The sequence below is a fragment of the Saccharopolyspora ipomoeae genome, assembly GCF_029952525.1.
Taxonomy (GTDB): domain Bacteria; phylum Actinomycetota; class Actinomycetes; order Mycobacteriales; family Pseudonocardiaceae; genus Saccharopolyspora; species Saccharopolyspora ipomoeae.
This window is the reverse complement of sequence record NZ_JASAOF010000002.1, coordinates 1-227,905: the sequence shown is the minus strand read 5'-3', so window position 1 is coordinate 227,905 and position 227,905 is coordinate 1. Positions and strand designations below refer to the sequence as shown.

At 70.8% G+C, this 227,905-nt stretch carries 211 protein-coding genes, 1 pseudogene and 1 riboswitch (1 of these 213 cut by a window edge); of the genes and pseudogenes, 101 read left to right on the top strand and 111 right to left on the bottom strand.

Annotated features, from left to right (window positions below; genetic code table 11):
• Positions 1–229: the 3' end of a pseudouridine synthase gene (locus tag QFW96_RS04530; RefSeq protein ID WP_281454238.1), read on the top strand. 677 nt of this gene lie to the left of the window's left edge; 229 of the gene's 906 nt are visible here — the last part of the coding sequence; its start codon lies beyond the left edge, outside the window; its stop codon occupies positions 227–229.
• 177 nt (positions 230–406) lie between these two features.
• Here the strand turns inward: QFW96_RS04530 and QFW96_RS04525 are convergent, their stop codons facing one another.
• From QFW96_RS04525 to QFW96_RS04515, 3 genes are all read right to left on the bottom strand, one after another.
• Entirely contained in the window at positions 407–1,456 is a 1,050-nt protein-coding gene (locus QFW96_RS04525; RefSeq protein ID WP_281454237.1) for a cyclase family protein, read from the bottom strand.
• Entirely contained in the window at positions 1,407–2,762 is a 1,356-nt protein-coding gene (locus QFW96_RS04520) for an MFS transporter (RefSeq protein ID WP_281454236.1), read from the bottom strand. Before QFW96_RS04520 ends, QFW96_RS04525 begins: the two co-directional genes overlap by 50 nt.
• Before the next feature lie 100 nt (positions 2,763–2,862).
• Positions 2,863–3,756, bottom strand: coding sequence for a LysR family transcriptional regulator (locus QFW96_RS04515; protein WP_281454646.1), 894 nt, complete (start codon positions 3,754–3,756; stop codon positions 2,863–2,865).
• Positions 3,757–3,873: 117 nt separating this feature from the next.
• Here QFW96_RS04515 and QFW96_RS04510 point away from each other — a divergent pair, with 117 nt between their 5' ends.
• The 7 genes from QFW96_RS04510 (at position 3,874) to QFW96_RS04480 (ending at position 12,800) form a co-directional block, all read left to right on the top strand.
• Positions 3,874–4,803 (top strand): CoA transferase subunit A, encoded by a 930-nt coding sequence (locus tag QFW96_RS04510; protein ID WP_281454235.1) that lies wholly within the window; start codon positions 3,874–3,876, stop codon positions 4,801–4,803.
• A 10-nt stretch (positions 4,804–4,813) separates the two neighbouring features.
• Positions 4,814–5,572 (top strand): CoA-transferase subunit beta, encoded by a 759-nt coding sequence (locus tag QFW96_RS04505; RefSeq protein ID WP_281454234.1) that lies wholly within the window; start codon positions 4,814–4,816, stop codon positions 5,570–5,572.
• A gap of 58 nt (positions 5,573–5,630) precedes the next feature.
• On the top strand, positions 5,631–6,455 hold the full coding sequence (locus tag QFW96_RS04500; RefSeq protein ID WP_281454233.1) for an HTD2 family dehydratase: 825 nt from the start codon (positions 5,631–5,633) through the stop codon (positions 6,453–6,455).
• A gap of 60 nt (positions 6,456–6,515) precedes the next feature.
• The gene (locus QFW96_RS04495) at positions 6,516–8,792 is read left to right on the top strand and encodes a molybdopterin-dependent oxidoreductase (RefSeq protein ID WP_281454232.1); all 2,277 of its coding nucleotides are present in this window, start codon (positions 6,516–6,518) and stop codon (positions 8,790–8,792) included.
• A 254-nt stretch (positions 8,793–9,046) separates the two neighbouring features.
• Positions 9,047–10,846 carry an FAD-dependent oxidoreductase gene (locus QFW96_RS04490; RefSeq protein WP_281454231.1) on the top strand — a complete coding sequence of 600 codons (1,800 nt, stop codon included), beginning with the start codon at positions 9,047–9,049 and terminating at the stop codon, positions 10,844–10,846.
• On the top strand, positions 10,843–11,910 hold the full coding sequence (locus QFW96_RS04485; RefSeq protein ID WP_281454230.1) for a maleylacetate reductase: 1,068 nt from the start codon (positions 10,843–10,845) through the stop codon (positions 11,908–11,910). The genes QFW96_RS04490 and QFW96_RS04485 overlap by 4 nt, the downstream gene beginning before the upstream one ends.
• Complete coding sequence (locus QFW96_RS04480; protein ID WP_281454229.1) at positions 11,907–12,800, top strand: dioxygenase family protein; 894 nt, start codon at positions 11,907–11,909, stop codon at positions 12,798–12,800. Before QFW96_RS04485 ends, QFW96_RS04480 begins: the two co-directional genes overlap by 4 nt.
• Here QFW96_RS04480 and QFW96_RS04475 read toward each other — a convergent pair.
• Positions 12,797–13,261: a CAP domain-containing protein gene (locus QFW96_RS04475; RefSeq protein ID WP_281454228.1), complete on the bottom strand. Its 465-nt coding sequence runs from the start codon at positions 13,259–13,261 to the stop codon at positions 12,797–12,799. The two genes, QFW96_RS04480 and QFW96_RS04475, sit on opposite strands and share 4 nt — an antisense overlap.
• A 200-nt stretch (positions 13,262–13,461) precedes the next feature.
• Positions 13,462–14,775 (bottom strand): MFS transporter, encoded by a 1,314-nt coding sequence (locus QFW96_RS04470; RefSeq protein WP_281454227.1) that lies wholly within the window; start codon positions 14,773–14,775, stop codon positions 13,462–13,464.
• Positions 14,776–15,040: 265 nt separating this feature from the next.
• Here QFW96_RS04470 and QFW96_RS04465 point away from each other — a divergent pair, with 265 nt between their 5' ends.
• The 4 genes from QFW96_RS04465 (at position 15,041) to QFW96_RS04450 (ending at position 20,064) form a co-directional block, all read left to right on the top strand.
• Positions 15,041–16,213 carry an aminotransferase-like domain-containing protein gene (locus tag QFW96_RS04465; RefSeq protein WP_281454226.1) on the top strand — a complete coding sequence of 391 codons (1,173 nt, stop codon included), beginning with the start codon at positions 15,041–15,043 and terminating at the stop codon, positions 16,211–16,213.
• 176 nt (positions 16,214–16,389) lie between these two features.
• Entirely contained in the window at positions 16,390–18,747 is a 2,358-nt protein-coding gene (locus QFW96_RS04460) for a xanthine dehydrogenase family protein molybdopterin-binding subunit (protein ID WP_281454225.1), read from the top strand.
• On the top strand, positions 18,744–19,595 hold the full coding sequence (locus tag QFW96_RS04455; RefSeq protein WP_281454224.1) for an FAD binding domain-containing protein: 852 nt from the start codon (positions 18,744–18,746) through the stop codon (positions 19,593–19,595). The genes QFW96_RS04460 and QFW96_RS04455 overlap by 4 nt, the downstream gene beginning before the upstream one ends.
• Positions 19,588–20,064 carry a (2Fe-2S)-binding protein gene (locus QFW96_RS04450; protein ID WP_281454223.1) on the top strand — a complete coding sequence of 159 codons (477 nt, stop codon included), beginning with the start codon at positions 19,588–19,590 and terminating at the stop codon, positions 20,062–20,064. The genes QFW96_RS04455 and QFW96_RS04450 overlap by 8 nt, the downstream gene beginning before the upstream one ends.
• Here the strand turns inward: QFW96_RS04450 and QFW96_RS04445 are convergent, their stop codons facing one another.
• Positions 20,065–20,547: an SRPBCC family protein gene (locus QFW96_RS04445; protein WP_281454222.1), complete on the bottom strand. Its 483-nt coding sequence runs from the start codon at positions 20,545–20,547 to the stop codon at positions 20,065–20,067.
• A 201-nt stretch (positions 20,548–20,748) separates the two neighbouring features.
• On the opposite strand from QFW96_RS04445, the gene QFW96_RS04440 reads away from it, so the two are divergent.
• Complete coding sequence (locus QFW96_RS04440) at positions 20,749–21,507, top strand: dienelactone hydrolase family protein (RefSeq protein ID WP_281454221.1); 759 nt, start codon at positions 20,749–20,751, stop codon at positions 21,505–21,507.
• A gap of 79 nt (positions 21,508–21,586) precedes the next feature.
• On the opposite strand, the gene QFW96_RS04435 is transcribed toward QFW96_RS04440, so the two are convergent.
• On the bottom strand, positions 21,587–21,817 hold the full coding sequence (locus QFW96_RS04435) for an HC3 family zinc finger protein (RefSeq protein WP_281454220.1): 231 nt from the start codon (positions 21,815–21,817) through the stop codon (positions 21,587–21,589).
• A 235-nt stretch (positions 21,818–22,052) separates the two neighbouring features.
• A complete protein-coding gene (map, locus tag QFW96_RS04430; protein WP_281454219.1) occupies positions 22,053–22,817 on the bottom strand; it encodes a type I methionyl aminopeptidase in 765 nt (254 codons plus the stop codon).
• Between the two features lie 90 nt (positions 22,818–22,907).
• Here map and QFW96_RS04425 point away from each other — a divergent pair, with 90 nt between their 5' ends.
• On the top strand, positions 22,908–23,174 hold the full coding sequence (locus QFW96_RS04425) for a helix-turn-helix domain-containing protein (protein WP_281454218.1): 267 nt from the start codon (positions 22,908–22,910) through the stop codon (positions 23,172–23,174).
• 25 nt (positions 23,175–23,199) lie between these two features.
• Here QFW96_RS04425 and QFW96_RS30165 read toward each other — a convergent pair whose 3' ends face one another.
• Entirely contained in the window at positions 23,200–24,831 is a 1,632-nt protein-coding gene (locus tag QFW96_RS30165) for an FAD-dependent oxidoreductase (protein ID WP_343231356.1), read from the bottom strand.
• 342 nt (positions 24,832–25,173) lie between these two features.
• Here QFW96_RS30165 and QFW96_RS04410 point away from each other — a divergent pair, with 342 nt between their 5' ends.
• The 4 genes from QFW96_RS04410 to QFW96_RS04395 are packed head-to-tail and all read left to right on the top strand — an operon-like array spanning position 25,174 to position 28,768.
• Entirely contained in the window at positions 25,174–26,202 is a 1,029-nt protein-coding gene (locus QFW96_RS04410; protein ID WP_281454217.1) for an ABC transporter substrate-binding protein, read from the top strand.
• A gap of 15 nt (positions 26,203–26,217) precedes the next feature.
• Positions 26,218–26,997 carry an ABC transporter ATP-binding protein gene (locus QFW96_RS04405; protein ID WP_281454216.1) on the top strand — a complete coding sequence of 260 codons (780 nt, stop codon included), beginning with the start codon at positions 26,218–26,220 and terminating at the stop codon, positions 26,995–26,997.
• Positions 26,990–27,787: an ABC transporter permease gene (locus QFW96_RS04400; RefSeq protein ID WP_281454215.1), complete on the top strand. Its 798-nt coding sequence runs from the start codon at positions 26,990–26,992 to the stop codon at positions 27,785–27,787. The genes QFW96_RS04405 and QFW96_RS04400 overlap by 8 nt, the downstream gene beginning before the upstream one ends.
• 51 nt (positions 27,788–27,838) lie before the next feature.
• A complete protein-coding gene (locus QFW96_RS04395; RefSeq protein WP_281454214.1) occupies positions 27,839–28,768 on the top strand; it encodes a TauD/TfdA dioxygenase family protein in 930 nt (309 codons plus the stop codon).
• A gap of 42 nt (positions 28,769–28,810) precedes the next feature.
• Here QFW96_RS04395 and QFW96_RS04390 read toward each other — a convergent pair whose 3' ends face one another.
• Positions 28,811–29,209: a VOC family protein gene (locus QFW96_RS04390; protein ID WP_281454213.1), complete on the bottom strand. Its 399-nt coding sequence runs from the start codon at positions 29,207–29,209 to the stop codon at positions 28,811–28,813.
• A 106-nt stretch (positions 29,210–29,315) separates the two neighbouring features.
• Positions 29,316–29,753 carry a MarR family winged helix-turn-helix transcriptional regulator gene (locus QFW96_RS04385; RefSeq protein WP_281454212.1) on the bottom strand — a complete coding sequence of 146 codons (438 nt, stop codon included), beginning with the start codon at positions 29,751–29,753 and terminating at the stop codon, positions 29,316–29,318.
• A 72-nt stretch (positions 29,754–29,825) separates the two neighbouring features.
• Between QFW96_RS04385 and QFW96_RS04380 the strand changes: the two genes are divergently transcribed.
• Entirely contained in the window at positions 29,826–30,407 is a 582-nt protein-coding gene (locus QFW96_RS04380) for a quercetin 2,3-dioxygenase (RefSeq protein WP_281454211.1), read from the top strand.
• Between the two features lie 777 nt (positions 30,408–31,184).
• On the opposite strand, the gene QFW96_RS04375 is transcribed toward QFW96_RS04380, so the two are convergent.
• The 3 genes from QFW96_RS04375 to QFW96_RS04365 all read right to left on the bottom strand — a co-directional run bounded on the left by QFW96_RS04375 (position 31,185) and on the right by QFW96_RS04365 (position 33,542).
• Positions 31,185–31,862: a GntR family transcriptional regulator gene (locus QFW96_RS04375; RefSeq protein ID WP_281454210.1), complete on the bottom strand. Its 678-nt coding sequence runs from the start codon at positions 31,860–31,862 to the stop codon at positions 31,185–31,187.
• 78 nt (positions 31,863–31,940) lie between these two features.
• Complete coding sequence (locus QFW96_RS04370; RefSeq protein ID WP_281454209.1) at positions 31,941–32,729, bottom strand: alpha/beta fold hydrolase; 789 nt, start codon at positions 32,727–32,729, stop codon at positions 31,941–31,943.
• Between the two features lie 54 nt (positions 32,730–32,783).
• Positions 32,784–33,542: a helix-turn-helix domain-containing protein gene (locus QFW96_RS04365; protein WP_281454208.1), complete on the bottom strand. Its 759-nt coding sequence runs from the start codon at positions 33,540–33,542 to the stop codon at positions 32,784–32,786.
• Positions 33,543–33,599: 57 nt separating this feature from the next.
• Here QFW96_RS04365 and QFW96_RS04360 point away from each other — a divergent pair, with 57 nt between their 5' ends.
• Positions 33,600–34,223, top strand: a complete 624-nt coding sequence (locus QFW96_RS04360) for an MSMEG_1061 family FMN-dependent PPOX-type flavoprotein (RefSeq protein WP_281454207.1) — start codon at positions 33,600–33,602, stop codon at positions 34,221–34,223.
• A gap of 9 nt (positions 34,224–34,232) precedes the next feature.
• The gene (locus QFW96_RS04355; RefSeq protein ID WP_281454206.1) at positions 34,233–35,111 is read left to right on the top strand and encodes a PDR/VanB family oxidoreductase; all 879 of its coding nucleotides are present in this window, start codon (positions 34,233–34,235) and stop codon (positions 35,109–35,111) included.
• Here the strand turns inward: QFW96_RS04355 and acnA are convergent.
• Positions 35,060–37,708, bottom strand: coding sequence for an aconitate hydratase AcnA (gene acnA, locus QFW96_RS04350; protein WP_281454205.1), 2,649 nt, complete (start codon positions 37,706–37,708; stop codon positions 35,060–35,062). The two genes, QFW96_RS04355 and acnA, sit on opposite strands and share 52 nt — an antisense overlap.
• On the opposite strand from acnA, the gene QFW96_RS04345 reads away from it, so the two are divergent.
• The 8 genes and pseudogenes from QFW96_RS04345 (at position 37,707) to QFW96_RS04310 (ending at position 44,541) form a co-directional block, all read left to right on the top strand.
• A complete protein-coding gene (locus tag QFW96_RS04345; protein WP_281454204.1) occupies positions 37,707–37,895 on the top strand; it encodes a hypothetical protein in 189 nt (62 codons plus the stop codon). The genes acnA and QFW96_RS04345 overlap by 2 nt on opposite strands.
• A 104-nt stretch (positions 37,896–37,999) precedes the next feature.
• A pseudogene (locus QFW96_RS04340) lies at positions 38,000–38,887 on the top strand (Bug family tripartite tricarboxylate transporter substrate binding protein).
• Positions 38,884–39,351: a tripartite tricarboxylate transporter TctB family protein gene (locus tag QFW96_RS04335; RefSeq protein WP_281454203.1), complete on the top strand. Its 468-nt coding sequence runs from the start codon at positions 38,884–38,886 to the stop codon at positions 39,349–39,351. Before QFW96_RS04340 ends, QFW96_RS04335 begins: the two are co-directional and overlap by 4 nt.
• Entirely contained in the window at positions 39,348–40,844 is a 1,497-nt protein-coding gene (locus QFW96_RS04330) for a tripartite tricarboxylate transporter permease (protein ID WP_281454202.1), read from the top strand. Before QFW96_RS04335 ends, QFW96_RS04330 begins: the two co-directional genes overlap by 4 nt.
• A gap of 73 nt (positions 40,845–40,917) precedes the next feature.
• On the top strand, positions 40,918–41,781 hold the full coding sequence (locus QFW96_RS04325) for a GntR family transcriptional regulator (protein ID WP_281454201.1): 864 nt from the start codon (positions 40,918–40,920) through the stop codon (positions 41,779–41,781).
• Between the two features lie 96 nt (positions 41,782–41,877).
• Positions 41,878–42,330, top strand: coding sequence for an NUDIX domain-containing protein (locus QFW96_RS04320; RefSeq protein ID WP_281454200.1), 453 nt, complete (start codon positions 41,878–41,880; stop codon positions 42,328–42,330).
• Positions 42,331–42,409: 79 nt separating this feature from the next.
• Positions 42,410–43,606 (top strand): cytochrome P450 family protein, encoded by a 1,197-nt coding sequence (locus tag QFW96_RS04315; protein ID WP_281454199.1) that lies wholly within the window; start codon positions 42,410–42,412, stop codon positions 43,604–43,606.
• A gap of 158 nt (positions 43,607–43,764) precedes the next feature.
• The gene (locus tag QFW96_RS04310) at positions 43,765–44,541 is read left to right on the top strand and encodes an NPP1 family protein (RefSeq protein WP_281454198.1); all 777 of its coding nucleotides are present in this window, start codon (positions 43,765–43,767) and stop codon (positions 44,539–44,541) included.
• 105 nt (positions 44,542–44,646) lie between these two features.
• On the opposite strand, the gene QFW96_RS04305 is transcribed toward QFW96_RS04310, so the two are convergent.
• From QFW96_RS04305 to QFW96_RS04295, 3 genes are all read right to left on the bottom strand, one after another.
• On the bottom strand, positions 44,647–45,492 hold the full coding sequence (locus QFW96_RS04305; RefSeq protein WP_343231355.1) for an SMP-30/gluconolactonase/LRE family protein: 846 nt from the start codon (positions 45,490–45,492) through the stop codon (positions 44,647–44,649).
• Between the two features lie 20 nt (positions 45,493–45,512).
• The gene (locus QFW96_RS04300; protein WP_281454197.1) at positions 45,513–46,514 is read right to left on the bottom strand and encodes a zinc-dependent alcohol dehydrogenase; all 1,002 of its coding nucleotides are present in this window, start codon (positions 46,512–46,514) and stop codon (positions 45,513–45,515) included.
• A 299-nt stretch (positions 46,515–46,813) separates the two neighbouring features.
• On the bottom strand, positions 46,814–48,283 hold the full coding sequence (locus tag QFW96_RS04295) for an AAA-type ATPase lid domain-containing protein (RefSeq protein WP_281454196.1): 1,470 nt from the start codon (positions 48,281–48,283) through the stop codon (positions 46,814–46,816).
• Between the two features lie 176 nt (positions 48,284–48,459).
• Here QFW96_RS04295 and QFW96_RS04290 point away from each other — a divergent pair, with 176 nt between their 5' ends.
• The 5 genes from QFW96_RS04290 to QFW96_RS04270 all read left to right on the top strand — a co-directional run bounded on the left by QFW96_RS04290 (position 48,460) and on the right by QFW96_RS04270 (position 52,839).
• Positions 48,460–49,461, top strand: a complete 1,002-nt coding sequence (locus QFW96_RS04290) for an amidohydrolase family protein (protein WP_281454195.1) — start codon at positions 48,460–48,462, stop codon at positions 49,459–49,461.
• Between the two features lies 1 nt (position 49,462).
• Positions 49,463–50,197 (top strand): metal-sulfur cluster assembly factor, encoded by a 735-nt coding sequence (locus tag QFW96_RS04285; protein ID WP_281454194.1) that lies wholly within the window; start codon positions 49,463–49,465, stop codon positions 50,195–50,197.
• Positions 50,194–51,219 (top strand): NAD(P)-dependent alcohol dehydrogenase, encoded by a 1,026-nt coding sequence (locus QFW96_RS04280; protein WP_281454193.1) that lies wholly within the window; start codon positions 50,194–50,196, stop codon positions 51,217–51,219. Before QFW96_RS04285 ends, QFW96_RS04280 begins: the two co-directional genes overlap by 4 nt.
• Positions 51,220–51,234: 15 nt before the next feature.
• Positions 51,235–51,558 (top strand): putative quinol monooxygenase, encoded by a 324-nt coding sequence (locus QFW96_RS04275; protein WP_281454192.1) that lies wholly within the window; start codon positions 51,235–51,237, stop codon positions 51,556–51,558.
• 78 nt (positions 51,559–51,636) lie between these two features.
• Positions 51,637–52,839 (top strand): MFS transporter, encoded by a 1,203-nt coding sequence (locus QFW96_RS04270; protein ID WP_281454191.1) that lies wholly within the window; start codon positions 51,637–51,639, stop codon positions 52,837–52,839.
• 120 nt (positions 52,840–52,959) lie between these two features.
• Here the strand turns inward: QFW96_RS04270 and QFW96_RS04265 are convergent, their stop codons facing one another.
• The gene (locus QFW96_RS04265) at positions 52,960–53,565 is read right to left on the bottom strand and encodes an MSMEG_1061 family FMN-dependent PPOX-type flavoprotein (RefSeq protein WP_281454190.1); all 606 of its coding nucleotides are present in this window, start codon (positions 53,563–53,565) and stop codon (positions 52,960–52,962) included.
• Between the two features lie 29 nt (positions 53,566–53,594).
• Entirely contained in the window at positions 53,595–54,593 is a 999-nt protein-coding gene (locus QFW96_RS04260; protein WP_281454189.1) for an iron-siderophore ABC transporter substrate-binding protein, read from the bottom strand.
• Between the two features lie 206 nt (positions 54,594–54,799).
• Here QFW96_RS04260 and QFW96_RS04255 point away from each other — a divergent pair, with 206 nt between their 5' ends.
• From QFW96_RS04255 to QFW96_RS04225, 7 genes are all read left to right on the top strand, one after another.
• Entirely contained in the window at positions 54,800–55,570 is a 771-nt protein-coding gene (locus QFW96_RS04255; protein ID WP_281454188.1) for an SDR family NAD(P)-dependent oxidoreductase, read from the top strand.
• A 13-nt stretch (positions 55,571–55,583) separates the two neighbouring features.
• Positions 55,584–55,761, top strand: a riboswitch (cobalamin riboswitch).
• Between the two features lie 65 nt (positions 55,762–55,826).
• On the top strand, positions 55,827–56,816 hold the full coding sequence (locus tag QFW96_RS04250) for an ABC transporter substrate-binding protein (RefSeq protein ID WP_281454187.1): 990 nt from the start codon (positions 55,827–55,829) through the stop codon (positions 56,814–56,816).
• The gene (locus QFW96_RS04245) at positions 56,813–57,835 is read left to right on the top strand and encodes a FecCD family ABC transporter permease (protein WP_281454186.1); all 1,023 of its coding nucleotides are present in this window, start codon (positions 56,813–56,815) and stop codon (positions 57,833–57,835) included. The genes QFW96_RS04250 and QFW96_RS04245 overlap by 4 nt, the downstream gene beginning before the upstream one ends.
• A 42-nt stretch (positions 57,836–57,877) precedes the next feature.
• On the top strand, positions 57,878–58,885 hold the full coding sequence (locus QFW96_RS04240; RefSeq protein ID WP_281454185.1) for a Gfo/Idh/MocA family protein: 1,008 nt from the start codon (positions 57,878–57,880) through the stop codon (positions 58,883–58,885).
• Positions 58,886–59,056: 171 nt separating this feature from the next.
• Complete coding sequence (locus tag QFW96_RS04235) at positions 59,057–60,568, top strand: amino acid permease (RefSeq protein ID WP_281454184.1); 1,512 nt, start codon at positions 59,057–59,059, stop codon at positions 60,566–60,568.
• A gap of 129 nt (positions 60,569–60,697) precedes the next feature.
• A complete protein-coding gene (locus QFW96_RS04230) occupies positions 60,698–62,260 on the top strand; it encodes a Vgb family protein (protein WP_281454183.1) in 1,563 nt (520 codons plus the stop codon).
• 236 nt (positions 62,261–62,496) lie between these two features.
• Positions 62,497–62,844: an iron chaperone gene (locus QFW96_RS04225; RefSeq protein ID WP_281454182.1), complete on the top strand. Its 348-nt coding sequence runs from the start codon at positions 62,497–62,499 to the stop codon at positions 62,842–62,844.
• 17 nt (positions 62,845–62,861) lie between these two features.
• Here QFW96_RS04225 and QFW96_RS04220 read toward each other — a convergent pair whose 3' ends face one another.
• The 3 genes from QFW96_RS04220 to QFW96_RS04210 all read right to left on the bottom strand — a co-directional run bounded on the left by QFW96_RS04220 (position 62,862) and on the right by QFW96_RS04210 (position 64,283).
• The gene (locus QFW96_RS04220; RefSeq protein ID WP_281454181.1) at positions 62,862–63,065 is read right to left on the bottom strand and encodes a DUF397 domain-containing protein; all 204 of its coding nucleotides are present in this window, start codon (positions 63,063–63,065) and stop codon (positions 62,862–62,864) included.
• Between the two features lie 164 nt (positions 63,066–63,229).
• Positions 63,230–63,433, bottom strand: coding sequence for a DUF397 domain-containing protein (locus QFW96_RS04215; RefSeq protein WP_281454180.1), 204 nt, complete (start codon positions 63,431–63,433; stop codon positions 63,230–63,232).
• A 13-nt stretch (positions 63,434–63,446) separates the two neighbouring features.
• Positions 63,447–64,283, bottom strand: a complete 837-nt coding sequence (locus QFW96_RS04210; protein ID WP_281454179.1) for a DUF5753 domain-containing protein — start codon at positions 64,281–64,283, stop codon at positions 63,447–63,449.
• Between the two features lie 124 nt (positions 64,284–64,407).
• Here QFW96_RS04210 and QFW96_RS04205 point away from each other — a divergent pair, with 124 nt between their 5' ends.
• A complete protein-coding gene (locus QFW96_RS04205; RefSeq protein WP_281454178.1) occupies positions 64,408–64,626 on the top strand; it encodes a hypothetical protein in 219 nt (72 codons plus the stop codon).
• On the opposite strand, the gene QFW96_RS04200 is transcribed toward QFW96_RS04205, so the two are convergent.
• The 9 genes from QFW96_RS04200 to QFW96_RS04160 form a co-directional block, all read right to left on the bottom strand.
• Positions 64,627–65,034, bottom strand: coding sequence for a VOC family protein (locus tag QFW96_RS04200; protein WP_281454177.1), 408 nt, complete (start codon positions 65,032–65,034; stop codon positions 64,627–64,629).
• Positions 65,031–65,888, bottom strand: coding sequence for an AraC family transcriptional regulator (locus QFW96_RS04195; protein ID WP_281454176.1), 858 nt, complete (start codon positions 65,886–65,888; stop codon positions 65,031–65,033). Before QFW96_RS04195 ends, QFW96_RS04200 begins: the two co-directional genes overlap by 4 nt.
• A 29-nt stretch (positions 65,889–65,917) precedes the next feature.
• Positions 65,918–66,163, bottom strand: a complete 246-nt coding sequence (locus tag QFW96_RS04190) for a hypothetical protein (protein ID WP_281454175.1) — start codon at positions 66,161–66,163, stop codon at positions 65,918–65,920.
• Between the two features lie 2 nt (positions 66,164–66,165).
• Entirely contained in the window at positions 66,166–67,287 is a 1,122-nt protein-coding gene (gene tal, locus QFW96_RS04185) for a transaldolase (RefSeq protein WP_281454643.1), read from the bottom strand.
• A gap of 52 nt (positions 67,288–67,339) precedes the next feature.
• Positions 67,340–68,701 (bottom strand): hypothetical protein, encoded by a 1,362-nt coding sequence (locus tag QFW96_RS04180; protein ID WP_281454174.1) that lies wholly within the window; start codon positions 68,699–68,701, stop codon positions 67,340–67,342.
• Positions 68,701–69,792: a baeRF2 domain-containing protein gene (locus QFW96_RS04175; protein ID WP_281454173.1), complete on the bottom strand. Its 1,092-nt coding sequence runs from the start codon at positions 69,790–69,792 to the stop codon at positions 68,701–68,703. The genes QFW96_RS04180 and QFW96_RS04175 overlap by 1 nt, the downstream gene beginning before the upstream one ends.
• An 85-nt stretch (positions 69,793–69,877) precedes the next feature.
• Entirely contained in the window at positions 69,878–70,684 is an 807-nt protein-coding gene (locus tag QFW96_RS04170) for an SAM-dependent methyltransferase (protein ID WP_281454642.1), read from the bottom strand.
• Positions 70,685–71,030: 346 nt separating this feature from the next.
• Positions 71,031–72,461, bottom strand: coding sequence for an amidohydrolase family protein (locus tag QFW96_RS04165; RefSeq protein WP_281454172.1), 1,431 nt, complete (start codon positions 72,459–72,461; stop codon positions 71,031–71,033).
• Positions 72,353–74,158 (bottom strand): hypothetical protein, encoded by a 1,806-nt coding sequence (locus tag QFW96_RS04160; protein WP_281454171.1) that lies wholly within the window; start codon positions 74,156–74,158, stop codon positions 72,353–72,355. Before QFW96_RS04160 ends, QFW96_RS04165 begins: the two co-directional genes overlap by 109 nt.
• Positions 74,159–74,360: 202 nt before the next feature.
• Between QFW96_RS04160 and QFW96_RS04155 the strand changes: the two genes are divergently transcribed.
• On the top strand, positions 74,361–77,396 hold the full coding sequence (locus tag QFW96_RS04155; protein ID WP_281454170.1) for an arabinosyltransferase domain-containing protein: 3,036 nt from the start codon (positions 74,361–74,363) through the stop codon (positions 77,394–77,396).
• A gap of 182 nt (positions 77,397–77,578) precedes the next feature.
• Complete coding sequence (locus QFW96_RS04150) at positions 77,579–78,007, top strand: DoxX family protein (RefSeq protein ID WP_281454169.1); 429 nt, start codon at positions 77,579–77,581, stop codon at positions 78,005–78,007.
• 106 nt (positions 78,008–78,113) lie between these two features.
• Here the strand turns inward: QFW96_RS04150 and QFW96_RS04145 are convergent, their stop codons facing one another.
• The 5 genes from QFW96_RS04145 to QFW96_RS04125 form a co-directional block, all read right to left on the bottom strand.
• Positions 78,114–78,857: an Rv0361 family membrane protein gene (locus QFW96_RS04145; RefSeq protein WP_281454168.1), complete on the bottom strand. Its 744-nt coding sequence runs from the start codon at positions 78,855–78,857 to the stop codon at positions 78,114–78,116.
• Positions 78,858–79,004: 147 nt separating this feature from the next.
• Positions 79,005–81,029 carry a neutral/alkaline non-lysosomal ceramidase N-terminal domain-containing protein gene (locus QFW96_RS04140; protein WP_281454167.1) on the bottom strand — a complete coding sequence of 675 codons (2,025 nt, stop codon included), beginning with the start codon at positions 81,027–81,029 and terminating at the stop codon, positions 79,005–79,007.
• A gap of 268 nt (positions 81,030–81,297) precedes the next feature.
• Positions 81,298–82,056, bottom strand: coding sequence for an SDR family NAD(P)-dependent oxidoreductase (locus QFW96_RS04135; RefSeq protein WP_281454166.1), 759 nt, complete (start codon positions 82,054–82,056; stop codon positions 81,298–81,300).
• 19 nt (positions 82,057–82,075) lie between these two features.
• Positions 82,076–83,638, bottom strand: coding sequence for an AMP-binding protein (locus QFW96_RS04130; RefSeq protein WP_281454165.1), 1,563 nt, complete (start codon positions 83,636–83,638; stop codon positions 82,076–82,078).
• Between the two features lie 28 nt (positions 83,639–83,666).
• The gene (locus QFW96_RS04125) at positions 83,667–84,197 is read right to left on the bottom strand and encodes a phenolic acid decarboxylase (protein ID WP_281454164.1); all 531 of its coding nucleotides are present in this window, start codon (positions 84,195–84,197) and stop codon (positions 83,667–83,669) included.
• 95 nt (positions 84,198–84,292) lie between these two features.
• Here QFW96_RS04125 and QFW96_RS04120 point away from each other — a divergent pair, with 95 nt between their 5' ends.
• Positions 84,293–84,748, top strand: a complete 456-nt coding sequence (locus tag QFW96_RS04120) for a MarR family winged helix-turn-helix transcriptional regulator (protein ID WP_281454163.1) — start codon at positions 84,293–84,295, stop codon at positions 84,746–84,748.
• A gap of 57 nt (positions 84,749–84,805) precedes the next feature.
• Here QFW96_RS04120 and QFW96_RS04115 read toward each other — a convergent pair whose 3' ends face one another.
• Both QFW96_RS04115 and QFW96_RS04110 read right to left on the bottom strand, forming a co-directional pair.
• Positions 84,806–86,080, bottom strand: coding sequence for a NupC/NupG family nucleoside CNT transporter (locus QFW96_RS04115; RefSeq protein ID WP_281454162.1), 1,275 nt, complete (start codon positions 86,078–86,080; stop codon positions 84,806–84,808).
• A 152-nt stretch (positions 86,081–86,232) separates the two neighbouring features.
• Positions 86,233–87,177, bottom strand: a complete 945-nt coding sequence (locus tag QFW96_RS04110; RefSeq protein ID WP_281454161.1) for a ring-cleaving dioxygenase — start codon at positions 87,175–87,177, stop codon at positions 86,233–86,235.
• 130 nt (positions 87,178–87,307) lie between these two features.
• Here QFW96_RS04110 and QFW96_RS04105 point away from each other — a divergent pair, with 130 nt between their 5' ends.
• The gene (locus QFW96_RS04105) at positions 87,308–87,796 is read left to right on the top strand and encodes a MarR family winged helix-turn-helix transcriptional regulator (RefSeq protein WP_281454160.1); all 489 of its coding nucleotides are present in this window, start codon (positions 87,308–87,310) and stop codon (positions 87,794–87,796) included.
• A 219-nt stretch (positions 87,797–88,015) separates the two neighbouring features.
• Here the strand turns inward: QFW96_RS04105 and QFW96_RS04100 are convergent, their stop codons facing one another.
• Entirely contained in the window at positions 88,016–88,819 is an 804-nt protein-coding gene (locus tag QFW96_RS04100) for a siderophore-interacting protein (RefSeq protein WP_281454159.1), read from the bottom strand.
• A 226-nt stretch (positions 88,820–89,045) separates the two neighbouring features.
• Here QFW96_RS04100 and QFW96_RS04095 point away from each other — a divergent pair, with 226 nt between their 5' ends.
• Together QFW96_RS04095 and QFW96_RS04090 are read left to right on the top strand one after the other, a co-directional pair.
• Positions 89,046–90,080 (top strand): alcohol dehydrogenase catalytic domain-containing protein, encoded by a 1,035-nt coding sequence (locus QFW96_RS04095; RefSeq protein WP_281454158.1) that lies wholly within the window; start codon positions 89,046–89,048, stop codon positions 90,078–90,080.
• Between the two features lie 228 nt (positions 90,081–90,308).
• Positions 90,309–92,336 carry an NACHT domain-containing protein gene (locus QFW96_RS04090; protein WP_281454157.1) on the top strand — a complete coding sequence of 676 codons (2,028 nt, stop codon included), beginning with the start codon at positions 90,309–90,311 and terminating at the stop codon, positions 92,334–92,336.
• A gap of 327 nt (positions 92,337–92,663) precedes the next feature.
• On the opposite strand, the gene QFW96_RS04085 is transcribed toward QFW96_RS04090, so the two are convergent.
• The 22 genes from QFW96_RS04085 to QFW96_RS03980 all read right to left on the bottom strand — a co-directional run bounded on the left by QFW96_RS04085 (position 92,664) and on the right by QFW96_RS03980 (position 116,140).
• Positions 92,664–93,155: a pyridoxamine 5'-phosphate oxidase family protein gene (locus QFW96_RS04085; RefSeq protein ID WP_281454156.1), complete on the bottom strand. Its 492-nt coding sequence runs from the start codon at positions 93,153–93,155 to the stop codon at positions 92,664–92,666.
• A 5-nt stretch (positions 93,156–93,160) separates the two neighbouring features.
• A complete protein-coding gene (locus QFW96_RS04080; protein ID WP_281454155.1) occupies positions 93,161–94,474 on the bottom strand; it encodes an MFS transporter in 1,314 nt (437 codons plus the stop codon).
• A 24-nt stretch (positions 94,475–94,498) separates the two neighbouring features.
• The gene (locus tag QFW96_RS04075) at positions 94,499–95,035 is read right to left on the bottom strand and encodes a nuclear transport factor 2 family protein (protein ID WP_281454154.1); all 537 of its coding nucleotides are present in this window, start codon (positions 95,033–95,035) and stop codon (positions 94,499–94,501) included.
• A gap of 435 nt (positions 95,036–95,470) precedes the next feature.
• Positions 95,471–96,694: a cytochrome P450 gene (locus tag QFW96_RS04070; RefSeq protein WP_281454153.1), complete on the bottom strand. Its 1,224-nt coding sequence runs from the start codon at positions 96,692–96,694 to the stop codon at positions 95,471–95,473.
• A gap of 318 nt (positions 96,695–97,012) precedes the next feature.
• A complete protein-coding gene (locus QFW96_RS04065; protein WP_281454152.1) occupies positions 97,013–98,056 on the bottom strand; it encodes an LLM class flavin-dependent oxidoreductase in 1,044 nt (347 codons plus the stop codon).
• 162 nt (positions 98,057–98,218) lie between these two features.
• Complete coding sequence (locus QFW96_RS04060; protein ID WP_281454151.1) at positions 98,219–98,992, bottom strand: enoyl-CoA hydratase/isomerase family protein; 774 nt, start codon at positions 98,990–98,992, stop codon at positions 98,219–98,221.
• A complete protein-coding gene (locus QFW96_RS04055) occupies positions 98,982–100,574 on the bottom strand; it encodes an AMP-binding protein (RefSeq protein ID WP_281454150.1) in 1,593 nt (530 codons plus the stop codon). The genes QFW96_RS04060 and QFW96_RS04055 overlap by 11 nt, the downstream gene beginning before the upstream one ends.
• Positions 100,575–100,610: 36 nt before the next feature.
• The gene (locus tag QFW96_RS04050) at positions 100,611–102,308 is read right to left on the bottom strand and encodes an FAD-dependent oxidoreductase (protein WP_281454149.1); all 1,698 of its coding nucleotides are present in this window, start codon (positions 102,306–102,308) and stop codon (positions 100,611–100,613) included.
• An 86-nt stretch (positions 102,309–102,394) separates the two neighbouring features.
• Positions 102,395–103,231 (bottom strand): mycofactocin-coupled SDR family oxidoreductase, encoded by an 837-nt coding sequence (locus tag QFW96_RS04045; protein WP_281454148.1) that lies wholly within the window; start codon positions 103,229–103,231, stop codon positions 102,395–102,397.
• Positions 103,207–104,892, bottom strand: a complete 1,686-nt coding sequence (locus QFW96_RS04040; RefSeq protein ID WP_281454147.1) for an FAD-dependent oxidoreductase — start codon at positions 104,890–104,892, stop codon at positions 103,207–103,209. Before QFW96_RS04040 ends, QFW96_RS04045 begins: the two co-directional genes overlap by 25 nt.
• A gap of 55 nt (positions 104,893–104,947) precedes the next feature.
• A complete protein-coding gene (locus QFW96_RS04035; RefSeq protein WP_281454146.1) occupies positions 104,948–105,790 on the bottom strand; it encodes a mycofactocin-coupled SDR family oxidoreductase in 843 nt (280 codons plus the stop codon).
• 59 nt (positions 105,791–105,849) lie between these two features.
• Entirely contained in the window at positions 105,850–106,470 is a 621-nt protein-coding gene (locus QFW96_RS04030) for a nuclear transport factor 2 family protein (protein WP_281454145.1), read from the bottom strand.
• A 1-nt stretch (position 106,471) separates the two neighbouring features.
• Complete coding sequence (locus QFW96_RS04025) at positions 106,472–106,906, bottom strand: acyl-CoA thioesterase (protein ID WP_281454144.1); 435 nt, start codon at positions 106,904–106,906, stop codon at positions 106,472–106,474.
• Entirely contained in the window at positions 106,903–107,331 is a 429-nt protein-coding gene (locus QFW96_RS04020) for a MaoC family dehydratase (RefSeq protein ID WP_281454143.1), read from the bottom strand. Before QFW96_RS04020 ends, QFW96_RS04025 begins: the two co-directional genes overlap by 4 nt.
• A complete protein-coding gene (locus QFW96_RS04015; protein ID WP_281454142.1) occupies positions 107,331–107,786 on the bottom strand; it encodes a hypothetical protein in 456 nt (151 codons plus the stop codon). The genes QFW96_RS04020 and QFW96_RS04015 overlap by 1 nt, the downstream gene beginning before the upstream one ends.
• The gene (locus QFW96_RS04010) at positions 107,779–109,332 is read right to left on the bottom strand and encodes an AMP-binding protein (RefSeq protein ID WP_281454141.1); all 1,554 of its coding nucleotides are present in this window, start codon (positions 109,330–109,332) and stop codon (positions 107,779–107,781) included. The genes QFW96_RS04015 and QFW96_RS04010 overlap by 8 nt, the downstream gene beginning before the upstream one ends.
• A 31-nt stretch (positions 109,333–109,363) precedes the next feature.
• On the bottom strand, positions 109,364–110,212 hold the full coding sequence (locus QFW96_RS04005) for a nuclear transport factor 2 family protein (protein WP_281454140.1): 849 nt from the start codon (positions 110,210–110,212) through the stop codon (positions 109,364–109,366).
• Positions 110,209–110,652 (bottom strand): nuclear transport factor 2 family protein, encoded by a 444-nt coding sequence (locus QFW96_RS04000; protein WP_281454139.1) that lies wholly within the window; start codon positions 110,650–110,652, stop codon positions 110,209–110,211. Before QFW96_RS04000 ends, QFW96_RS04005 begins: the two co-directional genes overlap by 4 nt.
• A gap of 67 nt (positions 110,653–110,719) precedes the next feature.
• Complete coding sequence (locus tag QFW96_RS03995; RefSeq protein ID WP_281454138.1) at positions 110,720–111,838, bottom strand: NDMA-dependent alcohol dehydrogenase; 1,119 nt, start codon at positions 111,836–111,838, stop codon at positions 110,720–110,722.
• 87 nt (positions 111,839–111,925) lie between these two features.
• Positions 111,926–113,545 carry a flavin-containing monooxygenase gene (locus QFW96_RS03990; RefSeq protein ID WP_281454137.1) on the bottom strand — a complete coding sequence of 540 codons (1,620 nt, stop codon included), beginning with the start codon at positions 113,543–113,545 and terminating at the stop codon, positions 111,926–111,928.
• A gap of 141 nt (positions 113,546–113,686) precedes the next feature.
• Positions 113,687–114,616 carry an alpha/beta hydrolase gene (locus tag QFW96_RS03985; protein WP_281454136.1) on the bottom strand — a complete coding sequence of 310 codons (930 nt, stop codon included), beginning with the start codon at positions 114,614–114,616 and terminating at the stop codon, positions 113,687–113,689.
• A gap of 63 nt (positions 114,617–114,679) precedes the next feature.
• Complete coding sequence (locus QFW96_RS03980) at positions 114,680–116,140, bottom strand: aldehyde dehydrogenase (protein WP_281454135.1); 1,461 nt, start codon at positions 116,138–116,140, stop codon at positions 114,680–114,682.
• A 357-nt stretch (positions 116,141–116,497) separates the two neighbouring features.
• Here QFW96_RS03980 and QFW96_RS03975 point away from each other — a divergent pair, with 357 nt between their 5' ends.
• Both QFW96_RS03975 and QFW96_RS03970 read left to right on the top strand, forming a co-directional pair.
• On the top strand, positions 116,498–117,253 hold the full coding sequence (locus tag QFW96_RS03975; protein ID WP_281454134.1) for an SDR family NAD(P)-dependent oxidoreductase: 756 nt from the start codon (positions 116,498–116,500) through the stop codon (positions 117,251–117,253).
• Positions 117,254–117,264: 11 nt separating this feature from the next.
• On the top strand, positions 117,265–118,056 hold the full coding sequence (locus QFW96_RS03970; RefSeq protein ID WP_281454133.1) for an amidohydrolase family protein: 792 nt from the start codon (positions 117,265–117,267) through the stop codon (positions 118,054–118,056).
• Positions 118,057–118,104: 48 nt separating this feature from the next.
• Here the strand turns inward: QFW96_RS03970 and QFW96_RS03965 are convergent, their stop codons facing one another.
• From QFW96_RS03965 to QFW96_RS03950, 4 genes are all read right to left on the bottom strand, one after another.
• Positions 118,105–118,800, bottom strand: coding sequence for a FadR/GntR family transcriptional regulator (locus tag QFW96_RS03965; protein WP_281454132.1), 696 nt, complete (start codon positions 118,798–118,800; stop codon positions 118,105–118,107).
• 81 nt (positions 118,801–118,881) lie between these two features.
• A complete protein-coding gene (locus QFW96_RS03960) occupies positions 118,882–119,916 on the bottom strand; it encodes a 2-oxoacid:ferredoxin oxidoreductase subunit beta (protein WP_281454131.1) in 1,035 nt (344 codons plus the stop codon).
• A complete protein-coding gene (locus tag QFW96_RS03955; protein ID WP_425524720.1) occupies positions 119,913–121,745 on the bottom strand; it encodes a 2-oxoacid:acceptor oxidoreductase subunit alpha in 1,833 nt (610 codons plus the stop codon). Before QFW96_RS03955 ends, QFW96_RS03960 begins: the two co-directional genes overlap by 4 nt.
• Before the next feature lie 50 nt (positions 121,746–121,795).
• The gene (locus QFW96_RS03950) at positions 121,796–122,950 is read right to left on the bottom strand and encodes an acyl-CoA dehydrogenase family protein (RefSeq protein WP_281454129.1); all 1,155 of its coding nucleotides are present in this window, start codon (positions 122,948–122,950) and stop codon (positions 121,796–121,798) included.
• An 81-nt stretch (positions 122,951–123,031) separates the two neighbouring features.
• On the opposite strand from QFW96_RS03950, the gene QFW96_RS03945 reads away from it, so the two are divergent.
• Positions 123,032–123,796 carry an SDR family NAD(P)-dependent oxidoreductase gene (locus QFW96_RS03945; RefSeq protein ID WP_281454128.1) on the top strand — a complete coding sequence of 255 codons (765 nt, stop codon included), beginning with the start codon at positions 123,032–123,034 and terminating at the stop codon, positions 123,794–123,796.
• Positions 123,797–123,841: 45 nt separating this feature from the next.
• On the opposite strand, the gene QFW96_RS03940 is transcribed toward QFW96_RS03945, so the two are convergent.
• The 8 genes from QFW96_RS03940 to QFW96_RS03905 are packed head-to-tail and all read right to left on the bottom strand — an operon-like array spanning position 123,842 to position 132,705.
• Positions 123,842–125,068, bottom strand: a complete 1,227-nt coding sequence (locus QFW96_RS03940; RefSeq protein WP_281454127.1) for a CaiB/BaiF CoA transferase family protein — start codon at positions 125,066–125,068, stop codon at positions 123,842–123,844.
• A gap of 27 nt (positions 125,069–125,095) precedes the next feature.
• The gene (locus QFW96_RS03935) at positions 125,096–126,565 is read right to left on the bottom strand and encodes an aldehyde dehydrogenase family protein (RefSeq protein WP_281454126.1); all 1,470 of its coding nucleotides are present in this window, start codon (positions 126,563–126,565) and stop codon (positions 125,096–125,098) included.
• Positions 126,562–127,029: a MaoC family dehydratase gene (locus tag QFW96_RS03930; RefSeq protein ID WP_281454125.1), complete on the bottom strand. Its 468-nt coding sequence runs from the start codon at positions 127,027–127,029 to the stop codon at positions 126,562–126,564. The genes QFW96_RS03935 and QFW96_RS03930 overlap by 4 nt, the downstream gene beginning before the upstream one ends.
• Position 127,030: 1 nt before the next feature.
• A complete protein-coding gene (locus tag QFW96_RS03925; RefSeq protein ID WP_281454124.1) occupies positions 127,031–127,918 on the bottom strand; it encodes an HpcH/HpaI aldolase/citrate lyase family protein in 888 nt (295 codons plus the stop codon).
• The gene (locus QFW96_RS03920; protein WP_281454123.1) at positions 127,918–129,084 is read right to left on the bottom strand and encodes an acyl-CoA dehydrogenase family protein; all 1,167 of its coding nucleotides are present in this window, start codon (positions 129,082–129,084) and stop codon (positions 127,918–127,920) included. Before QFW96_RS03920 ends, QFW96_RS03925 begins: the two co-directional genes overlap by 1 nt.
• Positions 129,068–130,720, bottom strand: a complete 1,653-nt coding sequence (locus tag QFW96_RS03915; RefSeq protein ID WP_281454122.1) for an AMP-binding protein — start codon at positions 130,718–130,720, stop codon at positions 129,068–129,070. Before QFW96_RS03915 ends, QFW96_RS03920 begins: the two co-directional genes overlap by 17 nt.
• Positions 130,721–130,742: 22 nt before the next feature.
• Positions 130,743–131,516 (bottom strand): SDR family NAD(P)-dependent oxidoreductase, encoded by a 774-nt coding sequence (locus QFW96_RS03910; protein ID WP_281454121.1) that lies wholly within the window; start codon positions 131,514–131,516, stop codon positions 130,743–130,745.
• A gap of 25 nt (positions 131,517–131,541) precedes the next feature.
• Positions 131,542–132,705, bottom strand: a complete 1,164-nt coding sequence (locus QFW96_RS03905) for an acyl-CoA dehydrogenase family protein (protein ID WP_281454120.1) — start codon at positions 132,703–132,705, stop codon at positions 131,542–131,544.
• A 136-nt stretch (positions 132,706–132,841) separates the two neighbouring features.
• Here QFW96_RS03905 and QFW96_RS03900 point away from each other — a divergent pair, with 136 nt between their 5' ends.
• The 3 genes from QFW96_RS03900 to QFW96_RS03890 are packed head-to-tail and all read left to right on the top strand — an operon-like array spanning position 132,842 to position 135,619.
• The gene (locus QFW96_RS03900; RefSeq protein ID WP_281454119.1) at positions 132,842–134,014 is read left to right on the top strand and encodes a thiolase family protein; all 1,173 of its coding nucleotides are present in this window, start codon (positions 132,842–132,844) and stop codon (positions 134,012–134,014) included.
• Positions 134,015–134,052: 38 nt separating this feature from the next.
• On the top strand, positions 134,053–134,811 hold the full coding sequence (locus tag QFW96_RS03895; protein WP_281454118.1) for an SDR family NAD(P)-dependent oxidoreductase: 759 nt from the start codon (positions 134,053–134,055) through the stop codon (positions 134,809–134,811).
• Positions 134,812–134,821: 10 nt separating this feature from the next.
• Positions 134,822–135,619 (top strand): crotonase/enoyl-CoA hydratase family protein, encoded by a 798-nt coding sequence (locus tag QFW96_RS03890; protein WP_425524712.1) that lies wholly within the window; start codon positions 134,822–134,824, stop codon positions 135,617–135,619.
• Positions 135,620–135,743: 124 nt separating this feature from the next.
• On the opposite strand, the gene QFW96_RS03885 is transcribed toward QFW96_RS03890, so the two are convergent.
• Both QFW96_RS03885 and QFW96_RS03880 read right to left on the bottom strand, forming a co-directional pair.
• Entirely contained in the window at positions 135,744–136,511 is a 768-nt protein-coding gene (locus QFW96_RS03885; protein WP_281454117.1) for an enoyl-CoA hydratase/isomerase family protein, read from the bottom strand.
• A gap of 243 nt (positions 136,512–136,754) precedes the next feature.
• Positions 136,755–136,946 (bottom strand): ferredoxin, encoded by a 192-nt coding sequence (locus QFW96_RS03880; RefSeq protein ID WP_281454116.1) that lies wholly within the window; start codon positions 136,944–136,946, stop codon positions 136,755–136,757.
• Between the two features lie 226 nt (positions 136,947–137,172).
• Between QFW96_RS03880 and QFW96_RS03875 the strand changes: the two genes are divergently transcribed.
• On the top strand, positions 137,173–138,342 hold the full coding sequence (locus tag QFW96_RS03875; RefSeq protein WP_281454115.1) for an NAD(P)/FAD-dependent oxidoreductase: 1,170 nt from the start codon (positions 137,173–137,175) through the stop codon (positions 138,340–138,342).
• A gap of 82 nt (positions 138,343–138,424) precedes the next feature.
• Here the strand turns inward: QFW96_RS03875 and QFW96_RS03870 are convergent, their stop codons facing one another.
• Positions 138,425–139,180: an SDR family NAD(P)-dependent oxidoreductase gene (locus QFW96_RS03870; RefSeq protein WP_281454114.1), complete on the bottom strand. Its 756-nt coding sequence runs from the start codon at positions 139,178–139,180 to the stop codon at positions 138,425–138,427.
• A 165-nt stretch (positions 139,181–139,345) separates the two neighbouring features.
• Positions 139,346–139,657, bottom strand: a complete 312-nt coding sequence (locus tag QFW96_RS03865) for an EthD family reductase (protein ID WP_281454113.1) — start codon at positions 139,655–139,657, stop codon at positions 139,346–139,348.
• Between the two features lie 353 nt (positions 139,658–140,010).
• On the opposite strand from QFW96_RS03865, the gene QFW96_RS03860 reads away from it, so the two are divergent.
• The 4 genes from QFW96_RS03860 to QFW96_RS03845 are packed head-to-tail and all read left to right on the top strand — an operon-like array spanning position 140,011 to position 147,066.
• Positions 140,011–141,405, top strand: a complete 1,395-nt coding sequence (locus QFW96_RS03860) for an MFS transporter (RefSeq protein WP_281454112.1) — start codon at positions 140,011–140,013, stop codon at positions 141,403–141,405.
• Positions 141,406–141,461: 56 nt separating this feature from the next.
• Positions 141,462–142,100 (top strand): TetR/AcrR family transcriptional regulator, encoded by a 639-nt coding sequence (locus QFW96_RS03855; protein WP_281454111.1) that lies wholly within the window; start codon positions 141,462–141,464, stop codon positions 142,098–142,100.
• A gap of 9 nt (positions 142,101–142,109) precedes the next feature.
• On the top strand, positions 142,110–143,804 hold the full coding sequence (locus tag QFW96_RS03850) for an AMP-binding protein (protein WP_281454110.1): 1,695 nt from the start codon (positions 142,110–142,112) through the stop codon (positions 143,802–143,804).
• 28 nt (positions 143,805–143,832) lie between these two features.
• Positions 143,833–147,066: an acetyl-CoA carboxylase family protein gene (locus tag QFW96_RS03845; RefSeq protein WP_281454109.1), complete on the top strand. Its 3,234-nt coding sequence runs from the start codon at positions 143,833–143,835 to the stop codon at positions 147,064–147,066.
• Positions 147,067–147,375: 309 nt separating this feature from the next.
• Here the strand turns inward: QFW96_RS03845 and QFW96_RS03840 are convergent, their stop codons facing one another.
• The 4 genes from QFW96_RS03840 to QFW96_RS03825 form a co-directional block, all read right to left on the bottom strand.
• Entirely contained in the window at positions 147,376–148,314 is a 939-nt protein-coding gene (locus tag QFW96_RS03840; protein ID WP_281454108.1) for a terpene synthase family protein, read from the bottom strand.
• Positions 148,311–149,333: a hypothetical protein gene (locus QFW96_RS03835; RefSeq protein WP_281454107.1), complete on the bottom strand. Its 1,023-nt coding sequence runs from the start codon at positions 149,331–149,333 to the stop codon at positions 148,311–148,313. The genes QFW96_RS03840 and QFW96_RS03835 overlap by 4 nt, the downstream gene beginning before the upstream one ends.
• Positions 149,334–149,416: 83 nt before the next feature.
• Positions 149,417–149,872 (bottom strand): (2Fe-2S)-binding protein, encoded by a 456-nt coding sequence (locus QFW96_RS03830; protein ID WP_281454106.1) that lies wholly within the window; start codon positions 149,870–149,872, stop codon positions 149,417–149,419.
• 15 nt (positions 149,873–149,887) lie between these two features.
• Entirely contained in the window at positions 149,888–152,110 is a 2,223-nt protein-coding gene (locus QFW96_RS03825; protein WP_281454105.1) for a xanthine dehydrogenase family protein molybdopterin-binding subunit, read from the bottom strand.
• Positions 152,111–152,960: 850 nt separating this feature from the next.
• Between QFW96_RS03825 and QFW96_RS03820 the strand changes: the two genes are divergently transcribed.
• Positions 152,961–153,965, top strand: coding sequence for a polyprenyl synthetase family protein (locus tag QFW96_RS03820; RefSeq protein ID WP_281454104.1), 1,005 nt, complete (start codon positions 152,961–152,963; stop codon positions 153,963–153,965).
• A 201-nt stretch (positions 153,966–154,166) separates the two neighbouring features.
• Here QFW96_RS03820 and QFW96_RS03815 read toward each other — a convergent pair whose 3' ends face one another.
• Positions 154,167–154,802, bottom strand: a complete 636-nt coding sequence (locus QFW96_RS03815) for a TetR/AcrR family transcriptional regulator (RefSeq protein ID WP_281454103.1) — start codon at positions 154,800–154,802, stop codon at positions 154,167–154,169.
• Between the two features lie 73 nt (positions 154,803–154,875).
• Positions 154,876–155,637 carry a 3-hydroxyacyl-CoA dehydrogenase gene (locus QFW96_RS03810; RefSeq protein ID WP_281454102.1) on the bottom strand — a complete coding sequence of 254 codons (762 nt, stop codon included), beginning with the start codon at positions 155,635–155,637 and terminating at the stop codon, positions 154,876–154,878.
• 121 nt (positions 155,638–155,758) lie between these two features.
• Between QFW96_RS03810 and QFW96_RS03805 the strand changes: the two genes are divergently transcribed.
• Positions 155,759–156,949 carry a thiolase family protein gene (locus QFW96_RS03805; RefSeq protein WP_281454101.1) on the top strand — a complete coding sequence of 397 codons (1,191 nt, stop codon included), beginning with the start codon at positions 155,759–155,761 and terminating at the stop codon, positions 156,947–156,949.
• Between the two features lie 51 nt (positions 156,950–157,000).
• The gene (locus QFW96_RS03800; RefSeq protein WP_281454100.1) at positions 157,001–157,789 is read left to right on the top strand and encodes an enoyl-CoA hydratase-related protein; all 789 of its coding nucleotides are present in this window, start codon (positions 157,001–157,003) and stop codon (positions 157,787–157,789) included.
• Between the two features lie 245 nt (positions 157,790–158,034).
• Here QFW96_RS03800 and QFW96_RS03795 read toward each other — a convergent pair whose 3' ends face one another.
• Complete coding sequence (locus tag QFW96_RS03795; protein WP_281454099.1) at positions 158,035–158,679, bottom strand: TetR/AcrR family transcriptional regulator; 645 nt, start codon at positions 158,677–158,679, stop codon at positions 158,035–158,037.
• A gap of 103 nt (positions 158,680–158,782) precedes the next feature.
• Here QFW96_RS03795 and QFW96_RS03790 point away from each other — a divergent pair, with 103 nt between their 5' ends.
• A complete protein-coding gene (locus QFW96_RS03790; protein WP_281454098.1) occupies positions 158,783–159,673 on the top strand; it encodes an oxygenase MpaB family protein in 891 nt (296 codons plus the stop codon).
• 268 nt (positions 159,674–159,941) lie between these two features.
• Positions 159,942–162,095 (top strand): acyl-CoA dehydrogenase family protein, encoded by a 2,154-nt coding sequence (locus QFW96_RS03785; RefSeq protein ID WP_281454097.1) that lies wholly within the window; start codon positions 159,942–159,944, stop codon positions 162,093–162,095.
• A gap of 472 nt (positions 162,096–162,567) precedes the next feature.
• Here QFW96_RS03785 and QFW96_RS03780 read toward each other — a convergent pair whose 3' ends face one another.
• From QFW96_RS03780 to add, 3 genes are read right to left on the bottom strand one after another with little or no spacing between them, the layout of a single operon-like run.
• The gene (locus QFW96_RS03780) at positions 162,568–163,710 is read right to left on the bottom strand and encodes a thiolase family protein (RefSeq protein ID WP_281454096.1); all 1,143 of its coding nucleotides are present in this window, start codon (positions 163,708–163,710) and stop codon (positions 162,568–162,570) included.
• Between the two features lie 13 nt (positions 163,711–163,723).
• The gene (locus QFW96_RS03775; RefSeq protein ID WP_281454095.1) at positions 163,724–164,488 is read right to left on the bottom strand and encodes a crotonase/enoyl-CoA hydratase family protein; all 765 of its coding nucleotides are present in this window, start codon (positions 164,486–164,488) and stop codon (positions 163,724–163,726) included.
• A 39-nt stretch (positions 164,489–164,527) separates the two neighbouring features.
• A complete protein-coding gene (gene add / locus QFW96_RS03770; protein ID WP_281454094.1) occupies positions 164,528–165,547 on the bottom strand; it encodes an adenosine deaminase in 1,020 nt (339 codons plus the stop codon).
• Positions 165,548–165,647: 100 nt separating this feature from the next.
• On the opposite strand from add, the gene QFW96_RS03765 reads away from it, so the two are divergent.
• On the top strand, positions 165,648–166,145 hold the full coding sequence (locus QFW96_RS03765; RefSeq protein WP_281454093.1) for a pyridoxamine 5'-phosphate oxidase family protein: 498 nt from the start codon (positions 165,648–165,650) through the stop codon (positions 166,143–166,145).
• Positions 166,146–166,223: 78 nt separating this feature from the next.
• Here the strand turns inward: QFW96_RS03765 and QFW96_RS03760 are convergent, their stop codons facing one another.
• Positions 166,224–167,105: a LysR family transcriptional regulator gene (locus tag QFW96_RS03760; protein WP_281454092.1), complete on the bottom strand. Its 882-nt coding sequence runs from the start codon at positions 167,103–167,105 to the stop codon at positions 166,224–166,226.
• A 120-nt stretch (positions 167,106–167,225) separates the two neighbouring features.
• Between QFW96_RS03760 and QFW96_RS03755 the strand changes: the two genes are divergently transcribed.
• The 4 genes from QFW96_RS03755 to QFW96_RS03740 all read left to right on the top strand — a co-directional run bounded on the left by QFW96_RS03755 (position 167,226) and on the right by QFW96_RS03740 (position 171,838).
• On the top strand, positions 167,226–168,659 hold the full coding sequence (locus QFW96_RS03755; protein ID WP_281454091.1) for an NAD-dependent succinate-semialdehyde dehydrogenase: 1,434 nt from the start codon (positions 167,226–167,228) through the stop codon (positions 168,657–168,659).
• Positions 168,660–168,915: 256 nt separating this feature from the next.
• Entirely contained in the window at positions 168,916–169,326 is a 411-nt protein-coding gene (locus tag QFW96_RS03750) for a DUF7144 family membrane protein (protein ID WP_281454090.1), read from the top strand.
• A gap of 30 nt (positions 169,327–169,356) precedes the next feature.
• Positions 169,357–169,992 carry a GAP family protein gene (locus tag QFW96_RS03745; RefSeq protein ID WP_281454089.1) on the top strand — a complete coding sequence of 212 codons (636 nt, stop codon included), beginning with the start codon at positions 169,357–169,359 and terminating at the stop codon, positions 169,990–169,992.
• Between the two features lie 301 nt (positions 169,993–170,293).
• Positions 170,294–171,838 carry a BCCT family transporter gene (locus tag QFW96_RS03740; protein WP_281454088.1) on the top strand — a complete coding sequence of 515 codons (1,545 nt, stop codon included), beginning with the start codon at positions 170,294–170,296 and terminating at the stop codon, positions 171,836–171,838.
• Between the two features lie 39 nt (positions 171,839–171,877).
• On the opposite strand, the gene QFW96_RS03735 is transcribed toward QFW96_RS03740, so the two are convergent.
• The 5 genes from QFW96_RS03735 to QFW96_RS03715 form a co-directional block, all read right to left on the bottom strand.
• A complete protein-coding gene (locus QFW96_RS03735; RefSeq protein WP_281454087.1) occupies positions 171,878–173,170 on the bottom strand; it encodes a CitMHS family transporter in 1,293 nt (430 codons plus the stop codon).
• 100 nt (positions 173,171–173,270) lie between these two features.
• Complete coding sequence (gene otnC, locus QFW96_RS03730; protein WP_281454086.1) at positions 173,271–173,879, bottom strand: 3-oxo-tetronate 4-phosphate decarboxylase; 609 nt, start codon at positions 173,877–173,879, stop codon at positions 173,271–173,273.
• Positions 173,876–175,081 carry a 3-oxo-tetronate kinase gene (gene otnK, locus QFW96_RS03725; protein ID WP_281454085.1) on the bottom strand — a complete coding sequence of 402 codons (1,206 nt, stop codon included), beginning with the start codon at positions 175,079–175,081 and terminating at the stop codon, positions 173,876–173,878. The genes otnC and otnK overlap by 4 nt, the downstream gene beginning before the upstream one ends.
• Entirely contained in the window at positions 175,078–175,719 is a 642-nt protein-coding gene (locus QFW96_RS03720; RefSeq protein WP_281454084.1) for an aspartate/glutamate racemase family protein, read from the bottom strand. Before QFW96_RS03720 ends, otnK begins: the two co-directional genes overlap by 4 nt.
• Positions 175,716–176,801, bottom strand: a complete 1,086-nt coding sequence (locus QFW96_RS03715; RefSeq protein WP_281454083.1) for an isocitrate/isopropylmalate dehydrogenase family protein — start codon at positions 176,799–176,801, stop codon at positions 175,716–175,718. Before QFW96_RS03715 ends, QFW96_RS03720 begins: the two co-directional genes overlap by 4 nt.
• A 219-nt stretch (positions 176,802–177,020) precedes the next feature.
• Between QFW96_RS03715 and QFW96_RS03710 the strand changes: the two genes are divergently transcribed.
• From QFW96_RS03710 to QFW96_RS03630, 17 genes are all read left to right on the top strand, one after another.
• Positions 177,021–177,686 carry a GntR family transcriptional regulator gene (locus QFW96_RS03710; RefSeq protein ID WP_281454082.1) on the top strand — a complete coding sequence of 222 codons (666 nt, stop codon included), beginning with the start codon at positions 177,021–177,023 and terminating at the stop codon, positions 177,684–177,686.
• A complete protein-coding gene (locus tag QFW96_RS03705) occupies positions 177,683–178,846 on the top strand; it encodes an MFS transporter (protein WP_281454081.1) in 1,164 nt (387 codons plus the stop codon). The genes QFW96_RS03710 and QFW96_RS03705 overlap by 4 nt, the downstream gene beginning before the upstream one ends.
• A 96-nt stretch (positions 178,847–178,942) precedes the next feature.
• A complete protein-coding gene (locus tag QFW96_RS03700) occupies positions 178,943–179,188 on the top strand; it encodes an isocitrate/isopropylmalate family dehydrogenase (protein ID WP_281454080.1) in 246 nt (81 codons plus the stop codon).
• Complete coding sequence (locus tag QFW96_RS03695) at positions 179,185–180,549, top strand: NAD-dependent succinate-semialdehyde dehydrogenase (RefSeq protein WP_281454079.1); 1,365 nt, start codon at positions 179,185–179,187, stop codon at positions 180,547–180,549. The genes QFW96_RS03700 and QFW96_RS03695 overlap by 4 nt, the downstream gene beginning before the upstream one ends.
• A complete protein-coding gene (locus tag QFW96_RS03690) occupies positions 180,549–180,989 on the top strand; it encodes a cupin domain-containing protein (RefSeq protein ID WP_281454078.1) in 441 nt (146 codons plus the stop codon). Before QFW96_RS03695 ends, QFW96_RS03690 begins: the two co-directional genes overlap by 1 nt.
• A 13-nt stretch (positions 180,990–181,002) precedes the next feature.
• Complete coding sequence (locus QFW96_RS03685) at positions 181,003–181,296, top strand: antibiotic biosynthesis monooxygenase family protein (RefSeq protein WP_281454077.1); 294 nt, start codon at positions 181,003–181,005, stop codon at positions 181,294–181,296.
• Positions 181,297–181,353: 57 nt separating this feature from the next.
• Positions 181,354–182,223 (top strand): GntR family transcriptional regulator, encoded by an 870-nt coding sequence (locus tag QFW96_RS03680; RefSeq protein ID WP_281454076.1) that lies wholly within the window; start codon positions 181,354–181,356, stop codon positions 182,221–182,223.
• Positions 182,224–182,531: 308 nt separating this feature from the next.
• Positions 182,532–183,326 carry an MHYT domain-containing protein gene (locus tag QFW96_RS03675; RefSeq protein WP_281454075.1) on the top strand — a complete coding sequence of 265 codons (795 nt, stop codon included), beginning with the start codon at positions 182,532–182,534 and terminating at the stop codon, positions 183,324–183,326.
• 104 nt (positions 183,327–183,430) lie between these two features.
• A complete protein-coding gene (locus QFW96_RS03670; RefSeq protein ID WP_281454074.1) occupies positions 183,431–185,794 on the top strand; it encodes a sensor histidine kinase in 2,364 nt (787 codons plus the stop codon).
• Positions 185,795–185,811: 17 nt separating this feature from the next.
• Positions 185,812–186,216 carry a roadblock/LC7 domain-containing protein gene (locus tag QFW96_RS03665; RefSeq protein WP_281454073.1) on the top strand — a complete coding sequence of 135 codons (405 nt, stop codon included), beginning with the start codon at positions 185,812–185,814 and terminating at the stop codon, positions 186,214–186,216.
• 15 nt (positions 186,217–186,231) lie between these two features.
• Positions 186,232–186,603 (top strand): DUF742 domain-containing protein, encoded by a 372-nt coding sequence (locus QFW96_RS03660; protein WP_281454072.1) that lies wholly within the window; start codon positions 186,232–186,234, stop codon positions 186,601–186,603.
• Positions 186,584–187,195: a GTP-binding protein gene (locus QFW96_RS03655; protein WP_281454071.1), complete on the top strand. Its 612-nt coding sequence runs from the start codon at positions 186,584–186,586 to the stop codon at positions 187,193–187,195. Before QFW96_RS03660 ends, QFW96_RS03655 begins: the two co-directional genes overlap by 20 nt.
• Positions 187,196–187,342: 147 nt before the next feature.
• Positions 187,343–189,040 (top strand): hypothetical protein, encoded by a 1,698-nt coding sequence (locus tag QFW96_RS03650; RefSeq protein ID WP_281454070.1) that lies wholly within the window; start codon positions 187,343–187,345, stop codon positions 189,038–189,040.
• Positions 189,041–189,104: 64 nt separating this feature from the next.
• A complete protein-coding gene (locus QFW96_RS03645; RefSeq protein ID WP_281454069.1) occupies positions 189,105–189,791 on the top strand; it encodes a Crp/Fnr family transcriptional regulator in 687 nt (228 codons plus the stop codon).
• Positions 189,792–189,819: 28 nt separating this feature from the next.
• The gene (locus tag QFW96_RS03640) at positions 189,820–190,860 is read left to right on the top strand and encodes an AAA family ATPase (RefSeq protein WP_281454068.1); all 1,041 of its coding nucleotides are present in this window, start codon (positions 189,820–189,822) and stop codon (positions 190,858–190,860) included.
• The gene (locus QFW96_RS03635; RefSeq protein ID WP_281454067.1) at positions 190,860–191,801 is read left to right on the top strand and encodes a DUF58 domain-containing protein; all 942 of its coding nucleotides are present in this window, start codon (positions 190,860–190,862) and stop codon (positions 191,799–191,801) included. The genes QFW96_RS03640 and QFW96_RS03635 overlap by 1 nt, the downstream gene beginning before the upstream one ends.
• Positions 191,798–192,727, top strand: coding sequence for a VWA domain-containing protein (locus QFW96_RS03630; RefSeq protein ID WP_281454066.1), 930 nt, complete (start codon positions 191,798–191,800; stop codon positions 192,725–192,727). The genes QFW96_RS03635 and QFW96_RS03630 overlap by 4 nt, the downstream gene beginning before the upstream one ends.
• A 12-nt stretch (positions 192,728–192,739) precedes the next feature.
• Here the strand turns inward: QFW96_RS03630 and QFW96_RS03625 are convergent, their stop codons facing one another.
• Positions 192,740–193,048 (bottom strand): anti-sigma factor family protein, encoded by a 309-nt coding sequence (locus QFW96_RS03625; protein WP_281454065.1) that lies wholly within the window; start codon positions 193,046–193,048, stop codon positions 192,740–192,742.
• A 247-nt stretch (positions 193,049–193,295) separates the two neighbouring features.
• On the opposite strand from QFW96_RS03625, the gene QFW96_RS03620 reads away from it, so the two are divergent.
• Entirely contained in the window at positions 193,296–193,856 is a 561-nt protein-coding gene (locus tag QFW96_RS03620; protein ID WP_281454064.1) for an RNA polymerase sigma factor, read from the top strand.
• Between the two features lies 1 nt (position 193,857).
• Here QFW96_RS03620 and QFW96_RS03615 read toward each other — a convergent pair whose 3' ends face one another.
• From QFW96_RS03615 to QFW96_RS03605, 3 genes are all read right to left on the bottom strand, one after another.
• Positions 193,858–194,778 (bottom strand): S1C family serine protease, encoded by a 921-nt coding sequence (locus tag QFW96_RS03615; protein WP_281454063.1) that lies wholly within the window; start codon positions 194,776–194,778, stop codon positions 193,858–193,860.
• A 282-nt stretch (positions 194,779–195,060) separates the two neighbouring features.
• Entirely contained in the window at positions 195,061–195,528 is a 468-nt protein-coding gene (locus QFW96_RS03610; protein ID WP_281454062.1) for a carboxymuconolactone decarboxylase family protein, read from the bottom strand.
• Positions 195,529–195,592: 64 nt separating this feature from the next.
• On the bottom strand, positions 195,593–196,234 hold the full coding sequence (locus QFW96_RS03605) for a TetR/AcrR family transcriptional regulator (protein ID WP_281454061.1): 642 nt from the start codon (positions 196,232–196,234) through the stop codon (positions 195,593–195,595).
• Positions 196,235–196,337: 103 nt separating this feature from the next.
• Between QFW96_RS03605 and QFW96_RS03600 the strand changes: the two genes are divergently transcribed.
• Complete coding sequence (locus QFW96_RS03600; protein ID WP_281454060.1) at positions 196,338–196,916, top strand: VOC family protein; 579 nt, start codon at positions 196,338–196,340, stop codon at positions 196,914–196,916.
• On the top strand, positions 196,900–197,538 hold the full coding sequence (locus QFW96_RS03595) for a carboxymuconolactone decarboxylase family protein (protein ID WP_281454059.1): 639 nt from the start codon (positions 196,900–196,902) through the stop codon (positions 197,536–197,538). Before QFW96_RS03600 ends, QFW96_RS03595 begins: the two co-directional genes overlap by 17 nt.
• Here QFW96_RS03595 and QFW96_RS03590 read toward each other — a convergent pair.
• Positions 197,525–198,853, bottom strand: a complete 1,329-nt coding sequence (locus QFW96_RS03590) for an oxygenase MpaB family protein (RefSeq protein WP_281454058.1) — start codon at positions 198,851–198,853, stop codon at positions 197,525–197,527. The genes QFW96_RS03595 and QFW96_RS03590 overlap by 14 nt on opposite strands.
• Before the next feature lie 64 nt (positions 198,854–198,917).
• Between QFW96_RS03590 and QFW96_RS03585 the strand changes: the two genes are divergently transcribed.
• A complete protein-coding gene (locus QFW96_RS03585; protein WP_281454057.1) occupies positions 198,918–199,511 on the top strand; it encodes a TetR/AcrR family transcriptional regulator in 594 nt (197 codons plus the stop codon).
• 37 nt (positions 199,512–199,548) lie between these two features.
• Here the strand turns inward: QFW96_RS03585 and QFW96_RS03580 are convergent, their stop codons facing one another.
• Positions 199,549–200,799, bottom strand: coding sequence for an SLC13 family permease (locus tag QFW96_RS03580; RefSeq protein ID WP_281454056.1), 1,251 nt, complete (start codon positions 200,797–200,799; stop codon positions 199,549–199,551).
• Between the two features lie 33 nt (positions 200,800–200,832).
• Positions 200,833–201,936 (bottom strand): PrpF domain-containing protein, encoded by a 1,104-nt coding sequence (locus tag QFW96_RS03575; protein ID WP_281454055.1) that lies wholly within the window; start codon positions 201,934–201,936, stop codon positions 200,833–200,835.
• Between the two features lie 119 nt (positions 201,937–202,055).
• Between QFW96_RS03575 and QFW96_RS03570 the strand changes: the two genes are divergently transcribed.
• Entirely contained in the window at positions 202,056–203,009 is a 954-nt protein-coding gene (locus tag QFW96_RS03570) for a LysR family transcriptional regulator (protein WP_281454054.1), read from the top strand.
• A gap of 5 nt (positions 203,010–203,014) precedes the next feature.
• Here QFW96_RS03570 and QFW96_RS03565 read toward each other — a convergent pair whose 3' ends face one another.
• From QFW96_RS03565 to QFW96_RS03550, 4 genes are all read right to left on the bottom strand, one after another.
• Entirely contained in the window at positions 203,015–203,797 is a 783-nt protein-coding gene (locus tag QFW96_RS03565; RefSeq protein ID WP_281454053.1) for a sulfite exporter TauE/SafE family protein, read from the bottom strand.
• Between the two features lie 11 nt (positions 203,798–203,808).
• Positions 203,809–204,381: a rhodanese-like domain-containing protein gene (locus QFW96_RS03560; RefSeq protein WP_281454052.1), complete on the bottom strand. Its 573-nt coding sequence runs from the start codon at positions 204,379–204,381 to the stop codon at positions 203,809–203,811.
• A gap of 26 nt (positions 204,382–204,407) precedes the next feature.
• Positions 204,408–205,817 (bottom strand): rhodanese-like domain-containing protein, encoded by a 1,410-nt coding sequence (locus tag QFW96_RS03555; RefSeq protein ID WP_281454051.1) that lies wholly within the window; start codon positions 205,815–205,817, stop codon positions 204,408–204,410.
• 75 nt (positions 205,818–205,892) lie between these two features.
• Entirely contained in the window at positions 205,893–206,162 is a 270-nt protein-coding gene (locus QFW96_RS03550; protein ID WP_281454050.1) for a metal-sensitive transcriptional regulator, read from the bottom strand.
• Positions 206,163–206,270: 108 nt separating this feature from the next.
• Between QFW96_RS03550 and QFW96_RS03545 the strand changes: the two genes are divergently transcribed.
• Together QFW96_RS03545 and QFW96_RS03540 are read left to right on the top strand one after the other, a co-directional pair.
• The gene (locus tag QFW96_RS03545) at positions 206,271–206,786 is read left to right on the top strand and encodes an isochorismatase family protein (protein ID WP_281454049.1); all 516 of its coding nucleotides are present in this window, start codon (positions 206,271–206,273) and stop codon (positions 206,784–206,786) included.
• Between the two features lie 16 nt (positions 206,787–206,802).
• Positions 206,803–207,546 (top strand): enoyl-CoA hydratase-related protein, encoded by a 744-nt coding sequence (locus QFW96_RS03540; RefSeq protein WP_281454640.1) that lies wholly within the window; start codon positions 206,803–206,805, stop codon positions 207,544–207,546.
• Between the two features lie 63 nt (positions 207,547–207,609).
• On the opposite strand, the gene QFW96_RS03535 is transcribed toward QFW96_RS03540, so the two are convergent.
• Positions 207,610–209,118, bottom strand: coding sequence for an MFS transporter (locus tag QFW96_RS03535; protein WP_281454048.1), 1,509 nt, complete (start codon positions 209,116–209,118; stop codon positions 207,610–207,612).
• Between the two features lie 305 nt (positions 209,119–209,423).
• Here QFW96_RS03535 and dapA point away from each other — a divergent pair, with 305 nt between their 5' ends.
• Positions 209,424–211,817 carry a 4-hydroxy-tetrahydrodipicolinate synthase gene (gene dapA / locus QFW96_RS03530; RefSeq protein ID WP_281454047.1) on the top strand — a complete coding sequence of 798 codons (2,394 nt, stop codon included), beginning with the start codon at positions 209,424–209,426 and terminating at the stop codon, positions 211,815–211,817.
• A 52-nt stretch (positions 211,818–211,869) separates the two neighbouring features.
• Here dapA and QFW96_RS03525 read toward each other — a convergent pair whose 3' ends face one another.
• The 4 genes from QFW96_RS03525 to ribA are packed head-to-tail and all read right to left on the bottom strand — an operon-like array spanning position 211,870 to position 216,436.
• On the bottom strand, positions 211,870–212,991 hold the full coding sequence (locus QFW96_RS03525; RefSeq protein WP_281454046.1) for a mandelate racemase/muconate lactonizing enzyme family protein: 1,122 nt from the start codon (positions 212,989–212,991) through the stop codon (positions 211,870–211,872).
• A gap of 14 nt (positions 212,992–213,005) precedes the next feature.
• On the bottom strand, positions 213,006–214,109 hold the full coding sequence (locus QFW96_RS03520; protein WP_281454045.1) for a mandelate racemase/muconate lactonizing enzyme family protein: 1,104 nt from the start codon (positions 214,107–214,109) through the stop codon (positions 213,006–213,008).
• Positions 214,106–215,209, bottom strand: a complete 1,104-nt coding sequence (locus tag QFW96_RS03515) for an alcohol dehydrogenase family protein (RefSeq protein ID WP_281454044.1) — start codon at positions 215,207–215,209, stop codon at positions 214,106–214,108. The genes QFW96_RS03520 and QFW96_RS03515 overlap by 4 nt, the downstream gene beginning before the upstream one ends.
• Positions 215,210–215,230: 21 nt before the next feature.
• Entirely contained in the window at positions 215,231–216,436 is a 1,206-nt protein-coding gene (ribA, locus tag QFW96_RS03510; RefSeq protein WP_281454043.1) for a GTP cyclohydrolase II, read from the bottom strand.
• A gap of 128 nt (positions 216,437–216,564) precedes the next feature.
• On the opposite strand from ribA, the gene QFW96_RS03505 reads away from it, so the two are divergent.
• The 7 genes from QFW96_RS03505 to QFW96_RS03475 all read left to right on the top strand — a co-directional run bounded on the left by QFW96_RS03505 (position 216,565) and on the right by QFW96_RS03475 (position 225,213).
• Positions 216,565–218,088, top strand: a complete 1,524-nt coding sequence (locus tag QFW96_RS03505; protein WP_343231354.1) for a flavin monoamine oxidase family protein — start codon at positions 216,565–216,567, stop codon at positions 218,086–218,088.
• A gap of 40 nt (positions 218,089–218,128) precedes the next feature.
• The gene (locus QFW96_RS03500; RefSeq protein WP_281454041.1) at positions 218,129–218,632 is read left to right on the top strand and encodes a flavin reductase family protein; all 504 of its coding nucleotides are present in this window, start codon (positions 218,129–218,131) and stop codon (positions 218,630–218,632) included.
• A gap of 38 nt (positions 218,633–218,670) precedes the next feature.
• A complete protein-coding gene (locus tag QFW96_RS03495; protein ID WP_281454040.1) occupies positions 218,671–220,194 on the top strand; it encodes an aldehyde dehydrogenase (NADP(+)) in 1,524 nt (507 codons plus the stop codon).
• Positions 220,195–220,229: 35 nt separating this feature from the next.
• Complete coding sequence (locus QFW96_RS03490; protein WP_281454039.1) at positions 220,230–221,618, top strand: LLM class flavin-dependent oxidoreductase; 1,389 nt, start codon at positions 220,230–220,232, stop codon at positions 221,616–221,618.
• 26 nt (positions 221,619–221,644) lie between these two features.
• On the top strand, positions 221,645–222,433 hold the full coding sequence (locus QFW96_RS03485) for a 2-keto-4-pentenoate hydratase (RefSeq protein ID WP_281454038.1): 789 nt from the start codon (positions 221,645–221,647) through the stop codon (positions 222,431–222,433).
• A 268-nt stretch (positions 222,434–222,701) separates the two neighbouring features.
• On the top strand, positions 222,702–223,496 hold the full coding sequence (locus QFW96_RS03480; RefSeq protein ID WP_281454037.1) for an IclR family transcriptional regulator: 795 nt from the start codon (positions 222,702–222,704) through the stop codon (positions 223,494–223,496).
• Between the two features lie 115 nt (positions 223,497–223,611).
• Positions 223,612–225,213, top strand: coding sequence for a GMC family oxidoreductase (locus QFW96_RS03475; RefSeq protein ID WP_281454036.1), 1,602 nt, complete (start codon positions 223,612–223,614; stop codon positions 225,211–225,213).
• Here QFW96_RS03475 and QFW96_RS03470 read toward each other — a convergent pair.
• Entirely contained in the window at positions 225,201–227,864 is a 2,664-nt protein-coding gene (locus QFW96_RS03470; protein WP_281454035.1) for a LuxR C-terminal-related transcriptional regulator, read from the bottom strand. The genes QFW96_RS03475 and QFW96_RS03470 overlap by 13 nt on opposite strands.
• Between the last annotated feature and the right edge of the window lie 41 nt (positions 227,865–227,905).

The window sequence follows — 227,905 nt, the reverse complement described above, 5'->3', positions numbered from 1 at the left end:
CCGCTACCGCCTGCACCCCCGCACCGGCCGCACCCACCAGATCCGGGTCCACCTCAACTCCCTCGGCCTCCCCATCGTCGGCGACGACCTCTACCCCGAGGTCCGCCCGAAGCCCCCGGACGACTTCACCACCCCGCTGAGGCTCCTCGCCCGATCCCTCGAGTTCCCCGATCCCAGAACCGGCCGACCCCGCCACTTCCACTCCCGTCGAACCCTCCCCTGGCCCTGACGACGACGTGGTGGGTGCCGGGTCCCGTCGCGCGCGCAGCTGCGTAGGGGACGGTTTTTCCTCGAATCACCCATGATCAATGTCCGAAATGTCCGGTCAATTCGAGGAAAAACCGTCCCCTGGTGACGCACGCGCTCCGCGGAACCGACGCAACGGGGTCAGAGGGTGGCTACGGGGTCAGAGGGTGGCTACGGGGGTGGTGGGTGAGCCGACGGCGCCGGGGAGGTTGAGGGGTGGGGCGGTGAGGAGGAAGCGGGAGCGGTGCAGGCGGTGGAGGTCGGCTGCGAGGGGTGTCAGGTGCCAGAGCTCGCCGAGGTGGACGCCGAGCTTGAACAGGCAGTGGTGGTGCAGCGGGAGGGCCGGGGCCGGGGGTTCGGCCGGGGTGGCCGGGTATTGCTCCACCGCGTAGTTGTCGGCGATCAGGGCTGACAGGCCGGCGTCGGTGATCCACCGGAGGAGCCGTTCGTCGCGGCCGTCCAGAGCCGGGCAGGCGCCGTGCAGGACGTCCGGGTCGGGGTCGCCGTCCATGTCGATGAGGCGCTGGGCGAATCCCGTGTGCAGGCAGACCATGTCGCCCTCCTCGACCTCGACGCCGTCGGCGGCCATGATCTCGGCGAGGGTGTCGTAGCCGACCACCGCGCGCTCGTCGCCGAGGTGCCGGTGCAGGTCGATGAGCACGCCCCGGCCCTGCGCCCCGGACCGGGCGAGGTTGTCGATGCCCAGCGGCCCGCCGCTGGAAGTGGTGCGCTCGTGCAGGTCCCCGGTCCCGGAGTCCGCCGGCTCCGACGGCCCGACGACGTCCTCCCCCGCGCGGAACCCGTTGTAGAACACCGGTTCCGGGACCCCGTCGCCGTCGGCGTCGAACAGGGCCCCGGCGTGCGCGAAGGAGTCCCACTGCGTCGAGTACTGCAGGTGCAGCACGACGAGGTCGTCGCAGAGGACGTCGGTGGCCCCCTCGACCCGCTGCCCCAGCCGGTAGTTGAAGTTGATCTCCCCGAACCGCCGCGTCGGGCGCAGCGCGGGCGGGAACCGGTTGGGGTTCAACGCGTTCCCGCCCGGCAGCGTCAGCGGCAGGCTCAGCGCGTGGCTGATCCCCTCGCGCACCTCGGCGGCCGCGGCGCGCACCCGCTCCGGGGTCAGCAGGTTCATGCGGCCGCGGGTGTCGCCGGGGCCGAACTCACCCCAGTTGGACCCCTCCGGCCGCCGGGTCCAGCGTGCTCCGGTCACGTTCGCCTCCCGGGTTCTCGCGTTCGTCGTGACTGCGCTCGTCGTGATCGGGCCGCCGCAGCAGCGCCAGCACGCAGCCCAGCGTGAGCAGCACCTGGAACAGCGCGTAGGCGATGACGACGTTGATCGACCCCGACGCGCTCAGCAGGAACTGGCCCACCACCGGCGTCGTCCCGCCCAGCAGCGTCCCGCACAGCTGGTAGCAGAGCGAGAGCCCGGTGTAGCGCACCTCGGCGGGGAACCGCCCGGCGAGGATGCCGGCCATCGCCGCGTAGTACAGGCAGTGCGGCACCGTGGCCACCGCGACACCGGCCATCGCCAGCCAGTAGTTCCCGGTGGCGATGAGCAGGAACATCAGCGGCAGCAGCACGACCTCCGGCAGCAGCATCAGCGTCACCGCGCGGGACAGGCTGCGCATCCGGGTGGCGATCACCGCACCGAAGGGCTGCACCACGATCTGGGCGATGTTGGCGACCAGGATGATCGTCAGGAAGTCGGTCTTGGCGAACCCGAGGTCGCCGGTGGCCCAGGCCAGCGCGAACGTCGACTTGAAGTAGGTCGCCGACAGCCCGATCGTGCACGCCCCGATGCCCAGCGCGAGCAGCCCGGGGTGCGAGCGCACGACCTCCCACACCGGCAGCTTCGCGGTGCGCTTGGACTCGATGAGCCGCGCCATCGCCGGGGACTCGGTGACCCGCAGCCGGATGAACAGCCCCACCACGACCAGCGCCGCCGAGGCCAGGAACGGGATCCGCCAGCCCCAGCTGAGCATGTCGGGTTCGGGCAGCCTGCTGATCAGCAGGAAGCAGACGGTGCTCAGGGTGTTGCCGACCGGCGAGCCCTGCTGGGCGAAGGCTCCGTAGAGGATCGACTTGCCCTTGGGCGCGTGCTCGGAGGCGATGAGCACCGAGCCGCCCCACTCACCGCCGAGCCCGATGCCCTGCACCATCCGGATGCACACCAGCAGGATCGGCGCCCACACCCCGATCTGGGCGTAACCGGGCAGCAGACCGATCGCGGTGGTCGCGACGCCCATCATCAGCAGCGTGATGACCAGGGTCTTCTTGCGCCCCAACCGGTCTCCGATGTGGCCGAAGACGATGCCGCCGATCGGGCGGGCGAGGAAGCCGACCCAGAACGTCGCGAACGCGACCAGCGTTCCCAGCGCGCCGTCGAGCTCGGGGAAGAAGACCTTGTCGAAGACCAGCGCTGAGGCCGTGCCGTAGATGTAGAAGTCGAACCACTCGATGGTCGAGCCGATGAAGGCCCCGACCCCGGCACGGTTCGCCGTGCGCGCGCTGCTCAATGAATTCCCCTTCGAATCCGGTGTGATCGCAGCAACGGTGGCAGCCCGAACGCGACAGCGTCCAATACAAGATCGGTGGCGGATTGAGATCGGATTCGGATCAATCGGGGGTGGGCAGGGCGGTTTCGGCGATGCCGAGGACCGTGTGCAGCGCGGCGTTGGTGTTGTCGGAGCGCCAGGCCAGGGCGGCGCGCAGCCGCGTGGGCTCGCCGGCGAGCTCGCGGTAGACGAGCCCGGTCTGCTGGATGTGCTGGCAGGAGGTCAACGTCAGCGTCACGCCGACACCGGCCGCCACCAGGGCGAGGATCGTGTAGGAGTCCGGCGCCTCCTGCACCACGCGCGGGGTGAAACCGCCTGCGACGCAGGCCTTCACCAGCGCGTCCCGCAACGTCGACCCGGCGTTGGAGGGGAAGCTGACGAACGGCTCGTCGGCGAGTTCGGCGATCGGGACGCGGTCGAGCCCGGCCAGCCGGTGATCGGTGGGCAGCGCGCAGATCAGCTCCTCCACCTCGATCACACGGGTGTCGACCCCCGGCTGGTTCACCGGCAGCCGCACGAACCCGAGATCCAGGGTGCCGTCGGCGACGCGGGCCAGCGCCACGTCGGCGTAGGTCTGCCCGCGCATCACCAGCTCCAGGCCCGGGTGCGCGGCGCGGACCGCGCGGGTGAGCAGCGGCAGCGCCTCGTGGCTGGAGGCGCCGGCGAAGCCGACGGTGACCCGGCCGTACTCGCCGCGCCCGGCGGCCTTGGCGGCGCCGACGGCCATGTCGACGTCGTCGAGGACCGTGCGGGCGGGCTCAAGGAAGGACTCGCCGGCGTTGGTGAGCCGCACCGAGCGGGTGTTGCGCTCGAACAGCTTCACGCCCAGCTCCTTCTCCAGCTGCCTGATCTGCTGGCTCAGCGGCGGCTGGGCCATCCGCAGGCGCTGGGCGGCGCGGCCGAAGTGCAGTTCCTCGGCGACCGCGACGAACGCGGTCAGGTAGCGCAGCTCCACACCCATCCCCTCGATCCATTCGCCCGGGCTCTTGATCTGACACTAATTCGGTATTGGACCTGTCTCAATCCGGGGTGGCAGGGTGAGCCGCACACCGCGAGACCTTGGGGGCCACCGATGCCGCAGCCCGACAAGACCACCTCGATGCGGGAGGCCATCGCCGAGTTCGTCACCGACGGCGCCACCGTGTCGCTGGAGGGCTTCACGCACCTGATCCCGACCGCGGCCGGGCACGAGATCATCCGGCAGGGCCGCCGCGACCTCACGATCGCGCGGATGACCGCCGACGTCGTCACCGACCAGCTCATCGCCGGGGACTGCGTGAGCAGGCTGATCTCGTCGTTCGTCGGCAACTCCACCGCCGGGTCGCTCGGCGAGCTGCGCCGCCGGGTCGAGGCCGGGGCGCTGGCGTTCGAGGAGTACAGCCACTACGGCATGATCTGCCGCTACCTGGCCGGGGCCCAGCGGCTGCCGTTCTACCCGCTGCGCTCCTACGCCGGCAGCGACGTCCCGGCGGTCAACCCGAGCATCCGCAAGGTCACCTCGCCGTATCCCGCGCCGGACGGCGGCGAGGAGCAGATCTACGTGGTGCCGCCGCTGAACCCGGACGTGACGATCGTGCAGGCCCAGCGCGCCGACCGGTCCGGCAACACCCAGATCTGGGGCCTCACCGGCATCCAGGCCGAGGCGGTCTACGCGGCGCGCAAGGCGATCGTGGTGGTCGAGGAGGTGGTGGCCGACGAGGTCATCCGCTCCGACCCGAACCGCACGGTCATCCCCGCCCACGCCGTGGACGCCGTGGTGGCCTGCCCGCGCGGGGCGCACCCGGCGTTCGTGCAGGGCTACTACGACCGCGACGGGGCGTTCTACCGGGAGTGGTCGCAGATCAGCGCTGATCCGCAGCGGTTGCGCGGCTGGCTGGACGAGTGGGTGCGCGGCACCGCCGATCACGCCGCCTACGTCGCCAAGCTCGGCGAGGAGCGCTGGGCGGAGCTGGCCGTGGGCGAGGCGTGGAGCGAGCCGGTCAACTACGGCCGCAGGCTGTGAGGAGAGGTCGATGAGCATCACGTCGTCGGAACTGCTGGCCGCGGTCGCCTCGCGCGAACTGGCCGGGGCGAACACGGTCTTCGCCGGGATCGGCCTGCCGACGCTGGCGGTGTCGCTGGCGCAGCTGACGGTGGCGCCGGAGGTGGAGATCGTCTACGAGTCCGGGGTGTGCGGCGCGCACCCGGCCCAGCTGCCGGAGACCATCGCCGACGCGGTGCTGATCACCGACTCGGAGGCGGTGCTGCCGATGACCGCGCTGTTCGGCTACGTGCTGCAGGGCGCGCGCATCGACGTCGGGTTCCTCGGCGCGGCGCAGATCGACCGGTTCGGCAACCTCAACTCCTCGGTGATCGGCGACTGGCACGCCCCGAAGGTGCGGCTGCCGGGTTCGGGCGGCGCGATGGAGGTGATGGCCAACTCGGGTGAGGTGTTCGTGGTGATGCGCCGCCACGATCCGCGCTCGTTCACCGCCGAGCTGGACTTCTGCACCTCGCCCGGCCCGGACCGGGCGCTGGCCGACGGGATCCGGCCGCGCGGCAAGGGGGTCACGCGCGTCATCACCGACCTGGGCATCCTCGCCCGCGACGGCGTCGGCGAGGAGCTGCGGCTGGTGGCCACGCACCCGGGCGTCACCGTCGACGAGGTCCGCGCGGCCACCGGCTGGGACCTGCGGGTGGACTCGGAGCTGACCGAGATCGCACCGCCCACCGGGGACGAGCTCCGCATGCTGCGCGAGGACGTCGACCCCGCCCGCGTCTACCTCCGCTGAGGCGGTTCGGCATGTTTGGATGACCGGGTCCCCACGTCAACGGTGTTGGAGGGATTCGGTGCTGGAGGAGTTCCTGCGGGACTGGCACCCGCGGCCGGTGGTCGAGCACGACGCGATGGCGCCGGAGCAGGCCCGCGCGCTGGCCCACGTGCTGGAGGTCCCGGCCCCGGTCGACGAGCTGCCGCCGCTGTGGCACTGGGTGCACTTCCTGACCTGGCCGCCGCACTCCGAGCTCGGCCCGGACGGCCACCCGCTGGACGGGGACTTCCTGCCGCCGGTGCCCGACCGGCGTCGGATGTTCGCCGGTGGCCGGGTCGCGATCACCGAGCCGATCCGGCTGGGCACCCCGGCCGAGCGCACCACCGAGCTCGGCGGCGTCGTGGTCAAGCAGGGCCGTTCGGGCGAGATGGCGTTCGTGACCGAGCGCCGCGAGTTCCACCAGGACGGGCGGCTGCGGCTCACCGAGGAGGTCGACTACGTCTACCGCAGCGGCGAGAGCGAGGCGAAGAGCCCGAACCGGTTGCGCCCCACCGACTTCCCGGACTCCACCGCGGCCTGGCAGCAGCGGTTCACCGGGGAGCCGACGCGGCTGTTCCGGTTCAGCGCGCTGACCGCCAACACCCACCGCATCCACTACGACGAGCCCTACTGCCGCGAGGTGGAGGCCTACCCGGGGCTCGTGGTGCACGGCCCGCTGCTGGTGCTGCTCATGTCCGAGCTGGCCCGCGAGCACCGCGAGGTCACCGGCGTGTCGTTCCGGCTGCGACGCCCGGTGTTCTCCGGCGACCCGGTCCTGGTGTGCGGCGAGTCCGACGGGACGTTCTCGGTGCGCTCCGACCAGGTCCACGCCGAGGCGTCGATGACGTTCTCCGAGCCCGGGTAACATCGGGCGCGGCCACGATTGCGCAGGTCGGAGCACGTCCGGCCACGGGAGGGCGGGACGATGTCGACCGAGCAGTGGGTGCCCACGACCGCGCACTGGGGCGCTTACCAGGCGACGTCCGACGGTGACGGCGGTGTCCGGGTGCGGCCGCACCCGGACGACCCGGCGCCCTCTCCCCTGCTGGGCAACGTGCCCGGGATCGCCCGGCACGACACGCGGGTGCTGCGCCCGGCCGTGCGGCGCGGCTGGCTGCTCGGCGGGCCCGGGCCGTCGGCGCAGCGCGGGCGGGACGAGTTCGTCGAGGTCGACTGGGACACCGCGCTGGACCTGGTGGCCGCGCAGCTGGACCGGGTGCGCAACGAGTCGGGCAACGAGGCGATCTACGGCGGTTCCTACGGCTGGAGCAGCGCGGGCCGGTTCCACCACGCGCAGAGCCAGCTGCACCGGTTCCTCAACACCATCGGCGGTTACACGGCTTCGCGGAACAACTACAGCTTCGGGACCTCGCAGGTGCTGCTGCCGCACGTGGTGGGCAGCGCGGCGGCGGTGCTGGGCTACGCCGACAGCTGGGCGACGGTGCGCGAGCACGCGGACCTGATCGTGGCCTTCGGCGGCCTGCCGACCAAGAACCTGTCGGTCTCGCCGGGCGGGGTCAGCCGCCACACCAGCGCGGCGGCGGCCGCTGATCCCGGGGTGGCGGTGGCCTCGATCAGCCCGCTGGCCGACGACGTGCCCGCGGGGGGCCGCTGGTACTCGATCGAGCCGGGCACCGACGTGGCGATGCAGCTGGCCCTGGCGCACGTGCTGCTGACCGAGGACCTGCACGACACCGAGTTCCTGTCGCGCTGCTGCACGGGTTTCGACGTCTTCGCGGCCTACCTGCTGGGTTCCTCCGACGGCGTGCCGAAGACTCCGGAGTGGGCGGCGGAGATCTGCGGGATCGCCGCCGCCGACATCCGCGAGCTGGCGCGGCGGATGCCGACCGGCCGGACGCTGGTGACGGTCACCTGGTCGCTGCAGCGCACGCGCGGCGGCGAGCAGCCGGTGTGGGCGGGGATCGCGCTGGCGGCGATGCTCGGCCAGATCGGGCTTCCCGGCGGTGGTTTCGGGCACGGCTACGGGTCGATGGCCGAAGTCGGCGCCGACGGGCCGGTGCTGCACCTGCCGACGCTGCCGCAGGGTTCGAACCCGGTGAGCTCGTTCATCCCGGTCGCGCGCATCGCCGACATGCTGCTCGACCCGGGTGCGGAGTTCGACTACAACGGGCAGCGGCTGACCTACCCCGACATCCGGCTGGTGCACTGGGCGGGAGGCAACCCGTTCCACCACCACCAGGACCTCACCCGGCTGCGGCGGGCGTTCGCGCGGCCGGAGACGGTGGTGGTGCACGAGACGCACTGGACGGCCACCGCCCGGCACGCCGACGTGGTGCTGCCGGCGACCACGACGCTGGAGCGCGAGGACCTCGGCGCCGGGCGCCGCGACACGCATCTCACGGCGATGCACCGGGTGCTGGATCCGGTCGGCGAGGCCCGCGACGACTACGCGATCCTGGCCGGGCTCGCCGAGCGGCTCGGGGTGCGGCAGCGCTTCACCGAGGGCCGCGGCGCGCGGGGCTGGCTGGAGCACCTCTACGAGAAGTGGCGGGCGCCGCTGGTGCAGCAGGGCCACGACCTGCCGGACTTCGACATCTTCTGGCGGCTCGGCGAGGTGAAGTTGCCCGCGATGCCGGAGGACCCGCCGCTGGTGCGGTTCCGCCGGGACCCCGAGCGGGAACGGCTGCACACCCCCAGCGGCCGGATCGAGCTGTTCTCGGAGACGGTGGATTCCTTCGGCTACGAGGACTGCCCGGGGCATCCGGTGTGGCTGCCGCAGGAACGTCGGGCGCCGCTGCACCTGATCGCGAACCAGCCGCCGACCCGGCTGCACGGGCAGGGCGACGTGGGCGCGGTCAGCCGCGACTCCAAGGTGGCCGGTCGGGAGCCGATCACGCTGCACCCCGACGACGCGGCCGCGCGCGGCATCACCGACGGGACGGTGGTGCGGGTGTTCAACGACCGCGGCGCGTGCCTGGCCGGGGCCCGCCTCAGCGACCGCGTCCGCCCCGGCGTGGCGGTGCTGCCCACCGGAGCCTGGTTCGACCCGCAGCCCGACCCCCGGCGCCCGGGCCAGGACCTCTGCGCCCACGGCAACCCGAACGTCCTCACCGAGGACATCGGCTCGTCGCGCCTCTCCCAGGGCTGCGCGGGACAGCGCACCCACGTCGACGTCGAACCCGCCACCGAACCGCTGCCCGAGGTCGCGGTGCGCACCCCACCACCGCTCCGCCGGGGCTGAACTCGGCAGGGGGCGGTTTTTCCTCGAATTGACCGGACAAAAGGGACTTTGATCATGGGTGATTCGAGGAAAAACCGTCCCCCGCCCTCTCCCCCCGCCACCGCGGCCCCGCCGCCGAGCCGCCGCGTTGCACACCGACGGCGGGCATTGCCCATTCCCGACGGGGTGTTGACCATTCGCGCCGTCGGGGGCTCGGACGTTCTGGGGCGTGGCATCGTGCCGAACGGACGGCGCACTGCGGGAGGACCGACGCGATGGAGTTCAACGACGGCTTGGCCGACACCGAGGTTCCCACCACGAGCGCGGTGGAGACCGAGGTGCTGATCATCGGCTCCGGGCCCGCCGGGGCGTCGGCGGCGCTGTTCCTGTCCAGCCTCGGGGTGTCCAACATCGTGGTCACCAAGTACCGCTGGACCGCCAACACCCCTCGGGCGCACATCACCAACCAGCGCACGATGGAGATCTTCCGCGACCTCGGCATCGAGGAGCAGGTGCTCGCCGAGGCCACACCGCACGACCAGATGGGCGACACCGTCTTCTGCACGTCCATCGCCGGCGACGAGATCGGCCGCATCCGCACCTGGGGCACCCACCCCGCCCGGCACGCCGACTACGAGCTGGCCTCGCCGTCGCTGAACTGCGACATCCCGCAGACCTACCTCGAACCGATCCTGGTCAAGAACGCCACCGAGCGCGGCTCGCACACCAGCTTCTCCACCGAGTACCTCTCGCACACCCAGGACGCCGACGGCGTGACCGCGCGGGTGCGCGACCGGCTCACCGGCCACGAGTACGACATCCGCGCCCGGTACCTCATCGGCGCCGACGGGGCGCGCTCGAAGGTCGCCGCCGACATCGGGCTGCCCCACCAGGGCCGGATGGACATCGCCGGGTCGATGAACATCACCTTCAAGGCCGACATCAGCGATCTCGTCGCGCACCGGCCGTCGGTGCTGTACTGGGTGATCCAGCCCGGCTCGAACATCGGCGGCATCGGCACCGGCCTGGTGCGCATGGTCCGGCCGTGGGACGAGTGGCTGATCGTGTGGGGCTACGACATCAGCGGGCCACCGCCGGAGCTCGACGACGACGCGGCGCGGCAGATCGTGCGCAACCTGCTCGGCGTGGCCGACCTGGACGTGGAGATCACCGGCTACTCGCTGTGGGGCAACAACGAGCAGTGGGCCACCCACCTGCAGTCCGGCCGGGTGTTCTGCGCCGGCGACGCCGTCCACAAGCACCCGCCGTCGAACGGGCTCGGCTCCAACACCTCCGTGCAGGACTCCTACAACCTCGCCTGGAAGATCGCGGCGGTGCTGCGCGGCTGGGCCTCGGAGGACCTGCTGGAGACCTACTCCGCCGAGCGGGCCCCGGTGGCCGAGCAGATCGTCCGCCGGGCCAACCGGAGCGCCCGCGAGTTCGGCCAGATCTTCGACGCCCTGGGCATCGAGGACGGCGACACCGAGGAGCAGATGCGCGCCAAGATCGCCGAGCGCGCCGCCGACTCCCCCGAGGGCGCCCGGCGGCGCGAGGCGCTGCGGCACGCGATGGAGCTCAAGAACTACGAGTTCAACGCGCACGGCGTCGAGATGGGCCAGTTCTACACCTCCACCGCCATCGCCTCCGACGGCTCGCCGCGCCCGGAGTCCGACCGCGACCCGGAGCTGTACTACCGGCCCAGCACCGTGCCGGGAGCACGCCTCCCGCACGTGTGGGTCGGCGACGCCGCGAAGACGCTGTCGACCCACGATCTCGCCGGATACGACCGGTTCACCCTGTTCACCGGCATCTCCGGGCAGGCGTGGGCCGAGGCCGCCCGGCAGGTCGCCGAGAAGCTGGGAGTGCCGCTGGAGGCGGTGGTGATCGGCCCCGGCCGCGAGGTGACCGACCTGTACTTCGACTGGGCGGCAGGCCGCGAGGTCCACGAGGATGGGGCGGTGCTGGTGCGTCCCGACAAGCACGTCTGCTGGCGCTCCCACCGGATGGCCGACGATCCGGCGGCCGCCCTGACCGACGTGCTCACCGGCATCCTCAAGCCCGGAGGTGAGGCGTGAGCCTGGAATTCGACCACACGACGCTGGGCCAGCGGGTCCGGTTCGGCGCCGGCGGCGCCGCGGCCAACGTCGCCGACGAGGTGCGCGAGCGCGGGGCGAAGGCGGTGATGGTGATCGCCGGGACCAGCGAGGCCGAGCTCGCCCGCCGCATCACGACCGGCATCGACGTGGCCCTGCACTACGACGACGTCGCACCGCACGTGCCCGTCGACAAGGCCGAGAAGGCCCGGGCCGCCGCGGCCCAGCACGGCGTCGACCTGCTGGTGTGCGTGGGCGGCGGGTCCACCACCGGCCTGGCCAAGGCGATCGCGCTGACCAGCGGCCTGCCCATCGTGGCCGTGCCCACCACCTACGCCGGCTCGGAGGCCACCAACGTGTGGGGCCTGACCGAGGCCGCCCGCAAGACCACCGGTGTCGACGACCGGGTGCTGCCGCGCACCGTCGTCTACGACGCCGAGCTCACCCGCGCGCTGCCGGTCGAGCTGTCGGTGGCCTCCGGCCTCAACGGGCTCGCGCACTGCGTGGACTCGCTGTGGGCGCCGCGCGCCGACCCGATCAACGCGGCGCTGGCCACCGAGGGGATGCGGACCCTGGCCGCCGGGCTGCCGAAGATCGTGGCCGACCCGCAGGACGTGGAGGGCCGCGACCTGGCGCTGCACGGCGCCTACCTGTCGGCGGTGGCGTTCGCCTCGGCCGGGTCCGGCATGCACCACAAGATCTGCCACGTCCTGGGCGGCACCTACGACCTGCCGCACGCCCAGACCCACGCGATCGTGCTACCGCACGTGCTGGCGTTCAACGCGGCGGCCGCCCCGCAGGCCGCGGAGCGCATCACCCAGGCCCTGGGCGGCACCGACGCGGTGGCCTCGCTGGTCGCGCTGCGCGACCGGCTCGGTGCGCCGAAGGCGTTGCGCGACATCGGTTTGCAGGAATCGAACCTGGACGAGGCCACCGAGCTGTCGGTGGCGGCGATCCCGGCGTCCAACCCCCGTCCCGCCACCACCGGCGGGGTGCGGGCGCTGCTCGCGGCCGCCTGGGCCGGATCCGCACCGGAGGGCTCATGACCGACGGGACCAGCGACGCCGAGCGGCAGCGCCGAGCCGAGGAGGAGCTGCTCGCCAAGGTGCTGGCCAGCTTCGACGGCACCGAGGACGAGCGGCTGCGGGAGGTGCTGCGCTCGCTGGTGACGCACCTGCACTCGTTCATCCGCGACGTGCGGCTGACCCAACGGGAGTGGGAGGCCGCGATCGCGTTCCTCACCGCCGCCGGGCACATCACCGACGACCGTCGGCAGGAGTTCATCCTGCTCTCCGACGTGCTGGGCGCCTCGATGCAGACCATCGCGGTCAACAACGAGGCGCGCGGGAACGCCACCGAGGCAACGGTTTTCGGCCCGTTCTTCGTCGAGGGCGCGCCCCGGGCGGAGTTGGGCGGTGACATCTCCGGCGGCGCGGCGGGCGAGCCGTGCTGGGTGGAGGGCACCGTTACCGACACCGACGGGAGCCCGGTGTCTGGCGCGCGGATCGAGGTGTGGGAAGCCGACGAGGACGGCTTCTACGACGTGCAGTACTCCGACGACCGGACCGCGGCCCGCGCGCACCTGTTCACCGACGAACGCGGCTGGTACGGCTTCTGGGCGCTGACTCCCACGCCGTACCCGATCCCGCACGACGGGCCGGTGGGCGCGATGCTGGAGGCCACCGGCCGCTCCCCGCTGCGGGCCTCCCACCTGCACTTCATGGTCAGCTCACCGGGTCTGCGCACGCTGGTCACGCACATCTTCGTGGAGGGCGACGACCTGCTGGAGCACGACTCGGTCTTCGGCGTCAAGGAATCGCTGATCAAGCGCTTCGAGCGGCAACCGCCCACCGCACCGGTCCCCGGCGACCGCGATCTCGGCGGCCGGACCTGGACCAGGACGACGTTCGACATCGTCCTACCGCCGGAGGACTAACGTCCGAAGTCCTGCGTCCAGTAGTGGCCCGAGGTCTCGATTCCCACTCCGATGGTGCGCAGGGAGCAGTCCATGATGTTCTTGCGGTGGCCGTGGGACCTCAGCCAGTCGTCGACGACCTGCTCGGCGCTGGTGTGGCCGCGGGCGATGTTCTCCGCGCCGGGCGCCGGATAACCCGCGTCGCGCAGGCGCTGGCCGAAGGTGACGCCTTCGGGCGTGGTGTGGCTGAAGTAGCCGCGCTGGGCCATGTCGGTGCTGTGCTCGGTCGCGGCGCGGGTCAGGCGGCCGTCGACGGTGAGCGGTCCGCACCCGGCGGTGGCGCGGGCCTGGTTGACGAGTTCCACGACCTGCTCCTCCGCGGGAGCGGCCGGTGCGCCCGACATGGACACCGCGGCGAAGCTCATCCCGCCTCCGATCAGCAGGGCGCCGGCAACTACGCTGAGTGCGGTCTTCGGTGTCATGAACCGGAAAACTACGGCAGTTCCGCGCACCGCACTCTGATCAAAAGCGGTGCCCCGGCAAGACTTCACACCATCTCGCTACTCCCGGTGATCGACTTGCGAAACGGCCGGGACGCGTCGTCCCGGCGTGCTCCACGAGCGGCGCGCCGAGACCTCGAAGGCGCTCTCCGGTTCCGCCGCGAGGCACGTCCCGGCGGCTCTCAGGGCTCCAGGACCTCGCGGCGCAGCAGCGGTAGGCCGAGCATCACGAGGACGCCCGGGAGCAGCGAGAAGCCCAGCAGGATGGCGGTGATGGCGCTGCCCGGCTGCACCACGTCCGCGTCCACACTGGACACGTAGCCGCCCAGGCCGAGCACGAGCCCGAAGAGGCCGGGCCCGAGCGCCATGCCGAGGGTTTCCGAGCCGGTCCACACACCGGCGGCGATGCCGGCGCGGGCTTCGCCGGTGCGCTCCTCCTCGGCGGTGATCAGGTCCGGCATGATCGCCAGCGGGAACACCTGGATCCCCGCGTAACCGACGCCCGCCAGGGCGACGAACACGAACGACACTCCGATCGGCAGCACCAGCGCCGCGGCGAGCCCGACGGCGGCCACGCCGAAGGCGATGCACGCGGCGCGGAACCCCCACAGCTTGCCCCAGCGCTGCCCGACCCGGGGCCACAGCGGCATCGTCATCAGCGCGGGCAGGACGAACCCGACGAACAGCCACGTCTGCACCCCGGGGTCGCCGAAGACGTAGCGGGAGGCGTAGTTGACGCCGGCCAGCAGCGTCGCCAGCCCGAGCGCCTGGAGCGTGTAGACCAGCACCAGCGTCCGGAACGAGCGCCACCGGCGCATCGTCACCAGCAGCTCCCGCCAGCTCTGCGCGCCCGGGCGCAGCCGCCCGACCGGGGCGCCGCGCAACCCCAGCACCATGAGCACCGCGCCCAGCAGGATCACCAGCCCGACGGACGCGCCCATCACCCGGTACCCGGCAGCTCCCCCGATGCCGTGGACGAGCGCGGGAGCTCCGCCTCCGGAGAGCAGCACCGCGATCGCCAGGAACCCCATCCGCCAGCTGGTGATGCGGGTGCGCTCGCCGTAGGAGTCGGTGAGCTCGGCGGGCAGCGCGTTGAACGGCACCTGGAACACCCCGAAAGCGGTGGCGCACAGCAGGTACAGCACCAGCACGTACCCGGCGTCCAATGCAGGGCTCCCGAACCCGGGGTGGGCGAAGATCGCGGCGAACAGCACGGCCACGCCGATGCCGCCGCAGAGCAGGAACGGGCGCCTGCTGCCGTGGCGGACGAGGCTCGCGTCCGAGAGCCTGCCGGCGATCGGGTTGAACACCACGTCCCACATCTTCGGCAGCAGCACGAGCACGCCCGCGATCGCGCCGGGCACCGCGAGGGTGTCGGTGAGGTACGGCAGCAGGAGCAGTCCGGGCACCGTGGTGAACGCGCCGGTCACCAGCGAACCGAGCGAGTACCCGATCCGGGCGCGATGTCCGATCCGGGTCTGGACGGGAAGTGCCACTGCAGGTTCCTCCGGGATCGCTCGCGTGATCGCATCGTCGCACCGCCGGGGCGGTTTCCGAACCGGAAGCACTCCTTTCGTTACGCACTGCGTCCGTTCGGGTCGCCCGACAGGTGAGCCGCGCCAAATTCGGGTGACCGCGCGGGTTCGGTGATCTAGGGTGTCGGCAGGCTCCTCGAACAGCGAGGCCAGTGCGCGAGGCGCGCCAGCGGCACCACCGCGGCCGACGCCCCGCATCCCCTCCCCCTCGCTTCCTGGAGCATCCATGTCTGCACTCGCCCGCGCTCGCCGGATGGACGGCCTCACCAGTTCCCCGGTGCGCGACCTGCTCGCGCTGACCCGCCGTCCGGGCGTGATCTCGTTCGCCGGTGGGCTGCCCGCGCCGGAGCTGTTCGACACCGACGGGCTGCGCGCCGCCTACGCGCGGGCGCTGGCCGAACCCGACGCCGCCCGCACGCTGCAGTACTCGCCGACCGAGGGCGACCCGGCGCTGCGGGAGATCGCCGCCCAGCGCCTCACCGCCCGAGGTCTGGCCACAGTGGACGAAGACCTGCTGATCACCACCGGTTCCCAGCAGGGGCTGAGCCTGATCGCCTCGGCGCTGCTGGATCCGGGTGCGGTCGTGCTGGTCGAGGAGCCCGTCTACCTCTCGGCGGTGCAGTGCTTCCAGCTCGCGCAGGCGCGGATCGTTCCCGTGCCCGGCGACGAGCGCGGCATCGATCCCGACGCGCTCGACGAGATCGCCGCGCGCGAGGACCCGGCGCTGCTGTACCTGGTGCCGACGTTCTCCAACCCGACCGGGCGGACCACCGGCGCCGAGCGCCGGGACCGGATCGCCGAGATCGCGAGGCGGCGGGAGTTCTGGCTCGTCGAGGACGACCCGTACCACGAGCTGCGCTACGACGGGGAGCCGCTGACGCCGCTGTCGGCGCGCGCCCCGGAGCGCTCGCTGTACCTGGGCAGCTTCTCCAAGGTCGTCTCGCCGGGGATGCGGGTGGGCTGGCTGCGGGCTCCGGCCGACCTGCTGCGGCAGCTGGTGATCCTCAAGCAGGCGGCCGACCTGCACACCTCCACCATCGATCAGGCCGCTGCGGCCGAGTACCTGGCCACCGCCGATCTCGACGCTCGGCTGCGGGTGCTGCGCGAGACCTACCGGGGCCGCCGGGACGCGCTGCTGCGCGGACTGGCCGAGATCACCCCGCCGGGCACGACGTGGACCGAACCCGAGGGCGGCATGTTCGCGTGGGTGCGGCTGCCCGGCGAGGTCGACACCGCCGAGCTGCTGCAGGAGGCGCTGCGCCACGACGTCGCGTTCGTCCCCGGCGCGGCGTTCCAGGTCGGCGCCCCGGACCGCGCCACGATGCGACTGTCGTTCACGACCTTCTCCCCCGACACCATCACCGAAGGCCTGCGGAGGCTCGCCAAGGCCCTCGGCTGAGGCGTGGGGGCAGTTTTAGCCATAACTGTCCGGGCAAAACGGACATTGATCATGGGTGATTCTGGCTAAAACTGTCCCCGGGCTCAACACACGGCGGATTGCGCACCCCCGAAGAGCTGCAGGAGGCTACCCCGGGAGCTGTGGCGGCCGTCGCGGCGCGCTGGGGAGGCTGGGCGATGCAGACGAGCGAACACGGGAGTCCGACGCTGCTGGGCGCGTCGACACGCCGGATCGAGGACGACCGGCTACTGACCGGCCGGGCCCGGTTCATCGCCGACGTCGTGCTGCCGGGCATGGTCGAGGTCGCGTTCGTGCGCAGCGACGTCCCGCACGCGCGCGTGCGCGGGATCGACACGGGCGCGGCGGCCGAATCCCCCGGTGTGCACGCGGTGTTCGGCGGTGCCGAGGTGGATCTGGCCGCCGTGCCGGACCGGATGCCGTGGGTGCGGCCGGTCGGGCACGTCCCGCTCGCCCGCGACCGGGTCCGCTACGTCGGATGCCCGCTGGCCGTGGTCGTCGCCGACGACCGCTACCTGGCCGAGGACGCCGCCGAGCTCGTCGAGGCCGACCTGGAGCCGCTCCCGGTGGTCGGCACCGCCGATCAGGCCCTCGCCGACGACGCGCCGCTGCTGTACCCGGAGTGGGGCGACAACCTGCTGCTGTCGGTGGAACCGGACACCGCGCAGGTGGACGCCGCGTTCGCCGAGCTGCGGACGGTCAGCGGCACCTACGAGATCCGCCGGCATTCGGCGGTGCCGCTCGAAGGGCGCGGCGTGGTCGCCGAGTACCGCGACGGCCGGTTGACGGTGTGGACCTCCACGCAGGCGGCGTTCGTGGTGCGCGGCATGCTCTCGGCGGTGCTGGGCCTGCCGGAGCGCGACATCCGGGTCATCACCCCCGACGTCGGCGGCGGTTTCGGGCAGAAGAACGAGATCTACCCCGAGGAGTACCTGATCCCGTGGCTGGCGATGCGGTTGCGGCGTCCGGTGCGCTGGATCGAGGACCGCCACGAGCACCTGGTGGCCGCCACCCACGCGCGCGACACGACCATCCGCCTGTCGGCGGCGGTGCGCGAGGACGGCACGATCGCCGCGCTGCGCGGGCGGGTGCGGACCGATCTCGGCTCCGGGGAGATCTTCCCAGCCGGGTACGGGCCGAGCCTGGTGGCGGTGGGGTCGCTGTGCGGTCCGTACCGGATCCCGCAGCAGGCGATCGCCGTGCAGGGCGTGGTCACCAACAAGACGCCGACCGGCGGCTACCGGGGTTTCGGCGGCCCGGAGGGCACGTTCGCGATCGAGCGGCTGGTGGACCGGATCGCCCGCGAGGTGGGCGTGGACCGGCTGGAGCTGCGGCGCCGGATGATCCTCGACCCGCAGGACCTGCCCTACGAGACCGCGGCCGGTGCGCGGCTGCGGTCCGGAACGCACCGGGAGGCCTTCGAGCGCGCCGTGGTGCTGGGCGAGCGGATGCTGGCCGAGGAACGGACGAATGCCGGTGCCGCTGCGCTGCTGGGCGTCGGGTACGCGACGTACGTGGAAGGCGTGGCGTCGACGACGTTCTCCATCACCGGGACCTGGAGCAGCCAGGACTCCGCCGACGTCCGCTTCGACGCCGACGGCGGCGTCACCGTCGCGGTGGGGGTGTCGGCGATGGGCCAGGGCGCGCACACCACGGTCGCCACGCTGGTCGCCGAGGCGCTGACGATCCCGATCGAGCAGGTGCGGGTCGTCATGGGCGACACCGACACCGCGCCGTTCGGGCTCGGCAGCTGGGCCAGCCGGGGCGCGCTGGTCGCCGGCGGCGCCATCGAGCGCGCGGCGGAGGTGTTGCGGCGCAAGGGAACCGACATCGCCGCCCACCTGCTCGAAGCCGCACCCGAGGACCTGGAGCTCACGGGCGGCCGGTTCCAGGTGCGCGGCAGCCCCGGCAGCGCGGTGCCCTGGTCTCGGGTGGCGCAGTCGGCGCTGAACCGGACCTTCGAGCTGCCGCCGGGCGTTGATCCCGGCTTGGAGGCGCGGGCCGTCTACGAGCCGCCGGGGCTGGATCACGTGCCGCGCCCGGACGGCAAGATGAACGCCGCTGCCGGCTACACCAACGCCACGCACGCGGCCGTGGTGCGGGTCGATGCGGAGACAGGCGTGGTGGAAGTGCTGCGCTACGCCGTCGTGCACGACTGCGGGCGGGTGATCAACCCGTTGACGCTGGCGGGCCAGATCCACGGCGGTGTCGCGCAGGGCATCGGCGGCGCCCTCCACGAGCACCTGCCCTACGAGGACGGGCAACCGCTGGCCACCAGCTTCGCCGAGTACCTGCTGCCCGGGACCGGTGAGGTGCCGGAGATGGTCGTGGAGGAGCTGGGCGGTCCCGCGCCGGAGACGCCGTTCGGCGTCAAGGGTGCTGGTGAGGCCGGGATCATCGGCGCGCCGGCGGCGATCGCCGGGGCGGTCGAGCACGCGCTGGGCGTCAGCGGCGTCGACGTGACGCCGCTGACTCCGTCGGTGGTGCGGGGACTCGTCGAGGGGGCCCGCTCGTGAAGCCGCCGCCGTTCGACTACGCCCGGCCCGGCTCCCTCGCCGAGGCGGTGGCGCTGCTGGCCGCCGACGAGGACGCCCGACCGCTCGCGGGCGGGCAGAGCCTGGTGCCGATGATGAACTTCCGGCTGGCCCGGCCGAGCACGCTGGTCGACATCACCCGGCTGCCGGGCTTGAGCGCGGTGGCGCGCGAGGACGGGGTGCTGGTGATCGGCGCGGCCGCCCGGCAGCGGGCGGTCGAGCTCTCGCCGCTGGTCGCCGAGTGCTGCCCGCTGCTGGTCGCGGCGCTGCGCCACGTCGGGCACCACCAGATCCGCACCCGGGGCACGATCGGCGGATCGCTGGCGCACGCCGACCCGGCGGCCGAACTCAGCGCCGCGGCAGCGGTTCTCGACGCCGAGGTGATCGCCACCGGACCGTCCGGGCAGCGCCGCATCCCGGCCGCCGAGCTCGCCGTGGCCCCGTACCAGACGGCGCTGGAACAGGGCGAGATCATCACCGAGACCCGCTGGCCGATCTCACCGAGCTCCCGCTGCGGTTTCGCCGAGATCTCCCGGCGTGCAGGGGATTTCGCCGTTGCCGGGGTCGCCGCCGCCGTCTCGCTCGACTCCGGCGTCGTCACGCGCGCCCGCCTGGCCGGGCTCGGCATCGGCGGCACGGCCCGCCGACTGCCCGAGGCCGAACGGGCCCTGCTGGACCGGCCGCTGAGCGCCGAATCCGTCGAAGCCGCCGCAGCGGCCGCCGCCGAGTCGGCGGACCCGCCCGAGGACGTCCACGCCGATGCCGACACCCGCCGCGCCGCCCTGCGCGCGGCCACCCGGCGAGCCCTGGAGCAGAGCGCCCATGCCTGACACCCCCTCCCCCACCAGCGACATCACGGTCACCGTCAACGGCCGCACGCACCGCCGCTCCGTCCCGGCGCGGCGTCTGCTCGTCGACCTCCTGCGCGAGGACCTCGCCCTGACCGGCACCCACGTCGGTTGCGAGCACGGCGTCTGCGGCGCGTGCACGATCCTCATCGACGGCCAACCCGCCCGCTCCTGCATCACCCTCGCCGTCCAAGCCGACGGCGCCGAGATCACCACCGTCGAGGGCCTCACCCCCGACGACGGCCTCACCCCGATGCAACGGGCCTTCGCGGACCACCACGCCCTGCAATGCGGCTTCTGCACGTCGGGCCTGCTGCTCACCCTCGCCGCAGCAGACCCCGACGACCACCCCACCGACGCCGACATCCGAAACCTGCTGGGCGGCAACCTCTGCCGCTGCACCGGCTACCAGCACATCATCAACGCGGTCAACCAAGCCTGGAACCGCTGATCAACCCAGCAGCGCGTCGATCCGGCCCACGGCGCGGCGGGCCCCCTCGGCGACGCCCATCGAGACCTGCTGGTCGAGCTGGTCGACGGAGGCGAAGGTCCGCAGCAGCACCATGCGAGCACCCCCGCCGCGCTCCTCCAGGGTCATCTTGGCGTGGGTGACGCCGAACCCCGTTGCGCAGAAGCCGTTCTCGTCGGCCACGCCGTCCTCGAACTCCAGCCGGTGCGGCGCGTCGATCGCGCAGATCTGCCACCAGCCGCGCGAGCACGACCCGTCGGGAGCCCGCACGCGGTAGCGGGCCTCGCCGCCGGGCCGGAAGTCGTAGCGGTCGAAGGTCACCGACCGCGCGGGCGGCCCCCACCAGCGTTCGAGGTTGCGCGGCTCGGCCCACACCTGCCACACCCGCGGCACCGGTGCGTCGAACTGCGCGGTGACGGTCAGCGTGAGCTCTTCGGCGTCGGTGGCGACTGCGACCACGGCCATGCGGGCGCTCCCTGGGAGGTGAGGGGTTCTCCCACCTGGCTATCGGCCTCCGCCGGGCCGCGCAACCCGCGAACGGGTGGCCTTGACCTGCACGAGCCGCAGATCCGGCATTCCGCACACGCGCCGGTCCCCGTTCGTCGGGGCGGGTGAACAGGTGTTTAGATCGAACCAGTCGCAACCACATGAGGAGGGACAGCGCCCATGACTGCCGTACGCGGGACCACGGTGGACATCACCACGCCGGACGGTGTGGCCGATGCGTACCTGACGCACCCGGAAGGCGACGGGAAGCATCCCGCCGTGCTGTTCTACATGGACGCCTTCGGCCTGCGCCCGCACCTCAACGGCATGGCCGATCGGCTGGCCGCCGAGGGCTTCACCGTGCTGGTGCCCAACCTGTTCTACCGAGCGGGCCGGACGCCGGTGTTCGAGCTGCCGGAGTTCATCGACCCGGGCGCTCGCCCGGAGATCTTCCAGACCATCGGCCCGATCATGCAGCAGCTCACGCCGGAGTCGGCGATGCGCGACGCCGGCGCCTACCTGCGGTGGCTCGCCGACAGCCCGCTGACCACCGGTGAGCCGGTCGGCGTCACCGGGTACTGCATGGGCGCGGTGATGGGTTTGCGCACCGCCGGGGCCTACCCGGAGCGGGTCGCGGCGCTGGGCGGTTTCCACGGCGGCAACCTGGCCACCGAGGAACCCGACAGCCCGCACCTGGTCGCCGACCGGGTCACCGCCGAGCTGTACTTCGGCCACGCCGACCAGGACCACGCGCTGCCGCCGGAGCAGATCGAGCGCCTCGACAAGGCGCTCACCGATGCGGGCGTGCGCTTCCGCACCGAGGTCTACGAGGGCGCGCCGCACGGCTACACCCAGGCCGACACCGCCGCCTACGACGAGGAAGGCGCGGAACGCCACTGGGCCGCGCTGCTGGAGCTGTTCCACCGCACCCTGCGCTGACCGCACCCTGCGCTGGTCGAACGCCGCGCAGGCCGAAGACCGACGCCGGTCCCGCTGCTCGGAAGCGGGGCCGGCGTCGTCATTCCTCGGTCTCGCCCGCCTCGGGGACTCCGGCGAGCTCGTGGGCTCCGGTGTTGCACGACGGGCAGGTCGGCCACAGCCAGCCGATCTCGGAGTTGTCGACGGTGACCTTCTTCAGGCACAGCGTGCGGACTTCGACGCCGTCGTAGCCGTGCCGCGGCTTGCGGTCGGTGGTGGCGTGGCGCTGGCCCTCGGCGGGCACCCAGCTGAAGGGATGCGGGCGGTACATCAGGGCGCGGCTCCGCGCGGGAACCCGCCCCCGGTCGACATGATCACGCCCGCCACGATCATGAACGCTACCCGAACATCGACCGATCACACGCAACCCGTTCGGAGTATCCGACCTGCCCGCAAGCACGAGAGACCAGCCGAGACCACCACGCGCAGTGACATACCGCGAGATCCGATCCGGACGGAATTCACGAACAGATCAAGATACCCAAATCGATCATCACGGCGAGTGGTCACGCCTGGGTCAGGATCCGAGGCCCGTCGGACGTGATGGCCACGGTGTGCTCGGAGTGCGCGGTGTTGGAGCCGTCCGCCGAGCGCAGCGTCCAGCCGTCCGGGTCGGTGACGATGCGCGCGGTGGTCCGCGCGAACCACGGCTCGATCGCGATCGTCAGCCCCGGCTGCAGCTTGAGGCCGCGGCCGGGCTTGCCCTTGTTGGAGATGTGCGGCGCCTCGTGCATGGTGCGGCCGAGGCCGTGCCCGCCGAACTCGGTGTTGACCGGGTAGCCGTAGTCGGAGGCCACGGCCTCGATCGCCGCGGAGATGTCGCCGATCCGGTTGCCGGGCTCGGCGACGCCGATGGCGGCTTCCAGGGCCTCCTCGGTGGAGCGCACGAGCCTGCGGTCCTCGGCCCGCTCGGTGCCGACGATGAAGGTGCGCGCGGCGTCGGCGACCCAGCCGTCGATGCCGACCGCGAAGTCGGCGGTGAGCACGTCGCCGTCCCGCAGCACGTAGTCGTGCGGCTTGCCGTGCAGCACGGCGTCGTTGACCGACAGGCAGATGACGTTGCGGAACGGGCCCTCGCCGAAGGACGGCGCGTAGTCCCAGTAGCAGGAGTCGGCACCGCGGTCCCGGATGCGCTCCCGCACGTGGTGTTCGAGGTCCATCAAGTTGACGCCGACGTCGGCCCGCTCGCCGACCGCGGCGAGCGTCTCGGCGACGAACGCGCCGGTGACGGCCATCTTGTCGATCTCGGCCGGCGTCTTGAGCTCGATCACGTGCACTCCCACGACTTCTTCGCTGCTGAGGGTATTTTAATACCACGCTAGCACTTGCGGGTATTTTAATACCACCGTAGCCTTCCCCTCGTGGTACGCCTTCCCCTCACCCCCGATCAGGTCGAGTCCGGTGCGCGCGTCGGCAAGATGCTGCGGGACGCGCGAGCGGGCCGCGACCTCGTCGAGACCGCCCGCGCGGCCGGGATCTCCCCGGAGACGCTGCGCAAGATCGAGTCCGGCAGGCTGCCGACCCCGGCGTTCGGCACGGTCGTGGGCCTCTGCGACGCCCTGGACCTCCCGATCCACGAGGTCGCCGAGGTCTGGCGCTCCGGCACGAGCCTGCGCAACGCCTCCTAGGGACTTGCTTCGCTCGACGTGAGGATCACCGCACCCGTCGGGCCTTGAGCACGACGTCGTGCGGGTGGTCCTGCTTGCCCTCACCCGTGCGCGGCCGGATCTCGTCGACCTCGACCTGCCAGTCGTCGTCGAGGAGCTTGGCCACGTCGCCGGGCAGCACGTACTCGGCGGGGTCGAACTCGGCGTCGGGCGGGAACCCGGCCGGGTCGTGCCCGACGTAGAGCAGCACCCCGCCGGGGGCGACCGCGGCGAGCAGGGCGCGCAGCGGTTCCTCACCCCGGTCCTTCTTCAGCGCGAAGTACTGCGCCGAGACGAGGTCGAACGAGCGGGCCGGCGGGTGTTCGACGGCCAGGTCCGCCCGCACCCAGGCGATGTCGTCGGCGACCTCGGGCGCGGTGTCGGCGGCGATCTTCGCGCCGCGTTCCACCGCGACGCGGGAGATGTCGGTGGCGGTGACCTTCCAGCCCTGGCGGGCCAGCCAGATCGCGTCTCCCCCTTCCCCGCAGCCGACGTCGAGGGCCTGGCCAGGTGCCGTCCCGGCGACCTCGGCGACCAGGGCGTCGTTGGGGTTGTCGCTGAACAGGCGCTCCTGGCCGCCGTAGCGCTCGTCCCACTCCTGCGCGCTCATGCGCGATTCCTCCTCGTTCGGCAGTCCGTGGCGCCGCTCCCCCATCGCGACCTCGCAGGTCCGGTTCTCGTTCTCCGGTGAGAAGGCGGCCGCCGCGACGGCTCGGGCGGTCTCCTCCTCGACCAGCTCAGCGTTGATCATGCCTCCGGCCTGCGCCCCGGCGGCCGCGGCGACGACGACGGTGGCGCGCAGGTCTGCGCTGTTGCCCGCTACCCACACGCCCGGGATCGCGGTCCGCCCGTCGGCGTCGGCGGGCAGCACCTCGCCCCCGCTGGGGTGCGCAACGGGTTCCAGGCCGAGCCCGGCGGCGAGCTCGGAGCGCGCGACCATGCGCGGCGCGACGGCCACCGCCCGCAGCGGCACCACGCGCCCGCCCGCGAGCCGGACCCCGGCGAGCTCGTCGCCGACGACCTCCAGGCCCTCGACGCGCTCGGGCACGACCTCGACGCCGCGCGCGGCGAGCTTCGCCGCCTCCTCCTCGCCGGGAAACTCAGACCCGTTGAGCAGCAGCGTGATCCGGTCGCTCCACTGCCGGAACAGCAGCGCCTGGTGCACGCTCATCGGGCTCGTCGCCAGCACGCCGATCGGCTGGTCGCGGAACTCCCAGCCGTGGCAGTACGGGCAGTGCAGCACGTCGCGCCCCCACCGCTCGGCCACGCCCGGCACGTCGGGCAGCTCGTCGCGCAGCCCCGTCGCGAGCAGCAGTCGCCGCGCGCTCGCCCGGGTCCCGTCGGCCAGCTCGACCGCGAACCCCGATCCCTCGTGACGTGCCGAGATCACCTGCCCCGCAACGATCTTCCCTCCGTACCCGGTGACCTCGCGCCGCCCGGCCGCCAGCACGTCCCCGGGCGCGGCACCGTCCCGCGAGAGGAACCCGTGCATGTGCGCGGCGGGAGCGTTGCGCGGCTCCTCCCCGTCGACGACGAGCACGCTGCGGCGGGCGCGCCCGAGCATCAGCGCGGCGTTCAACCCCGCCGCGCCACCTCCCACGACGATCACGTCATACCTGGTCAGGCCCTGTTCTGCCATCTCCGACCACCTCCAGGCACCACAGTGCCCGACCACCCCGATGATCAGCAAAGTTCTTTGCTGAACCAGCAATATGGGATGGCATCCCGCCTTGCGGGATAGGCCGGGTCCGTGATTGACACCCTCGCGCGGCCGCTGGTTCTATCGAGGGCATGCCAGCGAACACCGCTCTCGTCGAGCGCCGCTACGTGGACTGCCTCCGCGTCGCCAGCGCCCGCTGTCGCTGACCTCTCACCGCCGCCGATCCGACTCCGCGGCGTTCTTCCCCTCACCACACCGCTTTTCGCGGCGCTGATGCGTCGCGCCCGCTCCCGGTCCCCCTAGAAGACGGGTTCCCCAGCTGTGCCTTCCTCGACACGGCGTCCCCTGGGACGTCGCGATCTCCTGCGCCTCGGTCTGTCCGCATTACCCGCCGCGACCCTCCTCAGCGGGTGCGCCGCCTCCTCCGCCGCCCCGCGCGGCGAGACGGGGGTGGTGCGCTACCAGGGCTGGTCCGGCCAGGTCACCTTCCCCGAACTCGCCGCCGATCTCGGCCTGCTCGGCGATCTCCGCCTGGAGTGGATCGGCAACACCACCAGCGGCCCGCAGGACATCCAGGCCGCCGTCACCGGCGATGTCGACATCGGCGGCGCGTTCAACGGCTCCGTCCTGCGGCTGGTGGCCGCCGGTGCCCCGATCCGCGCGGTGGTCTCCTACTACGGCTCGGACGCGCTGAGCAACGCCGGGTACTTCGTGCTCGACGACAGCCCGCTGCGCGGGCCCGCCGACCTGCGCGGCGCGGCGGTCGGGATGAACACCGTCGGCGCCCACCACCAGGACGTGCTGGGAATCTACCTGCGCCGCAACGGTTTCACCGATGTCGAGATCCGCGACGTGCAGCCGGTGGTGGTGCCGCCGGTGAGCTCGGAGCAGGCGCTGCGATCCGGTCAGCTCGACGTGTCGACGATGACCGGCGCGATCTCGGAGAAGGCCGAGGCGCGCGGCGGGATCCGGCCGCTGTTCACCGACTTCGAACTGCTGGGAGCCTTCAGCGCGGGCTGCTACGTGCTGCGCGAGGAGTTCATCGCCGCCAACCCGACCACCACCCGGACGCTGGTCGGCGGCATCGCGCAGGCGGTGCGCTGGTCGCAGACCAGGCCGTACCCGGAGGTCGTCGCGCGGTTCACCGACATCATCCGGCGGCGCGGCCGCAACGAGGACATCACGACCGCCCGCTACTGGCGTTCCAGCGGGGTCGCCGGGCCAGGCGGGGTGATCGCCGACCGCGAGTTCTCGATCTGGCTGGACCGGCTCGTCGAGTCCGGGGTCATCGAGCCCGGCGCCGTCGACGTCTCCCGCACCTACACCAACGCGTTCAACCCGTTCGCCTGAGATGAAGAGGCATCCATGACAGACATCGTCCTCGACGGCGTCACCCGGTCCTTCCGGGGACGCGACTCCGAGATCACCGCCCTCGACGGCATCGACCTGCACATCGCCTCCGGCGAGCTGGCCGTCATCGTCGGCCCCAGCGGATCGGGCAAGTCCACGCTGCTGGACCTGCTCGCCGGGCTCGACTCCCCCACGCGCGGGCAGATCCGCATCGGCGGGAAGCCGGTCACCGGTCCCGGCCTGAACCGGGGCGTGGTGTTCCAGCAGTACGCGCTGCTGCCGTGGCGCACCGCGCAGGCCAACGTCGAGCTCGGGTTGGAGGCCAACTCCGCTCCCCGGGCCCAGCGGCGCGAGCGGGCGCGCGAATACCTCGACCTGGTGGGGCTTTCCGAGTTCGCCGGGCACTACCCGCACCAGCTCTCCGGCGGGATGCGCCAACGCGTGGCCATCGCGCGCAGCCTGGCCTTCGACCCCGACGTGTTGCTGATGGACGAGCCGTTCGGCGCCCTCGACGCCCAGACCCGCGAGCGGCTGCAGGAGGAGTTGCTGGGCATCTGGCGGCGCACCGGCAAGACGATCGTGTTCATCACCCACGACATCGACGAGGCCGTCTACCTGGGGCGCAAGGTCACCGTCCTCACCTCCCGGCCCGGGCGGGTCCAGGACACGGTCGACATCGACCTCGCCGAGCGCACCAGCCGCGAGGACGCGCTGCGCCGGCCGGAGTTCGCCGAGCACCGGCACCGGGTCTGGTCGCTGCTGCACGCCGCCCCGGAGGTGATCGGCGTTGGCTGACACGCTCACCCCGACCCGACCCACCACCGGCACCACCGGCGCGCGGGCGGGCCGAGCCGCGCGTTCCTCCATCGCGATCCTGGCGTTCCTCGCCCTGTGGGAGCTGGTGCCGCGGATCGGCCTGGTGGACAGCATCTTCCTGCCCCCGGCCAGCCGGGTCGCGACCACCTGGCTGGAGCTGGCCCTCGACGGTCAGCTGTGGGAGAACCTGGGCGCGAGCCTGGCCCGCGCGCTGAGCGGTTTCGCCATCGCACTGCTGATCGCGGTCCCGCTGGGACTCGTCATCGGGTGGTACCGCACGGCCGACGAGCTGCTGACCCCGCTGCTGGAGGTCTTCCGCAACACCGCCGCGCTGGCGCTGCTGCCGGTGTTCGTGCTGCTGCTCGGCCTGGGCGAGACCTCGAAGATCTCGCTGATCGTGTTCGCCTGCGTGTGGCCGATCCTGCTCAACACCATCAGCGCCGTGCGCACCGTCGACCCGCTGCTGATCAAGTCGGCCCGCTCGCTCGGGTTCGGCTCGGCGGCGGTGTTCGGCAAGGTCGTGCTGCCCGCCTCGGTCCCGACCGTGTTCACCGGGATCCGGCTGGCCGCCGCCGGATCGATCCTGGTGCTGGTGGCCGCCGAGATGGTCGGCGCCAAGGCCGGTCTCGGCTACCTGATCAACGCCGCCCAGTACAACTTCGAGGTCCCGCAGATGTACGCCGGGATCGTCACGATCTCGCTGCTGGGCATCGCGTTCAACCACGCCCTCACCACCGTCGAGGGCCGCCTGTCGCGCTGGCGCAGCTGACCGATCGGCGCGCACCCGCGCCGATTCCGCACCGATGAAGGAGAAACCGTCATGACCGCGATCCCGCAGCAGAAGTCCGCCGTCGACGTCGTCAAGCTGGGCGCGCGCATCGGCGCCCGCATCGACGGCGTGCGCCTGGGCGGTGACCTCGACGAGTCCACCGTGGCCGAGATCCGCTCGGCGCTGCTGGCCCACAAGGTCGTGTTCTTCCGCGACCAGCACCACCTCGACGAAACCTCGCAGCAGGAGTTCGCCTCGCTGCTGGGCGACCTCACGCTGGCGCACCCGACGACCCGCAGCCGCGCGATCGGCAACATCCTGCCGATCGACTCCGACTACGGGAAGGCCAACAGCTGGCACACCGACGTCACCTTCGTAGACCGGGTGCCGGCGATCAGCGTGCTGCGCGCGGTGCAGCTTCCGGCCTACGGCGGCAGCACCACCTGGGCCAACACGGCCGCCGCCTACGAGGACCTCCCGGAACCGCTGAAGGCCCTGGTCGACGACCTGTGGGCGGTGCACACCAACGACTACGACTACGCCGCCCGGGTCGACGAGACCCGGACCGGCGGGGTGGACGTCAAGCAGCAGACGCACCGCGAGGAGTTCGTCTCGGACCTCTACGAGACCGAGCACCCGGTGGTGCGGGTGCACCCGGAGACCGGCGAGAGGGCCCTGCTGCTCGGGCACTTCGTGAAGCGGTTCGTGGGCCTGCGCAGCGCGGAATCGCAGGCGCTGTTCCGGCTGCTGCAGGACCGGGTGACGAGCCTGGAGAACACCGCGCGCTGGCAGTGGCAGCCCGGTGACGTGGCGATCTGGGACAACCGCGCGACCCAGCACTACGCGGTCGCCGACTACGACGACCTGGCCCGCAAGATGCACCGGGTGACCGTCGCGGGTGACGTGCCGGTGTCGCTGGACGGCCGCCGCAGCGAGACCCGCGTCGGCGACGCCTCCGGCTACTCGGCGCTCCCCGCCTGACCGCGGCGCCGGGGAGGGCCCTGCCCGCGGGGCCCTCCCCGGTCAGCCCGGTGGGGCGAAGAACTCCAGGGCGATGTGGTCGGGGTCGCGGAACTGGACGCCGGAGCCGTAGTGGGCGTCGACGATGCCGCCGTGCTGGATGTCGAGGTCGTCGAGCCGGTGACACCAGCCCTCCAGCTCACCTCGGTCGCGGCAGGCGAAGGCGACGTGGTCCAGTCCCGGGCGGCGCTCGTCGAACGCGCACTCGCTGCCGCCCGGGTGGGCGTGCAGGCCGAACAGCTGTCCGTTGGCCAGGGCGAACACCGTGTGGTGGAAGCCGCCGGTGGTCTCGTCCTCGTCGAGGACCGGTTCGGACCCGAACAGCGCCCGGTACCAGCGCGTGCTGCGCTGCAGATCGGACACGGTGACCGCCACGTGCGCGATGGGCGGGAACTCGGCCATGCCAGCCTCCTCGGGAACTGCGCCGGAGGCGGCCGAACCGCCCCTGCGCGGTGGTGGTGGCTCAATGGTGCCGTCCCGCAGCGGTTCGCGGAACCTCCGCGTCACCTCAGCGGATGAGCGGCGGGCCTCCCCAGGGCTGGTCGAGGGCGGTGCGCAGGGCGGTGACGGCGTCCTCGCCGATGCGGGTGGCGAGCTCGCGTTCGATGGCGTCGATGGTGCTCAGCGCCTTGCTGTGCACCCGGTGCCCCTCGTCGGTGACGCGGACCAGGCGGCTGCGGGCCGAGGTGGGGTCGTCGACCTGTTCGAGCAGTCCGATCGCGATGAGCCCGTGGACGGCCTGGTGGACCGACTGCCGAGTGGTGCCGATGCGCCGGGCCAGCTCGGCGACCGACGTGCCGCGGGCGTCGAGGTTGGCGAACACCGCCGCCTGCGCGACGGTCACCGGCTGCTCGCCGGAGTCCCGCATGCTCTGCTCCAGGGCGTCGTCGAACCAGCGCTTGGCGGAGGCCAGCAGCTGCGGCACGTTCGGCGGGGTGTCGTTCATGACCACCACGATCCCATGACGCTCGGTGCCCGGGTGGTGCACACCTCGCGGATTGTCAGGTACCTTGACGATATGACCATCGAGTTCGCCACGCCCTATCGGAACCGTTCGCAGATCCCGCCGGAGCCGGGGGTCCCCTACTTCATCGAGAAGGGGCAGGGCGACCGCGCGCACCTGTTCGGGGACCTGATCACGATCTACGCCGGTGGTGAGCAGACCGAGAACACGTTCAACTTCTTCACCTGCGAGGGCCCGCGCGGCGACATCATCCCCGCGCATTCCCACCCCGACACCTACGAGGTCTTCTTCGTCACCGACGGCGCGATCCGGCTGTTCGTCGAGGAGATCGGCGGCGAGCAGCACGAGAAGCTGCTCACCTCGGGCGATTTCGGGTTCGTCCCGAAGAACTGCCCGCACGCCTACCGGATCGAGCGCCACCACAGCCGCATCGTCGGCGTCGCGGCCGGACCGAGCGGCACGTTCGAGCGCTTCTTCGAGAACCTGGGCACCCCCACCGACGAACCCGGCCTGCCCGCGGAACCGGTCGTCCCCGAGCCGCACAGGTTCGGCACCGCCGGCGAGCGCTACGACGTTCGCTTCCTCCCGGACCACCAGTGGCGCACCCCCTCGGCCACGCCGCCCTCACTGCCGTGATCCGGGGCGCCAGGGACTTCGCAGCTCCTGGAGCAGGACGGTTTTAGGGTACGTTTCAAAAGGAACGCAACCAAGACGACCCAAGCTTCGGTAAACGCGACCCACTACGCGTACGTTTCGAAAGGAACGCGACCAAGACGACCCAAGCTTTGGTAAACGCGACCCACTACGGATACGTTTCGCAAGGCAGGGGAAATTTCGTCTGAAATTGGCAGACCACACAACGCGAGGAAACCACGAAAAGAAGCCAATTTCGGACGAAATTGCCCCTCCACACCTACCCCAAGCACCCCGCGAAGCGCTCCCAAGGCACCCCGGAGGGGTGGGAAAGTTTTCATGAAAACTGTCCCACCACCCACAAGACGGAACCACAAAACCCCAGCTCAACCGCCTCGATGGCCCTGGAGTCCACCCCACAGACAGACCCCGAGGGGTCTGACAGTTTTCATGAAAACTGCACCACCCCCACGGGGTTCTTCAGGATCGCTTCGCGGGGTCGAGCTGCTTGCGTGCGGAGTGGCAATTTCTCCAGAAATTGGCTTCGTTTCGTGGTTCTCCTCGCGTTGTGCGGTCCGCCAATTTCAGAAGAAATTGCCACTGCCTTGCGAAACGTACCCGTAGTGGATCGCGTTTACTGAAGCTTGGGTCGCCTTGGTCGCGTTCCTTTTGAAACGTATCCTTAGTCCAAACCGTCCGGGCAAAACGAACATTGATCATGGGCGCCGATTCGAGGAAAAACCGTCCCTTGGCGCGCCGAGCACACCACCACCCCGAATCTCAGAGCCCGTTGAAGCGGGATTGGGTTTTGTCGACTTCGGGGAGTGCTTCGATGACGCTGCCGAGGTGGGTGCGCATGGCGGCCTCGGCGGCGTCGGCGTCACCCGCGCAGATGGCCTCGATGATGGCCAGGTGCTGCGGCAGCGACACCGAGGGGCGGCCGGGGTGCATGGCCAGGCGGAACTGGTGGCGGACGTTCTGGCCGCGCAGCCTGCCGAGGACGTCGGCGGCGATCTCCTGGCCGCTGATCCGCAGGATCAGGGCGTGCAGCCGCTTGTTGATCTCGGAGTAGCCGAGCACGTCACCGGAGGAGACCGCCTGGCGCATCTGCTCGCCGATCTCGCGCAGCTCGGCGTGCTCGTCCTCGGTGGCGCGCTGCGCCGCGCGCGCGGCGCACAGCCCCTCGACGACCATCCGGACCTCGGTGATCTCGATGGCCTCCTGCAGCGACACCGCCCGGACCCGCGCACCCCGGTTCTGGATGCGCTCCACCAGGCCCTCGGTGGTCAGCTGCACCAGCGCGTTGCGCACCGCGGCCCGGCTGGCGCCGAACTGCTCGGAGAGCTCGGCCTCCACCAGCCGCTGGTTCGGCGCGAAGTCCCCGCTGGTGATGGCCGCGCGGATGGCGTCCACGACCGGGGTCTCCTGGCCGATGTCGTCCGGCTTCGCTGTGGTCACTGCGCCTACCCCAGATTGGTGACAATTTTGTGCACCAATTCTAGCTGGCCGCCCGTCCGCCGATCAGCACCGTCCTCATCAGTCGGGATCGGCGAGGAAGTCGAGGACCAGCTCGCTCGTGGCGGGGCGGCCTTCGTGGAAGTAGGCGTGCCGGAGTCCGGGGAGCACCCGGGCTCGGGCGTCGGGGATGCGCTCGGCGATCAGCTCCGCGTTGCTCGCCGGGGTCATCCGGTCATCGGTGCCGTGCAGCACGAGCGTGCGGGCGCGGATGGCGGTCAGCTGCTCCCAGGCGTCGTGCCGGTTGCTGGCCGCGAGGTGGTGGCGGCGGGCGTGCGGCGGCATGTCCGGGTCGCCGAGCACGCAGCGCGGTCCGTCGTGCTCGGCCAGCCACTCGGGGCTGTACATCAGCTCCAGCAGGGCTCGCTCGGCCGCACCGGGATCGGGCTGGGCGAGGGCGCGGCGGACGTCGGCGTCGCGCTCGGTGGCGCGCGGGCCGCCGGGCGAGGTGCAACCGAGCACCAGCCGGCGGACCCGGTCGGGGTGGTCGATGGCGACCCACTGCGCGATCCGCCCGCCCATCGACGTGCCGTAGACGTCGGCGGAGCCGATCCCGAGCTCGTCCAGGACGGCTACGACGTCGGAGGCGAAACCTCGTGTGGAGCAGGGCTCGTCGGGTTTGTCGCTGTCACCGGTGCCCCGGTGGTCGAACGTGATCGTGCGGTGCGCGCCCTCGAAGTCCTCACGGACGCCGTCCCACCAGCGGTGATCGTTGGCCTGCCCGGCCAGCAGCACCAGCGGCGGACCGGCACCGCCGACCTGGTAGGCGAGCCGCGTCCCGTCCTGAGCGCGCGCGAAGCCCTCCGGCATCCGATTCCCTCCCGCTGCTGATCGATCCGGGACGGAACACTACGCACGATCACCTCACCGGACGGCTCCGCCCTGGTAGATGCTCGGGGGCTGGCCGGTGAGGCGGCGGAACGCCTCCGCGAAGGCCGCGGGCTTCCGGTAACCGACCGCGCGAGCGGCGGTGCCGACCGAGGCGCCCGCGGAGAGGTGACCGATCGCGGCGCGGACGCGCACGCGGGTGCGCCACTGGTTGAACGTCAGTCCCGTCTCGGCGCTGAACAGGCGGCTGATGGTGCGCACGCCCGCGTTCACCGCGAACGCCCACTCGTCGAGGTCGCGCGGGTCGGCCGGTTCGGCGATCAACGCGTCGGCGATGCGCCGGACGCGGTCGTCGGCGGGGATCGGGACGTCGAAGACCGTGTTGGGGACGGGTTCGAGCAGCCCCAGCAGCAGGGATTCGGCGTGCCCGCGCAGCGGGCCGCGCCGCCGGTTCTCGTCGAGGTGCACGATGAGCTCCGCGATGAGCGGGGTGATCGCCACACCGGTGGGTTCGCGCCAGTCGGTGGGGCCGTGGTCGTCGACGAAGATCACCACGCGACCCCGGCCGGGACGGCGGATCTCCACCGAGTGCAGCACCCCGGCGGGCATCCACATGCCGTGGGACGGCGGGACGAGCCACTCGCGGCCACCGGCGTGCACGGCGAAGGTGCCCGATTCGGCCCAGCTCAGCATGTTCCGCCGGTGCCGGTGCTCGCCCGCCATGCCCGGGTCGAGCTCGGGCTGGCCGACGACCACCAGCATCGGGTTGGCCGCTTCACGGTCATGGATGGCCACCTGCCGCACACCGGCCACCCTACTGTCGGGTCCACCAGGCCGACCCAGGAGGAGCGCATGACACCGGAACGACCCCGGCAGGTCCCGTTCGAGGAGGTCCGGGCCCGCATCGGCGAACCGGACGCGATGATGCGGGGCAAGAAGCAGTCCGAGCTCGACGAGCACCTGCGGCGGTTCATCGCGCACTCGCCGTTCCTGTCGATGGCCACCGCCGACGCCCAGGGCAACGCCGACTGCTCGCCGCGCGGCGACTACCCCGGCTTCGTGAAGGTCCTCGACGACTCGACGCTGGCCATCCCGGATCGCCCGGGCAACCAGATCGCCGACTCCTTCCAGAACCTCGCCACCAATCCCCGTGTGGGACTGCTGTTCTTCATCCCGGGGCTCCCGGAGACCGCCCGGGTCAACGGGTCCGCCCACGCCACCGACGACGCCGAGGTCCTGGCCCGGATGCAGGTCGAGGGGCGCACGCCGCAGCTGGCGATCGTGGTGCGGGTCGAGGAGGCCTTCCTGCACTGCGGGCGCGCGCTGCTGCGCTCGCGGCTGTGGGACCCGGCGAGCCAGGCGCTCGCCGAGGAGATCCCGTCGCCCGGCGAGATCGCCGCCGACCAGTTCGGCCTCGACATCGAACCCGACACCCTGAACTCGATGCTGGAGCACGGCTACCAGCGGCTCTACTGAGAGGCACCGGTGCAGAAGGCACTCATCGACGACATCTCCCCCATCGCCGACGGCGTGGTCGCGCTGACCCTGCGCGGCACCGGCGGACCTTTGGCCGCGTGGGAGCCGGGCGCGCACATCGACCTGACGCTGCCGAACTGGCTGACCCGCCAGTACTCGCTGTGCGGCGACCCGGACGGCCCGGACTACCGGATCGCGGTGCGACGCGAGCGGCTCAGCCGGGGCGGCTCGGAGTACGTCCACGACCACCTGCGGCCCGGCCGGACCGTGCAGATCTCCCTGCCGCGCAACACCTTCCCACTCGTCGAAGCGCGGGAGCACCTGTTCGTGGCCGGAGGCATCGGCATCACGCCGCTCCTGCCGATGCTCAACGCCGCCGCGGCCTCGGGGTCCGACGTGCGGTTGGTCCACGCGGGACGGTCGCTGCCCTTCGCCGAGGAGCTGCGGCGCGAGCACGGCGATCGGGTCCGGTTCGAGCGCCCGGACCTGCCCGCACTCGCCGCCGAGCTCGGACCGGAGGCGGTGGTGTACTGCTGCGGGCCGGAACCGATGCTGGCTGAGGCCGAGGAGGTGTTCCCGGCCGAGCGGCTGCACGTGGAGCGGTTCCGGCCCCGCACCAGGACTTTCGCGCCGAACACCGCGTTCGAGGCGGTCTGCGCGCGGTCCGGCAGGACGGTCCCGGTCGAACCCGGCGACACGCTGCTGGAAGCGCTGCGCATCGCCGGGATGCCGGTCGCCTCCGGCTGCCGCGAGGGCGTGTGCGGCAGCTGCGAACTGCGCTACCTCGACGGGGAACCGGACCACCGCGACGAGGTCGGCGCCGCCGGGGGACGGCTCTACCCCTGCGTGTCGCGGTCCCTGTCCGACCGGCTAGTGCTGGACCTCTGACCGAGAACCCGGCGCACCACGTGCGGCAGGGTGCCGCCGTGGGTGAGGTAGTCGATCTCGTTGCGGGTGTCCAGGCGCAGCGACAGCTCCCACGAGGCGGTGGCGTTGATCGTCAGCCGCACCGGGTTCAGGCCGACGCTGAGGTCCTCCAGCCCGGCGATCACCAGTTCCTCGTCCCCCGTCAGCGCCAGGTCGCCCGCGGTGGTGCCCGGAGGGAGCTGCAGCGGCAGGACGCCCATGCCGATGAGGTTGCTGCGGTGGATGCGCTCGAAGCTCTCGGCGATCACCGCCCGGACCCCCAGCAGCGCCTGGACCTTCGCGGCCCAATCGCGGCTCGACCCGGCGCCGTAGTTGCGACCGGCCACCACCACGAGCGGAACCCGGTAGGTCCCGGCGGCCTCGTGCACCGGCAGCGCGCGGCCGTCGGCGGCGCGGGCCAGCGCGCCCCGCTGCTCGCCCGCGCCCCGCTGCTCACCGTCGATCAGCAGGTTCCGGGTGGTGGGGTTGGTGAAACCGCCGCGCAGCATCACCTCGTGGTTGCTGCGCCGGGTCGAGTACTGGTTGAGGTCGCGCACCTCGACGCCCCGGTCCCGCAGGTAATGCCCGGCGGCGCTGTCGGGCGGGATCGCCCCGGCCGGGGAGATGTGGTCGGTGGTCACGTCGTCGCCGAGCAGCAGCAGGACCCGCGCGCCAGTGATCTCCTGGCGCGGTTCCGGTTCGGCCGGCAGGCCGGTGAGGTAGGGCGGGCGGCGGATGTAGGTCGAGTCCGGGTCCCAGTCGTAGAGCACGCCCCCGGAGGTCGGGAGTTCCCGCCAGTGCCGGGTCCCGGTGCGCAGGTCCGCGGTGTTGGCGCGGAACATCCCCGGCGCCACGGACTCGGCGACGACTCGGGCGACCTCCTCGTCGGAGGGCCACAGGTCCCGCAGGTGCACCGGCTCCCCGTCCCCGTCGGTGCCCAGCGGGGTGTCGAGGTCGTGCAGCACCGTTCCGGCCAGGGCGTAGGCGACCACCAGCGGCGGTGAGGCGAGGTAGGCGAGCGAGACCTGGGGGTTGATGCGGCCGCCGAAGTTGCGGTTGCCGGAGATCACCGCCGTCGGGGTGAACCCGTCGTCGACCAGCTCCGAGATCCGCGGGTGCAGCGCTCCGGAGTTGCCGATGCAGGTCATGCAGCCGAACCCGGCGATGTCGAAACCCAAGGCGCGCAGCGGGTCCAGCAGGCCCGCGCGCTCCAGGTAGTCGGCGACCACCCGGGAACCGGGCGACAGCGAGGTCTTGACCCACGGCTTGCTGGTCAGCCCGCGCTCGGCGGCCCGCCGCGCCAGCAGCCCGGCCTGCACCATCAGGTCGGGGTTGGCGGTGTTGGTGCAGCTGGTGATCGAGGCGATCGCCACCGCCCCGGCGGGCACCTCCTCGTCAAAACCTCCTGCTGCGGAGCCGGTTTCGCCCACCTCGGCGCGGAAGGAGGCGGGCACCTGCGACAGCGGGACGCGCTGGTGCGGCAGCCGGGGGCCGGCCATGCTCGGCTCGACCGCGTCGAGGTCGAGCTCCAGCTCCTCGTCGTAGTCCGGTTCCGGCGAGTCGGCGTCGCGGAACAGCCCCTGGGCGCGCAGGTAGGCGGCGACGACCTCGCGGTGCTCGGGTTCGCGGGCGGTGAGCTCCAGGTAGCGCAGCGTCTCGTCGTCGAACGGGAAGAACGCGCAGGTCGCGCCGTACTCGGGGGCCATGTTCGCCACCGCCGCCCGCGCGGCCCACCCCAGCTGCAGGGCGCCCGGCCCGACGAATTCGACGAACTTGTCGACCACACCGTGCGCGCGCAGCAGCTCGGTGACGGTCAGGGCGAGGTCGGTGGCGGTGACACCCGGCCGCAGCCGTCCGAGCAGGCGCACGCCCACGACCTTCGGGAACGGGATGACGACGGGTTCGCCGACCATCGCCGCCTGGGCCTGCAGCCCGCCGACGCCCCAGCCGACCACGCCGAGCGCGTTGATCATCGGGGTGTGGCTGTCGGTGGCCACCAGCAGGTCGGGGTGCAGCACGCCGTCGTCGTCCCACACCACGCGGGCCAGCGATTCCATGTTGACCTGGTGGATGATGCCGGTCGCCGGGGGCACGACCCGGAAGTTCTGCAGGCTCCCCTGAGCCCACTTGATGAACTCGTACCGCTCGCGGTTGCGGCGGAAGTCGATGGCGAGGTTGTTCTCCAGGGCCGTTCGCGTGCCGTAGTCCTCGACGATCACCGAGTGGTCGACGGTCAGGTCCACCGGGATGGTCGGCCCGACGGCGGCCGGGTCGCCACCGAGCTCGGCCACCGCGTCGCGCATCCCGGCGAAGTCGGCGAGAGCGGGCAGGCAGGTCGTGTCGTGCAGCATGATCCGGTTCGGGTGCACGGGGATCTCGCAGTCCGGGCCGCGCCCGGTGGCGCGCTCCAGCGCCGCGGGCAGCACCTCCGGGGCCCGCCGCGCGACGTTCTCCAGCAGGATCCGCGCGGCGTAGGGGATCGCGGCGAGCCGGTCGTGCGGCAGCAGGTGGGACAGCGGCAGGTACCGGTGCGACCGCCCGCCTGCGGCGAGCGTGACCTGGGGGAACGTCGAGACCATGAGTCAATTGTATCAACATGCTTATTCGAACAATCAATGCTGGAAGGCTGTTGACTTCGTGCTGACGACCTTCGTATTGTTCCGTTCCGCACTTCGCGACAATCTCTCCCGACTTGAGGAGCGGAGCATGACGATCAGCGCGGATCGTTCCCGGCATCCCACCCCCGGCCAGGAGGTGGTGGCGTGACCGCCCGCCGAACCCTCGCCCGCATCGGTGTCGCGGCGGCGAGCCTGCTGCTGGTCGGCGCCGGTGTCGGCGAGGCGTACGAGGCCGCCCGGCCCAGCGCCGGGATGCACGACAAGCTGCGGATCATCGCCCCCGCCGCGCCCGGCGGCGGCTGGGACACCACCGCCCGCGAACTCCAGAACGCCGCCCAGGCCAACGACCTCACCGGCACCGGCGAGGTCCTCAACGTCGAAGGGGCCGGCGGCACCATCGGACTGGCGCGCCTGGTCAACCAGCCCGGCGACACCAACACGCTGATGCTCACCGGCACGACCATGCTCGGCGCGGTCGAGATCAACGGCTCCCCCGCCACCGTCCAGGACACCACCCCGATCGCCAAGATCACCGAGGACTTCGACGCGATCGTGGTGCCCGCGAACTCGCCGCTGCGCACCACCGCCGACCTCGTGCAGCGCTGGCGCACCGATCCCGGGGCCGTGGCCGTCGGCGGCGGCTCGATCGGCAGCCTCGACCACCTGCTGGCCGGGTCGCTGGCGGGCGCGGCCGGGGTCGGGCCGTCGGACCTCAACTACATCGCCCACTCCGGCGGTGGGGAGATGGTGGCCTCGCTGCTCGGCGGGCACCTCGACGTCGGCGTGGCCAACACCAACGAGATCAGCGACTAGGTCGAGACCGGCGAGCTGCGCGCTCTCGGTGTCGGCGCACCCGAGCGCTCCGGCGACCTCCCGGGCACACCCACGTTGCGCGAGCAGGGCATCGACATCGCGATGTCGAACTGGCGCGGCCTGACCGCCGCGCCCGGTCTCGACGAGGCCGACGAGGAGCGGATCCAGGACTACGTCCGCGAGCTGACCGCCACCCCGCAGTGGCGGGACGCGCTGGAGCGCAACAACTGGATCGACGCCTTCCAAACCGGTCCGGAGTTCCAGCGGTTCCTGCGTCAGGACACCGAGAACGTCCGCGCCATCACCTCGAGATTGGGGCTGTCATGACGACAACGGCACCACCGGCCCGCGACCTGGGCCGACTCGTGCTGCCCGCGCTGGTCCTGCTCGTCGGCGCCGGACTGGTCCTCGGCGGGTTCGGCCTGGACCTGCCGCTCAACATCGGCTACCTCGGCCCGCAGTGGTTCCCGATCGGCGTCGGCGGCGCGCTGCTGGTACTCGGCGTCCTGCTGCTGTTCGACCGCTCCACCCCGGCGACCGAGACCGGTTCGGAGTGGCGGTCTTTCGGTCTCGTGGTGGCCACGCTGGCCGCGCACGTCGTGCTGCTGTGGCTCGTCGGCTGGATTCCCGCCGGGATCGCCCTGTTCTGGGGCATCGCGCGGGCGGTCGGCAGCACCCGGGCGCTGTTCGACCTCGGCGTCGCCGCGGTGTTCTCCTGCGCCGTGCAGTTCGGCTTCTCCGCCGGGCTCGGCGTGTCCCTGCCCGTCGGACTGCTGCTGGAGGCGTCGTGACCGAGACCTTCGGCCAGTTGCTGGCCGGATTCGCCGACGCCCTCACCCCGCTGAACCTGCTGCTGTGCCTGATCGGCGTCGTGCTGGGCACGGCAGTGGGCGTGCTGCCGGGTTTGGGCAGCTCGATGGCGGTGGCGATGCTGGTGCCGCTGACGTTCAAGCTCGAACCCACCGGCGCGTTCATCATGCTCGCCGGGGTCTACTTCGGCGGCCAGTTCGGCGGATCCACCACCGCGATCCTGCTCAACACCCCCGGTCAGTCGTCGTCGATGGCCACCGCGTTCGAGGGTTTCCTCATGGCTCGAAAGGGCCGTGCCCCGCAAGCGCTGGCCACCGCCGCGATCGGCTCGTTCGTCGGCGGCACCATCGCCTGCGTGGCGGTCGTGTTCTGCGCCCCCTACCTGGTGGACTTCGCGCTGCGCTTCGGCCCGGCCGAGTACTTCGCGCTCGCCGTGTTCGCGTTCGTGGCCACCGCCGCGGTGGTCGCCGACTCGGCGGTGCGCGGGCTCACCGCGCTGGGTCTCGGCCTGGCGCTCGGAGTCGTGGGCATCGACCAGCAGACCGGCGTTGCCCGGTACACGCTCGGTTCCGACGCGCTGCTCGACGGCATCAGCGTCGTCGTGGTGACCGTCGGCATGCTCGCGATCGGCGAGGTGCTGCACGTGGCCGCGCGCGGCCGCGATTCCCAGCGCCTGCAGGACATCAGCACCGGCAAGCCCTGGCTGGGCCGCTCGGACGTGCGGCGGTCGCTGCTGCCGTGGTTGCGCGGCACCGGCATCGGGCTGCCGTTCGGCGCGATCCCCGCCGGTGGCTCGGAAATCCCCACGTTCCTGTCGCTGGGCCTGGAGCGCCGGTTGGCCGCGCGGCGCGGACGCTCGGAGTTCGGCGCGGGCGCGATCGAGGGCGTGGCCGCACCGGAGGCCGCCAACAACTCCACCACTGCCGTCTCGCTGGTGCCGCTGCTCGGGCTGGGTCTGCCGACCTCGGCGACCACGGCGGTCATGCTCGGCGCCTTCCAGCAGTACGGGATGCAGCCGGGTCCGCTGCTGTTCTCCGACGAGGGCGAGCTGGTGTGGGCCCTGCTGGCGAGCCTGTTCATCGGCAACGTGCTGCTGCTGGCGCTCAACCTGCCGTTCGCCCCGGTGTGGGCGCGGCTGCTGAAGATCCCGCAGCACTACCTCTACGCCTCGATCGCGGTCTTCGCCACGCTCGGCGCCTACGCGGCGAAGCTGGCGATCTCCGACGTGATCCTGGTCTACGCGGTGGGCCTGCTCAGCTTCCTGCTGCGCCGCAACGGAGTTCCGCTGGCACCGGTGCTGATCGGGGTGATCCTCGGGCCGCTGGCCGAACGGGAGCTGCGCCGCGCGATGGCACTGGGTCAGGGCGATCCGACGGTGCTGATCAGCAGCCCGATCGCCGCCGCCCTCTACGCCGTGCTGGCCGCGGCCGTGGTGGTGACCCTGCTGCTGCGCCGCCGCGCGAAGACCGCGTGAGCTCGGCCGCGCCGTCGCGGCCCCCCGCGGCGGCGCGGCTAGCATGGCGGCACGAAGCCACAGGAGGGAAGGCATGGCGCCCACCATCGCGATGCAGGTCATCGACCTGGTCCGGCGAGCCGAGCTGGACCGGGGCGCGCACGTGCGCGAGCAGTGGGTGGCCGACTCGCTGGACGTCTCCCGCTCGCCGGTCCGCAAGGCGCTCGCCTACCTGGCCGAGCTCGGGCTGCTGGTGCGCGAGCCCAACCGCGGCTACTTCCTGAACCGCTCGGCCTCCGAACTCGCCCACGTCGAGCTCTCCGCCGACGACGACGTCGAGGAGCGCGCCTACTTCAGCCTCGGCGACGACTACCTCACCGGCCGGTTCGCCGACGAGTTCACCACCGCCGACGTCGCCCGCAGCTACGACCTGAGCCCCCGGCAGGCCGAGCGGGTGCTGGCCCGCATGGAGCGCGAGGACCTGATCCGACGCCGCTCCGGCCGGGGCTGGGAGTTCCAGCAGGTGCTCTCGACCGCCGAGGCGCACGACCAGAGCTACCGGTTCCGCATGATCGTCGAACCGGCGGCGCTGCTCGAACCCGGCTTCACCGTCGACGCCGAGACCTTCGCGCTGCACCGCAAGCAGCAGGAGACGCTGCTGCGCGGTGACGCGCTGCTGCTGCCGCGCGGCGAGCTGTTCCGGGTCAACGCCGAGTTCCACGAGATGCTGGTGGGTTGCGCGGGCAACACCTACCTGCTGGAGTCGGTGCGCCGGGTCAACCGCGTGCGTCGCCTGGTGGAGTACCGCCACCAGGCCGACCGGCAGCGCTTGGTGCACCAGGCCCGCGAGCACCTGGAACTGCTCGACCTGCTGGAGTCCGGGGAGCGCGAGCGCGCGGCCGAGTACCTGCGCGGCCACCTCGACGAGGTGCGGGAGCGCAAGACGCGGCTCGGATAACCCGGTCGTGACGATTTCCCGGCATCGGGGGGCGTTTTCGCCTGCGGGCCGCCAAACTGGTCGGTGAGCCGCACGGACTGAGGGGGCCGTCACTCGATGAACACCGCACAACTCGCCGAACTGCTCGCCCGCGACACCGCCGACGGGATCGGCCAGCAGGTGGTCCGCGCGCTCATCGTGCGCGACGACCGGGCCCTGCTGCTGCGCCGCCCGAAGCACGAGTTCCGGGGCGGGGTGTGGGAGATGCCCGGGGGCAAGGTCGAACCGCACGACCCCGACCTGCTGGCGGCGCTGCGCCGCGAGGTCCACGAGGAGACCGGCCTGGCCGTCACCGGGTTCACCCGCTACCTCGCCGCCCACGACTACATCAACCGCAAGGGCCGCTCCGTCCGCCAGCACACCTGGTCGGTGACCGTGAGCGGCGGGCACGTGCGCTTGACCGAGCACGACGCCTACGCCTGGGCGCACGCCCGCGACGCGCGCGCGATCAGCCCGGAGGACCGCGATCTCATCACCCGCCACGCCGGGCCGGGAGGACCACCGCTGTAGCCGTCACTCGAACAGAGCTCGACAGCCCGGTCCGATCGCCCCAGGATGGAGCGCATCGCTCGCCGCCTGGAGGACGCCGATGTCCGAGGTTCCGCTGATCGAGCTCGACCCGCTGGCCGCCGATCACCACGGCGAGGCCGCCCGGATGCGCGCGGCCGGGACGGTGGTGCGGGTGCTGCTGCCGGGCGGGGTGCGCGCGTGGGCGGTCACCGAGCACACCGCGCTGGCCGAGCTCGTCGCCGATCCGCGGGTGAGCAAGGACTGGCGGAACTGGACGGCGGTGCGCGAGGGCGAGATCGCCGACGACTGGCCGCTGATCGGCATGGTCAAGGTGACGAACATGGTCACCGCCGACGGGGCCGAGCACCAGCGGCTGCGCCGCCTGGTCACCCGCGATTTCACCCGCGGACGCGTGGAAGACCTGCGACCTCGGGTTCGCGACGTCATCGCCGGGCTGCTGGACGACCTGCCGCACCAGGCGACCGACGACGTGGTCGACCTGAGACCGCACTTCGCCTACCCGGTGCCCATGCACGTGATCTGCGAGCTCGTCGGTGTTCCGGTCGAGTGGCGCGCCGAACTGCGGGCGCTCGTCGACAGCCTGTTCCGCACCGACACCACGCCGGAGGAAGTGCTGGCGACCCAGCGGGATCGGCACCGGCTGCTCAACGACGTCGTGGAACTGCGCCGGGAATCGCCGGGCGAGGACCTGACCAGCGCGCTGCTGCTCGCCGGTGAGTCCGACGCGCTCAGCACCGAGGAGCTGGTGGACACGCTGTGGCTGCTGCTCACCGCCGGGCACGAGACGACGCTGTCGTTGATCCTCAACACCACGCGCGCGCTGCTCACCCACCCCGACCAGCTGGAGCTCGCTCGCGCCGGGGCGTGGGCGGAGGCCGTGGAGGAGACGCTGCGTTGGGACGCGCCGATCGGGAACTTCCCGGCCCGCTACCCGCTGGAGGACATCACCGTCGCCGGGGTGACGATCCCGCGCGGCGAGGCCATCATCGCGCCCTACAGCGGTGTCGGGCGCGATCCTGCGCACCACGGCACCGGTGCCGGCGTTTTCGACCTGACGCGCGTTCCGGAGCGGCACCTGGCCTTCGGCGGCGGGCCGCACTTCTGCCTCGGCGCGCACCTGGCGCGGCTGGAGGCCGTCGAGGCGGTGTCGGCGCTGTTCGCGCGGTATCCGTCGCTGACGCTCGCCGAGGACGCCCTGCTGCCGGTGCCGTCGTTGTTCAGCAATTCCGTGCAGCGGCTGCCGGTTCACCTGTGAACGATTTCCCACACCTGTCCGGAATTCATTTGTGAAAACGGGAAAATCGCAGGCCAGGCGCCTGGCGACCAATTCTGTTCAATTCGAATTCTCCTGCCCGGCAACGCAATGCATTTATGATCGCTCCAGTTTCACCATCGGAGAGGAGCGGTCGCCCCATGACCACAGTGGACCGAAAGCGCGCCGGGAGGCTCGCAGCCGGCATCGCCGGAGCGGGAGTGCTGCTGCTGGCGCTGCCGCCGGCGATCGCGGCCGCCGATCCGCCCGCGGCGCTGCCCGTCAGCGCCGCCGAAGCCGACGCCAAGTGGCAGCCCGCGTTCGACTACGACGGCGACGGCTGCTACCCCACCCCGGCCATCGGTTCCGACGGCACGATCGCACCCGGTCTGGACACCACCGGAGCGGTGAACGGCAGCTGCCACGACCAGTCCGACCTTGACAACACCAACTCGTACTCGCGCGAGAAGTGCAACAACGGGTGGTGCGCCTACGTCTACGACCTGTACTTCGAGAAGGACCAGGCCGTCGACGGCAGCGGGCTCGGCGGGCACCGCCACGACCTGGAGCACGTCGTGGTGTGGGTGCAGAACGACGAGGCCAAGTACGTCTCGACCTCCGCGCACGGAGACTACTCGACCTACCCGGCCGACCAGGTCCAGTGGGAGGGCACGCACGCCAAGGTGGTCTACCACAAGGACGGCGTGAGCACGCACTGCTTCCGGCTGGCCGGTGCCGACGAGGCGCCCGAGAACCACTACGGCACCTGGCAGTACCCGGCACTGGTGAGCTGGAACAACTGGCCGGACACCGGTCTGCGCGACGCGCTCACCTCCGCCGACTACGGCAGCGCCAGCCTGGCCATCAAGGACGACGCGTTCGCGGGCAACCTGGAGAAGGCCAAGCCCGAAGGGATCCCCTTCGACCCCCACGGCTGATCTCGACAGGTGGTGGGGAAGTTTTCATGAAAACTTCCCCACCCCCACCACCACGGGGACGAAGGTTCCCTTGGTGGGGACGGGACAGTTTTCATGAGAACTGCGTCATCCCAGGTAGGTGCGGACGGGGAGTCCTCGGACTCCGGGAGCGGTGACGAACAGGGCACCTGCTCCGGGGTGCGCGTCCAGGTCGGTATCGACCTGGGACGTCGTGATGTAGAGGTGGTCGAGGTTCTCGCCGCCGAAGGTGCAGGAGGTGACCTTCGGGGTGGGGACCTCGATGATCTCGGCGAGCTCGCCGTCGGGGGTGTAGTGGCGGACGGCCGAGCCGCCCCAGAGGGCGACCCAGACCCCGCCTTCGTCGTCGACGGTGAGACCGTCCGGAGAACCGTCGGCCGGGTCGATGCGCGCGAAAGGCCTTCTGCGGACGAGTTTCCCGTCTTCGAAGTCGAAGACGTCGACCCGCTGGGTCGGGGTGTCGGCGTAGTAGGCGCGGGTTCCGTCGTCGGTCCACATGAGACCGTTCGAGATGCTGATCCCGCTCAGCACGGGTTCGACGCGGCCCTGCGGGTCGAGGCGGTAGAGGGTTCCCGCGCCGGGGGTTTCGGCGTAGGCCATCGATCCGCAGTAGAAGGCGCCGTCCGGGCCGCAGCCGCCCTCGTTCATCCGGACCTCGGCACCGCTCCACAGCTCCGGCATCGGCCGGACGTCCTGCAGCGCGTCGTCGGCCAGCGCGAAGCCGCGCTCCAGCGCGAGCACCGCGCCACCGGATTCCCTCGGGCGCAGCGCGGCGGCGACCGAACCGACGTGGTCGCGGCGGATCTCGCCGGAGTCGTCGAGGGTGAGCACGTCGCCGACGAGCATGTCCACCCAGCGCAGACCGGGCCAGCGCGGGAACCACACCGGCCCTTCTCCGTGGGCGGCGACGGGGCCGGTGACCTGGTCCAGCACGGGTGAACCTCCGCGTCGCATCATGGGTGCAGCAGCACCTTCCCGGTGGGCACCGTCCGGTCGGCCAGCGCGCGCAGCGCCTGCTCGGCGTCGTCCAGGACGAACTCGTGGGTGATCAGCGGCGCGGGGTCGAGGCGTCCGGTGGCGAAGGCGCGGACCGCGTGCGCCCACGCGCTGGTGGACGCGCCGAACACGGTGTGCACGGTGACCGCGGAGCCGACCAGGTCGGCCGGGGCGAGGGGCTCGTGCTCCTCCGGCGCGATTCCGGTGAGCACCGTGCGTCCGCCGCGCCGGGTGGAGCGCACCGCGAGCCGTCCGGTGCCGGAGGCTCCGGCGGCTTCCAGCACGACGTCGAAACCGCCGTCGAGCTCGTCGGGTGCGCGGAAGTCCGTGGCACCGCAGGCTTTCGCCGGTTCGGCCCGGTCGGCGCGGGGGTCGACGACCACGAGGTGCCCGGCCCCGGCCGCGGCGAGCAGCTGGGTGGCGAGCAGGCCGAGGGTGCCGCCGCCGATGACCGCGACGCTCTCCCCCACCCGGAGGTCGGCCTTGAGCACCGCCGAGGCCATGCAGGCGGCGGGTTCGAGCAGCGCGGCGGCGCGCAGGTCGGCCTCGTCGGGCAGCGGGTGCAGCAACCGGGCCGGCAGCTTCAGGTGGTCGGCCCAGGCGCCGGGCTGCGTGAACCCGGTCTCGTCGTACCCGGCCGAGCACAGGCTGGTGTCGCCTTCGCGGCATGCTGTGCACCAGCCGCAGTTCCGGAAGCCCTCCCCCACGACCTTGCGCCCGACGAGCTCGGGATCCGCGCCGTCACCGACGCGCACGACGGTCCCGGACCACTCGTGCCCCGGAACGACGGGGTAGCGAACGAACTCCGCGGGCCGACTCCCCTGGAACACCTCCAGATCAGACCCGCAAATCCCGGCCCAGGCCACCGCGACGAGCGCCTCACCCCACCCGAGTTCCCCGACCTCCGCCTCAACAACAGCGAGAACCCCAGGCTCCCCGATCCGGACGGCCCGCCCCATCCCAACCCCTTCCACAACGCACGACCCCACCCCGAAACCCTCCCCAACCGAACCCCCGCTGTCCAGAACCCCACCCCACCCCGAACTCCCGGCTCACCGCACCCAGGCACTTCACCTCACGTCTCCGAGCCCTGGGCAGGGGACAGTTTTAGTTAAAATTATCCGGACATTTCGGGCATTGATCATGGGCAATTTGGACTAAAACTGTCCCCTGCCGAGCGACGCCCTATCGCGGGGGAAACCTCGGAGCCGGGGTGGCGGAGCGGGAGGATCCGGGGCGGTCGGGAGGGAGCGGGGGTTCAGGGGGCGGGGCGTGGGGTTTTGGTGGGGAGGGTGATTCTGTACTGGGCCATCTTGCGGTAGATGGTGGCTCGGCTGACGCCGAGCTCCCGGGCGGCTTCGCCGACCGTCGTGCCGGGTTCGGTGAGGCAGCGGATGATCTCGTCGCGTTCCACCGATTCCAGCCGCGTCAGGGGCCGCCCCGGCCCCGTGAAGACCTCCGGCGGGAGGTGGTGGAGGTCGACGAGATCGGTCCGGCCTGCCGCTTCGCGGACGACCTGGCGCAGCTGGCGGACGTTCTCCGGCCAGTCGTAGGCGGTGAGCGTGCGCATCGCAGCCGGGGTGAACTCCACGTCGCGGCGCCGCCGCTGCCGGGCGAAGTGCCTCGCGAGGGGCTGGATGTCGTCGGGCCGGAACCGCAGCGCGGGTACCTCCACGACGGTGTCGACGAGCCGCCGCAGCTCCTCCGGCATCTCCTCGGCCGACGACGCGGTGAGCACGTACGGCGCCATCCCCTCGTCCGAGCGCACCTGCTCCAGCAGTCCGGCGAGCTCGCCGGTGACCCACGCGGGCAGCCGGTCGACGCCGGAGATCATCACGCAGGTGCTGTCCTTGCCCAGCTCCGGTGCCCACAGCTCCAGCCACGCCTCGGCGTCGTCGGGCGCGGGCGGCCGCACGCTGAGCACCCGCTCGCGACGCAGCTCCCGCCGCGCCAGCGAGGCCAGCGCCGTCTTGCCGGTCCCCGCCTCGCCGACGACGGCGACCGCCCGGCCGCTGCGGAACGCCGAGCGGGCCTCGGAGAAGACGTTGCGCCACCCGGGCGTGAGGACCGACGCCTCGGGCGCGCTCATCCGGTCGGCGTAGACGCGGAACACCTCGCCGCGCGGCATCGGGTGCGCGCTGCGCCCGGCACCGCGGGCCAGCATCAGCGCGGTCGTGTTGCCCGCGGCCGACTGGGCCAGCGCCAGCAGCAGCTCGGAGGCGTCCTCCGACCAGGTCGTGAGGTTGACGCTGCCCGCGATGCCGCCGCTGACCGGGTCGAGCACCGGGGCGGCCGCGCAGGTGTAGCCGCGCAGTCCGGCGCAGTAGTGCTCCTCGGCGCGCACCAGCGACGGCGCCCGGTCGGCCAGGGCCAGGCCGAGGCCGTTGGTGCCGGCGTTCTCCTCGGCGAAGTAGAAGCCGGGTGCCAGGTGCACGCGGTCCAGCGAGCGGTTGATCGTCCCGTCCTCGCAGATCCGGCTGAGCACCAGGCCCTCCGGATCGGTGATCATCATGCTGACCGGTTCGTTGGCCAGCGTGGCCTGCAACCCCCGCAGCACCGCGGTCCCGCACTCGTAGAGCAGCGAGCCGGTATCGACCGATCCGGTGAACACCGGACGCATCTCCTCCGCGCTGAGCCCGTACCGGGCGCTGCGCCGCCAGGACGCGCGCAGCCGGGGCGTGACCGAGGTGGGGCAGGCGGAGTCGGGCGCACTCAGGTGCAGGTGCATCTCAAACCTCCAGGTGACGCGACGTTGCGCCGGTGGACCCAGGGTAAGCGCAGGGAGCAAGCCTCCAGGGCGGTCGCGCTGTCTCAAAGTGAGACACGCGAGCGCCGCCGACGGGGCTTGATCGCTCCTACCGTTCCCTCCCGAACGTGCCACAGCTGCCACGTAGCGGAGGACACATGTACAGCAAGGACGGCGAGAACTACTTCATCGTGGACGCCCACGTCGCGCTCTGGGACGCCCGTGCCGACAACCAGCGCAACATCCACGGCAAGCAGTTCATCGACTGCTTCTACGACTACCACCGCAACCTCAGCCCGGAGTCCGAGCACTGGCCCTACGAGGACTTCCTCTACCAGGGCGGCGAGCGGCTGATGAAGGACCTGTTCACCGACGGCTACGTCGACCACGCGATCTTCCAGCCCGCGCTGCTGAGCGCCTTCTACGGCAACGGTTTCGGCCAGACCGAGGAGGCCTTCGCGCTGACGCGGGAGCACCCGGACAAGCTGACCTACAACCACTGCTTCGACCCGCGTTTCGAGCAGGCCGGTCTGGACCAGCTCAAGCGGGACGCCGAGCGCTTCGACCTCAAGGGCGTCAAGCTCTACACCGCCGAGTGGCAGGGCGACTCGCGCGGCTACAAGCTCGACGACCCGTGGTGCATCAAGTACCTGGAGGCGTGCCAGGAGCTGGGCGTCCGGAACATCCACATCCACAAGGGCCCGACGATCCGGCCGCTGGACCGCGACGCCTTCGACGTCGCCGACGTGGACAAGGTCGCCACCGACTTCACCGACCTCAACTTCGTGGTGGAGCACTGCGGCCTGCCGCGGCTGGAGGACTTCTGCTGGATCGCCGTGCAGGAGCCCAACGTGCACGCGGGCCTGGCGGTGGCGATGCCCTTCATCCACTCGCGCCCGCGCTACTTCGCCCAGATCATCGGCGAGCTGCTGTACTGGCTGGACGAGGATCGCATCCAGTTCTCCAGCGACTACGCGATCTGGACGCCGAAGTGGCTGATCGAGCAGTTCGTGGACTTCCAGATCCCGGAGGACATGCAGGGCGAGTACGCGCCGCTGACCACCGAGCAGAAGCGCAAGATCCTCGGCCTCAACGCCGCCCGCATGTACGACATCCCGGTCCCGGCGGAGCTGGACGTGGCCGAGAAGGCGGGTGTCTGAGATGGCCGCCGAACTGCGCACCGCCGCGTGGGAGGCGCTGCACCAGGTCATCGATCCGGAGCTGGACGAGCCGGTGACGGATCTGGGGTTCGTGCGCTCGCTGGAGGTGAGCGAGGCGGGCGAGGTCGAGGTGCACCTGCGGCTGCCCACCTCGTTCTGCGCGCCGAACTTCGCCTACCTGATGGCATCGGACGCCAAGGACGTGCTGCGCGCCCTGCCGGGCGTGACGGGCGTGGTGGTCGAGCTCGACGACCACCACGACTCGACGCTGATCAACACCGGTCTGGCCGCCGACGCCGGGTATCGCGACACGTTCCCGGGTGAGGCCGACGAGGACCTGGAGGAGCTGCGGGCGACGTTCCGCCGCAAGGCCCACGCGGCGGCGATGGAGCGGGTCCTGACCCGGCTGCTCAAGGCCCGGCCGGAGCTGGCCGAGGAGGACCTGCACGCGATCACCGTCGCCGACCTGCCCGACGAGGCGGCGACGCGATCGCTGCTCGACCGCCGCGCGGCGGTCGGGTTCGCGACCGGGCCCGAGGCCCCGGTGCTGGTCGACGACGAGGGGCGGCCGTGCTCACCGGAGCAGGTGCCGTTCCGGTTGCGCTTCGCCCGGGCGACGCGCATCTCGGTGGAGGGCAACTCCCACTTCTGCCGCGGGCTGCTGCGCACCCGCTACCCCGATTCCGCAGCGGACCAGACGCCGCGGGCGATGTCTTCGGAAGGACGAGCGTCATGAGAGCAGTGCAGGTCGTCGGCTACCACGAGCCGATGCGGTTGACCGAGGTCCCGGTTCCGGAGCCGACCGGGCCCTACGACGTCGTGGTCAAGATCGGCGGCGCCGGGGTGTGCCGCACCGACATCCACATCCTCGAAGGGCAGTGGGCGGAGAAGTCCGGCGTGGAGCTGCCTTACACGATCGGGCACGAGAACGCGGGCTGGGTGCACGCGGTGGGCAGCGCGGTCACCAACGTCTCCGAGGGCGACAAGGTGATCGTGCACCCGCTGGTGACCTGCGGGTTGTGCCGGGCGTGCCGGTTCGGCGACGACGTGCACTGCGAGCAGTCGCTGTTCCCGGGCATCGACACCGCGGGGGGTTACGCCGACTACCTCAAGACCTCGGCGCGCAGCGTGGTGCGCATCGACGACTCGCTGGAGCCGGCGGACGTGGCGGCGCTGGCCGACGCGGGTTTGACCGCGTACCACGCGGCGGCCAAGGCGGCCCGCAAGCTGCGCCCGGGCGACAAGTGCGTGGTGATCGGCGCGGGCGGGCTCGGCCACATCGGCATCCAGGTGCTCAAGGCGATCTCGGCCGCGGAACTGGTGGTGCTGGACCGCAACCCGGAGGCGGTGAAGCTGGCCGCCGACATCGGCGCCGACCACGGCGTGGTCGCCGACGGCACGCACATCGAGCAGGTCATGGAGCTCACCGGGGGCCACGGCGCGGAGACCGTCATCGACTTCGTCGGCGAGGGCGGCGCGACGTCCGAGGGCGTGCGGATGCTGCGTCGCGCCGGGGATTACCACGTGGTCGGTTACGGCGAGAACATCGACGTGCCGACGATCGACATCATCTCCACGGAGATCAACTTCATCGGCAACCTGGTCGGTTCCTACAACGACCTGTGCGAGCTGATGGTGCTGGCCGCCCAGGACAAGGTCCGGTTGCACACCAGCAAGTACCCGCTGGAGCGCTTCCAGGACGCCCTGGACGACCTAGACGCCGGCCGCATCCGGGGCCGCGCGATCCTGACCCCCTGACCTGGAGGAACATCGATGATCTTCATCACCGCGAAGTGGCGCATCAAGCCGGAGCACGCCGAGGCGTGGCCGGAGATCGCGCGGACCTTCACCGAGGCCACCCGCTCCGAGCCGGGATGCCTGTGGTTCGACTGGTCCCGCAGCCTGGCGGACCCCACCGAGTACGTGCTGGTGGAGGCCTTCCGCGATGACGAGGCGGGCTCGGCGCACGTCACCTCGCAGCACTTCCACGACGCGCGGAAGGAGCTGCCGCCGTACCTGGCGGAGACCCCGCGCATCATCAACGCCAAGATCGACCAGGACGACTGGTCGCAGCTGGGCGAGATGTCCGTGGACTGAAGGCACCGGGGAGGTGTGCTCGGGCACACCTCCCCGGAACCAGGTCGTTTCTCTCGCTAATGGTCTACGGTCTGGACCATGCTCGGACCGACGATCACGCGCACCCCGAACCGCTGGCTGATGCTCGCGATCTCGATGTTCGCGCAGCTCGCGGCGACGGTGTTCACCAACGCCGCCCCCGCGCTGATCCCGAACCTGCACTTCGAGCGCGGGCTGTCGCTGTCGCAGGCGGGCATGATCGCCGCCGCTCCGCTGGCCGGGACGATGTGCACGCTGATCATCTGGGGCGCGATCGTCGACCGCATCGGTGAGCGGATCTCGCTGCTGATCGGGCTGAGCATGCTGGCGGTCAGCGCCGCGGCGGCCGCACTGGCCGGATCGCTGGTGTGGCTGGCGGTGCTGCTGTTCGTCGGCGGCGCGGCAGGGGCCAGCTCGAACTCGGCCAGCGGCCGCGTCGTCTCCGGCTGGTTCCCGCCGCAGCGGCGCGGCATGGCGATGGGCATCCGGCAGACCGCGCAGCCGCTGGGCGTGGGCCTGACCGCCGTGCTGGTGCCGAACCTCGTCGAGGCCCGGGGGCTCACGGTCACGCTGCTCACCGTCGCCGGCGTGTGCGCGGTGGCCGCGGTGCTGGTGGCGGCGCTGATCGTGGACCCGCCGAGGCCGTCGGTGGCCGAGGCCCGCCGCGACGGCCACAGCGACAACCCCTACCGGGGCGACCGGCGGCTGCTGCGCATCCACGCCGTCTCGATCGCGCTGACCGTGCCGCAGCAGACGGCCTGGACGTACATGCTCGTCTGGCTGATCGCCACGCAGCACTGGAGCACCGCGGCCGCCAGCGCGCTGGTCGGCGCCTCGCAGCTGTGCAGCGCGCTGAGCCGGGTCGGCGCCGGGATCTGGTCGGACCGGATCGGCAGCCGGTTGCGGCCGATCCGCTACTTCGCCTTCGGCTCGGCGATCGCGATGGGCGGGCTGGCCGCCCTGTCTGGCACTCCCCTGGCCCTGACCTTCATGGTCGTGGCCTCGATCGTCGCGGTCGCCCACAACGGGCTGGCCTTCACCGCGGTCGCCGAGATCGCGGGACCCCACTGGAGCGGCCGCGCCATGGGCGCCCAGAACACCGGCCAATCCCTCACGGCCACCGCCGTCCCGCCGATCATGGGCGCGGTCATCGCCGCCGCCGGCTACCCGATCGCCTTCGCCATCGCCGGCTGCTGCGCCCTGCTCGCAGTCCCGGTGGTCCCCACCGCACCACCCCGCTCCCCCGAACGAGCCACCACATAACCCCCTCACCTGCGAATTTCCCCACCCCGTGTCGAAAACCCCGGTTTTCGCGCGACGAGAACCGCGGTTTTTGACGCGTGAAAACCGGGGTTTTCGACATGACGCGCCCTGCGGAGCGCGTCAGGGGGTGGTCCGGGGTGGGTCGGTCTTGAGGGCTTGTTGGGATTCGAAGAGGGCCATGACGCCCGGGTGGTCGCCTTCCGGCCAGGTGCGGGGACGCCAGAGGCCCGACTTGAGCAGGGCCCGACCGCAGTGGACGAAGAGCTCCTCGACGCGGACCACCACCGCCAGCGGCGGGGGTGTGCCCTTGAGGGCGAGGTCGGCCATGAACGGCGCCGAGCGGACGACGGTGGCGGTGCCGTTGACGCGCAGCACGTGGGTGACGCCGGGGATCATGAACAGCATCCCCACCTGCGGGTTCTCCAGGATGTTGTGCAGCCCGTCCACCCGGCGGTTGCCGGGACGCTCGGCGTAGGCCAGCGTCTTGCCGTCGTCGAAGACGACGACGCTGCGGGCGGTGTCACCGCGCGGCGAGACGTCGAGCCTGCCGTCGGCGCCGGTGGTGGCCACGAGGAACAGCCGCGACTGCTCGATGAAGCCCCGGCTGACGCCGTCGATCCCGGAGACCACCTTCTCGGCGATCTCCGGGTGCGGCGGTTCGACGATCTCGCGGAGCTGCGCCGCCGAGGTGACGTGCTCGGCCTCGGCCGGGTCCCACGAGGTCACGCGTCGTTCTCCTTGCCGGTCGGGGTTGATCAGCCCTGCTTGGCCTGCTCGATGAGCGGGACGACCTTGTCGACCGCGTAGGACATGCCCGCCGCGGTCCCCGCCGAGAACGCCTGGGTGGCCTGCTCGTCGTGCAGCACCACGCCGCGGCCTTCGCGGACCGAGGGCACCGACTGGAACATCTGGTCGCGGTCGATCTCGGAGGCGGCCAGCCCGATCGGGAACATCACGGTCAGGTCGGCGTTGAACAGGTCCATCCGCTCCGGGGAGACGTTGACGAAGAAGTTGTTCCCGGCCACCTGCTGCACGGCGGGCGACTGGCGGAAGCCCAGCCGCTCCATGAACTCCAGCCGGGACCCGCCGTTGACGTAGGCGCCGTAGGAGCCGACCATCTTGGCGCCGACCGCGACGGTCTTGCCCGCCCACTGCGGGTGCGCGGCGGCGGCCTGCTGGAACTTGCCCTCCAGGTCGGCCTTCTGCTGCGCGGCCTCGGCCTGCTTGCCCAGCGCCTTGCCGACCATGTCGAGCTGCTGGTCCCAGGTGGTCAGGTAGGACTCGCCGCCCTCGGGGATGCTCACCACCGGCACGCCGAGCCGGTTGAGCAGGTTGTAGCGCTCCTTGTCGCCGCTGGCGCGGGTGTCGAGGATGAGGTCGGGCTGCAGGGCCGCGACGCTCTCCATGTCGACCTCCATCGTGCCGAGCATCTTCGGCGGCGTGGTGTAGCGCTTGTCGGCGGGGATCCACGGCGGGACGCCGTCCCCGCCGACGGGCAGCCAGTCGGCGGCGCCGACCGGTTGCACTCCCAGGCTCAGCGCCGTTTCGGCGTCGCCCCAGCCGAGCGCGACGACGCGCTGAGGACGCTCGGGAACGGTGACGTCACCGAACGCGGTCTTGATGGTGACCGGGAACTGAGCGTCGGCCGATCCGGCCGCGGGCTGCTCCCCCTCGGGACCGGCTGCGCCGCAACCGGTCAGGGCGATTCCCAGCAGGACCGTCATGATCAGTCCCAGGGTCCGCATCCAGCGCATCTCCACACCTCACTCGTACTTAGGTGCGCCTAACTTAACCAACCCTCTGTGCGGCGTCCAGGGCGGGCCCTACCGAGCGTCACCGACCTTCGTCACATTCGTCCGAACTGGACGGCCGACGAACTGGATAGCCGGGGGCATGAGCAACTTCACGCGCGCTCGCGCGTTGAGCTTCACGACGGTCGGGAGCTGCGGAAGGACGCGAGATGGACAGGCTCAACGGCAAGCGCGTGCTCGTCACGGGCGGAGCGTCGGGGATCGGGCGGGCAAGCGTGCTGCGGCTGCTCGACGAGGGTGCCCGGGTGCTCACCACCGACATCGACGAAGCCGGGCTGAAGGAGACCGCCCGGCTCGCCGCCGAGGCCGGGACCTGCGACCGGCTGGGCACGCTGCCGCTGGACATCGCCGCCGAGGACGCCGTGGACTTCACCGTCCCCGCCTGCGCCGAGCAGCTCGGCGGGCTGGACGTGCTGGTCAACGCGGCCGGAACGCTGCACGCGGCGCGCACGCACGAGTGCTCGCTGGAGCTGTGGAACCGGATCCTGGCCGTCAACCTCACCGGCACGTTCCTGGTCACCCGAGCCGCGTTACCGGCGCTGCTGGCCACCGGCAACGGCGTGGTGATCAACTTCAGCTCGACGTCGGCGAACTTCGCCCACCCGTACATGGCGGCCTACGCGGCCAGCAAGGGCGGCATCCAGTCCTTCACCCACGCCATCGCCCTGGAGTACGCCAAGCAGGGCCTGCGCGCGGTGTCGCTGGTGCCGGGCGGGATCCGCAGCGGCATCACCGAGACCACCGCCGACAAGCTGCCCGCCGACACCGACTGGGACCTGTTCACCAAGCTCTCCCCCGCCCTGGGCAGCGGCTTCGCCCCGCCGGAGCACGTCGCGGGCGTGGTGGCGATGCTGGCCTCCGACGACGGTGCCTTCATCACCGGCACCGAGATCCGCGTCGACGGCGGCACCCACCAGTAGGCGACCAACCCGTTAGACTCGATCTCGAGCCGGTCGCCACGTGTGGCCGTGAGGGAATCCGGTCGGAAGCCGGAGCTGACGCGCAGCGGTAGGGGTGACGGGCGAACCCGAGCCACTGGATCACGGATCCGGGAAGGCGGTTCGCCCGGCGGAGCCCGAGCCCGAAGACCTGCCGGCTCCCCGGAGCCGCACCCGGTTCCGGGAATCGGCCGACCGGGTCTCGCGCATGGGCCCGGGGTGAGGATTTCCGCACGACGTGTTCCGACTCTGGACGCGCACGAGCTCGATGCTGCTCTGCGCCGCCGCTCTCGCCGCCTGCTCCGCACCTGCCACGGAGTCCGCTCCGCCGCGGGTGACCATCCCCAACTGCGACACCGAGGTCGCGGTGTCCGAGCCGCCGAAGCGGGCGGTGAGCCTGAACCAGTCGACCACCGAGATCATGCTCTCGCTCGGCCTGGCCGACCGGATGGTGGGCACCGCGACCTGGACCGACCCGGTCGACCCGGCGCTGGCCGCCGACAACGCCCGGGTGCCCAGGCTCTCCGACAACAACCCGTCGTTCGAGTCGGTGCTGGCCACCGAACCGGACGCGGTGCTGGGCGCCTACCGGGCGGTGTTCACCGACGAGGGCGTGGCCTCCCGCGAGCGCTTCGCCGAGCTCGGCGTTCCGACCTACCTCTCGCCCTCCAACTGCCTGCCGGAGGAGGCGCCGCTGGGCGAGCCGGTCGAGCTCGACGACATCTACCGCGAGGTCCGCGAGATCGCGGCGATCTTCGACGTCACCGATCGGGGCGAGGCGCTGGTGGCGCAGCTGCAGCAGCGGGTGGCCGCCGCGCGGGCGAAAGCCGTTCCCGCGCAGGACACTTCGGTGCTGTTCTGGTTCGCCCGCACCGAATCCCCCTACGTGGCGGGCTCCACCGGTTCACCGGCGATCATGACCCGCGCCCTGGGGGTGCGCAACGCCTACGACGACGTGACCTCGATGTGGCCGCAGGTGTCGTGGGAGGACGTGCTCGCCCGCGACCCCGACCTGCTGGTGCTGGGCGATCTCACCCGCGACGGCGAAGGCGATTCCCTCGCGGCAAAGCAGGAGTTCCTGCGCACCGACCCGGCCATGTCGCGGCTGCCCGCGGTGGCCGCCGGCGACTGGATGCCGATGACCGGCACCGAGATGAACATCAGCCTGCGCACCATCACCGGCATCGAGCGGCTGGCCGACCGGCTCGCCGAGCTGGAGCGCAGGTGAGGACCGGACGGGTGCGCGCTCCGCTGATCGTGCTGGCCGGGATCCCGGCGCTGCTGCTGTCGATCGCGGTGGCGGTCACCCTCGGCCCGGCTCCCCTCTCGGTCACCGACGTGGCCGGGGTCGTGGGCGCGCGGCTCGGTCTCGGCGAGACCGACGTCTCGCGGATCGGGCAGGGCATCGTGTGGCAGCTGCGATTACCCCGCGCGGTGCTGGCCGCGATCTGCGGCGCCGGTCTCGGGATGTGCGGGGCGGTGCTCCAGTCGTTGCTGCGCAACCCGCTGGCCGACCCGTTCCTGCTGGGCGTGTCGGCCGGAGCCTCGACCGGCGCGGTGCTGGTGGTGATCCTCGGGCTCGGCGCGGGCGCGATCGGGCTCACCGCCGGCGCCTTCGCCGGGGCGCTGGTGGCGTTCGCGCTGGTGCTGACCCTCGGCTCGCTGGCGGGCGGCACCACCACGCACCTGGTGCTGGCGGGAGTGGCCGGGACGCAGCTGTTCTCGGCGCTCACCTCGTTCGTGGTGATCACCTCCGCCGACGCCGAGCAGACCCGGGGAGTGCTGTTCTGGCTGCTGGGTTCGCTGTCCGGCGCGCGCTGGAACGACGTCGCCGTCTCGGGCGCCGTGTGCGCGGTGTGCCTGCTGGTGTGCCTGGCGCGCGCAGGTGCGCTGGACGCCTTCGCGCTGGGCCACGACACGGCGGCCGCGCTGGGCGTCAACGTCGCCCGCTTGCGGATCGTGCTGCTGGTGGTCACCGCCCTGCTGGCCGCCACGCTGGTGGCCGCGGCCGGGGCGATCGGGTTCGTCGGCCTGGTCCTGCCGCAGGCCGCCAAGCTCGTCGTGGGACCGCGCCACCGCGCGTTGCTGCCGGTCACGGCCGTGCTGGGCGCGATCCTGCTGGTGTGGGTCGACGTGCTCGCGACGACCGTCGCCGCGCCGCAGGAGGTTCCGGTCGGGGTGATGACCGCGCTGGTCGGCGTCCCGGCGTTCGCGATCCTGCTCGCCCGGCGCGGCCGAACCTCGTGACCATCCCGCGCGACTTCACCCTCTTCCCCTAGGCTGCGGTTGATGGAGGCGAACAGAGTGCGATGGGGCGTGCTCGGCTGCTCCGCGATCGCCGAGCGGCGGGCCCTTCCCGCGCTGCACGACACCGACGGATCCGAGATCACCGGCGTGGCCAGTCGCACCGCGGCCCGCGCAGAGCGCTTCGCCGCCGAGCACGGCGGCACCGCGATGACCTACGAGCAGCTGATCGACTCCCACGACGTGGACGCGATCTACCTGTCGCTGCCGAACTCGCTGCACTTCGACTGGACGAAGCGCGCGCTGCACGCCGGGAAGCACGTGCTGTGCGAGAAGCCGATGACGGTCTCGGCCGAACGCACCGACGAGCTGGTGGCGCTGGCCGCCGAGCGCGGCTTGGTGCTGCGGGAGAACTTCGCGTTCCTGCACCACCCGCAGCACGACGTGGTGCGCGAGCTCGTCGCGCGCGGACGCCTGGGCCGCCTGCGCACCTTCAGCTCGGCGTTCGGCATCCCGTCGCCGAAGCCCGGCGACATCCGCTACGACCCCGCGCTGGGTGCCGGGAGCCTGCTCGACGTCGGCGTGTACCCGATCCGGGCGGCGCAGCTGATGCTCGGCGACGGGCTCACCGTCGCGGGTGCGACGCTGCGGGTGGATTCCGAGACCGGTGTGGACATGGCCGGGCACGCGCTGCTGGTGTCGGAGAACGGCGTGTTCGCCGACCTGGAGTTCGGTTTCCAGCACAGCTACCGCTCGCGCTACGCGCTGTGGGGCGACGCGGCCCGGCTGAGCCTGGAGCGCGCGTTCACCCCTCCCGCCGAGCACCGGCCGCTGCTGCGCCTGGACGAGCAGGACCACGCCGAGGAGTTCGTGCTCGACGCCTCGCACCAGTTCCGCGATTCGCTGGCGTCGTTCGCCGCCGCCGTCCGCGACGGGCGCTCGGCGGAGGACGAGCGGCCGTGGTTGCGGGCCGCGCGCGAGACGGCGCGGCTGGTCGAGGCCGTGCAGGGCGTGGCGGTGCGGGTCAAGCAGCGGGGCGCGATTCCGTCCTGAATGGACCGAAAAATCGCCCAAAGCGTGTGAACCTCACGCCCTTTCGCGGCGTGAGTGGTTGAACCGGTCACGTAGCTACAACTGTCCTGGGCACGACCTCGACACCTCGGGAGACCCCTGCTTACGGTTCGTCCCCACCGTGTCACCTTGGCCGCTCTAGGAGGATGGACAGTGCCTCGTACCGGGCTGCTGCGGACCAAGTCCGTGGAGCAATCGCGCGCCGACACCGATGAACCGGACACCCGGCTGCGCAAGAACCTGTCTGCTTTCGACCTCGTGATGTTCGGTGTGGCCGTCACCATCGGCGCCGGCATCTTCACCATGACCGCTCGGACCGCCGGGAACATCGCCGGTCCCGGTGTGGCTCTGTCGTTCGTGATCTCGGCGGTCGCGTGCGGGCTCGCCGCGCTGTGCTACGCGGAGTTCGCTTCCACCGTGCCCGTCGCGGGCAGCGCCTACACCTACTCGTACGCGACCTTCGGCGAGTTCGTCGCCTGGATCCTCGGGTGGGACCTGCTGCTGGAACTGGCGCTGGGCTCCGCCGTGGTCGCCAAGGGCTGGTCGGAGTACCTGCAGGAAGCCCTCCGCCTGCTGGGAATCCAGGCGAAGACCACGGTGCCGCTGGCCGGCTTCGACTTCGACTGGGGCGCGGTGGTGCTCACCCTCGCGCTCACCGTCGTCCTGGCCGTGGGCATCAAGCTCTCCGCACGGGTCACGCAGGTCATCACGCTGGTCAAGATCGCCGTCGTGCTGCTGGTGATCTTCGCCGGGCTGCGCTGGATCGACACCGCGAACTACCGCCCGTTCATCCCGGAGCCCACCGGCGGCGGTTCCGGTGGTGGCGGACTGGATCAGTCGCTGTTCTCGCTGGTCCTGGGCGGCTCGACGAGCAACTTCGGCGTGTTCGGCATCTTCGCCGGTGCGGCCATCGTCTTCTTCGCCTTCATCGGGTTCGACGTCGTGGCCACCACCGCCGAGGAGACCCGCAACCCGCAGCGCGACATGCCGCGCGGCATCATGGGCTCGCTGGCCATCGTGACCGTGCTCTACGTCGCCGTGGCCCTGGTCGTGACCGGCATGGTGTCCTACAAGGAGCTGGCCACCAAGCCCGACGGGACCAAGGCCACCCTCGCCACCGCGTTCACCCACCACGGGCAGACCTGGACGGCGAGCTTCATCATCATCGGCGCGCTGGCCGGTCTGACCACCGTGGTCATGGTGCTGATGCTGGGTCAGATCCGCGTGCTGTTCGCGATGGCCCGCGACGGTCTGATCCCGCGCGCGCTCGCCAAGACCGCTCCGGCGACGGGCACGCCGGTGCGCGCCACCGTCCTGGTCGGCATCTTCGTCGTGATCGCCTCCGGCTTCTTCCCGGCGAGCAAGCTGGAGGAGATGGTCAACGTCGGCACGCTGGCGGCCTTCATCATGGTCTCGGTGGGCGTGGTCATCCTGCGCAGGACCAGGCCCGATCTGCCGCGTTCCTTCCGCACTCCGATGGTGCCGCTGGTGCCGGCCCTCGCGGTGCTGGCGTGCCTGTGGGTGATGGTCAACCTGACGGCGATGACCTGGGTCCGGTTCCTGATCTGGATGGCCGTGGGCCTGGTTCTCTACTTCGCCTACGGCTACCGGAAGTCCCGGATGGCCGAGGCGGAGCGGGAGCCGGCCGCGGAGATCGCCGAGTAGCGCTAACGGCAGCGGGCGCCCTCATCGCGGTGGGGGCGCCCGCTCGCGTTCGGCCGGTGGTCGCTCGGACGGCGAACCTCCGCTTGATACCTTGGTTAAGTCATCCGACTTAACCCGAGGAGCTGCATCGTGCCCACGCGTTCCGCCGGTTTCGGCACCCCGAGCAGTGAGCGGTGGCGGATGCGCAGGCTCAACGAGCCGAGCCCGCTGTGGGGTTCCAACGGCCTCACCTTCGGCCCCGACGGGCGGCTGTACGTCGCGCAGTTCCTGGCCGGGCAGATCAGCGCCGTCGACGTCACCACCGGTGCGGTGGAGGTCGTCGTCCCGCCGGACGGGCCCGTGCAGGGGCCCGACGACCTGGCCTTCGGCGCCGACGGGTCGATGTACATCGCCGACATCACCCCGCAGCGGGTGTGGCGGCGTTCGCCGGACGGCGAGTTCACGCCGCTGTCGGAGGAGATCCTGGTGCCCAACGGCATCACCTGCGTCGGCGATCGACTGTTCGTCAACGAGATGCGCCCCGGGGGGCGGGTCGTGGAGCTGCTGCCCGACTCGGGCGAGACGATCGTGCTGGCCGAGGGGCTGGCGATGGGCAACGCGATGCAGCAGGGCCCGGACGGCTCGCTGTACTACCCGCACATGATGACCGGGCAGGTCTGGCGCGTCTCCCCCGACGGCGGTGCGCCGCAGGAGGTCGCCGACGACGTGCACGAGCCGGTCGCGGTGCGCTTCGACCACGACGGCGCGCTGATCGTGCTCTCGCGGGGCGTCGAGGGGATCGTGACCCGCATCGACCCCGACACCGGGCGGCGCGGCATCATCGAGACCGGTGTGGCCGGGATGGACAACGCGGCGTTCGACCGGGAGAACCGGATGCTGGTGTCGAGCTTCGGCAGCGGCGGCGTCACCCAGGTCGACGCCCTGGGCACCCGAACCGTCGTCGGTCGCGGCCTGCACGGCCCGTTCGGGGTGACCGCCGACGAGGCCGGACGGGTCTACGCGGGCGACCACTTCCGCCTGGCCGACGGGGATCTGGTGACCGGTGACCTGATCCAGCCCGTCACCGGCGGCGCGCATCACGGCGTCGCCGCGGCCGGCGGGCTCGTGCACGTCACGTCGATGCACGGCGACGTCCGCACCTTCGACCCCGCGACCCGCGAGGTCCGGCTGCGCGCCAAGGGACTCTCCGAGCCGACGGGCATCGCCGCGACCGACGACGGGCTGCTCGTGGCCGAGTCCGGCGCGGGCCGCGTGATCCACCTCGACGCCGACGACGCGCTCACCGTCGTCGCCGAACTCCCCCACCCCGTCGACATCGCCGTCGACGCGGACGGCCACCGCTACGCCTCCGACGACGCCCTGGGCGCGGTGGTCCGCCTGGACGACGCCGAGTCCATCGTGGATGGACTCGACCAGCCCCAAGGCATCGCCCTCCTCCACGACACCCTCTACGTCGTCGAGGTCGGCACCCGAACCCTCCTCGCCATCACCCTCACCACCGGCGCCACTCGCCCTGAAGCCACGTCCTTACCCGTCGGCCTACCCCCGGGAGTGCACCGCGAAGACCCCAACCCCACCCTCTTCCCACCAGCCCGCCCCCGACCGTTCGCGGGCCTGGCCACCACCCCGGACGGCAACCTCCTCCTCGCCGCAAACGGAGAAGGCACCGTCCAGCTCCTCACCCCGCGCTGACCCACCCGAACTGCCCCACCCCGCCCCTGGGCTCCGAAGGGCCGCGACGTCACCAGGGGGCAGTTTTAGCCATAACTGTCCGGACAAAACGGACATTGATCATGGGTGATTATGGCTAAAACTGTCCGCTGGTGAGCAACGCACCCTTCAGGAGGGTCACAGTGGAGGGTGGGCGTCCGCTCGTCCAGGATGCTTGAGCGGGGGCGTTGTCTCGTTATCGAGGGGGAATCGGCGGGATGTCTGAGCACGACGTTTACATCGCCGGGGCTTCGGAGGAGCTGAGGCCGCTTCTGGAGCAGGTGCGGACTCAGCTCGCGGGCGCGCTTCCGGAGGCGGAGGAGGTCGTGAAGTACAACATGCCCGGGTTCGAGGTGGGCGGTTCGATCGTTGCCGGTTACGCCGCTTTCAGCTGGCAGTGCGGGCTCTACCTCTCGCCCGGCGCCATCACGGCGCTGGCCGATGACATCGCCGCCGCCGGTCTCAAGGCCAGCAAGACCGGGGTCACCTTCTCGCCGCGCAAGCCCATCCCGGACGCGCTCGTTCGAAGCCTCGCCGAGGCGTCTCGCGACGACCTCGGACTCTGAACGTTCCCGAGAACGAACTACTTGTCGAAGCGTCCTGCCTTGAGCGCGCCGAGGAAGGCGCTCCACTGCGAGCTCGTCGTCGTGAAGTAGCCCGCGGCCCGGTCCTTGGTGTCGCGGACCGCAGCCCCGGAGTGCGCGGCGCGGCCGACCTCGACGCAGTTGTCGGCCCCCTGGCTGAAGCTCGACTTGCGCCAGTTCGACGCGGGCGAGGTCGGGGCCATGATCACCACTCCGTTAGGTCAGCTCCTTGATCCTGCGATCGAGCATCTTCACGGTCACCCGGTCGGATGCTGCGACCATGCGCAGGCTATCGAAAGCCGTCACGTAGCGGATCGTCCAGACGGGAGCGAACTTCCCCACATGGTTCCCGATCCTGCTCAGAAAACTACTTGTCGAAGCGACCCGCCTTGAGAGCGGTGAGGAAGGTGCCCCACTGCGAGCTCGTCGTCGTGAAGTAGCCCGCGGTCCGATCCTTGGTGTCGCGGACCGCTGCGCCAGCGTCCGGGAGGCGACCGACCTCGACGCAGTTCTGCGCCCCCTGACTACGGCTGGTCTTGCGCCAACCCGTGACCGGCTGAGTCGGGGGCATGGTCACCACTCCACTAAGTCAGTTCTTTGATCCTCCGATCCAGCATCTTGACCGTGGCCCGGTCGGACGCTGAAACCATCCGAAGGCTATCGAACGCCTTCACGTATCGGTCCGTATGGGCGGGCTTGTCGAGGTAATCACCGCTCGTGAGCGCTTCGGTGTAAACGAAGGTCGCCGACGGCTCATCCAAGTGCAACAACGTCCAGGAAGACCCCAAAGCGACGTGTTCCCCCACGTCGAACGGGAGCACCTGCACAGTGATGTTCGGGCGTGCCGCCATCTTCCGCAGGTGCTGGAGCTGATCGCGCAGAACCCCTGCGCCGCCCACTTGCCGATGGAGTGCGGCCTCGCCGATCACGCACCAGAGCTGCGGCGCGCCTTCACCGAGCATTCGATCAGCACGGCGCACTCGCTCACCGACGGCCGGTTCGACGTCCTGGGATTCGTCCAGCGGATTGGACAGCGCGGCCCGAGCAGTGTGCTCCGTTTGCAGGACGGGCGGAATCACTTCCGGGTCGTAGTACTTGATCTCCACCGCCGCGCCTTCCAGGGCGACGTAGGTGGCTGCCCAGTCGGGGACTCTGGCCGGTTGGTCCCGGCGGCGGGCTTCCTTCGCCAACGCGCGGAGGCGGTCGGCTTCCTCCTGGTCCTCGCTGCCGAAGAGGCGGAGGAGTTCGTTGACCTCGGCGGCGGAGACCGTGAGGTTGCCGGACTCGACCTTCTGCAGCTTTCCGACGTACCAGTCCAGGGTTTCGTTGATCTCCTTGGACTTCACGCCGGAGCGCTCGCGCATCGCGCGCAGCATCAACCCGACCTGGACTCGCCGGACCGCCGGCCACGTCTTCGACATGGATCAGGATCTTGCACCAAGACGATTCACGCGATCAAGCAAGTCAGCCTTTTGGGTAATCGCGGATTGCAATTGCAGTTCGCTACCTTGCATCCCACTTGATCACGAACCGAGAGGACTGGGGATGCACACCGAGCAGGCGCAGCGCCACTTCTGGCTTCCGGTGCCGAACGAGAACCTACCGGGCGGCGTGCGGCACGCGTTCCGCGGTGCCCGCTGGGACGGGCTCGCCTCGGCCGAGACCGTGTGCGGCGAGCCCGTCGCGCTCGCCCAGCCCAGCGAACTGGACTGGATCTACTTCCCCACCTGCGCGGACTGCAACTCCCGCCTCAAGGGCGAGTGATCACGGGCGGGGTTCGCCGCGGTAGTAGCCGAAGGACCACAGGTTGCCCTCCGGGTCTCTGACCCCGAATTCGCGGTTGCCGTAGTCCTGGTCGGCGATGGCCCTGAAGATGTCGGCGCCCGCTGCGCGCACCTTCGCGTAGAGGGCGTCGGGATCGTCGGTCACCACGTACATGCCTGCGGTGCCGGGTTGGCGGGACCACTCCTGGTCCGGCTTGTAGGAGCCGAGCATGATTCCGCCGCCTTCGGGCCAGTCGAGCTGGGCGTGGGCGACCTGATCTCCGTCGGCGTACGCGGCGGTCTTGATGAAACCGAGCGTGTTCACCAGGAAATCGATGAGTGCGGGTGCGTCGTGGGCTTGGAGCGTGGCCCACACCGTGGGGGCGGGCCTGGTGTTCGTCGTCGTCATACCGGGAATTCTTCCGCCGGTTGACCGGCCCCGGCTTGGATGTTTCGGAGCTCCGCCCCGATCCAGCGACTCGGGCTCGTTCCCGCGTACTGGCGGAAGTCGCGGACCAGGTGCGAGTGGTCGTAGTAGCCGCACGCCTGCGCCACCGCCGACAGCTCCGGGGCGACGTCGTCGCGGACGGCGCGGGCGATGCGCTGGCGGGCGTGCTCGAAGCGCATCAGCCGGGACACGGCCTTGGGCGACATCCCGAGCTCGGCGCGGAACAGCGTCGTCAGCTGCCGTTCGCCGAGGTGGACGTGCCGGGCCAGGGCGCTCATCGACCCGGTTCCGCGATGCCAGGCGATCCACTTCCACGCCTCGGCCACCTCCGGCCGAGGCTCCGAGCGCACCTCGGAAGCCGCCGACCGCAGGTGCTCGGCCAGCGCCGCGAAGCGCTCCGGCCAGCTCGGGAGCTCGGCGAGCCGCTGACGCAGGTCCTCGACGCCGGACCCGAGCACGTCCTGCGCGTCGACGGCACGTTCGGCCAGCTCACCGGCGGGAACGCCGAACATCCGGCGCAGCGCCAGCGGCCGGACCGCGAGCTGGATGCCGCTCTGCGCGCGCGGCTGGGCGATGTAGGCGGGGCTGGTGTGCAGGCCGCCCAGAACCAGGTGCGCCGTCTCGGCGTCCTCCCCGGTGGGACGGAACCCCGAGATCACCGGTTCGTCGAAGGTCAGCACCACCGTCAGGGCGGGTGAGGGCAGACCGAGGTGCTGCACCGGGCGTTCGAGCCGCGACGTGTAGCCGACCGCGGACACGACGGCGCCGGGCAGCATCCGGCCGCCCTCGACGAAGCGCCACTCCCCCGCGTCCACGTCCCCCATCATCCACCCGGCACCGACGATCAGTCGGTTTCCGGGAGCTCCTCGGCGAAGCGCTCGTCGAGGCTGCGGCCCTCGCGCTCCTCGCGCGGGGTCGGCCGCTCCCGCGCGGTCGCCGACCACCCCTCGGGTGGTTCGACGCCGCGCTCCAGCGGATCGGTGCCGAGCTCGTCCTCGTCGAGGTCCTCCGCCGACTGCAGGTTCGCCGGATCTTCGAGCTCCTGCGGGTCGGGTTCGGTCTCGTTCGGGGTCGGCGTGGTCTCGGACATGCTCACCCTCCTTCGCGGACGAGGCGTTGGCCGACGGTGTCGAGGAGTTCGGTCCAGGACTTCTCGAACTTCTCCACGCCCTCGGTCTCCAGGGCCTTGAACACGTCGTCGAGGTCGATGCCCGCCGCGGCGAGGTCGTCGAAGACCTGCTGCGACTCGGCGGCGGTGCCGGTGACCAGGTCACCGCGCACGTCGGCGTGATCGGCCGTGGCCTGCAGCGTCGACTCCGGCATCGTGTTGACCGTGTTCGGCGCCGCCAGCTCGTCGACGTAGCGGGTGTCGGAGTAGGACTTGTCCTTGACCCCGGTCGAGGCCCACAGCGGACGCTGCGCCCGAGCACCCTGCGCCTGGAGCGCGTTCCACCGCTCGGTCGAGAAGACCTCCTGGTAGGCGGCGTAGGCCAGGCGGGCGTTGGCGATCGCGGCCTTGCCCCGCAGCGGGTGGCCCTCCCGCATCGCGTCGAGCCGCTTGTCGATCTCGGTGTCCACGCGGGACACGAAGAACGACGCCACCGACTCGATGCTCGACAGGTCGTGACCGTTGGCCTCGGCCAGCTCCAGACCCGCCAGGTAGGCGTCCATGACCTGCCGGTACCGCTCGACGGAGAAGATCAGCGTCACGTTCACGCTGATGCCCTCACCGATCACCTTCGTGATCGCAGGCAGGCCCGCCAGCGTCGCCGGGATCTTGACCATCAGGTTCGGCCGGTCCACGGCCTTCCACAGGTCGATCGCCTCGGCCACCGTCTTGTCGGTGTCGTGCGCCAGCCGCGGGTCGACCTCCAGCGACACCCGGCCGTCCACACCACCGGTGGACTCGTGGACCGGGCGGAAGATGTCGGCCGCGTCGCGCACGTCGTCGGTGGTGATCGTGCGCACCGCCTGATCGGTGCTCACCCCCGCCTTCGCCAGCTCGGCGACCTGCTCGTCGTACTCGGGCTCCTTCGACACCGCACCGGCGAAGATCGTCGGATTGCTCGTCGCCCCGACCAGGTGGTACTCGGCGATCAGGTCGTCGAAACCCCCGGACCGGATCCGGTTGCGGGACAGGTCGTCCAACCAGATCGACACACCGATGTCGCTGAGCGCCTTCAGATTCGCGTTCGCCACGAGGTGTCCTCCAATCCCGTGCGCGGCTCCCCCTCGCCTACCCGGTCGGCAGCGATCCCATGCATCCTCAGAGCCGCACGTCCGCCCCTCGGAGCACCGATTCCGCCTCCTGGAACGACATCGCGGGCGGTGGTGTCCGCGGGGAGACGCGGGTGAGCTCGCGGTGCGCGCGGACCAGCCCGGCGAAGTCCCTCGGGTACGCCTGCGGATCCGCGCCCAGCACCGTCCCGAACCGCCGCGCGCGGCCGACCAGGTCCTGCCAGGTCTGCATCGGGGCCAGCCCGATCGATTCGGTGCCGTGGGAGAACAGCATCATCCGGATCTCGTCGTAGTCGACCGCGTCCAGGTGCTCGCGCAGCGCCTCGGGTGAGTGGCCCGCGTTGAACGCCAGCCAGAACGGCACGGACCCGGTCCGCAACGCCCAATGCGGCTCCATCAGCAGGAACGTCTCCACCAGCAACCGGTCCGCGGGCAGCCCGTGCGCGGCGAACCAGTCGCGGTGCAGCGCCGCCACCGCCGGACTCAGGTCCTCCGGATGGCCGAACCGCAGTCTGCGCAGCGAGAAACCGAGCGCGTCGAGGTCGTCGAGCAGCTGCGGCTCGAAACCCCACTCGGCCTCCGGGGAGCGCTCGTCCGAGGTCGGCGGGCTCCACGACCGGTGCTCGGAACCGTAGCGGCGCAAGAACTCCCGGACTCGCTGACCGCCGGTGAAGTACTCCTGCTCGTCGGCGCCGCCGAGCGCGCCGAACTGGAAGACGTGCCGGTCGTCGATGCGGGTCACCGGCCAGTTCAGCCCGCACTCGGCGCTGACCACGACGCCGTCCGGCGCCAGGTGCTCGCGCACGAACCGCCGGTAGGCCACCGGGAGCCGGCGCCACTTGACGCGGAAGTAGGACATCCCGGCGATCATCAGCCGGTCCTGGTTGGGGTCGTGCATGTGGTGCAGCACCAGTTCCGGGTTGGTGCGCAGCAGTTCCCACCCCGGCCTTCGACCGGCCTCCAGCTCGGCGGACGGGTCGTCGCGATCCACACCTCCGCGCCGCACCGGGATCAGCAGCGTCTGCGGCAACCACGGCGCGTCCAGCGCGGCCGCCAGGTGCATCAGGGCGCCGTTGGAGGAGCCGATGAAGATCACCGGGTAGCGGCGACGCGGGTAGTGGTCGACCACCCACTCCGCGAGGTCGTCGGCGTCGATGTCGGCGAGTCGATCCGGCGGCACGGCCTCGCTGACCCCGCTGGCCGCGTACACCCGGTCGGCGAGCGACGGCGGGAGGCGGTTGACCGCGCCCAGCAGCGCGGAGATCGCCGGCACCGCCGAACGCGGCGTCGCACCGAGAGCAGGCGCGTCCTGCCCGGCCAGGCAGGCCGACAGGGCCCGCAGCATGCCGGTGGCCGAGTCGAACGAGGCCACCGCGCGACCGGCGCGCATCACGCGGCCCGGTAGCGCAGGACCGCGCCGATGCCGCCGGTCAGGTCGACGGTGTCGGATTCGGTGATCACCAGGTCGGCGTCGGTGCCGGCCAGAGCGCGGACGACGGCGGCGCTGGCCGGGGCGTCGCCGATGATCTCGCCGCCGGAGTCGGTCAGGGTGCGTTCGTCGGCGGCGAGCTCGGTGGGGCCGGAGCCGACGTGCAGGTCGCCCGCGTGGTCGTCGGCCGTCCACAGCAGGGTGCGGACCTGACCCCGGCGCAGCGCCTCCACCGTGTCCTGCCAGCCCTCGACGGCGCGCTCACCGCGCCCGGCCTCGCGGCGGAACTCCTCGACGACGTCGGCGATCTGGGACTCGTGGACGCGGCGCGTCACCTCCCTGCGCAGCTGCTCCGCCGAGGCGGTGCGGGAGTCGGGTTCGATCACCAGGCCCTGATCGCCCACCAGTTCGCGCACCAGAGCGCGCTGCTGGTCCTCACCGGTGAGCACGATCGCCTGGGCGCCGATCTTGCTCGCGCGTTCGACGATCTCCCCGGCCGCGGCCTCGGCGTTGCGCTTCCAGCGCTCCTCCACCGCCATGTGGAACCGCTGGTGGTTCTCCTCGTCGCCCGCTCGGGTCTTGTGCACCGGGTGCTGCTCGCCGTCGACGCGGACCGACTCGACCTGACCGGGCCCGCGCACCAGCGAGAGATCCGCGCCCGCGCGGTCGACGTCCGCGATCACGAACGGCACCGTCGTCATGCATCGACGCAGGTAGGGCATGAGGTGCGGGATCGGGCCGACGTGGGCCTGGTCCTCGGTCGGCAGGTCGGTGGGCGGTTCGGGCAGTTCGTCCTGCAGCACCACCTGGTCGCCACGGGCGATGAGCACCTGGCCGCGTTGGCCGGTCTGGGCTCGGTGCTCGCGCACGTGATCCTCGATCGCGTGCAGCGCCGTCTCGTCGGCGCCCTGCTCCTGGAGTCGCTCGCGGACCGCCCGCCAGCGCAGCTCGATCGCCTTCGCCGCGTCCTCGGCGTCACCCGAGGTGTCCAGGTAGGCGGTCACGAACGGGCCCGGCCGCTCGTAGACGTGCTGCAGAGATCCGATCTCCACGGCTGCATCACCTGTGTTTCCGCTCGGAGACTCACCTCCGCCGCGCGGAGGCCGTGCCCTCGACGTTCCCAGGTGAGGAGGCCGGTTAAACCAGGCGGCCGACGGCGGCGTAGGCGTTGGCGCGGGCGATCTCGTCGTCGCTCGGGGGCCGGTCCGCGTGCCAGGACGGCGTGGGGACCAGGCCGGGCGGGAGGAGCTCGTAGCCGTCGAGCAGCTCGGCGATCTCGTGCGGCGGGCGCCAGCGCACCGGGGTCGGTGTGCGCGCCATGACCTCCTCGGCCGCCACGACCTGCTCGTCGGTGGCGGCGAGCTGCGAGATGTGGGTGACGGCGAGGTAGCTGCCCGGCGCGCACGCGTCGCGGTAGGTGGCGGTCAGGGCGGTGGCCTCGGCCTGGTCGGGCACGAACGGCAGGATCGCCACCGCCAGGATCGCCACCGGCCGGTCGAAGTCGATCTTGGCGACGCCGTGGGCGCGCAGCACCGACTCCGGGTCGCGGATGTCGGCTTCGTCGATGGTGACCATCGGGTTCTCGCCCAGCAGCGCTCGGGCGTGGGCGACGGCGACCGGTTCGTGGTCGACGTAGGCGATGCGGGCCTGCGGGTTGTGCCGGTGGGCGATCTCGTGGACGTTGCCGACGGTCGGGATGCCCGAGCCCAGGTCGAGGAACTGGTCGATGCCCTGCTGCACCAGGTGGCTCACCGCGCGGCGCAGGAACGCCCGGTTGGCGACCGCGTAGTCGCGGGCGTACGGCATCGCCCGCAGCCCGGCCTCCGCGGCCTCGCGGTCGACGGCGAAGTTCGTCGAACCGCCCAGGTAGTAGTCGTACATCCGCGCCGAGTTCGGGCGCTCTACGTCGACCTCACCACCCGTCCGCTCCGGCTCCGGCAGCACCAACGCGCCCTCCTCCGCTCGCCAACGCGACCTTCCCACCCTAACGAGCAGGCCCGGCGCTCCGATGCGGCCATCCGCGTACGTCACCAGCCGACAGTTTTTCCTCGAACTGTCCGGACAAAACGGACGTTGATCATGGGTGATTCGAGGAAAAACTGCCCCCCGCCAACCACCACTGTCACGTTCGCCGTTGGCACTGGGCCGTTTTAGCCATAACTGCGGTGCGGTGGAGGGTTCTCGATCTTGGTTGATCTTGGCTAGAACTGCGTTCTCTCCGGAAACCCTTCCTCGGGTAGCGACTTCATTGAGGCGTCCTCGCGGATCAGGGCAGGCGGGTGGTCGCGGATCAGGTCGGGTGGGGGTGGTCGCAGCAGAGGCGGTGGGTCCACTCGGGTTCGTGCCACCAGTAGGTGGGGTTGGTTTCTCGGGCGGCAGGTCCGGTGTGGGTGATGGGGGCGGTCGGAACTGCGCCGTCGATCGGTGCGGCGCCACTCGGGGCGCCGCCGGTCGGGGCGCCGCCGGTCGGGGCGCCGTCGGTCGGGGCGCCGTCGGCGGAAGGTGCGGGGCCGGATGCGGATCCGGTGTCAGTGGCGGGCCTGGTGTTGGGGGCGGTCGAAGTTTCGAAGGGGGCGAGGAGGGTGTTCGGGGTGTGGGGGATGGCGCCTCGGTAGGTGGTGTGGACCGCAGCCGCTGCTGCGATGTCGGTGAGCGGGTCGCCTTCGACCAGGATCAGGTCCGCGTAGGCACCTGGGCGGATTTCGCCGAGTTCGCCCTGCAGACCGAGCCAGCGGGCGGGGTTGCGGGTGGCCGTGGTGAGGGCTTCGTGCGGGGTGAAGCCGTGGGCGACCATCGCGCGCAGGTTCATGTGCAGCGAGACCGCGATGTTGTCCAGCGGCGAGTCGGTTCCGGCGATGACGAACCCGCCGCCGCGGTGGATGCGCAGCAGCATGTCGACCTGACCGGCCAGCTGCGCCCGGTCGACGTCGCCGTCCGGGCCGGCCGCGTCCTCGACCTCGCCGAGCAGCCGCTGGTACTCCCACGGCGGGAACAGCACCCGCGTGCGCCGGTCGTCGACCAGCGACCGGTCCGAGGCGTACAGCGCGGACGAGGTGAACAGCGTCGGCGTGATCGACATGCCGCTGGCCAGGAACAACTCCACCGCGTCGGCGTAGGAGCGGCCGAGCTCGTCGCAGGTGTGCGAGTAGCCGAGGCGGTTGGTGGCGCCGGTGTGCTCCATCCCGTCCATGCCGAGGTTCGCCGCCGGGTAGACGTAGTGCGAGCTCAGCGGCCGACCCTCCGCGTGCGCCCGCGCGACCGCCGACCGCTGCAGGTGAACCGGCAACCGCACGTAGGTCTTCACCAGGTCGTAGTCCAATGTGGACGCTCGTCGCATCTCCAGCTCCAGCTGCCGCTCGCTGAGCGTCGGGCGCATGAAGTTGTAGTAGATGCGGCCGCCGTCGATGGCCTCGCCGGTGGCGAAGTACCGCGGCCCCACCCGATCCCCGGAGCTCAGCGCCTCCCGCGTCTCCTGCATCTGGTACGCCGGATCACCGGGCGAGCGCGTCGTCGTCACGCCGTAGGCCAGCCACGCCCGCCCCTGCCGATCGCCCCACTGCCTGCCGCGCAGGTGCCAGTGCACGTGGGCGTCGATCAGCCCGGGCATCGCCGTCAGCTCGCGCGCCTCGACCTGCGCGCGCCCGTCCTGGGCGGGCAGGACCGCGGCGATCCGCTCCCCCTCCAGCACGACGTCGACGTCGCGGCGCAGTTCGGTCGCCACCCCGTCCCACAGCGCGCCGACCCGGACCACCTGGTTCTCGCTGGTGCGCGCGGGATGCCACCGCAGGTCCAGGGGGATCGCCAGCTCAGCGAGTCGGTCAACTCGGTGGTGACCTGGCGGGGCGTGCCGGTGAACGCACCGGCCGCGTCGACGGGCACGATCCACGCGGTGGACTCCACCACGAACGCCAGGTGCCGCCCGTCCGGCGACCACACCGGGCCGTCGTCGCCGCGCGTGGCCAGCGACCGGAACGGCAGCACCTCGGTGTACTCCAACGTCCCGGTGTCGACGTCGACGCGCACGATCTGGCTGGTGCCCTCGCGCACCCGCGCCGCGTAGGGCTTGACCGCCGCCAGCACCAGGGTTCGCCCGTCGGGCGAGAAGTCCGGGCGCCCGGGCTGGAACATCGGCGAGGTGACCTGCCTCGGCGCACCTCCGTCGAGGTCGGCGACCCAGGTCGCCCCGTCCTGGTCCTGGTAGGCGATCCGCTTCCCGTCCGGGGCGAACCGGGGCGTGATCGCGGCGCCTTCGACGTCGGTGATCCGCCGCTCCGCACCTGTGGCGAGCTCGTGCAGCCAGAGCTCGGCGGTCCCGGTGCGGTCGCTGCTGTAGAGCAGGAACCGGCCATCGGGCGAGAAGTCCGGGTCGGAGGCGAAGTACCCGTCGGACACGACCTTCCGGGGCTCCTGGCCGATCGGCAGCACCCACAGCGCGTTGAGCGCGCGGAACGCGATCCGCCCGCCGTCGCGGGAGCACACCGGGCTCGCGATGCCGGTGACGTTCGGTCCGCGCACGCCCGGACGCCGGCGCCGGTAGTCGCGCGAGCCCAGGACCGGAACCGCGGCGGCGAACGGAACGTCGGTGCGCCCGCCGGAGAGCACGCGCCTGCGCACCGCACCGTCGGCGGTGTAGAGCAGCTCGTCCGGGCCGGTCCAGCGCGGTGCGAACCCGAACACGTCCTCACCTTCGGTCACGGCCCGGCCGTCGACGACGAGGTCCCGACGCGTCCCGTCCAGCCGGACGTGGGCCAGTCTCCCGTCCGGCGCCACGCTCGGTCCGAACAGCTCCGCCTCGCCCTCGACCAGGGTGCTGACCTGCCCGGAGGCGATCTCGACGCGCTCGATCGCGGTCTCCCCGGCGACGTAGACCAGCGCGGACCCGTCGGGCGACCAGTTCGGCATCGACACGTCCGCCCGGTCCCGGGTGACCTGGCGGATCACGCCGGAACCGAGATCCATCGTGAAGACCTGGTACCCGCCCGCCCGATCGGAGGAGAACGCGAGAAACCTCCCGTCCGGCGAGAACTTCGGCTCCCGGTGGTCGTCGGGGCCCGCCGTCAGCTGCCGCAGCCCGGAGCCGTCGGCCGCCATCGTCCAGAGGTGGAAGTTGCCGTCGCGGTACGACTGGAACACCAGGCTCCGCCCGTCCGGGGAGAAGTCGGGCTGCGTGGCGTCCTGCAGCTCATCGGTGAGCTTGCGCGCCCGCCCTCCCCCGGCCTCCAGCAGCCAGATCGCGTTGACCAGGTCGAACGCGATCCTCCCGTCCGGGGCCACGGCCGCGCAGATGTTGGTGCCCTGCCGCAACGTCACCCCGGCCGCCTGCGCCAGGCCGATGCCGGGCGGTGCGAGAACCAGTGCCGCAGCGCCGGTTCCGGCCTGCAACGCGCGCCGCCGAGTGATCCTGAACCCTGAACTCATCGCCACACCCCGACATCCCGTCGACATCCGCGAGCCGATCGATCGTCCGGCGGCGAACTTCTCGCGCACAATCCGCCGAAGAGTCACAACCCGAGAACCCGATCGATTCCGCTGCTCCTGCTTCACGATCGGCGAGTTGCGGGCGTTTCCGCACCCTCGATCGTGTAGTGCAGTTGACGCGGAAGTGCGTCGATGTGTAGGCGTGGTCGTTTCCCACCCCCTCGAACTCGGCGAAACCCGGTCTCCGCAGCGCTCGCGCGGGCGGCCGATCCCGGCGAACCGCCGCACCTGGTGGTGCGGAGCGCTGGCCGCGGTGACGGTCCTGCTGGGCGTCGTGATCCCGTTCGCCCCCGTCACGGTCTCGGACCCGGTCGTGTCCTGGCCGCAGGCCGGGAAGTTGCCTAGTTCGACGGCGGTGCCGCTGAGCCCGCCGCGCCCGCTGTCGCTGGAGGCGACGATCCCGTGCTCCGCGCTGCGCGCCGTCGGCACCGGTGACGTCCTGCGCACCGTCCCGGCAGGCGCGGACCCGCAGGGCGGGCTCACGATCTCCGCGGGCGGCGGCCGGGTTTCGGTGCTCGCGAACGGCGTCGCGGCCTTCGCCGAGCCGATCCCGGCGGGGCCGTGCGCGTACCGCGTCGCGGCGACCGCCACGGGCCTGGAGGTCTCCCGCGGCGGCCACCGGGTGGCCCAGGTTCCCGGTGCGCAGGTGCCCGAGGTGTCGGTGCTGTCCACCGCCGCCGCGGGACTGCCGGAGTCGGCGGGCCTCGGCGTCACCCTGCACACCGACGACCGCTACAGCTCCACGCCCGCCGACCTGAAAACCGCTCTGCTGGTGGCACATCTGGCCGCGCTGGCCGCGACGCTCGTGCTCGCGGGGCGGATCTGGGGTCCGGTGCGGATGCCGCGACCGCGTCCGCGCTGGGTGGATCTGGTCGTCGGCGCCGTCGCCGCGTCCTGGGTGCTGCTCGGGCCGCTCGGGTACGACGACGCCTGGTACGCGCTGATGTCGCGCAACGCGGCCGAATCCGGGTTCCTCGGCAACTACGTCTACATGTTCAACGTCACCGAGAACCCGTTCGTGCTCAGCCAGTACCTCATGCAGTTCTGGGGCGGTCTCGGCGAGTTCTCGCTGTGGTGGCTGCGGCTGCTCCCGCTGGCCTACGGCCTGCTGACCTGGGTGCTGCTGCGCGTCCTGCTCGCGACCACCCTCGGGCGCGCGGCCGAGCACCGGTGGGTGCCGTGGGCGCTGGGCCTGGCGTTCCTGTCCTGGTGGCTGCCCTACGGGATGTCGCTGCGCCCGGAACCGCTGATCCTGTGCCTGACGGCGGCCACCACGCTGCTGGCCGAGCTCGCGCGCCGCCGGGAGAGCATCCCGGCCGCCGCCGCGGCCACCCTGGTCGCCGCGCTGGGGTTGAGCTGCTCCCCGTCGGGCCTGGTGGCGTGGGCGCCGCTGGTTCCCGCGCTGCCGTGGTTGTGGCGATGGCTGCGCGACCGGACCTGGAAGTCCCGCGCGGCGGCCGGGTTGACGCTGGTCGCCGCCGGAACCGCGCTGGTGCCCGTCGGTTTCGCCGACGCGACCTTCGGCGACGTCCTGGAGGCCACCAAGGTGCACCGCTGGTACTACGGCTCGTTCGCCTGGTACGAGGAGTGGCGGCACATCGACAGCCTCATGGCCGGCCCGTGGGCGCTGCGGCTGCCGGTGCTCATGGCGCTCGCCGTGGGCCTGCTGGTGGCGCTCGGGCGCGGGCGGCGCACCGCTCCCGGCACGCTCCGCTGGCTGATGCTCTCCAGCGCCGTGACCACCGCGCTGGCGATGGCGTTCCTCGCGCTGAGCCCGACGAAGTGGGTGGTGCACTTCGGGGCGCTGGCCGCACCGGCGATCGTGCTGCTCACGACCGCGCTGCTGCGCTCGCCGCTGCCCCGCACCACGGGCGTGGTGGTGAGCACCGGCGCCACAGGTGTGATGATCGCGGTGGCCGCGGCCGGGTTCTCCGGCCCCAACATCTGGAAGCCGTTCAGCGACCGGGGGCAGTCCTTCGGCAACCACCTGCCCGCCGCGCCGTCGAAGATCGAGCTCAACATGACCGCACCGCACGTCGGGGACGTGTTCCTGCGCGACGCGAAGCTGTGGGTCGCGCTGGCGCTGGCGGTCGCCGGGTTCGGCCTGTGGCGACGCCGTCGGCACCTCGGGGTGCTGCTGCGCCCCGAGCGCGGCGTGCTGCTGGCCACCGCGCTGCTGCTGGTCACCGGCATGGTCGCGGTGTTCGCCTGCGCACCGCTCCGGCAGGCGCCGGGCTGGACGGTGGGCGGCGGTGGGTTCGAGCACGCCCTGTCCGGCACCGGCGACCTGGCCCATCACGTCCAGGTCCTCGCCGATGCCGACGCCCGACCACCGGAACCGGCCGAACCCGCCGTCGTGCGCGGCGATTTCGCCACCGCTGCGCCCCTGCCGGTGCCGCCGTCGTCGCCCGGGCGCGTGTGGCACAGCAACTCCAGCACCCCCACGGGCCGGGGAGAGCTCGTCACCGGCTGGTACCCGGTTCCGGCGACCGGCGACGCCACCCACGTCACCGTGCCGGTGCTCGGCGATCGGCTCTCCGCGCACAGGCTCTCGGTGCGGGCCGACACCCCGACCGGGGTCGTCGACCTGCCGCTGAGCCGCGAGGCCGCGCCCGGCCCGAGCGGTCCGCTGGGGCCCGACGACGCGCTGGGCTCGCGGCACTGGCAGGAGCTGGCCGTGGCGCTCCCGCAGCGCGTGCGCGCGGTCCGCGTCGTCGTCGAGCAGCACGGGTCGTGGCTGGCCGTGGGTCAGCCACGGCTGACGAGGTTGCGGCCGGTCACCTCGGTGACCGAAGGCGAGGTGGTCTTCGCCGACCAGATCTCCGCGGTGCTGTGGCCCGACGTCGACCAGGCCGCGGTCGCCGACGGCATCACCACCCCGCCGACGGTGCGGCTCAGCGCGGCCGAGCACATCGATCCGGGCGTGCTGTCCAACTCCACGTTCACCGACTGGGGCGGCAACTTCGCCACCAGCACCCACACGGCGACGTGGGTGCGGATGGTCTCGGTCCTGCCGGGCGGGCCGGAGGCGCCGCCGTGGGGCACCGTGGACCGCGTCCTCTACGCGGCCGAGCCGCTCCAGGTGGACGTCGAGCACCGGCACGAGGACCGGGCGGGCTGGACGCGGCTGCCGACGCTGGCGGGCGAGGACTACATCGGCCGCAAGTACACCGGCTGAACCGTTGCCGTTTACCAGCTGTCTGACCAGCGCAATCGGGTCGGGTCCGGGGGTGCGCACCGGCTCGCCCGTTCGCAGTCGGGGCCGTTTCAAGTTCTGGACAGTCGGCTTGATCACCCTTGACTTTAGGGTAGCCTAACTTAAGGCTCGTGGGTGTCCACTAGCACCCAGGGAGTCATGAGATGTCCAGTCTTGACCGAAAAGCCGACAGCTGCGCGCCCTACGCGCTCGGGGTGTTCCGGATCGTCGTCGGCGCGCTGTTCGCCAGCCACGGGGCGGCGTCGCTGTTCGGCGTGTTCGGCGGAGCGCCGGGCAGCGGCGGCACGGTCCCGTTCGGGGTGTGGCCCTCGTGGTGGGCGGCGGTGATCCAGCTGGTGTGCGGCCTCCTGGTCGCCTTCGGCGTGCTCCACCGCGCCGCCGCCGTGCTCGCCTCCGGCTCGATGGCCTACGCCTACTTCGTCGTGCACCAGCCCGACGGGCTGCTCCCCCTGCAGAACGACGGCGAGCAGGCCGCCCTGTTCGCCTGGTCGTTCCTCCTGCTCGCCTTCACCGGCCCGGGCGCCCTCGCGCTCAGCCGCGTCCGCCGCCGACCCGAGCTCGCCGCGGCCTGAGCCCGGGGTCGAGGACACCTGCCAACGGCTGCCAGGTGCCCCTCCCGGCCCTGGAAAGCAAGCGGTGGCCGATCACCGTAGCGACCGGCCACCGAAGAGCGAGGGATCAGGCGCAGAGCTTCCAGTCGCCGTCTTCCTTGACGAGCTTGAGCTGCGCGGTCGCGGGCTGCTGGCCCGGGACGGTGGACTCCATCGTCGCCGTGCCGCTGTCGCCGTTCTCCTGCACGCCCTTGACCGTCGTCTTGACCTGCTTGAGCATCTCGAAGTCCTGCGGCTTGGCGACCTTCAGGAACTCCTCCTTCTGCTTCTGCAGCTCCTCGATCTGCGGCATCGCGGCGTTGCAGACCACCGGGCGGTAGTCGTCGGCCGTGACGCTGCGCGGGTCCTGGGTCTCCTTGGTGGAGATGGCCGCGTAGTCCTCGGCGGCCGCCTGCGCGGAGCCGCTGCTGAACAGCCAGAAAGCACCCGCTGCCACCGCGGCGAGCACCACGACCGAGGCGGCGACGGCGATGATCATGCCGGTCTTGCGCTTCTTCTTCGGCTGCTCACCGGCCTCGGCGGACTCACCGGTCTCAGCCGTCGCAGCGGCCTCGGGGGCCTCGGATCCCTCGGTCTCGGGAGTCTCGGCCGCGGTCTCCGACTTGTCGGCCTCGGCGGTCTCGGCCTCCGCTGCGTCGGTCTGCTCGGCACCAGGCTTCTCGGCGCCCGACTGCTCGGCGCCGGTCTCGGCCTCGCCGTGGCCGGCGGCGGTCGCGTTCTCCGAGGCCTGCTCCGGAGCCGAGTTCTCGGTCTCGTCAGCGGGCTTCTTCTCGGAGCCGCCCTGGCCGGGCTCGTTCGGCGAAGAGGTCATGAACACCTTCCTGGTTCGGGCTTGTCAAGTGCTGTCCCCAGGTGTACGCGACCAGGGCGTCGAGTTCCACCCATGACGCACTCTGATCACCGGTTTACCCGCACGGGGACATTACGATTCGACCACGGCACCGCGCGATCCCGACGATCACGCCACCAGGAAATCGCGGCTGATCCCGGCGAACCCCGTGATCTTCCCGGAACCGGCGGCCTTCCAGTCTCCGTTGTGGACGATGCGGTAACGACCCGTGGGCACTCCGGCGGGAACGTCCCACGTGACCGTCGCCGCCGAGGATGCCACTCCGGTGCGCCGCCACTCGTAGCGGGTCGCCCAGTGCCGGTCGTCGGCGACGGTGACCCACCGGCCGTCCACCAGGCGCTGGACCTCGGCGAACGTGCCGCCGCGGCGCAGGTCGTTCTTCGGGTGGCCGGTGACGAACTCGGCGGTGACCCGGTCGCCGCGGTGGTAACCGCTCGCGGGTTCGGTGAGCACGTCGCCGAAATCGCGTCCGGGTGGCGGGGCGTCGAAGACCACGCCGGGCTGCAGGTTCGGCAGCGTCCCGGACATGTCGGGCGGAACCGGGCCCAGCGGAACGCGTTTCCCGTCGCGCATCGCCGCGGCGAGGCGGGTGAACTCCTGCTGGTAGGCGGGAAGGGTGTAGCGGCCGAAGAGCGTGGAGGCGCCCTCGTACTGCTGGGCGTCGTACTCCTCCGGCGTGGTGACGTACTGGCTGTAGGCGTTGGCGTAGCCCTGGACGAGGACGTTCTCCAGCGGCACGCCGAGTTCGGCGGCGACGCTGCGCCGGATCCGCAGCCCTGCCACGATCGTGTACTCCGCCGGGCCCGCCACGAGGTGGAGGTCGCCGAGCCGCATCAGTTGCAGCGGCAGCACTTCCGGGCACCACGGGTGTGGTGGCATCGCTCCGAACGGCACCGCAACGGGTTTCGGCGCCTGCTCGTCGGCGAGCTGCGGCGGGATCGGCACGTCCGCCCCGCCCAGCCACTCCCACAGCGGGTTGCGCAGACCTTCGCCGATCGGGATTCCCGGTCCGTCCTCGGTGCTTCCGGCCAGCATCGACCAGCCGATCGCGGCCGTGCAGGTGCGGTGCGTCTCGCCGTCCGGGGTGAACCGTCCGTCCACAGTGACCTCGGAGAGGTCCACGTAGCACAGCAGCGAGTCGACCGGCCCGCTCATCGGAGTGACGGCCTCGTCGAAAGCCCTTCGGGCGGCGAGGAACTGGCGCTCGCCGATGATTCGGGTGTTGGTGAACTCGTCGTCGGTCGGCCCCTTCCCCGGTTCCAGGTCGAGGTTCGGGGACATGTCGGCGGCGTTGGTCTGGGCGAAGCAGGCCACGAACTCCGGGTCGTCCCGCTCCCAGGCGAAGGCGGCGTAACCCTTGTTGTCGGAGCTGATCAGGTGGTTGGTGTTGGTCATCGACGTGCCGTGGGTGGCGAACCAGGCGATCGCACCGACGTCGCGCCCGCCCTGGGCGAAGCGCAGCACCGTCACGGCCGGGTCGATGGCATCCGGGAAGTGCTCGGTGTCCTGCCGCGGGTTGAGCTCGAAGGCGCTGCGTGAGCGGTTGACGCTGGCGTCGGTGAGCTCGGCCCGACCGAGCGCGAGCGTCCCGGGCCGCAGGTCGTCGTGCGCTGCGCCGATGGCCTCGGTGATACCGCCGACGACGGCCTCGAAGACCTCCTCCTGGAACCCGAGGGTGGCCAGGTCGTAGGCGGCGTAGTGCGAGTCGCCGCCGCACGCTGCGTGCGTGTGCGTGGCGTTGAGCAGCACGTTCTGCTCGGTGTAGAGCCCGCCGTAGGTCTCGATCAGCCGCCGCATCACCTCCTGGTGCACCGACTGGAACAGCGCGCCGAGCTCGGCGGTCACGAACACCACCCGGTTCGCGCCGTCGTCGACGACGAACGCGCGCGCCAGGGTGCGCAGGTGGATGCCCGCGGTCTGCTGCTGGGGCATGGAGTAGCCCATCATGCCGTTCTCGGCGGCCGGACCGGTGACGTCGGCGACCCCGCGCCCGACCCGGTACCCGGTCGGGCCCTGGCCGGACGCGGGGGTGGCGCCGGCCCCCGGGGCGGCCAGACCCGGGGCGGTCAGACCTGCGGCGGCCAGCGGCGCGGTCGCGGCGGCGGCCAGCACCTGTCTGCGAGCGACGGGCATCTACCTGCTCCTCGGTGAATGTGAAGTGTGTTCACGTTCATGGATTCAGGCAGGTTACGCCGATCACACCCGGCTGCCAAGATCCCCGGAGGTCACGGTTCGACCCCCGCTCATCTCAGGGCGTGTGGGGTGGGGAAGTTTTCATGAAAACTTCCCCACCCCACACGGAACCGGAGCTCTTCAGAAGAAGGTGTTTGGGTGGAAATACCTGTTGAGAGGGTGGTTGGTTCGGAGTGGGGGAAGTTTTCATGAAAACTTCCCCGCCCCCTCACTTCGGGGCGAAGCGCTGTCCCGCGTCCAGCCGCAGGCACTGACCGTTGAGCATGGGGTTGTCGACGATGGCGCGCACCAGTTTCGCGTACTCCTCGGGGCGCCCCATCCGGCGCGGGAACGCCGCGTCCTTGACCAGCGCGGCCTTCACCTCCTCCGGGGCGCCCCGCACGATCCCGGTGTCGAACAGGCTCGGGGCGATCGCGAGCACGCGGATGCCCATCGAGCCCAGGTCGCGGGCCATCGTCAGGCACATCCCGGCGATCGCGGCCTTGGCGGCGGTGTAGGCGACCTGACCGACCTGCCCTTCGAAAGCGGCGATCGAGGAGGTGTTGATGATGACGCCGCGCTCGCCGTCCTCGGGCTCGTTGGCGTTCATGTGCGCGGCGGCCAGGCGGCTGATGTTGAAGGTGCCGACGGTGTTGAGGTCCAGGATCCGGCGGAACGCGTCGAGATCGTGCGGCCCCTGCTTGCCGAGCGTGCGCTGCGCGAGCCCGCCACCGGCGGTGGTCACGGTGATGTGCAGCCCGCCGAGACCGTCCACGGCCTCGGCCAGGGCGCGCTCGACGCCCTCGAAGTCGGTCACGTCGACCGGGTGGAAGCTGCCGCCCAGCTGCGCGGCGACGTCCTCGCCCTGCGAGCCCGCGAGGTCGGCGATGGCCACCGAAGCCCCCTGGGCCGCGAGCAGTTCCGCGCTGGCGCGGCCCATGCCCGAGGCCCCGCCGAACACGACCGCCTTCTTGCCGTTGATCTCCACTGCTTCCTCCTCGTCGAGGTCAGCGAACCCGGTCCCGGAGTTCGCGCTTGAGGACCTTGCCCGCGGTGTTGCGCGGCAGCTCGTCGACCACCAGCACCGCGCGCGGGCACTTGTAGCCGGCGAGGTGGGCGGCGCAGAACTCGCGGATCTCCCGCTCGGTGGGGTGTTCCGCGCTCGCGGGCTCGATGACGGCCACGACGCGCTCGCCCCACAGCTCGTCCGGCGCGCCGACCACGGCGGCCGCTCCGACGGCCGGGTGCTGGTGCAGGACGTCCTCGACCTCGCGGGAGTAGACGTTCTCGCCACCGGACAGGATCATGTCCTTGCGCCGGTCCACGATGGCGTAGCGGCCCTCGGCGTCGCACCGGGCCAGATCACCGGTGCGGAACCACCCGTCGCGGAAGGACTCCTCGGTGGCCTCGGGGCGGTTCCAGTAGCCGGAGAACACCTGGTCGCCCCGGATCTCCAACTCCCCCACCACCTCCGGCGCGCACTCGACGCCGTCGTCGTCGACGACGCGGGCGGCCGAGAGCAGCATCGGGGTTCCGGCCGAGGCCAGCAGCTCCGGCCGTCCGCCCGCCGCCTCGCGGTGCCCGTCGGGGCCGTGGGCCAGCGCGTTGCCCGCGAGCTCGGTCATGCCGAAACCCGCGCGGAACCCGGCGTTCGGGAACCGGATCATGGCCTCGCGCAGGGTCGCCACCGGCATCGGTGCCGAGCCGTAGCCGATGCGGGTGATCGAGGAGGTGTCGCAGACCTCCAAGGCGGGGTGGCGCAGCAGCATCGCCAGCATCGTGGGCGCGACCGTGGTCGCGGTGACCCGGTGGCGCCGAACGGCGTCGAGGAAGCCCTCGGCGCTGTAGCGGCGCAGCAGCACGACCGTCTCCGCGGCCAGGTGCGCGACGAGCACGTTGTACCCGGCGATGTGGCACAGCGGCCACGGCACCAGGGACACCGGCCGCTGCTCGGTCGCGCGCGGCCAGCTCAGCGCCGCGTTGACCGCGCCCGCCACGACGTTGCGGTGGGTCAGCACGGCGCCCTTGGCCCGTCCGGTGGTGCCGGAGGTGTAGAGCAGCCAGGCCGGTGAGTCCTCGTCGGGCCGGGCGGGTTCGGTGTCGGGCTGCCCCTCGATCAGCTCGGACAGCGCCATGCCGGAGCTTCCGTCGACGGTGATGATCGTGGTGATCGAGGAGACCTCGGCGGCGGCGTGCCGGGCGGCGTCCAGGTACTTCGCCTCGGTGAGGAGCGCGGTGGGCCGGGCGTCGGCGAGCAGGTCGGCGATCTCGCGGGGCGCGAGCCGGTAGTTCACCGGCAGCAGCACCATGCCCGCCAGCGGAACCGCGTGGTAGGCGAGCACGTACTCGGGGTTGTTCTCGGTGAGCACGGCGATCCGGTCGCCGGGCCGGGCGATCCCGGCGAGGCCGTGGGCCAGCCGGTGGATCGCTCGGCGCAGCTCACCGAAGGTCCACGTGGTGTCCTCGAACTCCAGGGCGGCGACCTCGGGCGCACGCCCGGCCGCGAAGGCCACCACGTCGCTGATCAGCATCACGCCTCCCGCGTCGGCGCACCGGACACCGGGAGGCACCGTACCAAACTATCGCTTGGTCGGACGATCAGTTCGCGCGGTCGGACCAACCCGCGGGCAGGTCTCCCGGGGCGGTGTCGATGACGGTTTCGTCATCGGTGCCGACGTGCTCGAAGAGCGTGATGCGGGCGAACTCCGGCACCACGTAGATCGGGTAGGTCGGCCCCTCGTCGCGGTACTCGCGCATCTCGTCGAGGTGGTCGTTCTGGTACAGCACCGTGCGCTCGCCGTGCTCGCGGATCCAGTCCGGGAAGAAGATCACGCCGTGCAGCACGCGCTCGCCCGGGATGACGTTGACCGCGACCGAGGTCCCGGTCGGCTCGGTCCAGGACACCTTGTAGACGCCGCGGGTGAGCGCCACCAGGTCGACCTCCTGGCCCTTGACCCAGCGGCCGCCGACGTGACCGGTGTGGATCCGGTAGTCGATGGTGCGCTCGTTCTTGACGTACATCTCGTACTGCCAGCCGTTGGCGTAGGTGTAGATGAACCGGTGGCCGACGATGCCGGACAGGTCCTGCTCGGGAACCGGGTTCTCCACCGTGGTCGGGTGCTCGCTCATGCGCCTCGCTCCCCCGTCGTTGACGTTGACACATTCAATTTTGCTACAAAACTATTTTGCTGCAAAACTAATGTGCGGTCGGGCACAATGAGCCGGTGACCGGTGACCTGGATACCGCCGCGCTCGAGTTCACCCGCCTGCTCGGACCGCTGCGCCGCGCCGTGCTGCGCGCCTCCCGGCAGGCCGCCGACCTGCCCGACCTGCCCGAGGCCCAGATCGAGCTGCTGCGCCTGCTGGTGGCCGACGGTCCGCTGAGCCCGCGCGAGGCGGCCACCGCGCTGCAGGTCGCGCCCTCGACGATCAGCAACCTGGTCAAGACGATGCGCACGGCCGGACTCGTCGCCCGCGACAGCGATCCCGAGGACGCGCGCACCGCGCGGCTCAGCGCCACCGACACCGCGCTGGACCTGCTCGACCGCTACGACCGCGCCAGCGCCTCGGCCCTGCGCCGCAGCCTCGCCCAGCTGCCCGCCGCCGAACGCGCCCGGCTCGACGCGGCCCTTCCCGCGCTCCGCGCGCTCACCGCCGCCGTGAACTCCCACACCCCCTGACACGCGAGAACGGCCCGCCACGGGAAGTTCCGCGACGGGCCGTTCGACGGGAGCGGGTCAGACGAGGACGCCCGCGATGGTGGCGCTGAGCAGGTTGGCCAGGGTCGCCGCCAGCACGGCGCGGATGCCGTCCTTGGCGATCCAGCCGCGCTTGCCGGGCACCAGACCGCCCAGGCCGCCGAGCAGGATCGCCAGCGAACCGAGGTTGGCGAAACCGGTCAGCGCGAAGGTGACGATGGTGGCGGTCTTCTCGCTGAACTGCGCGGCCTGCGGGCCGAAGTCGGAGAAGGCGACGAACTCGTTGATCACCAGCTTCTCGCCGACGAACCCGCCGGCGGCCACGGCCTCGTGCCACGGCACGCCGATCACCCACATCAGCGGGGAGAACACGTAGCCGAGGATCTGCTGCATGGTCAGGTCCGGCAGGCCGAACAGCCCGCCGACGGCGCCGACGATGAGGTTGAGCAGCGCGATCAGGGAGACGAACGCGAACAGCATCGCGCCGACGTTGAGGGCGAGCTTGAGGCCGTCGGAGGCGCCGGTGGCCGCGGCGTCGATGACGTTGCGCGGCTTCTCCTCCAGCGCGGGCGCGGCGGTGCCGAAGGCGACCTGCTTGGACTCCTCCTCTTCAGCGGCGTCGGCGTCCTCGGCCGCGGGAGCGTCGTCGGAGGAGGGCTCGTCCTCGGTCGCGGGCATGATCATCTTGGCCATCAGCAGACCGGCCGGGGCGGCCATGAAGCTGGCGGCGATGAGGTTCTCCAGCTCGGCGCCCAGCATCGCGTAGCCGACCATGACCGTTCCGGCCACAGTGGCCAGTCCGCCGACCATCACCGCGAAGAACTCCGAGCGGCTCATGCTCGCCAGGTAGGGCCGCACCAGCAGCGGCGCCTCGGTCTGACCGAGGAAGATGTTGCCGGTCGCGTTCAGCGACTCCGCCCGCGTGGTGCCCAGCGCCTTCTGCAGACCACCACCGATGATGCGCACGACCCACTGCAGGACGTGCAGGTGGTAGAGCACCGCGGTCAGCGAGGACACGAAGATGATGATCGGCAGCACCTGGAAGGCCACGACCGTGCCCTCGCTGGGCATGATCGGGCCGACCAGGAAGTCGATGCCCTCCTTGGAGGACTCGATGACCTTCGTGACACCGGCGGCCACGGCGGTCAACGCCTGCTGGCCCAGCGGCCAGCGCAGCACCACGACCGCGAAGATGATCTGGATCGCCAGCGCACCGAGCACCGTGCGGAGGTTGATCGCGCGCCTGTTGGTCGACATCGCGAACGCGAGCAGCAGGACGACGACCATGCCGCCGAGACCCCACAAGACCTGCACTTGGAATCAGCCTTTCCTCGAACCGCCGCACCCGCGACGCGATGATGAGTTCGAGGGATGCTCGCACGACGGGCCCGGATCATGCACCCGGGTGGCGACTTTGTGACTCCGGCAACGGCAGGTCAGCGCCGCGTGATCACTCCACAGTGCACTCAGGCCGGGACGTCGAGCGGTGGCAGGGAGTTCGCGATGTCCTCGCGGGTGGGCTCCAGCCACGGCGGCAGCTTCAGCTCGCGGCCGAGCTCCAGCAGCGGCTCGTCGATGTCGAACCCGGGCGAATCGGTGGCGATTTCGAGCAGCACGCCACCGGGCTCGCGAAAGTAGATGGACTTGAAGTACTGGCGGTCGCGGATCTCGGTGACCTCCAGGCCGCGCCCGACGAGCTCGTCGCGCCACTCCTTCTGGGTCTGGTCGTCCGGCACGCGCCAGGCCACGTGGTGCACGGTGCCGCCCGCGACGTAGCCCTCCGGGGCGTTCGGGTCCACCCGCACGTCCACCAGCGCACCGGGTCCGCCCTCGCCCGCGGCGAAGCGCAGCCGGTCGCCGTCCTGGTGCCGGAACTGCAGGCCGAGGCCGTCGACGAGCAGGTCGGAGGTGTCGGCCTCGCGCGCGACGGTCATGGTCACCGAGTGCAGGCCGCGGATGGCGTGCTCGGCCGGGACCGACGGGGTGTCCCACGGGTCGCGCGGGTCGCCCTGCGGGTGGGCGACCAGGGCGAGCTCCAGGCCGTCGGGGTCGCGGAAGCCGAGGACGTCCTCCTCGTCGCGGTTGGTGACCCGCGTGGTCTCGACACCGGCGGCGGCGAGGTGCTGCTTCCACCAGCCGATGGAGTTGGCCGGGACGGAGAACGCGGTCGCGGTGGCCTGCCCGGAGCCGATCCGGCCGGACTCGATCGACTGCCACGGGAAGAAGGTCATCAGCGAGCCGGGCCTGCCGGAGGTGTCGCCGTAGTAGAGGTGGTAGACGCCGGTCGAGTCGAAGTTGACGGTCGTCTTCACCAGCCGCAGGCCCAGGGTGCGCAGGTAGAAGTCCGCGTTGCGCTGGGGGTTCTCACCGATCGCCGTGACGTGGTGCAGCCCACTGGTCCTGATCCCCATCTCGCCCTCCTGCTACCTCAGACCGCATTCAAAGAAGACGCTAACAGGGATATATCTTTCGCTCAAGATGATTGCGTGTAAGATTATCCCTGGAGCCACCACAAGCGGTGGCGGAGACGGGAGAGGGCCGATGAGCGCGAAGAAGGGGATCCACGACGTGGCCACCGAGGTCGACCTGCCCAGCGATGACGAGACCGTCACCTGGTGGGGTCTGGTGATCGAGGGCTACCACGCCACGCACGGAAGACTGATGAACGAGATCAGCGAGCGCGTGGACCTCGCCCCCGGTTCCTTCGACATCCTGATCCGCCTGCTGCGCTCCCCCGACTACCGGCTGCCGATGACCCGGCTGGCGATGGAGGCGGCGCTGAGCAGCGGCGGGTTCACCAAGGTCGCCGACCGGCTGGCCAAGGCCGACCTGATCCGGCGGGAGCCCTCGGCCCAGGACCGGCGGGTGGTCTACGCGGTGCTGACCGACCACGGGCTGGAAGTCGCCGAGGAGGCCCGGAAGGTCTGCGCGGAGATCCTGCGCAACCGCATCCTGGCCCCGCTCGGCGAGCAGCAGTCCTTGAGCCTGGCCGAGGCGATGCGCACGCTGCGCACCGCCAACGCGGCCTGACGGACCGAATAATGTCGAGTGGTCTGCTTGCTCAGCGGTGCCAGTAGCGGAACCTGATCGGCTCCGTGGACTCCGTGCGCCGCTCCTTGAGTATGCCAATACGAGGCGTCCCGGCGTACTCGCCACGAAGCCGATCAGAACCCGCGGCGGTGCGGGCTGAGTCCCACACCTGAAACAGCGGCTGACGCCGCCACCTCGAACGACGTCAGTTCACTCGTTTCAGCTGGCGGCGGCTTCGGCCTTGGCGAACTCGGCCTTCCACTCGCGGAAGGACTCCTCGGTGCGGCCGTGGCGCCAGTAGCCGGAGATCGACGCGCTGTCGCGGGTCACGCCGCGTTCGCGGAACAGGTACGGGCGGACGCGGCGCATGACCTCGTGGGCCTCGCCGTGCACGAACGCGTGCACCCGGCCCGGCAGCCACTCCAGCTCGCGGACCGCCTTCTCCAGCGCGCCGTCCTCGCCGACGTCGCAGCGGTAGATGAAGGTGGCCTCTCCCCTGGCGGGCAGCGGCAGTTCCGGCGCCTCGACCGGGGATTCGATCAGCATGACCACCCGCACCACGGCGTCGGCGGGCATGACGCGCAGCGCGGCGGAGATCGCGGGCAGCGCAGACTCGTCCCCGGCCAGCAGGTGCCAGTCGGCCGCCGGGTCCGGGCTGTAGGCGCCGCCGGGGCCGTTGAGGACGAGCCGGTCGCCCGCCTCGGCCCTGGCCGCCCACGGGCCGGCCACGCCGAGGTCGCCGTGCATGACGAAGTCGATGGCCATCGTGCCGGCCTCGACGTCGGGGAACAGCGCGGTGAACGTGCGGACCGTGGGCATGTCCTCGGCCGGGAAGGTGCCGCGCATCGCCTTGACGTCCAGCGGCTCCGGGTAGGTCACGCCTTCCTTGGGGAACACCAGCTTGACGTAGCGGTCGCTGTGCACGCTCTCGGCGAAGGCCGAGAGATCGTCGCTGCGGAACCACAGCCGCCGCACCCGCGGAGTCACCATCTCCGCGCCGGTCACGGTCAGGTAAGTCGCCATCGAACTCCTCGCTCACAAAGACTTAGGTCAGCCTAACTTATCCCCGCGAGGGTGTTGAACGCCAGTCGGACACACCGGTCACGTCGGCGAGGTCCTGGGTCGCGGCCCAGCTCACCGGATGGGGTGAGGGGTGCCCGCGGTACCCGGACGATCAGGCACTCCCGGGTGAAGCCGACTTACCGTTCCCTGGAATCCGGCCGGACGAGACCCGGGGAGGCCGTCTGCGATGCGCGCGACACTGATGTACGGAGCCGGGGACGTGCGGGTGGAGGACGTCCCCGACCCGGTGCTGCAGCAGCCCACCGACGCGCTGGTGCGGGTGCTGCGCGCCTGCGTGTGCGGGAGCGACCTGCACCCGTACCACAGCAAACCGGCCTCCGAGACAGGCTCGCCGATGGGCCACGAGTTCCTCGGCGTCGTCGAGGAACTCGGTTCCGAGGTGAGCGGTCTGAGCAAGGGCGACGTGGTGATCGCGCCGTTCATGTGGGCCGACAACACCTGCGACTTCTGCCGCGAGGGGCTGCAGACCTCCTGCCGCAACGGCGGCGGCTGGGGTTCGCCCGGCGTCGGCGGCGGCCAGGCCGAGGCGGTCCGGGTACCGCAGGCCCAGGGCACGCTGGTCAAGGCCCCGGTCGACGAGGACTCACCGCTGCTGCCGTCGCTGCTGACGCTCTCGGACGTCTTCCCCACCGGCTACCACTGCGCGAGCACCGCCGGTGTCGGCGAGGGCAAGACGGTGACGGTGATCGGCGACGGCGCGGTCGGGTTGTGCGCGGTGCTCTCGTCCCGGCTGCTGGGCGCCGAGCGGATCATCCTGATGGGACGGCACGAGGACCGCACGGACCTCGGCGTCGAGTTCGGCGCCACCGACGTCGTGCCCGAACGCGGCGAGGAGGGCATCGCCCACGTCCAGGAGCTCACCGGCGGCGACGGCACGCACGCCGTCCTGGAGGCCGTCGGCTACCTCAACGCCTACGACACCGCCCTGGGCGTCGTCCGGCCCGGCGGCTCGATCAGCCGCGTCGGCGTCCCGCAGTACACCGAGGGAAACATCGGCCGCGACCCGTTCATGAAGAACGTGACCCTCACCGGCGGAGTCGCCCCCGCCCGCGCCTACATCGAACGCCTCCTCCCCGAAGTCCTGGAAGGCCGAGTCGAACCCGGCCGAGTCTTCGACACCACCGTCGACATCGAAGGCGTCCCCGACGGCTACCGAGCCATGGACCAACGCCGCTCCCTGAAAGTCCTGATCAACCCGTAACTTCCCGTGCAGTGCCGCTTGGTGTGGATCTTCCACCGCGGCCGTCTATAACCTCCGTTCGACGCGCCAGCGGTGTTGCTTTCGATGGGTGGTCCTGAGCCGTGCCGGCTGACGCTCTCGCCGGTCTACCAACACCGCCCTACACGGTCTGCTACCTCTGAAACACTGATCGTTATGAGGCAAGAGAGGGTCCGCAACGAGGTCAGTAGCTCGATCGCGGGATCTGCTGTGCAGGTTGGCAACGTGCACGGGGACATCGTGGTCGGCCCGCCGTCGTCTCCACCGTCGAACGGGGACGAACCGGCGGATCTGGCCGCCGCGCTCGCACACAGGGTGCACGGCCTCAGCAAGAGAGAGGACGAGCATAGGCGGATCTACGATCCCCGCCCGCTGCCGGTGCGGTGGCACAGGGCCACGGATGAACTGTTCGACCACTGGGCCAACATCCACGGCCGGGAAAGCAAACACGACGCGACTACATTGACCGGGTCTTTCATCGGAATCCGGGAAACCTACGAGGCCATCCCGTCGCGGCGACTGGTGATCCTGGGGCGGGCAGGCGCAGGCAAAACCGTGCTGGCCCACCGCCTCATCCTCGCGCTGCTCGAAGACCGGCCCCGGACAGCCCCGGTACCGATACTGCTCAGCCTCAGCGACTGGAACCCGCGCGTTCACAACCTGCGGACATGGCTCGTCGGCCAACTCCTGCGGGACCATCCATTCCTGGAAAAGCGGGATCGGGCGGGACATCGCGCCGCCGAGCTACTCGCCAACGACGACTGGATCCTGCCCGTGCTGGACGGATTCGACGAAATCCCCCAGCAGTACGACCGCGACGCCGTCCACGAGATCAGCAGGTTCAGCGGGCCACTGGTCGTGACCAGCCGCCCACACGAATACACGCAGGCCGCAGCACAAGCCAGGGCCCTCAGCCGAGCCGCCGCCATCGAACTCGACAATCTCACCCCCGACGAGTCAAGAACATACTTGCAGGCCAGCACCGGAAAAACCCGCACCGCTGAATGGGACGCGGTCTTCGACCAGCTACGAAACTCACCGGACGCAACCGCGAGCCAGAACCTCCTCCCGGTGCTGACCACCCCGTTGATGGTGACGCTCGCCCGCGCCATCTACAACGACATCCCGGACCACCACCCCGGAGAACTCCTCGACACCGGGCGCTTTCCCACCCGCGACCACGTGGAAGAACATCTGCTCGGTGCCTACCTGGACACCATCTACGACCCCCGGAACGACACCACCCGCCCCACAGGAGCGTCTCCACCGACGTGGACTCCCCATCGCACCCGCCGCTGGCTCGGCCATCTCGCCACCCACCTCACGAAACGCGACACCCACGACCTCACCTGGTGGCAACTCCCCAACACCCTCCACCGCCACACCCGCATCCTCCTCATCATGGCTACCGGACTCGCATTCGTGCTCGCGAACATGTTCACGGCAATGCTCGTGTACGGGCGGGACGCCGCAGCCCCCGCGTTCGGGTTGGTGGCCATCTCCGGGATCACGGCCGCGGGCGGACTCGCGGTTGGGCTCGTTAACGAGCTGAGCTACTTCCGCGGGCGAAAGGGACGCGAACCGAGCCGACTGCACTTCCGCCTTCGACGCCGTGGCAGGCCCAAACGTTCGTTGCGGGTCTTTCTCATGAAAGCGGGAGCCGAGGCGTTCACCGGGCTCACGATCGGGTTGGCGATCGGGCTCGCGACCGGACTCGAAGAGGGACTCTGGTACGTGTTGGTAGCGACTGACCCCGACCGGTTCGGGTACGGTTTCGCACGTGGGCTCATGATCGGGCTCGAAACCGGACTCGCGATTGGGATCACGAACATCATTGTGTCCGCCCTTGGCGACACAAACGCCCCCGAAGACGCCATTAGCCCATGGCAACTCCTGGCCACCGACCGCACCACCACGCTTATCCAAACGACCACGACCACATCCTCGGTTGGGCTCATGCTTGGACTTGTTGCCTATCAGTCGTGGCCTTGGGCCGTTCTATTCGGATGCGTAGCCGGCGCCATTCGCCTATTGCTTTCGACATGGGGAAATTGGCTGCTTTTCGTACGTCTATGGCTCCCGCTGACCGGACGCCTGCCGTGGCGCTCGAAACGCTTCCTCGAAGACGCCTACCAACGAGGAGCACTACGTCAGCCCGGCGCGGTCTACCAATTCCGACACGCGCAACTCCGGAACCACCTCGCCCACCAGCACCGAACCAGACCCCACAGGTGGTGACCAGTCGCGTCGGCTCCCGCCGCAGCGCGGAGCCTCCGGGCGCACCTGGAGGCTCGGCTCACGGGAAGGAGCGCTTCACGAGGAGTCGTCGCTGTCCCTGCGGCGGTGCCAACGTGACCCAATGAAGGCTCGGACGAGGCGTCGTTACCCCCACCGGTGTGAAGGTCAGAGTGTCAACCGACGCCTGGGCAGACCCCTATCCAGGATGCTCGTTGGTAGTTCGCGGCAGTATTGCTTGGTGTGGGTCTTCCAGTGCCGTCGGTGCGGCGGGACGACGCCGTGATCACGTTGTTCTCCGCGGAAGAGGCCGTCTGCCCAGCTGGTGCGTCACGGGGCGCTGCCGCCGCGACCATCGCCGGGCAGCTTTCGCGAGTCGTGACTCACCGCCACGCGCACCGGCCGCAGCTCGAACACCGCGCGATTCTCGCTGTCGAGCAGGGAGAAGAACGCGTCCGGGTCTTCCACCGAGATCCGCTCGCCGAGCGCGCGGTAGAACCAATGCCGGGTCACCTCGTCGACGTGCGCGTGCGCGAGGCACCGCACCGAGACCATCCGGCGCCCTGCGAGAGGAGTTCCCGTAGCCGAGATCACCAGGGAGATCCTGGGATCGCGCCGGAAAGCCTTGGCGTGCGCTCGATCCGAGACCGCGGTGACCCAGAACGCGCCGTCGTGGCGCACGTAGCTCATCACGACACCACTCGCCCACCCGGTGTCGCTGGTGAAGCTCACCACGGCCTCGGTCTGCGCCTGGATCAGCTCGTCGATGTCGTCGGAACTGCCGCGAACCGACCGGAGGTTCTCCAGATCGTCGATGCCCACCCGGCTCACTTCTCGACCACCGGCTCGCGCACCGCCTCCGACGCCCTCGGCGCACCCCTGTCGAAGAACATGGTCACCACGCCCACCGCGGCCGGCAGGAGGAACGCGTAGAAGCTCCACTCCACACCCGCGTTCGCGGCCATCACCCAGCCGCCGACGAGCGGGCCGAGCACCGCGCCCAGCTTGCCGATGCCCATCATCACGCCGAGCGCGGACGCGCGGACATCCGCAGCGAACTGGGTGGCGGCGTAGCCGTTGAGCACGACCATCGTGCCGTTGGCCCCCACACCGGCCAGCGCCACCGCGAGGTACAACGCCGCCGTCGGCGGATTCATGCTCATGAGCAGCAGCGACACCACCGCGGTGCCGAAGCCGCCGATCAGCACGATTCGGCCACCGACCCGGTCGGCCAGAGCCGAGAGCACCAGCGCGCCCACGATGGCACCGAGCGACAGCGCCACCAGGAACTGAAGCGCCGACCCGAGCGGATAGCCTGCGGTGCGCATGATCTGCGGAAGCCACGTGTTCAGCCCGTAGGTGAGCAGTTGGCCGATCAGGCATGCGACCGCGAAGACCATCAGCAGCGCCACGTAGGGCGGGCGGAACAGGCGCAGGACGCCCTTGGCGGTGGTCCGGGCCTCCGGGGCGGTGGCCGACTCGGTCACCGGCAGCCCGAACCGCTCGGCGACCTGCTGCGCCTCAGCTGTTTTTCCCTTGGCGGCCAGGTATTCCACCGATTCCGGCAAGACCTTCCACGCCAGCGGCACCAGGAGCACCAGCGGCAACATGCCGATCGCGTACATGACGCGGAAGCCGTGGTCCTGGACCAACGCGATCGCCAGCACCGAAGCGAGGATCGCGCCGATGGAGTAGCCGGAGCAGGTCATGGCGTTGAAGAAGTTGCGACGGCCCTTCGGTGCGAACTCGACGGTCAGCGCCACCGCCGTGGGAAGCACGCCGCCGAGCCCGATCCCGGCGAGCAGCCGGAAGAGGCCGAAGACCTGCGCGTTCGGCGCGATCGCGCACGCGCCCATGAACAGCGAGAACCACACGATGCTCACCAGCATCATCCGGCGACGCCCTATCAGGTCGGTGACCAGGCCGCACAGAAGCGTGCCCACGAGCATTCCGGCGAGGGCGTAGCTGCCGATCACCCCGGCGAGCACCGGAGTCATGTGCCATTCCTCGTAGGCCAGGATGCTGGGCAGGGTCGCGCCGTAGACGATGAGGTCGTAGCCGTCGAACACCACCGCGGTGAAGCAGATGGCAACCACCCACAGCCCTCTGCGGCGTTGAGCCTCGGATTGCACGCTCGCCATTGAGCCCTCCTGATTCGTCGTGCGCTAAAGACCCTGGGAGTCGCGCCAAGTCGCGAGGGTCTCCGGAATGTCCGCCGGTGCCGGATCCGCACCCGGCCAGCGCTTGCGAAGTCCTCCCGCGTAGATCTCGGCCAGCTCCTCGGTCGGTGCCGCGTAGATGAACTGGATGTCACGGCGGTGGAACCGCCACCGCGCGTCTTCGCGCACGTAGTCGTCGTAGTAGCGGAATGCGCACAGCACCCTCGTACCGCGCAGCGACAGCTCCGCAGCGCCCGTGGCGAGGCCGCTCGCGTGGTCGTCGTCGACCCACGTGATCAGCAACGACTGGGGGACGTGGATGCTCGGCCCGTAGTGCGCGGTCTGCTCGCACAGGTAATTCACCACCGCGCTGCGGCCTCGCACGACGCGGTCGCGGCCGTCGAACTCGGCGTCGCCGGCGTAGAGCTCGGACAGCGTTGCCGCGTCCCGGTCGTCGACCGCCACCGCGTAGCGGGCGACGAGGCGGTGCAGCTCCAGCTCGTCTTCGACCCGGCGCAGTCGTTGCTCAAGACCCGCGGACATCCACGCCTCCTCGCACCACGCATTTTCCTTATTATCGTTATACTTAATAAGCGCTGTCAAACCTTCCCGGCAGAGCGCACGCGCACGACAGCTGTTTCGCGTTGCCGAGGAGGACGAGCCGGCACGCCGCCCTGAACGGACAGCGCCGTCAGCACGTCCTCGAACAAGTCCGCGGCCGTCCTGCGGTTCGAGGTCGATGAGCGGAAATCCGCACACCGATCAGCACGGAACAGCGGCGCCGGTGGTGGCAACAGATCCCGCGACCACACATCGGCAACACCGGCGCAGGTGTCATCAACCAGGAACACGTTGCGGTTTCCCGGATTTCAATCCCACGCCGCGAAGTCGACGCGCCATGCACACCGCAGCGTCCACCCTCGCCCGCCGACAGGTCACGCCTCGCACACCTGACGCCGGCCGCGCGAGGCGCCGCCGCTACGCGTTGGGGAACAGCGGGGAGGCCAGGCGGCGCTTCCCGGGCGTGAAGCTGCACGGGATGGAGTGGTAACCCGCGTTGGTGCCCTGATCCGGGTACCGGACGATGCCCTCGACGTCCACCACGTAGTCCGGCATCCGCTCCAACACCTGGCCGATCATGGCGCGAGCCATCGCACGACCGAGGTGCGATCCCGCGCAGCGGTGGATGCCAAGACCGAACGCCATGTGCTTGTTCGGCCACCGGGTGATGTCGACGTGGTCGGGATCGTCGAACTGCCGCACGTCGCGGTTCGCCGACGCCCAGCTCATCAGCGCACGGTCACCCGCACGCAGGTGCACCCCTTGGAACTCCGCGTCCCTGGTGACCGTGCGGGCGAGCGCCTGCGTCGGGGAGAAGACCCGGAGGAACTCCTCGACCGCGACATCGATCATGCTCGGGTCCTCGATGAGGCGCTGCCGCTCTCCGGGGTTCTCGTAGAGCCACACCAGAGCTTGGGTGACCAGCGAGGCCGTGGTGCCGACCCCACCCGAGATGAGCAGTTCGAGGATCGAGTAGATCTCGTCGTCGGTCATCTTCCTGCCGTCGACCTCGGAGGCGAGGAACGCGCTCGTGGCGTCGTCGGTGGGCTGCTCCCGCCGGGCGGCGATGTGGGTGCGGACCGTCTTCTCCACCCACGGGACCGCGACATCCCTCGCGTGCGCGTACTCGGCCGAGTCCGGCGGAGCGGAGACGAGCGTGTGCATCGCGTCCACGTAGCGCTTGTACTCCGAGGCGTCGAGACCCAGCCAGTCCACGGTCACCGCAGCGGGAACCCCGGCCACGAACGCGAGGTCGGCCTCACCGGTCTCGATGATCTCGTCGATGAACCCGGTGACGAACTTGTCGATCACGTCGGCGAGCTGACGCACCGCCGCCGGTGAGGTGACGGCGTTGACCGCCTTGCGGTAGCTCCGGAACTTCGGCGGATCGAGTTCGATCGGGATGTGGAACGCGGTCGGAGCCTTCGGAATGATGATGGCGAGACCCTCCCCGCCGTGCTCGGACCTGGCCGATGAGAACAGGTCGTCGTCACGGGAAGCCTCGAACACGCTCGGGTAGTCCGAAAGCACCCAGAACCCGCCGTGGGCTTCGGTCCAAGCGACCGGGCACTGCTCGCGGAGTTCGCGGTACGCGCCCACGTGATCGGCGGCGTGCTCAGCAGAGTGGTGATCGAAATGCACGATCGGACAACGAGGTTGTTCCGTCACAAACATCACTCCTTGGAAACTTCCCTGATAATAGTTATCGGAAAACCGGCGTCAAGGGCTTCTTTTCACCCCAGCCGATGACTCCCGTGACGCGGTTATCGACCCCCGAGGATCTGAATCCAGGAAGGAATCCGCTCGCCGCGAAATTCCAGGTGGAATGACACCCGCACGCCGGAGAGGTCTGCACCGGAAGCGGAATCGGATCGAGTCATTTCCCCTTTCCGGGCGCCTCTCGGATCTCGCACCCGGAGACGTTCTCCCGACCGATTCGCCTGCGGAAGCACGAGACCCTCACACCGTCGCCGAATCGAGGAAGTCCGCGAAGCTGCGGGGCCGCAGATCGCGCAGCGGGGCCACGACCTCCCGGCCCACCTCATCGAGGTAGGCGGCGGTCTGCTCGGCGTCCATCCCCGGCCAGTGCGGGCGGATGAGCAGCGGCCCGATGGGCAGTTCCTCGGCGATGCGGGCGATCTGCGCGCGGCACTGCCCCGGATCGCCGAGGATGACGTGGTCCTGCACGGTGGAGGCGAACTCGCCCCGGACCGCGTCCCCGTCCAGCAAGGTCATGCCGCGACCGGCGTAGGCCTCGTACTTGCCCCGCGCCACCGCCGCGAACCGCGTGACGGCGTCGTCGAAATCCGCACCGATCATGAGCTCCCGCCGCAGCGGAAGCGGGGACAGTTCCAGCCCCCGGCTCATCCGCTCCTGCGCGTAGAGCTCGATCAGGGATTTCACCTGCTCCACCGTCTGCTGCGGAGTGATCGTCCAGACATCGCCGTGCCGGGCGGCGCGGCGCACGCCGGTCTCCTTCATGGCGCCGAGCCAGATGGGCGGTCGCGGTTGCTGGATCGGGTGGACGTGCGTCGGCGCGTCCTCGATGGTCCAGAACCGTCCGCGATGGGTCACCCGTTCCTGGGACCACAGCTTCGACATCACCTCGATCAGCTCTTCCAGCAACCGGTAGCGCTGCTTGAAGGGCACGCCCATGGCCTCGTACTCGGCCGGGAGGTATCCGGTTCCGATCCCGACGACGAGACGACCCCGGGTCACGACGTCGAGAGTCGCGAGCTCCTCGCCGAGGATCACCGGGTGGTGGACGGGGCCGACGAGGACCGTGGTGCCGATCTTGACGTGCTCGTCCAGCTCGGCCGCGAGCCGCGCGAGCAGCGGGATCGGCTGGAACCAGCGGTATCCGTCGTAGAGGAAGTGCTGACCGATGGTCAGGTAGGTGAACCCGGCGCGCTGAGCGGCCTCGACCTTGCGCAGCATCAGATCGAGGTGCTCCGCCGGCGAGGAACCGACCGGCTGGTCCCCCATCAAGATTCCGAACTCCAACGCAAGCTCCTCACAGCGTCGCGGGGTCGGCGGCTCCCGCCGTCCCGGATGCGGCCGACGTTCGCCGAGATGGGACACATCCGGGATTAATTATGCTTACTATTATACTAGTTTTGCGCTGATGGGGGAACCCTCCGGCCGAGTTCGCGGCGGATCCGCTCGTCAGGCCCGGTTCGCCCGGGACTCGCGGAAGGCCTTGACCGCCTCCCGGTGCTCCTCCGTGCCGAACAGCAGTGCGGTGGCCTCCACCGACTCGTTGAACCCGTCCCCGGTGTCGCGGTTGATGAACGCCTTCGCGCACCGCACGGCCAGAGCCGGGTGGGCGGCGATCTCCGAGGCCAGCGTCACCGCTTCGGACAGCAACGACTCGTCCGGGTGCACCTCCTGGACGACTCCCGCTCGCTCCGCCCGATCGGCGTCGACGTCCCGTCCGCTGAGGGCCAGGTAGCGCGTCCAGTGCCGGCCCATCACGGCAGGACCCCGCACCACTCCGTAGCCCGGCATGAGCCCCACCGAGGGTTCCTTGAAGGCGAACCTCGCCGACCGCCCGGCCAGCACCACGTCGCAGGCCAGGGCGAGCTCGGTGCCGCCGCCGTAGGCCAGTCCGTTGACCGCGGCGATGACCGGAACGGCGCACCGCTCCACCGAGTGGAACGCGTCGTACACCCGCCGCAGGTGCGGACGGGTCCGGTGCACGTCGCCGTCGAGCCCGGCGAACATGTCGATGTCCCCGCCCGCGGAGAACGCGCGGCCGGAACCGGTGATGATCACGGCGCGGACCCCGCCGTCCTCCTCGCCGAGCCCGTCCATCACCTCGCGGAGCTCGCGAAACCACGCCTGGTCCATCGCGTTGAGCTTCTCCGGGCGGGACATGGTCAGCTGCAGCACGCCGGGGTGCGGCTCGGATCGCGTGAAACGGGTCAGCTCAGCGGGCATCGAGGTTCGCCTCCCGGTCCCAGGTGTCCGCGGTGACGCCTTCGCCCTGCAGCTTGTACTTCTCGACCCGCTGGCTCGGCGTCATGGGCAGTTCCGGCAGCACGCGCACGTACCGCGGGAGCGCGAAGGAGGTCAGCGACCCCGCGCAGTGCGCGATCAACTCCTCCGGGGCCAGGGACCGCCCCGGCGCGAGCACGACCGCCACCATCACGTCCTCCTCGGAGACCTCCGACGGGACTCCGTACGCGGCGGACTGGGCCACCGCCGGGTGGTCGGACACGACCCGCTCGACCTCCCACGAGGAGATGTTCTCGCCACGACGCCGGACGGTGTCCTTGATCCGGTCGAGGAAGGTCAAGTACCCGTCCTCGTCGAGCACCCCGCGATCACCGGTGTGGAACCACAGGTTCCGCCAGCTCCGCGCGGTCGCCTCCGGCATCGCGTGGTAGCCGTCGAACATCCACCCGGGTTTGACCGGGCGTGCGACGATCTCGCCCGCCGCACCTGGCGGCAACGGCTCGTCGCGGTCGTCGACCACCGCCACCTCGTAGTTCACCGAGGCGGACCCCGCCGTACCGATCTTGCGCCGGTGCGGTGGCATGTCGGTGACGATGGAGACCTCGGTGCTGCCGTAGATCTCGGTGAGCCGCACGTCGAAGCGGCGCTCGAACGCGGTGAAGATCTCCGGCGGGCAGGGCGCGCCGAACCCGAGCCGCACCGGGTTTTCGGCGTCGTCGGCGCGCTGCGGCTGCTTGTGCAGGATGCTCATCATCGCGCCCTGGTAGTTGAAGGCCGTCACCCCGTGCTCCCGGCAGCGGTCCCAGAACCGGCTCGCGGAGAACTTGCGATCCAGCACGAGATCGGCGCCCGCTTCGATCGCGGCCATGACGCTGCAGTACCGGGCGTTGCTGTGGAACAACGGGAACACGCTGTACAACCGGTCCTCCTCGGTGTAGCCGAGCAGGTCGACCGTGTGGCGAGCCAGGTTGACGTTGGCCCGGTGGCTGAGCAGCGCGCCCTTGGGCGGACCGGTGGTGCCCGAGGTGTAGAGGATCACCGCGGTGTCCGCGGGCTCGACCGGTCCCGGATCGCCCGGCGGCTGCTCGGCGAGAGCGGCCAACCGGTGCCGGACGAGGCCGGGCGGTCCGGGCTCGCTCCCCTCCTCCTCGCCGTGGACGATCAGGTGCCGCAGCGACTCGACGCCGGTCGCGCACTCCCGCACCTGCGCTGCGAACTCCGCGTCGCAGACGATCGCCGTCGCACCGGCGTGTTCGAGGAAGTAGCGCAGCAGGTAGGAGCCGCTGGAGGCGTTGAGCGGGACCTCGACGAGACCGGACTTCGCGAGCCCGAACCACACCCCCAGGCACGCGACGCTGCTGCGCATCAGCACGCACACCCGATCGCCCCGGCGCAGCCCGAGCGCGGCGAAACCCCCGGCCATCCGGTCGCTGAGCTCGTCGAGCTCCCGGTACCCGATCCGCTGCTCGGCCACCAGCGCCGACGCCGAGGGGGCGCGCCGGGCGGCTTCACCCAGCCACTCGCCTATCGTCCGCGCCTCCTGACGCGCCCGCGGTCCCGTCATCTCGTCTCCCCTCCCGGATTCGGCTGGTCGCACGGCCTACGGCGTTGGCGCGCCGCCGAGTTCGTTCGACACGAGGTAGGCGAGGGTGACGCCGCGCCCGAGCGCGAATCCGCTGTTGTAGCCCGAACCCGTGGTGGTCAGCGCCGCGCACGAACCCACCGCGTGGAGGCCGTCGATCACCTCGCCGGCGGTGTCGAGGACGTGGCCGTCGCCGTCGATGTGCACCCCGCTCGATCCGATGCCGGTCCCGACGAACTTCAGCCGCAGCCCGTGGAACGGCGGCTTGACCAGCTCACCGAGCACCGGGCTCGGCTCGTTGGCGGGGTCCCCGGCGAAGCGGTTGACGTAGGTGACCGTTCCCCTGCCGAAGTCCGGATCCTCACCGCGGGCCGCGTTGTCGTTGAAGCGCGCGACTGTCGACTCGAACCGCTCGGCGTCGATGCCCAGCGCCCGCCCCAGCTCGCGCAGCGTCGGCCGCGAGGTGACCCACCCCTCCGGGTACGTTCCGCCCGGCGGGGTCGCCGCGAGACCGTACTTCTGCCGGTGCTGGTCGTCCCAGACCAGGAAGAACGGTAGGTGCCTGTCGTCGGGGTCCAGCGTCTTCGCGACGATGTCGACCCAGTAGGAGTCGTTGCAGAACCGCTCCCCCCGCGCATCGACGATCATCGAGTGCGGCATCGCGTACTCGGGGCCGTAGCCGTAACCCGTCCCGACCTGCGAACGCCAGCCCGGCAACATCGGCACGCTCGTCGCGGGGATCTTGGCGACCGCGCCGCCCACCGACCGGGCGAGCTTGATGCCGTCGCCGCGCAGGCTCTCCGGCGCGACGCTGCCGAAGTCCTCGGGCTCGATCCCCACCATCTCGCGCACCAGGTCGGGATCCCAGTCGTAGGTGCTGGTCGCCAGCACGACCGGGCCCCGGACCTCCACCGGGCCCTCCGGGCCGTCCGCGCGGACTCCGGCCACCGCGCCGCCCTCGTGGATCAGCTCGGTCACCGGGTGGGAGGTGCGGATCTCCACGTGGGGTTCCCGCAGCAACCTCGCCAGGAAGCTCGCCACGACACCGGTGCCGAACGTCAACGGGTCGTCGGAGCGGTGCCGTCCCGTCCTCTCCACGCCGTCGGCGACCCCGAACGCGGGAACGCCGGCGTGCGCGGCGACCTCCTCGTCCTCGGCGGAATCGTCGACGTAGGCCGCCCGCCGACCTTTGATCAGCATGTCGTCGTAGGTCGTGCCCACCGGGAAGTACGGGCTGACCCGGAGGTGCCGGCGCCACTCGCCGAGCACGCTGCCGTCGATCAGCTCGTTCGTCAGGTAGCGGCCCACCGGCAACGCGCCATCGGCTTCGTTGTGGTAGTCGGCGAGCTCGGGAATCACCTTCCAGCGGATCGCCCCGACGTCCTCCCAGTGCCGGATCGCCTTCGGCGCCGCGGTGATCCAGCGCAGCATCGCCCGCTCGTCCAGCACCTCGGGCGCGGCGTGCGCGATCGCGCGCACGTAGCGCTCGGTGAGCTCCAGCGAGTCCTCGACGCCCTCCCGCTCAGCGACGTGGTTCGCCCCGCACCAGACCTGACCGCCGGAGAACGCAGCGGCACCGCCGACGACGTCGGCCGATTCGAAGATCACCACGCGCCGCCCGTGCAGGGCGGCGCCGAGCGCCGTCGCGATCCCCGACAGGCCCGCGCCCACGACGATCACCGGCTCCGCCGGACGTGCTCCGGGTCTGTCTGCCATAACCGCACGCTCCACTGCCCATTTCGAAGTAATCATCATCATTGTTTTGTGGTCGTGGAACCGCTCCGCCGACGATCCCGCACCGTTCAGCCCGCGTTCGCGGCGTTCGCGCCCGCGGCGACCGCGATCGTCTCGCCGGTGATGTAGCGCGCCTCGTCAGAGCACAGGAAGACCATCGCGGCCGACACGTCGGCCGGTTCGACCCACGGCACCGGCATCACGTTGACGCCCTGGAACAAGGGCGCGACCTCTTCCCGCGTGGGGTGCTCGGCATCGGGCATGAACAGCTTGTACGCCGCCTCGTTCTGGATCATCGTGGTGTCGACCCCCGTGGGGCAGACCGCGTTGACCGTGATCCCCAGCGAAGCGACCTCCTGGGCGAGCGACTTCACCAGGCCGATCAGGCCCCACTTGGTCGCGGAGTAGTGCGCGACGTTCGGGTAGCCCATCTTCCCCGCCATCGACGAGGTGGCCACGATGCGCCCGGCGCCCTGCTCGGTCATCACCGGCAGGACGGCGCGCATCGTGTGGAAGGCTCCGGTGAGGTTCGTGTCCACCATCTCCGACCACATCCGATCGTCCATGTCCGCGATCGTGGAGAAGGTGAAGATCCCCGCGTTGGCCAGGCAGTAGTCGATCCGGCCCAGTTCCGCGTGGGCCTGCTCGACGAACGACGCGACCTGCCCGGCATCGCGGACGTCGACGGTCGCGGTCCGGCAACGCCTGCCCAGGCCGGTGACCAGCCGCGCGGTCTCGTCCAGGTCGCTTCGCGCCGACATCGGGTACGGCACGCTGTCCAGTTGCGCCGCGATGTCGCAGATCGCGACGTCGGCACCCTCGCGAGCGAAGGCCAGCGCGTGCGAACGCCCCTGCCCCCTGGCCGCACCGGTGATCACCGCTACTCTGCCGTCGAACTTTCCCATGTTCCCTCCACGGATTCGTGCCTGCGCACAGATCGTCGACCGGCCTCCTCGGCGGCCCTCCCGCCCGCGCGATAGCCGAACACCAGCGCGGGCCCGAGCGTTCCGCCCGCGCCGCCGTACACCATCCCCGTCGGCCCGGCCATCGCGTTGCCCGCCGCGAACAGGCCGGGGATCACCGAACCGCGCACGTCGAGCACCTCACCATCCGCAGTGGTGCGCGGACCTCCCTTGGTGCCCAGCGCGCTGGCCACGATCGGCACGGCGTAGTACGGCGCCGCGTCCAGCGGGCCCAGCGTCGCCGCACGCCCCGGGTACGCGGCGCGGTCGCCGCACCACCCGTCGTACGCGCTGTCGCCCCGGCCGAAGTCGGCGTCGTGCCCCGAGGCGGCCAGGCGGTTCCAGCGCCGAACCGTGACCGCGAGCGCCTCCCCATCGATGCCCACTCGCTCGGCCAGTTCGGCCAGGCTCGGGGCTCGGACGATCCAGTCGGCGGCGGGGCCGCCCGGTGGCGCGCCGAATCCCCCGTAGCGGCGCACGTGCTCGTGGTCGAACACCAGCCAGCACGGCTGGTTGACGTAGTCGAACCGCGTGGGATCGAACTGGTGGAACGCACCGCCGAGCGCGTTGTAGTTGGCGGCCTCGTTGGTGAAGCGCAGGCCCCTCGAATTCACCATGATGGACCGGGGAAGCGTGCGCTCGCGCAGCACGAGGCTCACGACCGGACGCCCGTCGGGATGCCGGTCGGGCAACTCGACGACCGGGACCCACCATGCCTCGCTCATGTTGCCCAGCATCGCGCCGGCCTGCATCGCCATCCGCAAGCCGTCGCCGCTGTTGGTCGGCACCCCTGGCGGCATGCTCATCGGCCCGCGCAGGAAGTCCCGCACCAGCGCCGGATCGGACTCGAAGCCACCGGTGGCGACGACCACCGATCCAGCGCGCACCTCAGCGGGGCCGGCCGGCCCCTCGAACCGCACGCCGCTGGCCCGCCCGCGCTCGAAGACCAGCTCCCGCGCCCGCGCCCCGACCACCGGAGAGACCCCGTGGTCGAGACACCCCCGGAGCAACGCCCCGACCATCGCGCGGCCGAGACCTTCGAGCTTCCGCTCGTGCCGACGCCGCTCTACCTCCGGATCCAGAACGCCGGTGCCGCCGCCGATCGGTGTCTCCGCCACCAGCATCGGGCGCGTGACGCCGACGATGCGGTCGTCCCAGCCAGGAAGGCGGTCGAAGGAGAACAGCTCGGGCTCCAGCGACCGGCCCCCTCCGGGCTTCCCGCCCGGGTTCTCCGGGTGGTAGTCCGGGAATCCGGGTACGAGCCGGAGCTTCAGCGGGGTCGACGAGTCCAGCCACTCCACCAGTTCCGGTCCGGTGCGCACGAAAGCTTCGGCGAGCTCGGGGAGGATCTTGCCGTGGGACAGGGAACCCAGGTATCCGAGTCCCTGTTCCTCCGAGTCCGCGATACCGGCCTCCGCCGCGCGCGGATTGGCCGGAAGCCATGCCACACCGCTGGACAGCGCGGTCGTGCCGCCCACGCGGTCGCCCTTCTCGAACAGGCCCACCCGAGCACCGGACTGCGCGGCCACCAGGGCGGCGACCAATCCGGCCGCCCCGGTGCCGAGCACGACCACGTCGTAGGAACCTGCCTGCTGTTCGGTCATGAGCCGGACTCCCCGATCGTCTCTGGTCGCGGCGCACCGCCCGACCTCGGGTCGCTCACTTGACGTAGGCCCCCGCGTCCACGGGCAGGGTGGCGCCGGTGACGTAGCGCGCCTCGTCGGAGGCCAGGTACAGCACCGCGTTGCTGATGTCCTCCGGTTCCACCCACGGCACCGGCATCGAGTTCATCGACAGGAAACCGGGAATCGCCTTGTCCTGGCCGGGTTCGGGATCATCCGGCGCGAACAGCCCGTAAACCCCGGGGTTCTGGATCATCGTCGTGTTGACGTTGGTCGGGTGCACGGTGTTCACCCGGATGTGGTGCGGTGCCAGCTCGTTGGCGAGCGTGCGCATCAGGCCCACGATGCCGTGCTTGGCCGCCACGTAGTGCCCCACGTTCGGGACGCCCTTGAACCCGCCGATCGAGCTGGTGAACACGATCGAACCGCCGTTGCCGGCTTCGATCATGCTGGGGATCGCCGCGGCGGCCGTGTGGTGGACACCGGTCAGGTTCACGTCGATCATGTCCCGCCACTCCTCGGCGGTGAGCTCCCAGGTCTGGCGGAACGCCGTCGCGATCCCGGCGTTGGCCACGACGGTGTGCACCGGTCCGAGCTCGGCGACGCCGTGGTCGAAGGCCTTCTGGAGCGCGCCGAAGTCTCGGACGTCGGCCTTCGTGGCGACCACCCGGCGGCCGAGGGCCTTGACCTCCTTCGCCGTTTCAGCGAGGTCGTCCTCGGTGGCCAGCGAGTAGAAGGGCGTCACGGTGCGGATGTCTTCGCAGATGTCGACGGCGATGATGTCGGCGCCCTCCGAGGCCAGGCGGACCGCGTGGCTGCGCCCCTGCCCCCGTGCCGCACCGGTGATGAACGCGACCTTGCCCGTCATCCGTCCTTGCACGAGATGCTCCTCTCTGTGGATCGCGGTCCAGCGCACCCGGATTCGCCGGGAGGACCGCCTCAGCTGTGGAACTCGGCCCAGGTGGGCAGGCTCTCCGGGTAGTCGGCGGCGGTGGCCCGGCCACCCGGCCAGCGCATCCGCTCCGAGCCGGCGAGGCCGTCGGCGAGCTGGTCGGCCGGGACGGCGTACTTGAAGGTCAGCGAGCGGCGCTCGAAGCGCCAGCGGTCGTCGACGCAGCGGTAGTCGTCCTCGTACCGGAACGCGGCGAGCACCGTGCTGGACTCGATCACCAGCTCGGCGTGGCCGGCCGCCCATCCGGTCGCCCGCCGTCCGGGAAGCAGCTGAACCACGTGGGAATCGGGGATGTGCACCATGGTCCGGTTGGCCCGCATCGCCTCGGTGTAGGCCTGGCGAAGTCCTTCGCGACCGGCGGCGGCCTTGCCCCGCCGCTCGAAGACGCCGTCGTCGGTGAACAGGTCGAGGAGCGCTTCCAGGTCGTAGTCGTCGACCGCGCGGGTGTAGAGCAGCGCGAGATCCCGGATCGCCTCCCGATCCCGCATGTCGCGCACCATCGCGAGGTGGGCCGCGAGGTCGTCGGGCGCCGGGTGGTCCACCGTCGTCTGCGCCCGCACCATCGCGGCGAGGGCGCTGGACTCGCTCGTGGGAGGTCGCTGCGCCATGTCAGACTCCTGCGGGGACGGAGAAGTGCGGACTGGGAAGGGATTCCAGGACGCGCCGCAGCGCGTCGGGAACCGGGGTCTTGGACCAGTCGAGCCCGCGGCACACGTAGGTCATGCGTCCCCGGGTGATCAGCTCCCCGTCCCTGGTGAACTCGTAGCCCACCGAGTACGACGTGGAACCGATGTGATCGAGGACCACCTGGCAGGTGAGCCGGTCCAGCACCCTCGCCGGCCGCAGGTAGGCCGCACCGGAACTGGCGCCGACGGTGATGATGCCCAGCTGGTCGGGCAGCTCCCCGCTGCGCAGGCCGTGCGAGGACATCCACGAGGTGTAGGCCCGCTCCATCCACCGGTAGTAGATCGCGAAGAACGCGATCCCCACCGTGTCGCAGTCGCCGTAGGTCAGCTGGAACTCCAGCTTGTCGTGCTGTGTCATGCGTTCTCCTCGTTCACCGGCCCGACGATGACGGCGGCCGTTCCGCTCAGGACCGTCGTGCCGCCCACCACGTCGAGCGAGACGTCGCAGTCGGCCACGGTCATCCCGGCCTCTTCGCGCACCCCGGTGACCGAACCGCCGGCGCGGAGCTCGTCGCCGGCGAAGACGTTGCCCCGGAAGCGCACCCGAAATCGGCGCAGGCGGTCGTGCCCACCGCTCCAGGCCGCGAGCATGTTGAGCACGTAGCCCATGTTCAGCGGGCCCTGGTTGATCGGACGCTCACCCATGCCGAGCGCGCGGACGACCTCGACGTCCCAGTGGATCGGGTTGGGATCGGCCAGCAGGGCCGCCGTGGTCTTCATCTTCTCGGCGCTGACCGCGGGCACTCGCCACTCCGGCAACCGCGCACCGACCGCGACCTCCATCAGTGCCTCCGCGGGAAGACGAGCGAGTTCCAGCAGGTCGCGACGTGCACCCCGTCGGCCTTGTCGCGCAGTTCGAGCTCGTAGCCGACGAGGTCGAACGCACCGGCGGTGCGACCGGACTTCCTGTCCGCGGAGGTGATCCCGCCGCTGACCGCGTAGGTCCCGCCGACCACCAGCGGCCGGTGGATCGAGGTCTCGTGCTCGCCGAACATCGGGCCGTCCGCCGCCGTCGAGCCGAACCACGCGAACAGCTCGTCCCAGCTCAACCCCATCGCACCGGTCGCGGCCATCCAGACGAACAGGGGGTGGGCCACCGTCCCGCCGGGCTCGTCCAGCACGACATCCGCGACCAGCCACGCGCGCCACGGCTCGACGACGAACTCCCCGCCCGGGAAGCGGCGTCCCACCTGCCTGCTCACGTCCGCCGCCGACGGCGCGGTCGCCCCGTCAGACATGGCGCCCCCGAGCGGCCCAGTAGGGCTCCCGCAGCGCGCGCTTGAGGATCTTCCCGGTCGGCGCCTTCGGCAGCTCGTGGACGAAGTCCACGGAACGCGGCTTCTGATAACCGGCCAGGTGTCGGCGCGCCTGTTCGATGATGTCCTGCTCGGTCACCTCGCTGTCCGGCTTGACCACCACGACCGCCTTGACCGACTCGCCCCATTCGTCGTCCGGCACGCCGATGACGGCGCATTCGAGCACGGCCGGGTGCTGGGCGACGGCCTCCTCCACCTGGACGCTGAAGATGTTCTCGCCGCCCGAGATGATCATGTCCTTGGCGCGGTCGACGATGAAGACGTAGCGGTCCTCGTCCCAGGTGGCGACGTCCCCGGTCCACATCCACCCGTTGCGCAGCGTCTGCGCGGTGAGATCCGGCCGGTTCCAGTAGCCGAGCATGTTCGCCTCGGACCGCACGATGATCTCGCCCGGCGTCCGGCCGTCCTGCGGGACGTCGCGGCCGTCGTCGTCGACGACCCGCACGGAGGTGCCGAACCCCTCGCGGCCGCAGGACCGCAGCCGCTCGGGACGGGATCCCGCGAGGGCGTTCACGTGGTCCTCCTGGGACAGGAAGCACATCGTCGACCCCTCGGTCTGCCCGTAGCCCTGGATCAGCGTGCAGGGGAACGACTCCAGGGACTGGCGGACGATGCTCGACGGCATCGGACCGCCGCCGTACTGGATGTTGCGCAGGCTGGACAGGTCGTACCCGCCGAAGCCCTCGACGGCCATCATCCAGTTCAGCATCGTGGTGATGCCCAGGAACGCCGACACCCGTTCGGCCTCGATGACCTCCAGCGCCTGCTTCGGTTCGAAGTTCACCAGCACCAGCGGGCACCCGTGCTTGAGGTAGTTCATCGCGAGCACCACCGGGATGTGGTACATCTGCCCGGTCAGCATGTACACGTCGGTGGGTACGATGCGCTCGGCCACGGTCTGGTTGAGCATCCCGGCCGCCGCGCTGCGATGGGAGTGCAGGGCGCCCTTGGACCGCCCGGTGGTCCCACCGGTGTAGAGGATGAAGAACGGATCGTCGTCGCCCGCCTGCGACGACCACTCGGGTTCGTCGTCCGAGGCGGCGTCCATCAGCCGTTCCAGGCCGCCATCCCCGTCCGCGCCGAACTCCAGCCAGTGCGGGACGTCGACGTGCCGCTGCAGCTCGGCGACCGCGCCCGCCCACTCGCGCGAGCTGATGACCGCGCTGGGACGCGCGTCCCCGACGATGGCCACCAGCTCCGGGGCCGCCAGCCGCCAGTTCAGCGGCTGCAGCACCAGCCCTGCCCGACCGGCGGCGAAGTACAGGGCCTGGTACTCGGCGCAGTTGCGCGAGAGCACCGCGACCCGGTCACCCGGTTTCAGCCCGAGATCGACGAGGCCGTTTGCCAGCCGCCGCACCATCGAGTCCAGCTCCCGCCAGGTGAGCCGGCGGTCGTTCGGGACGTCGAACACGGCGTGCTGACCGGGGCACAACGCGGCCCACTTGGCGGGTATGAGTCCCTGGTTCACGCTTCCGCTCCTCGCAGCATCGGTACCCGTCTCAGTACGGGAGATCGAGCTGGACGTGGCGCTTGCTGAACCGCCACGCACCGCCGTCGCGCACGAGCTGGTCCTCGTAGCGCGCGGTCGACAACACCGTCAGCGTCTTGCCCTCCACGGAGATCAGCGTCAGGTAGGACTCGACGGACGCCGCGGACCCGCCGGCCGCGCGGATCACCGCGTTGGTGACGATGTGCCGTCGCTGGTCGGTCTGCGTGGCCAGCGAATCCCGCATGAGCTGCACGATGGCGTCCCGGCCTTCGAAGGGCCCGATGAGATCGCCGTCCTGGACCCGGAGGCTCATCACGGCGTCCTGCGTGAAGCAGTCCGCCATCGTGCTCATGTCGTTCTCGTCGTAGGCGATCGCGTACCGGTTGAGCACGTCCTCGATCGCCCCGCGGTCCGCGGGACCGGCGTCCGCCACCGCCTCGGACGCCGGCGTCACCGTCCCGCCCAGCGCCTGGACCAGCGGGATCGGGTCGAAGTACTCGGCGAACCGGACGATCCCGTCGTACCGGACGGTCACCCGCGCGACGTAGTCGTTGCGGTAGGCGGCACCGGTTGCCTTGAACGAGGAGTCCGACCGGTACTCGGCGACGTACTCCCCCTCCTCGTCCAGGGCCCAGATCCGGTAGTCGGAGAAGTTCATCGGCGTCACCATCCGGGGCAGCGCCTGGTAGAACTCATCGATCGCCGCCCGGCCCTCGAGCGTGCGGGGGATGCCCTCCGGCGCGTACGGGATGTCCAGCCGGCCGTCCACGTGGAACAGCGGCGCGATGTCGTCGACGCTGAGCGAACCCACGGCGTCCAGATAGGCCTTGATCAGGTCCTTTCCCCGGTCCCCGCTCATGCGTCGAATCCGTCCAGTTCGGGCGGCGTCAGGGCCGAGATCACGCGTGAGGCGATGAGCCAGCCGTCCGGCGTCGCGACGTAGGTGTCCTCGTTGAGGGCCACCGCCTTGAACTTGGCCCCGCTCTTCGTCTGGCCCTCGGAGAACACGTAGTTCGTCCCGTGCGCCCGATCACCGGCGTCGAACTCGATCACGTGGTTGGTGATGATGTGGAACTGGCACGCGATCGCGTCCGCGTCCCGCTCGAAGAACGCCCTGATCTGCTCGCGCCCCGCGAAGCGCTCCAGGCCGACCGGGGTGGCGTCCCAGACCGCGTCCTCGGCGAACGCGGACAGGGCCTCCTCCGGGTCGAACCTGTCCAGTCCCCGCGCGTATCGGTGCGTCGCCTGGATGATCTCCAGCTCGGCTGCTGTCTTCTCGGAAATCTCTGTGCTGGTCATGGGATCTCGCTTCCCGAACTCGAACTTCTCGGGGAATGGCCGTCTTCGGTGATCCGCGCGGTGGTCCTCAGTCGTAGAGGATCACGCCGCGGATGTTCTTCCCCTCGCGGAGGTCCTGGAACGCGGTGTTGATGTCGTCCAGGGAGTAGGTGCGCGTCACGAGCTCGTCCAGCTTGAGCTCGCCCCGCCGGTAGAGGTCGGTGATGAGCGGGATGTCGTTGCGCGAGTTGGTGCTCCCGTAGAGCGTTCCCTGCAGCCGCTTGCCCGACATCGCGAACGTGAACAGGTCGATCTGCACGTCCCGCTGGGTCACCGGTGCCGCGGCCGTCAGCACGACCGTGCCGCCGCGCCGGGTCATCGCCTGCGCGGGTTCGAGCAGCGAACCGTGCGCGACGCCCACCGTGATGAGCACCCGGTCGGCGCCCTGGCCGTTGGTCATCTCCGAGACCAGCTCCGCCGCCTGCTCGGCGTTCTCCGCCGTGTGCGTCGCTCCGAACTCGGGCGCCCGTTCGCGCTTGTAGGCCACCGGGTCCACCGCGATGATGTTCTTCGCGCCCCGGTGCCGAGCGCCCTGAACCGCGTTCATGCCCACGCCGCCGACGCCGAAGATCACGACGGTGTCGCCGAGCTGCATGTCGGCGGCGTACACCGACGAGCCCCAACCGGTGGGCACGCCGCATCCGATGAGCGCCGCCTTCTCCAGCGGGATGTCCTCGTCGATCTTGACGAGGGCGTCCACCGGCACGGTCACGTACGGCGCGAAGGTCCCCAGGTACGACATCGCCCCGACGCCCTTGCCCCGGGCGTGGATGCGGTGGGTGCCGTCGGGTGAGGTGCCGCCCAGCACGCCCGCGCCGAGGGCGCACATGTTCGAGCGTCCGCTCACGCACATGGTGCACCGGCCGCACGAGGGCAGGAACGAGCACACCACGTGGTCACCCACTTCGAGCCCTTCGGCACCCGGCCCGATCTCGGTCACCACACCGGCGCCCTCGTGGCCGCCGAGGATCGGCGCCCACGGCAGCGGGATGTCGCCGGTGTCCAGGTGGTCATCGCTGTGGCAGATCCCGGAGGCGGCCAGCTTGACCGTCGCCTCCCGATTCTTCGGCGGATCGAGCTCGATCTCCTCCACCGACCAGCCCGAGCCGGTTCCCGGCTCCCACAAGAGCGCGCCTTGGGTCTTCATGTCTTGTCTCCTCGTGCAGAAGGGATGAACGACGCCGGCGTCCGCGCGGACGGCGGCCGGGAGTGGGGGTGTTTCAGTCGATCCGCGTCAGGAACCCTGCAGCGCGAAGCCCTCGTACCCGTTGGCTGCGACCTCGTCGCACTTCTCGCGGTAGGCCCCCACGCCTCCGATGTAGGGCATGAACACGCGCGGCTTCCCGGGCACGTTCGCGCCCAGGTACCAGGAGTCGGTCTTGGTGAACAGCGTCGCCTCACCGCACTCCTGCACGTGGTCCGTCCACTGCTTCTCGGCGGATTCGGTCGGTTCCACCACGGTGAGCCGCTGCTCGGACATGTGCGACAGCAGGTCGCTGATCCACTCCACGTGCTGCTCGATCGACACGATCATGTTGCTCAGCACCGACGGGCTGCCCGGGCCGGTGATGGTGAACAGGTTGGGGAAACCGGTCGTGGTCAGTCCGAGGTAGGTGCTCGGACCTTCGGCCCACTTGTCCCGCAGGGAGACCCCGTCCCGGCCCACGACGTCGATGGACAGCAGCGCGCCGGTCATCGCGTCGAAACCGGTTGCGAAGACGATGCTGTCGAACTCGTGCTCCCGCTCGGTGGTGCGCACCCCTTTCTCGGTGATCTCCACGAGAGGGGTCGCCCGCAGGTCGACCAGTTCGACGTGCTCGCGGTTGAACGTGTCGTAGTAGCCCGTGTCCAAGCAGGGCCGCTTGGTCCCGAAGGCGTAGCCCTCGGGGCAGAGGATCTCCGCCTTCTCGGGGTCGTGCACCATTTCCCGGATCTTGCCGCGCACGAATTCGGCCGCGGTGTCGTTCGCGCGCTCGTCGGTCAGCAGGTCGGTGTAGGCCTGCAGGACACCCGTGAGATTGCCCCGGTTCCACCGCTCCGTGTACTTGGCGTGGCGTTCGTCGTCGTCCACTTCGAGTGCGGACTCGGTGGGCGCTTCCACGGCGATGCCGAAGCCCGACATCCGCCCCTCTTCCCGGATCTGCTGGTAGTCGGCCTTGATCCGGGAGACCAGGTCCTGGTCGATCGGGCCGTTGAAGGTGGGGAGGCTGAAGTTGGCGGTCCGCTGGAAGACGGTGAGCGCCTCGGCCCGCTCGGCCAGGATCGGGATCGCCTGGATCCCCGACGATCCGGTGCCGATCACCGCGACCCGCTGGCCGCTGAAGTCCACGCGCTCATCGGGCCAGTGCGAGGTGTGGTACCAGTTCCCGGTGTAGTTCTCGATCCCGGGGATCTCCGGCATCTTCGGCTTCGACAGGCACCCGACCGCCATGATGCAGTACCGCGCGCTCACCTCGTCGCCCTGATCGGTCCGGACCGTCCAGCGGGACGAGCCTTCATCGAATCGGGCTTCGGTGACCTTGGTGTTCAGCACGATGTCCCTGCGCAGGTCGTGCCGTTCGGCGACGTGGCGGATGTAGGCGTGGATCTCGGGCTGACCCGGGTACTTCTCGGTCCACTCCCACTCCTGCTCCAGCTCCTGGTCGAAGGAGTAGGAGTAGTGCATGCTCTCCACGTCGCAGCGGGCTCCCGGGTACTTGTTCCAGTACCAGGTCCCGCCCACGTCGCCACCGGCCTCGACGACCTTCGCGCTCATCCCGAGCCGGCGGAGTTGGTGGAGCATGTACAGACCGGAGAAACCGGCACCGACCACCACCGCGTCGAGTTGCGCGGGAATGTTCCTCGTGTCGTTCATAAGATCCCGTCCTCGCGAAGTCTTCGGAGATTCCGTTGGGATTTCTCGGGGGGGCGTCATCTGGGCGGCGCGGGGTGAGCGGCCCATCCGCTCGGATGGTCGCTTCGATTCCTCTGCATTTACCGCGGTTCGTCTGGGCGGTCAGCTGATCGCGCGGAGCCGTTCGTCGATCTCGTCCACCACGTAGCTGATCCCCTGTTCGCTGCCGGGCAGCAGGTTCACCATGGTGAAGAAGCCGTGCATCTGGCCCGCGAACCGCCGGTGGGACACCGGGACGCCTGCTTTCTCCAGCGCTTCGGCGTAGGCCTGGCCTTCGTCGCGGAGCACGTCGTGCTCGGCGGTCAGGACCACGGCGGGTGGCAGTCCGGTGAGGTCGAGGGCGCGCGCCGGGGAGGCGTCCGGGTTCTCCCGCGTTCCCGCCGGGGCGTAGTGGTTCCAGAACCAGATCATGCTGTCCCGGCTGAGCATGAGCTGGTTCTCCGGGTCGGTGTAGGACGCGGTGTCGAAGTCGCAGTCCGTCACCGGGTACACCAGAACCTGCTGAGCGAGCGCGATGTCGCTGTCGCGCGCCTTCCGGCTCACGACGGCGGCCAGGTTCCCGCCCGCGCTGTCGCCCGCCACGATCAGCGGAACCCGCTTGCCGCAGATCTTCTCGACGTTGCGGTCGACCCAGACCAGCGCGTCCCAGGCGTCGTCGACGGCCGCCGGGTAGGGATGTTCCGGTGCCAGCCGGTAGTCGACCAGCGCCACGGCGCAGCCCGTGCGGTCGGCGAGCTGCCTGCCCAGCGCTTCGAACTCGTCGATCGCGCCGATCACCCAACCGCCGCCGTGGTAGTACACGACCACACCACGAGCCTCGTCGTGGGGCACCAGCACCCGCACCGGGATGGTGCGGCCCTGGGCGGGAACCTGGATCAACTCGCTTCGCGCGACCTCGGGGCCGTCGCCGTACATGTCCTTGAGCATCGCCGTCATACCGCGCGCCTGCTCCGGTTCCATCTCGTGCAGCGGGGGCTGTCCCGTCTCGGCCATCTGGGCGAGGAATCCGGATGTTGCGTCATCAAGAGCCATGGCGGACCTCTTTGCGGGGGAGAGAATTCTGCGAGTCGCTGCGGTGTCGTCGCGCCGACGAACTCAGCTGTACTGGATCAACTTCGTTTCGAGGTACGCGGAAAGGCCTTCGACGTTGCCTTCGCGGCCGAGGCCGGACTGCTTGTAGCCGCCGAACGGCTGCACCACGCACATGCCCCACGTGTTGACCGAGATCTGCCCCGTCCGCACGCGGCGCGCGACCTGCTCGGCCAGGGCCGCGTCCGACGCGTACACGGCGCCGGAGAGCCCGTAGTCGGAGTCGTTGGCGAGGGCGACCGCCTCGTCGACGCCGTCGAACGGGATCACGCAGATCACCGGTCCGAAGATTTCCTCGCGGGCGATGCGCATGTCGTTGCGGACATCGGCGAAGACGGTCGGTTGGACGTAGTACCCGCGATCGAGTCCGGCGGGACGGCCGCCGCCGGTGACCAGCCGCGCCCCTTCTTCGAGACCGATGCGGATGTAGTCCTCGACGCGGTCCCGCTGGCGCTCGGCGGCGAGCGGACCCAGCACGGTCCCCTCAGCCGCGGGGTCGCCCACCGGAAGTCCTTCCAGCATCGGCACCATCGCGTCGAGCAGCTCCTGCTGCCGTTCCCGCGGCACGAGGATCCGGGTCAGCGCCGCGCAGACCTGACCGGAGTGCCCGATCCCGGCCGGCACGAGCGTGGGCAGCACCTCGCCCAGCGGGATGTCGTCGGCGATGATGCCCGCCGACTTGCCGCCCAGTTCCAAGGTGACCCGGGCGATCCGCTCGCCGCACAGGCTCATGATCCGCTTGCCCGCGGCGGTGCTGCCGGTGAAGGCGACCTTGTCCACGCCGGGGTGGGTCACCAGGTGCTCGCCGACCTCGCGACCTGCGGGCAGGACGCTGACGACGCCTTCGGGAAGTCCTGCGGCTTCCAAGGCCTCGGCGAGCATCATGACGCTGACCGGTCCCTCGGGCGCGGGCTTGAGCACGACCGCGCATCCGGCGGCGAGCGCCGGGCCGATCTTCAACGACGCGGTGGCCACCGGCCCGTTCCACGGGATGATCGTGGCGACGACGCCGACGGGTTCGCGGACCAGCTTGCCGCGTCCCTCGGCCCACTCGCGGTCCTCCTCGAACACGGCCCGCTCGTGCAGGGTGGACACGTCGCCCCACATCTTCAGAGCGTTCTGGTGGAACGCTTCGCTCACCGCGGCCGGTGCTCCGATCTCCGCCGTGAACGCCGTCGCCATGTCGCCGAACCGCTTCTCGACCTCCGCGCCGACGCGGGCGAGAACCGCGCCGCGCTCCGCCGGGGTCATGCGCGGCCAGGGCCCCTCGTCGAACGCCTTGCGCGCGGCGGCGACCGCCGCGTCCACGTCGGCTTCGCGCGCTTCGGGAACGGTCGCGACGACCTCTTCGGTGCTGGGCGAGACGACTTCGATGAGGCGGTCGCTGGACGGGCTCACCCAGCGCCCGCCGATGAACAGCTTCGAGTAGCTCTTGAGCGGGGTGGGGGCGGCCACGGTTGTGGACATCCGCCTTCCTCCTGTTCTCCACGCTGAAAACAGCTGAAACACGCGGCGATGACCGGATCCGCAGGTCGACGGTGCGATTCACCTCGACGTGACGGCCAACACAGACACCTTGGCTCGCGAGGCATCCGAAGTCAATACCGTTCATTATATTCATAGTAATCGTTTTTGCGGGACGTGCGAGTTCCGCTCGCACACCACCGCGCCGCCCTCCAGCAGGAGGCGCGACCAGGCGCATCAGGCGAGCGGGGCTCCTCCGAGAAAGGCGCGCACCACCGAGGAAGGATTTCCACCCCCGATCCGGAGCCCTTGACACGTCCAGAATTGAATATAATGATCTGCAAGATTTGGGGAGCGTGGATGAAGACAGCGTCTGCACCGGCGACCCTGGTGACCGGAGCCGCCTCCGGGATGGGCCGCGCCACGGCGCGGGTGTTCGCCGCCGCGGGTTTCCGGGTCGTGCTCGCCGACATCAACGCCGACGCAGGTCGGGAAGCAGCGGACGAGATCACCTCCCGAGGGGGCGAGGCGCACTTCGTGCGCGCCGACGTCACCAAGCCGGACGAGGTGGCGAACATGGTCGCCGCCACGGCCGACCGCTTCGGGCGGCTCGACTGCGCGGTGAACAACGCGGCGTGCCCGCCGGACAGCGACCGGATCGTCGACGCCGACGTCGAGGTCTTCCGACAGGTCGTGGAGGTCAACCTGACCTCGGTGCTGGCGTGCCTGAAGCACGAGCTCGCGCAGATGGTCGACCAGGGCGGGCCGGGAGCGATCGTCAACATCGGGTCGATCCGCTCCTTCCGGGCGCGGGCCGGATCCCCGGCCTACACGGCCGCGAAGCACGCGATCATCGGGCTGACCCGCACCGCCGCTCTGGAGTGCGCCGGCACCGGGGTGCGGGTCAACGCGGTCTGCCCAGGGGCGATCGACACCCCGATGCTGCGCGGGTCCCGGTCCGCCCGCGGCGACACCGAGGCCGCGACGACGGCACGCCAGGGCGAGCTCGGGACCCCCGAGGAGGTCGCGCATGCGAGCCTGTGGCTGTGCTCCTCCGCATCATCCCTGGTCACAGGCCAAGCACTGGTGGCCGATGGCGGTTACCTCATCCGATGAAGGGGAGAGACATGATCATCGACGCGCACACCCACGTCTGGCCGGACGCCATCGCCGAGCGGGCGCTGACCGCCAACCGCCTGCCCGGGCTGCAGGCGGTCGGCAACGGCAAGGCGAGCTCGCTGGCGGCCGAGATGGCGACCAAGGGCGTCGGTCACAGCATCGCTCTCGGGGTGGCCGGAGCGGCCAAGAACGTCGACCGCACCAACGAGTTCATCACCTCGCTGAACAGCGAGACCTTCACCCCGTTCGGCACCGTGCACGTCGATCTCCCCGTCGAGGAGAACCTCGCGAGCCTGCGGCGCCACGGCCTGCGCGGTGTGAAGGTGCACCCCCTGTTCCAGAACTACGGGCTCATGCACGAGCGGCTCTGGGAGCTGTTCGAGGCCTTCGGCGACGAGATCGGCGTGATCGTGCACGTCGGCGCGGGCGGCAGCGGGGCGGTGAACGATCTGAGCACGCCGCGCATGCTCCGCGAGATCGTGCGCACCTTCCCGAAGCTGCGGCTGGTGGCGTGCCACTTCGGCGGTTATCACATGCTGGCGGAGGCCGAGCAGGAGCTGCGCGGGCTGGACGTCGTGCTGGAGACCTCCTGGCCACCCGCGCTCAGCGAGGTCGACCCCACGACGGTGCGACGGCTGATCACCCGGCACGGGACCGAGCGGATCGTGTTCGGCTCGGACTGGCCCATGACCGACCCCGCGAAGGAGATCGCGGCCATCCGCGCGCTCAACCTCGGCGACGACGCGGAGTCCGCCGTGCTCGGCGGAAACCTCACCCGCGTCCTCCAACTCGACGTCTGATGCGCCCAGGACCGTTCCCGGGGCAGGAGCGGTCCCCCAGCAGCTCCCCTAGCGCCAGTCCACGACTTCGTTCATGAGCTGCGGCTCGCGCTTGGCGATGGTCTTGGCGTACTCGCTCATGTGCTCGCGCATGAGCTGTTCGGCCACCTCGGGCTCGCCGGAGATGATCGCGTCGGCGATGTCGGCGTGGACCCGGCGCACCCGGTCGCGTCGGCGGGCGACGTACACACCGGACGCGCGCTCGGTGAAGAGGTCCTTCAACGCCCGGGCGAACAGGCTCAGCAGGCCGTTGCCCGCCATCGACAACACCTTCGCGTGAAAGGCGTTGCTCGCCGTGAGCCAGTCCTCATCGGTCTTCGCGGCGAACCCGCGCTCGACGATCTCGCGCAGCTCCTCGTCGTCGGAGGGATCGTGCCGTTCCGCGGCGAGCCGGGCGACGAGCGGTTCGAGGATCAGCCGGGCCTCGACCAGCTCGCTGAACTCGATGCCCTGCACCTGGAAGAAGAGCGTGGCCATCCGGCCGAACTCGCGGCTGTCCACTTCCGACACGACGGGGCCGCCACCGGGTCCCGGCTTCATGCGGATCAGCCCGTGCACCTCCAGGACCCGCAGCGCCTCCCGCAGGGACGCCCGCGCCACCTGGAAGCGCTGGAGCATCACGCTCTCGGACTCCAGCATGTCGCCCGGCGAGAGCTTGCGCTGCGCGATGTCCCGCACGATTTCACGCGCGATGATGGAAGACACCTTCTCGCCACGGCGCTCCCACGCTACGCTGACCGATTCACTCATAATGGTTGGCAGCATACCGGCCGGAGGGCGGGGACTTCACATCACCGTCCACGTGTCCGCTCCGCTCAGGTGGGCCAGGAACTCGGCATCGCTGCCGGCCTCTCCGCTCCGGGCGTTCCGCAGGTGTTCGCGCACGAGGTCGTCGTAGACCGGGCGGGACACGCTGCGCAGCACACCGGTCACCGCGTGTTCGAGGTCCTGGCTCGACACGCGGCTGAGCGCATAAGCGTATTCCGGGTCGTCGCTGACCGCATCGTGCACGACGATCTCGTGCGGGTCGACCTCCGCCGTGGGCAGCACCCGCAGCCCGAAGCCGTGGCGAACGACGCAGCGCTCCCCCTCGGCGCCGAAGACGATCGGCCGGCCGTGGACGAGCGGGATCAGCCGGTTCGGCGCCTCGTCCTTCGCGCGGAGCAGGTCGAACGAACCGTCGTTGAAGATGGGGCAGTCCTGCAGCACCTCCACCAGCGCCGTGCCCCGGTGCGCGGCCGCCTGGCGCAGCACGTCGCCCAGTCCCTTGCGGTCCGAGTCCAAGGCCCGCGCGACGAAGGTCGCCTCGGCGCCCAGCGCCAGCGACAGCGGGCTCAGCGGGGAGTCGAGGGAGCCCTCCGGAGTGCTCTTGGTGATCTTGCCGGTTTCGGAGGTCGGCGAGTACTGGCCCTTGGTCAGACCGTAGATCCGGTTGTTGAACAGCAGGATCTTCAGGTTCACGTTGCGGCGCAGCGCGTGGATCAGGTGGTTCCCGCCGATCGACAACGCGTCGCCGTCACCGGTCACCACCCAGACGGACAGATCGGGCCGCGAGACCGACAACCCGGTCGCGATCGCCGGAGCACGGCCGTGGATCGAGTGCATCCCGTACGTCTCGAGGTAGTACGGGAACCGGGAGGAACAACCGATCCCGGACACGAAAACGATGTTCTCGCGCCGCAATCCGAGTTCCGGCAGCAGTCCGCGGACCGTGGCGAGGATCGGGTAGTCGCCGCAGCCCGGGCACCACCGCACCTCCGACGAGGAGGTGAAGTCCTTCGCGGTGAGTCCGAGGTCGGCACCGGCCGCAGTGGTGGTCACGTCGCGGTTTCCTTCCCTCGCGCCACGGCGAGCGCCGCGGCCGTCTTGTTCCGCTCGGTGGCGGCCACCGTGCCGGCCTCGACCTCGAGCAGGATCTCCTCCAGCTCCTCGGCGAGGAACGCCTGCCCGGCGACCTTCGTCACCGGCTGCGCGTCGACGAGGTAGCGAGCGCGCAAGAGCATCGACAACTGCCCGAGGTTCATCTCCGGCACGACCACGCGCTCGTAGTTCCGCAACACCGCGCCGAGATTCGCGGGCAGCGGGTTCAGGTGGCGCAGATGGACCTGGGCGATCGGCACGCCCCGGTCCCGCACCCGGCGGCACGCCGCGCCGATCGGCCCGTACGAGCTCCCCCAGCCCACGACGAGCGTTTGAGCACGTCCGGACGGGTCGTCGACGACCGCCTCCGGCACGTCCACGTGGTCGATCTTGGCCTGCCGCAACCGAACCATCAGCTCGTGGTTGTCCGGGTCGTAGGAGATCGCACCGTCCTGGTGCGACTTCTCCAGCCCGCCGATGCGGTGCTCCAGCCCCGGGGTGCCCGGCACCGCCCACGGTCGCGCGAGGGTGTCCGGGTCCCGCCGGTACGGAGCGAACGACTCCGCACCGGCTTCGGCGAAGGAGGGTTCGATCTGCGGGAGGTCGTCGAGCTCCGGGATCCGCCAGGGCTCCGAGCCGTTGGCGATCGCGCCGTCGGACAGCAGCAGCACCGGCGTCCGGTAGGTCACGGCGATCCGCGCGGCCTCGACGGCCGTGGCGAAGCAGTCCGCGGGCGATCTCGGCGCGACCACCGGAACCGGCGATTCGCCGTTGCGGCCGTGCAGCGCCTGGAACAGGTCGGCCTGCTCGGTCTTGGTCGGCAGCCCGGTCGACGGCCCGCCCCGCTGCACGTCGACGACGAGCAGCGGCAGTTCGGTCATCACCGCCAGCCCGATCGTCTCGCCCTTGAGCGCCAGTCCCGGCCCGGAGGTGGTCGTCACGCCCAGCGCCCCGCCGAACGCCGCGCCCAGGGCCGCGCCGATCCCGGCGATCTCGTCCTCGGCCTGGAACGTCGTCACCCCGAACCGCGCGAGCCGGCTCAGCTCGTGCAGGATGTCGCTGGCCGGTGTGATCGGGTAGCTGCCGAGGAACACCGGCAGCCCGGCCCGCCTGCCCGCCGCCACCAGGCCCTGCGACAGGGCCACGTTCCCGGTCACCTGCCGGTAGGTCCCCGCGGGCAGCCGCGCGGGCGGGATCTCGATGGTGGAGGCGAAGGCCTCCGTGGTCTCGCCGTAGTTCCAGCCCGCGCGGAAGGCCAGCACGTTCGCCTCGCCGATCTCCGGCTTGCGCCCGAACTTCTCGCGCAGGAACCGCTCGGTGCCCTCGGTCGGGCGCTGGTACATCCAGCACAGCAGCCCCAGCGCGAACATGTTCTTCGCCCGCGCGGCGTCGCGCTTGCCCACTCCGGCCGGTTCGACCGCACCCCGGGTGAGCGTCGACATGGGCACCTCGTGCACCGCGAACCCGCTGAGCTCGGCCAGCGGATCGCCCTCGTAACCGGCCTTGGCCAGGTTCCGCTTGGTGAACTCGTCGGTGTTGACCAGCAGCACGCCCCCGGCGCGGAGGTCGCCGACGTTCGCCTTCAGCGCCGCCGGGTTCATCACCACCAGCACGTCGGGCCGGTCTCCCGGCGTGAGGATGTCGTAGTCCGCGAAGTGGATCTGGAAGCTCGACACCCCGGGCAGCGTGCCCTGCGGGGCGCGGATCTCGGCGGGGAAGTTCGGCTGGGTCGCCAGATCGTTGCCGAAGGCCGCGGCCTCGGCGGTGAAGCGGTCACCGGCCAGTTGCATCCCGTCCCCGGAGTCACCGGCGAACCGGACGACGGCGCGTTTCGGTGCGGTCACCGGGTCAGGCCCTTCACGAGCTGCTTGGCCAGCGAGTCGAGGATGACCTCGGTGGAGCCCTCGTAGATCCGCATCGGACGCGCTTCCCGGTACAACCGCTCGATCTTGCTGCCCTGGACGAGGCCGAACCGGCCCATCGTCTGGACCGACCGGTCGACCACGCGCCCGGCGATCTCGGTCGCCCCGACCTTCGCCATGGACGACAGGTGCAGGTTCGCCAGCGGGTCGCGCGCCGCGGCCTCCGCGGCGCGGTAGGTCAGCGAGCGGGCCATCTCGATCTCGGTCCACGACGTCGCCAAGCTGCCCGGCACGGAGCCCAGCCGGGCCAGGTTCACGCCGAACTGCTCGCGTCCCGCGGCGTGCCGGACGGCTTCCTCCAGCGCGGCGGTGGCGAGCCCGACCGCCGCGCCCGCGACCGACACCCGGAAGGTCGCCAGGGTCGAGAGCACCAGGGTGAACCCCTCCCCCGGCGCCCCGAGCCGGTGGCTCGCCGGAACCCGGACCTCGTCGAGCACCACGTCACCGAGCACGTGCGGTGCGATGATCTGGTGGGGCTTGGCCACCGACACCCCGTCGGTGGCGGCGGGCACCAGCGCCAGCGAGTAGCTCTCGCCCTCGCGCGCCAGCACGCAGTAGAAGTCCGCGTCACCGGCGTTGGTGATGAACGACTTCCGCCCGTTGAGGACGAGTTCGCCGTCGCGCTGCTCCAGCGTCGTCGACAACGCCTTCAGGTCCGACCCCACGTCGGGTTCGGTGAGGGCCAGCGCGGCGATCGCTTCCAGCCGGCCGACCGCGGGCAGCCACTCGCGGCGAACCGCGTCGCCGCCCCCGGCGCTGATCGCGTAGCTGCCGATCCCCTGCATGCCCAGCAGCGAGTCGAGGTGCGCGCTCTCGGCTGCGAACGCCTCCCGCGCCAGGGTGACGGCGAGCGAGTCGACCCGCTCGTAGCGGCCCCCGAACTCCGCCGGGACCATGATCGAACCGATGCCGCTGGCGGCGAGGCGCTTGCGCATCTCCGGATCGATGTCGCCGGCTTCGTCGGCCCGCTCGGCGATGTCGCGCACGGACACCGCGAACTCACGGGCTTCCCGTTGCAGCGCACGGTACTTCTCCGACAGCTCGAACAGCCGTCCATCCTCCGCGTCAGCCACCGCAGCTCCTTCGACTTCCGGCATATTTATGATTACCATAACAAGGAATTTTCCCGCGTCAACTTACGCCGAGGTGACCTCATGACCTTCGATCCGACCAGTGCGTTCGACCTCAGCGGCCGCGTGGCGATGGTGACCGGCGGCAGCCGGGGGCTGGGCAAGGCCATCGCCCTGGGGCTGGCCAGGTCGGGCGCCGACGTGATCATCTCCAGCCGCAAGCAGGAAGCCTGCGAGCAAGCCGCCTCCGAAGTGGAGCGCGAGACAGGCCGCAAGGCGTACCCGATCAGCGCGCACGTCGGCCGGTGGGACCGGCTGGACGAGCTCGTCGACGACGTCTACCAGCGGGTCGGGAAGGTCGACGTGCTGGTCAACAACGCGGGGATGTCGCCGCTCTACGAGAGCGTCGAAGGCATCACCGAGGAGTTGTTCGACAAGGTCATCGCGGTCAACCTCAAGGGACCGTTCCGGCTTTCGGCCCTGGTGGGCAGCAAGATGGCCGACGGTGCCGGAGGGTCGATCATCAACATCAGCAGCGCGGCCGCCACCCGCCCGCGGCCGTCGGTGCTGCCCTACGCCGCCGCCAAGGCCGGTCTGAACGCGATCACCACCGGCTTCGCGCACACCTTCGGCCCGTCGGTGCGCTGCAACGCCATCATGGCCGGGACCTTCCACACCGACGTCAGCGCGTCCTGGGATCCCGCCGAGTTCGCCGCCCGAGCCCAGCGCTTCGCGCTGCAACGCGGCGGCCGGCCGGACGAGATCGTGGGCATGGCCGTGTACCTGGCGTCCGACGCCTCCAGCTACACCACCGGCGCGGTGCTCGCCGTCGACGGCGGGCAGCCGTAGCAGCCCCGGCCGGGCCCACCGCAGGGCGGGCCCGGCCGGGACCGGTCACCCCGGAACGTCGCCGCGTCCGGTGATCACACCCCCGGCGACGAGTTCCCCCAGCTCGTCCCCGGAGAGCCCCAGCCCCTCCCCCAGCACCTCGTGGGTGTGCTCGCCGACGAGGGGCACGCCGTCGTAGGCCGGTCCCCGATAGCCGGAGAGGTGCAGCACCGGGCCGGGCGTCATCACCGAATCCCAACCGCCGGGGCCGGTGATGCTCATCAGGGAGCGCTCCAGGAAGTGCGGGTCCACGACGATGTCGGAGGCGTCGTTGACGGGCGCGCACACCACTTCGTGCTCCTCCAGGACGGCGAGAGCCTCGTCCCTGGGCAGCGATTCGACCCAGTCGCTGACGTGCTTCTGCAGCAGTTCGTCGTGCTCCAGCCGGGCGGGCCCGGTGGCGAACCTCGGGTCCTCGATCATGCCCGGCTGCCCCATCGCGGTGAACAGCCGCGTCGCGATCACCTGGTTCGACGCCGCGATCGACAGGAACTTGCCGTCGGCCGACCGGTAGATGCCGCGCGGGGACGCGGCGCCGGTCGAGTTGCCGATGCGGCCCTGCACCTCGCCGAGCCCGGTGTACTTCAGCACCATGTCGCCGACGATGAACAGCAGCGGCTCGTACAGCGCGACGTCGACGACCTCGCCCTGTCCCGTGCGCTCCCTGCGGAACAACGACATCGCCGTGCCCATCGCCGCCGAGATGCCCGCGATGGAATCCGCGAACCCGAACGGAGGCGAGGTCGGGGGGTGCTCGGGCCAGCCGTTGATGTGGGCGAACCCGCTGGCCGTCTCCGCCACGGTGCCGAAACCGGGCCGGTTCCGGTACGGCCCGGTCTGACCGAAGCCCGAGATCCTGGTGAGCACCAGGCTCGGGTTCTGCTCGCTGAGCACGTCGTAGCCGAGCCCCCAGCCCTCCAGCCGCCCCGGCCGGAACGACTCGACGACCACGTCCACCTCGGCGGCCAAGCGCCGCACCAGGTCACGGCCGCCCGACTGGCGGAGGTCGATGCCCACGGAGCGCTTGCCGCTGTTGAGGCGGCCGAACCCGAGCGAGAGGCCGTCCTTCTGCGGCACCCACTGGCGGGCGTAGTCACCGTTCACCGGGTCTTCCGCCTTGATGACCTCGGCGCCGAAATCGCGCAGCATCCGCCCCGCGGTCGGCGCGGCGTAGCCGGCGCCGAGTTCGAGCACGCGCACACCGGCCAGCGGCGCGTCACCGGTTCCTGACATGACCCCTCCCCTTCGATCGCCCGCGCACTACACGCGCCACTGGACGTGCCTGGGCTCCAGGTACTCGTGGATGCCCCACTCGCCGATCTCCCGGCCGACGCCGGATCTCCCGGAGCCGCCGAACGGCGCGTCCGGCCGCATCGCGCCACCGCCGTTGATCCACACGGTTCCGGCGCGCAACCGCTCGGCGACGCGCTTGCCCTCGTCGAGGTCCGGCGTCCAGACGTTGGCCGCCAGCCCGAAGGCGGTGTCGTTGGCCAGGTCGATGGCCTCCTCGGCGTCCCGGAACGGGAGCACGACGGCCACCGGGCCGAAGATCTCCTGCTGCACGGCCCGCGCGGCGTGCGGCAGGTCGCCCAGCAGCACGGGGTTGATGAAGTAGCCCTTGTCCGGCACCGGCCGGTCGACGGACAGCAGGACCCGGCCGCCCTCGTCGAGCGAGCCGTCGACGAAGCTCTGCACCCGGTCGCGGTGCTCCGGCCGGATCATCGGCCCGATGTTGGTCTTCGGGTCCCACGGGTCGCCGACGTGCATCTGGTCGAACGCCCCCGCGCTCGCGGCCAGGAACCGGTCGTACAGGTCGTCGTGCACCAGCAGCCGGGCCAGCGCGGCGCACCCCTGGCCGCCGTTGCGCGACCAGCGCAGGTGCATCTCCTCGGCGAACGACTCGACCTCGCAGCCGGGCAGCACGATGCTGGCCGACTTCCCGCCGAGTTCGAGGGTCACGCCGCTGAGGTTCGCGGCCGCCTGCTCCATGATCTTCGCGCCGACCGCGTCGGACCCGGTGAAGGAGACCTTGTCCACCCCCGGGTGCGAGGACAGCCGCCGCCCCACCTCGGCGTCGCCGACGATCACGTTGAACACGCCGTCCGGCAGGTCCGCCTCGCGGCTGAGCTCACCGAGCAGCAGGGTGGTCAGCGGCGTGCGCGGCGAGGGCAGCAGCACCACCGTGCAGCCCGCGGCCAGCGCCGCGCCGAACTTGAAGATGGCCAGGTTGAGCGGGTAGTTGTAGCCGGTGATCGCCGCGACGACGCCCACCGGGTAGTGGGAGACCTCGCTGATGGTCGGCACCGGCTGGTCGTAGCCGCCGAGGTCCACGGTGCGGTCCTTCTTGGCCGCCTCGGCCTGCCAGCGCAGGTGCCCCAGCCCCATCTTGACCTGGAGCCCCTCGGCCAGCGACACCGGCGTGCCGACCTCGTTGACGATCGACCCGAGCAGGTCGTCGACGCGGCTCTCCAGCACGTCGACCAGCCGGTGGATGGCCGCCGAGCGCTGCTCCGGCTTGAGCGCCGCCCAGCCCCCGAAGGCGTCCCGCGCGGCGCGGACCGCCTGGTCGACCTGCTCCGCGGAGGCGCCGCCGACCTCGGCCAGGACCTCCTCGGTGGCCGGGTTGACGACGTCCCAGCGCTGCCCGGCCGGCTGCACCGGCTTGTTGGCGATGGTCAGCGTGCGCACGTCGGGCACGTAGTTGCGCAGCGACTCAGGTGTCCTGGTCATCGAGCACCCTCCTCTTCCTGTTTCTTCGCCATCAAGCCGACTCGGTGCAGCAGGCAGACGAGCGTGTCGTGCTGGTTGAAGCCGCGGTGCTCGAACCACACGATCCCGGAGTCGTCGCGGCTGCTGGACTCCCGCTTGTTCAGGATCGTCGTCTCGGCGCGCAGGGTGTCGCCGTGGAACACCGGGTGCGGGAACTCGATCTTGTCGTAACCGAGGTTGCCGAGGGTGGTCCCCATCGTCAGCTCCGGCACGTGGAACGCCCCGATCAGCGCGACCGTGAACAGGCTGTTGACCACCCTCGCCCCGTGCACGCTCTTCTTGGCGAACTCCTCGTCGAGGTGCAGCGGCTGCAGGTTCATGGTCAGCGAGGTGAACATGACGTTGTCCATCTCGGTGACCGTGCGGGTGAACGGATGTTGGTACTCCGCACCGATCTCGAACTCCTCGAAGTACAGACCGCGCATGTCAGTCCCCGATTCCCGCGATGGCTTCGGCCCGCGCGAGCCATTCCACCGCCTTGTCGTAGTGTGCTTTGTCGATGTGCAGGCCGCGGTAGCGCAGCGCCCCCGTGCCCTCGGCCTGGGCCTTCTCGTACGCCTCGACGAGCCCCCGGTGGAACGCCACGTCCTCAGTGGACGGGGAGAACACCTCGTTGATCGCGGCGACGTGGCTCGGGTGGATCGCGATCATGCCTCGGAAGCCGAGCTGCCTGCCGCGCGCGGCGAACTCGCGCAGGCCGTCCAGGTTCGCGAGGTCCTCCCACAACCCGGTCAGCGCGTGGATCCCGGCTTCCCGGCACGCCAGGAGGATCCGGCTGCGGTGGTACAGCGTTTCGGTCCCCTCGGGGGTCCACTCGTAGCCGACGGCCTTGGCGATGTCGGCGTGCTCGGCGGTCGGGCCGATCATCGCTCCCACTCTCGGCGACGCCGTCGCGATCTCCAGGCAGCCGTGGATCGCGCGGACCGTTTCGACCGGCACGATGTACTCCAGGCCGGAAACCCCGTTGCGCTCCTCGAAGTGGTCCAGCAGCGCGTCGTAGCGCAGCACGTCGGTGCTCCGCTCGATCTTCGGCGCGAAGACGCCGGTCAGGCCGGGCACGACGACCTTCTCCAGGTCACCACCGGTGAGCCGGGTGTCCAGCGGGTTGACCCGCACGAACAGGCCGACCTCGCTGCCGGATTCCCGGACCCGCCGGATGGATCCGGCGACCGCGTCCCGCGCGGCGACCTTCTCCCCGGAGGGCACGGAATCCTCCAGGTCGAGCACGATCGCGTCCGCGTTGGCCTGCAACGCCTTGTCGACCCACGTCGTGCGGTGGCCGGGGAGGAACAGCACGGAACGGTAAGGGCGCATCAGTAGCTCCTCGGCAGGCCGAGCACGTGCTCGGCCACGTAGTTGAGCACCATCTCCTGGCTGATCGGCGCGATGCGCATCAGCCGCGCTTCCCGGAAGTACCGCTCGATGTGGTACTCCTTCGAGTAGCCGTACCCACCGTGCGCGCTCAGGGCCGCGTCGGCGGCGAAGAAACCGGCCTCCGCGGCGAGGAACTTCGCCTCGTTCGCGTCCTTGCCGCTGGGCTCGTCGTTGTCGATCAGCCACGCCGCGCGCTGGCACACCAGGTCCGCAGCGTCCAGCTGGACCAGCGCACGCGCGAGCGGATGCGAGATGGCCTGGTTCTGCCCGATGGGACGGCCGAACACCGTGCGGTCCTTGGCGTAGGTCGTCGCCCGGCGCAGCGCCGCCCGCCCGATCCCGATCGAGGCGTTGGCCGAGATGACGCGTTCGGCGTTGAGCCCGGCGAGGATGGCGCGGAAGCCCTTGCCGACCTCGCCGATCACGTCCGATTCGGGGACGAACAGGTCGTCGATGAACAGCTCGTTGGTGTCGACGGCGTTGCGCCCCAGCTTCGGGATCTTGCGCACCGTCACGCGTTCGCGGTCCATCGGCGCGAAGAACAGCGTCATCCCGTCCGTCCGCTTCCGGCCGTCCTCCCGCGGGGCCGTCCGGCACAGGATGATCAGCCGCTCGGCCTCCTGGGCCTTGGTGATCCAGACCTTCTTCCCGGAGATCGACCAGCCTCCTTCGACCTTCGTCGCGAAGGTCGAGATGGTGGTGGTGTCGGTGCCGGCATCCGGTTCGGTGACGGCGAACGAGACGTGCAGATCCCCCTCGACGAGCCGCGGGAGGAACCGCTTCTTCAGGTCCTCGCTGCCGTGCTTGATGATCGACTCGAACCCGAAGATTCCGATGTGGACGGCGCTGCACCCGTTCATCCCCGCGCCCGAGGCCGCGATCTCCTGCTCGACGATCGCGGCCTCGGTGACGCCCAGGCCACCACCCCCGTACTCCGCGGGCACGGTCAGACCGAGCCAGCCACCGTCGACCACGGCCTTGTAGAAGTCCCAGGGGAACTCCTCGTCCCGGTCGTGCTGGGCCCAGTACTCGTCGGGGAATCGCGCGCACAGCGCGCGCACCGCCTCCCGGATGTCCGAATGCGTCGTGTCAACGCTGAAGTCCATGTGCGTTCTCCTGGCGATCGAAGGTGTCCGGCGCGATCCCCTCCTCGCGCAGCACCGCCTTGCGCACCTTCTCCGAAGGCGTTTTCGGCAGCGCATCGACGAACCGGACGAAGCGGGGCGTGGCGAACTCGGGAATGCGGCCCTTGCACCAGTCGATGACCTCGCCGGGCTCGACGGGTTCGGTGGTGACGATGGCGGCGAGGACCTCGTCCTCGCCCGCTTCGACCTCGGCCGGGACGCCGATCACCGCGCACTCGGCGACCGCCGGGTGCCCGAGGATCGCCTGCTCCACCTCGTAGGAGCTGATGTTCTCCCCGCGCCGGCGCAGCGCGTCCTTGTAGCGGTCGACGAAGTAGAACCACCCGTCGGCGTCCTTGCGCAACGCGTCTCCCGTGTGGAACCACAGGTTTCGCCACGCCTCGACGGTCTTCTCGGGCATCCCGTAGTAGCCCATGCTGCACGTCCACGGGTGCTTCGGGCGCACCACGAGCTCACCGATCTCGCCGACCGGCACCTCGTGATCGGTCTCCGGGTCGACCAGCCGGATGTCGAACCAGTCCGCCGCCTGCAGACCCGCCGCTCCGGGCGGGCGCTCGACGCCGTACGGCGACATGATCGGGGCGCAGGTCTCGGTGAGCCCGAACGCGTCGACGAACGCCTCGATGCCGTAGCGCTCCCGGAACTCCGCCGCGATCGAACTCGCCGTGGGCGCGGCGTAGACGCACCGGAGCTCGTTGTCCCGGTCGTCCGGCCGGGGCGGCTGCTTCCACGCGAAGTCCATCATGACACCGACGAAGTTGGTCACCGTCACGCCGGACTCGCGGACCTGGTCGATCCACCGGCTGGCGCTGAACTTCGGCCGCACCACGGCGCCGGCACCGGCGACCAGCGCCGGGTACACCGCCATGAACTGGGCGTTCCCGTGGAACAGCGGCGTGGTGGTGAGGTAGGTGTCCTCCGGGGTGAGCCGGGTCAGGGACACGACGATCTGCGCGAAGAAGTACAACTGCGAGTGCGGCATCGCCACGCCCTTGGACGGGCCCGTGGTGCCGGAGGTGAAGAAGATCGCGCCGAGGTCCTGCGGCCGGGGCGCCGGCAGGTCCAGCACCGGCCCCTCTTCGAGCTCGTCCCACAGGTCGGCTTCCCAGCCCCCGCGCCGCAGCACCTCCACGGCTTCCTGCCCGCGCCCGGTGTCGATCACCCAGAAGTGCTCGATGCCCCGCGCGTGCTCGGCGATCGCGACGAACCTCTCGGCGAAGGTGTCGTCGACGACCGCCCACCGCGCCCCCACGGTCACCACCTGGTGCCGCAGGAACTCACCTTCGTAGTTGGTGTTGATCGGTACTTCGACCAGTCCACCCACCGCGGCGGCGAACCAGCTGCGCACCAGCCGGGAGGAGTTCGCGGCCATGATGATCAGCCGATCTCCGGGCTCCGCGCCGGTCTTGATCAGCGAGCCGGAGATCCGTTGCGCCGAGGACAGCGTCTCGGCGTAGGTCCAGCTCAGCCCTTCCTCCGGCGTCATCAGGAACGTCGCGTCCGGCCGCTCCTGGGCGTGGTGCCGCAGGACGGTGCTGAGCGTCCAGTCCGCCGGGTCGGCGAACGTGGGAACGAGATCGCGGTAAACCCGGGTCATGCTCGGCCTCCACAGTGAGTCGCTACTTCGCGGTCAACCCGCCGTCGACCGGGATGGTGACGCCGGTGACGTAGCTCGCGTCGTCGCTGAGCAGGAAGGCGATCACCGCCGCGACCTCCTCGGGTTCCGCGCCCCGGCCGAGCGGGATCCCGCCGACGAAGTCCTTGGTCAGCTCGGAGACGTCGGCTCCGGGCTCCCGGCCGAAGAACTGGGCCAGCATCGGGGTGTGCACGGTGCCCGGGCACACCACGTTGACGCGCACCCCGTCCGGCGCGCCGTTGAGCGCCAACGACCGCGCGAAGGGCACGAGCGCTCCCTTGGTCAGCGAGTAGATCGGGCTGAACGGCGAGCCCACCAGCGCCGAGGTCGACGAGGTCATCGTGATGGAGCCGGTGCCGCCCGCGGCTTTGAGCAGGTCGAAGCCGAGAGTGCAGGTGTAGTAGGCGCTCTTGACGTTCACGTCGACGTTGGTCGCCCACTGCTCGTCGGACACCTCGAGCCCGGCGGGGCCGGGCATGCCGACCTGCGCGTGCAGCGCGTGCAGCACACCGCGCTCGTCGCGAACGCGGTCGAACAGGGCGCGCAGGCTGTCGTTGTCGGTCGCGTCGACCTGCTGCGCGACGGCGCTGCCCCCGGCCGCCACGATCTCCTTCGCCACCGCCTCGGCGGCGTCGGCACCGAGGTCGGCGACGTACACGTGTGCGCCTTCCTCGGCCAGGCGCAGCGAGATGGACCGGCCCATGCCGGATCCACCACCGACGACGGCGGCGGTGCGGTTGTCGAAGCGGCGTGTCATGAGTGTTTCCCTTCCGTTGAACCGGTCAGCGGCGCTGGTCGAAGGAGCGGCCGAGCATTTCGGAGACGATGCGGATGCGCTGCATCGCCGGAGTGCCTCCGGCCAGCGCCCACCCGTGCGAGTCGCGGTGCAGCCGCTCCAGGCCGAACTCCTCGGTGTAGCCGTTCCCGCCGTGCAGCTGCATGGCGAGATCGGTGACCCGCTTGGCCATTTCGTTCGCGGTGCACTTGGCCAGCGACACGTCGAGCGAGTTCGGCAGGTTCTCGCCGACGCCGGCCGCCGCGCGCTGGATGAGCAAGCGGGCCGCCTCGACCTGCAGCAGCATGTCCGCCAGCGTCATCTGGACGTTCTGGAACTCCACGAGCGGCTTGCCGAACTGGTCGCGCTCCTGCACGTAGCGCTTGGTCCGATCGAGCGCCGCCTGCCCCAGCGCGAGGCTCATCGTGGCGTTTCCCAGGCGTTCGATGGAGAACGCGCCGAAGAGCTCGCGGAAGCGCCCCGGACCGAGCACCAGGTTCTCCGCGGGGACCTCGACGTCGTCGAAGCGGATGTCGGCCGACGGGATGCCGCGGAAGCCCATCAGCCGTTCGCGCTCGCCGAAGCTCACGCCCGGCCGGTCGGCTTCGACGATCACCGCGCCGATGGCCTTCGACCCGGGTTCGTCGTTCATGCGCGCGTAGACGAGGTAGTGATCGGCTTCGCCGCCGTTGGAGATCCACCGCTTCGAACCGCTGACCACCACCTTGTCGCCCTCGACGACGGCCTTGGTCTTCATGTCGGTGGCGGCCGAGCCCGCGTCCGGTTCCGAGATCGCGACGGCCAGCGTCGCCTCGCCGCTGATGATCGGCGGCAGGAAGCGCTCGCGCTGTTCCTCGCTGCCGAGCCTCGCGACGACCTGCGCCGGTCCGGTGTTGGACTCGAAGACCTGGAACGCCGCGGGACGGCATTCCTTGGCCAGCTCCTCGATGACGGTCAGCGCGTGCTGCAGCGGTGCGCCGCCACCACCGTGCCGTTCCGGGAGCGCGATGCCGAGGAGTCCCAGTTCTCCCAGGTAGCGCCGCTCCTCGTGGGGAAAGGCGGTCCGCTCGCGGTCCCATTCCTCCGCGCGCGGGGCGTAGCGCTCCGCGGCGAGTTTGGCCGCGACCTCCTTCAGCGCGCGCTGTTCGTCGGCATCGATTGCGGATCCCACTGGCCCACCACCCTCATTTTATCGTAATCATCATAATAGTCTTACCGGTAGCGCGGTCAAGCTTGCTCCTCCGGTCGGCCAGCGTGCAAGATGCAGTTGTCTCTAATTATCATCATCATAGTTTAGGGAGGCGGCAATGGGCCGTGCGGTGATCGTCGACGCGGTCCGCTCCCCGATGGGGCGCGGCAAGGCCACCGGCGCGCTGGCCGGGTTGCATCCGGTGGACCTGCTCGCGCAGGTCCTCAGCCGGCTCGTGGCCCGCAACGACCTCGACCCCGGGCTGATCGACGACGTGCTCGTCGGCTGCGTCGGCCAGGTCGGCGAGCAGTCCGCCACCCCCGGTCGCCAGGCGGTGCTCGCGGCGGGCTTCCCCACGCACGTGCCTTCCGCGACGATCGAGCGCAAGTGCGGTTCCGGGCAGCAGGCGATCGACTTCGCTGTTCAGGGAGTGCGAGCGGGCGCGTACGACATCGCCATCGCCGCGGGCGTGGAGTCGATGAGCCGGGTGCCGATGGGGTCCGCGCGCGGCGACGCCGATCCGCACGGCCCGGAGGTGCGCGCTCGGTTCCCCGGGCTCGTGCCCCAGGGCATCTCCGCCGAGCTCGTGGCCGCGAAGTGGAAGCTCAGCCGCTCCGAGCTCGACGAGTACGCGGCCCGCTCGCACGAGCGCGCCGCCGCCGCGCCCTTCGGCGACGAGATCGTGCCGGTCACGACTCCGGACGGCGCCGAGGTCGTGGCCGACGAGACCATCCGCGAGGGCACCACACCGGAACGGCTCGGCCGGCTGGCCCCCGCCTTCGCGCGGGAGCCCCACCTGGACGACTTCCCCGACCTGGACTGGATGATCACGGCGGGCAACTCGTCGCAGATCACCGACGGTGCCAGCGCGCTTCTCGTGATGTCCGAGGAGCGCGCCACCTCGCTGGGCCTGCGGCCCCGCGCGGCGCTGGTGGCCTCGGCCGTGGTCGGCGACGACCCGACGCTCATGCTCACGGGCCCGATCCCCGCCACGCACGCCGTGCACGCTCGATCCGGGCTGTCGCCCGACGACATCGCCGCCTTCGAGGTCAACGAAGCCTTCGCGTCGGTCCCGCTCGCCTGGCAGCGGGAGATCGGGGTGCCCGACGACCGGCTCAACCCCTGCGGCGGCGCGATCGCGCTGGGGCACCCGCTCGGCGCGTCCGGCTGCCGACTGATGACCACGCTGATCAACCACCTGGAACGCACCGGCGGCCGGTACGGCCTCCAGACCATGTGCGAAGCCGGTGGCATGGCCAACGCCGCGATCGTCGAGAACCTGTCCGCGTAGCGCTGGAAGCCGGAACAACGAGTGAGAGCGGGAGAGAAATGAAGCTGGACAACGCGACGGCCGTCGTCACCGGGGGCGCCTCCGGTCTCGGCCTGGCCACCGCGCGCCGGTTCGTCGAACGAGGCGTGCCCACGGTGATCATCGACCTGCCCACCTCCGACGGCGAACGGGTCGCGAAGGAACTGGGCGACTCGGCCCGCTTCGGTCCTGCCGACGTCGCTGACGCCGACGCCGTGAACCGGGCGCTCGACCTGGCCGAGGGCCCGATCCGCGCGCTGGTGCACTGCGCCGGCCGCGGTGGAACGGTGCGCGTGGTCGAACGGGACGGCCAACCCGGATCTCTGGAGTCCTACGAGTCGATCGTGCGCACGAACCTCGTCGGCTCGTTCAACGTGCTCCGGCTGACCGCGGCCCGGATGGTGGCCAACGAGCCGGTCGACGGCGAGCGCGGAGCCTGCGTGCTCACCGCCTCGGTCGCGGCGTGGGAGGGCCAGATCGGCCAGATCCCCTACGCCTCGGCGAAATCCGGGGTGGTGGGCATGACGCTCGTCGCGGCCCGCGACCTCGCGCGCAAGCTGGTCCGCGTGTGCTCCATCGCCCCCGGCACCTTCGACACGCCCATCCTGTCCCGGTTCTCCGACGAGATCCGCGACGGGTTGGCGAAGCAGACGCCGCACCCGCAACGCCTGGGAGATCCGGACGAGTTCGCCGCGCTCGCCCACCACATCATCGACAACCCGATGCTCAACGGCGAGACGGTCCGCCTCGACGGCGCGATCCGGATGCCACCGAAATGAGGAGTGCAGCGTGACCGAATCCAGTGGCGCCCAGCCGGACCCGGCCGAGCCCGTCGTCCTGACCGAGCACGTCGACGGCGTTCAGGTCGTCACGATCAACCGGCCCGACGCCCGCAACGCCATCAACACCGCGACCGCCACGGCGATCGCGGCCGCGATGGACGAGTTGGACAGCAGGGACGACCTCGTCGCAGGCGTGATCACCGGCGCGGGGCGGAGCTTCTGCGCGGGCATGGACCTCAAGGCGTTCCTCGCCGGGGAGCGGCCGTCCCTGCCCGGCCGCGGCTTCGCCGGGATCGTGCGGCAGCCGCCCTCGAAGCCGCTGGTGGCGGCGGTCGAGGGCCACGCCATCGCGGGCGGCTTCGAAATCGTCCTGGCCTGCGATCTCATCGTGGCCTCGGAGGAGGCGAAGTTCGGGCTGCCCGAGGTCAAGCGCGGGCTCGTGGCGGCGGGAGGCGGACTGCTCAGACTGCCCGAACGCGTGCCCTACCACGTGGCGGTCGAGTGGGCGCTCACCGGCGAACTCGTCTCCGCGCGTGCCGCGCACGAGGTGTCCCTGGTCAACCGGCTCACCCCGCCCGGCCAGGCCCGCTCCGAGGCGTTGGAGCTGGCGCGGACGATCGCGGCCAACGGCCCGCTCGCGGTCCGGGCCACCAAGGAGATCATCAACGCCGCCCGCGACTGGCCGTCGGACGAGGCGTTCGAGCGCCAGCAGGCGATCAGCGAACCGGTGCGCAGCTCCGAGGACGCCCGCGAAGGCGCCCTGGCGTTCAAGGAGAGGCGGGAGCCGGTCTGGAAGGGGCGCTGACCGGCGGAGGATCGGCGGGGCGCGGGAAACCGGGCGCGCGCCGCGCCGGTTCCCGCGCCCGTCCCGGCGGCCCGCACATCCTGCGCCACCGAGCAGGAACGACCTCGCGAAGACGGGCCCCGCCTCACTCCGGCGGGGGGAAGTTCGGCTTGCGCTTCTCCAGGAAGGCCGCCGCGCCTTCGGTCATGTCGGGACTGCCCACCGCTTGGACGAGCATGCCCAGACCGGCGCTGAAGGAATCGCGGGCGGCGTTCCACCAGACGTTCGAGCTGACCTTGGTGATCTCCAGGTAGCGGGGGCTCAGCGCGGCCAGCTCACCGCACCACTCGGTGACCGTCTGCTCGAGCAGGTCGTCCTCGACCACGGCGTTGACCAGGCCCATCCGCTCGGCCTGCTCAGCGGTGTAGCGGCGGCAGAACAGGGCCAGCTCCTTGGCGCGCTTCTCGCCGATCTGCAGGCCCATCACGTTGGTCGCGCCGGTCACCGGCGAACTGCCGACTCGCGGCCCGGTCTGCCCGAAGGTCGCCGAACGGGCGGCGATGGCCACGTCGCACGCGACGACCAGCTCGTTGCCCCCGCCGGCCGCGGCTCCGTTGACCGCGGCGATGACCGGTCTGGGGCATTGGCGCACGGCGTCCAGCATCCGCAGGGTCGATTTGTAGAGCTGCCGCATCTCCCCCACCGTCGGTGTGCTCAGCTGCTGCAGCGAGCCGCCTGCGCAGAAGCTCCCGCCCGACCCCGTGATGACCACCGCGCGCGCGGACGCGGCGTCCTCCAGCGCCTCCACGACCGCTGCGGACATCGCGGGGTCGAACGCGTTGCGCCGCTCGGGCCGGTTCAACCGGATCCACACGGTCTCACCAGCGCCGCGCTCCACGAGGACGTCGGTCATCGGTCTCCTCCACTCCTCACCGGGAATTTCTATTATAATGATAGTCCTTGTCTCGTCGGCCTCCAAGGGCCGCCGGCGAGGACTCCGGTGAGAGCGGGCGACGAGCGGCGGGATTTCCGCCGCGCGGCCGAACATTCGGCGGGCAGCGGGAGCGGCCGGAGCAGCCCCCTCCACCACGGGCCGAGCGAGCGCGCCCCGAGCCACCGGGGGAACGACCCCGCGGGACGCGCAGCCCGCTCGGCGTCACTTCAGGCTGATCGCCCGCTCCGGGCACGCGTCCGCGCCATCGCGAGCCGCATCAGCAAGGGCGCCGTCGACGTCCTCCGCGATCGGGTAGGCGTGCCCGTCCTCGTCGCGCAGCGCGAACACATCGGGCGAGGTCATCTGGCACAGCCCGTGCCCCTGGCATTGGTTGGCGTCGACCTGAACTCGCATGGATCCTCCTCGACGAACACGGCCTGCATCGTTGACAGCCGACACATCTAGTATAACCATTATCAGGCCAAAGCGAAGGTCTGCGACGCGAAAGCATGGCAGGTCGACGGCTTCTCCGAAAGCCATCACCGAATGGGACCGCGGCGACACCCGCAGAAGGAGTCGAGATGGGCTTGCAGAACCTCACCCCTGCTCAACAGCGCGCGCTGGCGACGGAGAGCGGTTCATGAACCGGATCGTCGTCGCCGGCGGCGGCCTGGCAGCGGCCCGGGTGTGCGAACGGCTCCGCGCGAAGGGGCACGACGGCGAGCTGCTGGTGCTCTGCGCGGAACCCCACCCGCCCTACGACCGGCCACCGCTGACCAAGGCCGCGCTCCTGGAGGAGCGCGACACGACCCTGCGCACCGATTTCGAGCTGCTCGAGGCCGATCTCCGGCTGGGCGTCGCTGCGACCGGCCTCGCCCCTGATCGGGACGTGGTCCGGACGGCGGAGGGCGAGATCCCGTTCAGCACCCTGGTCATCGCGACGGGGTCGGCACCCGTCCCGCTACCCGGAACGGGCCCGCAGCACGTCGTCCGCACCGCCCAGGACGCGGCACGCCTCCGCGCCGGACTGCGCCCGGGAGCCCACGTCGTGCTCGCCGGAGCCGGCTGGATCGGCGGAGAGGTCGCGACAGCAGCACTCCACCTGGGGTGCCGCGTGACCTGCGTGGAACCGGGTCCGGCACCGCTGGCCGCCGCGCTCGGCGCCGAGGTCGGCGCGCTGTTCCTGCCCTGGTGGTCCGACGTGGACCTGCGCCTCGGGGTGGGCGTCACCGAGGTGACCGCCACCGGCGTGAGGCTCGGCGACGGCTCGCACCTCCCCGCGGATGTCGTGGTGGCAGGTGTCGGAGTGCGCCCGCAGACCGACTGGCTGAGCGGCTCCGGGGTAGAGGTCGACCGCGGGGTGGTGGTCGACGAGCACCTGCGCACCACCAGGCCGGGCGTGTACGCGGTGGGGGACGTCGCCGCCCGGTGGTCGGTTCGGTGGAACAAGCGCCTGCGCGTGGAGCACTGGGACGACGCGCGAACCGGCCCGGACGTTGCCGCAGCGGTGATCCTGGGCGGCGACGCCGGCCCGGACCCGCTACCGGTGCACGACCCGGTCCCCTACTTCTGGAGCGACCAGTTCGGGCACAAGATCCAGTACGTCGGTCAGCACGGCGCCGAGGACTCGGTCGTCGTCCGAGGCAGGGGTTCGGCGAAGTGGGGAGCGGCCTGGCTCGCACCCGACGGCACGCTCAACGCTCACCTCAGCGTCGATCAGCCCAAGCAGATGATCCACGCCAGAGCGGCGATCGATGCCGGTGCGAAACCGGACCCGGGATCGCTGGCCGACCCGGGCACCGCGCTCTGAGAACGCACCCGCGAACCGGCCTTGCACGTGGGGTCCTCGAAAGCGCTCTCGACGACCCCACGTGGAAATCGATGGCGGCAACCTAGCGAGCCAGGTACCCGCCGTCGACGTGCAATTCCGAACCGGTCATGAACGAGGCGTCGTCACTGGCGAGGAATGCGATGGCCGCGGCGATCTCGGACGGTCGAGCCAGCCGGCCCATCGGCATCACCGAGACCATGCCCGCCTCGATCTCGGTGCCCTTCACGTTCTCCAGGATGGGGGTGTCCACGAATCCCGGATGCACCGAGTTCACCCTCACACCGTCGCCCACCCAACGCATGGCGGTGTTCTTGGTGAGCAACCGAACAGCCCCCTTGGCCGCGTGATAACCGGGTGAGGTGCCGAACCCGCCGCCCACGCCGTAGATCGAACTGACGTTGACCACGGAGCCGCACCGGGACGCCTTCAACTGCCCCGCAGCCGCCTTCATGCCCAGGAACACGCTGGTCTGCGTGACGGCGATCGTCCGCTCGTACTGCTCCTTCGTCGTCTCCTCGAGCGGGGCGACGTCCCCGACCCCGGCGTTGTTCACCAGGATGTCGAGCCCTCCGAACTCGGCGACGACGTGGTCGATCGCCGCCTGCCACGACGCCTCGGATGCCACGTCGTGGTGCAGGAAAGCGGCCCGGGATCCGGAATCCCTGAGCCCGTTCGCGACTTCCTCGCCAGCGGCGTCCTGGATGTCGGTGACGAGCACCGCCGCGCCTTCCTCGGCGAAACGCTCCGCGGTCGCCTTGCCGATGCCGCTCGCGGCACCGGTGACGAGAGCGACCCTGCCTTGCAATCTATCCACCATGGACTCCTCGTGAGCCTAGCGAGTGGGCGGAGGCGCTCGCGCCCAGTCAGGTGCGGCGCCTCCGGACATCGTTCGAGAGCCTCGTACTGATCCCGCCTGGATCATTTCCCATCACGCGGACGCATGCTCCACGTCATCGGCGCGACGCCTGGGTGGCGGCCGTACCTAGGCCGCCTTGATGACCTGGGAGAAGGACATCTGGAAGTCGTCCGGCGTGGTGAAGTTCGCGATGTCGGCCGAGGCGGCTTCACCCTCCGGCGACTGCAGGGCCGCCAGGGCGTCTTCCTTGCTGTCGAAGTCGAGGACCGCGACCAGGAAGTGCGCCGGCTTCGATCCGTCCGGAAGCTCGGCCAAACCCCATTCGTAATTCCTCAGCTTCGGCAGCTTGGTCGCCAGAACCGCATGCACTTCACGATAGTGCTTCAAGAACTTCTCGGGGTCGGTCGGGTGATCGTAGATCGCTGTGACCCGATACATCCATTCGCCCTTCCACTCGGGGAAAATCGCACCCGCGACAATCTCGCGGCAGCTCGAGAACCAGCGCCGAGAGAATCAGTCCACAGTGAACTGGATGCGGCGCCCGCCTGGAGAACCGCTGGGCGCTACCTGCAACCAGGATCACCCGGGCCGAGGCAGGAGTCAAGGCATCTCTGATATTCATCATCACTGATTTCCTCGGCATGAATTTCAATTACAACTGAACCCATCGGGCAAATAAAACCTGGCATTCGTCCCTGGCGGAATTTCCGGGGTCGAACTGTTGACGCCGACGTCAACGTCAATCACTGTGGTCCCCATCACGTGGCGCACGTCATTCCGAAGGGACCGCCATGACCGCCTCCACCTCAGGCCCGGCCGTCGCCGATGCCTCGGCGCGCCGGAAGGCGCACCGGAAGCTGCTCACCGCCGGGCTGATCGGCAGTTCGATCGAGTGGTACGACTTCTTCGTCTACGGCACCGCCGCCGCTCTCGTCTTCCCCACCGTCTTCTTCCCGCAGTCGAGCGCCTTCGCCGCGACGCTGCTCGCGTTCAGCACCTTCGCCGTCGGCTTCATCGCCCGCCCGCTGGGCGGCATCCTCGCCGGGCACTACGGCGACAAGATCGGGCGCAAGCCGATGGTGGTGATCTGCCTGCTGCTGATGGGCGTCGCGACCTTCGCGATCGGCTGCCTGCCCTCCGCGCACACCATCGGCGCGGCCGCCCCGATCCTGCTGGTGTCCCTGCGCTTCCTCCAAGGGCTCTCCTGCGGCGGCCAGTGGGGCGGCATCGTCCTGCTGCTCACCGAATCCGCAGGACCGAAGAAGCGCGGCTTCGCGGGCACCTTCGGGCAGATGGGCGTGCCCCTGGGTCTGGTGCTGGGAAACCTGATGATGATCGCCGCGAGCACCGGCATGCCCGACGACGCCTTCGAGAGCTGGGGCTGGCGCGTCCCGTTCTGGTTCTCCATCGTCCTGTTCCCCGTCGTGCTCTACATCCACACCAAGGTCGAGGACTCCCCCGAGTTCAAGCAGCTGCAGAACGAGGTCGAGGCCAAGCGCGAGGACTCCGGGACCGTCGCGCAAGCCCCGCTGGCCGAGGCCGTCCGCGGCCACTGGCGCCGCATCCTGCTGGGCGCCGGTCTGCTGGCCGCCACGAACTCGGCGTTCTACGTGGCCATCGCCGGCTTCGTCAGCTACGGCAGCCAACCCGCGGCCAAGGGCGGCCTGGGGATGGACCGCGACGTGATCCTGACCTGCATCATGGTCACCTCGGTCGTCATGCCGCTGGTGATCATGTGGGCGGGCAAGATGTCCGACCGGGTGGGCCGCCGCCCGCTGATCCTGGTCGGAGCCGGGGCGCTGATGGTCTGGGCGTTCCCGTTCTTCTGGCTGGCCGAGACGACCAACGGTCCGCTGCTGTGCGTGGCGATGATGGTGAGCAGCGTGGGCCAGGCCCTCACCTACGGACCGCTGGCCGCCTTCATGGGCGAGCTGTTCGAGCCGCGGGTCCGGTACTCGGCGGCCTCGCTGGCCTACCAGCTGGCGGCGGTCGTCGTCAGCGGCTTCACCCCGCTGATCATGACGGCGATCATCGCCGACACCCGGTCGACCTCCGGCGTTTCGCTCTTCCTGATCGTCATGGCCGCGATCACGCTGGCCAGCGCGTTCTTCCTCAGGGAGACCAACCCCCGAGAGGTGCGCGAGGACCCGGACGCGGTGCCCGGACGCCTCGCGGCGACGCGCTGATGGCCTCCACCCGGGTCCGGGCTGACCGTCAACACCGAGGTCCAGACAATGGAGCGGTGACGACAAGTGATGCTCAGGAACGCGCGCGGGCCAACCGCCGGGAGACGTCCGGACCCCGGCGCGAGGAACTGCTCTCGGCGGCGGCCGCGTGCTTCGACGAACTCGGGTACACGGCCACCACCGTCGAGCTGATCGCAGCCCGGGCGCAGACCTCGCGACCCACCTTCTACGCCTACTTCCGCTCGAAGGACGAGGTGCTCCTCGCGGTCACCGAGCAGGTCTGCGCCGAACTCGAATCCACCCAGCAGCTCGAGGAGATCGAGTCCCTCCCACCGGTGACGGTGCTGCGGTCGACCACTCGGGCCTTCGCCGAGACGATCTTCGCCCACGGATCGCTGGTGGCGCTGATCGACAGCCGGGCCGGGGTCGATCCCGACGTGGACGAGCTGTGGACCACCCTGCGGCGTCGGCTGGAGCGGCGATTCACCCAGTACCTGTCCGGATTGGACCCGGCGACGATCGACCCCTGCGTGCAGCCCGAACGGCTCGTGTCGATGCTCAGCGATTCGATCGTCCGCGGTGCCGCCCGTCTCGGCCGCGCCACCGACGAGGTCCGCGAGCAGTTCATCAACGACCAGATCCGCCTGACCGAGCGCGCCATCGGCGTCACCGATGACGCGCTCCCCGAACCCTAGGAGGACCGAATGCCGTCGTCCCGCCGCGACGTCGCGCTCGCCGAGATCCGCGATCTGCAGGCGGCCAACTGGCCGGACCAGGTGCCGCGCACCGTCGAGTACCCGGTCGACGTCCCCGCCGTGCCCGAGCACCTCCGGCACTGGGCCGCGACGCGACCGGACGCCGTCGCGATCTCGTTCTACGGCCGCGACATCAGCTACGCCGAGTACGACGAGCTCAGCGACCGGTTCGCCGGCTGGCTCGCCGAACGCGGTGTGGCGCCCGGAGATCGGGTCGGCGTGTTCCTGGGAAACTGCCCGCAGTTCCTCATCGCGATGGTCGGCATCCTCAAGGCGGGCGCGGTCCACGTGCCGATCAACCCCATGTTCCGCGGCCACGAGCTGCGCTACGAGCTGGCCGACGCTGGGGTGACGGTGCTGCTGGCGCAGGACTCGTTCGCCGACCTCGTGGAATCGGTGCGCGAGGACGCGGGTCTGCGGCACGTGGCCCTGACCGGGCTTGCGGACCTGCTCTCCGACGAGCCGGACGTGCCGGTGCCGTTCGAGCTCACCGCGCAGCGTTCGGACTGGGCCGAAATCGCCGCCTCGGCGCGCGCCGGAGCACGGCCGAGCGATCCCGACGCGCTCGCGGCCCTGAACTACACCGGCGGCACCACCGGGATGCCGAAGGGCTGCGAGCACACCCAGCGGCACATGGTCTACACGGCCGCAACCGCCAGCGCCGCCGGAGGCTCGCAGATCGGCGACCCCGAGATCGTGTCGCTGAACTTCCTGCCGGTCTTCTGGATCGCCGGCGAGGACTTCGGCGTGCTCAAACCGCTGGTGAACGGTCAGCAGATCGTGCTGTTGACGCGCTGGGACCCGGCCGCGGTCCTCGCCCTCGTCGAGCGGCACGGCGTGACCGACCTCGTCGCCACGGTCGACAACTACGTGGAGCTGATGGACCTGCCGGAGTTCGACGGCGCCCGGCTGTCCTCGCTGCGCAACGCGCTGGCGGTGTCGTTCGTGCTGAAGCTGACGCCGGAGGTCCGCCACCGGTGGCGGGAAGCGGTGGGCACCGTGCTGCGGGAGGCCTCCTACGGCATGACCGAAACGCACACGGCCGACACCTTCACGCTCGGGTTCCAGGACGACGATCGGGATCTGCACGCCGACCCCGTCTTCTGCGGTCTACCCGTCCCGGGAACCGACGTCCTCGTCGTCGACGACTCCGGCGAGCCCGTACCGGTGGGCACGCCCGGCGAGATCATCGTGCGGAGCCCGTCGATCCTGACCGGCTACTACGGCCGGCCCGAGGCGACCGCGGAGACGATCCGCGACGGGTGGCTGCACACCGGCGACGTGGGCCGGCTCGACGAGTGGGGCGCGCTGCACTACCTGGCGCGCGCCAAGGAGATGATCAAGACCAACGGGATGAGCGTGTTCCCGTCTGAGGTGGAGGCCCTGCTGCGGCTGCACCCGGCGATCGAATCGGTGTCGGTGGTGCCCCGACCCGATCCCTCGAAAGGCCAAGTGGCGGTTGCCTTCGTCGTGGTGCGGGACAGCACCACGAGCGACGACCTGCGGAAGTGGTCGAACGAGAACATGGCCGGCTACAAGGTGCCCGATTTCGTCGTCGTCGACGGGCTGCCGATGACCGCCACGGGCAAGGTGCGCAAGGGTGAGCTGCTCGACCGCGCCGCCGACCTGCCCGCCGCCCGTTGACCGCGCGTAGCCGGAGGAACTCCCACAGATGAAGAAGCTGCTGATCGCCAACCGCGGTGAGATCGCGCTGCGCGTCGTGCGCACCGCCCGCGAGATGCGGGTGAGCACGGTCGCCCTGTACGCCGAGGACGACGCGGACACCCCGCACGTCCACGCCGCCGACGAGGCGTTGCCGCTGGCCGGCGTCGGTCCGGCCGCCTACCTCGACCACGCGGCGGTGCTGGCCGCCGCCGCGCGCTCCGGCGCCGACGTCGTGCACCCAGGCTACGGATTCCTCTCGGAGAACGCGGAATTCGCCCGCGCCTGCGCGACGGCGGGCCTGGGGTTCGCCGGACCCGATCCGGCGGTGCTGGAAACCCTGGGGGACAAGGCATCTGCGCGCGCGGCCGCGGTGGCGGTAGGCGTGCCCGTGCTGCCCGCGACCACCGGTGGCGCGACCGCCGACGAGGTGCGCGCGTTCTTCGCCGAGAACCCCGGCGGGATCATGATCAAGGCGCTGGCCGGAGGTGGCGGGCGCGGCATGCGGGTGGTCCGCGGCCTCGCCGCGGTCGACGAGGCCCACCGGGCTTGCGCCGACGAGGCCGAGCTGGGCTTCGGGAACCGGGAGGTCTTCGCGGAGGCCCTGTTCGACGACGCCAGGCACGTCGAAGTCCAGGTGGTCGGCGACGGCGCGGCCGCGCTCGCGCTCGGCGACCGGGACTGCAGCGTGCAACGACGGCACCAGAAGCTGCTCGAGATCGCGCCCGCCGAGCTGGCGCCCGACGTGCGTCGCGGACTGCACGAGTCCGCGGTCCGGTTGTGCGCGAGCCTCGGCTATCGCGGGCTGGCCACGGTGGAATTCCTCGTGCGCGGGCAGGATTTCGCGTTCCTCGAGGTCAACCCGCGGATCCAGGTCGAGCACACGATCACCGAGGAGGTCACCGGCGTGGACCTGGTGGCCGCGCAGCTCGCCCTCGCCGACGGCTCCGCGCTGCGCGACCTCGCGCTGCCCGGCGGCGTGGTCGCCGAGGCGGATGACGTCCGGGGAGAACCGGTCAGCACCGCGAGCACCGCGGTCCAGGCCCGGGTGAACCTGGAGACCATGACCCCCGACGGCGACGCCGTGCCGACCGCGGGCACCCTCACCACCTTCACCCCGCCCACCGGGCCGGGCGTCCGCGTGGACACCTTCGGGCTGCCGGGCCTGGTGGTGAGCCCGCGCTACGACTCCCTGCTGGCCAAGGTGATCGTGCGCGCGGGAACCCGCAACGCCGCCCTGGCCAAGCTGGAGACGTCACTGGGTGAGTTCGCGATCGAGGGCGCGGCCACGAACATCCCGTTCCTGCGCGCCCTGCTCGCCGACGACGACCTGCGCGCGGGACCGGTGAGCACCGCGTTCCTGGCGGGCCGCGTGCAACGGCTGGTCGCCGAGGCGGGAGCGACCGCCCCCACGACGTCGTCGTCGGCCCCCGCGCTGGAGCTGCGGCAGGGGGAAGAGGTGGTGCGTGCCCAGATGGCGGGCACCGTCGTCGCGGTGGCCGCCGAGGGCGATGAGGTGCCGGCGGGCGGCCAGCTGATCGTGCTGGAAGCCATGAAGATGGAGCACGTCCTGGCCGTCGATCACGCGGCGCGTGTGGTGCGTGCGCTGGTCTCGCCGGGCCGCACGGTGGCGCCGGGAGATCCGCTGGTGGTGCACGCGCCGACCCGCGCGGTGGCGGCGGATTCCGCCTTCGAGCTCGACCTCGACGCCTCCCGGCCCGATCTCGACGAGCTGCGCGAGCGGCAGGCCCGCACCCGGGACTCCGCGCGTCCCGAGGCAGTCGCCAAGCGGCACCGGATCGGACGCCGCACCGCGCGCGAGAACATCGCCGACCTGGTGGACCCCGGCAGCTTCGTCGAGTACGGGGCCTTGGCGATCGCGGCCCAGCGCAGGCGTCGGTCCGAACAGGACCTGATCACCAACACGCCGGCCGACGGCCTCGTCGGCGGCGTCGCGACCATCGGCGCCGACCGGTTCGGCCGAGGAGCGGCCGAAGTCGTGGTGATGTCCTACGACTACGCGGTGCTCGCCGGCACGCAGGGGATGCGCAACCACGCCAAGACCGACCGCATCCTCGGGGTGGCCCGGGACCGGAAGACCCCGGTGGTGCTGTTCGCCGAGGGCGGCGGTGGACGACCCGGCGACACCGACGTGGACGTCGTCGCGGGACTGGACGTTCCGACGTTCCGGCTGCTGGGTTCGCTGCGCGGTGGTGCGCCGACGGTGGCGATCGTCTCCGGGCGCTGCTTCGCGGGCAACGCCGCCCTGGCGGGTGCGTGCGACGTCGTGATCGCGACGCCCGATGCGAACATCGGCATGGGCGGACCGGCGATGATCTCCGGTGGCGGTCTGGGGGAATACCGTCCCGAGGAGATCGGCCCGATCGAGGTGCAGCGCCGCAACGGTGTCGTCGACCTCGTCGCCGCCGACGAGGAGCACGCCGTGCAGCTGGCGCGCCGCTACCTGTCGTACTTCCAGAGCCCGCTGACGCCGGGCGACGGGGTCGAGTGGGAAGCGCCGGACCCGCGCCTCGCCCGGCACGCGGTGCCCGAGAACCGGTTGCGCGCCTACGACATCCGCAGCGCGATCGACGCCATCGCCGACGTGGGCTCGGTGCTGGAGCTGCGCGCGGACCACGGCGTGGGCGTCGTGACCGCGCTGGTCCGCGTGGAGGGCGTCGCCTACGGGCTGGTGGCCAACAGCAGCCACCACCTCGGCGGCGCGATCGACGCCGAAGCAGCTGGAAAGCTCGGCGAGTTCCTCGAGCTGTGCGACTCCGGCGGCCTGTCGATCGTCTCGCTGTGCGACACACCGGGTTTCATGGTCGGTCCGGAAGCGGAGAAGGACGCGACGGTCAAGCGCTTCGGCGAGCTGTTCGTGATCGGCGCGCGCCTGAGCGTGCCCTTCGGCGCGGTGGTGCTCCGCAAGGGCTACGGCCTCGGTGCGATGGCGATGACAGGAGGGTCCTTCAAGGCCCCGCAGTTCACCGTGGCCTGGCCCACCGGAGAGATCGGCGGCATGGGGCTCGAAGGAGCGGTCCGCTTGGGCTACAGCAAGGAGCTCGCGGCCGCACCCGACGAGGCAGCGCGCCGGCAGCTCTACGACCAGCTGGTCGCCGAGTCCTACGAGCGCGGCCGTGCGCTGAGCGCGGCCACCACCTTCGAACTCGACGACGTGATCGACCCGGCCGACACACGACGCTGGATCAGCACGTTGCGGCCCCGGCGGGACGGCGGTACGTGATGTTTCGAGGACCGGGGAAGTTTTCATGAAAACTTCCCCACCCGAGGACCCCCGATCGGAGGACTCCTCCTCCTCGGCAGATCCCCCCTGATCAGAAGGATTCCCCTGGTCAGAAGACTCCATCCCCGGGGACTCCCGGCCAGAAGATTCCTCCGGAACCGAGGACTCGTTCTGATCGGGTGACTTCTGATCCGTGGTGGGGGTGGGGGAAGTTTTCATGAAAACTTCCCCGTCACCAGAAGACCCCTGCTCCGGGGAGTCCCACCCGTGCGGCCTCCCCTGCGCCGAGGAGGCCGCACGGGGTTCCTCTCACCCGTCTTCGCGGTAGCGGGTCGAGGTGTCGAGCCAGGTGGCGTGGCCTCCCGGGATGTGGCTGATGACGGTGGTGAGGTGGCCCAGCCTGGGTTGCAGGAGGCGGGGTTGGTCGGTGATCTGGACCCGGACCTGCCTGGTGGCCTCGACCAGTTCCTTCTGGCGGTGCCGGATCTGGTCCTCGACCTCGGCCACGGCCTCCTGCTCGGAGCAGCCGTGGGCGTGGCGCAGGACCGCGACGTAGTTGGTGGGTTCCTCGTTGGCGGCCTCCTTGGCCAGCGACCGGATGTCGTTGCACCAGGCCGTGAGGTCGTTGGAGGCCTCGCAGAGCTCCTTCCACGCCTCCGAGCGGGCCATCTCGTCGGGGACCTCCGTGCCGCAGGCCGATTCGACGATGTCGAACATGAACATGCCGTTGGACTCGCGGCGCAGCACCGGGTACTCCTCCGGGGTCGGCAGCGTCCCGGCCGCGCGGTGGTCGATCTGGGCCAGGAACGCGTCCCGGTGCCGGTGCAGGTGGGCGAGGACGCGCTCGCGCCACCGGGCCGTCATGCCCGCCATCGTGCGCGGCCACAGGTCCGTCAGCGCCGACATCAGCGGGGAGTCCACCAGCACCGGCCGACCCTGCACGAGCGCCGTGATCGCCGCGTAGAGCTCCGTGACCTGCTCCGGGGTGCGCTCGGCGTCGTCGTCCTGCTCGTCGTCGATGTGGAACAGCAGCGTGATCCACTGGGCGTAGAGCTCGACGGTGTCGGCTGAGTCGTCCGGCATGACCATCGCGCTGACCTCGTGGAACCCGGCGCCGCGCAGCCGCTGCTCGTCGGCGGCGGTGCTGATCAGCCCGACGCGGGCGGCCCACTGGCACAGCCGCGCGCCGATGTCGTCGGCGTCCGGGTGCACGCGGCCGAGGTCGAGGAGTCCGAGATCGTCGTTCACCGCACCTCCCGCAGGGCGCGCATCGCGAAGACCGTCGTCAGGTAGCGCGATCCGAAGTGGACGGCGAACCGGCCCATCCGGTAGTAGGCGCCCGCGGGCCAGGACCCGTCGGAGTCCTGGGACTCGGCGAGCCTCGTGCGCCGCTCGTCCTGACCATCGCTCACGCCGAGGTTGTCTGCGGCCAGCGCGTGCAGCGCGATCTCCAGGGCGTTCTCGGCTTCGCCGAGCCCGGCCAGCGCCTTCCGGGCCGGGCCGAGCAGCGCGGCGGCCTCCTCGGGGTGGCGGGCGCAGACCCGCGAGAGCGCGTGCAGGAACGCCCTCGGCGACGGGTAGTAGCGCGTTCCCCCCGACCAGCGGCCGGATTCGAGGTGGGCGACGAGGTAGCGGGTGGTGGCGTCGCGGACCGCGCGCTCCTCCATCCGCTCCGGGGTTCCCGCCAGGTGCAGGGTGTAGAGGGCGTTGGCGGACACCACCGGGTCGTGCTTGCGGCCGCGGCTGAGCGTGCCCGGCTCCGCGCCGTCCTCCCAGTACACCAGGTGGACCCAGGGCCACAGGTCGTCGGAATCGGCCGGCTCGTGGGAGGCGGCGACGGTGAGTTCGCGGACCGCGGCCTGCAGGTCCGGGACCCGCAGCATGCCGAGCTCGTGCAGCGCGCCGGTGGCCATCGCCGTGCAGTCGGTGTCGGCGGGCAGCCCGCTCTCCGGCAGGAAGCGGTAGCGCCGCTTCCAGCGGCAGCGCTCCACCTGCTCGAACAGCGGCGCGATCAGCTCCCGATCGGGTCGCGCGTCGGTGGAGGCGAGCAGCATCAACGACACCATCGCCGAGAACGCCTCGTCGGCGAGGGTGAAACCCGGGTCCGCACCGAGCGTTTCGGTCAGCTTCTCGCGCGCCTCGCGGCCGGTGAAGCTCTCGCCGAAGGAGGGGTCGAACGACATCTCGACCGACGGCGCGCCGTCCGGCCCGATCTGCTTGCGCACGTAGTCCAGAGCGCGTTCGGCGGTCTGCTGGAACAGTGTCACGACTGGGGTGCTCCTGAAGGTTCGTGGAAGCGGTGGAACCGGCGAAAGCCCGCTTTTCGGGCGGGCTTTCGCCGCTGGAGGGATCAGGACCGCGCGGCCTGCTTGATGGCCTGGCGGATCCGGCCGTAGGTGCCGCAGCGGCAGACGTTCTCGATCCGGTCGATGTCGGCGTCGGTGACGTCGTCGCCCTTCTCGTCGATGAGGGCGACCGCGGCCATGATCTGGCCGGGCTGGCAGAAACCGCACTGCGGCACGTCGCGGTCGATCCACGCCTGCTGCACCGGGTGCAGCTCGTCCCCGTCGGCCAGGCCCTCGATGGTGGTGACCTCGGCGCCGTCGGCGTCTTCGGCCTTGACCACGCAGGGCTGGATCTCCTCGTCGTCCATCAAGCAGGTGCAGGCCCTGCAGACACCGACGCCGCAGCCGTACTTGGGGCCGGTGATGCGCAGCTCGTCGCGCAACACCCACAGCAGGGGCATCTCCGCCGGGACGTCGACCTCGACGTCCTTCCCGTTGACGGTGATCGAATACTTGGGCACGCGGGTACTCCCCTCTTACCGGTTGTTGATCGGGAACTGGCGCGGGACGGTGCCGGTGGCGCGCCCGTAGGCGTTGGCGACCGCGGCGGCCGAGGCGGGCACGGAGATCTCACCGACACCACCCGGCTCGCCGGTCGGCGGCATGATGAAGACCTTCGTCTCCAGCGGCGCCTGCGCCTGGCGGGCGACGCAGAAGTCGGCGAAGCTGCCCTCGCGGACCGCCCCGCCGTCGATGTGCAGGCCCGCGTAGAGGACGGTGTTGATGCCGTCCATCAGGCCGCCCTGCATCTGCGCTTCGACGCCCCGCGGGTTGATCGCCCGGCCCGGGTCGATGGCCACGAATGCCTTGGTGACGCGCGGCTCCTCCGGATCCGTCGCGTCGATCTCCACCAGCGTCGCGGTCATCGACTTGTACTCCTGGTGGATGCCGATGCCCTGCGCGTGCCCCTTCGGCATCGACCGGCCCCACTCCCCCTCCTGGGCCACCTTGCGCAGCACCGCCTTGGTGCGGTCGTCCTTGAGCGCCTCCAGCCGGAAGTCCACCGGGTCCTCGCCCAGGTGCTTCGCGATCTGGTCGACGGTGATCTCCTCGGCGACCCGGTACGCCACCGAGTGCACCCCGCGCATCACGCCGGTGTTGGGCAGGTCCACATCGGTCTCGGTTCCCGACACCGTGGCCAGGCCGAACTCGTAGGGCACCGTCTGGGTCACGCCGATGACGACGTCGGCCACCGCCTCCTTGGCGGGCTTGCCCAGCTCCATCAGCGCGGTGAACACGATGTCGCCGAGACCGTGGGTGAGGTCGGTCCAGGCACCGGAGACGCGGTGGTGGAAGGAGCGCACCTTGCCCGCCCGCACCGAGGCCTGCACCCGCTGGTGGGTGGCGGCGCGCATCCGGCCGTGGCGGGTGTCGTCGTTGCGGGTCCAGAACAGCTTGACGACCTTGCCGGTCGCCTTCGACACCTGCGCGGCCTCGATCGGGGCGTCCATGTGGCAGTTGCGGCCGAACGACCCGCCCGCGCGCTTGACGTGCACGGTCACGTCCGCCGTGGTCAGCCCGAGCTCGTTGGCGACGGCCTTCTGCACCTCGATCGGCACGTGGGAGGAGCACCACACCTCGGCCCTGCCGTCCTGCACGTCGGCGACGGCGAAGCCGGTCTCCATCGGAGCGTGGCTGGTGAAGGCGAAGTCGAAGCGCTCGTCGAACTCGCCGCCGTCCGGGCTGACGACGTCGCCGAGGCTGCCGGCCTTCTCCTTGAGCACCTGGGCGATGTCGGCGCCGGACCGCGACGCCGAAGCACCGCTCTCCCAGGTCACCTCGACCTTCTTCGCTGCCTCCATCGCCTGCCAGGTGTTCTCCGCGCACACCGCGATTCCGGTGGGGATCGGGGTGATCGCCACGACGCCGGGCATCCTCCGGGCCGCCGAGTCGTCGAAGGAGGCGACGGCGCCGCCGATCGTCGGTGGCCGCACGACCACCGCCACCACCGAACCCGGGATCTTGGTGTCGGAGATGTAGGAGGCCTTGCCAGTGACGATGTCGTGCGAGTCCAAGCGGTTCAGCGGTTTTCCGACGATGTGGTAGCGCTCCGGCGGCTTCGGTTTCGCCGGCACCGCGGGGATCGCGACCTTCGCGGCGTCCTTGGACAGCTCGCCGAAGGTGAGCTTGCGCCCGTCCGGCGCGTAGACGCAGGTGTCCTTGGTGGACAGTCGGTTCGCCGGGACGTTCCACCGCTTCGACGCGGCGGTGACCAGCCGGGCGCGACCCGCCGCGGCCATCGACGCCAGCGGTTTGCGCAGCACGCGCACCGACGTCGAGAAGGCGGTGACCTGGGAGTACGACAGCTCCGGGCGTGCGTCGGAGTGCGTGATGGCGATGTCGTCCGGCTTGGCGTCGAACTCCTCGGCCAGGATCATCGCGACCGTGGTGTTGATGCCTTGGCCCACCTCGGTCTTGGGCAGCTCGAACCAGACCTCGTTGTTCTCGCTGATGCCCAGGCGCAGTTCACCGAAGGTGGGGGTGGCCAGCAGGTTGATCGCGTCACCCATGTCGAAGAGGTCCGCGATCGGCGGGACCGGCAGCTGGCCGGGCGCGGCGGTGGCCGCGGCGGCCTCGCCCTCGGCCAGCACCTTGCCGACGACCGTCAGCGTCGGGGCCGCCGCCAGGTAGGTGAGGAAGCGCCGTCGGCGCAGGCCCGGCTTCTCCTCGTTGTCCGCCGCGGTGGCAGGGCTTTCCATCCCATGACTCCTCTCGTATCGGCACACCTCACCTGCGGCGGAAACCCTGCACGCGGGCAGCATCGATCCACCCGGCCATGCGATGTCGTTCTCGGAGCGCGACGGACCGCGCGAACATCCGCACGCCGTTTCACAGCACGCGCGTGCCGAGGACATTCGCGGATGCGCTCCGCGTGGAGGAGTTACTTCGCCGTAGAGCTGAGGCCCTGTGCCGACTTCTTTCCGTGAAACCCGAAACTTCACAGGCGCGAGGGAGTTTTCACGAACTCCACCCGGCCTGTTGCTGCGCGGACCATACCGGTGTGAATTCCGGGCCATGAATCGCCCGGCCGACGGGAGCGGATTAGTCCGAACAGTGGCAGATCGATGCCACCCGAGCGCGGACGAATCGCAAAAGCGCTGATCGGGAACGATGCGGAACGAATGGGTCTGCAAATTCACCGAGAATGCGCGTCTACACACCCGCCAGATCGAATGACATTGCGTCTTCACGGAGATTCGAACGAGTCCTGTTCGTGATGAACTGACGCGGTTAGTTTTCACCGTCAATAACTGGTATATGCCAATGTCAATCCCGGTACCTGCACCTATCTCCCGATCGGCGAGTCAAGATTTTATTTCAGCACGGCGCGATTCCGAAACTCGGACGTACCAAACAGCGCCTCTCGCTGAAAATCCCAAATGCGCCATAACGCGACCGTGCGAACGTAAGCGTTTGCTTGCTTTCGCACCGGACAAATCGCACGTGCTCTCAATGTCGCAACCGCCATCGGTGTCCGGCGTAAAAATGCGCCGAATGAGTGGCCACCTGTTTCGGTGGTCGTGACGCCGCTGCCAAGATCATCTCGTGATGGCGACATCGGTAGTGGATTCGTTGCAGTGGTCCCGCGGCCTCTTCGAACCCGCGATGAGACAGGCGATTTCAGAACTCCCGCACGAGACCCGGCACGTGTGCGGGTACCACCTCGGCTACTGGGACGAGAACGGCAACGCCACCGGCGAGGCCGCCGGCAAAGCCGTGCGCCCGGCGTTGGTGCTGCTGTCGGCGGAGGTCGTCGGCGGCGCGGGCCCGGCGGCCGCACCCGCGGCCGTCGCGGTCGAGCTGGTGCACAACTTCTCGCTGCTGCACGACGACGTCCTGGACCGCGACGCCGCACGACGCGGACGGCCCACGGCCTGGGCCGCCTTCGGCGCCGGACCGGCGATCATGGCCGGGGACGCCCTGCTGTCACTGGCCTACCGGGTGATCGCGGGCTGCGGCGCCGAAGCGGTGCGGGTGCTGCACGAGGCCACCACCGCCCTCATCGAGGGCGAGACCGCCGACCTCGCCTTCGAGGACGCCACCGACATCTCCGTGGCGGAGGTCGAGACGATGGCGAGCGGCAAGACCGGCGCGCTCATCGGCGCCGCCTGCGAGCTCGGCGCCCTGCTCGGCAGAGCCCCCACCGACCACCGCCGGGAGCTGCGGTCCTTCGGCGAGAAGCTGGGCCTGGCCTTCCAGCACGTCGACGACCTGCTGGGCATCTGGGGCGATCCGGAGGTCACCCGCAAGCCCGTGCACGCGGATCTGCGCGCCCGCAAGAAGAGCCTGCCGGTCGTGGCGGCGCTGCACTCCGGCACCGACGCCGGACGCGAGCTCGCCGAGGTCTACGCCTCCGAGGAAGACCTCCCCGCCGCCGAGATCGAGCGCCTGGCACTGCTGGTCGACAAGGCGGGCGGGCGGGACTGGAGCCGTTCGGAGGCCGAAAGGCTGATGTCGGAGTCCCTCTCATCCCTGCGCCGAACGGAGTTCCGCCCCGGCGCGGCAAACCGGCTCGAAGACCTGGCCGCGATGGTGGTTCACCGCGAGTTCTAAGAATGAGTTTCTCTGGTCACCCTGCTCGGCGGTGCAGGTAGCGGAACCTGAGCGCCTCCGTGGACTCCGTGCGCCGCTCCTTATGTATGCCAATACGCGGCGTCCCGGCGTACTCGCCACGAAGGCGCTCAGAACCCGCGTCGGTGCAGGTTGCTCGGGTGGTGGAAGAGAATGCGGCTCCGCCGCATGCCACACCAACTATCAGCGCTGCAGCCGCGGGTGCGCGCCGACCGCCATCAGGGCGATGTCGACGTAGCGCTCGGCGAGATCCTCGGGGCTCAGCGGCCCGTCCGGGTGGTACCAGCGGCCGACCGCCTGGCACATGCCCAGCAGTGCGCGGGAGGTCTCCACCGGGTCCGCGAGGGTGAAAACGCCCTTGTCGACGCCGCTTTCGATGACCGCGGTGAGGACGTTCTCGACGTCCTTGCGGCGGGCGCCGTAGCGGCGGCGGTTGCTCGGCGACAGGTAGCGCATCTCGCTGTCGAGCGCGGCCAGCCGGAAGCGGTAGGCCATGTGCAGCACGATCGCCTCGATGACGCTGACGAACTGCTCGCGGGGCGAGTCCGGGTGCTCGTCGGCGGCGCTGCGCACCCGCCAGGCCACCTCGCCGGTGCCGAGTTCGAGGAGGGCGACCAGCAGCCCCTCCTTGTTCTCGTGGTGGTAGTACAGCGCGGGCACGGTCATGCCGACCCGGCGCGCGATCTGGCGGACCGTCGCGCCGTGGAAACCGCTCTCGCGGAACTCGTCCAACGCCGCGTCGAGGATGGGCGTCAGGTCGAGCGGCCCGAACTCCCGCCACCCGGACTCGGTGCCCGGCTCCGCGCTCGCTTGCGCCATGACCTCTCTCCTTCTCCCCCGCTGCACGGGCACCTTACCGGCCGGCGGAAACCGCCGGCCGGTTCGGGCGGTGTCACCGGGGCGCCATCCGGATCGCGCCGTCGAGCCGGATCGTCTCGCCGTTGAGCATCGGGTTCTCCACGATGTGGCGGACCAGCGAGCCGTACTCGGTGGGGTCGCCGAGCCGCGACGGGTGCGGCACCTGCGCGCCCAGCGATGCGATGGCCTCCTCCGGCAGCGTCGAGAACAGCGGCGTGTGGAACAGGCCCGGGGCGATGGTCGACACCCGGATCTTCAGGTTCGCCAGGTCGCGGGCGATCGGCAGCGTCATGCCGACGATGCCGCCCTTGGACGCCGAGTAGGCGGCCTGCCCGATCTGTCCGTCGAAGGCCGCCACCGAGGCGGTGTTGACGATGACGCCGCGCTCCTCGCCCACCGGTTCGGTCTTCGACATCCGCTCGGCGGCCAGCCGCAGCACGTTGAACGTGCCGATGAGGTTGACGTTGATGACCTTGGTGAAGTTGGCCAGCGGGAAGGCGCCCTGCTTGCCGACCGTCTTGGCGGCGTTGCCGATCCCGGCGCAGTTGACCGCGATCCGCAGGTCACCCAGCCCTGCGGCGGCGTCGAGCGCCGCGGTGACCTGCTCCTCGTTCGTGACGTCCGCGGCGGCGAACACGACGCCGTCGCCGAGCTCCTTGGCCACCGCCTCGCCCTGCGAGGACGGCAGGTCCACGACGACGATCTTGGCGCCCTGGTCGTGCAGCTCCTTGACCGTCGCCAGGCCCAGCCCGGACGCGCCACCGGTCACCAGCGCGACAGCACCCTCGATGTTCACTTCGACTCCTCACGTCTCGACCACGTCCCCTGCAGCATACTGAGCGAACGCTAAGTAACCAAGTCCTTGACAGCCCGAGCTCACCTAGCGATCGTTAAGTAGCCATCGAAGGAGGAGCGCCATGGACGCCGTCATCGTCGACGCGATCAGAACCCCGTCGGGCAAGGGGAAGCCGGGAGGCCAGCTCTCCGGCATCCACCCCGCCGAACTGCTCACCCGCACGTTGCGCGGACTCGTCGAGCGCACCGGCATCGACCCGGGCGAGATCGACGACGTCATCGGCGGCTGCGTCGGCCAGGCCGGTGAGCAGGCCCTCAACATCACCCGGAACGCCGTGCTCGGCGCCGGGTTCCCGGAATCCGTGCCCGCGGCGACCATCGACCGGCAGTGCGGGTCGAGCCAGCAGGCCGCGCACTTCGCCGCCCAGGGCGTGCTGTCGGGCACCTACGACGTCGTCATCGCCTGCGGCGTGGAGTCGATGAGCCGGGTGCCGATGGGCACCACCCCGATGGGCACCAACCCCGGCGGGCCCTCGGTCGCCGCGCGCTACCCGGAAGGCCTCGTCAACCAGGGGGTTTCGGCGGAGCTCATCGCCGCGCGGTGGAAGTTCGGCCGCGACGAGCTCGACGAGTTCTCCGCCCGCTCGCACGCCCGCGCCGCGCTGGCCGCCTCCGGTGGCGCGTTCGACGACGAGATCCTGCCGATCACCGTCACCGGTGAGGACGGCGCCGAGCGCAGCGCGGGCGCCGACGAGACCGTGCGGGTGTCGACCACCGCCGAGGGCCTCGCCGGGCTGAAGCCGTCGTTCGCCAACGACGCCCTGTCCCAGCGGTTCCCGGAGATCGACTGGCGGATCACGCCCGGCAACTCCTCACCGCTGACCGACGGCGCCTCGGCGGTGCTCATCATGAGCGGGGCCAAGGCGAAGGCCCTCGGGTTGCGGCCGAAGGCGCGGTTCCACAGCTTCGCCGTCACCGGCAGCGACCCGCTGCTCATGCTCACCGGCGTCGTCCCGGCCACCCGCAAGCTCATCGAGCGCTCCGGGGTGTCGATCGACGACATCGACGCGTACGAGGTCAACGAGGCGTTCGCGCCGGTGCCGCTGCTGTGGCAGCGCGAGTTCGACGCCGACCCGGCGCGGCTCAACCCGCGCGGCGGCGCGATCGCGCTGGGCCACCCGCTCGGCGCCTCCGGCACCCGGATCCTGACCACGCTGGTCAACCACCTCCAGGCCACGGGTGGCCGTTACGGGCTGCAGACCATGTGCGAGGGCGGCGGGATGGCCAACGCGACCCTCGTCGAACGTCTCTGATCCGAAAGGCCCGGCCTCACCGAAAGGTTCAGCCCCACCGAAAGGCGAAGAGTGTCCACGAGTGCAACGCCGCGCGAGTTCTCCGTCGAGCGCGACGGAGGTGTGCTGCGCATCAGCTGGGACCGGCCGGACGCGCTCAACGCGCTGACCGGGGAGATGGTGCTCGGCACCGCGGCGGCGATCGAGGCCGCGGCCGACGACCCGGCGGTGCGGGTGGTCGTCGTCGCCGGTCGCGGCCCGGCCTTCAGCGCCGGAGCGGACCTGGAGGAGGTCAACCCCGACCAGCCGATCGGGGAGGCGACGCTGGACGCGGCCAACCGGCTGATCCGCGCGATCCGCGCGGTGCCCAAGCCGGTGGTGGCCGCCGTGCACGGTCCGGCGGCCGGCTTCGGCGCCTCGATCGCGCTGTCGGCCGACATCACGCTGGCCGCGTCCTCGGCGTACTTCCTGCTGGCCTTCGCCCACGTCGGCCTCATGCCCGACGGCGGGTCGACGGCCCTCGTCCCCGCCTCGGTCGGGCGGGCGCGCGCCACCCGGTTGGCGATGCTCGGTGAACGCGTCGACGCCGCAACGGCTTTCGACTGGGGGCTGATCACCAAGGCGACCAGCGACGAGGACTTCCCGGCCGAGCTCGCCAACCTGACGGCCAAGCTCGAAGCCGGACCCACCGCCGCCTACGCCAGGATCAAGCAGGCCCTGGACACCACGGCGCTGTCCGCGCTGGAACCGGCGCTGGAGGTCGAGAAGGAGGGCCAGCTCGCCCTGTTCGAGTCCCACGACTTCGCCGAGGGAACCCGGGCGTTCCGGGAGAAGCGCAAGCCCCGTTTCGTCGGCGCCTGAGCCGGATCAGGCCGGTGGGGTGAACCGCCCGTCGACCATCATCGTCATGCCACGCGGACCGACTCACCTTCCACGAGAACGCCACCATCCCGTGGCGGGAGATCCTCGAAACCCTCGCCGCCCACGGCCATTCCGGCCACCTCTCCAGCGAGTGCGGGGGCGAGCGCACCCCCTACCGCTCCCTGGAGCAGGTCCGCCGCCAGCACGCACTGCTGCGCGGCATCGAGCGCGAACCGGCCCGAGGTTCACCGCGGCGCTTCGCGGTCGAGCGCGGCGGCGAGGTCGGTGTTGGTGAGCAGCAGGGCGACCAGGAAGTCGGCCAGGTGGTCGCGCGTGACGGGGAGGTCGTCGCGAATCCACATCGTGAACAGCTCGAACGCTCCTCCTACGAGCGTGAGCCCGAGGAGTTCGGCGTCGGGTTCGGGAGGCGCCTTCTCGCCGAGGAGTTCGCGGGTCTGATCGGCGGCGATGGTGGCGAGCATCCGGATCGTCGCCGCGCGCCGGTCCCGCAGCGCCTCGGTCGCCTGCGATTCCACCAGGAGCCTGCCGCGGCGCGGATCTCCTTCCAGGAACGCCATGCCGGCCTCGACGACCGCGCGCACCCGCAGCCGGAGGTCCTGCGGAGTGCCGTCGAGCGCGTCCACCACGACCTGGGTGCACTGGGCGGTGACGTCGTCGAGGACGGCCAGCAGGAGTTCGTCGCGGTCGCGGAAGCTCTCGTGGAAGTAGCGGTCGTTGAGCCTGGCCCTGGCGCACACGCTGCGCACCGTGACCCGCTCCCAGCCTTCGGCGGTGAGCAGGTCGAGAGCGGCGTCGAGCAGCGCGGCGCGGCGCTGAGCCCGGCGCTGCTCCGGGGACTCGCCGCGGTAGTAGCGGGGCGTGGTCGTCACGCCGCGATCCTCTCACCATTGACCTCCGACGCAATCTGATGGACAGTCGCACCAGATTTTGTGGTGACGCCATCCACCAGAATCACCTCCGAGGAACAGCGCCATGAGCCAGACGGTCGACACGATCCCGCGACGCCGCCCCTTCGGCCCCGGTTCCTACCTGTGGGAGCACGCGGGGCTGATCACGTTCTCGCTGACCACCGGCGCGGGTTTCGCGCTGCAGCTGATGCACCCGTCGGTCGGGACGGTGGTCGACGAGCACTCGGTGTTCCGCACCGACGCGGTGGGCCGGGCTTCGCGCAGCATCGCCTCGGTGCAGACCTGGGTCTACGGCGGCGAGGAGGCCCTGGCCGAGGGCGATCGGTTGCGCGCCATGCACGCCCCGCTGAAGTCCACCGACGCCGACGGCGTCACCCACCACGCGCTGGCCTCGGGCCCGTGGGCGTGGATCATCCTGACCTCGCCGTACGCCTTCACCACCGGCGCCCGCTACTTCTCCCGCCGACCGCTCTCCGCGGCCGAGCGCGAGTCGGTCTACGCCGAGATCAAGCAGCTGATGCGCAACCTGCACGTGGTGGAGAAGGAGATCCCGCCGACCTACGACGACTACCTGGCCCGCTTCGACGAGATCCTCGACCACACCCTCGTCGCGCACCCGGCGGTCCACGACTTCCTCGCCACCTCCCGCACGATCCCGCCACCCCCGAAGCTCCCCCGCCCGCTCCGCCCCCTCTGGCGAGCGGCGGCGTTCCTGCCCGGCAAGCTCCAGCACTTCGTCACCGTCGGCACCCTCCCGGAGACCGCCCGAGCCAAGCTCGGCCTCACCTGGACCGACTCCGACGAGCGAAAGCTCCGCCGCCTCGGCCGAGTCATCGCCACGATCGTCCCGCTGCTCCCCGAACGCCTCCGCTACTTCCCCATCGCCCGCGAAGCCCGAAAAGCCCACCGCGCCAACCAAGCCCTCACCCGCACCCTCGCCACCCGACCGCTCTAACCCCACCTCCCGCCACCCCCAGCCCTCATCTCCCGTTGCCACCGCGCGTCACCAGGGGACGGTTTTTCCCCGAATCACCCATGATCAATGTCCGTTATGTCCGGTCAATTCGAGGAGAAACCGTCCCCTGCCCCGCACCGCCCACCGAGCCCGACAGCAGGAGGCACGTTGCACCGAGCGCGGGCTGCGGTGTTGTGCGGGGGCGAACTGGTGGTACGGGATTCGTTCGCGGGTATCTTCTGGCGGTTCGGGAACTTAGGCTCTGGGTATGTCGATCGCGATCAATGAAGATCACCGGCTCTTGAGCGGAACCGTGTCCGATCTGCTGGTGCGGCGTGAGGCGCGGGGCGCCGGTCGTGCGTTGCTGGAGGCCGAGACCGAGGAGCTGCCCGCGTTCTGGCGGGAGTCTGCCGAGCTGGGCTGGTTGGGGTTGCACCTGCCCGAGGAGTTCGGCGGCGCCGGGTTCGGGCTGGAGGAAACCGCGGTGGTCGCCGAGCAGATGGGGCGGGCGGTGGCCCCCGGTCCGTTCGCGCCGACGGTCATCGCGTCCGCGGTGATCGAGCGGGCCGGCGACGACCCGGCGAAGAAGCGCTTCCTGCCCGGGTTGGCCGACGGTTCGATCCCGGCCGGGGTCGCGCTGGACGCCGAGGTCGAGGTCTCCGGCGGGACCGCGTCCGGCTCGGCGCCCGCGGTGGTGGGTGGCGGCCTGGCGCGGCTGCTGGTGCTGCCCGCCGGTGAGGACGTCGTGGTCGTCGAGGTCGGCGACGGGGTCGGCGTCGAGGTGCCCGCGAACCTGGATCCGTCGCGCCGCTCGGCGCGCGTGTCGCTGTCCTCGGCACCCGCCGTCGTGCTGACCGGGGCGCGCCGGGCGCTGGTCGACCTGGCGCGCGTGGTCCTGTCGGCCGAGGCGGCCGGTGTCGCGCGCGAGTGCACCGAGATCGCCGCCGCCTACGCCAAGGAACGCGAGCAGTTCGGCCGGGTGATCGGCACGTACCAGGCCGTCAAGCACCACTGCGCCAACATGGCCGTCGCCACCGAACTCGCCACCAGCGCCGCCTGGGACGCCGCGCGCGCCGCGCAGACCGGTGGAGACCAGCTGTCCTTCGCCGCAGCGGCCGCCGCCGCGCTCGCCGCACCGGCGGCGGACCTGTGCGCCAACCTCAACACGCAGGTGCACGGCGGCATCGCCATCACCTGGGAGCACGACGCCCACCTGTACATGCGGCGGGCCACGGCGCTGCTGGCGCTGCTGCCCGCCGACGACGCCGCCACCGAGCTCACCGACCTCACGCGCCGCGGTGTCACCCGGGCTCGCACCGTCGAGCTGCCGCCCGAGGCCGAGGACCTCCGCACCCGGATCCGCGCCGTCGCCGACGAGATCGCCGCGCTGCCCGAGGACCGGCAGAAGGAACGGCTCATCGAGACCGGTTACGTCATGCCGCACTGGCCCGCGCCCTACGGCCGGGCGGCCGGCGCCGTCGAACAGCTCGTGGTGGAGCAGGAATTCGCCGCGGCCGGGGTGAAGCGCCCCGCCTACGGCATCACGGGCTGGGTGATCCTCACCCTCATCCAGCACGGCACCGAGCAGCAGGTGGCGCGCTGGGTCGGGCCCGCGCTGCGCCAGGACGTCATCTGGTGCCAGCTGTTCAGCGAACCCGCCGCCGGTTCCGACGCGGCCGGCATCCGCACCCGCGCCACCCGCGTCGAGGGCGGTTGGCGGATCAACGGGCAGAAGGTGTGGACCAGCGGCGCCCACAAGGCGGGCATGGGGTTCGCGACCGTGCGCACCGATCCGGACGTGCCCAAGCACCAGGGCATCACGATGATGGTCATCGACATGCACGCCGAGGGCGTCGAGGTGCGGCCGATCAAGATGCCCTCGGGCGCCTCGGAGTTCAACGAGGTGTTCTTCGAGGACGTGTTCGTGCCGGACGAGGACGTCGTGGGCCCGATCGACGGCGGGTGGGCGGTCGCGCGCGCCACGCTCGGCAACGAGAGCGTCAGCATCGGCGGCGGTCAGGGCACGATGTCCACCCCGGCCTCGGCGATGGTCCCGCACCTCGACGCGCACCCGGAGCGGCTCACCGGCGGCGCGGTGCGCATCGGCCGCTACGCGGCCGAGCACCACGCGATGGAGATGCTCAACATGCGCTCCGCCCACCGCGCCGTCGCCGGCGGCGAACCGGGCCCGGAAGGGGCGATCACCAAGCTCGTCCTCTCCGAACTCGGCCACGACGCAGCGGCGATCATGGGAGCCCTGAGCGGCCCGGACTCGGTCTACCTGGACGGACCCGGCGCCTTCAGCGGCGCCCTCGCCCTCCTCCACCGCGGCCTGTCCATCGCAGGAGGCACCAGCGAGATCAAGCGGAACCAGATCGGAGAGCGAATCCTCGGCCTCCCCCGAGACCCGCTGATCAAGTGACCCTCCCGGGGTGGAGGGCCCCACGGGAACCTCCACCCCGGACGTCACCCCGTGGTGGTGTGGAGGTTCTCATGAAAACCTCCCCACCACCCGTCACATCACGACGTGGAGGAAAACGAAGTTTTCATGAAAACTTCCCCCTTCCCCACATCTCCGAGTCCCCGATCGTGGGGACAGTTTTCATGAAAACCGCACCGTTCCCCCAGGTCACGTAATGATGATGGGACAGTTTTCATGAAAACTTCGAGATCGACCCCATCACCGAGTCGTTTCTGTGGGTGGGGGAAGTTTTCATGAAAACTGTCCCCACCCACAGACCTCAGGTGAGCGGTTGAGCTCTTCGGGGATGTCGTGGTGGGTCTTGGGGTGGAGAGTTGGGGTCGGGTGCTGATGGAGGGGCTGCCCCGCCCCCGGAGTTTCTCGTTCGGTTCGATGCTCCGGCCCTCACGGCCGCGGAGCGTCCGGGGACGGGTCAGAGGCTCTCGATGATCGTGGCGTTGGCCGTGCCGCCTCCTTCGCACATGGTCTGCAGGCCGTAGCGCAGGCCCTTCTCGCGCATCCGGGCGAGCAGGCGGGTCATGAGGATCGCGCCCGAACCGCCCAGCGGGTGGCCGACGGCGATGGCGCCGCCGAGCGGGTTGAGCCGCTCCGGATCGGCTCCGAGGTCGTCCAGCCAGGCCAGCGGGACCGGGGCGAACGCCTCGTTGACCTCGTAGGTTCCGATGTCCTCGATGGACAGTCCGGAGCGCTGCAGCACCTTGCGGGTGGCCGGGATCGGGCCGGTGAGCATCGTGATCGGGTCGGCGCCGCTGACCGCACCGCTGTGGTAGCGGGCGACCGGCGTCAGTCCGAGCTCGCGGGCGCGCTCGGAGGTGGTGATCAGCAGCGCGGCCGCGCCGTCGGAGATCTGCGAGGAGTTGCCGGCGTGGATGACGCCGTCCTCCTTGAACGCGGTTTTGAGCCCGCCCAGCTTCTCGGCGGTGGTGCCGCGCCGCAGCCCCTCGTCGGCGGTGAACTTCGTGCCCTCGACGTCGATGGGGATGATGTGGTCGTCGAACAGCCCCCGGTCGATCGCCTCGGCGGCGCGGGCGTGCGAGGCCGCCGAGTACTCGTCGAGCCGCTGCCGCGACAGGCCCCAGCGCTCGGCGATGAGTTCGGCGCCGATTCCCTGGTTGAAGGCGAACCCGTCGTAGCGGTCGGTCACGGCCGGGCCGTAGGGCTGACCGGTCTGGCGGGCCGACCCGAGGGGAACGCGGCTCATCGACTCCACGCCACCCGCGACCACGACGTCGTACTGCCCGGCCATGACGGCGTGCGCGGCCGAGTCGACGGCCTGCTGGCTGGATCCGCAGGCCCGGTTGATCGTCTGGCCCGGCACGTGCTCGGGCCACCCGGCGGCCAGGGCGGCGAACCGGCCGATGTTGCTGGACTGGTCGCCTACCTGCGACACGCAACCCCACACCACGTCGTCGACGGTGGCGGGATCAACTCCGGTGCGCTCCACCAGCGCGGTCAGCACGCGCGCCGAGAGGTCCTGCGGGTGGATCCCGGACAGCGTCCCGTTGCGCTTGCCGATGGGCGTGCGGACGGCGTCGACGATGACGGCATCCCTCATGACCGGACTCCTCTCACTCACCGCGCCAGACGGGCTTGCGCTTCTCCGCGAAGGCGATCGCGCCTTCCTGGGCGTCGGCGGAGGTGAACACCGGAGCGGCGATCTCCGACTGCCGCGCGAAGGCCTCCTCGTCGGTCCAGGTCACGGCACCGGCGACGATCTGCTTGGTGGCGCGCACCGCCAGCGGCCCGTTGGCGGCGATGCGGGCCGCCAGCGCCCGCGCCTCGGCCAGCGCGTCGCCCGGCTCGGTGAGCTTGTTGACCAGACCGTGCTGGTGGGCGACCTCGGCGGTGATCGGGTCGCCGGTCAGCGCGATCTCCATCGCCAGCTGGTACGGCAGCGTCTTGGGCAGCCGAAGCAGGCCGCCGGCCGCGGCGACGAGGCTGCGCTTGACCTCGGGCAGCCCGAACTTCGACTCCCGCGAGGCCACGATGAGGTCGGCGGACAGCGCCAGTTCGCAGCCGCCCGCCAGCGCCCAGCCCTCGACGGCGGCGATCAGCGGCTTCGTCGGGGGCTTCTCGGTGAGCCCGCCGAACCCGCGGCCGGGCAGCGAGGGCCGCTCACCTCGGGTGAAGGCCTTGAGGTCCATGCCCGCGCAGAAGGTGCCCCCGGCGCCGGTGAGCACGGCCGCGGTCAGGTCGCCGCGGGATTCGAACTCGTCGATCGCGGCCGCGATGCCCTCGGCGACCGAGCGGTCGACGGCGTTGCGGGCCTCGGGGCGGTTGATGGTGATCTGCGCGATCCCATCCGCGAACTCGGTCAGAACACTGTCACTCATCGGCGATCTCCTGTGATCGGCTCGGCGGCTCCGCTCAGCTTAACGGTCGCTAGCTTGGGAATCGACTGCCAGCGCGGCATCGATCTCGGCGAGCAGCCGCGTCTTGAGCTCCGGTTCGGCGAAGCTCGCTTCCACGGCGTTGCGCGCCAGGCACGCGAGCGCGGCGTCGTCGAGCCCCATGCGGCGCGCTGCGTGGTACTCGCCGGTCAGGTCGGTGCCGAACATCGGCGGGTCGTCGGAGTTGAGGGTGACCAGCAGCCCGGCGTCGAGCATCCGGGGCAGCGGGTGCTCGTCGAGCCCGGCCACGACCCGCGTGCACAGGTTCGAGGTGGGCGAGACGTCCAGCGGGATCCGGTGTTCGCGCAGGTGAGCGAGCAGCTCGGGGTCGCGGACGCTGGCGATGCCGTGGCCGATGCGGTCGGCGCCGAGGTCGCGCAGCGCCGTCCACACGCTGTCCGGGCCACCGGTCTCCCCGGCGTGCGGGAAGCTGCGCAGCCCGGCGTCGCGGGCCCGAGCGAAGATCCGGGCGAACGGCGCCCGGTCGACCTCGATACCGCCGACGCTGAACCCGAGCACGCTGCCCGGACCGTGGCGCAGCGCCGCCTCCAGGGTCTCGGCCCCGGCCTCGACGCCGAAGTCACCGGAGAAGTCAGGGATCCAGCGGACCGCGATGTCGTGCACCGCCTCGACCTGCAGCCGCCCGCGCTCCAGACCCGCGAAGACCAGCTCAGCGGGGATGCCACGCTTGAGGTGGTTGGACAGGCTGAAGTTCATCTCCGCGTACCGGACGTTCTGCGCGGCCAGGGAGCGGAGGGTCTCGGCGGCCAGCAGCGCGAAGTCGTCCTCGTCGCACAGCACCCGCACTGCGTTGCGGTAGACGTCGATGAAGTGCGCGAAGTCGCGGAAGCCGTACCAGGCGCGCACTTCCTCCAGGGTGCCGGGCAGGTCGGCGATGCCGTGCTTGCGGGCGAGCGCCAGCAGGGTCGCCGGCTGCATCGAGCCCTCCAGGTGCACGTGGAGCTCGACCTTCGGCAGGGAGTCGATGAAGGTGCTGCGCATACCTCGATCCTGCTGCTTCGATCACCTCCTGTCGAACCCGTGACAACCCGCGACCCCGGCCTCTACGGTCGGGATCGCTCGACGACGAGAAGGGACATCGATGGCCAAGCAGCGCACGCAGGTTCAGATGACGCCGGAGGAGATCGAGGCGTTCATGGCCACCCGTCGCACGGCGACGCTGTCCACGCTGGGCCCGTCCGGGCACCCGCACGCGGTGGCGATGTGGTTCGCGCTGCTCGACGGCGTCGTCTGGTTCGAGACCAAGGCGAAGGCGCAGAAAGCCGTCAACATCGGGCGGGACCCGCGCGTGACGGTGCTGATCGAGGACGGGCTCACCTACGAGACGCTGCGCGGCGTGTCCCTGGAGGGGCGTGCCGAGATCGTCGACGACCCGGACGCGCTGTGGGCGGTCGGCGTCAACATCTGGGAGCGCTACCACGGCCCCTACACCGACGAGGTCAAGCCGCTGGTGGAGTACATGCTGCACAAGCGGGTCGCCGTCCGGGTCGACGTGGAGCGCACGCGCTCGTGGGACCACCGCAAGCTCGGGCTCGACCCCACTCCCCTGGGCGGCACCACGGCGCCGTTCTACTCGTGATGTCCTCAGTGGACCGTTCCAGCGGCCATCGCTGAAAACTACTTCACCGCAACGGCTCCGGACTTCTGCCGAGCGGGCTCACGACTGCGGGTAGCGCGCGTGGCAGAAGGCCCTGAGCCGATCCGCCACGTCGCTCAGCGCGACGGCGGCGTGGTGCGCGGGGTTCCAGACCGCGTGCAGGGTGATCGAGAGGTCGTCGTGCCCGGGCCTGTTGATGCGCAGGGGATGCAGGTCGAAGCGCGGGTCGTCGGAGACGACGGCGACGCCTCGGCCCGCGGCGGTGAGCGCTTGGGCGACCTGGGCGTTGCCGCACTCGACGAGCTCCGCCGGGGCCAGCCGCCGGTCGGCCAGCGCCTGGTCGAGGAGCCGGCGGGGGCCGAACGTGGGGTCGAGGACGACGAGGGGCTGCTCGGCCAGTTCGTCGAGGGAGACCGAATCCCGCGCGGTCCAGGGGTGTTCGGGCGGGACGTACGCCCACAGCGGCAGGACCGCGAGCGTCCGCGAGCTCCACGAGTCAGGCGGTCGCTGGGTGATCACGGCCAGGTCCGCGCCGCGTTCGAGCCGGTCCAGGGCCGCCTGCCCGCCCGCCTCCTGCACGGTCGGCATCGGGTCGTCCGGGCCGAAGGTGGCCAGGAACGGGGCGATGACGTCGGTGAGCGTCGTCGGGCTGGCGGCGATCGCCAGGTTCACCAGCCGCCCCGCGGCCAGCGACTCGGCCGCCGCCCTGGCGGCGTCGGCGCGTTGCAGCACGTCGCGGACGACGGGCAGGAACTCGCGGCCGGCCGCGCTGAGCTCCAGCCGCCCGTCGCGGCGGTCGAACAGCGTCAGCCGCAGCTCGCGCTCCCACGCCCGCAGCTGCCGGGACAGCGCGGGCTGGGTCACGTGCACCCGCCGGGCGGCCTCGCTCACGCTCCCGGCTTCGGCGACGGCCACGAAGTACCTCATGATGCGCAGTTCCACACCTGCGAGTATGCCTCGCAGTACTAGATCCTGTGCGAAATCGGCATTCGACTGCATGGCCGCGCGTGACGAGGATGGGCGGCGGCCTGCTCCACCGAGGTCTCCCGAGAGGACGAACCCGTGCACCACCTCGAATCCGACCGCGGCCTCCACATCGGCGGCCAGTGGCTCGCCGGCCGCGGCGGGCTCTTCGACGTCGTCGACCCCGCCACCGCCACGCCCATCGCCGCCGTCTCCGACGGTTCCCCCGACGACGCCACCGCCGCGGTCGACGCGGCGGTACAGGCGGCCGCGGGCTGGGCCGCCACCCCGCCGCGCGAGCGCTCCGACGTGCTGCGCCGCACCTACGAGCTCATGCACCGCGACCACGAGGACCTGGCCCGGCTGATCACGGCCGAGAACGGCAAGTCGCTGTCCGACGCGCGGGCCGAGGTCGGCTACGCCGCCGAGTTCTTCCGCTGGTACTCCGAGGAAGCGGTCCGCACCGAGGGCCGCTACTCCCCCGCGCCCGCCGGTGGCGCCCGCACGCTGGTGACCTACCGGCCCGTCGGGGTGGCCGCGCTGGTGACGCCCTGGAACTTCCCCGCCGCGATGGCCACCCGCAAGATCGGCCCCGCGCTCGCCGCCGGGTGCACCGTCGTGCTCAAGCCCGCCGCCGAGACGCCGCTGACCGCGCTGGCGATCACCCGGCTGCTCGCCGAGGCGGGCGCCCCGGACGGGGTCGTCAACGTGGTGCCGACCACCGACGCCGCGGGTGTGGTGAGCGCGTGGCTGGCCGACTCGCGGGTCCGCGCGCTCTCGTTCACCGGGTCCACGCAGGTCGGGCGGTTGCTGCTGCGGCAGGCCGCGGACCGGGTCGTGACCACGTCGATGGAGCTCGGCGGCAACGCGCCGTTCATCGTCACCGCCGACGCCGACCTCGACGCGGCGGTCGCCGGGGCGATGATCGCGAAGTTCCGCGGCGGGGGCCAGGCGTGCGTGTCGGCCAACCGGTTCTACGTCCACGCCGACGTCGCCGAGGAGTTCACCGAGCGGCTGGGCAAGGCCGTCGAGGCGCTGCGCGTCGGCACCGGCGACGGCGCCGAGGTCGGGCCGCTGATCAGCGAGGAGGCCGTCACCGGCATCACGGCTCTGATCGACGACGCGCTCGCGCGCGGAGCCCGCGTCGCCGCCCGCGCCGAGGTCCCCGGCGGTCCCGGGTACTTCCTGGCCCCGACGGTGCTCACCGACGTGCCCGCCGACGCGCGGGTGGTGCGCGAGGAGATCTTCGGACCCGTCGCCCCCATCGTCACCTGGCGCGACGAGGACGCGATGCTGCGCGCGGTCAACGACACCGAGATGGGCCTGGCCGCCTACGTCTTCGCCGGGGAGCTCCAGCGCGCCGTCGATCTCGCCGAGCACGTCGACGCCGGCATGGTCGGCATCAACCGGGGAGCGATCTCCGACCCGTCGGCCCCCTTCGGCGGCACCAAGCAGAGCGGCCTCGGCCGCGAAGGCGGCCACGAGGGCCTCCACGAGTTCACCGAAACCCAATACCTCAGCCTCAACTGGTAGCCCCGACCGCACCCCGCCCCGAAGAGGCGATCCCTCCACCCCACCGGTCAGAACGTGCGGCATTCACCCGGTCGAAAACCGCGGTTTTCGTCGGTCGAAAACCGCGGTTTTCGTCTTGAGGGGCACGATCGGTTGATTTTTGTGGATTGGGGGGTGGGGCTTTGGTCCCTGGTTGGGCGGGTGGGGTGGTCTCACGGTGGGTGGGGCCGGGGTGAGGGCCTCGGTTGTCGTGTTTCCACGGTGTGAGGAGTTGGTCATGGCTACGCATGGAGCTCAGCCCGCGCGGACCGGGTGGGTCGGGTGGATCTACTTCGGGGCGATCGTGCTGGTGGTCGGTGGGATCGTGCAGTTCGTGAACGGGTTGATCGCGCTGGCCCACTCGGGGTCGACGTACCTGCTGCCGTCCGGGATGGCCGTGCAGGTCGGGTTCGGGAGCGTGGCGATCAGCTTCATGATCATGGGCGTCGTGCTGGCGGCCGCCGGGATCGGTGTGATGAGCGGCCGGACCTGGGCTCGGGTGCTGGCGATCGCGCTGGCAGTGCTGAGCGTGCTGGCCAACATCGCGTTCTTCCCCGCCTACCCGGTGTGGTCCGGGGTCGTGATCGTGCTCGACGTCCTGGTGATCTACGCGCTGCTCGCGCACGGGCGGGAGCTGCGGCACCGTTGAGCGAGACGCACTGGGGGAAGGGAGCGGCTCGTGGGCCTGCAAGTGCTGCCGCTGGCGATCACGATGATGGCCGGACCGCAGATCATGTCCGCAATCGTGCTCGTGACCAGCCCCAGGCCGGTCCGCGTGTCGCTCGCCTTCCTCTCCGGCGTGCTGCTCGCCCTCGTCGTCGGGGTCGGCGTGGCGCGCGGGCTCGCCGCGCTGCTCGGCACCGCGCTGCCGAGCAGCGACGGCCACCACCCCTCGGCCGTCGGCAAGTGGGTCCAGATCGGACTCGTCTGCCTGCTGATCCTGTTCGCGCTCAAGAACTTCCTCGGGCGCAAGACCGCCCAGCCGCCGAAATGGCTGACGACGCTGCTGTCGGCCACGCCCAGCACCGCGTTGCGGACCGGGCTGCTGGTCATCTTCACGATGCCCTCCGACGTCGTCATCATGCTCACCGTCGGGGCGAACCTCGAACACCACCAGGCCGGTTTCGGCTCCGCGCTGCCGTTCATCGGAGCCACGCTCCTGATCGCCGCGCTTCCCTTGCTGCTCTACCTCGTGCTGCACAAGCAGGCGCTGACCGCCATGCCCCGGGTCCGGGACTGGATGAACACCCACAGCTGGCTGGTCAACATCATCGTCTGCGTCGTCTTCATCACCCTCATCGCCACCGGCCCGTGAGCCCGGTAGGCGAGACCGGGTAGACTCGTTTTCCGCTCCGGCGAGCTCGACCAGCGTGAACGCCGTCGTCGTCCCGTCGTGGCGACGATGACGGCCCCAGAACCGCAGCGCACGCGTCCGCCGGTGATCCCCGCGCAGCGGCCCTACCCCGTCCACCACGCCGCCGACAGAGTCACGGAGACCCCTTCCGAAGCACGAGCCGTCCTGTCGGCCCCGGGCGTCACGGTCCTCACCGCGACGGCCGCGCGCGCCTGCGCCAGGACGCCGCCACCGTCTTTCCCCCAGCTCACGGAGTCAACGCTTGTCTGATCCCTCCACCGCGTCGCCGGAACACAGGCGACCCGGTCCGGTCCTGTACGTCTCGCTCGCCCTGGCGGCGGCGATCGCCGTGTGGGGCACCGCCGCCGGCGACTCGCTGTCCCGCGTCGGCTCGGCCGCGCTCGACGGCATCACCCGCAGCTTCGGCTGGGCCTACCTGCTGGTCTCGCTCGGATTCCTGATCTTCCTCGTCTACCTCGCCTGCAGCCGCTACGGCCGGCTGCGGCTCGGCGGCGACGACGAGCGGCCCGCTTTCCGCAGGCTCACCTGGTACGCGATGATCCTGTCGGCCGTGATGGGCATCGGCCTGATCTCCTACGGGGTCGCCGAACCGATCTCCCACCTCGCCGAACCCCCGCACGGCCTGGCCGCGCCGATGACCCCGAACGCGGCGGTGACCGCGATGCAGTTCTCCTTCTTCGACTGGGGCCTGCACGCCTGGGGCATCTTCGCCGTCGTCGGCCTGGCGATGTCCTGGTCGATGTTCCGCCGCGGACGCCCCGGCCTGGTCAGCGCCCTGTTCCGGCCCTTGCTCGGCAAGCGCACCGAGGGACCGGTGGGCGGGGCCATCGACGTGTTCGCCGTGCTGGCGACGCTGTTCGGCACCACCACCTCGCTCGGGCTGGGAGCCATGCAGATCAACGGCGGGTTCACCGCCCTGTTCGGCATCCCCGACTCCAAGCCGGTGCAGTTCGCGATCATCGGAGTCATCACCCTGCTGTTCACGGCCTCGGCGTTGACCGGCGTCTCGCGCGGCATCCGCTACCTGTCGGAGACCAGCATGGGGCTGGGCGCGCTGCTGTTCGTGTTCGTGCTCGTCGTCGGCCCGACGCTGTACCTGGTGGACCTGTACGTGCAGACCATCGGCCGCTACCTCAGCGAGCTGGTGTCGACGAGCCTGATCACCCCGGCCAACGGCGACCTCGGGTTCATGCAGGACTGGACCTACTTCATGCTCGCCTGGTGGCTGTCCTGGGCGGCCTTCGTGGGCGTGTTCCTGGCGCGCATCTCGCGCGGACGCACGATCCGCGAGTTCGTCACCGGCGTGCTCGTGGTGCCCAGCGCGGTGTTCTCGGTGTGGTTCACCGCCTTCGGCGGCACCGCCATCCACAGCGACCTCGCCGGCACCACCCGCATCGCCGCCTCGGCCGCGGCGGACGCGAACTCGGCGTTCTTCGCGACGCTGCAGTCGCTGCCGATGCCCACGCTCACCTCGGTCCTGACGATCGTGCTGGTCGTGCTGTTCTTCGTCTCCGGAGCCGATGCCAACACCTTCGTGCTCGGCATGCTCACCAGCCGCGGCACGGAGCAGCCGTCGCAGCGGATCCTCGCGCTGTGGGGCGTGCTCACCGGTGCCGCCGCGATCGCCCTGCTCGCCGCGGGCGGGCTGGAATCGCTGCAGCAGATGGTGATCGTCAGCTCCGCGCCGTTCCTGATCATCCTGGTCGGCGTCGCCGTGGCCTTCTGGAAGGACCTCACCACCGAGTTCGCCCCGCACCAGGTCGAGGAGCCGCTGGCGGTCAAGTGAGGAAGCGGGCGGCCCCGGCGCGGGGCCGCCCGCTTCTCGTCAGCCGACGCTGATCGCGCCGGTGAGCACCGCGAACAGGATGTAGGCGACCGAGCAGCCCAGCACCCACAGCAGGGCGAAGCGCTGGAACTCGCCGAGATCGCGCTTGATCAGCCCCAGCAGCACCCACAGCGGAGCCGAGGCCGGACCGATCGAGTGCATCATCTGACCGATCGCCCCGGCACGGGCGATCTCGGTGGCGTGGATCCCGTAGTGCGAAGCCGATTCGGCCAGCACCGGCAGCACCCCGAAGAAGTACGCGTCGTTGGACATGAAGAAGCTCAGCGGCAGCCCGATCACGGCCGTGAACAGCGGGATCAGGTTGCCCAGCGAGTCCGGCACGACCGCCAGCATCGCGTTGGCCATCGCGTTGGTCATGCCCGTGTCGGTCATGATGCCGGTGAAGATCCCGGCCGCCAGCACCAGGATCACCACCGGGACCGCGTTCGAGGCGTGCTTGCGGATGACCTCGCCCTGCCCGGTGAGCTTCGGGTGGTTGACCAGCAGCGCGATGACGAAGGCGACCATGAACAGGTTGACCAGTTCGGCCACGCCCAGCACCAGCAGGACCAGCAGCAACGCCGTCAGGCCCGCGTTGAACCACAGCTTCCAGTCGCGGCCCGCGGTGTCGCGCTCCTGAGCGGCGATCTCGGCGGCGAACTCGGCGATGGTGTCCGGGTCGATCTTCTTGCGCTCCCGCCGACCCAGCAGGTACGCGATGCCGACGATGAACCCGGAGGTCAGCACCATCGGCGCGATCATGTGCACGAAGTAGTCGGTCGCGTCCAGGTGCAGCACGCTGATGCCGCGCGTGGCCGCACCGCCCCACGGCGTCGTGCCCGAGATCGCGCCCAGCGCCATCGTCGCGATGGTGGCGATGACCAGCGGGTTGATGCCGAGGCGGCGGTAGATCGGCAGGAACGCCGAACAGATGATCATGTAGGTCGTGGTGCCGTCGCCGTCGAGGGCGACCAGCAGCGCGAGCACGGCGGTGCCGACGCAGATCCGGACCGGGTCCCCTTTGGACAGTCGGATGATCCCCTGCGAGAGGGGGTCGAAGAGACCCGCGTCCATCATGACGCCGAAGTACAGCACCGCGAACAGCAGCAGCACCGCCGTCGGCGCCACCGTTTCCAGACCCGAGGTCATCATCGAATCCAGGTCGGCGCCGAAGCCGGCGACGACCGCGAAGGCGATCGGCGTCATCATGATGGCCACGAACGCCGTCAGGTACTTGCGCAGGACCAGCGCCATGAAGACGCCTAAGGTCGAAAATCCCAGAACTGCGAGCATCGTTGCTTCTCCGGTTCGAACCTCGCCGCGGACGTGCACGCGCGGCGGAACAGCAAGGGAGTCCGGCCCGTTCGAACGAGGACCGGACCGGTCGGCCGCGTCAGGCCCGCAGCGCCGCCACCTGATCCGGGGTCAGCGGCGCGGTTTCGGTGTTGCGCAGCAGCAGGAAGATCCGGGCGGTCTCCTCGATCTCCTCAACCGCGTCCGCCGCGGCGGCGAGATCGCCGCCCGCCGCGATCGGACCGTGGTTGGCCAGCAGCAGCGCGTGGTGCTCGCGGGCCTCCTCCTCGGCGAGCGCGCCCAGCGAGGTGTCGCCGGGCGCGTGGTACGGGAGCAGCGGCAGCGAGCCCACGCGCATCGCGTAGTACGCGGTCAGCGGGGGCAGCGCGTTGCTCGGGTCGAGCCCGGCCAGGCACGACACCGCCGCCGAGTGGGTGCTGTGGGTGTGCACCACCGCCGAGGTCTGCGGCCGGGCCCGGTAGAAGGCCAGGTGCAGGAAGGCCTCCTTGGTGGGCGGGGGTCCGCCGAGGTGGCGGCCGCCGGTGTCGAGCACCGACAGCTCGGCCAGCGCGCCCAGCGACACCCCGGTCGGGGTGAGCAGAACGCGGTCACCGTCGCGGACGCTGATGTTGCCGGTCCGGCCGGCGGTGAGCCCTCGTGCGAACAGCGAAGCGCCCAGGTCGACGACCTGCCGGGCGAGGTCGGTCATCGCAGGCCCCCTCTCGCCGCGCGGCTGAGCAGGTCCCGCCCGCCGAAGTTGCCGGACTTGAGCAGCAGCGCGATCCGGGGCTCGCCGGTGCTCACGCACCACGGCACGCCCCGGTCCGCCTCGGCGGTGACCTCCACCGATTCCACGCCCAGCGCCTTGACCACCGCGCCGGAGGTCTCGCCTCCGGCGACGACCAGGCGCCGGTAGCCGAGTTCGACGGCGCGGCGTCCGAGGGCGGCCAGGGCCTGCTCGAAGGACTCCGCTTCGCCCGGCCCTCCGCGTTCCTCCGGGGGCGCCGAGGCGTAGAGCATCACGGTCTGCCGGGCGTGGTCGGCGAGCCAGGTCATGGCCTCGTCCTCGTTGCCGAGGCGCAGCCGGAGCGACGGCATCTGCTCGCGGGCCCCGGCGACCTGGGTGAGCGTGGTCGTCGAGCAGCTGCCCGCCAGGACGATCCCGGGGCCGCCCGGCAGGTCCGCTCCGTCCGCGTGCGCACGGGTTCCGCCGCCGAGCGCTCCGGCGAGACCGGCGCCGCCGGTGAGCAGCCGCCGGTCGGGACAGGCGCGGGCCAGCGCGGTCAGGTCCTCGTCGATCACCGCGTCGGCGACGACGTGGCGGATGCCGTTGGCGCGCAACCGGTCCAGCTCCAGCCGCACGGCCTCCGCTCCCCCGCGCACGACCGCCAGCGGCAGGTTCGCGACCGGCCGTGCGGTCTGCCTGCCCAGCACGCGGACCAGGTCGGGGTCGGTCATCGGGGTCAGCGGGTGGTGGCGCATCGAGGACTCCGACAGCAGCCGGTCGCCAACGAACAGGTGCCCCTGGTAGACGGTGCGCCCGTGCTCCGGCGAGGCCGGGCACACGATCGTCAGCGCCTCGCCGGTGGCATCGGCCAGCGCGTCGGCGACGACGCCGATGTTGCCCTCGTCGGTGGAGTCGAACGTCGAGCAGTACTTGAAGTACAGCCTGCTCGCACCGCGCTCGGCGAGCAGGCGCTGCGCCTGGAGCGACTGCTCGACCGCCCGATCCGGTTCGGTGGTACGGGTTTTCAGCGCGATGACCAGCGCGTCGCACTCCGGAGCGGCCCAGCCCTCGTCGGGCAGTCCGAAGTGGAGGACCACGCGGAAGCCGCCGCGGCGCAGGGCCGCGGCGACGTCGGTGCCGCCGGTGTAGTCGTCGGCGATGACGCCGAGCACGTCTCCGCTCATGCCAGCACCTCCCGCAGTTCGGCCGCCGCCAGCTGCGGCGGGCTCAGCACCGGAGTCGACACCGCGGCCTCCAACCGGCGCCATTGCGGTGTCAGCGAGTACTGGCCGAGCACGAACACGTCGACGCCGTGGTCGCGCGCGGCGTTCGCCAGCGCCACGAACAGCGCTTCGGAGTCGCCGCTGGCGGCGGCCTCGGCCGCCCCGGTGGCCGTGATCGGCACGATCTCGGTCGAGGGCAGCAGGTCGCCCAAGCGGTGGCTCGTGTCGGCCACGGCCGAGGCCAGCGAGCCGATCACGCCCACCCGGCCGGGCCGGGAGAAGGCCAGCTCGCGCAGCATCGCCCCGGCCGAGCCGCGCACCGGCACGTCCCAGAGCTGCCCGGCGAGCTCGGCCACCGGCCCGTACATCGAGCAGGTCAGCTGCACCGCCTGGGCGCCGTGCTCCACGGCGTGGCCGATGAAGGTGAGCATGCGCTTGCGCAGCGGGGCGGTCAGCCCGCCCGCGGCGTCGGCGTCGGCGGCCAGCCGGTCGTCGAGCAGGTTCCACAGCTCGGCCTCGCCGAAGGACTCGGCGAAGGCCGCGCGGGCCGGGCCGATGGCCGCGGGCGTGGCGTGGATCAGGGCGACGAACGGGCTCATGCCGAGGCCCGGATCGTCGCGGCGACCGCCTCGGCGAAGGCCGCGGTGCCCGCGGTGCCGCCGAGGTCGGTGGTGGCGGTGCCGCCGCGCACGGTGGCGTTGACCGCGTCCTCGACGGTCCGGGCCGCGCGGCGCAGCGACTCGTCCTCGTGGCGGTCGGCCAGCCAGTCCAGCAGCATCGCGCTGGAGAGGATCATCGCGACCGGGTTGGCGAGGTCGCGTCCGGCGATGTCGGGGGCGGAGCCGTGAGCGGCCTGGGCCATCGCGACCTCGTCGGAGGCGTTGACCGAGGGCGCGATGCCCAGCGATCCGGCGATCTCACCGGTGAGGTCGGAGAGGATGTCGCCGAACATGTTCTCGGTGACCAGCACGTCGAACTCGTTCGCGCGGCGCAGCAGGTGCACGGTCATCGCGTCGATGTGGAAGTCGTCGACGGCGACGTCCGGGTACTGCTCGGCGATCTCCCGGCAGACGTCGCGGAACAGGCCGGTGGTCAGCCGCAGCACGTTGGCCTTGTGCACGATGGTGAGCTTCTGCCTGCGGCCGCGGGCGAGCCGGAACGCGGTGTGCGCGATGCGCTCGCAGGCCTGCCGGGTGATGATGCCGTGCGCGATCGCCACGTCCGGGGTGGGCATGAACTCGCCGGTGCCGGCGTGGGTGTTGCGGTCGGCGTAGAAGCCCTCGGTGTTCTCCCGCACGATGACCAGGTCGGTGCCGGGCACCACGGACCTGGTGCCCTCGAAGGACTTCGCGGGCCGGATGTTGGCGTAGAGGCCGAAGTGCTTGCGCAGCGTGCCGCTCGGGTTCAGCGTCGAGCGGTGCGGTTCCGGGTAGGCGGCGCTGTCGTGCGGCCCGAGCAGCCATCCGTCCAGTTCGGACAGCGTGTCGAGGGTCTGCTGCGGGACCGCCGAGCCGAACTCGTCGATCGCCGAGCGCCCCAGCGGCAGCCGGGTCCAGTCCACCTGCACTCCGGATGCCTCGAAGGCGGCGTCGAGGACCTGCACCGAGGCCGGGACGATCTCGGGGCCGATGCCGTCGCCTTCCAGGATGCCCAGGTGGTAGCGACTCGTGGGGGTCTGCATTCTCAGCTTTGTCCTTCCGGGTGCAGGGGTTGCGCGGCGAGCGCCAGCACATCGTGGAGGTTATAACCTGTGCCAGTCAAGGGCGGATTCAACCCATCCGGAATCCGCGCTGACCCGGTGATTCACCGCCGTTCACGCTTATGAGACGCCCGAAATGGCTGGTCACCCAGGGGTGAGGAGTGGTGTTGTAGGCTATAAGCAAGCGAGGAGGTCGGTGCGATGACAGAGCCAGCGACGCCGTTGATGACCAAGAGCGACGTGGCCTACGACAAGGTGCGGGAGAAGATCCTCTCCGGCGAGTTCCCACCCGGGTCGGTGATCAACCAGGCCACCCTCGCCCGCACCATCGGCATCAGCACCACACCGCTGCGCGAGGCGCTGCGCCGGCTGAAGGCCGAGGGGCTCGTCGAGCTCGGCGCGCACCGCGACGCCAAGGTCACCGAGCTCAAGGCCGAGGAGAACCGCGACCTGCTGGAGATGCGCCGCTCCCTCGATCCGCTGGCGGCCTCGCTGGCCGCGCAGCGCCGGACCAAGGACGACATCGCGGAGATCCGCGCGTCCCTGGAGGGGTTGTGGGCCATGCCCGGCGATCCCGACTACGAGCACCTGCTGCACCACCGGCGCTACCACCGCGCGATCTACCGGGCCTCGCACAACGAGCTGCTCATCGAAACCCTGGAAGGCCTGTGGGACAAGGCCGATCGCTACCGCCGGTTCGCCCTGGAGGTCGACCGGGGGCCGGAGGCCAGGGCCAAGAAGGACGAGGAGCACCGGATGCTCGCCGAGGCCATCATCGCCGGCGACTCCGAGGGCGCGGCCTCAGTGATGACCGAGCACATCAACACCAGCCTCGCCGCCCAGGCCACCCGCCGGCTCCGCTCGTGAGCATCGGGAACCGCCAGGTCTGGACGCTGCTCGGGCACGCCGCGCTCACCCAGCTGATCACCTTCGTGCTGCGTCCGGCCACCACCTACCGGGCCCTCGAACTCGGCGTCCCGGCCTCGTGGCTCGGCGTGCTCTCCGGCAGCTTCGCGCTGGTCCCGCTCGTGCTGGCGCTGCCCGCCGGGCACATCGTCGACCGGCTCGGCGAACGGCGCGTGATGTTCGCCGGGAGCCTGCTGATGTGCGCGGCGGGGACGCTGCTGCTCGCGCTCGGGCACACCGTGCCCGGGCTCATCGCGGGCAGCGTCGTGCTCGGCACCGCGCACCTGGGCGCGATCGTCGGGCAGCAGGCCCTGGTGGCCAACAGCGCGACCTCGGGGCGGATGGATTCGGCGTTCGGCTACTACACCTTCGCCGCCTCGCTCGGCCAGGCCGCCGGACCGCTGATGATCGTCGCCTTCGGCGGCACGCAGGCGATTCCGGACACCACGCCGATCTTCGCGGGCAGCATCGCGATCGCCGTGGCGCTGTTCGCCATCACCTTCGCCGTCCGGAGCACCAGCACCGAGCGCGGTCCGGCCGCCACCGAGAACATCGGCGTGCGCCAGCTGCTGCGGATTCCCGGGCTCGCGGGCGCGCTGCTCACCGCCTGCACCGTGCTGGCCGCGGTCGACATCTCGCTGGTGTACCTGCCCGCCCTCGGCGCCGAACGCGGTATCGCGTCATCGCTGATCGGCACGCTGCTGGTGCTGCGCGCGGCCTCCTCGATGGCCTCGCGGTTCTTCCTCGGCCGCCTCTCGGAGGTGCTCGGACGGCGTCGCCTGCTGATCCTGAGCATCGTCGCCGCCTCGATCGGGCTCGTGGTGGCGGCCGCGCCGGTCCCCGTGTGGCTGCTGCTCATCGCCGTCACCGTCGCCGGTTTCGGGCTCGGCGTCGGGCAACCGGTCACCATGTCCTGGCTGGCCGAGTCGGCCCCGCCGGGCGCTCGCGGACGCGCGATGTCGTTGCGGCTCACCGGGAATCGCGCAGGGCAGGTCGTCATCCCCGGCGCGATCGGTCTCGTCGCCGCGGGCCTGGGTTCGGCCGGGGTCCTCTGGGTCACCGCGGGCGGTCTCGCCCTCACCGGTCTGCTGGCCCGGAACCTCCCGGTCAACCGCACTTGATCGGCCCTTTGGTACTTCTTCGTTGCAAAAAACCAAAAGCGGTTCTAGGGTTCTCCTCGCGGCCGACTTGGCCGGTCTGGAAAGGAACCCCACACCGTGCAACTGCTCGTCCTGCCCGGGGACGGCATCGGACCCGAGATCACCGATGCCACCCTCCGGGTCCTCACCGCCACCGATCGCCTGATGGGACTCGGCCTGGAATGCGAAACCCACGACATCGGCGCGGCACCGGCCCTGACCGAGGCGGCCGCGCGGACCCGCGACATGCGCGGCTCGCCGGGCACCGAGGCGTTCACCCTGACCGTGATCGCGGCGTTGGAGGAGAAGGGCGGCAAGCGATGATCGTGTCCACCAACCCGGCCACCGAGGCCGAGCTCGCGCGGTTCGCACCGCACACCGCCGCCGACGTCGACGCCGCGCTGGATCGCGCCGTAGCCGCGCAACGCGAGTGGCGGGCAGTGCCGATCACCGAGCGGGTCGAGCTGCTGCGCTCCATCGCGGCCGTGCTGCGCGCGGGCCGGGCCGGCTACGCCCGGCTGATCACCGCCGAGATGGGCAAGCCCATCGCCGAAGCCGAGGCCGAGATCGACAAGTGCGCGCTGACCTGCGAGCACTACGCCGAGCACGCCGCCGACTACCTCGCCGGACGGCCCGTGGAGTCCAACGCCGCCGAGTCCACCGTGGTCTACGACCCGCTGGGCGTGGTCCTGGCGATCATGCCGTGGAACTACCCGTTCTGGCAGTACTTCCGCTTCGCCGCCCCCGCCCTGGCCGCCGGAAACGGCGCGATCCTCAAGCACGCCAACAACGTTCCGCAGTGCGCGCTCGCGGTCGAGGAAGTCGTCCGCGAGGCCGGTGCCCCGGAGGGCCTGTGCCGCAGCCTGCTGCTGCCGGTGCCCGCCGTCGCCGACCTCATCGCCGACGACCGGATCGCGGCGGTCACGCTCACCGGCTCCACCGAGGTCGGTGCGATCGTGGCCGCCCAGGCCGCCTCGCACCTCAAGAAGCAGGTCCTCGAACTCGGCGGCTCCGATCCGTTCATCGTGCTGGCCGACGCCGACATCGCCGCGGCCGCCGAGACCGCGGTCAAGGCGCGGTTCATCAACGTCGGGCAGAGCTGCGTCAACGCCAAGCGCTTCCTCGTCGAGGAACCGGTGGCCGACGAGTTCGTCGCCGCCTTCACCGAAGCCGCCGAGGCGCTGCCGGTCGGTGATCCCACCGATCCCGCGACCCGGATCGGGCCGATGGCCCGGGCGAACCTGCGCGACGCGCTGCACGACCAGGTCCAGCGCACCGTCGAGGCGGGCGCCGCGGTGCTCACCGGCGGGAAACCGCTGGCCGGGCCGGGGCACTTCTACCCACCGACCGTGCTCGACCACGTCTCCCCCGGCATGGCGGCGTTCACCGAGGAGACCTTCGGTCCCGTCGCGGCCATCACCCGCGTCGCCGACGCCGAGGAAGCCCTGAAGCTGGCCAACCAGACCGAGTTCGGGCTGGGAGCCGCGCTGTGGACCCGGGACCTCGACCGCGCCCGCGACTTCGCCCACCGCATCGACGCCGGTGCGGTGTTCGTCAACGGCCTCGTCGCCTCAGACCCGCGCCTGCCCTTCGGCGGCATCAAGAAGTCCGGCTACGGCCGCGAACTCGGTGCCGAGGGCATCCGCGAATTCGTCAACGTCAAAACCCTCTGGATCGGTGCCTGATGACCGCTGACAACGACCCCTGCTGCGCGGACTTCCCCGCCTCCGTCCTGCGCCCCGCCGAGCTGGAGGCCTTCTCCCGAGGCGGTGGCGCGAGCACCATCCCGCTGGTCAACCGCGCCCGGGGCGCGAGCGTCTTCCTCAACGGCCAGACCCTCTTCGAAGGCGGCGCCGGAATCCCGCTGCACACCCACAACTGCCCGGAGAGCGTGGTGATCCTCGAAGGCGACGCCATCGTCGAGATCGACGGCGACGAGCACGAACTCACCACCTTCGACACCACCTACGTCGCGGCCGGAGTCCCCCACCGCTTCCGCAACGCCTCCGACACCGCACCCATGCGCATCCTCTGGACCTACGCCTCCGTCGACGCCACCCGCACCCTCGTCGACACCGGCGTGACCACCCGAGTCGACGCCGAGCACACCCGAACCTCGACCTGAGAAGGGAAACGACGTGATCACCGAAATCGCTCACATCCGCATCACCGGGCACGACGAGGCGTTCGAGGCCGCGGTGGCCGAGGCCGTGCCGCTGTTCCTGGCCGCCGACGGGTGTCACGGGGTCCGGTTGGTGCGGAGCGCGGAGGATCCGCTGCTGTACCGGTTGTTGGTGGAGTGGGAGACCGTGGAGCACCACACCGTGACGTTCCGGTCCTCGGATGCCTACGCGCGGTGGCGCGAGCTGGCGAGCCCGCACTTCGCCGAACCGCCCGCGGTGGAGCACGTGCGCGACGTCCTACCGCGGTGAGCCGGGGCGGGGAACTAGCCTTGACCCGGACTTGATCGTGAGGATGGGACCCCGACCTTGGCACCGACTCCGCTGACGCGTCAGACCGCTGCTCGCATCGTCGAGCACATCCGCGAGCAGGGGCTGCCCGCGGGCAGCAAGCTCGTCGAGCGGGCGCTCGCCGAGCAGCTGCGGGTGTCCCGGTCGCCCGTGCGCAACGCGCTGCGGTTGCTCGCCGACGACGGTGTCGTCGGTCTCGCCGAACGCAGCGGGTACACCGTCCTGGTGCCCGCCGGGGAACTCCCCGCTGCGGAGTCCGAGGCCGACGACACCGAGCAGCTGTACCTGCGCATCGCCGCGGACCGGCTCGACGGGAAGCTCCCCGGCCGGGTCACCGAGACCGGACTGGCGCGCGACTACGGGCTCACCTCGGCCCAGCTGACCCGGCTGCTGCGCCGGATCAGCAACGAGGGCTGGATCGAGCGGCTTCCCGGCTACGGCTGGGAGTTCCAACCGATGCTCACCGAGCTGCGCTCCTACCAGGACAGCTACCGGTTGCGGCTGACCATCGAACCCGCCGCGATCCTGGAACCCACCTTCACCCTCGACCGCACCGCGATCGAGCGGGTGCGCGCGCAGCAGCAGCGGCTCGTCGACGGCGACATCTGGTCGGTCGGCAACGCCGAGCTGTTCGACCTCAACAGCGGCTTCCACGAGGCGATCATGGAGTGCAGCCGCAACACCTTCTTCATCGACGCGCTCACCCGCGTCGACCGGCTGCGTCGGCTCATCGAGTACCGCCGCTCGCTGTCGCGGGAACGCGCGATCGTGCGCTGCCGCGAGCACGTCGAGATCGCCGACCTCCTGCTGGCCGGGCGCACCGCCGAGGCCGCCGAGGCGATGCGCCGCCACCTCGACACCGTCGGCGCCGAGAAGTCCGAAACATGATCTTGCGCTGATCTCCCGATCACAGCGAGATAACCGAGCACCACTTTCCGCAATTCCCACCAGGCCGCAGCACGCCGTGGTGAGTTCATCGCACCCACTCCGCCGAGCGTTACGAATTCGCCGAAAAACGCCCTGGAACTGCGGAGATCACTGCGAGTCGGCATTCGCTCACAGTTTCCAACCTACTCCGGAGTACGCTTGTCCGCTTGAAATTCCGTGTGTATGGTCGCTGCCGTTGTGAACGGCCAGTCGGGGCTACGTGGGCCGGTCCTTTTCGAACGAGTGCCGCCTACACAATTTAGGGAATCATGGGTCCATTAGGATCGACGACCGAGTTCGGTTTCGGCTGGTTGACACCGGTGCTGTCGTTCGTCATGGCGTGCGTCGGCGCCGGGCTCGGATTGCGCTGCATGGTCCGGGCTCTGGGGAGCACCGGTCGCGCGCGGCGCAGCTGGCTGATCAACGGTGCCTTCGCCATCGGCACCGGGATCTGGACGATGCACTTCATCGCGATGCTGGGCTTCAGCGTCACCGGCACCGACATCCGCTACGACGTGCCGCTGACGGTGTTGAGCCTGGTCGTGGCCATCGTCGTGGTCGGAATCGGCGTGTTCGTCGTCAGCTACAGCCGCAGCAAGGCGCCCGCCGTCCTCGGTGGCGGTGTGATCACCGGCATCGGCGTCGCGGTCATGCACTACGTCGGCATGGCGGCGATGCGCATGTCCGGTTCGGTCAGCTACGCGCCGCTGACGGTGGCGCTGTCGGTGCTGATCGCGGTCGTCGCGGCCACGGCCGCGCTGTGGGCGACGCTGACCGTGACCGGGCCGGTGGCCGCCTTCGGCGCCTCGGTCGTCATGGGCATCGCGGTGAGCCTCATGCACTACACCGGAATGGCCGCGGTGAGCGTCGAACTGCATTCGGGCGCGCACTCCATGCATTCGGAACTGCCCGGGGCCACCCCGATGGCGTTCATCTTCCCGCTGACCGTGCTGCTGGGCACCTACCTGTTCCTGTCCTCGGCGTTCGTGGCGATCTCGCCGAACGTCCGATCCCGGAAAACGCCCGGCACCGAACCCGAAGAACACCGGAGAGTCTCCGGATGACAATCATTTCGCGCTTTCCCCGCACCTCGAATTCGCTGGTCGCGGGCTGAATCCCCACATCTCATCCCCGGATTCTCCATTTCGGGATGGAGGACTGAACACCCATGTCTGCGAAACCGGCCGAACCCAAGCCGGACCGTTCCCGCGCGACCCTGCGCGCCCCCTCCGCGCTGCTGCCCAGGTTCCTGCGGCCCAAGACGGTGCGGGCCAAGACCGTCGCGCTGCTGGCCGTGCCCGTCGTCTCGCTGATGGCGCTGTGGTCGCTGACCACCGTGACCGCCGTGCAGGACGCCTGGTCGCTGCACCAGGCCGAGCAGCTCGACCGCGCCCTGTCCGCGCCGCTGCACCAGGTCGTGCGCACCCTGCAGGACGAGCGCGCGGCCGCGGCCCGCCACCTGTCCACCCCAGGCTCCACCACCGAGCTCGAAGCCCTGCACCAGCGCTCCTCGGCGGCCGCCGAGGAACTGCGCACCGGAGTGCAGCGCTCCAGCGCGACGATCGCCAACCTCGCGCCGCAGATGCGCGACCGCGTCACGACGTTCAACACCGACCTGGACGCGCTGGCCGACCGGCACCAGTCGATCCTCAACGCCAACACCGACTGGGACAGCACCTACCGCGCCTACAACGCGGTGATCGACGACGTCTTCTCGCTGCAGGAGCAGGTCGTCACCGCGCAGCGGGACGAGGCCGCCGACGGCGCCCGGCTGGCGCTGGGCATCGGCCGCGTCGAGGAGATGCTGGAACGCCAGAACACCGCCGCCACCTCGGCTTTCGCCGGAGCGCGGATGACCGGCGAGCAGCACGAGGCCTTCGCCGAGGCGCTCGGCGGGCAGCGCGTGCTCACCGACGACCTCATGCCCGACCTCGCCGCAGGCGAACGCGACGCCTACCGGCAGCTCACCGAGACCGACGGCTACCGCGCCCTGGCGGACATGCAGTCGCAGCTGCTCGGCGCCGATCCGGCCGCGCTCGGCTCGGTCCCGCCGAAGCTGTGGGGCGAGTCGGTCGGCCAGGTCTCCCAGGCGATGGAAGCCGGGCGCGACCGGGCCGAGAGGGCGGGCGCGAACGCGGCCGCGGCGGCCAGCGCGGCGGTGCTCGACCGCGCGATCTGGACGGTGGCGCTGGGACTGGTCGCGGTGCTGCTGGCGCTGGCGATCTCGGTGCGCATCGGCCGCGGCATGGTCATCGAGCTGGTCGGGTTGCGGAACTCGGCGATGGAGCTCGCCGACGAGCAGCTGCCCGCCGCGATGCGGCGGCTGCGGGCCGGTGAGCAGATCGACGTCTCCACCGCCGTCCCGGTGATCACCCCCGGTGAGGGCGAGGTCGGCCAAGTCGGCGCGGCGATCAACGCCGTGCAGCACTCGGCGTTGCAGGCCGCCGCCGAACGCGCCGAGCTGCTCACCGGTGTCTCCGGCGTGTTCGTCAACCTGGCGCGGCGCAACCAGTCCCTGGTGCACCGGCAGCTGGGGCTGCTGGACTCGATGGAGCGCCGCACCGAGAGCGAGGCCGACCTGGAAGACCTCTTCCGGATCGACCACCTCGCCACCCGCATGCGGCGCCACGCCGAGAGCCTGATCATCATGTCCGGCGCGACCCCGGGCCGCGCCTGGCGCACCCCGGTGGCGCTGATGGACGTGATCCGCTCGGCGGTATCCGAGGTCGAGGACTACACGCGGGTCAAGATCCGGCGGCTGCCGCAGGAGCTGTCGGTGCTGGGTTCGGCGGTGTCGGACGTGACGCACCTGTTCTCCGAGCTGGTGGAGAACGCCACGAACTTCTCCCCGCCGGACGCCACGGTGCTGGTGCACGGCGAGGCCGTCGGGTCCGGGTTCGTCATCGAGATCGAGGACCGCGGCCTGGGCATGGCGCCGGAGCGGATGGCCGACGCCAACCAGCGCGTCAAGGAAGCGCACCGGCTGGAGCTGTTCGACAGCGGTCAGCTCGGGCTGTTCGTGGTCAGCCGCCTGGCGCACCGCCAGGGCATCCAGGTCTCGCTGCGCCGCTCCCCCTACGGCGGCACCACCGCCGTGGTGCTGATCCCCTCGACGATCCTGGTCAACCCGGTGCGCGACGCCGAATCCACGATGGACGCGCTGCAACCGGTGGAGCCGCCCGCCGAGGAGTTCCCCGAGCGGGAACCGGTGCCGGCGGTGGCCACGAGGCTGCCCGACGACCACCCGGAACCGGCGTGGACGGCGCCGGAGGTGGTCGACGCCGCACCGGCCGAGATCCCCCCGGCGCGCATCGAGGGCAGCCTCGACGACGACGAGGAGGAGATCGCCGGGCTCCCCCGCCGCAAGCGCCAGGAGAACCTGGCGCCCGGGCTCAAGGCGATGGACACCCGCAGCACGGACCAGGACGGACCGGCGCCGTTCGGCGACCGGGTGTCGCCGGAGACGGCGCGCTCGATGATGTCGGCGCTGCAAGAGGGCTTCGCCCGCGGCCGCGGCGACCGCGACGACTGACACGAGGAGAGACACCGATGCATGCGACCGAGCAGACCCGGGAGCTGAGCTGGCTCCTGGACGACCTGGCCACCAAGGTGCCGATGGTGCGGGTCGCGCTGCTGCTGTCCAACGACGGCCTGGCGATGGCCTCGTCGGCGTCGATCAGCAGCGAGGAGTCCGAGCACCTGGCGGCGGTGGCCTCCGCCCTGCAGAGCCTGGCCAAGGGCACCAGCAGGCACTTCGACGCCGGGTCGGTGCGCCAGACCATGATCGAGATGGACGGCGGCTACCTGTTCGTGGTGGCCGCCGGGGGCGGCACCTGCCTGACGGTGTTCGCCGACGCCGGTGCCGACATCGGCTTCATCGCCTACGAGATGGCGCGGCTGATCAACCAGGTCGGCGAGCACATGTTCACCGCCGAGCGCGTGCGCGATGCGTGAGGCGGGAGCCGCATCGTGAACGCACCGGATCACTGGTTCGACGACGAGGCGGGCCCGATGGTGCGGCTGTTCGCGCTCACCCAGGGTCGCGCGAAACCCCAGCACACCAGCCTGGACGTCATCGCCCTCGTCGCCGCCCGCACCACACCCGAGCACGACTTGACGCTCACCCCCGAGCAGGCCGGGATCCTCGACCTGTGCCGGGGGCACCCGACGCCGGTCGCCGAGATCTCGGCCCGCTCGGACCTCCCGCTGAGCGTCGTCCGCGTCCTGCTCGCCGACCTCGTCGAAGCCGGGCACATCCGGGTCGAGCGCCCGACCCCGGCTCGCGAGCTGCCGAGCGAGAACATCCTCCAGGAGGTAATCGATGGTCTCCGCGCGCTCTGACGGCCCGATGGCGCTCAAGATCCTCATCGCGGGCGGTTTCGGAGTCGGCAAGACCACGATGGTCGGCACCGTCAGCGAGATCCAGCCGCTGCGCACCGAGGAACGGCTCACCGAGGCCGGGGCCCAGGTGGACCGCACCGACGGGGTGGAGCAGAAAACCACCACCACCGTGGCGATGGACTTCGGCAAGATCACACTGCGAGACCGCTTCGCGCTCTACCTGTTCGGGACTCCCGGCCAGGACCGGTTCTGGTTCTTCTGGGACGACATCGCCCAAGGTGCGCTCGGCGCCGTGGTTCTCGCCGACACCCGCCGGTTGCGCGACTGCTTCGCCGCCGTCGACTACTTCGAGCGGCGCGAGATCCCGTTCATCGTGGCGGTCAACCACTTCGACGGCTCGCGCCACTACGACATCAGCACCGTGGCGAACGCCCTGGACCTGGATCCGGGAATTCCCGTCGTGCTCTGCGACGTTCGGGAAAAGAATTCAGCCAAGGAGGTCCTGATCTCCCTCGTCGAGCACGCGAGCCAGACCTACGCTCAGCGCCGCCCCGAACCCGCCACCTACGTCGGACCGGCGGGACAGCGCTGAGTTTCCCGGGGTGGGGGAAGTTTTCATGAAAACTTCCCCCACCCCAAACCTTCGCCACTTGGTCTGATTGCGGACAATTCGAAAGGTTCTCCTCCCGGTCGGCGTTCCCCGTGTACGGATTCGCATGACATGCGGGAGGAGACCGTGATGTCCAACAGCAACCGAGCGCGCAGTGAGAGAACGCGCCGCACGGCCGCGATCATCGCCGCCGCAGGCGCGAGCGGCGTGCTGATCGCGATGGGTGGCACCGGAGTACTCGCTCAGGGACCGCCTCCACCGCCTCCGGCTCCGCCCGCTCCCCCGAGCCCCGCTCCCCCGAGCCCGCCGCCGCTCGAAGAGCAACCACCCGGCGGCCAGGCACCCGGCCAGAACGAGGGCAGGGGCGACCAGAAGCTGGGCGGCATCGACACCGGCATGACGGTGGAATCGGCCGACCCGGTGAGCGTCGATCTCGACGACAACGCGCCGGAGAAGGTCGAGTACCGGTTCGCCGAGCCGGTCAGCGACGTGGGCGACCCGTCGTCCTTCCAGCTGTCCGGCTTCAACACCAACGCCTCGGTCAAGGCGCAGACCGCCAAGATCAAGGAGGGTGATACCCGGACGGTTCTCACCGAGTACGCGCCTGGCACGGACGTCAATGCATACACCGTGGCGATCACCGATTCGCAAGCGGTGCAGAACGAGAGCGGACGCACCAACCTGCCCAACACCGTCGAGCTCCAAGGAAACCAGCAGAACCGTGTCAGCGGCACGGACGCTCCGCGGCTCACCGACAGGTCGCACAAGGACGACACCCTCGACCAGGTGACCTACGTCTTCGACCGCAAGCTCAAGGAGGACGGCGGAGCCGACGCCTCCAAGTTCGGGCTGTACACCAAGGACGGCCGGGCGATCACCGGTCAGTCCATCGTCACCACCAACGACGAGACGATCACCGTCCAGTTCGACTCCCAGGTCGAAGACGGCGTGAAGCAGTTCGCCAAGGCCGATGCCGTCTCCGACACCCGGGGCGTGAAGAACGCGCCGAGCGCCGTCGGCGACGACACCACCGGACCGAACCTGTCGTCCACCAGCGGGCTCATCGGCAAGACGCAGTTCGACTACACCTTCGACGAGCCCGTCACCGCCAAGGACGCCGAGAAGTTCGTCATCTACACCGCTGACGGCAAGGCGATCCACGGCGACAGCGTGGTGCAGCCCTCGCCCGAGACCATCCGGGTCGCCTACCCGGAGATCCAGGACTACGGCGACCAGATCAGCCTGGCCGCGGTGGACGAGGATGCAGCGGAGTCCTCGGACGGTTCGGCCACCCCGAACGCGGTGGGCGACCAGAGCGTCGGCGGCGACAGGTCCGGCAGCCTGACCTCCGGCCCGGATCTCACCGGTGCCTCGGTCGATTCCGAGACCGGGCAGGTCCGGCTCGACTTCGACGAGCCGATCGACGACAGCAAGACCTACGACAAGGCGGGCTTCCAGCTGGTCACCACGGCCGGCGACCGGATCGACGCCAAGGACGTCGTCGAGATCGACGGCAGCAGCGTCCTGGTCAGCTTCAACCGGGCCTCCGCCGAGGCCGCGAGCTCCGTGACCGTCAACAACAACGCCGTCCAGGACGAGCAGGGCAACGGCAACCTGCTGGCCAACAAGGCGCTGGGAGAGGGCAACGGCCAGCCCAGCGGTCAGCTCAACGACCAGAACCAGTCGAACCTCAACGACAACCGGTCGGATCTCAACAACAACAACGACAACAACCGGTCGGATCTCAACGACAACCAGTCCGACAACAACAACCAGGACCGCCAGGACGACCTCGACAACGGCAGCTCCAACAACGGTCCCAACTGAGTACCCACCCGGTGCGCCTCGCCCCACGGCGAGGCGCACCGCTTCCAGCGGAGGAGGTGCACCGATGCCGGAGACACCGTCGCGCGCCGCGGGTGACCCACTGACCGGGACGCGCTCGTTCATCGACCAGCAGCTGCGCACCTCGCTCCGCGTGCTCGCACCCCACCTGCCGCGCCACAGCCTCGCTCCCGGCGACCGGATCTTCGCCGTGGGGACGCAGGTGCGGGCCGTATCCCTCATCGAGCGCGGTCTCATCGCACTGCGCAGCCCGGGCTCGGCGACGCTGATGCTGCTGCGCGACAGCGGGATCGTCGGCGACGTCGAGGTGATGACCGAGACCCGCGCCGAGAAGGACGCCACCGCGCTGCTGCACACCGACATCATCCGCGTGCCCGGCGACGAGTTCCGCTGGCTGATCCAGCGCTACCCCGAGTTCGCCCTGCGGTGGACCGACGCGATGGCGTGCCGGACGGCCTCCTACGAGCGCCGGCTGCTGGACCTGCTGGCCGGTGACCTGCGGGCGCAGATCTCGTCGCTGCTGCTGCACGAGTTCGCCGATAGCGACGTCACCCGGCTGACCCACCAGATGATCGCCGAGCTGCTCGGCGTGCAGCGCAGCAGCGTCAGCCGCGTCGTCGGCCAACTCGCCCAGCACGACATCGTCGACAACGGCTACGCGCACATGCAACTGCTCGACCGCGCCGCGCTGGCCCGCGCCGCGCTCGGCTACTCCACCGGGCACCACACCTGATCGCCCCAAACAGGCGGGAGTTCGACCCATGAACGACAACACGGCGTGGAACCTGGGTGAGGAGTCGGAAATCCTCCGCCACCGCGAGGGGGAGGTGATGCGCGGCCTGCTCTGGGAGCTCAAGAAGGTCATCGTCGGTCACGAGCAGGAGACCGAGGAGATCGTGGTGTGCCTGCTCGCCGGTGGGCACTGCCTGCTCGAAGGGCTGCCCGGCGTCGCCAAGACGCTGACCATCAAGACCCTCGCGGCCGCGGTCGACGTGAACTTCACGCGCATCCAGTTCACCCCCGACCTCGTCCCCTCCGACATCGTCGGCACCCGCATCTACCGGGCCTCCCGCGAGGAGTTCGACATCGAGCTCGGTCCCGTGTTCACCAACTTCGTGCTCGCCGACGAGATCAACCGGGCACCGGCGAAGGTGCAGTCGGCGATGCTGGAGGTGATGGCCGAGCGCCAGGTCAGCATCGGCGGGCAGACGTGGGCGATGCCGCGCCCGTTCCTGGTGATGGCCACGCAGAACCCGATCGAGACCGAGGGCGTGTACCCGCTGCCCGAGGCGCAGCGGGACCGGTTCCTGGTCAAGATCCTCATCAACTACCCGCAGGCCGGGGACGAGCTGGAGATCGTGCGGCGGATGAGCGCCGGCGCGCCGAAACCGCAGCAGGTCCTCGACGCCGAGCGCCTCGCCGCCCTGCAGGACTCCGCCGCCCAGGTCTACGTCGACCCGCTGGTGATGGAGTACGCGGTGGCGCTGGTGATGTCGACCCGCACACCCGGTGAGCTCGGATTCTCCGACGTGGCACCGTATCTCGCGGTCGGCGCGAGCCCGCGCGCGAGCCTCGGGCTCATCGCCGCGGCGCGCGCGTTCGCCCTCATCCACGGCCGGGGCTACGCCGTGCCCGAGGACGTCCACCACGTCGCTCCGTCGGTGCTGCGGCACCGGCTGGTGCTGACCTACGAGGCCCTGGCCGACGGGGTCACCGCCGACGACATCGTCGGCAAGGTGCTCGATCGCGTGCACCAGCCGCGACCGGCCAAGGCCCGCTCCGCGCTGCGGGGGCGGTCCTGATGCGCGCCCACCACGACCAGCCGGCGACCCGACGGGTCCTGGCGCAGCTGGAGCTCCTGGTCAACCAGCGGTTGGCCGGTGCCGTGCACGGCGACTACCAGGGCTTGTTCCCCGGACCGGGCAACGAGGCCGGGGAGGGGCGGTTGTACGTGCCGGGCGACGACGTCCGGTTGATCGACTGGAACCTCACCGCCCGCACCACCCACACCCACGTGCGCGACCCGATCCGGGACCACGAGCTCGACGTGTGGCTGGTCGTCGACCTGTCGGCGAGCCAGTCGTTCGGCACCCGGGGCGGGGAGAAGCGCGAGCTCGCGCTGTTCGGCGCCGCGGCGTTCGGGTTCGCCGCCGCGTGGCTCGCCAACCGGATCGGCGCGGTGCTCGTCGTCGACGACGGCACCGAGGTGTGGCCGCTGCGGTCGGGCAAGATCCACCTGCAGGCGGCGCTGCACCGCATCGCGCAGCTCAACACCCGCGACGCCCGGCCCGATCCGCCGGCCGGGCGCACGGATCTGCGGCCCGCCCTGACCCAGGTCGCGACGGTGGCGCCGCGGCGCGGCTTCATCGCTGTCCTCTCCGACTTCCTCGTCGAACCCGGCTGGTACAACGAGCTGCACCGGCTCTGCCAACGGCACACGGTGGTGGCGGTGGAGCTCGTCGACCCGCTGGAGATGCGCCTGCCCGCGGTGGGATCGCTGGTGGTCGAAGACCCGGAGACGGGTGAGCGGCTGACCGTCGACACCCTCGACCGGGGGCTGCGCGAGCGGTACGAGGAGGCGGCCCGGCAGCAGCGCGAGGGCATCGCCCGAGTCCTGGGCAACGCCGGTGCCGAGCACCTGCGGCTGCGCACCGACGAGGACTGGATCGGCCAGCTGGTGCGGTTCTTCCAGCTCCGGCGGCACCGGCAATTCGGCTATCGGCGGTCATCATGGGTGGCTTGAGCTTCGCGACACCGGCCTGGTTGTGGCTGCTCGTGCTCGTCGCGGCGCTGGCGGCGGGCTACGTCCTGGCCCAGCGCAGGCGGATGCGCTACACCGTCACGCTGACCAACCTGGACCTGCTGAACTCGGTGATGCCGCGTCGCCCGGCCTGGCGCAGGCACCTCCCGCCCGCGCTGCTGCTGCTCGCCGCGCTGATCATGGTGCTGGGGCTGGCCGGGCCGACCGTGCGGATGCCCGACCCCTCCCGCAGCAGCGTGGTCGTGCTGGCGGTGGACGTCTCGCCGTCGATGATGGCCCGCGACGTGCCGCCGAGCCGGACCGACGCGATGAAGACCGCCGTGCGCGACTTCCTGGACTCGGTCCCGTCCGACACCCAGGTCGGGCTGGTCAGCTTCGCGGCCTCCGCCAACGTGGACGTGCCGCCCACCGAGAACCACCAGGCGGTGACCGACGCGCTCAACGGGCTGCGGTTCCAGTCCAACACCTCGCTCAGCCAGGCGGTGCTGACCTCGCTCAACACGCTGCGCGCCACGGGCGGCAGCGCCGCGGGGATCATCGTGCTCTCCGACGGTCTGAGCAACACAGGCCCGCCGCCGGAGGCCGCGATCGACGCCGCCCGCGCGGCCCACGTCCCGATCTCGACGATCGCCGTCGGCACCCCGACGGGCAGCGTCCAGCTCGCCCAAGGACAGGTGAACGTGCCGCTGGACACCCGCGAGCTGGAGCGCCTGGCGCGCGACACCGGCGGGCTCACCTTCACCGCCGCCACCGAGCAGGACCTGCAGGCCATCTACAGCAACATCGGCGAGAACGTGTCGCGGCCGATCGTGCCGGTGGACATCAGCAACTGGTTCTTCCTGTCCGCGCTCGTGGCCCTGGTCGCGGCCGGCGCGCTGTCGGTGCTGTGGTTCGCCAGAATGCCGTGATGTCGGTAATTTTCAGTAGCGGTGGTGCAGTCCGGCGACGAACTGCCGCAGCCGCGACACCGCCGCGCGGTCGGGTGCGCTCCTGCGATCGGCGAGCGTGCCCTTGATGTCGCGGTAGACCTGCAGTTCCAGGCCGCACGCCCGGCACGCGTCGAGGTGGAGCTCGAACGCCTCGGCCTCGTCGGGTTCGAGGTTCCCGTCGAGGTAGGGCTGCAGCAGGGAAAGCGCCTCGGAGCACTGCCTTCTGCGCTCGTGCTCGGCGCGCTGCGCCCACTTCTGGGACCGCTGGTTGCGTCGCAGGGGCTCGAACCACGTTCTCACCGCACACCACCTCTCGGGCAGGCCACCGCACGTGGGTGCAGACCCTCCCAGTCTACACGGGGTTTCACCACGCGCTCCGGGTTTCGCGCACCGGCACCCCCTCCGACTTTCCGGGGCATGACTTTCTGCCCTGTGCCCTTCGCCGGATACCCGCGATGCTGCTTGGTGAACCGGATCGCAACCCAGAAGAACACGACCGGCACCGGGCGGGAGCCCGCTCTTCCGCGCAGAAGGGGGTGTCGAGACCGTGGACAAGGCCGACACTTTCTCCGTGGTCGAGAAGCAGCAGCGGTTCGATCACTACATCGTCCCGGAGATCCCGCTGCTGCTGCGGGTGGCGCGGTCGCTCACCGACCAGCCCGCCGATGCCGAGGACCTCGCGCAGGAGACCCTCCTGCGGGCCTACCGGGGCATCACCGCCTTCGACGGCTACTTCCCGCGCGCGTGGCTGCTGCGCATCCTGCACAACACGCACATCAGCAGGATTCGCCGCCGCACCCCGCTGCTCATGTTCGCCTCCGCGGAGCGCGACGACGACCTCCGCGATCTCGACCCGCACGGGTCACCGGAGAACGTCGTGGTGGACGACGCCTTCGACGACGCCGTCGAGCAGGCGCTGGGCGCGCTGCGCCAGCCGAACCGCAAGGTCGTCGACCTCGTCGACATCGAGGGCCTGTCCTACGCCGAGGCCGCGCTCGCGCTCGACGTCCCGATCGGGACGGTCGTCAGCCGGCTGCACCGCGCCCGCAAGCAGATCCGCGAGCACCTCGCCGATCACGGGGTGCGCCCGCGCGGGCACGAGGGGTGACTCAGCGCGCGGGACCGTCGACGAGCCCGCGCGCCTGGTCGATCGGGACGGTGAAGCCGAGACCGGCTGCTTCGGAGCCGCCCTTGCCGCTGGCGACGGCGGTGTTGATCCCGACGACCTCGCCGTCCATGTTGACCAGCGGACCACCGGAGTTGCCGGGGTTGATCGCCGCGTCGGTCTGAATGGCATCACCCAGTCCGGGGCCTTCGCCGGTCGGGACGCTGCGGTGCAGCGCGCTGACGATGCCGCTGGTGACGGTGCCGGACAGTCCCAGCGGCGAGCCGATCGCGATGACCTGCTGGCCGACCTCGACGTCGGAACCGTAGGCGAGCTTCGCGGGCGTCAGGTCCCGCACGCCATCGGCCTGGACGACCGCCAGATCGCGTCCGGCGTCCTGCTGCAGGACGCGCGCCTGCGCCTTCCGGCCGTCGTTGAACGTCACGGTCACGGGCGCGCCGCCCGACTTGGCCACCACGTGGTTGTTGGTGAGGATTCGCCCGCCCTCGTCGAGGACGACACCGCTGCCGGTGCTCCGCCCCTCCGGTCCGTTCAGCTCCAGCGACACGACGCTGGGCTGCACCGCCGCCGCGGTCGCCTGCGGGGAGGCTGCGGGCTGCGCGACGTGGGAGACGAGCCCGTAGGTGGCGGCGGCCGTGGCCCCGCTGCTCAGCAGGGCGGCGCCGAGGACCACGGCGGTCATGCCGCGCTTCTTGGCGGAGGGGCGCAGCAGCTTCTCGACCCCGCGCAGCGTGGGACGCGGGGCGGAGTGCTCGGGTGCCGCTGCGATCTTCTGCTCGGGTTCGCGCTCGCGCTCGGGTTCGCGTTCGGGGGCACCCCACGGGTTGTAGCTGAAGGGGTGGTCGTTGCGCGGACGCTCGTACTGGGCCGGGGTGTACGGAGTGTGAGTCGGTGCTTGCGACATGACCCTGAGTCTCCGCATCGCACCCCGTGATCGCCAGACTCCACTACGTACCGTGCATCACTCCACGCCTGGACAGGGGCGAAATACCCGAAATCCGCCCCCTGTTCAGGTGAAGATCATCCGGCTTGCAGATCCGCTTCCCAGCTCACCGTTCGCGAAACACCTGATTCCGGCGGTGCATCCGGGTCAGGAGTGGCGAAAGTGACGCCTCCCCAACGTGACCCACGAACAACCCCGCATGACGGGCATTTCCCAACACGGTACCCACCACGTCCGACTTCGTCAGGAGTTCGCGCTGCGTCGGCGGACCGGGTGGCCGGAGAGGATCGAGACGCGGTTGAACGCGTTGATCGTGATCGCGGCCCAGGTGATCACCGAGACCTCGTCGTCCGACAGGACCGCGCGGACCTGATCGCTGGTGTCCTGGCCGGGCCGCTGCGCGGCGACCAGCGTCACGGCCTCGGCGAGCTCCAGAGCAGCCTGCTCCTTGTCGGTGAACAGCTCGGTCTCGCGCCAGGCCGGCAGCACCCCCAGCCGCTCCGGGGTGTCACCCGCCTCCAGGGCGAGGCGGGTGTGCCGGTCGAGGCAGAACGCGCAGCCGTTGAGCTGGGACGCGCGGATGTTGACCAGTTCCAGCAGCACCCGGTCCAGGCCGATCTCACGCGCGCGCGATCGGATCTCCGTCGCCGTCGCCGACAGCGCCTTGAACGCCGAGGGCGTCTGCTTGTCGAGGAAGATCCGGTCCGCCATCGGTCACTCCGCTCCGCTCACGCAGCTCGCTCGGCGCGATCTCGCGCCGAACCGTCGCCGCAAGCTACCCGACGGCACCTCCCCCGGTCTCGGACGGGAGACCGAGGGCACGGTGGGTGAGCAGGTCGAGGGTGTCCAGGAGGCGCTCGGTGCCGGTCGGGTCGTCGCCCTGGACGATCCCGAGGTACAGCGAGTGGTCGATCATGGCCGCCAGGGCCCGGGCGGTGAGCTCCGGGTCCAGGTCGCCGGGGATCGAGCCGTCCCGCTGCCAGCGGCGCAGCGCGCGGGCCGTGCGGGTGATCGACTGGGCGCGGTGCTTGCGCCGCAGCTCCTGGAACTCCTCGTCGAGCGTGGCGACCTGCTCGACGATGGCCATCATCCGCGCGTTGCGCAGGTAGGCCTCGTAGTAGGCGCGGTTGGCCCGCCGGATCCGCGCCGCCGGGGACCGGCCCGCGGGCAGCGCGCGCCGGTCGGTCATCTCCGCGAACAACCGGTCCGCCAGCTCCAGGAAGACCGCCTGCTTGGACGGGAAGTAGGTGTAGAACGAGCCGTAGGCGACTCCGGCGCGCTCGGCGATGTGGGCGATCCGGGTGTCCGGGAAACCCCGCTCCTCGAACACCTCCCGGGCCGCGGCCAGCAGCTTCTCGCGGGTCCGGGCACCGCGCTCGGTCAGCGGCTGGACGGGTGAATCCTCGCTGCTGGACACGATTTTCCCCTCCCCTCGAACCTTGACAAGCCGGAGCGGACCGGCTCACGATCACAGGGTCTGAAAAGTTGATATGACTGTCAAGTCAACAACGGAGGCGTCCATGCCGACGACCAATCCGGAGTTCGAGCTCGGTGGCATCAACCACCTGGCGCTCGTCTCGTCCGACATGCAGCGCACCATCGACTTCTACAGCGGCGTGCTCGGCATGCCGCTGATCAAGACCATCGACCTGCCCGGCGGCTCCGGCCAGCACTTCTTCTTCGACTGCGGCGGCGGGGACTGCGTGGCGTTCTTCTGGTTCCCGGACGCTCCCGACGCCGCCCCCGGCATCTCGGCACCGGCCTCGCGCCCCGGCGAGGGCGAGCTGCTCAGCGCCGTCGGGTCGATGAACCACGTGGCCTTCCACGTGCCGGCCGCGAAGTTCGAGGAGTACCGGGATCGGTTGCGGGACAAGGGCGTTGAGGTCAGCCCGATCCTGAACCACGACGACAGCCCGTCGACGGTGGCCCGCGAGATGCACGACGGCGTCTTCGTGCGGTCGTTCTACTTCCAGGACCCGGACGGCGTCTTGCTCGAATTCGCCTGCTGGACCAGGCGGTTCACCGACGCCGACGTCTCGCACGCGCCCAAGACCGCCGCCGACCGGACGGTGGTGGAGCACCATGCCGCGCCTGCGTGAGGTTCCGCGCGCCGAGGTCACCGATGAGCGGATCCTGTTCTTCTACGACCGGCTCTTCGGCCCCGACCGGGACCCGGCCGTCGAGCACGGCACGGCGACCGGCTCGCCCGGTGACTGGTGGACGGTGTTCGCCCAGTCCCCCGAGGTGTTCCGGCACGCGGTGCGGGGCTTCGCGCTCTACCGGGAGTCCGCGCTGGACCCGGTGCTGCGCGAGCTCGGGCAGTGCCGGGCGGGCTGGGCGCGCGGGAGCCGCTTCGTGTTCTCCCAGCACTGCAAGCAGATGCGGGCCCTGGGCGTGGCCGAGGACAAGATCGCCGCGCTGCCGTCCTGGCAGGTCGCCGACTGCTACTCGCCGGTGGAAAGCGCCGTGCTGGCCTACACCGACGCGCTGGTGCTCGACGGCGGCCGCGTCCCGGACGCGGTGTTCGACCTGCTGCGGGAGCACCTCACCGAGCCGGAGATCCTGCAGCTGACCTACATCACCTGCATGTACGAGATGCACGCGACGATCGCCAAGGCGCTGCGGCTGGAGTTCGACGACCGCCCCGAACCCGTCACCGAGGTCGCGGCACCGGACGGGTACGGGACGAGGGACGTCGCCGCCGACCTCACCGGGTCGTGACCTCCCGGCGGCGGTAGGTGGCGGCGTGGGTCGTGTACTCGGCGTTGCCGTACTCGGCGAGGCGCTGCTTGACGACCCGGGTGGTGTAGCCGTCGGCGATCCGGCGCAGCAGCGGCTGCTCGGCGGCGATCGCCATCGTCACGAACCGACCCAGCACGAACGGGGCCGTGGTGGCCACGCAGGCGGCGTCGAGCAGTCCGAAGGGGACGTTCATCTGCTCGGCCCGCTTGCGGTTGCCACCGCAGATCCCGAGGAAGAACGCCCGGCTCCAGCTGCGCTCCACCGTCTCGGCCGCCTGGTCCAGCAACGACTTCCCGGGGCGGAGATCGGCGGCCATCGTGGACCGGACCAGCTCACCGCAGGTGGCGTCGTCGAACCCGCGGCGCAGGGTGGCCGCGCGGGCGTGGAAGACCTCGACGATGCCGGAGGCCGTGGTGGGCAGCAGCTCCTCGGGCAGCCCCAGCAGGAAGCAGCGGTAGCGGCTGACCTCCAGCATCGCCCGCTCGCGCGCGGTGAACTCGGTGCGCCCGGCACCGGTGGCCATCATCGCGGCCAGGTACATGTTGATCAGCCCGGCGGGCATCTGGTCGGCCTGCGGCACCGGCACCCCGTAGACCGCGGGGTCCCAGCCCTCGGGGCTGCTCAGCGCGTTGCAGCGCACCACCGAGTGCATCAGCCGCACCATCGCCGCGGCCTCGAAGCCCTCGCCGTAGCGGTCCAGCGCGCCGGGCAGGGTGGTGACGGTGAAGAAGTTGGCGGTCTCGTTGACCCGCCGGGCCGCGCGGCGACCGGTCAGCGCGCCGGTGAGCGCCATCGGCAGCGCGGCGTAGGTGTTGATGAAGGTCGCCAGGAACGCGCCCCGGGTGATGTAGGGCGACAGGAACGCGGCTCCGATGCGCAGCTGGCGCGCGCCTTCCTCGACCAGGTCCATGTCGAGCCAGTCGGGGGTGTCCTCCATCGCGGCGACGAGCGCCCGGAGTTCCTCGGGCGCGTCGGGCACGGTGTCCACACCGGACCGGCAGGCCTGCTGCAGCATCCGGATCAGGGGGTTCACGCCGCGTTCCCGGGACAGGGCGGCGTAGGCGTCGGCCACGACGTCGCCGAGCATCGTGGTGGTGCGGATGAGCTCCACGGCGGGCTCGTCGGCGAGGATGGTCTCGCGATCGCCCACCCAGCCGGGGAGGTCGGACTTCACCTGCGGGTCGGTGGTGAACCGGTGCGGGGTGCTGTCGAAGTCGATCGATCCGTAGAGATCCGGGAGCCGTTCCCGCTGCGCGCGGGCTCTTTCGGCGAGTTCAGGGTAGTGGAGCGCCATCGGTGACACCTCAACTTTCAACCTGTTATTTAGAGGTTGACGGGTGTCGGTTAGAGTGTCAAGGGTGACCGGCTCCCCCAACGCGCGCAGGCGGATGAGCGCGGTCGACCGCCGCGAGCAGATCCTCGACGTGACCCACGAGATCGTGGACGCCGACGGCTTCCACGCGGCGACCCCGAACCGCATCGCCGAGGCCGCCGGCATCACCCGCCCGGTGCTCTACCAGCTCTTCGGCGACCTGCCGGGCCTGTTCGTCGCGCTCGTCGACCGCGAGTCCGAGCGGGCGAGCGCCCAGTTCGCCCGCGCCACCGCGCACCAGGTCGACGAGGACCGGTTGATCAGCACCTTCTGCGGGATGCTCGACGCCGTCGACGAGCACCCGGCGACCTGGCGTCTGTTCCTGTTCCCGCCGCAGGGCGCGCCCCCGCAGCTGCACCGGCGCCTGGCCGAGTCCGAGGAGCTCGTGCTGCGCTTCCTGCAGCAGGAGATCGAGAAGGCGGTGCCCGGCATCCCCGATCCCGAGTACACCGCGCGGATGGTGCACGCCTCCGGCCGGGAGCTGCTGCAGCGCCGCCTGGTCGATCCCTCCCGCGCCACGACCGACCGGCTCATCGCCCTGGTCCGCCACGTCCGGACGTGGGTGCTACCCGCGCGCTGATGCCGGCCGCGCGTGCGCGACCGGCATCAGCGGCGGTTCACAGCGAGGCGGGCAGGACCAGGAAGCCCCACGCCAGCACCGGCCCGATGCCGACGATTCCCGCCGTGTAGCCGATGATCCGCTTGTAGAAGCGCTCCCGGTCAACGCCGCGCGCGTTGCTGAGCACCAGCGCTCCGTTGGTGGAGAACGGCGAGGTGTCCACGATGGTCGTCGAGATGGCCAGCGCGGCCACCAGCCCCACCGCGCTGAGGTGGCTGGCCAGCAGCAGCGGCACCGCGATCGGGATGATGGCGGTCAGGATCGCCGTCGACGAGGCGAACGCCGACACCACAGCGACGACCAGGCACAGCAGCAGCGCCACGAACAGCGGGGCGCCCATCCCGGCCGCACCGTGCGAGATCGTCTCGATCGTGCCCGCCTTCTCCAGGATCTCCACGTAGGTCACCATGCCCGCGACAAGCAGGATCGTGTGCCAGCTGATGCCCTCGACGGCCTTCGACTGGTTCTTCATGTCCACCAGGGCGAGCACCGCACCGGCCGCGAGCGCGAGGAACCCGATCTCCATGTGGAAGCCCAACGCCCCGATCACCAGCGCCGCCAGGGCCACCAGGGTCAGGCCCTGCCGCCACGTCACTCGCGCGGCGCCGGCCTCCTCGACCTCCTCGGTGATCTGCTCGGGCGCGGCCTCCGGGCTGGAGCGGCGCAGCATCAGGAACGTCAGCGCCGAGAGCAGGGCGTTGAAGGCGAAGCTGGCCAGGAACAGCGCGAGCGGCGACACCGCCAGCGGCGTGCTGTCGACCATGCCGAGCACGAGCGCGCCCGACACGGCGATCGGCGAGAACGCACCGGCGTGGGCGCCGCTGATGACCATCATGCCGACCATGAGCTGGCTGATGCCGTAGCGGTAGGCGAAGCTCATGCCGACCGGCACCAGCAGCGCCACCGCGGCCGGGGTGAACGTGCCGAAGGCGGTGAGCACCGCCGCGACACCGAACAGCACCCAGGGCACCAGTGCGGCCTTGCCGCGCACCAGCCTGATCCCGACCCGCACCAGCAGGTCGATCGTGCCGTTGCGCTGCGCCACCGAGAAGAGGTAGGTGACGCCGACGATGGTGACGAACAGCGAGACGGGGAATCCCTCGAAGATCTCGTCCTCGCTCAGCCCGAGGGAGGCGGTGCCGACGACGAACGCGCCGATGAAGGCGAGGATCCCGATGTTGATGGGTAAGAGGGTCGCGACGACGAACATCACGCCGAGCGCGCCGATGGAGATCAGCTCAGGAGACATCATTGTCCTTGGGGGATGGGAATCAGCGGAATGCTAAGCGGGAATCGGCTCGGGGACCACGATGTCGGCCGCGCACAGGATGCGGGCCGCGCGGCGGACGGTGACCCGCCCGGGTCCTGACGTGGTGATATCACCGCTGGTGACGGCGATGACACCGGCTGGAGTCGCGATCCGCAGTTCACTGCGGCCGGGCGAAGCGGAGGCCGCGTGCACCACGGAACCGTCGAGGAGGTTGGCCGCGGCCACGCCGACGGCCGAGGTGAGGCCGATCGCGGGGTGCGGCGCGTTCATCGACAGCATCCGCACCGACACGTCGTGCTCGGCGGCCGAGACCTCGTCGCCGAGCGTGGTCCGGTAGTCCCGGGGCGGGCCGACCAGACCGACCTTGGGCACCGCGTCGGTGATCGGATCACCGGGCGCGGTCAGGCCCATGCGCAACGCCGCGCGGTGGCGGAACCGCCGCAGCGGCTCCACGAGTTCACCCACCTCGCGGAGGTTCTCGGCCCCGGTGAGGCCGTCGGCGCGCAGCAGCACCATCGGCGCACCGGCGTCGATCATGGTGACCCGGGCGCGCAGGCCCTCGATCTCCCAGTCCTCGACGACCTCGCCACCGGGCAGCAACGCACCCGTGGTGCCGCCGGCCGGGTCCAGGAACGTCAGCCCGACCGCCACTCCCCCGGCTCGCGTGCCGGGAACGGTCTGGGTGCCGAACTCGGGCACCTGACCGCCGGGGGTGTCGACCTCGGCCTCCAGGACCGCGCCGGTGTTGGTGTTGCGCATGACCACCCGCGTCCGGTCACCGGTGGCCGCGACCAGTCCGCGCGCCACCGACCACAGCGCGATCGCGGTGGCGCAGTTGCCGCAGTTGCTGCCCCACTCCACCCGCCCGGTCCCGATGCCGACCTGCGCGAACAGGTAGTCCACGTGCGCGCCGGGCGTGCCGGAGGGACGCACCACGGCGGCCTTGGACGTGGTCGGGGTGGCCCCGCCGATGCCGTCGAGCTGGACCGGATCGGCGGCGCCGTAGGCGTTGACCAGCAACGCCTCGATGTCGCCCACCGGCGTGGGCAGCTCGGCCTCGTCGAACAACCAACACTTGCTGGTGCCGCCGCGGACCAGCGTTGCCGGAACGTGCACGCCAACCTTCTTCCTCGCTCCGAATCGTTGGCGCTCACCCTGACAAGACCCCTGACTTCAGTACAATGTTCGAATCCTTACCCATCCTTAAGCTGAACTAACACCTCTTGGGAGCGCCCGTGCTCGACGTCCGCAGAGTGTTGCTGCTGGTGGAGGCGGCGGAGCTCGGATCCCTGACCGCCGCGGCCGACGTCCTGGCGATCACGCCCTCGGCCGCCTCGCAGCAGATGTCCCGGTTGGAAGCGGAGGTCGGCCAGCCGCTCCTGCACCGGTTGCCGCGCGGCGTCCGGCTCACCGACGCGGGCGCCGCCCTGGCCGAGCGGGGGCGGGCGATCCGGCGCGAATTGCGGGGCGCGCAAGCGGATTTGGAGTCGCTGGCCCAGCTCGACCGGGGCACGCTGCGGCTCGGTTCGTTCCCCACGGCCAGCGCGTCGCTGCTGCCGCTGGCGCTGACCCGCTTCTCCCGCAAGCACCCGGGTCTGCGCACCTCGGTCCGCTCGGCGCTGTTCGACGACCTGCTGGACCTGCTCGACACCGGCGAGATCGAGCTGGCGCTGCTGTGGGACTACGAGTGGAACCGCACCGACGAGCAGTCGCTGCAGGTGGAGCACCTGCTCGACGATCCGACGGTGCTGGTGGTCCCGGCGAACTCGGAGCTGCTGGAGGAACCGCGCATCAGCCTCGCCGACCTGGCCGGGCAGGAGTGGATCATCCGCGCCGACAACCACCCGGTCGCCGAGGTGCTGCGGCGCAGCTGCCGCCTGGCGGGGTTCGAACCCCGGATCTCCTACGAGTCCCACGACTACCAGGAAGCCCAGGCGATGGTGGCCGCCGGGCTGGGCATCGCGATCGCCCCGCGCCTGGCCCTGACCAACCGCAGGCACGACGTCCGACTGGTCCACTTCGCCGACGACGTTCCGGCCCCGACCCGCCGAATCCTGCTGGCCCGCACCGCGAACCGCCCGCCGACCCCGGCGGCTTCGGCGATGACCGACATCATGCGCGCCGTCGCCCAGCGCTTCACCGACTCCAACCTCAACCGCACCCAACTCGGCACGGTGCGCACCGGCTGAGCGGCTCAGCCGAGCGCCGCCGGATCGACGACGGCGGCTGCGGCGACGAAGACGGCGACCGCGAGGACGACCACGGCGAACCCCCGGCGCACCGCGGCGGGGTCGAGCCTGCTCGACGCGCGGGCGCTGACGACCGAAACCCCTGCTGCGGCACCGGCGAACGCGAGCAGGACCCCGTAGTCGACCTGCTCGGCGGCACCGGTGTGGGCGGCGAGCCCGGCGACCGAGTTGATCAGCACGACGACCAGCGAGGTGGCCACGGCTTCCTGCGCTCCCAGCCCGAGAAGCAGGGCGAGCGCGGGCACGATCACGAATCCACCGCCCACGCCGAACAGACCGGTGAGGACACCGACCGCCGCACCGGCCAGCAGGGATTTCGGCAGGCAGCTGCGCCAGCGCACGCCGCCGTCGCGGGTGCGGCAGGCGCCGACGCGCTCGTCACCGCCGCGCAGCATCCGCACGGCCACGACGAGCATGAGCGCGGCGAAGGCCAGCAGCAGCCAGCGCTGCGGTATTCCCCGTCCGAGCCCGGCACCGGCGAAGGCGGCCGGGATGCCGGCCGCGCCGAAGACCAGCGCGACCGGCCACCGCACCGCGCTGCGGCGTTGCCGGGGGATCAGCCCGCCCGCCGCCGACAGCGCCACGACGGCCAGGGACGTGGGGATGGCGGTCTGCAGGGGTTGCCCGACGCCGTAGACCAGTGCGGGGATGGCGAGGATCGACCCGCCCGCGCCGAGCAACCCGAGCATCAGACCGATGACCGCACCGAAGACCGCTGCCAGCACCAACGGAGCTCACCTCATCCGTTGGTCAGCGCGGCCAGTTGCGCCCGGGGGTTCGAGCGGGGCGCGCGGTTGTGCGGCAGCAGCGACAGCGCCCTGGCCATCGCGCAGGTGTCGGTGACGGCGGCGAAGGTCAGGCCACCACCGACGAATCCGGCCAGCCACTTGGCCTTCTCGTAGCGGGTGCTGACCAGGACGCCGGTGAGCACGAGCAGCCCCGCCGCCAATCGCACCTGCCGTTCCATCGCCCACGTGCCGCGACCGCGGTGGACTTCGCCGTCGCCGTCCTCCCAGGCAGCGATCCCGCCGCGCAGGACGCTGATCCGGTGCCACCCGGCGCTGTCGAGCACCGCCCGGGCCTGCTCGGCTCGGTTGCCGGAGGCGCAGACCAGCACCACGTCGTCATCGTGGTGCGCGGTGAGCTCGTGGTGGTGTTCCCGCAGCAGGTCCAGGGGAACGTTGTGCGAACCGGGGATGCGCGCGGCGGCGAACTCACCGGGGGTGCGGACGTCGATCAACCGAACTCGGTTGTCACCGAGCAGTTCTCGCAGTCGCGCGGGATCGACCGGGGTCGACGCGGAGGGGGTCATGCCGTGGGAATCCTCTCGTTGGTTTGTCAGCTGCTCATCGGGACGCCGGCCTCGGCGGCCCTGCCGAAGTGGTCGTCGACGAGGACGACCGCGCGTCCGGCGGCCTCCAGCACGGAAGCCGCGGCCGTGGCGCGATAACCGCTGCCGCAGTGCACCCACACGACACCGGCGGGCACCTCGTCGACTCGCTGCGCCAGTTCGTAGAGCGGGATGTGCACGGCGTCGACGAAATGGGAAGCGGCGAACTCGTTGTGGGTCCGCACGTCCAGCACCACGTCCGGAGCGGGCAGATCGCCGGGTTCACCGCGCAGCGCGGCAGCCAGGTCGGCGAAGCTCGCGGTCCGGGTGCTGCGCACCTGACCCGGGTCCGCGGCCAGCTGGTCGGGTGTGCCGACCGCCGCTCCGGCGAACTCGTCGATGCCGATGCGCGCGAGCTCGCGCTGCGCCTCGACGACCTGCTCGCGGGATTCGCCGAGCAGCGTGATCGGCGCACCCCACTCGATCATCCATCCCAGCCAGGTCGCCATCGGACCGTCCAGGCCGAGGCTGACCGCGCCCGCCAGGTGCGAGACCACGAACGCCTTGCGGGAACGCAGGTCCACGACCCATTCGCCCGCGTCCAGCCGCTGCCGCAGCGCGTCCGGTTCGGCCCGGGAGGGCGCGCGCAGGTCCAGCGGCGCCGGGCCTGCGCTGTTGCGGACGCCCATGTGCGCGTAGTAGGCCGGGTAGGCGTCCAGGCCCGACAGCGTCTGCCGGACGAAGTCGCCCTCCCCCAGCGTCAGCGCCGGGTTGCTGAGCTTCTGCTCCCCGACCGTCGCCGAATCGCCCGAGGCCTGGGTGGCGGAGCAGAAGCTCCCGAACCCGTGGGTGGGCCAGATCTGCGCCCCGTCGGGAAGCAGTTCGGCGAGCCTGCGCGCGGAGCTGTGCTGGTGACGGGCCAGCTCCTCGCTGTGCTCGGCGCCCAGCAGGTCGGTGCGGCCGGTCGTGCCGAACAGCAGCGAACCACCGGTGAACACCCCGACCGGGCCGTCGGCGGATTCCAGCACGTAGGACAGGTGGTGGAACGTGTGGCCGGGCGTGGCCACCACGCGCAGCCGCATCCGGGCGGACAGCTCCACGACGTCACCGTCGGCCAGCCCGCGGCCCGCGAAGGGCAGCTCGTCGGCCGCGGCCACCCCGTACTCCGCGCCGGTGAGCCGGGCCAGTTCCAGGCCCCCGGAGACGTAGTCGTTGTGCACGTGCGTCTCGACGACCAGGACGATGCGCGCACCGACCCGACCGGCCGCGGCCAGCACCCGGTCCACGTCGCGCTGCGGGTCCACCACCACCGCGACCTCGCCGTCGGAGGCCAGGTAGCTGCGGTCGCCCAGCGACGACGTCTCGATCACCTCGACGGTCGGCCCGCCGAGCCGTTCCCCCTCGTCCAGCGACGTCACGATCACTCACTCCTCCCTATACCCCAGGGGGTATGCAGTAGACGCACTTCTCCCCTGGATCAACTGCGCGCTCGCTCAGGCGAGCGCGAGGAACAGCCGCTCCAGCTCCTGCTCGGTCATCGGCGGCTCGTCGCCGTCCTCCCTGGCCTGCTGGCAGTGCCGCATCCCGCTGGCCACGATCTTGAACCCGGCCCGGTCCAGCGCACGGGAAACCGCCGCCAGCTGGGTGAGCACCTCGGCGCAGTCGCGCCCTTCCTCGATCGCCTCGATCACGCCGCCCAGCTGACCGCGTGCCCGCTTCAGCCTCGTCAGCGCATCGCCGACCATCTCCGGCTTCATCTCCACGGTGACTCCCTTCGCTCACACCAACGTAGCAAACCCCCTGGGGTATTCCTCGGCCGCCGTCGAGTGTTCCGCGCGACACCGCGGAGCGAAGTTGTCTAGGGTCGGGCCATGCCCGTGCTGCGCGCCAACTCGTCCGTCCTGCTGGTCGTGGACCTGCAGGAACGGCTCATGCCCGCCATCGCCGAGGGCCCGGCGGTGCTGGCCAACGCGGCTCGCCTGATCCGCGCGGCCGGGCTGCTGGGGGTGGACGTGCGGGCGACCGAGCAGAACCCCCGGGGACTGGGTCCGACGGTCGGCGAGATCGCCGAGCTGCTGCCGCGACCGGCTCAGCCGAAGACGTCCTTCGCCGCCGGGATCGACCCCGGCCCCGGGGCGGTCGTGGTGGCCGGGTGCGAGGCGCACGTGTGCGTCCAGCAGACGGTCCTGGACCTGCGCGAGCGCGGGCGGGACGTCGCCGTGGTGGCCGACGCGGTGGCCAGCCGGGTCGGATCGAACCGCGACCGCGCGCTGGAGCGGATGCGCGACCACGGCGTCGACGTGGTCACCACCGAGATGGTCGTGTTCGAATGGCTGCACGACAGCGAGCACCCCGCCTTCCGCGAGGTGCTCGACCTGATCAGGTGAGGAGGCGGCGTTGACCGTGCGAGTGGAGGGCACCGGCCCGGCGCGGACCATCACGATGAACCGGCCGGAGAAGCGCAACGCCTTCGACGGCGAGATGACCCGGGCCCTGGACGCCGCGCTCAACGCGTTCGAGGACGACGACTCCGCCCGGGTCGCGGTGCTCACCGGCGGCGAGGACTTCTTCTCGGCGGGAACCGACATCCGCGCGTGGGCAGGTGAGCCCACCGAGCGCGGCGGGCCCTACGGCATCGCCGGGCGCGCGCTGACCAAACCGGTGATCGCGGCTGTGGAAGGCGCCGCAGCGGGCGGCGGGTTCGAGATCGCGCTGTCCGCAACCATGATCGTCGCCTCGACGTCCGCGCACTTCTCCTTCCCCGAGGTCGGCCTCGGCCTCATCGCCGAGTGCGGCGGCCTGTTCCGGGCCCCGCGCGCCCTGCCGCTCAACATCGCCCGCGAGCTCCTGCTCACCGGCGAACGACTCCCGGCCCAGCGCGCCCACGACCTCGGTCTCGTCAACCGCCTCACCGAACCGGGACGGGCGCTGGCGGAATCCCTGTCGATGGCCGAGCGCATCGCCGCCCAGGCCCCGATCGCGATCCGCGAAACCCTGCGCGCCGTCGAATCCGCCCACCCCGCCGACGACGAAGCGGACTGGGCCCGAACCACTCTCGCCAGAACGCGGGCCCGCGACTCCGCCGACGCCACCGAAGGCGTCGACGCCTTCCTCACCAAGCGAGAACCCCGCTGGACCGGAGCGTAGGCCCGACCCGAAGGAGCACGCGGTGTGAGGGCGCCGACCCGGCGCCCTCACACCGCGGGTGGTTCAGACGCGGTCGTCGACCTTGGGCAGCGGGGCGAGGAGCATCGTCGAGGTGTCCAGGCGCTCGTCGAGGTCCTGGCCTTCGACGAGTTCCCGGGCTTCCCCGGCGGTGGACACCACCGGCACCGAGCCGCGCAGCGGGCGGGAGGCGGTCTCCCGCATGAACAGCGCGGCGCCCAGCGCGATGAGCGAGAAGAACATGACGTAGAAGGCAGGCGCGTAGGTGTTGCCCGTCAGCTCCACCAGGAGCTGGGACACCAGCGGGACGGTGCCGCCGAACAGCGACGTCGCGATGTTCTGCACGAAACCGACCGCGCAGTACCGCGACGCGGTCGGGTACAGCTCGGCCATCACCGCGGCGTTCATGCACAGGAACAGCGTCGAGGGGATCATCACCAGCCCCAGCGCGACGTAGAGCGCCCACGTGCTGCCGAAGTTCATCAGCGCGAACGCGGGCACCAGCAGCACCAGGTTCCCTACCGCGGCCATCAGGTAGACCGGCCTGCGCCCGAGCTTGTCCGACATCCGCGCGAACACCGGCAGCAGCAGGGCCTGCAGGATGAGGATGACGACGGTGGCGACCGCGGTGTGCACCGAGGCGATGCCGACCTGGGTCTCCAGGTAGGTGGGCATGTAGCTGGTCAGCGTGTAGGACGAGGCTCCGTCGGCTCCGATGAGGGCGATGCCGATGAGCACCTGCGGCCAGTAGTGCTTGAGCACGCCGGGCAGCTTGTGGCGGGTGAACATCGGGTTGGCCGCCTGCTCGACGGTCTTCTGCTGGGCGGCCTCGAAGCTCGGGGACTCGTCGACCCGGTTGCGCAGCAGGATGGCGATGATGCCGAGCACGAACGCCAGCAGGAACGGCACCCGCCAGCCACCGCTGATCATGGCGTCCGGTCCCCAGAAGTGGGTGGCGATCCCGCTGGTCAACGCGACCACACCGGCACCGGCCGCGAAGCCGAGCTGCGAACCGCTGTTGAGCAGCGAGGTCCAGAACCCGCGGGTCCGGTCCGGGGAGAACTCCGCGACGTAGGTCGCCGCTCCGGCGTACTCACCGCCCGTGGAGAAGCCCTGCGCCATGCGCATCAGGTACAGCAGGACGACGGCCCACACGCCGATCTGCCCCGCGCCCGGCAGCACGCCGATCACGGTGGTGGCCACGGCCATCAGCCCGATGGTGAAGAGCATGACCTTGCGGCGGCCGATCTTGTCGCCGAGCGGGCCCAGGATGATCCCGCCGAGCGGGCGGACCAGGAACGACACGGCGAAGCCGAGCAGCGTCACCAGAAGCCCGACCTTCTCGTCCATGCCCTCGGTGAACACCTTGCTCAGCGTGACGGCGAGATAGCCGTAGACGCCGACGTCGTACCACTCGATGAAGTTGCCGACTCCGGCGCCGATCTGCGCCCGGATCAGGGCCGGCTTGTCGACGACGATGCAGTCCTCCTCGCGGAGGCTGCGCGCGCCGTTCGACCCTCCGATGTGGTCGTCCCTGCTACCTGGATCGGACATCTTCGTCCTTTCGTCGCTGACAGCGAAGGCGGGCCGGTTCTCACGTCACCACGGAGACCCACCCTCCATATGTGTTCATATTCCGAACGTAGTGACCGAAAACATTGACAGGGATCGCGCAGGCAAGTCAAGGAGTTCCGCGACCTTGACTCCCGCAGCGCGCCAACCGTAGGTTCCTCTGCGAACGTATTGTTCATTTTTCGAACACCTGTAGGTGTCGGAGCTCGACGTGCGGGAGCACCACCGCGCGGTCGGGCGCGCCGGATTCGATCCGAAACGCTGACGAACCGAGGAGCTTTCGAAGGATGTCGCCGCAACTGGGCGGAATTCTCACCGCCCTGCCCACCCCGTTCGCCCCGGACGGGAAGATCGACGTGGACGCCCTGTCGCGGGTGGTCGAGCGCAACATCGACGGGGGTGTCGACGGTCTCGTCGCCTGCGGCTCGACCGGCGAGTTCGCCGTGCTCAGCGAGCAGGAGCGCATGCAGGTCGTCGAGACCGTCGTCGCCCAGGCCGCCGGGCGGGTCCCGGTCGTGGCCCAGACCGGTGCGGTGAGCACCGCCGAGGCCATCCGGCTGTCCCGCCACGCGCAGCAGGTCGGCGCGTCGGTGGTCATGCTGGTCACGCCCTACTACGAGCCGCTCAGCGAGGCCGAGACCGCGCACTACCTGCGCACGGTCGCCCAGAGCGTCGAGATCCCGGTGATGCTCTACAACCTGCCCGGCGTCACCGGCGTGGACCTCTCCCCCGAGACGATCGGCGAGCTGGCCCGCGAGGTCGACAACATCCGCTACGTCAAGGACACCAACGCCGACATGTCGCGGGTGCGGCAGCTGATCCACCGCTACGGCGACGTGATCAGCACCTTCGGCGGCTGGGACACCCTGATCCTGGCCACGCTCACCGAAGGCGCGGCCGGGGTGGTGGTCGGCAGTGCGAACATCGTTCCGGCCGAGCTGGTTTCGATCCACCGCGCGTTGCAGGCCGGGGAGCTGGACCGGGCGCGCGCCGAGTGGTCCCGGCTCTACCCGCTGATGGAATCCCTGATGACGGTGCCGTTCATCTCCGCGGTCAAGTCGATCCTGGGCTCGCTGGGCCTGCCGGTGGGAGTCCCGCGCAGCCCGCTGATGGAGCTCGACGCCGACACCGCCGACCGGGTCGCCGCCGAGGCCGCCGGAGCGCTCGGAGCACCGGCACCGGTCCGCGCGACGACCGGGTCGGTGCGGCGCACGAGCGATGCGCGTCCGCTGGTGTCGCAGGCGGATCTGGCGCCGTCGCGGCACTTCGTCGACGGCGGGTACGTCGACTCCACCTCCGGGCGGGTGCTCGACGTCGTCGACCCGTGCTCCGAGCAGGTGCTGTGCCGCACCCCGGACGGCACCGCCGAGGACGTCGACCGGGCGGTCGCCGCGGCCGTGGCCGCGAAGGCGTCCTGGGCGCGGCGCGTCCCCAAGGACCGCTCGGACGTGCTGCACGCCGTCGCCGACCGGGTCCAGGAGCACGCCGACCTGCTGGCGAGGCTGGAATCGGCCAACACCGGCAAACCCCTCGCGGTTTCCCACGACGACATCGCGGGCACCATCGACACGTTCCGGTTCATGGCAGGCGCCGTGCGGGCCGGCACCTCGATGGCCGCCGACGACTACCTCGACGACCACCTGTCGGTCATCCGCCGCGAGCCGGTCGGCGTGGTGGGCGTGGTGACGCCGTGGAACTACCCGCTGATGATGGCGGCGTGGAAGATCGCGCCGATCCTGGCCGCGGGCAACACGTGCGTGCTCAAGCCGTCCGAGCAGACACCGGTGACCACCCTGAAGTTCGCCGAGCTGGTCGCCGACCTGATCCCGCCGGGCGTGCTCAACGTCGTGACCGGACGAGGTGACGTCGTCGGCGCGCGGTTGTCCTCGCACCCGGACGTGGACCTGGTGGCGCTGACCGGATCGGTCAGCAGCGGCCGTGCCGTGGCCCGCGCAGCGGCCGAAGGGCTCAAGCGGGTGCACCTGGAGCTCGGCGGCAAGGCGCCCGTGGTGATCTTCGAAGACGCCGACCTCGCGCTCGCCGCCTCCACCCTGCGCACCGCGGCGTTCTGGAACTCCGGGCAGGAGTGCGGCGCGGCGTGCCGGGTCCTGGTGCACGAGTCCGTGGCCGACCGGTTCGTCGACCTGCTGGTCCGCGAGGCGGCCACGCTGACCGCCGGTGAACCGACCGTCGACGGCGTCGAGATCGGCCCCGTGGTGTCCCGGGCGCACTTCGACCGGGTGCGCGGCTACCTCGAACGCGCTCAGCGCGACGGCGCCCGCGCGGTGCTCGGCGGTGGCGCGCTGGAAGGCCCCGGCTACTACATCGCGCCGACGGTGCTCGTGGACGTGCCCGAGGGCGCCGAGATCGCCCGGGAGGAGGTCTTCGGGCCGGTCGTCACGGTGGAGACCTTCCGCGACGAGGACGAGGCGATCCGCCGCGCCAACGACGTGCCCTACGGCCTGTCGGCGTCGGTGTGGACCGACGACGCCCGCCGTTCCCACGACCTCCCGGCCAGGCTGGACGCGGGAACGGTCTGGGTGAACTCGCACCTGGCGCTCGCGAACGAGGTCCCCTGGGGCGGGTTCAAGGGATCCGGGTACGGCCGCGATCTGTCGATCTACGCCCTGGACGACTACTCCCGCACCAAGCACGTCATGCACCACCACGCGCGGTCCTGAACGCGCGAAGAGGGGCGGTGGTTCCGGAGAACCACCGCCCCTCTCGTCGTTCCTAGCTCCAGACCTCGACCGGCTCGCCCAGCTCCTCGACGTGCACGTCGATGCCCAGACCGGGGCGGTCCGGGACGAGCACGCCGCCATCGGTGATCGGGGCGTCGAACGCGGCGGTCTCGACGCTGACCATGTCGCGGCTGTCGAGGACGCAGCGCAGCGCGTGCTTTGGCACGGTGGCGGCCAGGTGGGCCACCGCCGCGAAGGCGATGGTGGAACCCACGGTGTCCTGCACGCTGACCGTTACCCCGGACGCCAGGGCGATGTCGCGGTGCCGGCGCCCACGGGTGAGCCCGCCGACCTTGGAGACCTTCAGACCCATCCCGTCGGCCGCATCGCGGGTGATCATCGTGATCAGGTCGTCCTCGTGCTGCACCAGCTCGTCGAGCACGATCGGGACCGGGCAGCGCTGCCGCAGCGAGAGGGTCTCCCGCCAGGTGCGGCACGGTGCTTCGAGGACGAAGTCCAGGCCGTCCGGCAGCATCCGCAGCATCCGCAGCCCGGTCTCGGGGGTGAGCCCGCCGTTGGCGTCGGCCAGGAAGAACTCGCCCGGCCTGCGGTCGGCCAGGCAGGCGGCGATCCGCTCCGCGTCCAGCGCGGGCCCGCCCTCGGCGTCCAGCGCCCCGATCTTGATCGAGTGGCCGAGGTAGCCCTGCTCGCGGTGCTGGGCCACGCGTTCGCGCATCTCGGCCGGGGTTCCCGCGTAGATCGAGGAGATCATCGGCAGCCGATCTCCCGTGGAACCGCCGAGGAGTTCGCAGACCGGCAGGCCGACCGACTTGCCGAAGACGTCCCAGCAGGCCAGGTCGATCGCGGACTTGGCGTGGTTGTGCCCGACCAGCGCGGCGTCCATCGCCTCGTTGACCCGGTCCACCTGGCGCGGGTCGCGGCCCAGCAGCCACGGCGCGATCTCGGCGATGCCCGACCGCGCGCCGAGCCCGTGCGCGGCGATGTAGGTGGAGCCGAAAGGCGTGCTCTCGCCCCAGCCCTCGATCCCGTCGTCAGTGACCACCCGGACGAAGGAGCCGTCGAAGCTCCGGTACTCCCGGCCCCCCGACAGCCGGTACACCCCGCCCGCGTAGGGCAGGTCCCGCTGGTACAACTCGATCTTCTCGATCTTCACCGAACAACCGCCTCTCAGAAGGACGCCACCGGGGCGCCGAAGACCGTCTCGTCCGGGGTGATGCCCAGACCTGCCCCCTGGGGGCGCTTGATGTGCCCGTTGTCGGCGACGATGCCGTTCTCCGGGTCGTAGTGGCCGTCGATGTGGTCGGCCGCGAGCCACACCCCTTCCAGCAGCTCGGGGTCGACCGTGGCCCCGAGGTGGGTGCAGGCCGCGGCGATGATGTCGCCGCCCCACGAGTCGTCGCAGGTGTGCGGCAGGTTCCGCGCCGAGCACAGGTCCCGGAAGGCGCGCATCGGGTGCAGCCCGCCGAGCCGGGTGATCTTCATGCCGAACCCGTCGACGAGCCCGGTCCCGGCCGCGCTGATCGCGGCGTCCAGGCTCGTGCCGTTCTCGTCCAGGTAGAGGGCGTGAGCGAGCTGCGGGCGGATCTTGCGGATGTCTTCGACGGTGTTGCAGGGCTGTTCCATGATGAGGGGGACGTCCGGGCATTCCCGGCTGATGCGCAGCGCGTCGCGCGTGGTCAGGCTGCGGTTCCCGTCGACCGCCAGGCGCACGCCCGAACCTCGCAGGACCTCCCAGACCTTGCGGATGGTCTCGACGTCCTGCTCCACCGGCCGCCCGCCGACCTTCACCTGCAACCGCGGATAGCCCTGGTCGCGCTTCTCCGCGGCGAGGCGTGCGGTCTCGTCCGGATCGCCGACGATGGTCGAGTAGTAGGACGGGACGCTGTCGGCGAGCGCTCCGCCGAGCAGATCGGCGACGCTGACGCCGAGGTGCTTGCCCAGCAGGTCGTGAGCGGCGATGTCGATCGCGGCCTTGGCGTAGTTGTGCCCGTGCAGCAACCCGTTCATCCGCCGGTGCAGCGGAACCGGGAGCACCTCGCCGCCCAGCAGGCCGGGTGCCATCTCCGAGATCGCGGCGACCGCACCCGCCGCGTGGGACTCGGCGTAGGTGGGGCCGACCGGGCAGGTCTCGCCCCAGCCCACCAGGCCGTTGTCGGCGACGAGCTTGACCAGCGTGGTCCTCAACGCCCAGACCTCGGCGTGAGCCATCCGGTACGGACCGTCGTGGACGGGCAGGCCGTGGCTGTAGGCGTGGACTTCGGCGATCCTCAAACGTCTGCCTCCGGCATCGTGAGCACGAGCTTGCCCATGTGCTTCTTGCTCAGGAACTCCTCCTGAGCGGTCCCGATCTCGTGGAGCGGGAACACCTTCGCCACGTGCGGCCGGAACTCGTCGGCCTCGACGTAGGACAGGAGGTTGGCGAACACCTCGTCCTTCTGGAACGTGCAGCCGGCCAGCGTCAAGTCCTTCAGGTAGAGGGTGCGCAGGTCGATCTCGGCGATCGGCCCGGCGATCGCGCCCGCGGTGGCGTAGCGGCCGCCCTTGCGCAGCACGTCGAGGAACGCGGGCCACTGCTCGCCGCCGACCAGGTCGACCACGACGTCGACCGATTCCGTCCCGAGCTCGGCGACCAGGTCGGCGCTGCGGTCGACGACGCGGTCGGCTCCGAACGCGCGCACCTCGTCGGCCTTGGCGGGCGAGCACAGCGCGATCACCGTCGCCCCGCGCCGCTTCGCCAGCTGCACCGCGGCCGAGCCCACACCACCGGACGCACCGGTGATCACCACGGTTTCCGCGCCGAGACCGACGCGGTGCAGCATGTTCTCGGCCGTGGAGTAGGCGCACGGCACCGCCGCGAGCTCCACGTCGGACCAATCGCAGTTCACCGCGTGCGTCTCACGGGCGGGCGCGACCGCGAACTGCGCGAAACCACCGTCGCACTCGCTGCCGAACGTCCAGCACTCGTAGGGCCGGTAGTCGACGTAGCTGCGCAGCATGTTCCGCACCAGCACCCGCTCCCCGATCCGCGCCCGGTCCACGCCCTCGCCCACCGCGGCGATGCGACCGCAGCAGTCGGCTCCCTGGATCCGGGGGAACTCCAGTGGTTTCCCCGACCAGGACGCGTCGGCGTCGTCGACGGAGTCGAACCCGCCCGCTCCCCCGGTCCCGGTGGACCGCGCGACCGATTTCGAGTACCAGCCGATGCGGGTGTTGATGTCGGTGTTGTTCACCCCGGCGGCCGAGACCCGGATCAGGACCTCCCCGGGCCCGGGTTCGGGCACGGCGACATCGGTTCGGTAGTCGAGCCGGTCGATGCCGCCGTGGCCGGTGAGCTGCACCGCGTGCATGGTGCGTGGAAGGGAATCCGCCATTCGTGCTCTCCTGGATCGTCGTCAGACCGGAAGTCCGAGCAGGTGCCCCATCCGGTCCCGCTTGGTGGTCAGGTAGCGCCTGTTGTGCTCGTTGGGCTCGGCCTCCAGCGGCAGTCGTTCGCTGATGGTGATGCCCCGGTCGGCCAGCGCCCGGCACTTGTCGGGGTTGTTGGTCAGCAGCCGCACCGATTCGACGCCGAGCTCGGTGAGGATCAGCGCGGCCGGGTCGTAGTCGCGGCTGTCGACCGGCAGCCCCAGCGCCCGGTTGGCCTCCAGGGTGTCCATCCCCTGGTGCTGCTGCAGCTCGTAGGCGCGCAGCTTGTGCCCGAGACCGATCCCGCGCCCTTCGTGCCCGCGCATGTAGACGATCACGCCGCTCCCGGCCGCGGCGACCGACTCCATCGCGGTGCGCAGCTGCGACCCGCAGTCGCAGCGCAGCGAGCCGAGCAGGTCGCCGGTGAGGCATTCGCTGTGCAACCGCACGAGCACGTCCTCGCCGTCGACATCGCCCATCACCAGCGCGAGGTGTTCGACGCCGTCCGCGGTCTCGTAGCTCAGCGCGCGGAAGTGGCCGAGTTCCGTCGGCAGTTCGGCCTGCCCGGTGCGGCGGACTCCGCCGTGCTCGCGCATCCAGTCGACCAGGGAGGCGATCGAGATCATCGGGATGCCGTGCTCGGCGGCGAAGCGGTCCAGCTCCGGCCGGCGCATCATGTCCTTGCGGTCGGGCGTGACGATCTCGCACAGCAGGGCCGCACCGCTGAGCCCGGCCGCGCGGCACAGGTCCACCCCGGCCTCGGTGTGGCCGGTGCGCTCCAGCACCCCGCCCGGCTTGGCCCGCAGCGGCATCACGTGGCCGGGGCGCGCCAGTTCGCCGGGCGCGAGCGTCGGGTCGGCCAGCGCGCGGATGGTGGCGGCGCGGTCACCTGCGCTGATGCCGGTGCTGGTGCCGTGGCGGTAATCGACGCTGACCAGGAACGCGGTCTGGTGGCTCTCGGTGTTGGCGGTGACCATCAGGTCGAGTTCGAGCTCGGCTGCCCGGCGCTCGTCGATCGACACGCACAGGAATCCCGAGGTGTGCTCCAGGAAGAACGCGACCTGATCGGTGGTGGCGTGTTCGGCGGCCATGATCAGGTCGCCCTCGTTCTCCCGGTCCTCGTCGTCGACGACGAGGACCATCCCGCCTGCGGCGAGTGTCGCGACGGCTTCGGCAATGCTCGACGTGGGCATCGATCTCTCCTGCACGCGTGTCTCGGTTCGGCCGCCGGTGGCGCCGAGTGATGGCCGGGTGGTGCGCGTTGCGCTGTCCGGAGGACGCACTGCATCTTACGTTCATTTACTGAACGCTACGTTCACGGATGGTGGCATCCCGACTCAGCGGCGTCAAGCGAGAATCCGCGCCTGCCCTTGCAAGTCTCCATCCATCAAGACTATTGACGAGCACGGCGAGCGGGGTCACAATATCGCCATCGCGTTCGTATATTGAACGATCTGTTCGTAACTTTCTTCTTGGTTCTCCCGCACGTCGAGCGCGCCGCGGGGCGGACCGAACGACCCCGAGTGCGAGGGAGTGCTGTCACGTGACCGAGGAAGCTGACGTCGTCGTGGTCGGCGGCGGGATCGCCGGGCTCATCACCGCCCGCGAGCTCGGCCGCAAGGGCCTGCGGGTCACCGTGCTGGAAGCCCGCGACCGCCTCGGCGGGCGGGTGTGGACCGATCACCGGCTGGGCCGCGACCTGGAGATCGGCGGGACCTGGCTGCACTGGACCCAGCCGCACGCCTGGTCCGAGGTCACCCGCTACGGCCTGGACATCACTCGCGGTCCGCGTCCCGAGGAGGCCTACTGGCTGGCCGGCGACGAGGTCCGCACCGGAACCCTCGACGGGTTCATGGAGCTCATCGACCCGGGCATGCGCCGGTTGCTGCACGAGACCATGCAGCGCATCCCCCGCCCGCACGACCCGCTGTCCGAACCCGGGCTGAAGGACGTCGACGGCGCCAACCTGCGGGACAAGCTCGACGAGCTCGACCTGCCCGTCGAGGAGTACCGCGCCAACGAAGCGGCCTGGGTCGGGCACTTCAACGCCCCGCTGGAGGACGGCGCCTACACCAGCGCGCTGCGCTGGACCGCCGCCACCGCCGGCTCCTGGCACCTGATGCACGAAGCCTCGGCGGTGTTCCGGCTCGCCGGGGGCACCCGCTCGCTGGTCGAGTCCATCGCGGCCGACACCGACGCCGACATCCGCACCTCCACCGAGGTCGCGCACGTCGAGCACGACGCCGACGGCGCCGTCGTGACCACCACGACCGGCGAGCGGATCACCGCGCGGCGCGTCGTGCTCACCCTGCCGCAGAACGTCCTCGGCGGACTGCCCGTCTCCCCCGCGCTGTGCGCGGAGAAGCAGGCCGCCACCGAGGAAGGCACCGCCTCCAAGGGGGTGAAGGTCTGGATCCGGGTGCGCGGGCCGATCACGCCGTTCTTCGCCTACTCCTCGGCCTCGCACCCGCTCTCGGTGGTGCGCACCGAGTTCGTCGGTGACGACGACGCGGTGCTGGTGTCCTTCGGCGCCGACGCCCGCCGCATCTCCCCGAACGACCTCGACGCCGTCCGCGACGCGCTCCGGGTGTGGCGCGACGACCTGGAGGTCCTGGAGGTGACCGGGCACGACTGGGTGGCCGACCCGCTCTCCCGCGAGACCTGGCTGATCCAGCAGCCGAACCAGCTCACCCGCTACTTCGCCGCGCAGCAGCGCGCCGAAGGCGTCCTGCACTTCGCGGGCAGCGACTACGCCAACCTCTGGGCCGGATTCATCGACGGCGCCATCGAGAGCGGCCACCGGGTGGCCCGCGAGGTCACCGCCGGACTGACCGAAACCGCCTGACCGCACCGCATTTCGGCACCGACTGGAAGGAAAAGCGATCATGACGCTGTCGACTCCGACGATTGAACCCCGCTACTTCCGCGACGTCATCGGTCACCTGCCCACCGGCGTGACCGTCGTGGCCGGGCGCGATTCCGAGACCGGTGCCCCCGCCGGTCTCGTCGTGGGCACCTTCCAATCCCTGTCGCTGGACCCGCCGCTGGTGACCTTCAGCGTCGCCACCACCTCCAGCAGCTGGCCGAAGGTCCGCACCGGCGGCTTCTTCAGCGCCAGCGTCCTGGCCGACGGCCAGCACCACGTCTGCCAGGCCATGTCCAGCAAGCAGGGCGACAAGTTCGCCCAGCTCGACTGGCACGAATCCGCCGAGGGCACCCCGCAGATCACCGGTGCGCACGCCTGGATCGACTGCAAGACCGTGCAGGAGCTCGAAGGCGGCGACCACGTGATCGTCGTCGCCGAGGTCCTGCGCCTGCAGGCGGGCGGCGGCCGGCCGCTGATCTTCCACCGCGGCCGCCTCGGCGGCTACTGCGAGCCCAACCCGTGACAACCCGCCCGCACGACGAAGTGAGAGCAGACGAGCACATGAGCACCACACCGAACCCCACCGAAGCCGAGGAAACGCAGGAGCAGCTCGACCGCGTGCTGTCCGCCGCGGCCGACTGCACCTGGTCCCAGACCTCCCCGCACACCAGGGCCGACGCCCTGGCCGCGGTCGCCGACGCCCTGGACGCCCGCTCCGACGCCCTCGTCCGTGAAGCCCTGCGGGAGACCGGCCTGCCCGAGGCCCGGCTCACCGGCGAGCTCACCCGCACCACCGTGCAGCTGCGCATGTTCGCCGAGGAACTGCGCGACGGTTCCTACCTGCGCATCGCGCTGGACCGCGCCGACCCGGACTTCGCCCTGGGCGCGCGCCCCGACCTGCGCCGCTGGCTGATCCCGGTCGGCCCGGTCCTGGTCTACGCGGCGAGCAACTTCCCGTTCGCGTTCTCCGTCGCCGGTGGCGACACCGCCTCGGCGCTCGCGGCCGGGTGCCCCGTGGTGCTCAAGGCCCACCCCGGACATCCCGAGACCTCCCGCCTCACCGCCGAGACCGTGCTCACGGCGCTGCGCGAATCCGGTGCCCCGGAGGGCACGTTCGCGCTGATCACCGGCAGGCAGGCCGGGGTCTCGGCGTTGCGCGACCCGCGCGTCGCCGCCGGTGCGTTCACCGGCTCGGTCACCGGGGGCCGCGCCCTGTTCGACATCGCCTCCTCCCGGCAGGACCCGATCCCGTTCTTCGGCGAGCTCGGCAGCATCAACCCCGCCGTGGTCACCGCCGGAGCCGAGCGCGAGAGCGCCGAGCAGATCGCCGCCGGGTTCGTCGGCTCGTTCACGCTCGGGGCGGGCCAGTTCTGCACCAAACCCGGAATCCTGCTGCTTCCCAGCGGTTCCGAGCTGCCCAAGCGGATCGCCGAACTCGCCCGGGACGTCCCCGCAGCCCGGATGCTCACCTCGGCCATCGCCGAGCGCTACCGGGAGACCACCGCGCAGCTCTGCGAGCTAGACGGCGTCGAGGTGCTGGTGCGCGGCACCGAGGAACCCGATCCGTCCGGGGTCGCCCGGGTCAGCCCGACCGTGCTGCACGCGGGTGGCGCGAGCGAGCTGCTGACCGAAACCGCGCTGCTGGAGGAGAACTTCGGCCCGTTCGCGGTGATCGCCGAGTACTCCTCCGACGAGGAGCTGCGCTCCGTCCTCGCCGCCGTGCCGGGCTCGTTGACGGTGACCGTCCACGCCGCCGACGACCCGGACTCCGACGAGCGGCGGAGCCTGCGCGACCTGGTGGCGCTCGCAGCGGCCGGGTCCGGCCGGATCGTGTTCGGGCAGTGGCCCACCGGCGTCGCGGTCACCCCCGCCCAGCAGCACGGCGGCCCGTACCCGGCCACCACCGCCGCGTCGACCACGTCGGTGGGAACCGCGGCCATCGACCGGTTCCTGCGCCCGGTGAGCTACCAGAACGCCCCCGAGTTCCTGCTGCCCGAAGCGCTCCGCGAGTCCAACCCGCTGGGCCTGCCCCGCAGCACCCACCAGCCCGGCGCTTCGCAGCGGTGGACCGCGCCGCAGCAGTAGATCCCCCTTCTTCGAGTCTGAACAGGAGTAGAAAGATGCTGTCTCGTCGCATGCGGCTGTTCGCCTTCGAGTTCCAGGGCCCGGCGCACCTCTCCGCGGGGTTGTGGCGGCACGAGAACGACCAGGGCCACCGCTACAAGGACGTCCGCTACTGGACCGAGTACGCGAAACTGCTCGAAGAGGGCCGGTTCGACGGCGTGTTCTTCGCCGACAACGCCGGTTACCACGACGTCTACCAGGGCAGCGCCGCCGGCGCGCTGGCCGACGGCGCGCAGCTGCCCGCCAACGACCCGGCGCTGGTGATCTCGGCGATGGCGGCGGCCACCGAGAACCTGGGCTTCGGGCTGACCGGCTCGACGACCTACGAGCACCCGTACTCGCTGGCCCGCAAGTTCAGCACGCTGGACCACCTCACCGACGGCCGCATCGGCTGGAACCTGGTGACCTCCTACGCGGAGAGCGCCGCCCGCAACGTCGGCAACGGCCTGCTGCCCGCGCACGACGAGCGCTACGAGGTCGCCGCCGAGCACCTGGAGGTCTGCTACAAGCTGTGGGAGGGTTCCTGGGACGACGACGCCGTGGTCCGCGACGTCGAGCGCTGCCTCTACGCCGATCCGCAGCGCGTGCACGACATCAACCACCAGGGCAAGTACTTCAACGTCCCCGGCTTCGCGCTGTGCGAGCCGTCGCCGCAGCGCACGCCGGTGATCTTCCAAGCGGGCGGGTCGTCGAAGGGCCGCGCGCTGGCCGCAGCGCACGCCGAGGGGGTGTTCGTCAACGCGGTGTCGAAGAAGGCGCTGCGCCGCCAGGTCGACGCGCTGCGGCTGCAGGCCGCCGAGTCCGGTCGTGACCCGCGTTCGCTGCGGGTGCTGCAGATGCTCAACGTCGTGGTCGCCGAGACCGACGAGCTCGCGCAGGCCAAGTACGAGCAGTACCGCAAGCTGGTCAGCTACTCCGGCGCGATGGCCCGCTACAGCGGCTGGACCGCGCTGGACATGTCCCAGTTCGACCCGGACGTGCCGCTGCGGCACGTCAAGACCGACGCCGGGCAGACCATGGTGGACCTGTTCTCCAAGATGGACCCGGACAAGGAGTGGACCCCGCGCGACATCGCCGAGTTCATCGGCATCGGCGGCAGCGGCCCCACCATCGTCGGATCGCCGCAGACCGTCGCCGACGAGCTGATCTCGTGGGTCGAGGACTGCGACATCGACGGGTTCAACCTCGGCAACGCCGTGAAGTACCAGGACATCGCCGACTTCATCGAGCTCGTCGTGCCCGAGCTGCAGCGCCGCGAGGCGGTCTGGACCGAGTACGCCGGCAGCACGCTGCGCGAGAAGCTCCACGGTCCGGGCACCACCAGGCTCGCCGAGGACCACCCCGGCCACAAGTACGCCCACGCCGCCCTGGCCGCAGGCCACTGACCCCCTCGACGAAGAGGACGACCCCGATGCAGACAGCGCAACTCCACGAGATCGCCGCGACCTTGCGCCAGGCGCGGCTCAGCCGCACGCCGGTGACCGCGCCGAGCAAGACCTGGCAGCAGCTCGACGCCGACGCCGCGTTCGAGGTCCAGCGGCTCACCGTCGAGATGGCCGTGGCCGACGGCGATCGCGTCATCGGCTACAAGCTCGGCAACATCGCCAAGGCCATGCAGGCCGCGTTCGGCCTCGACCAGCCCGACTACGGCTTCCTGCTGGCGAGCACGGTGGCCTACGAGGGCACGGCCATCGACCCGGGTCGGTTCATCGCACCGTTCGTCGAGCTGGAACCCGCGTTCCTGCTCAAACGACCGTTGCGGGGCCCGAACCTCACCGTCGCCGACGTCATCGACGCCGTGGAGTACGCGGTGCCGGCGATCGAGATCATCGACTCGCGGGTGCGGGACTGGGCGATCGATCTGCCGGACACCTTGTCCGACAACGGTTCCACCGGAGCGGTGATCTTCGGCGGCACGCCCCGCCGGATCACCGATCTGCGGCTCAGCGACACGCGGGGAACGCTGCGGTTCAACGGTGAGCCGGTGATGTCGGGCAACACCAAGAACATCCTCGGGAACCCGCTGTCGGCCACGGCGTGGCTGTGCAATCGGCTCGCGGCCTACGGGGTGGAGTTCGAGCCGGGCCAGGTCATCCTCCCCGGCAGCTGCCTGGAGGCGGTGCGGATGAGCACCGCGGGCACCTGGAGCGGCGAGTTCGCCGACTGGGGCTCGGTGGAGTTCGACGTCACACCCACCTGACCAGCCCCAACACCCGCACGAGCACCGCCCGTGTCGAGAACCCCGGTTTTCACGCACCGAGAACCGGGGTTCTCGACGCGGTCAGGCGTGTCAGGACGCCGGACGGGTGAACGTTGTGTTCGGGGCGCGAACTCAACGGGTGGCGAGGCCTGAGGAGGGTGGTGGTTCCGTCCGTTTCGCTCCGTCGCGTCCACTAAGTGAACGCGCCTGTTAGGGTGGTCGCACGGCTGGGAGACCCCAGCCGGGTGCGATCGGGAGGCGAGAGGCGATGGGCGAGGAGCCCGAGCAGTCCGACTTGGCCAACAAGTCGGTCACCAAGGCCGTGCGACTGCTCCGCGAACTGGCCGCTCAACCTCGCACCGGCGCGACCGTCACGACGCTGGCCAAGGCCGCGGGCCTGAGCCGACCGACCGCGTTCCGGCTGCTCTACAGCCTGGAGCAGGGTGGCCTGGTCGACCGCATCGACACCAACTACGTCCTCGGCTGGGAGCTCGCCCGCCTGGGCAGGCAGGCCGATCCCTACGCGGGTCTGGTCGCCCACGCCCAGCCGCTGCTGCAGGAGCTGGCCGACGAGTTCAACGAGTCGGTGACCCTGTCGATCCCCAACGCGCAGGACGGCCTCGACCTGGTCGCCGAAGCCGCCGGTTCGCACGTGGTCGGCATCGTCTCGCGCAACATGGTCGGCGAGCGCTACCCGATGCACGCCAGCTCCACCGGCAAGGTTCTGCTGGCCGAGCAGCCGGTGGAGAAGCTGCGCAGAACGCTGCCCGACGAGCTCGAAGCCTTCACCCCGTACACGATCACCGACCACGACGCGCTGTTCAAGGAGCTGGAGCAGGTCCGCGAGCAGGGCTTCGCCATCATCGACAACGAGCTCGAACCGGAGCTGCTGTCGCTGTCCCGGCCGATCCGCGACAGCGCGGGGACGATGGTGGCGATCCTGACCCTCAACGGTCCCCGCACGCGCTTCGGCCGCGACCGCATCCCGGAAGCCCTCCAGCAGATGCAGATCACGGTCGAGCGCCTCGTCGAACTCTTCTGGCGCGACTCCGCCAACTACTGACCCCGGCCCGACGGCCTCATCAACACCCGCCTCAGCGTTTCCTCCTGAAATTCGGTTTCGCACCGTCCGGTTCCGGTGGGACCCTCACCGGTGCGAGCGGTTGCGGAGGTGGGAGATGCGCGTCGACGTCGTGATCGTCGGGGCGGGGTCCGCGGGGTGCGTGCTGGCGAATCGGCTCTCGGCCGATCCGGACCTGTCCGTGCTGCTGCTGGAGGCCGGTCCTCGGGATCGTCATCCGCTGCTGCGGGTTCCCAAGGGTTTCGGGAAGTTGATCGCCGATCCCCGGTTCGCCTGGCACTTCCCCACCGAGCCGGTGGGGTCGGCGCGGCGCGCTGAGAAGTGGGTGCGCGGCCGGGTGCTCGGCGGGTCCAGCGCGATCAACGGGCTCGTCTACAACCGGGGGCACCGGGAGGACTACGACGAGCTCGTGCGGCTCGGCAACCCCGGGTGGGGATGGGAGGAGATGCTGCCGGTCTTCCGGGCTATCGAGGACCACGCGCTGGGCGGGTCCGCGTCCCGAGGTGCGGGCGGGCCGCAGCCGGTGGACGTTCCCGCGGCCGAGGACCCGCTGTGCGAGGACATGATCGCCTCCGGAGCGCAGCTGGGTCTGGACGCGGTCGAGGACGTCAACGACTCCGATGCCGAGCGCATCGGGCTGTCGCCGATGACCGCTCGCGGCGGTCGTCGGGTCAGCGCGGCGCACGCGTTCCTGCACCCGGTGCGCCGGCGCCCCAACCTGCGGGTGCGCACCGGGGTGACCGTCGATTCCGTGGTCTTCGAGGGTGACCGGGCCGTCGGCGTGCGGGGACGCGCGCGGGGCCGGCCTGTGGAGATCCGCTGCGCGCGGGAGGTGGTGCTGTGCGCGGGGAGCATCGGCAGCCCGAAACTGCTCCAGCTCTCCGGCATCGGCCCCGGCGAGGCGCTGCGGCCGCTCGGCATCACCGCCCGGGTCGAGTCCCCGCAGGTCGGGGCGCGGATGCGGGAGCACCGCGCGGTCCCGCTGCAATTCCGCCTCAACGACGACCTCGGTTACAACCGGCACCTGAGCTCACCGGGAGCGCAGGCGCGTTCGGCGCTGCGTTACCTGGCGACTAGCGGCGGACCGCTGGCCGCAGCCTCGTTCGACGTCCTCGGGTTCCTCAAGACCGACCCGGACCTGCCGCGTCCGGACGCCCAGGTCCTGCTGGCCCCGTTCTCGCTGCGCCCGCACGACGCGGGCGGCGAAGCCGAGCTGGAGCGCGAGCCCGGTGTGCAGGCCATCGGCTACGCCCTGCGCCCCACCAGCGAAGGCCGCCTGGCCGTGACCTCGGCCGACCCCGACGCCGACCTCGCCATCGACCCGGGTTTCCTCACCACCGCCCACGACCGCCGCACCACGGCGGGCACCCTGCGCCGGATGCGCGAGCTGTTCGCCCAGGAGCCCCTCGCCCACCACCTCGTCGAGGAGACGCTGCCCGGAACCGACGTCGTTGACGAGGACGAGATCGCCGACGCCGCCCTCAACCGGGGCCACTGCGGCTATCACGCGATGGGCACCTGCGCGATGGGCCCGGCCGACGCCGACGTCCTGGACCCCCGGATGCGGGTCCGCGGTGTTTCCGGCCTGCGCGTCGTGGACTCCTCGTCCCTGCCCGCGATGGTCTCCGGCAACCTCAACGCACCCGTCATGGCCACCGCCTGGCGCGCGGCCGAGTTCGTTCTCGATCAGTCCTCGTGAACGCGGGCCGCGAGTTCTGCTCTGGAGCGGATTCCGAGCTTGGCGTAGACGCGGGTGAGGTGGTACTGGACGGTCTTGCTGGAGAGGAAGAGTTCCGCTGCCACTTCCTTGTTGGAGAGCCCTCTGGCCACCAGGCGGGTGACCGATTCCTCCTGCGGGGTCAGGGTGTTCGGAGTCTGCTCCGGTCGGATTCGGTGCACGCCACCGGCTTTGAGCTCGCGGTCGCAGCGCTCGACGTAGGTGGTGGCGCCCATCGCGGCGAAGCCGTCGCGGGCGGCGCTGAGCACGACGTCGGCGCGGGCCCGGCGGCGCAGGCGTCGCAGGGTCTGGCCGTAGGCGAAGTTGATGCGGGCCTGGTCGTAGCGCAGCGGGAGCGCGCTGATCAGCTCCAGCGCCTCGTCGAACGACGCCGACGCCGACGCGACGTCGCCCCGGGCGCCGTGCAGGCGCCCCCGAGCGGCGGCGAGCCGGGCGCGCATCGAGGCGTGTCCGCGCTGGTCGGCGAGCTTCTCGTGCGGGGTCAGGAACTCGTCGGCCTCGTCGAGGCGGCCGAGCAGGATCAGGGCGTGGGCGTGCATGTCCTGCCACGGCCAGTGGCCCGGGGCGTCCGCGCTGGAGCTCGGTGACGGCCTGGTCAGCGGGTGCAGGGCGCGCAGGACCCCGTCGGAATCGGCGCGGGCCTCCGCCGCGTGCGCTCGGGCGAGCAGGCTCGGCACGCGCATGATCTGGTAGTCGCCCGCCCCGGTGGCGCTCTGCAGCAGCACCGCCTCGGTCGCCTCGGCATCGCCGCGCAGCGCGTGGATCGCGGCGGCCGTCCACAGCAGTATCGGGCCCGTGACCAGGATTCCGGTGCGCTCCTGCATCTCCATCGCCTCGCGGACCGTGGTCAGCGCCTCGTTCCACTCGCCGGTGAGGAACTGGACCCGCGCCAGCCAGGCGCGCGCCCACAGCGAGATCCGCGCCGAACCGCCGAGATGTGCTGTCGGGAGGGCGCTTTCGAAGTCGACGCGGGCGTCGTCGATGCGGTCCCCGATGAGGTTGATCCAGCCCCGGGCCATCGTGGCGCGCTGCCACTGGGCGCCGTGGCGCAGCCGGGTGATGAGCCGGTCGTAGTCGCGCAAGGCCTGCGCGGCGCTGCCGGTGGCGGCCAGGCCGATGCCGCGGATCGCTTCGGCTTCGATCGCCATCGGCGTGTCGGGCCCGGCGAGCTCGATGGCGCGGTCGGCCCAGAGCACGAGATCGCGGCCGTCGTAGCGGCACAGCGCGTCGAGGACGTAGCGCTGGCAGATCAGCGCGGCGGTCTCGGGTTCGCGGGTGGTGTTGACGATGGCCCAGGCGCGGCGCAGCCGGTTCCCCGCCTCGGCCGCGCGACCGCGCACCAGCGCGAGGTAGCCGAGAACCGCGTCCCGCAGCGGGGTTTCGCGGATGCTCTCCACCTCCGGGATCAGGGCGGTGGCGCGGAAGACGTCACCCGCGCCGATCAGCGCGTCGACGGCGCGGGTGATCAGGGCCTGCTGGTGCTGGGGGTCGTCGGTGAGCCTGCTCGCGTCGCTGAGCAGCGTGGCGGCGGTGCCCCAGGCGCCTTCGGCGGCGCGTTCGCGGGCCAGCTCGTCGAGCCGGGCGGCGACCTCGGCGTCCGGGACCGGACTGGCGGCCACCAGCAGCCGCAGCGACCGGACCGGGTCGTCGACGAGCCCGGCCGCACGTCGTTGCAGCTCAGCGCGCCGGGAGGGGCCGAGTTCGGTGAGGACCGCGGCGCGGACCATCGGGTCGGGCGGGCTGACGTGGGTGAGACCGCGCGGGGGCAGGGCGACCAGTCCGGCGGCGCTGGTCTCGTCGACCAGCGGCAGCGGCGGCGCGTCGAGCTCGGCCAGGGACATGACGTGGCGGACCGGGGCGTCGGTGCCGAGCACGGCCGCGGCCTCGGCGAACCGGCGCGCGTCCGGGCTGCACGCGGCCAGGTCCTCGCGGACGCGGGCCTGCACGGCGGCCGGTGCCGGCAGGGCGGGTTCGAACTGCGACCAGGTGGCGCGCGGCAGTTCGGCGAGCAGCTGCACGGCCGGGCGCGGTCTGCCCCGGGTGTGGCGGCGGAGGCGTTCGGCCATCGTCGGGTGCAGCGCGACCCCGTGCGCGGCGGCCAGCTCGCTGATCTCCCCCGCGTCCAGCGGCGGCAGTGCGGGAGTGTCGGTGGCGATCCGGGGCAGCAGGTCCAGGGTCTCGGCGGGCGCGCGCCGATCACCGGTGGTCACCGTCGCCACCACCCGGAGCGCGGCTTCCGGGTGGTGGCGCTGGAACGAGGCGAGGGTGCGCAGCGAGGCGACGTCGCCGAACTGGGCGTCGTGGACGACCAGCACCGTCGAGGGTTCCAGCCGAGCGACGAGTTCGGCGGCCGTGCCCAGCGGGCCGGACGTCGGCAGGTCCGGGAAGAGCTGGGACAGCAGGGAGTAGGGGTGATCGGCCTCCCACTCCGAGGCCGTGGTCCGCAGCACCGGACCGTCCTGGCGGCGGGCGAGGTGCTCGGCCAGCGTCGAGCTGCCGATGCCGGGCGGCCCGCTGAGCAGCACGAAACGGCTCTGGCCGGTCTGGAGGGTCTGCTCCAGACCGGTCACGAGCTCCGCACGCCCGATCAGCGGCTGCGCTGGTCGTGTCACGTCCACCTCGTCGTGGGTCGGCGCCCCCACCACCCCCCCGC

Excerpts from the sequence above, each read along its gene's own strand:
- QFW96_RS03720 (WP_281454084.1), bottom strand. The coding sequence starts at position 175,719 with ATGAGCCCGTTCGTCGCCCTGATCCACGCCACGCCCGCGGCCATCGGC.
- QFW96_RS03655 (WP_281454071.1), top strand. The coding sequence starts at position 186,584 with ATGGTCTCCGCGCGCTCTGACGGCCCGATGGCGCTCAAGATCCTCATC.
- QFW96_RS04460 (WP_281454225.1), top strand. The coding sequence starts at position 16,390 with ATGCAGACGAGCGAACACGGGAGTCCGACGCTGCTGGGCGCGTCGACA.
- QFW96_RS04505 (WP_281454234.1), top strand. The coding sequence starts at position 4,814 with ATGAGCATCACGTCGTCGGAACTGCTGGCCGCGGTCGCCTCGCGCGAA.
- QFW96_RS03535 (WP_281454048.1), bottom strand. The coding sequence starts at position 209,118 with ATGTCCGATCCAGGTAGCAGGGACGACCACATCGGAGGGTCGAACGGC.
- QFW96_RS04225 (WP_281454182.1), top strand. The coding sequence starts at position 62,497 with ATGTCTGAGCACGACGTTTACATCGCCGGGGCTTCGGAGGAGCTGAGG.
- QFW96_RS03580 (WP_281454056.1), bottom strand. The coding sequence starts at position 200,799 with ATGTCTCCTGAGCTGATCTCCATCGGCGCGCTCGGCGTGATGTTCGTC.
- QFW96_RS04285 (WP_281454194.1), top strand. The coding sequence starts at position 49,463 with ATGGCCGCCGAACTGCGCACCGCCGCGTGGGAGGCGCTGCACCAGGTC.
- QFW96_RS04260 (WP_281454189.1), bottom strand. The coding sequence starts at position 54,593 with ATGCGCTGGATGCGGACCCTGGGACTGATCATGACGGTCCTGCTGGGA.
- QFW96_RS03920 (WP_281454123.1), bottom strand. The coding sequence starts at position 129,084 with ATGGACTTCAGCGTTGACACGACGCATTCGGACATCCGGGAGGCGGTG.
- QFW96_RS04510 (WP_281454235.1), top strand. The coding sequence starts at position 3,874 with ATGCCGCAGCCCGACAAGACCACCTCGATGCGGGAGGCCATCGCCGAG.
- QFW96_RS04370 (WP_281454209.1), bottom strand. The coding sequence starts at position 32,729 with ATGCCGGAGGGCTTCGCGCGCGCTCAGGACGGGACGCGGCTCGCCTAC.
- QFW96_RS04220 (WP_281454181.1), bottom strand. The coding sequence starts at position 63,065 with ATGGCCCCGACCTCGCCCGCGTCGAACTGGCGCAAGTCGAGCTTCAGC.
- QFW96_RS03560 (WP_281454052.1), bottom strand. The coding sequence starts at position 204,381 with ATGACCCCCTCCGCGTCGACCCCGGTCGATCCCGCGCGACTGCGAGAA.
- QFW96_RS03940 (WP_281454127.1), bottom strand. The coding sequence starts at position 125,068 with ATGTCAGGAACCGGTGACGCGCCGCTGGCCGGTGTGCGCGTGCTCGAA.
- QFW96_RS03665 (WP_281454073.1), top strand. The coding sequence starts at position 185,812 with ATGCATGCGACCGAGCAGACCCGGGAGCTGAGCTGGCTCCTGGACGAC.
- QFW96_RS04295 (WP_281454196.1), bottom strand. The coding sequence starts at position 48,283 with ATGCACCTGCACCTGAGTGCGCCCGACTCCGCCTGCCCCACCTCGGTC.
- QFW96_RS03500 (WP_281454041.1), top strand. The coding sequence starts at position 218,129 with ATGACGCTGTCGACTCCGACGATTGAACCCCGCTACTTCCGCGACGTC.
- QFW96_RS03495 (WP_281454040.1), top strand. The coding sequence starts at position 218,671 with ATGAGCACCACACCGAACCCCACCGAAGCCGAGGAAACGCAGGAGCAG.
- QFW96_RS04075 (WP_281454154.1), bottom strand. The coding sequence starts at position 95,035 with ATGTCCGCGGGTCTTGAGCAACGACTGCGCCGGGTCGAAGACGAGCTG.
- QFW96_RS03735 (WP_281454087.1), bottom strand. The coding sequence starts at position 173,170 with ATGCTCGCAGTTCTGGGATTTTCGACCTTAGGCGTCTTCATGGCGCTG.
- QFW96_RS03820 (WP_281454104.1), top strand. The coding sequence starts at position 152,961 with ATGGCGACATCGGTAGTGGATTCGTTGCAGTGGTCCCGCGGCCTCTTC.
- QFW96_RS03930 (WP_281454125.1), bottom strand. The coding sequence starts at position 127,029 with ATGCGCGGTCTGTACTTCGAGGAGTTCGAGATCGGTGCGGAGTACCAA.
- QFW96_RS04050 (WP_281454149.1), bottom strand. The coding sequence starts at position 102,308 with ATGGCAGACAGACCCGGAGCACGTCCGGCGGAGCCGGTGATCGTCGTG.
- otnC (WP_281454086.1), bottom strand. The coding sequence starts at position 173,879 with ATGACCGACCTCGCCCGGCAGGTCGTCGACCTGGGCGCTTCGCTGTTC.
- QFW96_RS03600 (WP_281454060.1), top strand. The coding sequence starts at position 196,338 with ATGCCGACGACCAATCCGGAGTTCGAGCTCGGTGGCATCAACCACCTG.
- QFW96_RS03765 (WP_281454093.1), top strand. The coding sequence starts at position 165,648 with ATGGCCAAGCAGCGCACGCAGGTTCAGATGACGCCGGAGGAGATCGAG.
- QFW96_RS03875 (WP_281454115.1), top strand. The coding sequence starts at position 137,173 with ATGAACCGGATCGTCGTCGCCGGCGGCGGCCTGGCAGCGGCCCGGGTG.
- QFW96_RS04480 (WP_281454229.1), top strand. The coding sequence starts at position 11,907 with ATGACCGACGGGACCAGCGACGCCGAGCGGCAGCGCCGAGCCGAGGAG.
- QFW96_RS04490 (WP_281454231.1), top strand. The coding sequence starts at position 9,047 with ATGGAGTTCAACGACGGCTTGGCCGACACCGAGGTTCCCACCACGAGC.
- QFW96_RS03925 (WP_281454124.1), bottom strand. The coding sequence starts at position 127,918 with ATGCGCCCTTACCGTTCCGTGCTGTTCCTCCCCGGCCACCGCACGACG.
- QFW96_RS04045 (WP_281454148.1), bottom strand. The coding sequence starts at position 103,231 with ATGGGAAAGTTCGACGGCAGAGTAGCGGTGATCACCGGTGCGGCCAGG.
- QFW96_RS04440 (WP_281454221.1), top strand. The coding sequence starts at position 20,749 with ATGACTGCCGTACGCGGGACCACGGTGGACATCACCACGCCGGACGGT.
- QFW96_RS03945 (WP_281454128.1), top strand. The coding sequence starts at position 123,032 with ATGACCTTCGATCCGACCAGTGCGTTCGACCTCAGCGGCCGCGTGGCG.
- QFW96_RS03545 (WP_281454049.1), top strand. The coding sequence starts at position 206,271 with ATGCCCGTGCTGCGCGCCAACTCGTCCGTCCTGCTGGTCGTGGACCTG.
- QFW96_RS03825 (WP_281454105.1), bottom strand. The coding sequence starts at position 152,110 with ATGGAAAGCCCTGCCACCGCGGCGGACAACGAGGAGAAGCCGGGCCTG.
- QFW96_RS03780 (WP_281454096.1), bottom strand. The coding sequence starts at position 163,710 with ATGAGGGATGCCGTCATCGTCGACGCCGTCCGCACGCCCATCGGCAAG.
- QFW96_RS04005 (WP_281454140.1), bottom strand. The coding sequence starts at position 110,212 with ATGAGCGGGGACCGGGGAAAGGACCTGATCAAGGCCTATCTGGACGCC.
- QFW96_RS03935 (WP_281454126.1), bottom strand. The coding sequence starts at position 126,565 with ATGACCAGGACACCTGAGTCGCTGCGCAACTACGTGCCCGACGTGCGC.
- QFW96_RS03490 (WP_281454039.1), top strand. The coding sequence starts at position 220,230 with ATGCTGTCTCGTCGCATGCGGCTGTTCGCCTTCGAGTTCCAGGGCCCG.
- add (WP_281454094.1), bottom strand. The coding sequence starts at position 165,547 with ATGCGCAGCACCTTCATCGACTCCCTGCCGAAGGTCGAGCTCCACGTG.
- QFW96_RS03610 (WP_281454062.1), bottom strand. The coding sequence starts at position 195,528 with ATGGCGGACCGGATCTTCCTCGACAAGCAGACGCCCTCGGCGTTCAAG.
- QFW96_RS04435 (WP_281454220.1), bottom strand. The coding sequence starts at position 21,817 with ATGTACCGCCCGCATCCCTTCAGCTGGGTGCCCGCCGAGGGCCAGCGC.
- QFW96_RS04215 (WP_281454180.1), bottom strand. The coding sequence starts at position 63,433 with ATGCCCCCGACTCAGCCGGTCACGGGTTGGCGCAAGACCAGCCGTAGT.
- QFW96_RS04020 (WP_281454143.1), bottom strand. The coding sequence starts at position 107,331 with ATGGAGGTCGCGGTCGGTGCGCGGTTGCCGGAGTGGCGAGTGCCCGCG.
- QFW96_RS03645 (WP_281454069.1), top strand. The coding sequence starts at position 189,105 with ATGCCGGAGACACCGTCGCGCGCCGCGGGTGACCCACTGACCGGGACG.
- QFW96_RS04080 (WP_281454155.1), bottom strand. The coding sequence starts at position 94,474 with ATGGCGAGCGTGCAATCCGAGGCTCAACGCCGCAGAGGGCTGTGGGTG.
- QFW96_RS04110 (WP_281454161.1), bottom strand. The coding sequence starts at position 87,177 with ATGGGGATCAGGACCAGTGGGCTGCACCACGTCACGGCGATCGGTGAG.
- QFW96_RS03970 (WP_281454133.1), top strand. The coding sequence starts at position 117,265 with ATGATCATCGACGCGCACACCCACGTCTGGCCGGACGCCATCGCCGAG.
- QFW96_RS03955 (WP_425524720.1), bottom strand. The coding sequence starts at position 121,745 with ATGCAACTGGCCGGTGACCGCTTCACCGCCGAGGCCGCGGCCTTCGGC.
- QFW96_RS04310 (WP_281454198.1), top strand. The coding sequence starts at position 43,765 with ATGACCACAGTGGACCGAAAGCGCGCCGGGAGGCTCGCAGCCGGCATC.
- QFW96_RS03990 (WP_281454137.1), bottom strand. The coding sequence starts at position 113,545 with ATGAACGACACGAGGAACATTCCCGCGCAACTCGACGCGGTGGTGGTC.
- QFW96_RS04200 (WP_281454177.1), bottom strand. The coding sequence starts at position 65,034 with ATGACGACGACGAACACCAGGCCCGCCCCCACGGTGTGGGCCACGCTC.
- QFW96_RS04270 (WP_281454191.1), top strand. The coding sequence starts at position 51,637 with ATGCTCGGACCGACGATCACGCGCACCCCGAACCGCTGGCTGATGCTC.
- QFW96_RS03515 (WP_281454044.1), bottom strand. The coding sequence starts at position 215,209 with ATGGCGGATTCCCTTCCACGCACCATGCACGCGGTGCAGCTCACCGGC.
- QFW96_RS04095 (WP_281454158.1), top strand. The coding sequence starts at position 89,046 with ATGCGCGCGACACTGATGTACGGAGCCGGGGACGTGCGGGTGGAGGAC.
- QFW96_RS04275 (WP_281454192.1), top strand. The coding sequence starts at position 51,235 with ATGATCTTCATCACCGCGAAGTGGCGCATCAAGCCGGAGCACGCCGAG.
- QFW96_RS04335 (WP_281454203.1), top strand. The coding sequence starts at position 38,884 with ATGACGACAACGGCACCACCGGCCCGCGACCTGGGCCGACTCGTGCTG.
- QFW96_RS04395 (WP_281454214.1), top strand. The coding sequence starts at position 27,839 with ATGACCGCGATCCCGCAGCAGAAGTCCGCCGTCGACGTCGTCAAGCTG.
- QFW96_RS04290 (WP_281454195.1), top strand. The coding sequence starts at position 48,460 with ATGTACAGCAAGGACGGCGAGAACTACTTCATCGTGGACGCCCACGTC.
- QFW96_RS04060 (WP_281454151.1), bottom strand. The coding sequence starts at position 98,992 with ATGCCCGCTGAGCTGACCCGTTTCACGCGATCCGAGCCGCACCCCGGC.
- QFW96_RS03815 (WP_281454103.1), bottom strand. The coding sequence starts at position 154,802 with ATGGCGCAAGCGAGCGCGGAGCCGGGCACCGAGTCCGGGTGGCGGGAG.
- QFW96_RS04345 (WP_281454204.1), top strand. The coding sequence starts at position 37,707 with ATGAGTCAATTGTATCAACATGCTTATTCGAACAATCAATGCTGGAAG.
- QFW96_RS04125 (WP_281454164.1), bottom strand. The coding sequence starts at position 84,197 with ATGAGCGAGCACCCGACCACGGTGGAGAACCCGGTTCCCGAGCAGGAC.
- QFW96_RS03895 (WP_281454118.1), top strand. The coding sequence starts at position 134,053 with ATGAAGCTGGACAACGCGACGGCCGTCGTCACCGGGGGCGCCTCCGGT.
- QFW96_RS04450 (WP_281454223.1), top strand. The coding sequence starts at position 19,588 with ATGCCTGACACCCCCTCCCCCACCAGCGACATCACGGTCACCGTCAAC.
- QFW96_RS03595 (WP_281454059.1), top strand. The coding sequence starts at position 196,900 with ATGCCGCGCCTGCGTGAGGTTCCGCGCGCCGAGGTCACCGATGAGCGG.
- QFW96_RS04105 (WP_281454160.1), top strand. The coding sequence starts at position 87,308 with ATGAGCGCGAAGAAGGGGATCCACGACGTGGCCACCGAGGTCGACCTG.
- QFW96_RS04360 (WP_281454207.1), top strand. The coding sequence starts at position 33,600 with ATGACACCGGAACGACCCCGGCAGGTCCCGTTCGAGGAGGTCCGGGCC.
- QFW96_RS03880 (WP_281454116.1), bottom strand. The coding sequence starts at position 136,946 with ATGCGAGTTCAGGTCGACGCCAACCAATGCCAGGGGCACGGGCTGTGC.
- QFW96_RS04055 (WP_281454150.1), bottom strand. The coding sequence starts at position 100,574 with ATGACGGGACCGCGGGCGCGTCAGGAGGCGCGGACGATAGGCGAGTGG.
- QFW96_RS03985 (WP_281454136.1), bottom strand. The coding sequence starts at position 114,616 with ATGGCTCTTGATGACGCAACATCCGGATTCCTCGCCCAGATGGCCGAG.
- QFW96_RS04465 (WP_281454226.1), top strand. The coding sequence starts at position 15,041 with ATGTCTGCACTCGCCCGCGCTCGCCGGATGGACGGCCTCACCAGTTCC.
- QFW96_RS04210 (WP_281454179.1), bottom strand. The coding sequence starts at position 64,283 with ATGTCGAAGACGTGGCCGGCGGTCCGGCGAGTCCAGGTCGGGTTGATG.
- QFW96_RS03715 (WP_281454083.1), bottom strand. The coding sequence starts at position 176,801 with ATGCAGACCCCCACGAGTCGCTACCACCTGGGCATCCTGGAAGGCGAC.
- QFW96_RS03485 (WP_281454038.1), top strand. The coding sequence starts at position 221,645 with ATGCAGACAGCGCAACTCCACGAGATCGCCGCGACCTTGCGCCAGGCG.
- QFW96_RS04255 (WP_281454188.1), top strand. The coding sequence starts at position 54,800 with ATGGACAGGCTCAACGGCAAGCGCGTGCTCGTCACGGGCGGAGCGTCG.
- QFW96_RS04300 (WP_281454197.1), bottom strand. The coding sequence starts at position 46,514 with ATGGGGCGGGCCGTCCGGATCGGGGAGCCTGGGGTTCTCGCTGTTGTT.
- QFW96_RS03900 (WP_281454119.1), top strand. The coding sequence starts at position 132,842 with ATGGGCCGTGCGGTGATCGTCGACGCGGTCCGCTCCCCGATGGGGCGC.
- QFW96_RS03590 (WP_281454058.1), bottom strand. The coding sequence starts at position 198,853 with ATGGCGCTCCACTACCCTGAACTCGCCGAAAGAGCCCGCGCGCAGCGG.
- QFW96_RS03710 (WP_281454082.1), top strand. The coding sequence starts at position 177,021 with ATGACAGAGCCAGCGACGCCGTTGATGACCAAGAGCGACGTGGCCTAC.
- QFW96_RS03505 (WP_343231354.1), top strand. The coding sequence starts at position 216,565 with ATGGTGGCATCCCGACTCAGCGGCGTCAAGCGAGAATCCGCGCCTGCC.
- QFW96_RS04040 (WP_281454147.1), bottom strand. The coding sequence starts at position 104,892 with ATGACCGAACAGCAGGCAGGTTCCTACGACGTGGTCGTGCTCGGCACC.
- acnA (WP_281454205.1), bottom strand. The coding sequence starts at position 37,708 with ATGGTCTCGACGTTCCCCCAGGTCACGCTCGCCGCAGGCGGGCGGTCG.
- QFW96_RS04315 (WP_281454199.1), top strand. The coding sequence starts at position 42,410 with ATGTCCGAGGTTCCGCTGATCGAGCTCGACCCGCTGGCCGCCGATCAC.
- QFW96_RS04180 (WP_281454174.1), bottom strand. The coding sequence starts at position 68,701 with ATGCGCGCCGGTCGCGCGGTGGCCTCGTTCGACTCGGCCACCGGCATG.
- QFW96_RS04405 (WP_281454216.1), top strand. The coding sequence starts at position 26,218 with ATGACAGACATCGTCCTCGACGGCGTCACCCGGTCCTTCCGGGGACGC.
- QFW96_RS04190 (WP_281454175.1), bottom strand. The coding sequence starts at position 66,163 with ATGTCCGAGACCACGCCGACCCCGAACGAGACCGAACCCGACCCGCAG.
- otnK (WP_281454085.1), bottom strand. The coding sequence starts at position 175,081 with ATGAGCGGAGACGTGCTCGGCGTCATCGCCGACGACTACACCGGCGGC.
- QFW96_RS04385 (WP_281454212.1), bottom strand. The coding sequence starts at position 29,753 with ATGAACGACACCCCGCCGAACGTGCCGCAGCTGCTGGCCTCCGCCAAG.
- QFW96_RS03975 (WP_281454134.1), top strand. The coding sequence starts at position 116,498 with ATGAAGACAGCGTCTGCACCGGCGACCCTGGTGACCGGAGCCGCCTCC.
- ribA (WP_281454043.1), bottom strand. The coding sequence starts at position 216,436 with ATGCCCACGTCGAGCATTGCCGAAGCCGTCGCGACACTCGCCGCAGGC.
- QFW96_RS03615 (WP_281454063.1), bottom strand. The coding sequence starts at position 194,778 with ATGTCGCAAGCACCGACTCACACTCCGTACACCCCGGCCCAGTACGAG.
- QFW96_RS04280 (WP_281454193.1), top strand. The coding sequence starts at position 50,194 with ATGAGAGCAGTGCAGGTCGTCGGCTACCACGAGCCGATGCGGTTGACC.
- QFW96_RS03635 (WP_281454067.1), top strand. The coding sequence starts at position 190,860 with ATGCGCGCCCACCACGACCAGCCGGCGACCCGACGGGTCCTGGCGCAG.
- QFW96_RS03480 (WP_281454037.1), top strand. The coding sequence starts at position 222,702 with ATGGGCGAGGAGCCCGAGCAGTCCGACTTGGCCAACAAGTCGGTCACC.
- QFW96_RS03845 (WP_281454109.1), top strand. The coding sequence starts at position 143,833 with ATGAAGAAGCTGCTGATCGCCAACCGCGGTGAGATCGCGCTGCGCGTC.
- QFW96_RS03750 (WP_281454090.1), top strand. The coding sequence starts at position 168,916 with ATGGCTACGCATGGAGCTCAGCCCGCGCGGACCGGGTGGGTCGGGTGG.
- QFW96_RS03675 (WP_281454075.1), top strand. The coding sequence starts at position 182,532 with ATGGGTCCATTAGGATCGACGACCGAGTTCGGTTTCGGCTGGTTGACA.
- QFW96_RS04030 (WP_281454145.1), bottom strand. The coding sequence starts at position 106,470 with ATGGCGCAGCGACCTCCCACGAGCGAGTCCAGCGCCCTCGCCGCGATG.
- QFW96_RS03915 (WP_281454122.1), bottom strand. The coding sequence starts at position 130,720 with ATGACCCGGGTTTACCGCGATCTCGTTCCCACGTTCGCCGACCCGGCG.
- QFW96_RS03805 (WP_281454101.1), top strand. The coding sequence starts at position 155,759 with ATGGACGCCGTCATCGTCGACGCGATCAGAACCCCGTCGGGCAAGGGG.
- QFW96_RS04145 (WP_281454168.1), bottom strand. The coding sequence starts at position 78,857 with ATGACCTCTTCGCCGAACGAGCCCGGCCAGGGCGGCTCCGAGAAGAAG.
- QFW96_RS04205 (WP_281454178.1), top strand. The coding sequence starts at position 64,408 with ATGCACACCGAGCAGGCGCAGCGCCACTTCTGGCTTCCGGTGCCGAAC.
- QFW96_RS04000 (WP_281454139.1), bottom strand. The coding sequence starts at position 110,652 with ATGACCAGCACAGAGATTTCCGAGAAGACAGCAGCCGAGCTGGAGATC.
- QFW96_RS03695 (WP_281454079.1), top strand. The coding sequence starts at position 179,185 with ATGATCGTGTCCACCAACCCGGCCACCGAGGCCGAGCTCGCGCGGTTC.
- QFW96_RS04025 (WP_281454144.1), bottom strand. The coding sequence starts at position 106,906 with ATGACACAGCACGACAAGCTGGAGTTCCAGCTGACCTACGGCGACTGC.
- QFW96_RS04160 (WP_281454171.1), bottom strand. The coding sequence starts at position 74,158 with ATGAGTTCAGGGTTCAGGATCACTCGGCGGCGCGCGTTGCAGGCCGGA.
- QFW96_RS03860 (WP_281454112.1), top strand. The coding sequence starts at position 140,011 with ATGACCGCCTCCACCTCAGGCCCGGCCGTCGCCGATGCCTCGGCGCGC.
- QFW96_RS30165 (WP_343231356.1), bottom strand. The coding sequence starts at position 24,831 with ATGGCAGAACAGGGCCTGACCAGGTATGACGTGATCGTCGTGGGAGGT.
- QFW96_RS04325 (WP_281454201.1), top strand. The coding sequence starts at position 40,918 with ATGGCGCCCACCATCGCGATGCAGGTCATCGACCTGGTCCGGCGAGCC.
- QFW96_RS04445 (WP_281454222.1), bottom strand. The coding sequence starts at position 20,547 with ATGGCCGTGGTCGCAGTCGCCACCGACGCCGAAGAGCTCACGCTGACC.
- QFW96_RS04495 (WP_281454232.1), top strand. The coding sequence starts at position 6,516 with ATGTCGACCGAGCAGTGGGTGCCCACGACCGCGCACTGGGGCGCTTAC.
- QFW96_RS03790 (WP_281454098.1), top strand. The coding sequence starts at position 158,783 with ATGAGCCAGACGGTCGACACGATCCCGCGACGCCGCCCCTTCGGCCCC.
- QFW96_RS03865 (WP_281454113.1), bottom strand. The coding sequence starts at position 139,657 with ATGTATCGGGTCACAGCGATCTACGATCACCCGACCGACCCCGAGAAG.
- dapA (WP_281454047.1), top strand. The coding sequence starts at position 209,424 with ATGTCGCCGCAACTGGGCGGAATTCTCACCGCCCTGCCCACCCCGTTC.
- QFW96_RS04015 (WP_281454142.1), bottom strand. The coding sequence starts at position 107,786 with ATGTCTGACGGGGCGACCGCGCCGTCGGCGGCGGACGTGAGCAGGCAG.
- QFW96_RS03775 (WP_281454095.1), bottom strand. The coding sequence starts at position 164,488 with ATGAGTGACAGTGTTCTGACCGAGTTCGCGGATGGGATCGCGCAGATC.
- QFW96_RS04140 (WP_281454167.1), bottom strand. The coding sequence starts at position 81,029 with ATGCCCGTCGCTCGCAGACAGGTGCTGGCCGCCGCCGCGACCGCGCCG.
- QFW96_RS03885 (WP_281454117.1), bottom strand. The coding sequence starts at position 136,511 with ATGACCGACGTCCTCGTGGAGCGCGGCGCTGGTGAGACCGTGTGGATC.
- QFW96_RS03980 (WP_281454135.1), bottom strand. The coding sequence starts at position 116,140 with ATGTCCACAACCGTGGCCGCCCCCACCCCGCTCAAGAGCTACTCGAAG.
- QFW96_RS04390 (WP_281454213.1), bottom strand. The coding sequence starts at position 29,209 with ATGGCCGAGTTCCCGCCCATCGCGCACGTGGCGGTCACCGTGTCCGAT.
- QFW96_RS03690 (WP_281454078.1), top strand. The coding sequence starts at position 180,549 with ATGACCGCTGACAACGACCCCTGCTGCGCGGACTTCCCCGCCTCCGTC.
- QFW96_RS03870 (WP_281454114.1), bottom strand. The coding sequence starts at position 139,180 with ATGGTGGATAGATTGCAAGGCAGGGTCGCTCTCGTCACCGGTGCCGCG.
- QFW96_RS03650 (WP_281454070.1), top strand. The coding sequence starts at position 187,343 with ATGTCCAACAGCAACCGAGCGCGCAGTGAGAGAACGCGCCGCACGGCC.
- QFW96_RS04240 (WP_281454185.1), top strand. The coding sequence starts at position 57,878 with ATGGAGGCGAACAGAGTGCGATGGGGCGTGCTCGGCTGCTCCGCGATC.
- QFW96_RS03670 (WP_281454074.1), top strand. The coding sequence starts at position 183,431 with ATGTCTGCGAAACCGGCCGAACCCAAGCCGGACCGTTCCCGCGCGACC.
- QFW96_RS03640 (WP_281454068.1), top strand. The coding sequence starts at position 189,820 with ATGAACGACAACACGGCGTGGAACCTGGGTGAGGAGTCGGAAATCCTC.
- QFW96_RS04150 (WP_281454169.1), top strand. The coding sequence starts at position 77,579 with ATGTCCAGTCTTGACCGAAAAGCCGACAGCTGCGCGCCCTACGCGCTC.
- QFW96_RS04380 (WP_281454211.1), top strand. The coding sequence starts at position 29,826 with ATGACCATCGAGTTCGCCACGCCCTATCGGAACCGTTCGCAGATCCCG.
- QFW96_RS04320 (WP_281454200.1), top strand. The coding sequence starts at position 41,878 with ATGAACACCGCACAACTCGCCGAACTGCTCGCCCGCGACACCGCCGAC.
- QFW96_RS04475 (WP_281454228.1), bottom strand. The coding sequence starts at position 13,261 with ATGACACCGAAGACCGCACTCAGCGTAGTTGCCGGCGCCCTGCTGATC.
- QFW96_RS03785 (WP_281454097.1), top strand. The coding sequence starts at position 159,942 with ATGTCGATCGCGATCAATGAAGATCACCGGCTCTTGAGCGGAACCGTG.
- QFW96_RS04100 (WP_281454159.1), bottom strand. The coding sequence starts at position 88,819 with ATGGCGACTTACCTGACCGTGACCGGCGCGGAGATGGTGACTCCGCGG.
- QFW96_RS03995 (WP_281454138.1), bottom strand. The coding sequence starts at position 111,838 with ATGAAGACCCAAGGCGCGCTCTTGTGGGAGCCGGGAACCGGCTCGGGC.
- QFW96_RS03475 (WP_281454036.1), top strand. The coding sequence starts at position 223,612 with ATGCGCGTCGACGTCGTGATCGTCGGGGCGGGGTCCGCGGGGTGCGTG.
- QFW96_RS03850 (WP_281454110.1), top strand. The coding sequence starts at position 142,110 with ATGCCGTCGTCCCGCCGCGACGTCGCGCTCGCCGAGATCCGCGATCTG.
- QFW96_RS03910 (WP_281454121.1), bottom strand. The coding sequence starts at position 131,516 with ATGACACGCCGCTTCGACAACCGCACCGCCGCCGTCGTCGGTGGTGGA.